Here is a 227,459-nt window from a genome sequence, read left to right as displayed (position 1 = left end):
TGAGCGGCGATGCGCAGAAGCCGTCTGAGGATGAGCGCGACGTGGGATCCGAACACGCCGCGATACCGATGGGCCTCGTCGACGATGATGAAGCGCAGGGACTTGAAGAGCCGGGCGAAGCGCTCGTGCTGGGGGAGGATCCCGCGATGGAGCATGTCCGGGTTGGTGAAGATGATGTTCGCGTGCCGACGCGCCCAGTCCTTGGCTGCCTGCGACGTGTCACCGTCATACGCCGCCGGTCGGACACCGCGGATGATGAGCTGTTCGAGCTTCGTCAGCTGATCGGCGGCGAGTGCCTTCGTCGGGGCGATGTAGATCGCCGAGGAGGTCCGCAGGCTCTCCCGCGTCGTCTGGATCGACTCGAGCACCGGCAGCCAGAATCCGAGCGACTTGCCTGAGGCGGTGGGAGTGGCGATGACGACGTCCTCGCCGTCACGGGCGGCCTGCGCCGCCTCGACCTGATGCCGCCATGGGCGGTCGACGCCGATCGCGTGGGTCGCGTGCCGCAGCTCCTCGTCGACCCACTCCGGCCAGTCCGACTCGTGTTCGAACCGCTGTGGAATCTCGCGGGTGTGGACGATCCGATCGTCCCTGACACCGAACCCGGAGACGATGTCGTGGAGGGGGGAATCGGCCATGAAACCAGTATGGCGCAGTCGCCTGTGACTAGGATTCACCTGTGACCGAAGAGACAGCAGATGTGAGCCGCGCCCCTGACGTTCGCGATACCCCGGACAGCCGCGGCGACGGGAGCGGGACTCCGGCCCTGAGCGACGAGCAGCGAGCCGGCGCGGAACGGCTCGGTGCTGCGCTCTATGCGGCGGGGTACACCGAACCTCGGCTGCGGCAGTTCTGGGGAGGACCCGTCTCCGACGCGCTCGCCCGCAACAATGCGGCCCCCGCCCTCCGCCATTGCCGTCAGGTGCTCGGTGCGCGGCATGCAGAGACAGGGCCCGATGTCGGCACAGATTCGGGGAACGGCGCGGACTCGCCGAGCGGCGCGGGTGAGGCTCCCGGCACAGGCGCGATTTCCGGGGCGCAGACGACCGCGGACAGCATTGTGACTCCGAGCCCTGCGGCGCCGTCGGCGGACCTCTCGTTCGACGAACGACTCGCCGCGCTCGCGCTCACCTTCCTCCTCCACGACACTCTGCCGACCGCCCTTCTCGAGGCGGCGCTCGGCGCAGCCGACTGCGCGGCGGCATTCGACCTCGGCCTCCTCGCAGACGCCACGGATCCGGGCACCCGCGGTGACCGAGACCGGGACGTCCCCGCACCGGACGGCTCCGCCTCGTTCGTCACCGCACCGTTCGCCGTCGCCCCGTTCGATCTTCCCGTCGGCGTCCCGCGCGGCCTGCGACCGGGTGATGAGAACCTCTACCTCGTCAGCGACCACGGGACGCTGACGAGCCCGGACGTCCTCGACGGTGACTTCGTCCTCGGCGTCGGGGGCGCGGGACGAACGCTCGTCTCCCTCACCCCGCGCGATCCCGTCGCGCTCGCCGCGGACATCGGCACCGGCTGCGGCATCCAGGCACTCCTCCTCGCCCGGCATGCCGACCGCGTCATCGCCACCGACATCTCCGCCCGCGCCCTGCACCTGACCGCACTCGGCGCCGCGCTCAACGGGGTCACCGGCCTCGACCTGCGTCAGGGCTCGCTCCTCGACCCCATCGACGGCACCGTCGACCTCCTCGTGTCGAATCCGCCGTTCGTCATCACCCCGCGCGGTCAGGAGGCCGATGCGGCGCTGCCCGCCTTCGACTACCGGGACGGCGGGATGCGCGCCGACCGGCTCGTCCGGGAGCTCTTCGCCCAGATCCCCTCGGTCCTCGCCCCCGGCGGCCGGGCCGTGTGCCTGGGCAACTGGGAGGTCACGCCGGATTCGACGGGCGGCCCGGAGACCTGGGTCAGCAGTGCTGCCGACGGGATTCGCGAGCCCGCCGCCTCCCACGACACCGCCACCGAGCCCGCCGCCTCCCACGACACTGCCACTGCGGCCACCGCCTCCCACGACACCTCCGCCGCTGCGGAGACCTCCGTGTTCGTCGTCGAACGCGAGATCCTCGACCCTGTCACCTACGCCGAGACCTGGATCCGCGACGGCGGCATCCCCCGCGCGAGTGCCGCGTGGAACGCAGCCACCTCGGCGTGGTTGGACGACTTCGCCTCCCGGGAGGTCACGGAGATCGTCTTCGGCTACGTCCTCATGCACCGGGCAGATAACGATTCCTCATCACTTTCCCCGCAGGCCATCGGTGCCGACCAGGGTCGGACCGGCCTCGCCGAGGCGGGGGCTGAGCCTGCGTTCCGGGCTCGGGTGCGCATCACCTCGGCGCCGGCGACGAACCCCCACGGAATCGGCGCCTTCGTCCAGACGATCCACGAACTCGGGGCCTGGGCGGAGTCCGCCGGCGACGAGGAGATCGCGGCCACCGCATTCACCCGCTCACCCGACCTCGTCGAGCATCGGCACTTCGTGCCAGGGGAGACGGACCCGACGTCGATCACCGTCGAACAGGGCATCGGCTTCGGACGCGTCATCGACGTCGACACGGCCCTTGCCGGGTTCCTCTCCGTCGCCGATGGCAGTCTCACTCTGCGCCAGACCGCCGCGGCGCTCGCCCAGCTCCTCGGCGTCGACGAGGCGGCGCTGGAGGACCAGCTCATCGCGCAGGTCAGAGGGCTGGTCGCGGCCGGCATGCTGCTTCCCGGCGGCAATTGACACGACGGGACGCGGATGCCACAGTATGGGCCACCGCCAACGCACCCCGGGAAGAACCCGGACAACAACAGTGTTACATTGGCTCGGATCGACCATCTCGTCGATCACCCCGTGCCCCGAAAGGAATGAGTGAGCGTGGCCACAACCGAGAAGAAGCCCCGTCGTCTCGTCATCGTCGAGTCCCCGACGAAGGCGCGCACGATCGTCGGGTACCTCGGCGACGGCTACGACGTTGAGGCCTCAGTCGGACACATCCGCGACCTCCCGACGCCGTCCGAGCTGCCCGCCGACATGAAGAAGGGGCCGTACGGGAAGTTCGCCGTCGACGTCGACAACGGCTTCGACCCCTACTACCGTGTCGATCCGGGCAAGAAGAAGAAGGTCACGGAACTCAAGCGCCTGCTCAAGGACGCCGACGAACTCTTCCTCGCCACCGATGAGGACCGCGAGGGCGAAGCCATCGCGTGGCACCTCAAAGAAGTGCTCAAGCCGAAGATCCCCGTCAAGCGCATGGTCTTCCACGAGATCACCCCCGAGGCGATCACCCGGGCGCTGGAGAACACCCGCGAGATCGACATCGACCTCGTCGACGCGCAGGAGACCCGCCGCGTCCTCGACCGCCTCTACGGCTACGAGGTCTCCCCAGTGCTGTGGCGCAAGGTCCGCGCCGGACTCTCCGCCGGCCGCGTCCAGTCGGTGGCGACCCGACTCGTCGTCGAACGCGAACGCGAGCGCATGGCATTCGTCTCCGCCGACTACTGGGACCTCGACATCGACCTCGGACTGCCCGACGGCTCGAACCCATTCGCCGCGAACCTCACGACGCTCGACGGCTCACGCGTGGCCAGCGGTCGCGACTTCAACGACAAGGGCGAACTGAAGACCAAGGCCGCCGTCGTCGTCGACCAGGCGAAGGCCGAAGAGCTCGCGACCCTGCTCTCAGGACCGGCGAAGAACGCCCTGACCGTCTCCGGTGTCGAATCGAAGCCGTACTCGCGGCGACCCGCCGCCCCGTTCACGACCTCGACGATGCAGCAGGAGGCCGGCCGCAAGCTGCGGATGAGCGCCCGCCAGGCGATGCGCACCGCGCAGTCGCTCTACGAGCACGGCTACATCACCTATATGCGCACCGACTCCTCGGCGCTGTCCGGGCAGGCGATCGCCGCGGCCCGGCGCCAGGTCACCGAACTCTACGGTCCGGAGTACGTCCCGCAGTCCCCGCGCCAGTACGCGAGCAAGCAGAAGTCGGCGCAGGAGGCCCACGAGGCGATCCGTCCCGCCGGGGATTCGTTCCGCACGCCTGCGCAGGTGGCGAAGTCGCTCAGCGGTGACGAGTTCCGTCTCTACGACTTCATCTGGAAGCGCACCGTGGCCAGCCAGATGGCCGACGCGAAGGGTTCGACGGCGACGATCAAGGTCGCAGCCGACCTCGGCGACGGCCACGAAGCGGGCTTCAGCGCCTCGGGCACCGTCATCACCTTCCGCGGCTTCCTCGCCGCTTACGAGGAGGGGCAGGACGCGAGCCGCTACGACACGAAGTCCGGCGAATCCCGGCTGCCGCAGGTCGAGCAGGGCCAGAAGCTCTCCGTCGTCAAGGTCGCCGCGGACGGTCACACGACCGCACCGCCGCCGCGCTTCACCGAGGCGAGCCTCGTCAAGCAGCTCGAAGAGCTCGGCATCGGCCGTCCCTCGACGTACGCCTCGATCATCTCGGTCATCCAGGACCGCGGCTACGTCACCTCCCGCGGCAATGCACTCGTGCCGAGCTGGCTGGCGTTCTCCGTGGTCCGTCTGCTCGAGGATCACTTCACCGAACTCGTCGACTACGAATTCACCGCCGATCTCGAATCCGAACTCGACCGCATCGCGATGGGCGAAGAGGATCGCAAGGCCTGGCTGGCCCGGTTCTACTTCGGTGGAGAGGGTCTCGACAGGGAGGGTCTCAAGGAGATCGTCGACGACCTCGGCGAGATCGACGCCCGCGAAGTCAACACGGTGCGCATCAGCGACGGCGTCGCCCTGCGCGTGGGACGCTACGGCCCGTACCTCGAGGTCACCTCGGGGGTCGAGGGCGACGACCCGAAGCGCGTGTCGATTCCCGACGATCTCGCCCCCGATGAGCTCACCGCCGCGAAGGCCGCCGAACTCATCGAGAACCAGGGCGACGGCGACCGCGAACTCGGTGTCGACCCGGAGACCGGGCACACGATCGTGGCGAAGAACGGCCGGTTCGGCCCTTACGTCACCGAGGTGCTGCCCGAGTCCGAGGAGAAGCCCAAGCGCGGCGCGAAGAAGCCCAAGCCGCGCACCGGTTCGCTCTTCAAGTCGATGGACGTCGGCACGATCGACCTCGAGACCGCGCTCAAGCTCCTCAGCCTGCCCCGCATCGTCGGCCAGGACGAGGAGGGCACGGACATCACGGTACAGAACGGCCGTTACGGTCCGTACCTGAAGAAGGGCACGGATTCGCGGTCGCTGACCGATGAGGAGCAGATCTTCACGATCACCCTCGACGAGGCGCTGCAGATCTACTCGCAGCCGAAGCAGCGCGGCGGACGCACCGCCAAGCCGCCGCTCAAGGAACTCGGCGAGGACCCGGAGACGAAGAAGCCGATGGTCGTCAAGGACGGCCGCTTCGGCCCCTACGTCACCGACGGGGAGACGAACGCGACCCTGCGCAAGGATGACGACGTCGAGTCGATCACCCCGGCGCGCGGCGCCGAACTCCTCGCCGAGAAGCGCGCGAAGGGTCCAGCCAAGAAGAAGGCGCCGGCGAAGAAGGCTCCCGCCAAGAAGACGGCGGCGAAGAAGACGACCGCCGCGAAGACGACCGCGGCGAAGTCGACTGCGAAGAGCACGGCGGCGAAGACGACTGCGGCGAAGAAGTCGACGACGTCACGGACCACCGCGGCGAAGAAGACGACGGCTGCGAAGACCACTGCAGCCAAGCCGAAGACCCCCTGAGTCGGGCGGTCTGAGGCCGGCGGCGAGGCAGGACTCCTCGAGTCAGGCGACTGCTCTGCGTTCTGCGCGTGCGAGAGCCCCTGGGTGCGTACCCCGGGGGCTCTTCACATGCTCAGCGGTCGGCGGACCGCCGAAAAGCGGCCTCACACCGAGTGTGAGCCGCATCGACGGTGATTGTGTGCCAGCTCCAGGGTGAAATCGGAGCAGATTCCACCCTGAACCTGGCGCACAATCCGGCTGACTGCCAGTGGGCAGTAGGAAACGCTGCGGCGTAAAGGGCTATTGCACTGTATAACGAATGTCATACACTGTCTGTGTGACGGCGATCGAGTGGGATTCGCGCGCTGCCGCACACATGTGGCGGCGCCATGGTGTCACGCAGACAGAGGCAGAGGAGGCAATCGATGATCCGGAAGCCCTCCTGCTGACGCCTGATCCGGCCAGCAGATCCGGCAAATCTGATCGATACATCAGGTGGAGCTCCACGCGGGCAGAGGTGCTGGTCGTCATCGTTGTCAGGCACGAAGGCCTGCTCTACGGCGGCAATGCTTGGCCCGCCAATGAATCGCATCGCAAGCTCTACGAAGGAAGCCGTCATGACGAAAGGTAGTGTTCCTCCCGAGGCGCGCGCAGCACTGCGCGCCGAATTGGATGCCGATACCGCTGATTACCGGGACAAGTTGGCAGAAGGTGAGTGGCGCAAATCGAATCGAAGTTCCTCACCGCTGCTGACCGTGCGAGTCCCTGCTGATGTTCTTGAGAAGCTCCAGGCGCTCGCAGAGGAGTCAGGAGTGTCCGTCTCAGCGCTCACGCGACAGTTCATCGCCGAGGGTCTGTCGAATCGCGGCGACGAAGATCTCGTTGCGGCACTGGACCGGTTGGAACGCGATGTGGCGGCAGTGAAGGCGCGAGCTCAAGCAGGCTGAGCAATCTCCGGCCAGCAGTGAAGACGCAGACTCCTCGAGTCAGGCCGCTGCTTCACGCAAGTGAGAGCCCCCGGGTGCGTTCCCGGGTGCTCTTCACATGCTCAGCGGTCGTCGGGCGGCGGCGGGTGGCCTCGAATGGAAGGTGCGCCACGTCCGCGGTGGTTGTGCGCCAGGTCCAGGGTGAAATCGGCGCCGAATTCACCCTGGATGCGGCGCACATTGCTGCGGGGTGGTCTCCGGCACGCTCGGAGGCGCCTTCTGGCATCTTGCGCGATGCTCTCCCGCATCGCGGTGGGGAGAGAGCGCGGGCCCTCGTGGGGTGAACCCCGCGTGGGGTAGACCCCTCGCGGGGCGAACCGGGAGGACGGCCTCGTTACAGCACGTGCCCGGCGGCCTGCGCGGGCAGGGCGGCGAGTTCGTCTGCCGTCGGCGAACTGGGCGTGAGCGCGAAGTCGCGGGCGAAATAGGAGGCGAACGCCTCGGTGACGGCATCGACGGTGATCTCCGGATGCACCTCACTGATCGACCCGCCGGTCAGCGGATCCCACGTCACGCCCAGTGCGGCCTCGACGTCGGTGAGGACGGCGCGGATCGGATCAGGGTCGGTGACGATGACCGAGGAGGAGAACAGCCACGCCCCGGAGACGACGCGCTGCGCGGTGCCGATGGCCTTGATCCGACCGGCGACGTTGACGCTGTACTCACCCGGGCAGTATTCGCCGGGGATCTCGCCGAGGCGGGCGTCGACGCCGATGCCGCGCAGCACTGCGACGTAGTCCTCGCCGAAGCGGCTGAACCGCGCGGAGGTATTGGTGATGAAGGAGTCGCTCGGTTCGATGTGATCGATGACGAGAGAGCCCTCATGGTAGGCGGCGGCGCGTCCGCCGAGGCTGCGCAGAGCGGGAGTGAACCCGTGGTCGCGGGCGGCCTCGACGGCCGCCGGGAAACCGGGGAGGAAGCGGTCGCGGGCACCGAAGGCCACGGTCGGGGCGGGGCGGTAGAGCCGCAGCGTCGCGCCTCGGCGCCCGGCCTTGACCGAGTCGAGGAGGACACGGGCGAACGCGAGCTCGTCGGTCGGGGACAGACCCTCGGTCTCGACACGGTCCATCGGGGTGCGGGAGCCGTCTCCGGTCGTGGGGCCGGCATCGTCCGGTGCGGGTTCGCGGTCTGTCGTCACGGATCAAGAGTAGATGATGGCGCTCGTGCACCGGACGCCGGCGGGGAGGTGCGGGTCCGGACACCGTGGGACCCACCGGACACCGGCGGGACTCACCGGAGGACCAGCCGAGACTCACGGGGCTTCCAAGAGATATGTCAGAACCTGAAGATAGGGTAGTGGCGTGAGCATGTTGACGACTACAGGACATCGACTTCCCGGCGCTCCTGGCCGGTTGGTCACCGAAACCGCGGTGTGGGGCGCCCTCATCGTCCTCGCTGCGATCAGCTACGTCGTAGCCGGCACCAGCGGGTTCTTCACGACCGTCAGCGGTCGCGCGTTCACCACCCTCGCCGATACCCTCGGCGCCGGTGAGTTCGACAATCAGGCCGGCAGTCTGTCCCTGCTCATCGTCTTCGTCCTCGCGTGTGCGGGACTCTTCATCCCGTCGAAGGTCTTCGCCGGTCGGGGGCCGGCCGTGCGCAAACGGGCACTGAGCATCTCCGCCGTCGTCGAGGCGGCTCTCCTCATCGTCTTGAGCCTCGCCCCGAGCGCATGGCTGACCTGGGTGACCGGTCTCGTCCTCGGTGCCGTCATCGGCCTCCTCATGAGCCTCACCCCCTTCACGAACGAGAAGCCGTGGCGCCGGGTCGGCGTGCCCGCGACTGTGCTGCTCTTCCTCGCCTGCTCCTTCCAGATCATGGGCGGCGCGGAAGCCGGAACGAGTTCGCTGGGCTGGATGAGCCTCCTCGTCGGCATCGCCATGGTCATCGGCGCCGTGATGATCTACCTCACCCCCGAACGCGCCCTCCATGCGGAGTCGTCGACGACCGGGTCGTTCCCGGTCGCGAAGGCGCGGGTCGCCAGGCCCCCGGCGAGCATTGCGAAGCCGTGGGTGCCGATCGCCCTCTTCGGCGTCCTCGGGGCGACGTTCATCCTCGCCGAACCCACCGCCGTCGAACACGAGTACGGTCAGGCCGGATATGCGCTCATGCTCGTCGTCGCCCTCCTCGGCTGGGCGATCGGCTTCGAGATGGGGCCGACGTTCGCGCCGGGCATGTCCCGCCCCCGCGTCTCGGCGTTCGCCCTCACCGTCTCCGGCATCCTCCTCATCGCCACCGGTGCCATCGACGAACTCTCGGGCAAGGTCGTGCTCGCCGGCGTCGTCGCGTTCCTCGTCGGCATCGGCGTGCGCTCCCAGGTCTACGACTTCTCCCGCCGCGTCGGCGCTGTCGGCGGTGCCCTCATCGCCCTCCTCATCAACGCGATCGACATCACCGTGGCCCCGATCAGCACCGACGCGATCTTCACCCTGCCGCCGGCCGACGTCGCGTTCGTCGTCATCGGGTTCGCCGCGCTCGTCGCCGGCATCATCGGCCTCTGCATCTTCGACCCGCACGGCATGCAGGGACTGTCGGTCGACATCGTCCACGGCTTCCGCCCGCCCAGCCAGTCCGAGGACGCGAACAAGGACGGCGTCGGCGCCCTCGCCGACCGTTTCGGTCCCGGGTTCTTCATCGCCATCGAAGGCGGCGACGGATCGGGCAAGAGCACGCAGATCACGCGACTCTCCCGTGAACTCGCCGACGAGGGCTACAGCGTCGAGGCGACTCGGGAACCCGGCGGCACCGAGCTCGGCCGTAAGATCCGCTCGGTGCTCTTCGACGCCGAACCGCCGAGCGCCCGCACCGAAGCCCTCCTCTTCGCCGCCGACCGCGCCCACCATGTGGCCTCGCTCGTCGATCCCGGGCTCGAGGCGGGAAGCATCGTCATCACCGACCGCTACATCGACTCGACCGTCGCCTACCAGGCGGCCGGCCGCGAGTTCGACCCGAAGACGATCCTAGCGCTCAGCCGCTGGGCCACCGAAGGACTCATCCCGCACCTGACGATCGTCCTCGACATCGACCCCGAGGTGGCTGCCGCCCGGATGAGCGCCCGCGGAGAATCGAACTACCTCGACCAGGAGAACCAGCAGTTCCATCAGCGGGTCCGCCAGACCTACCTCAACCGCGCCCAGAAGGACCCCGAACGCTACGTCGTCCTCGACGCGTCCGTGACCCAGGAGGAGCTCGCCGGGCAGATCCTCGCAGCCGTGCATGCGCGGCTGCCGCACACCCTGAGGAAGGGCTCCGTCGCAGAGGCGGTGCCCGGTTCCGTGACCGACGCCGAGTCGGCGACGCCGGCCGTCGGAGGCACGGCGGCCGCCGCCGCATCCGGGCCGCAGAGCGAGAGGCCGGACAGCGCCGAGTCCACGACGCCAGCGCCCGCCGGTGGCGCGGACGGCGATCTTGCCGGCCGCGATGAGGCGAGCAGTGCCTCGAGCCGCGGGACCGGCGAGCGCGTGCTGCCTGCGACGCAGGCTGCCCCGTTGGTGCCTGAGGACTCGCCGACCGTCGGACAGCCGGCCCGCACCGCCGCGGGCGATGCGACAGGCGATGCGTCTGCGTCGGCATCGGAGGAGCGACCGGCACGTGAGACCGGCGACGGTCCGCGGGCGCGATTCGTCCCCGTCAGCGAGGTCGGGTCACCGACCGACGATGACGATGGCGTTGCCACCGACAAGGTCGACCTCGGTGCCGACCTGCGCGAGGATGCCGACGAGACGTCTGCCGACCGGAGCGAACCGTTCCTCGGCCGCAGTGCTGAGGACCGGGGCGGCGCAGACGCCGAGCGCACCGCCGAAGACACGCGGACGGCGGATGCGGGAAGCGATGCTCCCGAGGCAGAGGACGCCGATGAGGGACCGCTCGTCACCGACGGTGAGGCAGAGACCCGGGTGCACCCGGTGACCGGAGCCGCCGACCATGTCGTCGGTGATGACGATGCCGTCGAGATCGAGCAGCGCACGAGCAGCGCAGCGACGCCGGACGAACGGGAGGAAGCGGAGACCACAGTGCTCTCGGCCGGCACCTTCCGGCCACAGGCACCGGTGATTGACGAGGACGATCCCGATGAGGCGCCGACGACGATCATCGAGACCTCGGCGGCTGAGGAGTCGAACGGCTCCGACGAAGCGGCCACGACCGTGCTTCCGGCCCGCAGCGCCCGGCAGACGAGCCGCGAACGCCTCCAGGCGCAGGCCGAGATCGAACGGCAGGCCCGTGAGCGTGTGCGCCAGCAGCGGGAGCGCAACCGCAACCGCTTCAACGGTCCCGGAGGGTCCCGGTGAGCGTCTTCGACGAACTCGTCGGACAGGACGACGTCGTTCGCCAACTCGAGTACGCGCTCAATTCGCCGGCGGCGATGACGCATGCGTGGCTCTTCACCGGGCCGCCCGGTTCCGGTCGGTCGAATGCGGCCAGAGCCTTCGCAGCCGCGCTCATCTCCGGCGGTGAGGCGCCCAATGATGTCACCGCCAGGGTGATGTCCGGCCACCACGAGTCGCTGACGATCATGTCGACGCAGAAGTCGGTCATCGCGATCGACGAGGTGCGCGAACTCGTCGGCAAGGCCCAGACCGCGCCAGTCAACTCCCCGTGGCGCGTCGTCATCATCGAGGACGCCGACAGGATGACCGAGCGCACCGCGAACGTCCTCCTCAAGGCGATCGAGGAACCCCCGCCGGCGACGGTGTGGCTGCTCTGCGCCCCGAGCCCCATCGACGTCCTCACGACCATCCGGTCGCGGTGCCGTCCCGTGCGCCTGCGCATTCCCTCACGTGAGGCCGTTGCCAGCTTGCTCATCGACCGCGACCATGTCGATCCCGAGCGGGCGCGCTGGGCCGCGGCCGTCGCCCAGAACCACATCGGGCGGGCGAAGTACATGGCGCTGAGCGACTCCGCGGCCGACGAGCGGAAGAAGATCCTTGCGATCCCGGGCAAACTCACCTCGGTGGGGGCGACGATCCGGCTGGCCGGGCGCATCGTCGACGAAGCCGCGGAGACGGCGAAGGCCCGCGTCGAGGAGCGCAACGCGAAGGAACGCAGCGACCTCATGGAGACCCTCGGCATCGCCGGGGAGAAGACCGTTCCGCCGTCGGCGCGAGCGCAGATCCGCAAGCTCGAGGAGGAGCAGAAGCGGCGGTCGGTGCGGGCCCGCAACGACGAACTCGACCGGATCTTCCTCGAGCTCATGAGTCTCTACCGCGACATCCTCATGTACCAGCTGGGCATGCGGGACGGGTGGATCAATGCCGGCGAGGACGAACTCATCACCGAACAGGGCAATCGGGACACCGCGGACACCACCCTGCTGCGCATCGATGCGATCGCCGAGGCGCGGCGGCGACTGGCCACGAACATGTCACCGGTGCTCATCGTCGAATCCGCGTTCGTGCTGCTGTCGAATCCCTGGCTGCTCACCGACCGGGACGGCGCCGCCTGAGTCCTGCCCGTCCTCTGCACGGGTGGAAGCGGCCTCGGCGCGGACGCTGTCGTGGACCGTCTGCTGAGGTCAGTCCTCGTCGAGGAGTTCGCCGACGAGGGCGGCGGTGAGTTCGACGCGGCGGGGGATCCAGACCTGCAGGGCGTGTTCGGTCCGCGCGTGGGAGCCGCCGCCGACGGTGCCGAGACCATCGAGGGTCGGTGTCCCGACACCGGCGGTGAAGTTGCCGTCCGAGCCGCCGCCGACGGCCACCGACCGCAGCGGCGGGTGGCCGAGGTGCGAAGCGAGGCGCTGCGCGCGGGCGTAGAGGCCGAGTGCCATCTCCTCTTCGAGCGGACCCCGATTGATCCCGCCCTTGAGATCGAGGCGGGCGCCGGCGACGGTGGGGGTCAGCGCCCGCAGCTCGGCGTCGATGCGCTCCTGTTCGGCGACGGTTGCGGCACGGGAGTCGATGCCGACGACCGCCTCGGCGGGGACGGTGTTCGTCGTCGAGCCGCTGCGCATGACGGTGGGCACGACGGAGGTCCCGACATTCGGGGCGTGGAGGGCGGCGATCGACACGACCTGGTTGGCGATCTCGACGGTGGCGTTGATGCCCTTCTCGGGTTCGACACCGGCGTGCGCGGCGAGACCGGCGACCTCGAGGGAATAGATCGCCACGCCCTTGCGCGCGATCTTCACCGAGCCGTCGGGGGCGCCGCTTTCGAACACGAGGGCGGCTTTCGCACCGCGCGCCTCATCTTCGATGATCTGCCGTGAGCCGGGGGAGCCGAGCTCCTCGTCGGAAGTGATGAGCACGCTCACGCCGTCGAGGCTGCCGCGTTCGGAGCGGAGTCGGGCCATGGCGTAGAGGGCGATGAGGATTCCGCCCTTCATGTCATCGGCGCCGGGTCCGCGGACGACCCCGTCGGTCACGGAGAAGGGGAAGGATTCAATCGTGCCGGTCGGCCAAACCGTGTCGTGGTGGCCGATGAGGACGACCTCACGCTCTCCGGAACCGAAGCGCCACAGCAGGTGCGGATGGCCGCCGGTCTCGATGACATGCGGCGCGGCTCCGAGGAGGCCGGTGCCGATGCGGGAGAGGAGCTGAGCGCTGCGGGCCAGTGCCGCGGGGTCATGGGAGAACGATTCGCACTCGATGAGCGCTTGGAAGTCGCTCATGAACTCTGTCGAATCGAACTCTCTCACGTAATCGGCCTCTCGGTTTCGCAGTGGGTATCCACCCAAGGTTAGCGGGTCGGTCGAGTGTGACACGTGTCGCACCCGTTCTCACCAGCGGATGGAGGTCGCAGGAGAGTCGCGGATCACCGTCGTCGGGCCGGGTGAAATCGCAGATCAGCGGCGTGGACGCGCATGGGTGGGGTGGGTGGTTCCAGGCGCCGAGGTGGTCCCTCGTCCGTTTTGACCCGCGGTGCTCGGATTGGCTAAAGTTGGTGCGGTTGCCGCCTTAGCTCAGTCGGCAGAGCGATTCACTCGTAATGAATAGGTCGCGGGTTCGATTCCCGCAGGCGGCTCGGCAACAGGCCGGTTGACCAGCAGACATGCTGAGTCAGCCGGCCTGATTCGTTCCCCCGTCCAGACGACAGGACCTGTCTCACCGCACGTCGACCTTCGTGCTGTGCGCACGGTCGTAGAAGTGGGTTCCGGCAACGCCAGCCACTGCGGCGACGACCGTCGCGACGGCGAATCCCAGCAGCGTTGGCGCGATGTTGGAGAGCAGAGTCGTCGGGCTTCCCAATGACACGAGCATCTCCAGCTGAATCCCCAGGTCGAGATCGTTGACGGGAAGCGTGAGGAGGCGGGGCAGTCCCGAGTTCGCCGCGACGATGATGAGCGCAGCCACGGCCGCGAGGACACCGAACAGCGTGCCGGCGAGGTCATTGATCGCCAGCACGATGCTCACGAGCATCGCGGACAACACCCCGCTGTAGACGAGGACCGCGACGAAGCGCACCTCCGCATGCCCACCGGCATGCTGGAAGACGAACGTGCCGATGCCGGTCGCCGCAATGGCCGCGGCCACACCCAGCACCACCGAACCGACCGCTCCGATGAGCAGCTTGATCCCCAGCAGAGCCTGCCTGGGGAACGGTCGCTGGGCGCGCATCGTGCGCCACGGACCGACGAGGACGATGCTCAGCCCTGCCGCCCGATTGACGACGAACGACGCCGTCAATGCCAAGGTCAGCGCCGCGAGCGCCGACGCGATGACCACGGATGGCATCCATGCGGACGACGCCCACGCGGGCTCATTGCTGGCAGCCTCCTCGGCGACGGGGTTGATCTGGGCGGTCGCCGCAGGCGGGTTCCCGGCCGACGGCACGGACGCCGCACCGTCAGCGTCCGGGCCGAAGTAGTCGACCGGGTCGGGCCCCGACACCTCGTCGACGGTCGTCGTGAACGGTCGCTCGAACGCCCGCGCGGTCTCATCGGTCGACCGGGCACAGTTGAGGCTGCTGCCGGCAGGATCGCACGTGAGCTCGCCGGCGACGGTGCGGATCTGGTCGGCGACGAACTCGTTGGCCTGCCGGACCACCTCGTCCTCGTACTTCGTGACGATGAAGCCGTCCTCGTTGAGAGCCTGCGGTCCGGCGACGATCGTGATCGGATACGTCGGTGCCTCAGCGAGCCGTCCCGCGGAGTAGTCGCGGATGTCGGCGAGCACCGTCGGCGTGAGCTGCGCGGGCAGGATCACCGCGAGAACCGACGTCCCATCCTCGACCTGGGCCCGGGCCCCGGCGGGGGAGAGCACGCGCTCCTCGGTCCCGAACTCCTCAACCAGGGCGCCCTCCTTGAGGCGCTTGGCATATTCGTCGGAGAACGCGAGGTAGTCGACCATCGCGCTCTGCAGGGCCGGCATCTCGGAGACCGTGTCATCGACCCCGACGGCAACGGAGAAGCTCGGCGGGGATTCGACGCTCACCGCCGCGGAAACGTCCGCCGGAGGCCGCGGCTGACTGCTCGCAGCGATGGAGCGCTCGAGCTGCGCGAGCGCGGGGGCGAGGACCGCCAGCGCAAGGATGAAGACTGCGACGGCGGCGAGCAGAGGCCACAGCAGCAGACGCAGAGGACGACCGGATCCGAGGGCATTCGCCGAGACGAGGACTGAGCGCACGCCTTCATTCTCCCACCCCGGAGTGTGTCAGTCATCACACACCGGCTGGGAGGCTCGTGAGGCTTGGCCGGCCTCAGAGCATCTTGCCCTGCACATTCCATCCGTGGGTCTTGACGAGACTGAGCGCCTTCATCCGGCGGAACCCGACCGCATGGCCGGCGAGGAAGTTCGACAGACGCAGCCAGAACCCGTTCTTGTGCCGATCGACCGAGCGGATGTAGGCGTCGACGTCGACGTGCTTGGCCATGTTCTTGCCCGCGAAGAGGGCGATGAGCTTCATCGCGTCCTGCGGAGCGTAGAACGACGCGGTGCGATCGGCCGTGTACTCCTGGGCTCGCGAGAGCAACGGCGAGAGCCGGAGCAGGACGAGGATCGGCTGGATGCCGTTGCGCCACAGGTTCACGTGACCGCACTTGATGTGCCCGAGCTCGTGGGCCATGATGAAGCGCAGCGCGCCGAAGTCACCGTACATGTACGCGAGATCGACGATGTCACTGTAGACGACGACATAGCCGCGCTGCAGCTGGCACTTCGATGCGTAGGCGTTCATCATTCCGTTGCCGTTGATGACGTAGATCTGCGGGATCGTCGACATCCGTCCCGTGCCGGCACCGAAGCCCATCTCCACGGCGAGATCGTGGTAGACCCGGTAGAGCTCGGGGAACTGCTCGTCCGTGACCTCGACACCGTTGGAGATCTGTGACCAGAAGAGGTAGCGGATGTAGATGAAGCTGATGATCGGCGCGAACAGGCCGATGAGGACGCCGAGGGCCCATTCGTCGAGGGAGAGCCCGAGGAGCAGGTAGGTGAGCGCGCCGAGGGAGACGATCACGGTGAGCACGATGCCGAGGACGAGCATCGGCATCTCGGCACGATGGCGGAGCTGGCTGACCGAGGGGCCGTAGGCTCTCACCGGGGTGGGAGTCTGGTTGGCTGTCATGGAACTGTGTCCTCTTCGTCGTCGACTCGAGGAGAGCCGGGGGATGGGGATGACAGCGCCGAGGCGGCAGGGACCACCCAGCAGGCGCCGGGCTCACGGACGGGGCAGTCCAGCCGAAAGCCTGCGAAACACTAACACAGAACTCCGCAGCCCCCATTGCCGACGAGAGGGTACCTCAGCGCAGTTCCCGACAACACCGCCTGCCGCAGGTCGTCGCCGGCAGGTGCCAGGGACTCAGTCGGCGTCCGCCTCGAGCAGGTCGACACCGAGCAGCTCATACGCCCGGCGGTACTTCTCGGCCAGGCGCACGCGCGTCGCATCGTCGAGCGCGGCCTGCCGGACGGGGTCGGTGTTGTCGGCGAGGTCAGCGGTCTTGACGATGACGGCCAGCCGGTCGGACCGGACCCTGGCGAAGTAGTCCTCGACGGCCTCACCGCTGCGCTTCGTCACCGCATCAACCGCGGCGACCACCTCGGTGGGGAACTCACGACGCAGATCATCCGCGCTCACCGAGGTGTCCTCGACGACATCGTGGAGCCACGCCGCCGCGATCGCGGACTCGGCATCGGCGGAGTCCAGACCCTGCTCTTCAGCGATGGCGGCGGCATTGGCTGCCACCCGCCGCGGATGGTCGATGTAGTCCTGGCCCGCCTTGTCGACCTGGCCGGTGTGCGCCGTCCGAGCGATCGCCTCGGCGCGGGTGATGAGATCCTCGGTGCCATTCATGGTGCCTCCTGACGGGTGCGGACTCGGATGCCTTGGCGGGGACAGCCCCGGGGACCATCGGCGGTGGACGGCCCCGGGGCAGCGTCGGCTGCGATCAGCGCCAGCGCTGCCAGGCGGCCTGACGGCTGACGTCGGCGAGTTCGGCGACGCGGGCCCACGAATTGTGTTCGGCGAGCAGGCGGGCGCTCGTGCCGAGGGCCTCGCCGACTTCGGAGGACAGGGAGATGAGGGCGGAGAACGCCGCCGGATCGGGGGAGTGGGCGAGACCGTTGATCGCCTGCCGCGCCGAGGCGATGAGCTCGGCGACGGCTTCCACCCCGGGGTCGGCCTCGACATTCGGATCGGGCGCTGAGAACCGGGCGCCGCCGGCAGTCCCCGCGTTGGAGGACGCGGTGCCGGAGTCGCTGAGATCCACCGGTTCGGTGCTGTCGTCGTCGAGTGTCACAACGATCATCTCCTCGGGAGAGTTGAGGCTGCGGGTCCAACTGCGGGAGTGCCAGCGGTATTCGACCTCGCCCCTCAGGGGCCGATAGACGGCAGTGTACAGGGTGCCGAATGCGTTGTCGTAGTCCCCGCTCCAGACCCCTGGCCCGAGCATCGCCTCGGCCATCGCCTCGACTCCGCGTCCGTCCTCGAGCGCCTCGGTGAGAAGCTCCTGACGCTCGACGCTGCGGAACCGTCGAGCGTGGTCGGGGTAGTCCGGGTGGCGTCCCCGATGGTTCGTCGCGACCGGATCCTCGATGATCTCCGGGGCCATTCCCGGCCCGACGTACGCGGTGACGCTCCTGCCCGTCGCATCGACCATCGTGAGGTTGTAGTACATCGACACCGGAACGGTCTCGAGTCGGCGCAGGGCCTCGGGCACATCGCCGGCGACCTCGAGGAGGAAGCGGACGACGAGCGGTGCGGCGAAGCCGTCCCCGTCGCCGGGGCGTCCGCCGAACGCGAGGGAGACGGCCAGCCCGTCCTCGTTCAACCCGTCGAGCAGACCCCACAGGCAGTCGGAGGTGCCGATGACCCGTCGGGTGCCGTACCGGGTGGAGGCGTGGACCTGTTCGAAGAGTTCGAGGCCGTAGTCGTAGTTGCGCAGCAGCGCCGGTTCGGGAGAGGACATGGCGACCTGGGAGCAGCCGGGCAGGAAGCGCGGCGGGTTCCACAGGGTGAGCATCCGCGCGGCCGTCTCATCGTTGCCGGTGAGTTCGACGAGTCGCTCCCATGTCGGCACGAGCTCGGGCATGTGCTCACGCAGCTTGGCCTCCGCGGTGGCCAGATCGGGTCGGGCCCAGTCGCCCTGACTGAGGTACCAGGCGCGGTAGGCCGGCCACACGGTGTCGAACAGTGCCTGCCAGCGGGTCGAGGGGCGGTCTTCGGTGATTCCGTAGAAAGTGAAAGAAGTCATGTGTCAAGGCTAGGTTGACACTTCATCGCGTGTCAAGAAAATATTGACGCTGAGTCGAGAGGCATGGGCGGATTGCGGTGTTCTCCGTGGTCACCGGGCCTGTGTCGGTCTTATGGACTCTGAGGCTGTGTACCCTTGAGGGCAAGCGGCCTGGGCATCATCGGCTCCGGTCGAGGCGAACGGAGAATGACATGTCGCTGCTGGTCCACCTCGTCGTCCTGTGCGGACTGTTCATCATCATGGGCATCCTCACGACCCCGCCGGGCAACCGCGACTGGAAGCGGATCGGCGGGTTCCTCGGTGCCATCGGCCTGGGCCTGGCGATGACCGTCGTCGGGATGGTCGTCCTCATCGTCATGCTCGGCCTCTACATCGTCGGCGTCGCACTCATCAATATCGGCCCCGGACTCTTCCTCGGCGTCATCTCCGTGGCTCTGGCGTCGGGGATCATCATGTTCCTCATCGTCCAGCCGATCTTCAAGCGCGCCGGCGTCGGCCTGGAGATCCTCACGATCACCGAGTACTACATCCAGTGGTTCCTCATCTACGTCACCGTCTACCAGGTGATCTTCGACCAGCTCAACGGGCTCGGCCGCGTCGTCAACGAACGCGATCTCACGCAGGAGCTCAACTCCTACCTCTCCTCGATCCTCGACCCCTCGGCCCTCATCGCGATCCTCCTCCCGGTGCTCCTGTCGATCTGGGTCGCCGTGGCGATCGCGAAGATCCGCCTCGACGCCCCGTTCTCCACCGACGGCGACAGTGCGACGGCGGCGGTGTCCGAGTCCTCCGAGAAGTCCGCGTCCTCCGGCGCCGAGGCGGACGATCCGACCGAAGAGCCCGGTGAGAGTCGAGTCGTGCAGGTCGAGCGACTGACCGTCACGGAGGACCCCTCCGGCACCGAGGTGGGGGAGAGCACCGCGGTCACCGAACGCACCGAGGAACCGGGCTCCGCGGAACAGGCCCCGCGAGCAGCGGAGCCGACCCCGGAAACGCAGAGTCCCGCCGATCCGGAGAGGACCGACGGGACCGGGCGGCACAGGCCGAAACACTGAGGAGCGGGGCTACTTCTTCTTCGGGGTGAACGACGTCGAGCACGACCACGACGTCTTGCCCTTCTTCGCGGTGACGGTGACCTTGACCTTCTTGCCCGGGGTGGCGCCCGAGATGTAGTAGTCGAGGTTCGCCGCGCCCTTCGTCGACGCGGTCGCGTTCTTCTTCGTCTTCGTCGTCTTGTAGTGCGCGGTCGTCGTCACCTTCGCCTTCGCCCCGACCTTCGAGACCTTGACCGTCGTCCACGAGTACTGCTTCGGCTTCGAATTCGACATGGAGACCTTGCACGACTTCGTCGCCGCCTCGGCGGGGGTCGCGTCGAGGGCGATCGGGCCGGCGAGGAGTCCGGCAGCGAGAACGAGAGCGAGGCCCGGGCGCAGGCGGGCAGGGGTGATCACGGACATGATTCTCCTGAAGGATCAATGAGGGGTGAGGCGACCGCCCGGAAATGGGCGTCGCCTCATCATAAGCACTGCGGCTGTTGTCCGACGAGTCCGGAGGCGGGCCTGCGATGAGACCTTCGTCACAGTGTCGCGGGTGCCCGACGACCGCCTCGGCGAGGGGGTGGTCCGGTGTGTTGACCATCACAGCGATGCGGTGTTCAATGGTGACCGTGAGTATTAGTGAACGATCGATCAGCTTCGATCGAGCGTGAGCGCCGTCGGACGGCGCATGCCGCCCGACACCCCGATTCACCATCATTTGCAGGGATCCGCGCGGGCGATCACACGGTCGGACTGCGCGCCCTCAAGACTGTGAGGACCACATGAGCGAAGCGTTCATCTACGACGCAGTGCGCACGCCGCGCGGGAAGAACCGCGGCGGAGCGCTGCACGGCACCAAACCCATCGACCTCGTCGTCGGACTCATCGACGCCCTGCGCGAGCGCAACCCCGACCTCGACGATGCGGCGATCGACGACATCGTCTTGGGCGTCGTCTCCCCGGTCGGCGAACAGGGCTCGGACATCGCCCGCACCGCGGCGCTCGTCGCCGGGCTCGACGAATCCGTCGCCGGCGTCCAGGTCAACCGGTTCTGCGCCTCGGGACTCGAAGCCGTCAATCTCGCCGCCCAGAAGGTCGGCAGCGGCTTCGAATCGCTCGTGCTCGCCGGCGGCGTCGAATCGATGTCGCGGATTCCGCTCGGCTCCGACGGCGGCGCCTGGTCGCAGGATCCGACGACGAACTACGACACCTACTTCGTGCCGCAGGGCATCGGCGCCGATCTCATCGCGACGACCGAGGGCTTCACCCGCGACGACCTCGACGCCTATGCCGCCGAATCCCAGCGCCGCGCCGCCGAGGCGTGGGAGGACGGCCGCTTCGACGGTTCCGTCGTGCCCGTCAAGGACCTCAACGGCGTGACGATCCTCGACCGCGACGAGCACATGCGTCCCGGCTCGACCGTCGACTCGCTGTCCCAGCTGCCCCCGGCGTTCGCGAAGCTCGCCGAGCAGACCGGCTTCGACGACGTCGCCCTGCAGAAGTACCACTGGGTCGAGGAGATCGACCACGTCCATACCGCCGCGAACTCCTCGGGCATCGTCGACGGTGCCGCGCTCGTCGTCATCGGCGACGAGGAGGTCGGAAAGACGATGGGGATGAAGCCGCGCGCCCGCATCGTCGCGACCGCCGTCGTCGGCTCCGAACCGACGATCATGCTCACCGGCCCCACCCCGGCCACGCAGAAGGTCCTCGACAAGGCCGGACTCACCGTCGATGACATCGACCTCTTCGAACTCAACGAGGCCTTCGCCGCCGTCGTCCTCAAGTGGATGAAGGACCTCGACATCCCGCACGAGAAGGTCAACGTCAACGGCGGGGCGATCGCCATGGGCCACCCGCTCGGTGCGACCGGGGCGATGATCCTCGGCACCGTCCTCGACGAGCTCGAACGCCGCGACCTCAATCGCGGCCTCATCACTTTGTGCATCGGTGCAGGCATGGGCATCGCGACGATCATCGAAAGGGTCTGACATGACGAACGCTCACTACTCCCGCACCACCGACGCCGACGGCATCGTCACCGTCGTCCTCGACGACCCCGATTCCTCGGTCAACACGATGAACGACCACTTCGGAGCCGCCCTCGAGGAGACCGTCGACTGGTTGGAAGCCAACGTCGACGACATCACCGGCGTCGTCATCACCTCGGCGAAGAAGACGTTCTTCGCCGGCGGTGACCTCGACCGACTGCGCCGGGCCGATCCGGAGAACGCCGAGGCGGAGACCGCGCAGGTCGAGCACATCAAGTCGCTCCTGCGTCGTCTCGAGAAGCTCGGCAAGCCCGTCGTCGCCGCGATGAATGGCGCGGCACTCGGCGGCGGCCTCGAGATCGCGCTCGCCGCCCACCATCGGATCGCCGCCGACGACGTGAAGTCCGCGCGCTTCGGACTGCCCGAGGTCACCCTCGGGCTGCTGCCCGGTGGCGGCGGAGTCTCGCGCGTCGTGCGGATGATCGGCCTGCAGAACGCCCTGCAGAAGGTCATCCTGCCGGGCACGAAGTTCACCGCCGCTGACGCCCAGCAGCTCGGTCTCATCGATGAGCTCGCGCCCGCCGCGGACCTCGAGGATCGCGCGAAGGCCTGGATCAAGGCCAACCCCGAGGCGGTGCAGCCGTGGGACGTCAAGGGCTTCAAGATCCCCGGCGGCGCCCCGACCTCACCGTCGGTCGCGATGCTGCTGCCGGCACTGCCGTCGACCCTGCGCCGCCAGCTCAAGGGGGCCCCGATGCCCGCCCCGCGCGCGGCCATGGCCGCGGCCGTCGAAGGTGCGCTCGTCGACATCGACACCGCGCTCACCGTTGAGACCCGCTACTTCGTCAGCCTCACCCACACTGCGGTGGCGAAGAACATGATCAAGGCGTTCTTCTTCGACCTCGGCCACATCAACTCCGGCGGCTCCCGACCTGACGGCATCGAACCCCGCCAGGTGAAGAAGCTCGGCGTCCTCGGCGCCGGGATGATGGGGGCCGCGATCGCCTACACCGCCGCGCGCGCCGGCATCGAGGTCGTCCTCAAGGACGTCGAACTCGCCGCCGCGGAGAAGGGCAAGGCCTATGCCGTCAAGCGCGAGGAGGCGGCGCTGGCCAAGGGCAAGACGACCCCGGAGAAGTCCGAGGCGGTGCTCGCCCGCATCCACCCCTCGGCCTCGGTCGAGGACTTCGCCGGCGTCGACTTCGTCATCGAAGCCGTCTTCGAGTCCGTGCCCGTCAAGCAGCAGGTCTTCGGGGAGATCGAGAACATCGTCGCTCCCGACGCGGTCCTCGGCTCGAACACCTCGACCCTGCCGATCACGGAACTCGCAACCGGGGTCGAGCGGGAGGCCGACTTCATCGGCGTCCACTTCTTCTCACCCGCGGACAAGATGCCGCTCGTGGAGATCATCACCGGGGAGAACACCTCGGATGAGACGCTGGCCCGGACCTTCGACTTCGTCCAGCAGATCCGGAAGACCCCGATCGTCGTCACCGACTCCCGCGGATTCTTCACCTCGCGGGTCATCGGGACGTTCATCGCCGAGGCGGTCGCCGCCGTGGGCGAGGGCGTCGAACCCTCCAGCGTCGAACAGGCGGCCCTCCAGGCCGGCTACCCGACCGGTGCGCTCCAGCTCCTCGACGAGCTCACCCTCACCCTGTCGCAGAAGATCCGCCAGGAGACCCGGGCCGCGGTCGAGGCCGGCGGCGGCACGTGGGAGGAACACCCCTCCGAGGCGGTCATCGACTGGATGGTCGAGAAGGGACGCACCGGACGCAAGGACGGTGCCGGATTCTACGAGTACGACGAGACCGGCAAGCGCACCCACCTGTGGCCCGGCGTGCGCGAGCACTTCGACTCCGGATCGAGGGAGGAGCCGTTTTCCGATCTGCAGGAGCGGATGCTCTTCGCCGAGGCGATCGAGACGATCAAGTGCCTCGACGAGGGCGTGCTCACCTCGGTGCCCGATGCCAACATCGGGTCGATCTACGGCATCGGCTTCCCCGCCTGGACCGGCGGCGTCCTCCAGTACGTCAACCAGTACGAGGGCGGACTGCCCGGCTTCGTCGAGCGGGCGAAGGAACTCGCCGCGACCTACGGTGAGCGGTTCACCCCGCCGGAGTCGCTCATCGCCCGCGCGGCGTCGGGGGAGACCTACGAGTGAGGTGACGTCAGCCGCTGGGTGAGCTGCAGACAGCGCTCACAGACCGGAGGCCCGGACGACGCGATTCGTCCGGGCCTCCGGCGTGTTCGACCCCAAAGTCAGACCGGACGGTCGAGAGCCGTGCGCGCGGCGAGCTGCGGGTAGGTGCGGACGAGTCCGTCCTTGTCGATCGTGAGGTCCGCCGTAAAATCCCGCGTCCCGCTCGTGTACCGGACGTGGTCGGCATCGATGCCCGCGTAGATCTGCGGGCCGGCGATGACATTGAGGGAGGGCATGTCGATCCACGCCATCGTCAGCGAATGCTCGGCCGTCGTGTCGGTCTGCAGAGCGAGGCGGCGGATCGGCATCGTGTTCGTCAGCGGACACAGCCCGAGATCGCAGTCGAGCGCACCGTCGAGGGCATCGGCGTCGACAATGCCCGGGCTCGGCAGCGGAACGGGCGGTGTCCCCGACTGCGTGGTCTCACTCGACCAGCGACCCGTGTCTTGATCCCTCGTAAGCGTGAGTGTGCGCGCCCAGCCGCGGCCCTGCACGGCGACCGCGACGGTCCTCGTGATCCACCCGTCACGGGCATCGACCGTCCACGCCGCCGTATAGTCGCCGGTGACCTGTCGCCCGACACCGTAGAGACCGTCAGCGAGGAGAACCTCGGCGCTGTCGCGACGATCAGGATCATCGAGACCTCTCCATGCGACCTGCCGTGAGTGCGCATCGGCAGAGGTCGCCTCGAAGAGATCGATCGTCGTGTCGTAGTACCTCGAGGTGGCACCGAGCGGAGCCATCCCGATGCGCCGGGCCACCGCTTGTGAGGCGGGGTTGTCCGGTCGGACGACGGCGATGATCCGGTCGAGTCCGTCGGCGAAACCGGCAGCGAGCAGCAGCGCCCCCGCCTCGGCGGCATAACCTCTGCCCGCATGCGCGGTATGGGACCGCCAGCCGATCTCCACGTCGTCACCGGACTCTCCGGCGCTGTAGCGGATCGGTTTGAGGACCGCAGCGCCGACCGGGGTGCCGTCGTGGAGGGTCACGCACCACCAGCCTCGTCCCGGTGACGCCGACTCGCTGACCGTGGTGATCCACGCGGCGGCGTCCTCGACCCGGGGCATCGCCGCCGTCGGGATGAAGCGGAGGAGATCCGGATTCGCGTGGAGCTCGTGGACGAACGGCGCATCACGGTCATCGAACCGCCTGAGAATGAGCCGGGCGCTGACATAGTCGGGCGGCGGAGGATCCGCGAGCGCAGTCATGTCACGAGCCTACGCCGCGGAACTGACACCGGCGGGGACTCCGGCGGAATAGCTCCGGCGCCTGCCGTGTTGTGCGTCGCACGGGCGCACAACACGGTGTCCGCAGATCCCACCCGACAGCCCCTTTGAGGAGGCGCGATGCGCGCAGCGGTCTATGACCAGTTCACCGATGACTTCGACGACATCACCATCCGAGCGGTCGAGGATCCGAAGGTGCCGCCGGCCTCCGTCCTCATCGAAGTCAAGGCCGCGGGGGTCAACCCCGTCGACTGGAAGCTCGTCGGCGGCGGGCTCGACAAGTTCCTGCCCACCCAGTTCCCCGTCATCCCCGGCTGGGACGTCGCCGGCACCGTCATCGGCCTCGGCTTCGACACCCCGGAGTTCGAGATCGGCGATGAGGTCGTCGCCTACGCCCGGAAGGACGTCCTCGGCGGCGGCACCTTCGCGGAGAAGGTCGCCGTCCCCGTCCACGCCGTGACGAAGAAGCCCGCGGGACTGACCTGGGAGCAGGCCGGAGGGCTGCCGCTGGCCGGCAACACCGCCCTGCGCACCCTCGACGCCCTCGGCGACCTCGAGGGGAAGGCCGTCCTCATCCACGGTGCCGCCGGAGGCGTCGGCAGCATGGCCGTCCAGATCGCGAAGGCCGCCGGCGCCCGCGTCATCGGCACCGCCTCCGAGCGCAACCACGACTACCTGACAGGCCTCGGCGCCGAACCAGTCACCTACGGCGAGGGCCTGGCCGACCGGGTCACGGAGCTTGCAGGCGGTCCCGTCGACGCCGTCGCCGATTTCGTCGGCGGCCAGCTCGAGACCACGCTCGCCGTCCTCGCCGACGACGGAGCGCACGCCTCGATCGCCGACCCGACCGTGACCGAGCACGGCGGTCGCTACATCTGGGTGCGCCCCGACGGAGCGACGACGGCCCGACTCACCGAGCTCGTCGACGCGGGCAAGCTCACCGTCGATGTCGCAGAGATCTTCCCCCTCGCCGAGGTGGCCGACGCGTTCCGCTCGAGCGCGACCGGGCACACTCGCGGCAAGCTCGTCATCGTCCCCTGACCGGCCCGCACCCCGGTCGGCGCAGTCACCCGCGGCCGGGGGTCAGCCGATCCCCAGCGCCGCGGTCGCTGCCGCTCGCAGCTCGCGGCGGACCACCTCGGCGCTGGAGCTGCGGGCAAGGTACGGCGTCGAATTCATCATCCCGAACGCCGCGTGGACGCGCACGGTCGCGGCCTCGAGCGACCAGTCCGGGTGGGCCTGGGCCGCGACGGCCGCCCATTCGCTGACGTACTGACGCTGCAGACGCCGCACCGTGCGCCGTGACCCGTCGGGCAGGGCGGCGAAGTCGCGGTCCTGGATGCGGATGAGGTCGGGCTCGGACATCGCGAAGTCGATGTGGAAGTCGACGAGCGCCCGCAGCGTCGACACCGCCTCGGCGGCCTGGGAGGCGATCGCATCCCCACCGGTCTGCAGGTACTGGGAGATCCCGACGAGGAGCTCCTCGAGCACGGCCTCCTTCGACTCGAAGTGCCGGTAGACCGCGGGTGCGGAGATGCCCACGCCCTTGGCCAGGTCCTCGAGGCGGACCCCGTGGAAACCGTGCCGGGCGAAGAGCGTCTTCGCCACCGCGAGCAGCTGCTCACGCCTGGCCGCCTTCGCCGCCGCCCGCGGCGACGTCGCTTCCGTCTGCTTCATTCCCACTCACATTCGTGCTCGATGATCGTGCGCGTTGTCACACTCGACCGTGAGCAGTATCATAGCAGTCAGTTAATCACCATTAACTGAAACTGCAGTGAGGGGACCAGGGAATGAGAGCAGTGGGAACTGCGGCCAACCCGGCGGCCGGACAGGCCAACGCCGAGGCGCACGCCGAGCTCATCGCCGAACTCCGGGACCGCATCAGCGCCACCGCGCTCGGCGGGCCCGAGAAGTCCAGGCAGAAGCACATCGACCGCGGCAAGCTCCTGCCCCGCGACCGTGTCGAGGCCCTCCTCGACCCCGGCACCCCCTTCCTCGAACTCTCCCCGCTCGCGGCGAACGGGATGTACGACGACGCGAGCCCGGGCGCCGGGATCATCACCGGCATCGGCCGAGTGGCCGGGCGCGAATGCGTCATCGTCGCCAATGACGCCACCGTCAAGGGCGGGACCTACTACCCGGTGACGGTGAAGAAGCACCTGCGGGCCCAGGAGATCGCGAAGGACAACCGTCTGCCCTGCATCTACCTCGTCGACTCCGGCGGTGCGAACCTGCCCAACCAGGACGACGTCTTCCCCGACCGCGAGCACTTCGGCCGGATCTTCTACAACCAGGCGACCCTGTCCGCCGCAGGCATCCCGCAGCTCGCCGCCGTCCTCGGCTCCTCGACCGCCGGCGGCGCCTACGTCCCGGCGATGGCCGACGAATCGATCATCGTCTCCGAGCAGGGCACGATCTTCCTCGGCGGCCCGCCGCTGGTCAAAGCCGCGACCGGTGAAGAGGTCAGCGCCGAAGACCTCGGCGGCGGCGCGCTGCACTCCCGGGTCTCCGGCGTCACCGACCACCTCGCGGCCAACGACGCGCACGCGCTCGAGATCATGCGCGACATCGTCTCCACCCTCGGGCCGAAGCCGGCGCCGAACTGGGACGTCATCGAACCGCAGGAACCACTCCACTCACCTGCGGAGCTCACCTCGATCGTCCCCGTCGACTCGAAGGTCCCCTACGACGTCCACGAGGTCATCGCGCGCCTCGTCGACGGCTCGCAGTTCCACGAATTCAAGGCTGAGTACGGCACGAGCCTCGTCACCGGCTTCGCCCACATCGACGGCCACCCCGTCGGCATCATCGCCAACAACGGCATCCTCTTCGGCGAGTCCGCCCAGAAGGGCGCCCACTTCATCGAACTCTGCGACCAGCGGACGATCCCGCTCGTCTTCCTCCAGAACATCTCCGGCTTCATGGTCGGCCGCGACTACGAAGCCGGCGGCATCGCCAAGCACGGAGCGAAGATGGTCAACGCCGTCGCCACCGCCCGCGTCCCGAAGTTCACCGTCGTCATCGGCGGATCCTTCGGTGCCGGCAACTACTCGATGTGCGGGCGCGCCTACTCCCCGCGCTTCCTGTGGATGTGGCCCAACGCCCGCATCTCCGTGATGGGCGGCGAACAGGCCGCCAGCGTCCTCTCCACCGTCAAACGCGACCAGATCGAAGCCCGCGGGGAGACCTGGTCGGCCGAGGCCGAAGACGAGTTCAAGCAGCCCATCCGCGACCAGTACGAAGCCCAGGGCAACCCGTACTACTCGACGGCGAGGCTGTGGGACGACGGCATCATCGAACCTCAGGACACCCGCGAGATCCTCGCGCTCGCCCTCGACCTCGCCCGCTTCTCGCCCCTGAGCCGACCGCTCGACGCCGCCGGCTACGGCGTCTTCAGAATGTGAGCTGACCAATGTTCGACACCATCCTCATCGCCAACCGCGGCGAGATCGCCCTGCGCGTCATCCGCACCGCGAAGCGCTTAGGGCTCCGCACCGTCGCCGTCTACTCCGACGCCGACGCCCACGCCGCCCACGTCAGGGCCGCCGACACCGCCGTGCGGCTCGGTCCGGCCGCCGCCTCGGAGTCCTACCTCGACATCGACAAGGTCATCGCCGCCGCCCAGGCGACCGGGGCCCAGGCCATTCACCCCGGCTACGGCTTCCTCTCCGAGAATGCCGACTTCTCGGCCGCGTGCGAGGCCGCCGACATCGTCTTCCTCGGTCCCGGACCCGAGGCGATCCGGACGATGGGCGACAAGATCACCGCGAAGCAGGCCGTCTCGGCCCGCGGCGTTCCCCTCGTGCCCGGCACGCAGGACGCCTCGATGAGCAACGAGGCGCTCATCGCCGCCGCCGAGGACATCGGCTACCCCGTCCTCATCAAGCCCTCGGCCGGTGGCGGCGGCAAGGGCATGCACGCGGTCTTCGAGCCTGCCGACCTGCCCGCCGCGCTCGAGACCGCACGGCGCGAGGCCGCGAACTCCTTCGGCGACGACACCCTCTTCCTCGAACGACTCGTCGCGACCCCGCGCCACATCGAAGTCCAGGTCATGGCCGATGCGCACGGCAACGTCATCCACCTGGGCGAACGCGAATGCTCCCTCCAGCGCCGCCACCAGAAGGTCATCGAGGAAGCCCCCTCGGCCCTCCTCGACGCAGCGACCCGGGAGCGGATCGGTCAGGCGGCGATCGAGACGGCGAAGTCCGTGGGCTACCGGGGTGCCGGCACCGTCGAGTTCATCGTCGGCGCCGACCATCCCGACGAGTTCTTCTTCATGGAGATGAACACCCGACTCCAGGTCGAGCACCCCGTCACCGAGGAGGTCACCGGGGTCGATCTCGTCGAACTCCAGCTGCGCGTCGGCGCCGGCGAGGAGCTGCCGCTGAGCCAGGACGACATCACCCTGACCGGGCACTCGATCGAGGCGCGGATCTACGCCGAGGACCCCGCCCGCGGGTTCCTCCCCACCGGCGGCCGCGCGCTCGACGTCGTGTTCCCTGCCGGGGAGGGCATCCGCGTCGACTCGGGACTCGACGCCGGTCAGCGGGTCGCCTCCGACTACGATCCGATGATCGCCAAGCTCATCGTCTCCGGCCCCGACCGGGCCACGGCCCTCGCCCGTCTCGATGCCGCGCTCGCAGCCTCGGCGGTGCCGGGCATCGTGACGAACATCGACTTCCTCCGCACCCTGGTCACCCTCCCCGAGGTCGTCGCCGGTGACCTCGACACCTCACTCATCGACCGCCTCGGCGAGGACCAGCTCGCCCACATCGCCGGTGAGATCGACCGGCAGATCGCGACCGCCGCGGTCCTGCAGACGCAGGGTCGGGCCGGCACCGAGGTGACCGGGGAGCTCACTGCGGGCGCGCTGTGTCGGGGGACCGCCTCGGCGTGGGCGCGGGCGAATCCCTTCCGCACCTCGCGTCCGGACTTCCGCCCCACGGTCGCCCTCACCGTCGACGGGGAGACGGTCGACGTCACGAGCGCCGTCGACGACGTCACCGTCGATGACGACGGCACCTGGCACGTCCTCATCGACGGCACCCAGCACACCGGCCGGGTCTTCTCCGACGCCGGTGACCGGTCGATCTGGGTGACCGGCGACCGCGGCATCCACGTCTTCACCCGCCCGCAGGCCGACACCTCGCTCACCCCCGGGGCAGGCGGGGCAGAGGTGCTCGCTCCGATGCCCGGTTCCGTCGTCGACGTCAAGGTCGAGTCCGGCGCCCACGTCGAGGCCGGCGACCCGATCGTCGTCGTCGAGGCGATGAAGATGGAGCACGTGCTCACCGCCCCGGCCACCGGCACCGTCACCGTCACCGCGGTGCCGGGCGCCCAGGTGGCCCTCGACGAGGTGCTCGCCACCGTTGTCGACGACAGCGCCGATGCCGCGGATTCCGCGACAGAGTCCGAGACGGCGGCCGCGGTCGCCGGGAAGGGCGGCGCCGCATGACCACCGCACCACAGACCGCACACACCAGTGAAACCACGCCCACCGGCGGAGAGGACACGATGAGCACTTTCGTCCCGGGCATGCTGCCCGAAGAATACGAGGACCTGCGTCAAGGCGTTGCGAAGTTCGCTGACGAGGAGGTCGCCCCCGTCAGCGCCGAACTCGACGCGAAGCACGAGTTCCCCTACGACCTCGTCGCGAAGATGGGGCAGATGGGCCTCTTCGGCCTGCCCTTCGACGAGGAGTACGGCGGCATGGGCGGAGACTACTTCGCGCTGTGCCTGGCGATCGAGGAGATCGCCCGCGTCAACCAGTCCCTGGCCATCACCCTCGAGGCCGGGGTGTCGCTCGGCGCGATGCCGATCTACCGGTTCGGCACCGAGGAGCAGAAGCGCGAATGGCTGCCGAAGCTCACCGACGCCTCCGGTCTCGCCGCCTTCGGACTCACCGAACCCGAAGCCGGGTCCGACGCCGGGGGCACCCGGACGAAGGCGACGCTCGAGAACGGCACGTGGACGATCAACGGATCGAAGTCGTTCATCACGAACTCCGGCACCGACATCACCCGTCTCGTCACCGCCACGGCTGTGACCGGGACGAAGACCTCGAAGTCGGGCCGTGAGGTGCCGGAGATCTCGACGATCATCATCCCTGCCGGCACCCCCGGCTTCACCGCCGAGCCCCCGTACGACAAGGTCGGCTGGAACTCCTCGGACACGCACCCGCTGACGTTCGACAATGTCCAGGTGCCCGAGGAGAACCTGCTCGGCGAACGCGGCCGCGGCTACGCGAACTTCCTCCGGATCCTCGACGAGGGTCGCATCGCCGTCGGTGCGCTCTCCGTCGGTGCCGCCCAGGGCTGCGTCGACGAGTCCGTCAAGTACGCGAAGGAGCGTCAGGCCTTCGGTCACCCGATCGCCGACTTCCAGGGCATCCAGTTCAAGATCGCCCGCATGGAGGCTCGCGTTGTCGCCGCTCGCGCCGCGTACTACCTCGCCGCCTCCCGCATGCTCGCGGGTCTGCCGTTCAAGAAGGAAGCGGCGATCGCGAAGATGATCGCCGGTGACGCGGCCATGGACAACGCCCGCGACGCCACGCAGATCCACGGCGGCTACGGCTTCATGAACGAATACCTCGTCGCCCGGCACTACCGCGACTCGAAGATCCTCGAGGTCGGCGAGGGCACGACGGAGGTCCAGCTCATGCTCATCGCCCGCGAACTCGGGCTCTGACCTCGCCGGTCGCGGAGTTTGCGGCGTTGCCGGGGGTCAGGGGTCGCGGTGCCCGGCGGGTGCCGGTGGCGCGGTGCTGGTCTCGCGGTGCCGGATGCGCTCATTCCGTGACCCGGTGGTGACGTCGGCGCGCGCCCGCCGCTCATCATCGCCCCGCCGAGGCGGTCCCCACCCCTGCCCCGCACGAACCGGTGCGGTCGTGCGGGCTCCGGGGGCCGCCTCGGCGGTTAGGGTTGTCCTCAACCCCACGAACGGAGGCTGCGGGTGAACACCATCGATTGGGCGAACATCAATTGGGCGACCGTGGCGTCGGTGACGTGGATCGTCATCGAGTACATCGTGAAGATCATCGCGATCGGCGTCGTGCCGGAGAATCGGCGCCCGTCATCGTCATCGGCGTGGCTGCTGCTCATCCTCTTCCTGCCCATCGTCGGCATCCCGCTCTTCCTCCTCATCGGCAGCCCCTACATCAACCGGCGGCGCGCCCGGATCCAGGCGATGGCGAACGAGCTCATGCACAAGGGCGCCGACGACCTGCCCGATGTGCCGCCGTCGCTGAAGGCCCCGCGGGATTTCGACCTCATCGCCGAACTCGGTCGCAACCTCACCGAGTTGCCGATGGTCACCGGCACCAACCACGGCATCACGATGGACTACGACCGTACGATCGAGCGGATGGCCGAGCTCGTCGACGGGGCGCAGAAGTACGTTCATGTGCAGATCTACATCATGGCGTGGGACCAGACGACCGACGTCTTCTTCGAAGCCCTGACACGCGCAGCGGCCCGCGGCGTCCACGTCCGGGTCCTCTACGACCACATCGGGTCGCGGAAGTACCCGGGATTCCATTCGCTCGGCAAACGGCTGACCGCGGCCGGGATCGAATGGCACCTCATGCTCCCGTTCATCCCATGGCGGGGCAAGCTGCGCCGCATCGACCTGCGCAATCACCGCAAACTCCTCGTCGTCGACGGGAAGCGCGCGGTGATGGGCTCGCAGAACATGATCGACTCGACCTACGACATGAAGGCCAACATCAAGGTCGGGCGGCATTGGAACGACATCATGGTCGAGGTCAGCGGCGAGATCGTCGCCTCGATCGAAGCGGTCTTCGCCACCGACTGGTATTCCGAATGCGGTGAGGAACTGGGCATCCGCGACTACGAGGGCACCGCGCCGGAGCCGGACGTCGGGGGAGACGTCTGCGGCATGCAGCTCATTCCCTCGGGGCCGGGGTTCACGACAGAGCCGAACCTCAAGGTCTTCAACTCGCTGTTCTACCTCGCCCAGCGGAAGCTCTCGATCGTCAGCCCCTACTTCATCCCCGACGAGTCCCTGCTCGCCGCGATCAACACCGCGTCCTACCGCGGCGTCGACGTCGAGCTCTACGTCAGCGAGGAGGCCGACCAGTACGTCGTCGGCCGCGCCCAGGCCTCGTACTACCAGGCCCTGCTCGAGGCGGGGGTGCGCATCTACCTCTACCCGAAGCCCGCGGTCCTCCACACGAAGTGCTTCGTCGTCGACGGCGAGTACGGGGTCATGGGGTCCTCGAACATGGACATGCGCTCCTTCGGACTCAACTACGAGATCAGTCTGCTCACGACCGGCGGCAACCTCGTCCCCGACATCAACGCGGTCATCGACGACTACCGGGAGAAGAGCCACGAGCTCACCCTCGACGAGTGGATGAAGCGGCCGTGGACACGCCGGTACATGGAATCGGCGATGCGGTTGATGTCGGCGCTCGCGTAGAGGTGTCGGCGCCGAGCGGTTCTTTCGGCGTGCCGGGCGGTTCAGTCGTGCTCGGCACCGCCGATGCCCTCGGGATCCCTGACCGTGGCGAGCCTGCGGTCGAGCGGGTCATGCCACCAGCGGTCCGTGCCGCGGTCGAGCACAGCCACGCGGGCCTCAAGCGGGGGCCGCTGGGATTCCGGGACGACGGAGGACAGGGTGGCGAAGAGCGCTCGCAGACGCCGCTGGATCTGGATCGACGAGGTCCCGAACTGGCGGATCTCGTCGGTCGCCGCCTCGATGTACTCGGTCCAGCTGCGCGTCCAATCCCGCAGCACCGAGGCGTCCGGGCTGGCCGCGAGCGTGCGCTCCTGCTGCGCGACGAGCGGTGAGAGGCCGATGAGGATGGCCTCGATCTGGTCGAGGGCCTGAACCGCTCGGGACGGATCGTTGACCGCCGGCGACAGGGCCTTGAGCGCGATGTCGACGATGGTGCGGATGGCTCCGAACGGTCCGTTCGCGGCCGATTCGATGTCGCCGAATGCGACGGCCTTCTCCAGCTCGGCGGCCTGTTTGCTGCTCAGTTCGACGCTCGTGCGGAACAGGAGCGTGCGGACCGGCACGGGGGAGCCGACGGTGGGGACGAGCTCGATCGTGCAGTGCCACGCGTCTTCGAAGTCGAGCAGACGCGGGGTGTTGACCGCCAGCAGCGCATCGCCGCCGCGGCCGGGGCGCTGTCGGTGCACCGGATGACCGTTGGGCACGGAGCGCTGGGACACCGCAGCCGCCTCGGTGGGGAATCTCTTCGGCAGGTAGCGGGTGGCTCTCCAGCCGTCACGGGCGAGTTTGCGCAGCAGGGCGCCGGAGGTGAGGAGCTGGCAGACACGGACGACGAAGGCGAGGAACATCACCGCGCAGGCGAGGGTGGCGGTGACGGCACCGATCGTGCCCACCCACGGTTTGTAGTTGTCCTCGCCGAGCGCGATGCTCAGGGCGATGAGCAGCGCATAGACGAATGTCGCGATGAACGAGCCGAGCGCCCACTGGACGACGCGATCGGCTTGGAGCAGGGGAGCCAGGCGCACTGACATCGCCGTGATGCCGAGGCTCATCGCCGTCGTCAGGGCGGCGAAGGCGAGACCGGCCAGGGTGACCATGGCGCCTGAGATGATGCCGAGCAGGGAGCCGACGCTGCCCGAATCGAGGTCCGGATAGGAACTGAAGACGGTCGTGAGCTGACGGTCGACGAACGGGGTGAGCACGCCGAGGACGGCGGCGGCGATGACGAGCCTGAGCGGGACGCCCCACATCGTCGCCGGCCGCAGGTGCCGACGGATCCTGCGCCACTCCCGCCGGTCGGAGGCGGTCTCCCGGATCTCGGTGTGCTGCCGCGGCATCGGGCCTCCTTGCGTCTCCGTCGTCGGCCACTGGGCCGGGTGGTGGAGAGTCTATCCCGGCAGCGGGCCGTCGGGGCCCGTGACGCGGGTGCCGCTCACTGCGTGACGGTCTCCGGGCTGAGCACTCCGGCATCGTGGCGGTAGAGGACGGGTGCGCGTCCGGCAGGTTCCTCCCAGCTCTCCTGCCGTCCGAGGGCGGTGAGATCGAGCATGCCGTAGGCCGGCATCATCACCTCGAGCCCGCGGGCGTAGACCGAATAGGTGTGGAAGATGTCGTCGCCGTCTCTGAGGAAGACACTGATCCCCGGTTGCTCTCCCCGATAGGTCGTCAGCCATTCCTGCCCGGCGGCGATGAGTTCGTCGGCGTCGCGGAAGTTGTAGTTCGGCGGTGCCGCCTCGGGGTCGAGGGTGGCGTGGAAGTCGAGGTTGAAGTCGCTGTTCGCCGAGGAGAACCACGGGAAGGACCAGCCTCTCGCCGTCCGGTAGGCTTCGATCTTCTCCAGCGGTGCGCGGGAGACTGCGGCGAACGCGGTGCCCCGTTTGGCCAGCTGCTCGAGGACGGCGGGCTGGGCGGCGCTGTCGGCCATCGCCGTGCAGCTCGAACAGCCCTGGTCCCAGCTGGGATCGAACATGAAGTGCTGGATGATGAGCTGCCGCGAATCGCCGAAGAGCTCACGGAGTGTGACCTCCCCGTCGGGACCGGCGAGGCGATAGTCCTTCTCGACTCTCACCATCGGCAGGCGGCGGCGCGCGGCATTGACGGCGTCGATCCGCTTCGTCAGCTCCTTCTCCTCTTCGAGCAGGCGCCGGCGTGCGGTGACCCAGGTGTCCTCGTCGACGACCTCGGGATAGCGCATGGTGACCTCCATCGCAGAACTTTTATGATGAAAGCGAGTCTAGGACTGCTTGGGCGGGTCGCACCGAGTGATGCCGGCCTCTGAGGTGGATCGAGCTCGAATCTGACGTCAGATTCGAGCTCGATCCACCTCGGTGGGGCTCTCGCCCGTGACACGAGGGCTGGGCGCGACCGGTCCGGCCCAGCTCACGTGATCGGTTCGGCTCAGCTCACGCGGAGCCGGTGACGTCGGCGCCGAGGTCGGTCTGCTGATCGAGCGGGACGTCGAGGAGATCGTAGACGCCGTCGAGGATCTCGTCGGGGCGGAACGGGTAACGGCGGACATCCTCGGCGGTCGAAATGCCCGAGAGGACGAGGACGGTGTGCATGCCCGCCTCCATGCCGGCGATGATGTCGGTGTCCATCCGGTCGCCGATCATCGCGGTGGACTTCGAGTGCGCGCCGATCTTGTTGAGCGCCGAGCGGAACATCATCGGATTGGGTTTGCCGACGACGTAGGGTTCGCGGTTCGTCGCCTTCGTGATGAGCGCGGCGATCGCGCCGGTGGCCGGCAGGACCCCTTCGGGGCTCGGCCCGGTCGCGTCGGGGTTGGTGACGATGAAGCGCGAGCCGGAGTCGATGAGTCGGATCGCCTTCGTGATCGCCTCGAACGAGTAGTTGTGCGTCTCGCCGACGACGACGAAATCGGGGTCGTTCTCCGTCATGATGAACCCGGCTTCGTGGATCGCGGTGGTCAGACCCGCCTCGCCGACGACATAGGCCGAGCCGTGCTCGACCTGGTGGGAGAGGAAGTCCGCGGTCGCCATCGCCGAGGTCCAGATGTTGTCCTCGGGAACCTCGAGACCGTTCGAGCGCAGTCTCGCCGAGAGGTCGCGGGCGGTGTAGATCGAGTTGTTCGTCAGGACGAGGAATGGGATGTCCTTGCGCCGCCACTGCGCGAGCAGCTCCGAGGCGCCGGGCAGGGCGTTGTTCTCCCTGACCAGGACGCCGTCCATGTCGGTCAGCCAGCAGTCGATCGAATCGCGGTCCATCGCTCTCCTCGGTCTCGGGTGCGGTTGCCACTCGTTGGCCCGTCGCCTTCAGCCTAGTCGGATTCCGCCCGGAAAGAGCGGGCCGCCCCGGGTGGACTTCGCCTCATTCGCCGAGGTGGTCGACCGCGGCGAGGCGATGCGGCGTCCGATTGCGGAAAGTGTCATCCTCCCTCAGCTCAGTCGGCGGGCAGGGGGCAGATGATTCAGACGAGGAGGTCGCCGATGAGGGACCGGGCGCTCTGCATACGGTGGTCATCGCCGTCGAGGCCGCGGTGGACGATCGCACCTTCGAGGATGAGGAACACATGCTCGGCGAGGGCCGCGGCCGCGGGATGTCCGCCGGTGTCGAGGATACCGGCAATGAGATCGACGACGCGCGCCTTGTGGGCCCGAATGACGGTGCGGCCGGGATGGTCGGCGGGAAGTTCGGCAGCGGCGTTGACGAACGCGCATCCGCGTTCGGCCGTCGTGTCAGCATCGAGTGAGTAGGAGTCGACGATCGCGAGCACGCGGTCGCGGGCCGCCGACCTCTCGTCGAGGCCGGCGACGTCGAGCGCTGCCAGCCGCTGCTTCAGACGAGACCACCAGGTGTGGTGCCTGACCTGCAGGTACGTGACGACGAGGGCGTCCTTCGAGCCGAACCGGTCATAGAGCGTCCGCTTCGTCCTCCCCGACTCGTGCGCGATCGTGTCGACGCCGACGGCATGGAGGCCGCGGGAGTAGAAGAGACCCGCGGCCGTCTCGAGGATGCGCTGCGCCCCGGGGGTGAGCTGCGGGGGAGTGAGGGGGTCCTCAGCCGTCGGGGTCGTCATCGGTGTCCTCCTGTCTCAGGGAAGTCGTGCGGGATCCGGCCCGGGCGGTCGCTGCGACGTGCGGCTGCACTCCCACTTTACAGATCAGTGTACTTGTGAACACACTAGTTCACAGACCTGTGAAGTCGATTGGCGGCGCTGCTCGTCAGCGACTCGACGACGAGCCCCGGAGATCTCCGCAATGACCTCGACCGACACCGGCGCAGCACTCCTCGGCCGCCGCGGCACTCTGGCCCTCGCGGCGGCCGGACTCAGCCTCATCGCCGCCTGCTACGGCCTGGCACGCTTCGCCTTCGGACTGTTCCTCCCGGCCTTCCGCGCGGACTTCGGCCTCGACGCGCAGACGGCCGGGGCGATCGCCTCGGGGGCGTACATCGCCTACTGTCTGGCGATCGTCGCCGCGACGATCCTCACCCCGCGCTGCGGCGCGCGTCCCATCGCCGTCTGCGCCGGGGTCATCGCCACAGTCGGCACCGGGCTCATCGCCGCAGCCCCCAGCACGGCGATGCTCGCGATCGGTGTCCTCATCGCCGGATCGAGCACCGGTGTCGCCTCACCGCCGCTCGCCCAGGCCGTGGCACAATCCGTGCGCTCGTCCGTCCGCGGTCGGACCCAGACGGTCATCAACGCGGGCACGGGACTCGGCGTCGCCGTCGCCGGACCGATCGCCCTGCTCACCCTCGGCCAGTGGCGCTGGGCGTGGATCGTCTTCGCCGTCCTCTCCGCCCTCGTCACCCTCTGGGTCCTGCGCGCCGTCCCCTCACCCGGCCGGACCGGGGCCGCGGCCTCCTCGCCGCGCGGGACCGGGGCCGCGGCACCCTCACCGCGCGGGGCCGAGCCCGCTCTCCTGCCCCGCCCCCTCGTCCCCCGCGGAAGCACGCCGCTGATGGCCGCCTCGGCGCTCATGGGATTCGCGAGTGCGGCGGTGTGGACGTTCGGCCGGGACCTCCTCGTCGGCGTCGGCGGCATGGGGGAGACCGCCTCGGCGATCGCCTGGATCCTCCTCGGTGCCTTCGGCATGCTCGGAGCCGTCTCCGGGGACCTCGCCGCGAAGGTGGGACTGCGCTGCGGCTGGCTCGTCGCGATGCTCATCCTCGCCGCATCGACCCTCCTCTTCGCCGCCGTGCCGGGCAGCATCGCCGGTGCCTGTGCGGCCGCGGCGGTCTTCGGGGCCGTCTACATCGCCCTGACCGGGCTCCTCCTCGTCTGGGGCACCGAGGTCTACGACCGAGCGCCCGCAGCCGGCGTCGGACTCGCCTTCCTCCTCATCGCCGTCGGTCAGGCCCTCGGCGCACCGCTGCTCGGCGCCCTCATCACCGGCCTCGGCGCCGGTCCCGCGTTCGCCGTCGCCGCCGGCATCGCCGTGGTCGGAGCGTTCCTCGGCCCGCCGCGGTCGTGATCGTGCGGTCTCCTGCGGTGCGACCGCACCCCGGCCGCCTGAGCGCGCCCGCCCGGGGCAGTCGCACCTGCCGCAGACTGTGACCCAGCTGACGGGTAAGCTCGAAACATCACGACGAAGGAGCGAGAATGAGCGAGAGCAAGGTCATCGAACAGCGCGGACTGTGGCTCGACGAGATGGAAGTCGGCACCGTCTACAAGCACGCGCCGGGCCGGACGATCACCGAGGCCGACAACACGTGGTTCACCGCGGTGACGATGAACACGCAGGCCCTCCACCTCGATGCCGCCTTCGCCGAGACCGAGCCCTTCGGGCAGCGCCTCGTCAACTCGATGTTCACCCTCGCCACGCTCATCGGCCTCTCCGTCTCCCAGCTCACTCAGGGCACGATCGTCGGCAACCTCGGCTTCTCCGAGGTCAGCTTCCCCGCCCCGCTCTTCCACGGCGACACCCTCTACGCGGAGACGACGATCCTCGACAAGCGCGCCTCGAAGTCCCGCCCCGGACAGGGCATCGTCACCCTCGAACACCGCGGCTACAACCAGAACGGCCAGCTCGTCGCGAAGGCCGTGCGTCAGACGATGATGTTCGACTCGTCCCATGCCAAGCCCGCCGAGGCGACCGCGGGGTCCTCGGCGGCACCGCAGTCCGAGTCCCCGCAGACGGAGAAGTGAGGAGACCGACCATGGCACTCGAATTCGCCCCCGCCTGGCTCTTCGTCCCTGGCGACCGGCCCGACCGGTTCCAGAAGGCCGCCGAACGCTCCGACATCGTCATCCTCGACCTCGAGGACGCCGTCAACGAGGCCGACAAGGATACGGCGCGCGAGGCGATCATCGATTACCCGCTCGATCCCACCCGCACCGTCGTGCGCGTCAACGCCCGCGACTCCGCGCACCTCGCTGACGACCTGCGGATGCTCGCGAAGACCGACTACACGGCCGTCATGCTGCCGAAGACGGAGTCGGCCGCCGACCTGACGATCCTTGCCGGGTACGAGGTCATCGCCCTCATCGAAACCGCGCTCGGCGCCCTGCGCGTCGCCGAGATCGCCGCCGCCGAGAACACCTACGGACTGATGTGGGGCTCCGAGGACCTCATCGCCGACCTCGGCGGCGGCTCCTCCCGCCGGGCCGACGGCACGTGGCGCGATGTCGTCGCCCACGTGCGCAGCTCGACCCTGCTCGCCGCCCGCGCCCACGGGAAGTACGCGCTCGATTCGATCTGGGCCGACATCCCCGACCACGACGGTCTCGCCGCCGAAGCCCACGACGCCGTCGAATCCGGCTTCAGCGGCAAGGTCTCGATCCACCCCAACCACGTGCCCGTCGTCCGCGAGGCCTTCCGCCCCAGCGACGACCAGCTCGCCTGGGCGAACGCCGTGCTCGAGCGTGCGACGACGGAGAAGGGCGCGTTCGCGTACGAGGGCAAGATGATCGACGCTCCGCTGCTCAAGCACGCCGAGCTCATCGTCGCCCGCGCCCGCTGACCCCCGCGCCCGCTGACCCCGCGCCTTCAGGAGAACCCCCGTGCAGCTCACCGACCGTCTCGTCGCCGACCAGATCCATGCCGTCCTCGCCGCGGCCGAGGCGGGCGGCGGGATCGCCCCCATCGTCGACGCCGGCGACCCGATCCTGCGGACCCCGGTGCTGCCGTTCTCCGGACAGGTCGACGATGCGACGCTGGCCCGCCTCGCCGAGGTGATGCGAGCGACCATGCACGCCGCCCCGGGCGTCGGCCTCGCCGGACCGCAGGTCGGGGTCGGACTGTCGATCTTCGTCGCCGAAGACCCTGCCGCCGTCAGCCCCGAGGCCGCCGCGGTGCGCGAGCGGGAGCCGCTGCCGTTCCGCACCGTCGTCAATGCCTCCTACGAGCCGTCGACGTCGGAGCGGGTCGCCTTCTACGAAGGCTGCCTCTCGATTCCCGGCTATCAGGCCGTCGTCGCCCGCCCGCGGACGATCGCCCTGCGCGGGAACGACCTCGACGGCACGCCGATCGCCGAGGAGGTCACCGGCTGGTCAGCGCGCATCGTCGCCCACGAGACCGACCACCTCGGCGGGATCCTCTTCCTCGACAAGGCCGAGATGCGGTCGCTGGCGACGAACGAGGCGGTCGCTCGCCTGTGGAACCAGCCTTCGACGCAGACGGCCGCCGCGGAACTCGGATTCACCCTGCCGAGCTCGCTCGTGCTCTGAGCCGTCGCCGCCTGGCCGGCGTCGCCGTCCGGCCAGCGAATTCACACCCGCGCTTCAGGTGCGCGTGATTCGATGTGGACATGCGTCTCCCCGATATCCCCCAACGCCATCGCCTCCTCGTCCGCGCCGTCTCCACGCTCGGCTCCGGAGCGCAGAGCATCGTCCGCCGCCGCGACTTCACCGCCGGTCAGGAGCCCGTGGTCCGCGCCGCCTACGCCGTGGCCACCGCCGCCCTGACCTGGCTCGGGGGAACGAAGGCCTTCGCCGATCAGGACTCCGCGTTCGCCGATGAGGACACGGCTTTCGGGCGGCTCGGCGTCGACGATGAGGACTCTGAGGCGTGGACGGTCGAGGCCACGACGTGGAAGTCGCAGGCCGTGCTCAACGCCGCCGCCGCGATCGCCGCAGGGGCCGCGAGCTGGGCCCTGTGGACGCCGATCCAGGACATCAAGGACCGCTGGGATGCGAAGCTGCCGGCCGGGGTCGGCCGGGGGCTCAACGCCGCGGTGAACTCGACGGTCATGGCCGTCTCCGCGTTCGCCCTCGACAAGGCCGAGGAGTTCGTCGCGGCCGAGGCCCTCGACGGGCACACCGACTTCGCCCCTGTCGAGATCGAACTGCCCCCTCACATCCAGGCCTCCGTCGAGGCGATCCTCGACCAGCCGCACCCGCAGTCCCAGGACGTCGCCGAGGTGGTCCGCGCCCAACTCGAGCACGCGCGGTTCTTCGTGTGGGTGCCGTACTCGACGAAGCAGTTCCCCGGCAGCGATCCGATCGAGCTCAGCGACGAGGATCTGGCGGCCCTGCTCGCCGAGGAGGACATCTCGAGCATCGACGTCTACCTCGACTCGGACGCGCCCGCCGCGGTGCCCGCCACCCAGACCTACCCCGTCGTCGGCGTCGTCGAGGCCGGGGAGGCGCTGACCGGTGCGGCAGACGACGAACCCACGGCGCTCGAGCTCAGCCTCGAGATCTCCGATGGACTGCTCGCACGCATCGAGCTGCTTGCCGCCGAGGACGGGGAGGACCTCGTCCTGGCGGCCGAGACCGCCGAGCGACTCGGCGCCTCAGCACCGGGAACCCTCCACCCCGACGGCGTGGAAGCCTACCCGGACACCCTCGATGACGAAGACGTCGACGTGGCATTCGACGACGCCCCGGAACCACCGCCGCTCACGCTCGCCGACTGGCCGCGACCGGCCGACCTCACGTTCCGCACCGACCGCAGCTGATCCGATCAGCGCCGAGCTCCCGAATACCGAGTTGCCGAGCACCGAGCGGTCAGTCATCACGCCGTCGAGCACCACCTCGTCGACTGCACTGCTGAACGATCCCGGGCGGGTCGCACACGGGCCCGGGAATACGCTGAACCGAAAGCCGTTGTACCAACTATGAGCGAACTTCGCACCCTCACGCTCGGCGCCGGATGCTTCTGGTGCCTCGATGCCGTCTACCAGCGCACCAAGGGCGTCACCTCGGTGGTCTCCGGATACACCGGCGGTGACACGCCCGACCCCCACTACCGTGAAGTCGCCGGCGGAACGACCGGCCACGCGGAGGCCCTCCAGGTCACCTTCGACCCGGAGATCGTGCCCGAGAGCATCATCCTCGGTCTCTTCTTCACCGGTCACGACCCGACGAGCCTCAACCGCCAGGGCTACGACGTCGGCACCCAGTACCGGTCGGCGATGTTCTACCGCGACGATGACGAGAAGGCTGAGTTCGAGCAGGCGATCGCCGAAGCCCAGGAGTACTTCGACGACCCGATCGTCACGACCCTCGAACCGCTCGGCACCTACTACCCGGCCGAGACCGTCCACCAGGACTTCTACACGAACAACCCCGACAACGGCTACTGCCGGGTGATCATCGACCCGAAGCTGTCGAAGGCGCGGAAGGCCTACGCGAACTGGGTGAGCTGAGTGGGGAGCAAGAAGAAGTCCGGCTGTGGGAAGAAGGCGGCGAAGAAGCCGAAGCGCTCGACCGCCGAGCGTGAGCTCGCGCGCACCCATTTCCTCGATGGGGAGACCGGTCCGTGGGCGAAGAGGCTCGCCGCCCAGGCCGTGAGGACCGCCGCCGGACCGTCGGTCGAGACCGCGCCCACCGAGTCCCGGGATCCGTCCCCGACCTCGGTGGGTTCCACCCTCGCCGAGGCGGGGGAGGAGCGGCGCCCGGGACCGGACTATTCGCAGCCGAGCTCGATCGACGCCCTCGCCGACCCGGTCCTCCACGCTCTGGCGACACGGCGCTCGATCTCGAAGGTCGACCCGGAGACCCCGAGCGATTCCGATCTGCGGGAGATCATCCGCATCATCTCCTCCGTCGCTGACCACAAGGCGCTCAAGCCGTGGCGGTTCGTCATCATCCGCGGAGACGACCGCCTCCGCCTCGGCGCCGCCCTCGACGAGGCCGCAGGCGTCACCCGCGCGCCCGGTGAGGTGAATACGAAACCCCTGCGCGCCGAGCTCCTCCTCGCGCTCGTCGCCTCGCCGACACCGCACCCCAAGGTCCCCGAATGGGAGCAGCACGCGACCGCTGCCGGTGCCGGACACCTCCTCGAACTCGCCCTCTGGCAGGCCGGCTGGGGTGTGATGTGGCGCAGCGGCACCCTGACGAACGCCCCCGCCGTCCGCCGTCTCCACCGGCTGAACGACAGCGAGCTGCTCATGGGCTGGTTCTACATCGGGGGCGTGCCCGATCGCTATCGGGCCCGTCTGACGACGAGCACCCGCCCCCTGCCCGATCCCGACCAGTTCCTCGACACCCTGTGAGAGGCGAGGAGGGGCAGCGCGACGAGGCGGCCGCCGACCTCGACGGCACCGCGCCCGCCGCTGACCGTCGCCTGCCGAAGGAGATTTACGTCCTCGTCGCGGCCGCGTTCATCGTCGCCCTCGGCTACGGCATCATCGCCCCCGTCCTCCCGCAGTTCGCGGCGAGCTTCGACTTCGGGGTGACGGCGGCGACGATCGTCGTCTCCTCGTTCGCGTTCTTCCGGTTCGTCTTCTCCCCGACCTCCGGCCGCCTCGTCGACGCCTTCGGGGAGCGGCGGATCTACATCACCGGTCTCCTCGTCGTCGCCGCCTCCACGGCAGCCGTCGCGTTCGCCCAGAACTACTGGCAGCTGCTGATCTTCCGCGGCCTCGGCGGCATCGGGTCGACGATGTTCACCGTGTCCGCGATGGCCCTCATCATCCGTCTCGCCCCCGTCGATGCCAGGGCGAAGGCGTCGAGCACGTATGCCACCGCGTTCCTCGTCGGCGGCATCGCCGGACCCGTGCTCGGCGGACTCATGGCCGGGTGGGGGATGCGCCTGCCCTTCCTCATCTACGCGATCGGCCTCGTCATCGCCGCCGCCGTCGTGCGGGTGTTCCTCGCTTCGACCGCCTCGGCGGGGTCGGCGACGAAGTCCGGACGGGCGAGGCGTGAGGCCGCGCAGGACGAGCGCGTCCAGGAGGTGATGACGTTCCGACAGGCGTGGCGGGACTCCGCTTACCGCGCAGCGCTCGTCTCCGCGTTCGTCCAGGGCTGGTCGGCGATGGGTATCCGCGTGGCGATCTACCCGCTCTTCGCGATCCAGATCCTGCGCGCCGACACCGCCGTGGCGGGACTGGCGCTGACGATGTTCGCGATCGGCAACGCCTCGGCCGTCGCCGTCGTCGGCCGCTTCGCCGACACGTACGGCCGCAAGCCCTTCATCCTCTGGGGCCTCACCGTCCTCGGAGTCTCGACTGCGGCACTGGCATTCACGGAGACGATCTGGCTCTTCTTCGTGCTCTCGATCATCGCCGGCATCGGCTCGGGGCTGGCCAATCCCGCTCAGCAGGCCGCGGTCGCCGACGTCATCGGCCGCGATCGCAAGGGCGGCCGGGTGCTCGCGAAGTACCAGATGGCCCTCGACGGCGGGGCGATCCTCGGCCCTGTCATCGCCGGCATCGTCATCGACCACGCGAGCTACTCCGCCGCGTTCCTCCTCACCGGTGCCCTCGGCCTCATCGCCGCAGCCGTCTGGATCACGGGCCGCGAGACCCGCCCGCGTGCGGCGGCCGCGGAGTAGGCGCGTTCGCCGTCGGCACCGTCGCCGGCGCGCGAGTGACGTGGGCGTCGACACCGACACGTCGACAGCAGCGTAGTCGGCGCCTTCACCGACGCTCTCAACCGACAGTGACGCCCTCAACCGGCACCGCCGCCGACATCGACGCCCTCAACCGACAAATACGCTCTGCGCTAACGGCGTATTTGTCGGTTGAGGGCGTCGAAGCGGATTCGGGGCGCCGGTGCGGCGGGGTCGGCCGACCGTGTCGGCAGGGACTCAGCGTCGGCGCGCCACCGACGCCCTCACCCGGCAGTGACGCCCTCACCCGGCAGTGACGCCCTCAACCGGCACCGCCGCCGACATCGACGCCCCCAGCCGACAAATACGCTCTGCGCTAACGGCGTATTTGTCGGTTCAGTGCGTCGTTGCGGATTCTGGGCGCCGGTCCGGCAGCGTCGGTCGACCGTGTCGGGCGCACTCACAGTCCCGGTCACTAGGATGACCCTGGTGTCGTATGTCGCGGCTCCGGTCGGCTTCCCGAGAAGAAAGTCCACGAGTGAGTTTTCTGACCCGTCTGAGTCTGAAGAACCGTGCGCTCATCGCACTCATCTCCGTCGTCGCCGTGATCTTCGGCGTCATCGGGGCCGGAGCGCTCAAGCAGGAGCTCTTCCCCTCCCTCGACAATCCGCAGGCCACGGTCACCGCGACGTACGAGGGCGCGACCCCGCAGGCGGTCGAAAGCGAAGTCACCGACCCGCTCGAGGGAGCGCTCGCCCCGCTCTCCGAGGTCGAGGACATGACCTCGGTGTCCTCGGCCGGGTCGTCGACGATCACCGTGAGCACGAAGTACGGCGTGAACTCCGATGACATCGTTCGCACCCTGCAGCGCGCGGTGTCCCAGGTGCAGTCGCAGCTGCCCGAGGGCGTCGAACCCAATGTGCTGACCCTGAGCACCGACGACATCCCCGTCCTCGCACTCTCCGTGACCTCCGACGCCGATGAGGACAAGCTCGCCGCAGAGCTCAACGACATCGTCGAACCCGAACTCTCCAAGGTCGACGGCGTCTCCCAAGTCCAGATCGCCGGGGCCCGGACGAAGCAGGTCGACATCCGCATCCGCCAGGACGACCTCGAGGACGAAGGCGCCAGCGTCGACGAGATCGCCTCACTTCTCCAGTCCAACGGCATCCCCACCTCGGCGGGGGACCTGAACAGCAGCGAGGGCACGGCACCGGTCGAGGTCGGCAGCCGCCTGCGCTCGGTCGACGCGATCAAGAACCTCGCGGTCACCGGCAGCGACGGACCGATCACGCTCGGCGACGTCGCCGATGTCGCGATCGCCGACGCTCCCGTCGAATCGATCTCCCGGACCAACGGCCAGCCCTCGCTGTCGGTGTCGGTGATGAAGGAATCCGACGCGAACACCGTCGACGTCTCCCACGCGGTGGCGGAGCGGCTGCCCGACCTCGAGCGGACGATGGGCGACAACACGGAGTTCGTCTCCGCGTTCGATCAGGCCCCCTTCATCGAGCAGTCGATCGAGGACCTGCTGGGCGAGGGCATGCTCGGCCTCATCTTCGCCGTCCTCGTCATCCTCGTCTTCCTCCTGTCGGTGCGCGCGACGATCATCACCGCGATCTCGATCCCGCTCTCCCTCCTCATCGCCCTCATCGGCCTGTGGGTGGGCGGGGAGACGCTCAACATGCTCACCCTCGGCGCGCTGACGATCTCCGTCGGTCGCGTCGTCGACGATTCGATCGTCGTCATCGAGGCGATCCGTCGTAGGCACGCCGCCGGCGGAGACAAGTTCGCCAACATCCTCGCCGCCGTCGCCGAGGTGGCCGGAGCCATCACCGCCTCGACCCTGACGACGGTCGCCGTCTTCCTCCCGCTCGCGTTCGTCACCGGTCAGACGGGGGAGATGTTCCGTCCCTTCGCGCTCACCGCGACGATCGCCCTGCTCTCGAGCCTCTTCGTCGCGCTGACGATCGTGCCGGTCCTCGCATACTGGTTCCTCAGGCAGCGGGAGTCGACGGTCAAACTCACCCGGGAGGAGAAGGCGGAGATCCGCCGCAGCCGCAGGCAGATGCTCGGGCAATGGCGCACTGAGCGGAAAGCGGCGCGCAAGGCCGCGAAGAAGCAGAGCATCCTCACCGCTGGGCGCCACGATGCCGGCGGCGCCGTCGAGACCGACGAGGGACTCGTGCCCGCGGGGTCGGCAGCCGCGGGCGGGGGATCGCGCCCGCGGTCAGGGTCCGGGGGCGCCTTCGCATCCGATGCCGCGGGGTCCGATGCCGCAAGGTCGGCCGCCTCGGTGGGGCGCGACGAGGCGGAGGTCGACGAACTCGCCGCGCTCCACTCCCCGGTCACGCGCCTGCAGAAGACGTACATGCCGGTGATCTCGTTCTCGACCAAGCATCCGGTCATCATGATCCTCGCCGCGGTCATCATCCTCGTCGGCACCGGACTCATGGTGCCGCAGCTGAAGACCGAGCTCTTCGGCGACACCGGCCAGGAGCAGCTGCAGGTGAGCCAGACCTTCGATCCGGGCACCGACCTCACCGAGGCCTCCGACCAGGCACGGCAGGTCGAGGACATCCTCGCCGCTGATGAGAACGTCGAGTCCTATCAGGTGTCGATCGGCGGGTCGAACTTCGGCTTCGTCGACGATTCGGGCCTGACGGGCACGTACATCGTCAACACGAAGGACGGTGTCTCGGCGCAGTCGGTCACGACCGAGCTGCAGAACGAGTTCGACGCCCTCGAGGGCGTGGGTCAGGTCGAGGTCGAGGATCAGAGTTCGACGCCGGGTGCGCAGACGATCGACGTCACCCTGACGTCCACCGACACGCAGGTCCTCGAGGAGACGACGCAGACCGTCGCCGACCGGCTCGAGCAGGTGCCCGGCACCCAGTCCGTGACGAGCGACGTCGAGGCCGTCCAACCGGTCATCGAAGTCACCGTCGACTCGGAGAAGGCGGCTGAGGAGAACCTCACCGAGGCGGCGATCGGCCAGTACGTCCAGCGGGCGATGCGCGGGCAGACGATCGGCGACGTCGTCATCGACGACGTCACCCATTCCGTCCTCCTCTTCGACCGCGAGGCGACGACGGTCGACGAGCTGCGCAGCCTCGAGATCCCCGCCGCACCCGAGACCCCGACCGCCCCCGGCGGTGCCGGAGCTGGTGCCGGAGCTGGCGCCGGAGCAGGTGCAGGTGCAGGTGCCGGCGCTGGTGCAGGTGCCGGCGCTGGTGCAGGTGCAGGGGCTGCGCCGCCGGCCGAGCCGCGGTTCATCGAACTCGACGAGGTCGCCGACGTCAACGAGGTGAAGACCGCACCGAACATCCGCCACACGAACAGTCAGCGGTCGACGACGGTGTCGGTCACCCCCGCCGGAGACGACCTCGGCACGCTGTCGGCCGATGTGCAGACGGCCCTCGGCGAGGTCGACATCCCCGACGGCGTCACCGTCGACACGGGCGGCGCCACCGAGGAGCAGCAGGACGCGTTCTCCCAGCTGGGGCTGGCGATGCTCGCCGCGATCCTCATCGTCTTCGTCATCATGGTCGCGACCTTCAAGTCACTGCTCCAGCCGCTCATCCTCCTCGTCTCGATCCCGTTCGCGGCGACCGGATCGATCGCGCTGCTCCTCCTCACCGACACCGCGATGGGGCTCACGGCGATGATCGGTCTGCTCATGCTCATCGGCATCGTCGTGACGAACGCGATCGTCCTCATCGACCTCATCAACCACTTCCGCGCCCGCGGGGTCGAGCTGCGGCCGGCGATCGTCGGCGGTGCGCGCCTGCGGTACCGACCGATCCTCATGACGGCGGCGGCGACGATCTTCGCGCTCATCCCGATGGCGCTCGGGCTCACCGGCGGAGGCGTGTTCATCTCGAAGCCGCTCGCGATCGTCGTCATCGGCGGACTCGTCAGTTCGACGATCCTCACGCTCATCCTCGTCCCCGTCCTCTACCTCCTCCTCGAGGGGGCGAAGGAGCGCCGGGCCGAGAAGCGGCACGTGAAGAACATGGCCCGCGGGCAGGTCCTCGACGTCGCCGAGGCGCGCGCCGCCGACCGGGAGACCGCGACCGTGGGTGCCCCGGCCGGGTCAGCGCCAGTCGGGTCAGCGCCGGCCGGATCCCTGTCGCCAGGATCCCCGACCGCGGCCGCCGGATCCGAGCCGGAGTCCGGATCCGAGTCCGAGGCGGGTCCCCGGACAGGTTCCGCCGCGGGCCGCGACGAACCGAAGCACTGACGACGAACCGAAGCACTGACGACGAGACGGAGGAGAACGACGGTGAGCACGGAGACCGCGGCCGCCCCGCGGGAGCGCAGACGCCTGTGGATCGAGCTCGGGCTCGTCGCCGCGCTCTCCCTCGGCCAGTCCGCGGTCTACGCGGTCGTGCGGCTGGCCGACATCGTCACCCGCGGCCCCATCAGCGACGCCGAGGCGAAGCTCAACACCTCACTCAACCCGCGGCCGCTCTTCGACCTCGTCTACCAGCTCCTCGACATCGGGTTCTCCCTCGTCCCCGTCGCGCTCGCCCTCTACCTCCTCACCCGTGACTCCGACCGAAGGCCCCTGAACGAACGCCTCGGCGTCCAGGGCCACAGAGTCCGCGACTTCGGCCAGGGCGTGGGCCTCCTCCTCGTCATCGGGATCGGCACCCTGGGGATCTACGCGGGCGGCAGGGCACTCGGGATCACCGCCGAGGTGCAGCCGGCCAACCTCGGCGACCATTGGTGGACGATCCCCGTCCTCATCCTCGCGGCGGCGAAGAACGGGATCCTCGAAGAGGTCCTCCTCTTCGGATTCGGCGCCGAGCGCCTCCGCGAACTCGGCTATCGGCCGTGGACGATCATCATCGCCCTCGCCCTCTTCCGCGCGAGCTACCACCTCTATCAGGGGATCGGGCCGTTCCTCGGGAACTTCGCGATGGGCATCATCTTCGGGTGGTTCTTCATGCGCACCGGTCGGCTCATGCCGCTCGTGTGGGCGCACACGCTCATCGACGTCGTCGGATTCGTCGCCCCCGGGGTGCTCGCCCTCGTCGACCCCCGGTGATCCGACAAGGGTCCTTCGGCATTCACCTCGCGTTCACCGTCTCGTCGGCTGGCCGCCAACCGGCGCTGGAAGCCTCGGGCGAGTGTGCACCGCGGGTGCGGCTGCCGCGACCCGGCAGCACAGCGGTGCCGAGCGAATCGTCGGATCCGAGGAGACCACCCGATGGCACCATTGCGCCAGCTGCTGCCCATGGCCGGACACGTGCGCGGCAAGCGCAGCCCTGTGACCTGCGCTCTCAAATGCGACAACGCGTGTGCGAAGGAGATCTGCAACACCTCGTCCAACGGCTACTTCCGCGACATCGTCGGGGCGCAGCTGAGCCGGCGGGCCATGCTCGGCGCCTCGGCGGCAGGCGCTCTCGCCGTCGCCGTGACGACGGCCCCGAGCCCCACCGCCCGCCGTGCGGCCGCAGCCCCCGGCGGCACCCTCGAGTTCTCCGCGATCGAGCCCGTCCAGTTCGAGGTCGACGAGCTCGTCGTGCCGGAGGGCTACTCGTGGCATCCGATCGTGCGCTGGGGCGACCCGCTGTTCCCTGACGCGCCGAAGTTCGACCCGGAGAACCAGACCGTCGAGGCGCAGCGGAAGCAGTTCGGCTACAACAACGACTTCCTCCAGATCCAGATCGACGACTCCGGGGACGGCAATCGGGCAGTGCTCTTCGCCAATCAGGAGTACACGAACGACGCCATCATGTACCCCGATGACATGGAGGAGTCCCGCAGACGCGCCATCAGCCGGGACGCGCACGGACTCACCGTCGCCGAACTGAAGCGGACGAACGAGACGACCCCGTGGACGCTCGACGTCAGCGGGCAGCGCAACCGCCGGTTCCTCATCGACACCGAATACGCGTTCACCGGTCCCGCCGCGGGCACCGACATGCTCCGGACGAAGGACTACCCCAACGGCGACCGGGTCCAGGGCACGCTCGGCAACTGCGCCGGCGGGCTCACCCCGTGGGGCACCCTGGTCTCCGGGGAGGAGAACTTCAACTCGTACTTCAGGGCGGTGGGCACCTCGGCGGCGGACAAGCGCTACGGGCTGACCGACGAGCCGTCCGCGTACGGATGGGAAGCCGATCTCGACCGCTTCGACACGAACTCCGCCGGGTACGCCAACGAAGCCAACCGCTTCGGCTGGATCGTCGAGGTCGATCCGTGGGACCCGAACTCGACCCCGCTCAAGCACACGAACATGGGCCGCTTCAAACACGAGGGTGCGAACATCACCATCGCCGACTCCGGCCACGCAGTCGCCTACATGGGTGATGACGAGAAGTTCGACTACCTCTACAAGTTCGTCTCGAAGGACACGTACGTCGAGGGTGACCGGCAGCGGAACATGCGACTGCTCTCCGAGGGCGACCTCTACGTCGCGAAGTTCACCGGCAACTCGCCGAAGGGCGAGATCGACGGCAGCGGAGCAGTGCCGTCCGACGGTGAGTTCGACGGGTCCGGGCAATGGCTGCCGCTGGTCAAGGACGGACAGTCGCAGGTGGCCGGCATGTCTGTCGCCGAGGTGCTCGTCAACACCCGTCTGGCCGCCGACAAGGTGGGCCCGACGAAGATGGACCGCTGCGAGGACGTCGAACCCAACCCGGTCAACGGGAAGATCTACGTCGCGTGCACGAACAACTCCGACCGCGGGACGGACGGAAAGGCCGCCGCCGACGAGGCGAACCCGCGCACGGAGAACCGCGACGGGCACATCGTCGAGATCACCGAACGCGGCGGCGACCACACGGGCACCGAATTCGACTGGACGCTGCTCCTCGTCTGCGGCGACCCGAAGCAGGGAGACGCCACGTACTTCTCCGGGTTCCCCGCCGACCAGGTCTCGCCGATCTCGTGCCCGGACAACGTCACCTTCGACACCGCCGGGAACCTGTGGATCTCGACCGACGGCGCCCCCGACGGCATCGGGTACTGCGACGGACTCTTCAGGGTGACCATCGAGGGCGATGAGCGCGGTCGCGTCGAACAGTTCCTCTCCGTGCCGCGGGAAGCCGAGGTCTGCGGTCCGCTCGTCCACGACTCCTACGACTCGGCATTCGTCGCCGTCCAGCATCCGGGTGAGGACGGCGAGTGGTCGAATCAGCACTCGCGCTTCCCCGACTACGTCGAGGAGACCGACGTCGACGCCGGAGTCGCCGCCCTGCCGCGACCGACCGTCGTCCAGGTCATCAAGGGCAGCGGCGAGGATCCGACCGCCCCGCCGACCGAGGACCCCAAGGACGCCGACCAGGACTCCGACGGCGGAAACGGCGACGAGGACTCGGACAACGGCGACGAGGACGGCGCGAACGCCGGATCGGCCGCTGACTCGTCCGGCTCGACGAACGGGTCGCAGGACGGGGCGAAGGATGCCGCAGCCGCCGGTGCGGCGGCCGCAGGCGATGCGGGCTCGGGAGGGTCCGGCGCGGGCTCGGGTGGTTCCGGTGCAGGCTCCGGGTCCGGCGGATCGGGCTCGGGAGGTGCCGGCTCGAACGGCGGCGACCTGCCGCGGACGGGCACCGACGCCACTCTGCCCCTCCTCGGCGGGGGAGCGGGACTGCTCGCGGCCGGTGGTGCACTGGCCACGGCCGCTCACCTCAAGCGGAAGAAGGCCGCCGAGGCGGTCCCGACGGACCCGACCGACGGCACCGAGGGCCCGACCCCGGCCTGAGGCTGCGTTTGCACAGCACCGAGGTGATTGCGCCGGTTCGGCGCAATCACCTCGGTGCTGTGAGGACAAACGGTCAGCCGGGCAGGCAGCGCGACCGTGCGGCGGGCAGACCTCATCGTCTGCGATGTCTGCGGCCGTGCCGAAGGTCTCCGGCCGCACCGAGGTGCCCGGCTCAGATCGTGACGAGGCCGTTCTTCTCGGTCTCGAACGTCACCGACATGATGCCGGGGGCGCCGTGCGGGGCCGACCAGTCGATGTGGATCTCCGGGATCGGCTTGGCATCGTCGGTGCCGAGCCAGTCGCGCAGGCGGTCGCGGTCGCCCGCGATCTGGAGGGTGTCGATCGAGACATCCTCGTTAGTCTTGTACGAGGAGGGATGCTGAGACGAATCGGCGGACCACTTGATGAAGAACGGCAGCTGGGGGTCGGCGATGAGCCCCTTGACACCGATCTGCAGCCACTTGAGCTCTTCTCCCGACTCGGGCGTGCGATTGCCGTCGACGGCCTTGCGCTCAAGGCGAGTCTCGACCTCGGAGAGGTCGTCGACGGACACGCACCAGCCCATCCAGCCGCCGCCGAGTTCGGAGCGCGTCCGCACAGCTTGACCGAAGGGTGTCGAGAGAGCGGCCGGGTGCTCCAAGGCTTCGACGACTTCGAGGTAATGGCCGCCCGCAAGCGGGAAGATGAGATTCCGGGTACCGAAACGCGGATGCACCCCGCCGTCGTAGGGAACCACTCCGAGCTGGTCCGAGATGCGCTCGGCGGTCGCTCGATAGCCGTCAGGTTCACTGGCGAAGGACACATGGTCGAGTTTCATGTCACGAGAATCGCACACCCTGGCCCACACTTCTCATTAGGGTAACCTAAGCAGAAATCGCGCGGTCGGCCATTGCCGTCGGCCGTCGCTTCCGTGGCACCATATGTGACCTGGGCAACAGGAGCGACGTGGCCTGGTCCGCACCTGAGGGCCCACGCCGGAGCAGTGTGAAAGGATTCTCCCCATGCCCCCCCTCTGACATCTCCCCGCCGACAGACACCCCGTTCTTCGTCCGCTGGCTGCCCCGCGTGCTCACGATCCTCGCCGTGCTCATGCTCGTCAACCTCGTCACCCCGGTGGACAGCTGGCTCGGCCAGGTCTTCGAGTTCCTCTGGACATGGGTCGTCCTCGTCACCCCGGTCGACTTCGTCTCCTCGGTCGTGCTCATCGTGCTCGCTGCCGCTCTGAGCTTCCGCAAGCGCGTCGCCTGGTGGGTCTTCGTCGTCCTGCTTGCCGTTCTCCTCGCCCTCTACGTCCTCCTCGTCGTCGGCTTCGCCGTCCTGGCTCCCGAAGAGCTGACCGTCGATCTCGCCACGGCGGCGATCCTCCCGGTCGCGGGTCTCGTCGGAGCGCTCATCTACCGCAGGTGGTACACCGCGAAGACGCAGCCGCGGGGCTTCCTCAAAGCCATCGCGGTCCTCGCCATCGGCATCGTCATCACCGTGCTCGTGGTGCTCACCTGCCAGTTCGTCATCGGAGGTCTGACGATGACCCAGGCGAGGGACATCGTCCTCGAACTCTTCGGCGCCAAGCAGAACACCGAATCGAGCTGGATGCTCACGGTCTTCGGCTTCGGATCCGGAGCGAGCATCATCCTCGCCTTCTGGACGCTCCTGCGGTCCGCCCGCGACGCCGAGCGCATCGACATCGCCCAGGAGCGCGAGATCCGGCAGGGACTGGCCGACCACGACTCGGACTCCCTCGGCTACTTCTCGACGAGGCGCGACCGGTCCGCCTTCTTCACCGACGACTGCGTCCTGACCTATCGGGTCCAGGCCGGTGTCTGCCTCGTCGCGAGCGATCCCATCGGGCCGCCGTCCCAGTGGGTGGGGGCCGCCCGCGCGTTCGTCGCCTATGCCGAGTCCTACGGCTGGGTTCCCGCCGTGCTCGCGGCGTCGAAGCAGGGTGCGCAGGCGTACCACGACGCGGGTCTCAAAGTCCTCCACGTCGGCGATGAAGCGGTGCTCTTCACGAAGGACTTCACCCTCTCCGCGCTGCCCGAGGTCCAGCGCGCGGTCGCGAAGCTCTCGGGCCTCGGCTACACGATCCGCACCCGCAGGCAGGCCGAGATCCCCGCCGACGACCTCGAGCGCCTCTCCCGATTCGCCGACGAATGGCGCGACGGCGACACCGAGCGGGGATTCTCCATGGCCCTCGGCCGTTTCGGTGACCCTGCCGACGCCGACGGCCTCGTCATCGAAGCGCTCTTCCCCGCCGATGCGGGGACCCTCGCCGGGACCACGGCGGGCCTCCTCTGCTTCGTGCCGTGGGGGAACTCCGGAGCGTCCCTCGACCTCATGCGCCGTCACCCGTTCGCGGAGAACGGCGTCACGGAGTTCATGGTCGCCGGCCTCATGCGCGAGGCACCGGACCTGGGCATCGCGTCGGTCTCACTCAACTTCGCCGTCTTCCGCTCCGCGTTCGAGCAGGGCAAGGAGCTCGGGGCCGGGCCGATCAAGCGACTGTGGCGCAACGTCCTCCTCTACCTCTCCCGGTTCTGGCAGCTCGAATCCCTCTACCGGTCCAATGAGAAGTACCATCCGACCTGGGTGCCCCGGATGCTCTGCTATCCGGAAGGGTCGGACCTCGCCCGGATCGGCCTGGCCGTGAGCATCGCCGAAGGCTTCCTCACCCCGCCGAAGATCTTCGGCAAGGGTCAGCACGACCAGCCGATCTACACCCCGGAGGAAGCCGCTCCGCTGCTCGGGATCACCGCCTCGGCGCCGGTGGCCGATTCCGCGTCCCGGGTTCCCGATCAGGTGCGCCACCGTCTCGATGTGCGCGAGCGGATGCTTGCCTCCGGGGTGGAGCCCTATCCCGCCGAGGCGGCCGCCGACGCCGTGCCCGGCACCGTCCTCGACGGGCGGGTGCTCGGCATCCGCGACCACGGCGGAGTCGTCTTCCTCGACCTGCGCACCCAGGGCCACGACGTCCAGCTCGTGTGCGAACGCGACAACCTCGGCGCCGAATCCCTCTCCCGGCTGCAGTCGTGGCTCTCCCGCGGTGACCGGATCTCCGTGACCGGCTACGACGGCGTCTCCCGCACCGGCACCCCGTCGTTCATCGTCACCGGATGGACGATGACGGCGAAGTCCCTGCGTCCGTGGCCGAGCCTCCACGAGGGGCTGACCGACCCGGAGGCGAAGGTGCGCCAGCGCTACCTCGACTTCACGATGAACACCGGCCAGCGCGACCTCATGGTCGTCCGCTCGCTCGCGTTCCAGACGATCAGGGAGACCCTGCAGTCGCGGGACTTCCTCGAGGTCGAGACCCCGATCCTCCAGACTGTCCACGGCGGGGCGAACGCGCGGCCGTTCCTCACCCACATCAATGCCTACAACCTCGACCTCTACCTCCGCATCGCCCCGGAGCTCTACCTCAAGCGGCTCCTCGTCGGCGGCTTCGACCGGGTGTTCGAGATCGGGCGGAACTTCCGCAACGAGGGCGTCGACGCGACCCACAACCCGGAGTTCTCGATGCTCGAGGCCTACCAGGCCGGCGGCGACTACACCACGATGCGCGAGCTCACCCGCACGATGGTCATCAACGCCGCCCAGGCGTCGCTGGGCACGACGATCGTGCGCGGCACCGTCGACGGCGTCGACCACGAGATCGACCTTGCCGATGAGTGGACGACGATCTCGCTCACCGACGTCGTCTCGCAGAAGATGGGCGAGGAGGTCACGACCGACACCTCGATCGAGGCGCTGCGCACCCTGGCGCGGAAGGCCGGGGTCACCGTCAACCCGAAGTGGGGATGGGGCATGCTGCTCCAGGAGATCTACGAGGAGGTCGCGGAGTCCCAGACGGTCGCCCCGACCTTCTACACGGACTTCCCGGCCGAGACCTCGCCGCTGACCAGGCAGCATCGCACGGACCCGAAGCTCGCCGAGAAGTGGGACCTCATCATCTTCGGCTCCGAGCTCGGCACTGCGTACTCCGAGCTCGTCGACCCCGTCGTCCAGCGACAGCGCCTGACTGCTCAGTCGCTGGCCGCCGCCGGCGGCGACCCCGAGGCGATGGAGCTCGACGAGGACTTCCTCCGCGCCCTCGAGTACGGCATGCCGCCGGCCGGTGGGCTCGGCATGGGACTCGACCGGCTCGTCATGCTCTTCACCCAGCAGACGATCCGGTCGACGATCACCTTCCCGCTGGCCAAACCGCGCGGATACTGAGCATGCGCCGCACCGCCGTCCTCCTCGCCGCAGCCGTGCTGCTGTCCTACGACTCGTGGGTCCTGCTGGCGCTGAGCCCGCAGCCGTACCCGCTGGCCGGCTACGTCTCGGAGCTCGCCGCAGCCGATCAGCCGTATTCGTGGGTCTTCCGCACCGGTGACGCGATCGCCGGAGCCCTCATGGTCCTCATCGCGGGCCTCGGGGTGCGGGGGTGGCGGACGCGCTTCGGGCGGCTCTCGGTCTGGGTGGCGGTCGCCGTGGCGATCACGGGACTCGGCACGATCGGCGATGCCATCGCCGCGCTGCCGTGCGCGCAGAGCTTCGACGATGCCTGCTACGCCGAGTACACCGCGAATCCGCTGCGGCCCGACTTCCTCCTCCACGCGATCGCCTCCTCGCTCGTCGCGCTCGGGGCCCTGGCGAGCATGCTCCTCGCCTTCCTCGCCCTGCGCCGGCAGGGCAGGGTGCGCACGGCGTATGCCCGCGGGGTCGTCATCATGCTCGCGGCCCTGCTGGTGACGAATGTGTCCTCGGTCGTCATCGAGATGCTGTGGCGGACCGGGCAGGGCTACGTCCAGGCCGTCGCCGTGCTCATCATCGCCGCGTGGGCAGCGCACCTCGGCTGGGCGGCCGTCATCGACCGCGGCACCGGAACCCGGAACCCTGCCGAGGCGGTCGACAGTGAGGACAGCCGTGTCAGCTGAGAGCCGGTTCGCAGATCTCGCGACGACCGTCATCGACGGGTACACGGTCTATCGGCGCCCGGGCACCGCCTCGGCGGGGGAGTCCGGTGACAGTGCCGAGGCGCGCCGGGCCCATGACGACGGTGCAGCGCTCGAGGACGGTGCCGACGCATTGCCGGTCCTGCTGCTCAACGGCTGTGCGATCGCGGCGGCGAGCTGGGCCCCGGTCATCGAGGCGATGCCCGACCGCGATGTCATCGCCAGCGACCGCCCAGGGTTCGCCGGCACCGCCTGGCCGGGCATCCTGCCCGACCTCGCCACGGAGATCGCGTCGATGGAGCGGGCGATCTCAGGACACGAGCGTGTCGTCATCGTCGCCCATTCGATGGCGTCGTTCCGCGCCGAGGCGTTCGCCCGGCTGCATCCGCAGCGCGTGGCCGGCATCGTCCTCGTCGATCCGTCGATCGAGGACTACCGGCACCGGGGCAGCGCCGGCGCCCTGTCGCGGGCGACCCTGCTGCCCATCCTCGGGGCGCTGACGACGCGCACGGAGATCGGGCAGCTCGCCTCGCTGCTGTCCCACCGCGGGTTCGCGCGGCAGTCGGGGTCGGGCCGTGCGCTCGATCAGGCGGCGTTCAAGGATCCCTACGCCGATCCGGAGACGCTCAAGGCCTCACTCGCGGAATGGCTGAGCTACCGCAGTCAGGGGGCGGATCTCCACGCCCTGCGTCAGTCGACGGAGCCGGTCGGCGCCCCCACCTCGGCGCTCGAGGCCCCACCCCTGTCGAACCTGCGCCGTGAGCGGATCCTCGGCCGGGCGTTCGCCGACCTGCGGAGGCGAGAGGTCCTCGACTCCCGGCATCTGATGATGATCGACCGCCCCGACGTGATCGTCGAGGCGGTCGATGAGGTGAGCCGGGCGGCTCGAGCCGCGGAGGCCTGAGCCGCGGTCAGCGCCTGCTCAGTGGTCGCTGGTCTTGAAGCGCTCGATCGAGGCGTTGACCTCGGCTTCGGCCTCGGCGCGGCCGACCCAGTTCGATCCCTTGACGAACTTGCCGGGCTCGAGGTCCTTGTAGCGGGTGAAGAAGTGCTCGATCTCGTCGAGGGTGAACTGGTTGACGTCCGCGATGTCCTGGTAGGAGTCCCAGCGCGGATCGCCCGCGGGCACGGCGAGAACCTTGTCGTCGCCACCGGCTTCGTCCTCCATCTGGAACATGCCGATCGGGCGGACGTCGGCCTGCACACCGGGGAACAGGGGCTCGGTGAGCAGCACGAGCACATCGAGGGGATCCCCGTCGTTGCCGAGGGTGTCCTCGATGAAGCCGTAGTCCGCGGGGTACTGCATCGAGGTGAAGAGGTAGCGGTCGAGCTTGACCCGGCCGGTCTCATGGTCGACTTCGTACTTGTTGCGCGAACCGCGGGGGATCTCGATCGTGGCCAAGAGTTCCATAGTGCTCCTTACGCGTTAGGGTGGCATCACTAGGATAGTGCCTATGCGTCCCCACCGCCGACACGCCTCGACCCTCCTCAGCCGGCCCCGCAACCGGCGACAGCCGCGAGGGAGGACGTGCCCGACGACACGAACAGGAGCCCGCGTTTGACCCCCACGACGCCGCAGGACTCTCAGCCCGAGGAGGAACCGCGAGCCGGGTCCGGATCGGCAGGTGCTGATTCGGCGGGGACAGGGTCGACGGGGGCAAGCGGCTCGGGTCCGCGCGGTGAGCGGAAGCGCTCGGGCAAGCGGCTCGCCGCCGGCATCACCGCAGGCGTCCTCCTCGCCGGTGCCCTCGGATACGGAGTCGCCGATGCCGCCGACGTCGTCCCCGGCTTCCTCACCACGGAACCGGCGATCGAGGTCGACCCGCTGCCGCAGCCGGTCGCCGCCGGACAGGACGTGCCCGCCCCCGCCTCGGCGCTCACCGATTCCGCCCCGATCCCACAGAGCGCCGGCAGCGAACTCGAGCGCATCCTCGGCGACTCGCAAGTCAAGGGATTCGGCGTCGAGGTCCGCGACGCCCTGACTGACCAGGTGCTCTTCGCCACCGACGAGAACCGGGCGCGGACGCCGGCCTCGGTGACGAAGGTGCTCACCGCTTCCGCCGCGCTGCTCGCGATCGGCGGTGAACAGCGGCTGTCGACGACGGCTGCCTTCGATCCGGCGACGTCGACGGTCACGCTCGTCGGCGGTGGGGACGTCCTCCTCGGTGCCGGCGAATCCCAGCCCGGTGCCGTCAACGGCCACGCGGGGCTGAAGACCCTGGCGGAGGAGACCGCGGCGGCGCTCAAGGAGCGGCAGGTCACCGAGGTGGCGCTCGCCGTGGACACGAGCCGCTACCCGGGCAACGACTTCAACCCGAGCTGGGAGCGGGCGGACATCGCCAAGGGCGTCATCACCCCGATCCAGCCCCTCATGGTCGACAGCGGGTACGTCGGGGACCCGTCCGCGGCCTGGCGCGGTCGCAGCGAGAACCCGTCGGCCGATGCGCTCGCGGCGTTCCGCACCGCCCTCGAAACCGCGGGGATCACCGTCACCGATCAGCAGGCAGCCCCCGGCGCCGCGGACACTGCGGGGACGACACCGGACCCGACGGACACCTCGGCGGGCTCGGAAGGGCCCGCGACGCTTGCGACGGTGGAATCGGCGACGATCTCCGAGATCGTCGAGTACGCCCTCGTCCACAGTGACAATGTCGTCGCCGAGGTGCTCGGCAACGAGGTCGCGATCGCCCAGGGCATGCCCGGCAGCCTCGAGAACGGACCGAAGGCCGTCATCGCCGCCCTCGAGGACACCGTCGACCTCGGGCAGACGCAGCTCTACGACACCTCGGGACTCGACTACGGCAACCGGATCAGCCCGCACGACCTCACGACGGTCCTCCAGGCCTCGGTCGTCGCCGAGGACTCGCTCTCAAGCCTCATCAGCTACTTTCCCGTCGGCGGGCTGACCGGCACGCTCACCGACCGGTTCGGCGACGACCCCAACGCCGCGGGCGCCGTGCACGCGAAGACGGGGACCCTGTCGACGGTGACTTCGCTGGCCGGGGGAGTCCTCGACGCCGACGGCCGCTACCTCGTGTTCTCGTTCCAGATCGACGGCGTCGACCGGGCGAAGATCCTCGAGGCCCGCAAGACCGTCGACGACGCCGTGTCCGCGCTGGCCGATTGCGGGTGCTCATGATCATCGACGAGAACTTCACCGTCCGCACGGCCCGCGAGGTCGTCTCCGCTCCGAAACCGCCGGCGGCGAGCACGCTTGAGGAGCTCGTCGCCGGGATGAAGGACAATGCGCTCACCGCGCAGGACCTCGTCGTCGATTCGTTCCTGCTGGCCCCTGACCACGCCGACGACGTCCGCACCCGGCTGGCGGCAGGGTCCGTGCTCGTCCTCGACCAGGTCGGCTGGATCAAGGCGAACGCCGAATCACTCAACGGGATGGTCGACGTCTCCGCCCTGCCGGGCGTCCCCGGTCCCGCCTCGCAGCGGGCAGCCGCCGTCGAGGTGGCCGGTGTCCTCTCCCTGCTCTCGACGCGCGTGCTCGGCCAGTTCGACCCCTTCGCCCGGGAATCCGGGCGACTGATGTTCATCGCCCCGTCGGTGCTCATCGCGGAGGAGGCGATGAAGGTCGACCCCCGGGACTTCCGGATGTGGGTCGCCCTCCACGAAGCCACCCACCAGGTCCAGTTCGCCACCGCGCCGTGGCTGCGCGAGCACATGCGCGGGCTGCTCTCGCAGTTCGTCTCGACCCCGCTCTCGACTCCGGGATGGTCGACCGTCGCCGAGGTGTTCGCCACCTTCGGACGCATCATCCGCGGTCAGGCGAGCATGGTCGACCTCATCACGAACGAGGGGATGAAGACGGCGCTCACCGATGCCTCGGCAATCCTCAGCCTGCTCGAAGGTCATGCGGACGTCGTCATGGACGAGGTCGGCATCGGCGTCATCCCCAGCGTGCGCAAGCTGCGCCGCCGGTTCGAGGCGCGCCGGGACGCCGGACAGGGCGGGTTCCTCTCGAATCTGCTGGGGATGAACCTCAAGCTCGCGCAGTACCGCGACGGGGCGAAGTTCGTCCGCGAGGTCCGGGCCGCGGTCGGCCAGTCCGGGTTCGGCGCGGTCTACGCGAGCGCGGAGAACCTGCCCACGGCCCCGGAGATCCAGACGCCGCGGCTGTGGCTCGACCGCGTCCACGGGTGAGCGACGGCATGCGACGGACGGGAGCGCGGCGCCGTGGCTGAGGCGGGGCGCCGACCGACGCTCGATCCGGCGAGTGCCGCGATCCGCGCCGCCGTCCGCGTGACGCTGGCAGACGCGGGGGATCGGGGGCGATCTCAAGCGGGCGGGGAGTCACGTGAGTCCACGCTCGCTTCCGGGGAACCGCAATCGTCAGCTGTGCCGCGTCTCATCGTCGCGGTCTCCGGCGGCGCCGATTCGATGGCGCTGCTCCACGCGTGCGCGTTCCTCCACCGCCGCGGCGAGGTCGAGGCGCTCGCCGTCACCGTCGACCACGGTCTGCAGGCGGAATCCGCCGAGGTGGCCGCGACCGTGGCGGCCACCGCTGAGTCCTGGGGTGTGCCCGCGACGATCGCGCCCGTCACCGTCACGCACGGCGCCGACGGCATCGAAGCCGCGGCACGAGACGCCCGCTATGCCGCGCTCGAGACCGCCCTGGCAGCGCATGAGGCGGACTGGATCCTCACCGCCCACACCCGCAGCGACCAGGCCGAGACGGTGCTGCTCGGGCTGCTCCGCGGTTCGGGCACCCGGTCGCTGGCCGGCATGGCGGTGCGGTCCGGGCCTGTGCTGCGCCCCCTGCTCGACATCGACCGGGCCGCGACCGAAGCCGCATGCCGGGCGCAGGGTATCGCCGTCTGGCACGATCCGATGAATGCCGATGCCGCATTCGCCAGGGTGCGGGTGCGCGGTCTGCTCGCCGTGCTCGAGGCCGAGCTCGGTCAGCCGGTCACCGACAATCTCGCCCGGACGGCTGAGCTCTGCCGCGCCGACGCGGACGTCCTCGACGCGGCCGCCGCGGACGTCCTCGCCGAGATCCGGGGCGCGTCCGAGGTTCCGCTCGACCGCCTCGGCGACCATCCCGAGGCGATCCTCTCCCGCGTGCTGCGCGGGTGGCTGCTCTCACTCGGAGTGCCCGCACAGTCCTTCGGTTCGACCCGCATCCGCGATCTCATGGCGCTCATCAGGGAGGATGAGGGAACGGGTCGGGTTCGCCGTCTGTCCTTCCCGGGCGACACCGAGGTCGTCGTCAGCCACGGCACCGTGCGCTTCGGCTTCGCCGCCAAGCACCCGGAGTCATAGAGCTCGGACGTCCACCCGCCACCATGCACTCCGCTGAGTCGCGAATCCGCCGCGTGCACGGGTTGTGCGTGACGCTCAAGGTGGCGGTAGGGGAGGGGTAGCGTCAGCGGACGCCACTGGAGAGGGGCGCCGTCAGCGGACGCCGCCGAGGAGCTCACCGCCGGAGGCGACGAGTGTCCCACCCTTGTAGACGTCGCGTTCGAGCGGGCAGTCCATGATCGCCGAGGTGACTGTGTCCGCGTCGAGGAGCAGGAAGTCGGCAGGCGCCCCGACACCGAGGCCGTGGACGGCATCGTCGGTGAGCGCAGTGCCGTCGGGGCGCGTCCCGGCCATCACCTGGGCACCTCCGCGGGAGGCGATGTCGAGGCAGTGCTCGATGTCCTCATCGCGGCGGAAGCCGTTGGTGAACGCCAGCTGCCACGTCCGTCGCAGCAGGTCACCGTCACCGTAGGGACTCCAGTAGTCGCGCTGCCCGTCCTCGCCGAGGCCGATCGCCACCCGCTGCTCACCGAGGATGTCCTGCGGCAGGCTGCCCTTCTGCGGGGCCACGGTCGTCACGGAGATGCCCGCCTCGGCGAGGATTTCGGCGAGGCGACGGACGACGGGTTCGGGGTTCGTGTTGAGGGCGAAGGCATGCGAGATCGTCACCTGCCCCTGCAAGCCGAGCGTCTGCGTCCGGTGCGCGATCTCCTCGAACGAGAAGACACCGGCCGTGCCGCCCTCGTGGAGGTGGATGTCGACGCCCTTGCCGTGCTTCTCGGCGAGAGCGAAGACGATGTCGAGATGCGTCTTCGGATCGCGATCGTACTGGACGGGGTCGAGGCCGCCGACGAGATCAGCGCCCTCGGACAGGGCCGCGTCGAGAAGGTCGCGGACGCCCTTCTCCCGCACGATGCCCGCCTGCGGGAACGCGACGATCTGCGAATCGAGGACGTCGGCGTGAGCGGCGAGGGCATCGCGGACCCCGGTGAAGCGCTCGAGCCCGGTGTCGGAGTCGATCTGCGTGTGCGAGCGGATCCGCGACCCGCCCGAAGCGATGATCGCGGCGATCGCGAAGCTCGCCTGGTCGCGCACCGACCGTTCGCCGCTGCGCCAGTTCGCGCGGTCGTTCATGATGAAGCCGTGCAGCGTGCCGTCGGCGGTGTGCGGACGGAAGGTCTGCCCGAGGCGGTTCGAATCGAGGTGCGCATGGACATCGCCGAGACCCGGCAGCAGCACCCGTCCGCGCCCCTCGACGACCTCGGCGGAGCCTGCCGCGCCCGTCTCGCCGGTTCCGGCACCCGCCTCGCCGGCCGGGGGGATCGCCGCGATCCGACCGTCGGCGACGACGACGTCGACGGCCGCCTCGTCCGGACAGCGCGGAAAGAGGCGGACATCGGTGAACGTGGTGGCCATGGGCTGCCTCGGCTTTCTCTCTGCTCTCCGATGGTCGAAGAGCGCTCTCTGCGGGTGGGAGACGATGAGCTGCGGGCCCGGTCGGAGCCCTCGACTCAAACGGTATACCATTGTCCGGGCGGCTGCCCACCCAGCCGCTCACCCCGCCGCCCCGAGCCTGAGGGGTGAGCGCCCGAGGGGTGAGAGCCCGACGAATGACGGAGCACCGTCTGAGAGGATGACCGCATGAGCACGACTCCCGGGACCGCGAATGCCACGGGCCCTCGGATGGGCCCCGGCCTCGACGTGCTCGCCGTCATCTGCCTCGTCCTCATCGCCTCCTCGCTGCGTCCCGCGGCCTCCTCACTCGGCCCCGTCCTCGCCGAGGTCCAGACCGCCTTCGGTCTCGCCGAATGGCAGACCGGGCTGCTCACCGCCCTGCCCGGTCTCATCTTCGCCGTCTGCGGCTTCCTCGCCGTCCCGCTGCTGCGGCGCGTCGGCCTCTTCGCCTCGCTGACGGTCGCCTGCGTGCTCATCGCCGGCGGCATCGGCGCCCGCGTCCTCGTCGACTCGTGGGTGGCGTTCGCCGCCCTGACGATCGCCGCCCTGGCCGGGATGTCGCTCGGCAACGTCATCCTCCCCGTCTTCGTCAAGACCCGCTTCCCGCATCGGGCCCACCTCGGTGCGACCGCGTTCACCGTCTCACTCGGCCTCGGGGCGATGTTCCCCGCCCTCCTCACCGCACCCCTGACCGAGCACTTCGATGACTGGCGGGTCGGCCTCGGCGCCTGGGTGCTCGTGCCGCTCACCGCACTGATCACATGGATCGTGCTGCGCGTCCTCGGCTCCGTGCCCGTCTTCCGCCGCCCCGGAACCGAGCACAGCGCGACACCGGCACCGCGGCGGCACATCCACATGACCGCGAAGGCGCGGTACATGGCGATGTTCTTCGGCCTCCAGTCCGTCAACGCCTACGTCCAGTTCGGGTGGCTGCCGCAGATCTACCGGGATGCCGGACTCGACCCCGTCGCCGCAGGCGTCATGCTCACGATCGTCACCCTCGGCGGCCTGCCCGGCGGCTTCCTCGCCCCGCAGATCATCATGCGCGGCATCGCCCCCCGCGCCTTCCTCGTCTCCTTCGCCCTCAGCGCCGTCGCCGGCTACACGGGCCTCCTCCTCGCCCCCGCCTCGGCGCCGGTGCTCTGGGCGGTCCTGCTGTCCTACGGCGGATTCGCATTCCCCGCCGCCCTGGCCCTCATCACCAGCCGCACCCGCGACGTCTCGGTCACCGCCCGCACCTCGGCATTCGTCCAGTCCTCGGGCTATGTGCTCGCCGCCCTCGGCCCGCTCGCCGTCGGCGGCCTGCTCGGCCTCAGCGGCGCCTGGACCCTGCCGCTCATCCTCATGATCGCCGTCTCCGTGCTCATGGGCGTCACCGGCTGTCTCTCCGCGGCACCGGGCACCGTCGACGACGAGCTGACCCAGTGACCGCGCGGGTGGCTCCGCGGCGGCCCCGTCGCCCATAATGGAGTCACAGCCACCCCACACGAGGAGAATCGACACCAGTGGACATCAACGATCTCGGCAATGACATCGAAGAAGTGCTCGTCTCGGAAGAACAGATAGCCGCCCGACTCGTTGAACTGGCCGCCGCCATCGATGAAGACTACAAGGACAAGGACATCCTCCTCGTCGGCGTCCTCAAAGGCGCGGTCATGGTCATGGCCGACCTCGCCCGGGCCCTGCACTCGCCGGTGACGATGGACTGGATGGCCGTCTCCTCCTACGGCTCGGGCACGAAGTCCTCCGGTGTCGTGCGGATCCTCAAGGACCTCGACACCGACCTCACCGGCCGCCACGTGCTCATCGTCGAGGACATCATCGACTCCGGGCTCACCCTGTCCTGGCTCGTGCAGAACCTGCGCTCCCGCGGGGCCGCCGACGTCGAGATCTGCACGATGCTGCGCAAACCCGAAGCCGTCAAGGTCGACATCGACGTCAAATACGTCGGCTTCGACGTCCCCAACGAGTTCGTCATCGGCTACGGACTCGACTACGCGGAGAAGTACCGCAACGTCCCGTTCGTCGCGACTCTGGCTCAGCACGTCTACAGCTGAGCGGCGTTGAGCTGAGCGCCCACCGCGCGTTGCCTGGAATTTGCTTCCGCCGAGGAACAAAACCTCTCTGATTCCCGCTATGCCACTGGTACGTACTAGGCTGTGGGGGATGCTCCCAGGCAGCCGCGGCAGCCTGCACGGGCTGCCCAGACTGAAATCCTGAGAGGATCTATGGCCGAGTCCAAAAAGCGACGTCCACTGCTCAACAAGGCGACGAGAGGTCCCTTGATCTGGATCGTCATGGCGCTCCTCGTGGTGTCCATCGGAGCGCTCCTCTTCAGCCGTGTGGGCTTCAGCCAGATCGACACCGAGCAGGGACTCCAACTGCTGGCCGACGACAAGGTCGAACAGGCCAAGATCGTCGACCGCGACCAGCGCGTCGACCTCACCCTCAAAGAGGACCTCACCGTCGACGGCCAGGAATACGGCAAGAAGGTCCAGTTCTACTACGTCGAACAGCGCGGCGACCAGATCGTCGAGGCCGTCACCGAGGCGAACCCCCCTCAGGGCTACACCGACGAGGTGCCGCAGCAGAGCTGGCTGATGTCGCTGCTGGGCACCCTCATTCCGTTCGTCATCATCTTCGTCGTCTTCTGGTTCCTCATCTCGCAGATGAGCGGCGGGAAGATGATGAACTTCGGCAAGTCGAAGGCCAAGCTCGTCAACAAGGAGAATCCGGACGTCACGTTCAAGGACGTCGCCGGGGTCGATGAGGCGCTCGAAGAGCTCGAGGAGATCAAGGAATTCCTCGCCGAACCCGAGAAGTTCAAGGCCGTCGGGGCGAAGATCCCCAAGGGCGTCCTCCTCTACGGTCAGCCGGGCACCGGCAAGACCCTGCTCGCGAAGGCCGTCGCCGGTGAGGCGGGCGTGCCGTTCTACTCGATCTCCGGCTCCGACTTCGTCGAGATGTACGTCGGCGTCGGCGCCTCCCGCGTGCGCGACCTCTTCGAACAGGCGAAGGCGAACGCCCCCTGCATCATCTTCATCGACGAGATCGACGCCGTCGGCCGCCAGCGCGGGGCCGGCATGGGCGGCGGTCACGACGAGCGCGAGCAGACGCTCAACCAGCTCCTCGTCGAGATGGACGGCTTCGACGTCAAGACCAACGTCATCCTCATCGCCGCGACCAACCGGCCCGACGTCCTCGACCCGGCGCTGCTGCGCCCCGGCCGCTTCGACCGGCAGATCCCGGTCGAGGCCCCGGACATGAAGGGCCGCAAGCGCATCCTCGAGGTCCACGCGAAGGACAAGCCGCTGGCCCCCGACGTCGACCTCGGCCAGATCGCCAAGCGCACTCCCGGGTTCTCCGGCGCCGACCTCGCCAACGTCCTCAACGAGGCGGCCCTGCTCACCGCGCGTGAGAACGCGAAGGTCATCGACAACCGCATCCTCGACGAGGCGATCGACCGCGTCATCGCCGGACCGCAGAAGCGCACGCGCCTGATGAACGACAAGGAGCGCCTCGTCACCGCCTACCACGAGGGCGGCCACGCTCTCGTCGCCGCGGCGATGAACAACACCGACCCGGTGACGAAGGTGACGATCCTGCCCCGCGGCCGCGCCCTGGGCTACACAATGGTGCTGCCGAGCGAGGACAAGTACTCGACGACCCGCAACGAACTCCTCGACCAGCTCGCCTACGCGATGGGCGGACGCGTCGCCGAGGAGGTCGTGTTCCACGATCCGACGACCGGGGCGAGCAACGACATCGAGAAGGCGACGAACATCGCCCGGAAGATGGTCACGCAGTACGGCATGAGCGAGAAGCTCGGCATGGTCAAGATCGGCGACGACCAGTCCGAGCCCTTCGCCGGGCGCGGCTACGGCGCCGGCGATGAGTACGGCGATTCGACGCTGTCGGCCATCGACAAGGAGGTGCGCGCGCTCATCGACACCGCGCACGCCGATGCGTACTGGGTGCTCACCCACAACCGCGACATCCTCGACGCCCTGGCCTACCAGCTGCTCGAGCGCGAAACGCTCGACCAGGCCGCCCTCGAGGAGATCTTCGCCCCCGTCCTCAAACGGCCCCGCCGCGAGGTGTGGCTGGCCAACGACGAGCGCCCGGTCTCCGACCGCGGACCGATCGTGCCTCCCGCCCCGCAGGGCGGTCGCGGCAACGACGACGAGCAGCACGGGGACGAGGACGGCACCGGCCACTCCGGCGGCCCGGGTCCCGACACGACGGACCTGCCCGGTGCCGGACCGACCGGCACCCACGGCCCCGACGTGCCGCACAATCCGCCGGGACCCCGTGACCCCAACGGTCCGGTCGGGCCCGCCGGACCCACCGGTCCGGCAGGACCGAGCTCCGGTCTGCCCGGGGACGAACCGGGAGGCCAGCGCTGATGACCGATTACGTGTTCGACGACCTCGGCGAGACGACCGCGGGCAAGCCCACGGTCGACCATGAGCGCATCGCCGCGGCAGTCCGGGAGATCCTCTTCGCCGTCGGGGAGGACCCCGACCGCGACGGTCTCATCGAGACCCCGGCGAGGGTGGCCCGCGCGTACGAGGAGTTCTTCGCCGGCCTCCACCACGACCCGGCCGAGATCCTCTCCGTGACGTTCGACATCAGCCACGAGGAGATGGTCCTCGTCCGCGACATCGACCTCTACTCGATGTGCGAACACCACCTCGTGCCGTTCCACGGCGTCGCCCACGTCGGCTACATCCCGGCGAAGAACGGCAAGGTCACCGGGCTGTCGAAGCTCGCCCGCCTCGTCGAGGTCTACGCCCGCCGCCCGCAGGTCCAGGAGCGGCTGACCGCGCAGATCGCCGATGCCCTGATGACCCACCTCGAACCGCAGGGCGCGATCGTCGTCGTCGAGGCCGAGCACCTGTGCATGACGATGCGCGGGGTCCGCAAGCCCGGCGCCTCGACGATCACCTCAGCGGTGCGCGGTCAGCTGCGCGAACCGGCATCCCGGGCGGAGGCGATGAGCCTCATCCTGCGAGGCTGAGCGATGACCGTCGACCCGACCCCTGCCGCGGGGCGGCCGCCTGCCCTCGGGGATCCGGCGCGCACGCAGATCATGGGCGTCCTCAACGTCACACCCGATTCGTTCTCCGACGGCGGCCGCTACTTCGACCACGCCAAGGCGATCGCCCACGGGCTCGCGCTGACGACCGCGGGCGCGGACATCATCGACGTCGGCGGGGAATCGACCCGCCCCGGAGCCGTCCGCGTCGACGAGGACGAGGAGCTGCGCCGGGTCGTGCCCGTCGTCCGTGAACTCGCCGACGCCGGCGTGCTCATCAGCGTCGATACGATGCGGGCCGCGGTGGCGTCGGCGGCCATCGAGGCCGGGGCGCACATCATCAACGACGTCTCGGCGGGCCTGTCGGATCCCGGCATGCTCACCGTCGCCGCGGACTCCGGCGTCCCGATCGTCCTCATGCACTGGCGCGGCCATCTCGACCGTGCGGATGCGACGTTCCACTACGACGACGTCCTCGCCGAGGTGGTCGCCGAGCTGCGCGAGCGCATCGACGCGGCCGTGGCCGTCGGCATCGACCCGGACGCGATCATCGTCGATCCGGGCCTGGGCTTCTCGAAGAACGCCGACCACAACTGGCAGATCCTCGCCGGGCTCGAGGCATTCTCCGCGTTCGACCAGCGCCTCCTCGTCGCCGCGAGCCGCAAGCGCTTCATCTCCTCCCTCGTCTCACCCGAGGATCCGGCGCGGGCCGAGGAAGCGGCGAAGGACCAGGCCACAGCCGTGATCTCGGCGTTCGCCGCGCAGGCGGGAGCCTGGGCGGTGCGCGTCCACGACCCGGCCGCCTCGGCGCTGGCCTGTAAGGTGGCGGCGGCCATCGCCGACCACGCGGCCCCGGGCACCTCCCTGTGGAAGCCCGGCCGGGCATGAGCGGACAGCCGGACCGGATCGAGCTGCGCGGCCTGACGGTGCGCGGCAACCACGGCGTCTTCGACTTCGAGAAGCGCGAGGGCCAGGACTTCGTCGTCGACGTCGTCCTCCACACGTCGACGGCCGCAGCCGCAGGCACCGATGACATCGCCGACACCATCCACTACGGCGACCTCGCCGAGGCGGTCGCCGGCATCGTCGAAGGCACCACCTTCGACCTCATCGAGACCCTCGCCGAGGCGATCGCCGACCACTGCCTGACCCTGACCGACCATGTCGAGGTCGTCGTCCACAAACCGAGCGCCCCGATCGAGCGGACCTTCGCCGATGTCACCGTCACCGTCGACCGGCACCGCGGGGACGCCGGCTCCGCCGAGGCACCGGCCGCGGTCGCCGTCCTCAGCCTCGGGGCCAACCTCGGCGATGCCGCGGCCACCCTCGACGACGCCGTCGCCGCTCTCGACCGCCACCCGGCGATCACGGTGACGAAGCGGTCCTCGCTCTACCGGACCGCACCGTGGGGCGGGGTCGAGCAGAACGACTTCCTCAACCTCGGCGTCCTCATCGAGACCACCCTGCCGGTCGACCAGCTCCTCGGGGTGGCCCAGGGCATCGAGGTCGCCGCCGGCCGGACCCGGGAGCTGCGGTGGGGACCGCGGACCCTCGACATCGACCTCATCAGCGTCACCACCGAGGCCGGGGCGCTTCGCACCGCGACCCCGACGCTTTCCCTGCCGCACCCGCGCGCCCACGAACGGGCCTTCGTCCTCGTCCCGTGGGCGGAGACGGACCCCGGCGCGATGGTCGACACCCCGACCGGATCGAGGCCGATCGCCGAGGTCATCGCTGCGCTCGACGATCAGGAAATCACCCGCGTCTCCTCCCCGCAGACGCCCGACATCTGAAAGACTGAGGAGCATGCAGCGAACTTCCTCAGGCATGCTCGTCATCTGGGCAACCGTCGGCGTCGTGCTCGGCGTGCTCGTCGACGTGCTGCTGGAGAACCAGGGATTCGCACTGCCCGGGCAGCCGTGGCTGCCGATCATCGGCATGCTCATCCTCGCCGTCGTCCTCCTCGTCCTCGGCTACCCGATCAAGAGGTGGAACGAGGGCGACCGGACCCGCGAGATCGACCCGCTCCGGGCCGCCCGCGTGGCGGTCATGGCCAAGGCGAGCGCCCTGACCGGGGCCGGACTGGCGGGCTGGTACCTCGGCAACGCCGCGTACTTCTTCTTCTCGGCGCCGGGCATCCGCAACGACCTGGCCGCGGGCATGCTCTTCGCCGCGCTCGCCGCCGCGGCCCTGATGATCGTCGGGATCATCGTCGAGATCTTCTGCACCCTTCCACCCCAAGACCCACCAGGAGCCGAAGCCGCATGACCGACCCGATCTACACCCGAGTCAGCCCCAAGTACTGGCGCAAGGAGACGATCTCGTCACTGACGTTCTTCGTCCCGCTGCTCGCCGCGGCGATCGTCCTCGCCGTGATCTTCCCGTCCCAGTGGTGGCTGCACCCGCTCTGGGCGGCGATCCTCATCTGGGCCGTCGTCTACCTCGTCGTCCTCTACCGGCAGGCGAAGGTCATCGGGTACGCCGAACGTGACGACGACCTCCTCATCCGCCGCGGCATCATGTTCCGCCGCACCACCGTCGTGCCCTACGGGCGCCTCCAGTTCGTCGACGTCGACTCCGGCCCCATCGACCGGATGTTCGGACTGGCCACCGTCAAACTCCACACCGCCTCGGCGGCCACCGATGCGACGATCCCCGGCCTGCCGCGCCCCGACGCGGACCGTCTCCGCGACAGCCTCGCCGGTCGCGGACAGGCGAACCTGGCAGGGCTGTGACGATGAGCTCCGACCACGGCATCACCGAGGAGACCGGGCAGTCCCAGCCGGGGTCGTCCCCGCCGGCAGGTCCGTCCCAGCCGGGGTCGCAGCCCGCCCTCGCCGAGGCAGCCGCCCCGGAGGTCTGGCATCGGGTCCATCCGCTCACCCCGGTCCTCGAGAGCCTCGGCGTCATCGTCGTCCTCTTCGTCGTCGCCGGATACGTCGGGCAGAACTTCATCCAGCAGGCGCTCAGCGACCTCGCCGCCGGTGACGGCGTCGACCTGTCGCTGGCCGGCTGGCTCGGCGCGCATCCGCTCGTCATCCTCGCCGGCCTCGGCGGGGTCCTCCTCGTCCTCGCCGTCGCCGGTGTCTACAGCTGGCTCGCCTGGCGGGTCATGGGCTACCGCGTTGACGCCGAGGCGATCTATGCCCGCTCCGGCCTGCTCGCGAAGAAGCTGCGCAAGGCCCGCCTCGACCGGGTCCAGTCGATCGACCTCCAGCAGAAGCTCGTTCCCCGCCTCCTCGGACTCGCCGAGCTCGTCTTCGACGTCGCCGGGGGCAAGGGCGCGAACGTGTCGCTGAAGTACCTGAGCCGGAAGAAGGCCGACGCCCTGCGCGATGAGCTCCTCGCCGCGGTCCGCGAGGTCAAGCAGGGCGGCCGAACGGCGGGTGCCGCCGGCGGTGCCGCTGCCGGCGCTGCCGGCGGTGCAGAGGCCCTGGACGGTCCAGCGGCCTGGACAGGTGAGGACGGCACGGTCGACAGCCTCGGCGCGGGCCAGGGTCCGGGCGAGCCGACGGTCGATCTCAGCGCCCCCGAACGCGCCGGTGACAGCATCGGTGTGCGGTTGAGCAAGCGCCTGAGCAGGTATGCGGGGGAGGCCCTGGAGGAGGCCGAGGACAGCCTCAACGACATGCTCGCCCCCTACGGCGTCTCGCCGCGGCTGTCCGAAGAGGGCGAGATCATCAGAGTCCCCGTCCACCGGGTCATCCTCTCCTCGCTGCTCAAAACGGACTTCCTCATCGGAGTTCTCGTCGTCGTCGCCGTGGTCATCGCCACCATCGTGCTCTTCGCTCTCGGGTTCCGGGAGGCGGCGGTGCCGATGATCTTCGGCGTCCTGCCGGCCGGCATCGCGGCGTTCGCCTCGGTGAAGAAGGACCTCGACAACGCGAACTTCGTCGTCCGCCTCACCGACTCGGGACTCGCCGTCAGCCACGGTCTCGTCTCGACCTCGCGGAAGGTCATCCCCCTCGACCGCGTGCAGGCCGTGTGCCTGCACCAGCCGCTGCTGTGGCGCATCGGCGGGTGGTGGAAGGCCGAATACAACATCGCCAGCGCCGGCGACAAGGGCGAATCGAACCTGCTGCTGCCCGTCGGCGACATCGACCAGGCGCTGACGATGATCGGCCTCGCCCTGCCCGCCCCGCAGGTCGACGACGGGGTCAGCGCCCGCAGCCTCACCCTCTCGGCGATGTACGACACCGACTCGCCCGACCCGCAGGCCGCGCGCGCCGAAGAGGCCTTCCGCCCTCAGCCGCGCTCCTCCCGGTTCATCGACCCGCTCGTATGGAAGCGACGGGCGTACGCCCTCACCGAGGCCCTCCTCATCATCCGCCTCGGCCGCCTCGAGCGGCGCGTCGACTTCGTCCCGCACGAACGCGTCCAGTCGATGGAGTACCGGCAGGGTCCGCTCCTGCGCGCACTCGGTCTCGCCTCGGTGGCGGTGCACTCGACCGCGGGGCCGATCACCCCGCAGGTCGCCCACCAGGACGCCGAGGCGGCCCGCCGCTTCTTCGACGAGCACGCTGAACGCACCCGGCTGGCGCGTGAGCGCTTCGACGAACAGCGCCGCACCGGACAGGGGATCGACGCATGACCGCACCGCCCCCTGACGCCCCGCGCTTGGGGATCGGCATCATCGGCGCCGGCCGAGTCGGCGCCGTCATCGGAGCCGCCTGGCGGGCGGCCGGACACGCGATCATCGGGGTCAGCGCCACCTCGGCGGCCAGCCTCGAACGCGCCGAGGACATGCTGCCCGGCGTGCCCGTCCTCCCTCCCGACCAGATCGCCGAACGCGCCGAACTGCTCCTGCTCGCCGTGCCCGATGACGAGATCGGCTCGCTCGTCTCCGGCCTGGCTGCCCTCGGCCGGATCCACGCCGGGCAGATCGTCGTCCACGTCTCCGGACGCTACGGCACGGACATCCTCGAACCGGCGACCGGCGTCGGGGCGCTGCCGATCGCCCTGCACCCGTCCCTGTCGTTCACCGGCACCGCCGTCGACCTCCCACGCCTGCGGCAGGCCACCGTCGCCGTCACCGCACCCGGACCGATCCGGCCGGTCGGTGAGGCCCTCGTCGTCGAGATGGGCGCCGAACCGATCGAGATCGCCGAGGCGGACCGGCCGCTCTACCACGCCGCCATCACGCACGCGTCGAACCACTCGATCACGATCATCGCCGAAGCCCTCGAGATGCTCACCGAAGCCGGTGTCGAGGACCCCTCGCGGGTGCTCACCGCACTCGTCGACGCGAGTGTCGCCAACACCCTGCAGAACGGGGCGAAGGCGCTGACCGGGCCGGTCGCCCGCGGCGACGTCGGGACGCTCGCCGCGCACCTGGCGGCCCTGAGCGAATACAGCCTCAGCGTGTCCCATCCGGGCACCCGCGACAGCTACATCGCACTCGCCCGGTCGACGACGGCGAAGGCGCTCGCCATGGGGCGGATCACCGAGGCGCAGGCACAGGAGATCCTCGCCCTCCTCGGCTGACCCGACAGGGGCGGGCCGAGCTGCCGGGACGGCCGTCGGGCAGCGGTGTGGCGGGGGCCTCAGGACGGTTGCGCGAATTCCCCCGCGGGGTGCTGGCGCGGTAGCCTTGAGAGCATGGCAGAAACTGAGTCGATCACCCCTGACACCGCTGAGTCCGCACCGGAACACCTCGATCCCGAACAGATCAGGATCCGCAAGGACAAGCGGCAGCGGATGCTGGACTCGGACACCGAGGCCTACCCCGTCTCCGTGCCCCGCACGCACACTCTCGCGCAGGTGCACGCTGCCCACCCCAACCTCGACGCCGGTGATGAGACCGACGACGTCGTCGGCGTCGTCGGCCGCGTCGTCTTCGTCCGCACCACCGGCAAGCTCGCCTTCGTCACTCTGCAGGCCGGTGACGGCACCCGCCTGCAGGGGATGCTCTCCCTGCGCGAGGTCGGCGAGGAGCGCCTGGCCGACTTCAAAGCCGACGTCGACCTCGGCGACTTCCTCTTCCTCCACGGCAAGGTCATCAAGTCCAAGCGCGGAGAGCTCTCCGTGCTCGCCGATGAATGGCAGATGGCGTCGAAGGCCCTCCGCCCGCTGCCGGGCCTGCACACGGAACTCGCCGAGGACACCCGCGTGCGCCAGCGCTACCTCGACCTCATCACGCGGGAGGCCGCACGGACGACGATGCGCACCCGCGCCGCGGTGATGGCCTCGCTGCGCCGGACGTTCGCCGACCAGGACTTCATCGAGATCGAGACGCCGATGCTCCAGGTCATGCACGGGGGAGCGGCGGCCCGCCCGTTCAAGACGCACATGAACGCCTACGACATCGACATGTACCTGCGCATCGCCCCCGAGCTCTTCCTCAAGCGCGCCATCGTCGGCGGCATCGACAACGTCTTCGAGATCAACCGGAACTTCCGCAACGAAGGCGCCGACTCGACGCACTCACCGGAGTTCGCGATGCTCGAGGCCTACCAGTCCTACGGGGACTACCATTCGATCGCGGAGCTGACGAAGACGCTCGTCCAGAACGCGGCCCAGGACGCCACGGGTTCGCTGCTCGTCACCCTCGACGACGGCACCGACTACGACTTCGGCGGTGACTGGGCGGTCGTGAGCATGTACGAGACGCTCTCGGCCGAATCCGGTGTCGAGGTCACGCCGCTGACCGGCATCGACGAGCTCGAGAAGATCGCTGAGGACCACGACGTCGACCTGGGCGGAGTCTTCCGCTCGCACGGCAAGTACGTCGAGGAGCTGTGGGAGCACTTCTACAAGGACAAGCTCTGGGCGCCGACCTTCGTCACCGACTTCCCCGTCGACACCTCACCGCTCGTGCGCGAACACCGCGACAAGCCCGGCGTCGTCGAGAAGTGGGACCTCTACGTCCGCGGCTTCGAACTGGCGACCGGGTACTCCGAGCTCGTCGACCCCGTCATCCAGCGGCAGCGCTTCGAAGCCCAGGCCGCCGACGCCGCCCGCGGTGACGATGAGGCCATGGGCCTCGACGAGGAGTTCCTCACCGCGATGGAACACGGCATGCCCCCGACCGGAGGAATGGGCATGGGCCTCGACCGCCTGCTCATGGCGCTCACCGGTCTGGGGATTCGCGAAACCATTCTCTTCCCCTTCACCAAACCGATCGCCGCGGCGAATTCGGACTCCACAGAGGAAGGCTGAGACCGTGCTGGATCTCATCAAGGCGCTGCTTCCGTCGATCTGCATCGCATTGCTCTTCTGGTACGTGATGCGCGGCATTGTTCGCGCAGATCGGACAGAACGCGAGCAGATCGAGAAATTCTATTCCGAGCATGAAGTTAGCGAATTGGACGATAATGGAGATTCGGGTGTTATGCTTACACCCGTAAAGTCGTCTGAAAATGAAAAGAGTGAACATGGCACGGGAGATGCGACTCGTTCTCACGGATGATTTCGACGGTTCGGAAGCAGCCGAAACCGTTCGGTTCAGCCTCGACCAGGGGACTTATGAACTGGAACTGTCCACGAAGAATGCCGAAGAGCTGCGTGAGACCTTTGCTCCCTATATCGCCAAAGCCCGCCGTGTGGCCAACCCGGGTTCACGCGGGCGCCGCGGAGGATCGACCGGTTCGGGCCCCAAGCGCGACACCGCGAAGATCCGCGAATGGGCGCAGGAGAACGGCTACCAGCTCGGTGATCGCGGACGGATCCCCCAGGAGATCGTCCAGGCCTACGAAGCCGCAGGGAACTGAGCACAGGCACAACTGAACAGAGGCGCCCGATCGGGGCACCGATTTCGCCGAGGGACCGATGACACGAGCATCGGTCCCTCGGTCGTTTCGTCACTGGCGGCATTTCGTCTCCTGCACCTTTCCGCTGCCCGTGACGAGCCGGACCGTGGGGTCTGCGCCCGCGGCCGGCCATCCGTGCAGGTGACTGCGAATCTGCGGCAGCCTCGTGCCCCGAGGGACGCGGTTAGGGATTAGCCGCGCAAAGCGACTTCCTTGAGAATTGTCTGAACGCGACGCGTGTCCGTTTGTTTCTTCGCCACCGGCATTCCACGCGGCAATGCCGGTGGCGGAATATCGGCAACGCCGTCTGCGTTGAGTGCGGTGTTTGAGGGTGCCGTCACCGGGATGACAATCGGCGAGGCGGTCAAAAGGACTTTGGAAGAGACCAGGTCCGCACCCATCCGGAAACCCGGGGACTCCGAATATACAGTGTAAGCACGGAAGGGTTCGGCGCGAGCGGGGTGCTGTGTGCGCCGGTCGCGGCAGCGTCCCAACGGTGCGCCCGACCGACGGCAGCTGACCGGGTTCCGACCGACCGCCTCGGCGGGAGATCAAGGGATTTCGCCCTGAGCCGAACGGTTTCGGCTGATGGCGAAACGTGCAATAGAACCCGAGGTTGGGTCGTTACGCTCTACAGATACCAGAACTCCAGGAGGGTGAATATGTTCGAGCGGTTCACTGACCGAGCCCGCCGAGTGGTGGTGCTCGCCCAGGAAGAGGCCAAACTCCTCAAGCATAACTACATCGGCACCGAGCACATCCTGCTCGGCCTCATCCACGAGGGTGAAGGCCTGGCGGCCAAGGCTCTCGAGGGGATGGACATCTCCCTCGAACAGGTTCGCGATCAGGTCCAGGAGATCATCGGGCAGGGACAACAGGCGCCGAGCGGGCACATCCCGTTCACTCCGCGCGCGAAGAAGGTCCTCGAGCTCAGTCTCCGTGAGGCCCTGCAGCTGGGCCACAGCTACATCGGCACCGAGCACATCCTGCTCGGTCTCATCCGCGAGGGTGAGGGCGTTGCCGCTCAGGTCCTCGTCAAGCTCGGCGCCGACCTCGGTCGGGTGCGCCAGGAAGTCATCAAGCTGCTCTCGGGCTACCAGGGCAAGGAACCGGTCGCTGCCGGCGGTCGCGAAGAGGGCACGCCCTCGGGCTCCCTCGTTCTCGACCAGTTCGGTCGCAACCTCACCGCTGCCGCCCGTGAGGGCAAGCTCGATCCGGTCATCGGCCGCCACGAGCAGATGCAGCGCGTCATGCAGATCCTCTCCCGCCGCACGAAGAACAACCCGGTTCTCATCGGCGAGCCCGGCGTCGGCAAGACCGCCGTGGTCGAGGGGCTGGCGCAGGCGATCGTCAACGGCGAAGTGCCGGAGATCCTCACCGACAAGCAGCTCTACACGCTCGACCTCGGCTCCCTCGTCGCCGGTTCCCGGTACCGCGGTGACTTCGAGGAACGTCTGAAGAAGGTGCTCAAGGAGATCCGCACGCGCGGTGACATCATCCTCTTCATCGACGAGATCCACACGCTCGTGGGTGCCGGTGCCGCCGAAGGCGCCATCGACGCCGCATCGATCCTCAAGCCGATGCTCGCCCGCGGTGAGCTCCAGACGATCGGTGCGACGACGCTCGACGAGTACCGCAAGCACATCGAGAAGGACGCTGCGCTCGAGCGCCGCTTCCAGCCGATCCAGGTGCCCGAGCCCTCGCTCGCGCACTCGATCGAGATCCTCAAGGGCCTGCGCGACAAGTACGAGGCGCACCACAAGGTGACGATCACCGAGGGTGCTCTCGCGGCTGCCGTCAACATGTCCGATCGCTACATCAACGACCGATACCTGCCGGACAAGGCGATCGACCTCATCGACGAAGCCGGGGCGAAGCTGCGCATCTCGCGGCTGTCGGTGCCGCAGGAGATCCGCGACCTCGAGGAGAAGATCCTCGAGGCCCGTCACCGCAAGGAAGCTGCGATCGACGCTCAGGACTTCGAGCTGGCGGCCTCCGAGCGGGACTCGGAGATGAAGCTCCAGCACGAGAAGGACGAGCAGACCGAGGCCTGGCGCAAGGGCGGCAAGGACACCTCCGCCACCGTTGACGCCGATCTCATCGCCGAGGTGCTCGCCTCTGCCACCGGCATTCCGATCTTCAAGCTCACCGAGGAGGAGTCCTCGCGTCTGCTGCGGATGGAAGACGAGCTGCACAAGCGCATCATCGGCCAGAACGACGCGGTCAAGTCGATCTCGCGGGCGATCCGCCGGACCCGTGCGGGTCTGAAGGATCCGAAGCGTCCGTCGGGTTCGTTCATCTTCGCCGGTCCCACCGGTGTGGGAAAGACCGAGCTTGCGAAGGCTCTCGCGGAGTTCCTCTTCGGCGACGAGGATTCCCTCATCAGCCTCGACATGTCGGAGTACTCGGAGAAGCACACCGTGTCGCGTCTCTTCGGTTCGCCTCCCGGCTACGTCGGCTACGAAGAGGGCGGCCAGCTCACCGAGAAGGTGCGTCGCAAGCCGTTCTCCGTCGTCCTCTTCGACGAGGTGGAGAAGGCCCACTCGGACATCTTCAACTCGCTGCTGCAGATCCTTGAGGACGGCCGACTCACCGACTCGCAGGGTCGTGAGGTCGACTTCAAGAACACGATCATCATCATGACGACCAACCTGGGCACGCGCGACGTCTCCAGCGGTCTGCAGATGGGATTCCAGGTCGAGGGTGACACCAAGACCAACTACGACCGGATGAAGCAGAGGGTCAACGAAGAGCTCAAGCAGCACTTCCGTCCCGAGTTCCTCAACCGCGTCGATGACACGATCGTGTTCCCGCAGCTGAACAAGGAGGAGATCATCGAGATCGTCGACCTCTTCCTCGAGCGCCTCGACACGCGTCTGGCGGATCAGGGCATGAAGGTCGAGCTCACCGATGCGGCCAAGAACCTGCTGGCCGATCGCGGCTACGATCCGGTGCTCGGTGCACGTCCGCTGCGCCGCACGATCCAGCTCGAGATCGAGGATCAGCTCTCGGAGAAGATCCTCTTCAAGGAGATCGGCCGCGGTCAGACGATCAAGGTCGACATCGAGGGCGAAGGCAAGGACGCGCAGTTCACCTTCGAAGGTGTCGAGACCGAGACCTTCCCGACATCCGGATCCGACGATTCGTCCTCCGGCGGCGAACTCGCCGGAGCCGGGTCGACCGGTTCGGCCTCCTGACCGGCAGCGGTCCGCTGACCGGCTGACTGACAGTGGTCTGCTGAGCGCATAGTCACCCCTCCTGAGGCGGCCCCGGGCCTGAGAACTTCGGTTCTCGCCCGGGGCCGCTTCGCATTGTCAGGGCGCCTCGCGTTGTGCGCCACGTCCATGGCGGCCCTCCGGGTTGTGCGCCACATCCACGGCGGCGCCGCGCGTTGTGCGCCACGTCCATGGCGGCCCTCCGGGTTCTGCGCCACATCCATGGCGATTTCGGGCTCGAGATCACCGTGGAGGCGGCGCACAATCGCCGTCACAGTGGCGCAGACCTGTGTGGACGCACCGTCGGCACCTGAGCGCGATGGTGTTGAATGAGGGAATGAGCTCAGCCACCTTCGACCACGGACTCGTCGCCTCCGACCACCACCAGACCCACGGACTTCCCAGTGGGCTGCGGCTGCGGCGGGCACGGACGTCCGACGTCAAGGGCATCGAGGCGCTCGTGGCCCCCCTGGCCGAAGAGCGCATCCTCCTCGCGAAGGACACGGTGACGTACTTCGAGTCGCTGCAGGAGTTCTGGCTCGTCGTCGATGAGCGACCCGACGGCAGCGAAGTCCTTGCCGGCTGCGCGGCCCTCCACATCATCTGGTCCGACCTCGCCGAGGCGCGCACCGTCGCGACGTCCCCTGACTACCGGGGCAGGGGAGTGGGCAAGGCCCTCATCCGCCAGCTCCTCGCCGATGCCGTGGAGATCGGGGTCGACAGGGTCTTCTGCTTGACGTTCGAAACCGGATTCTTCGGCTCCCTCGGATTCGAACCGATCAAGGGCATCCCCGTCTCACCGGAGGTCTACGTCGAACTCCTCCACTCAGCCGACGAAGGTGTGGCCGAGTTCCTTGACCTCGCCAGGGTCAAACCGAACACCCTCGGCAACACCCGAATGATCAAGTACCTGTAGAGCAGGGGGCGATCCCGAAGGGGTCAGACCGTGGTTCAGGCGGACTGCGACCAGAACTCGCGCAGTGCGGAGAGCAGTGTCTCTGGTGCCTCCTCGGGGATGAAATGACCGCAGTCGGGAATGGGTCGCCCGTCCAGGTTCTCCGTGTAGCTCTCCCAGACGGTCGTGATATCCGTGTTCGCGGCGAGGCCGCCAGCACCCCACAGTGCAAGCACCGGCACCGTCAGTTTCCGCTGGGCGCGGAAGTCCTCGTCGTCGAGGGCGACATCCTCGTGGGTGGCACGGTAGTCGTCGAAGCCAGCACGCATAGCGCCGGGCTTTTCGAAGGCGCGAACATAGTCGTCGATGTGCGGCTCGAGGCGATCGCGGCGGACGGTCCAGCGTTCGAAGAAGTAGCGAAGGTACTCAGCGGTCCTGCCTGCGGTGAGCGTCTCCGGCAGATCCTTCTGCATGTGGAGGAGCCAGTGGAAGAAGCCTTCGGCGGTGCGCATCCTCCCGTTTGTGAACATCGCATGGGTGGGGGCGATGTCGAGAACAGCGAGCGAGGAGACTCTCTCGGGAGAGTCGAGGGCAAGTCGGTGCGCGACCCGGCCGCCGCGGTCATGGCCGACGAAATGAGCCCGGTCGACGCCGAAGGAATCCATGATGCCGAGGATGTCCCGGGACATGCTCCGTTTGTCGTATCCTTCCGTCGGCTTGTCACTGAGCCCGTAGCCGCGGAGGTCCGGTGCGATGACGTGGTATTGGGTGTCGGCGTCCGGGCCGTACAGTCCGGGAATGACATCTCGCCAGCAGCTGGCCGTCTGGGGCCAACCATGAAGCAGCACAACGGTTTCGGCGTCAGCGGAGGTGGTGTCGCCGAGAAGGCAGTGGAAAGCAAGTCCATCGACATTGACGAAGCGTGAGTTCATGGTGTCAGCTAACCATATTAACCGGTTAGCAGGCAACAAGGTTTCGCGATATCGTGGGAACATGGATGACTGGCTGTGGTTCGGCGGGGAGATCAGTCTTGACTTCGTCAACACACTCCGCGACCGATTCGGTCCAGGGCGGGAGACACTTCACGGGCCAGAGGAACTGGCACGATGGATTGCCTCCACCGGGCAGTGGAGCGCAGTGACGCCGACAGAGGAAGAGTTTGCACAGGCGCTGAGGCTTCGCGCGGCAATCAGTCGGCTGTTGGAGAATCCGAGCACACTCGACCTCACTGACCTCGAGATCATCAACGGTGCTGTCAGCGGAGGTGGCGGAACCGCTGGGGCCCTGTCACCGAAATTGGAGTGGGCCGATGCCGGAGTCGCAGTCGTTCGCTCCGAACCGTCTGCAGCAACGGTGCTCGGACTCATCGCTGGCAACGCGATCGAGGTGTTCGAGCGCGGTGAACCCAGCCGAATCAAGACGTGTGCGCATGAGCGTTGCGGGATTGCCTTCGTTGATACATCTCGCGCGAACAGCCGACGATGGTGTTCGATGAAACGTTGCGGAAATCGGGCCAAAGTTGCCAAATACACTCATCGGCAATCGATGTCCCAAGGTTCTGCGCAATCGACGAATCACCTGACAGACGGTAGTTCCGAGTCCAGCATCACCGCGGCAGGCTGAGACGGTCCCCGCTGCGGTGAGCCAACCCGTCGGTGACGAGATCGGCGATGAGTCGTGAGATGCGGTCCGCATCCGCGCTGAGATCGCGCATCGTCGTCAGCTTCGCCGAGGTGGTCGGGCCCAGGGTGCCGAGGCGCTCGTCATCGAGTTCGGCAGTCGGTGCCGTGAAAAGATCGACCGCGATGGCATCGGTCGCGGCGGATGCGCGACCTGTGGTTGCGTTCGCCGCCTTCTCGACCGCCGAGGACCCCGGGACCACCGAAGACCTCTCGACCACCGAGGTCGACCGATTGCCCGCCTCGGCGGCTTCTGCATGTGCGGCCTTGAGGACGTCCATGATCGCCCCGCGCAGCTGGCGGTCCGTACCGGCCCACTTCTGGGTCTTCGGCTTCGCCGCCGAGGCGGGGCGTCCGGCGAGGTTCCAGGCGCAGATGTCCGCGAGCGGGCAGTCCTCGCACTTCGGACTGCGGGCGGTGCACACGAGGGCACCGAACTCCATGACCCCGGCGTTCCACGCCACATGATCGGTCGCGGGGACGAACCGTTCGGCCCAGACGGTCTCCCTGCGGCTCGGTGACACCGTGGGCCGGTCTCGGCCGGCGAAGACGCGGACGAGGACTCGGCGCACATTCGTATCGAGGACCGTGGTGCGCTCGCCGTGAGCGAACGAGGCGACGGCTGCCGCGGTGTACGACCCGATCCCCGGCAGCGTCTCGAGAGCGGCAGCAGTGTCGGGCACCTGGTTGTCGTGGTCGTCGGCGATGACTCTCGCGGCTTCCTGCAGCCGCAGCGCACGACGCGGGTAGCCGAGGCGATCCCATCGCTGGAGCACCTCGGCGGTGGGGGCTGCCGCCAGGTCGGCAGGAGTGGGCCAGCGCTCGAGCCATTCGCTCCAGCGTGGGGCGACGCGGGAGACCGGAGTCTGCTGGGACATGATCTCGCTGACGAGGACCGCCCACGCCGAGGTGCCTTCGGCCCGCCACGGCAGGGGTCGGGCGGCTGCCTCGAACCAGTCGATGATCGTCGTCTGGACGCGTGTGATGGCGGACTCGGGCACGTCCGGGAAGACCGGTGCTGTGGGGGTGATCCCAGTTTCGGCAGAGGTGCGGTGTGTCATTTGGATGCTCATTCGCAATTGCCTAGGCTCATTGCGATGACTCCTTCCGATCGTGGTTCGCAGCCGAAACAGCCCCGCCAGTCTAGCGGCAAGCTGCCTGCGCACGTCTACCGTCGGCGGCGGATCACCCTGGCGGTGCTCAGCCTCGTCGTCATCGGACTCATCGTGCTCGGTGTCGCCGGCATCACGAAGGCGATCGGCGGTCTGACCGACCAGGAGCCGACCGCGGCCGACGCTCCCACGAGCGCCTCACCGACCCCGCAGGCTCCGGTCCCCGACGCGCAGGCCGCCAGCGGCGCCTGCCCGCCGGACTCCGTCTCGGTGAGCGCGAAGGCCGACAAGAAGAGCTACGACGAGAACACGAAGCCGAAGTTCGAGATGGTCATCGGCAACAACCACACGGCCACCTGCCTCATCGAGGTCGGCACGAAGCAACAGGAGTTCGTCGTCGAGCAGGAAGGGGACGTCGTGTGGTCCTCGAAGTACTGCGCCGCCGACGACGATGAGAACGCCGAAGCGCCGACGGAGTTCGCTCCGCAGTCCCAGAAGACCGCCCAGTTCGAATGGAACCGGGTCCGCGTCGACAAGAACTGCAACAAGGCGAGCAAGGGCTTCGAGGCGGGCACGTACGATCTCATCGTCAAACTCGGCGACAAAGAGAGCAAACCTGTGCCCTTCGAGCTCGAGAAGGACGAGGCGACGAAGGCCAAAGAGAAGGAAGAAGCCGACAAGAAGAAGGCCGAGGAGGAGAAGATGGCGACCGAGTCGCCGACTCCGAAGCCCACGGAGACCGAGAACTCCGACGGCTAATCCGCTCAGACGCCGCGGTACGAGCCCACACCCCACGAATTGCCGTCGTGGTCGCGGAACGCGAACTCCCGTCCGCCGTGGGACTGCGTGGCCACCGGCCGGACGATCGCATGCCCGAGCTCGCGGATCTCACGATAGAGCCGGTCGACCTCCCGTTCGGTGGGGACGACGACGTAGATCGCCGCCCCGCCGACGCTGTCGAGGGCCGAACCGTCATGGCGCACGGACCCGATCATCACTCCGCCGGTCTCACCGAGCGCGTATTCGGCATGGAGGACGAGACTCGGGTCGTCCTCGTCCCGCACCGTGACGCGCTCGACGAAGCCGAGGGTGATGAGCATCGCGGTCGTCGCCGCGATGTCCGTCGTCCTCAGTGCCGGAAACACTGTCGTGGTCATCTTTCAAGCATGCCCTGTTTCGCCGCGGAAGTCTCGGATTTTCTCCCCTCCGAGGTCACTGACATCGCACACCAGCCGCGCAGGCCGCGATCGCCGCGACCGGCGACCGCAGGCACCGCCCGTCGGCTCACTTGTCCTTGTCGTTGAGGACGAGTTCGACCGCCTCGGCGACGTGCTCGCATTCCTTGACGACCATGCCGTCGGGGATCGAGACGTTGCGCAGCGCGCCACGGGCGACGATCGCCCGCGTCATGCCCAACCGTGCCGCCTCGCTCAGCCGCTGGCCGAGGTTGGGCACATTGCGGATCTCACCGGAGAGGCTGATCTCGCCGATCGCGACGAACTTCGCGTAGAGGGCCCGCCCCAGAGCGGCCGAGGCCAGAGACAGGCAGATCGCCAGATCATTGGCCGGTTCGACGAGCTTGGCCCCACCGACTGTGGCGACGAAGACATCGGACTTCGCGAACCCGGCCGCGGAGACCTTCTGGCTGAGCACGGCGATCATCATCGCCACCCGCGAGGAGTCGACTCCCGACACCGAACGCCGCGTCTGACCGGCCGCGGACTCGGTGACCAGGGACTGCACCTCGACGAGCAGCGGCCGCTTGCCCTCCTGGTTGACCGTCAGGCACGTGCCCGCCGGCGTGGACCCTGACGCGCGGGAGAGGAAGAGACCGGAGGGATCCTCGAGGCTCTTGATCCCGTTCTCCTCCATGTCGAAGCAGCCGACCTCGTCGGTGGGACCGAACCGGTTCTTGATCGCCCGCAGCATCCGCAGCCGGGAGTGCTTCTCGCCTTCGAAGGTGCACACGACATCGACGAGGTGCTCGAGGAGACGGGGTCCGGCGATCGTGCCGTCCTTCGTGATGTGTCCGACGAGCACGGTCGACAGGGACCGGGACTTCGCCTCCCGGATGAGGGCGGCCGCGACCTCCCTGACCTGGGTGACCCCGCCGGGCACGCCGTCGACCTCCGAGGAGGCGAGCGTCTGGATCGAGTCGACGATGAGCAGGTCGGGGTTCTCGGCTTCGATGAGCCCGAGCACGGCGCCGAGGTCGGTCTCCGCGGCCAGCAGCAGGTTCTCCTCGAGGGCGTTGATCCGGTCGGCGCGCAGCCGCACCTGTCCGGCCGACTCCTCGCCGGTGACGTAGAGGACCGCCGATTCGAACTTCGCGGCGCGCGCGGCGACGTCGAGGAGGAGAGTCGACTTCCCGACTCCGGGCTCCCCGGAGAGCAGGATGACCCCGCCGGGGACGATGCCGCCGCCGAGCACCCGGTCGAATTCGTCGACGAAGGTCCGCTTCGCCACCGCCAGGGTCGTGTCCACCTCGGTGATCGACTTCGCCCCGCTCGACTTCTTCACCTTCGTCTTCACCGACGTCGCACCGGCGCCCTTCTCCTCGAGAGTGCCCCAGGCCTGGCATTCGGGGCACCGCCCGAGCCACTTCACGGTCGAGTATCCGCATTCGGTGCAGGTGAAAGACATACGGCAAGTCTGGCATGCGCCACGGACATGACGCGTGCGCCACGGACACGACGTCCGGGGCCAGACCTCAGTCGGCGACGGTCAGTACCCGGGGACCGTCCTCGGTGATGGCGATCGTGTTCTCCGAATGGGCACCGTTCGAGCCGTCGGCCACCCGCAGGGTCCACCCGTCCTGGTCGACTGTGAGCTTCTTCGACGTGAACGACCACCACGGTTCGATCGCCAGGGTCAGGCCCGGCTTGAGCACCATGCCGCGCCCGCCCTTGCCGCGGTTGGCGACGTGGGGGTCCTCGTGCATCGTGTGCCCGAGCCCGTGACCGCCGAAATCGAGGTTGACCGGGATGCGCTGGGCATCGGCGATGTCGCCGATCGCCTGGGAGATGTCGCCGAGGCGGTTGCCGGCCTGCGCGGCCCCGATCCCCGCCTCGAGGCCGGCCCACGTCGAGTCGATGAGGCGCTGGTCCTCCTCGGTGCCGGTGCCGACGATGACGGAGCGGGCGGCGTCGGCGACCCAGCCGTCGATGGACACCGCGAAGTCGAGGGTGAGGAGGTCGCCGTCGGCCAGGACGTAGTCGTGGGGTTTGCCGTGGAGGACGCCGTCGTTGACGGAGAGGCAGATGACGTTGCGGAAGGGACCCGAACCGAACGAGGGAGCGTAGTCCCAGTAGCAGGACTTCGCTCCGGCCTGCTCGATGAGCGTGCGTGCCCGCTTCTCCAGGTGCATGAGGTTCATGCCGGGTTCGGCGGTCTGAGACAGTTCGGCCAGCGTGTTCGCCACGAAGCGACCGGTCACCGCCATCTTGTCGATCTCGGCGGGTGTCTTCAGCTCAATCACGGGTGCTCTCCTCTGGGGTCTGGGTTCACCGGCCAGTCTAGTTCCCCGCGTCAGCCGGCTGCCCTCCTGGGTGTCAGGTCACCGGCGCCCTCCTGCTCGATCGCGAAGGCCGTGTCGTGGCGAGGATGAGCGGCAGGGTGAGCACCGCGAGTCCCAGGCAGAGCGGCGGAGGAAGAGAGCCTTCGCCGAGGCTGACTCCGCCGGCCCAGGTTCCCGCGACGATGCCGGCCTGGAAGGCGATGACGTAGACGGCGTAGAGCACCGTGGCCTCGACTCCGCCGAGGCGCACGACGCTCGATCCGGCACTACGAGGACAGAGGTCTGCTGGTCTCATCGCGCACGCCGACAGGGTATCGCGAATACGGCGCCGAGGCGGTCGGAACGGTTGCGCGAATCCGCCGGCTGCTCGGCGCCGGGTTCAACCTCGACACGATCACGGTGATGCTGCCGTGCCTCGGTGATGATCCGGATCTGCCGATCGGCATGTGCCCGCAGGTGGCGGCCCGGATCCGGGAGAACGTCGCCCGGATCGAGACCGAATCGGCCGATCTCGCCCGGCGCAGGAGGGCCATCGAGGAGCTCATCGCACAGCGGTGAGAGGCCGGTGACCGTCGGCTGTCGCCTCAGAGGAACTCCACGCCCTGGGCCAGAGGCAGTTCGCCGGAGTAGTTGATCGTGTTCGTCGCCTGCCGCATGTAGGCCTTCCACGACTCCGACCCCGATTCGCGACCGCCGCCGGTCTCCTTCTCACCGCCGAACGCCCCGCCGATCTCCGCCCCCGAGGTGCCGATATTGACGTTGGCGATGCCGCAGTCGGAGCGGGAGAGGAAGGTCTCCGCCTCGGCGAGGTCGGAGGTGAAGATCGCCGAGGACAGCCCTTGCGGCACCCCGTTGTGGAGGGCGATCGCCTCGTCGAGGTCGGAGTAGGTGACGACGTAGAGGATCGGGGCGAAGGTCTCCGATTCCATCACCGAGGTCTGGCCGGGCATCCGCACGAGCGCAGGCTCGACGTAGTGGGCGTCGGGTCGCTCCTCGGCGAACACGCGTCCGCCGCCGGTGAGCACGGTTCCCCCTTCGGCCTGTGCCCGGGCCAGCGCCGACTGCATCGCCTCGAACGCGCCTGAGTTGATGAGCGGCCCGACGAGCACCCCGTCGTCCGTGGGTGAACCGATGCTCAGGGTCGCGTACGCGGCGACGATCCGCTCGACGAACTCCTCGGCGATCGACTCATGGACGATGAGGCGGCGCAGGGTCGTGCACCGCTGCCCGGCGGTGCCCGCGGCGGCGAAGACGACCCCGCGCAGCGCCAGGTCGATGTCCGCGCTCGGGGTGACGATCGCGGCATTGTTGCCGCCGAGTTCGAGCAGGACCCGTCCGAAGCGCTCGGCGACGACCGGACCGACCTCACGGCCCATCCGCACCGACCCCGTGGCAGAGACCAACGCCACTCGGTCGTCGCGGACCATGGCGTCGCCGATGCCGCGACCGCCGACGAGGACGGGCACGAGACCCTCCGGTGCCCCCACCTCGGCGGCGGCCCGGGCCAGCAGCGACTGGGCGCCGAGGGCAGCGAGCACGGCGTTCTCCGAGGGCTTCCACACCACGGCGTCTCCGGCGACGAGCGCGAGGGCGGTGTTCCACGAGTACACGGCGACGGGGAAGTTGAATGCGGAGATCACTCCGACGACTCCGAGCGGATGCCACGTCTCCATGAGTCGGTGACCGGGACGTTCGCTCGGCATCGTCTTGCCCCACAGCTGCCGGGACTGGCCGAGCGCGAACTCGCAGATGTCGATCATCTCCTGGACCTCGCCGGCGGCCTCGGACGGGGTCTTGCCGGCCTCGACGGTGACGATCTTCGCAAGCTCCTCCTTGTGCTCGGCAAGCAGCTGACCCCAGCGGCTGACGAGCCGGCCGCGGACGGGAGCGGGAACGTCCCGCCAGCTCTCGAAGGCGGTTGCCGCCTGCCCGATCTTCGCCGCGGCGGTCTGCGGGGAGTCGGCGGGGATCGTCGCGAGCACCTGCCCGGTGATCGGGGAGCGGGCAGTCAGCGTCTGCCCGGTCGCGGTGTCGGCGGTGAGCACGGCGGCGCCGACGCCGCAGGCGCGCAGCCCCTCGTCGAGGAGGGCGGCGACGGTGTGATCGGTGGGAAGAGCGGTGGGGGTGGAGGTCGTGGTCATCATGGTCCTCACTGTGTCTCAGGCGGGTTTGTGTCAGTGGCGGTGGCTAGGGTGCAGGCATCGAAGTGGGAGGGAGGGGAGTCATGGTCACACGATGTTGAGCTCCTTGCGCAGTCCCGAAAGGGAGAAGCGGTCCTTGTCGAGCGGGGAGACGTCGACGAACGGGGTGCGGCCGGTGAGGAGGTCGGCGACGACCTCGCCGACGGCCGGACCCATGAGGAACCCGTGGCCGGAGAACCCGCACGCGTAGGTGAAGCCCTCGAGTTCGCGGGCCTGCCCGATGAGCGCATTGTGGTCGGGGGTCATCTCGTAGAGGCCCGCCCAGCCGCGTCGGATGTCGACGTCGGCGAGGCTCGGGGTGCGCCGGTCGATGAGCTCGGAGAGCCGGAACAGCCACTCCGGGTCGCGGCGGTCGTCGAACCCCCACCGGTCCTCGGCATCGGGGCAGCCGAAGAGGAGGCCGGGGCCTTCGGGGTGGACGTAGTAGCTGGTGGCGAAGTCGATGGTGAACGGCATTGCGGAGGTGTCGAACGCCACCGGTTCGCTCACCATGATCTCGCGTCGCAGCGGGGTGACGGGGAGGTCGACGCCGGCCATCTCGCCGATCAGTCCCGACCAGGCACCGGCCGCGCAGACGACCTGTGAGCACGTGATCGGGCCCGCCGTCGTCTCCACCGAGGTGATCGTCCGCTTCCCGGCCGCGCCCTTCGTGAGGATGCCGGTGACCTCGCAGGATGTGAGCACGGTGACGCCGCGGTCACGGGCGGCGCTGATGTAGCCGGCAACGACGGATTCGGGAGTGCAGTGCCCGTCACCGGGATTGAACGCCCCGGCGACGAGACCCGCCGTGTCGACGTAGGGGGCGAGGGCTGCGACCTCGGCGACGGTGAGCATCTGCGAGTCGAGACCGAGTGACCGCTGGAGGTCGACGTTGCCGGCGAACGTCCTCGCCGCCTCGGGGGAGTCGAGGAGGAAGAGGTAGCCGTTGGAGACGAGGTCGATGTCGATGCCGAAGCGCGATTCGAAGTCGCGGAGGATCTCGAGGCTGCGCACGGACAGGGCGATATTCACCTCGTCGGAGAACTGACAGCGCACCCCGCCAGCGGCCTTCGACGTCGACCCGGAGCCCGGGACATCGCGTTCGACGAGGACGATGCTCCCTGCCCCCGCGGCGGCGAGGTTGAAGGCGATCGACGCGCCCATGACGCCGCCGCCGATGATGACCACATCTGCGTTCACACTGCACCTCAGCTGGTTCGGGGCCGACACCGTTGTCGGCTTGTCCACCATTGTGCGACCGAACACATTTAAGGACAAGGCCGAGTCTGTGAAGACTGTTTTCACGATTCCTTAAAACCGCTAGTCTGTGCCCATGACCTGGACGCTCGGGCAGCTGCAGACGTTCGTCGTCGTCGCCGAACGCGGCTCGATGACCCGTGCCGCCGAAGCGCTGGGCTACAGCATCGGAGCGGTCTCCCAGCACATGAGCGCACTGCGGCGCACCGTCGGCTCCGACCTCGTCATCCGCCGCGGACGCTCCCTCGTGCTCACCGAGGCCGGTCGCACCCTGCTCCCGCGCGCCCGCAGCATTCTCGCCGCCCAGGCGCAGGCGGAGCTTGCGATGCTCGGCCGCGACTTCGAGCGCGAGGCGATCGTCACCCTCGGAGTGTTCGGGTCGACGTCGACCAGCGGACTGCCGCTCATCGTCCGTCTGCTCGCCGAGCGCCACCCCGACATCGTCGTCCGCGCCCGGGAGGTCGACGTCGAGACGATGTCGGCGGCCGTCATCGACGGCGCCATCGACCTCGGCATCGGCATCGACTACCCGGCCGTGCCGCTGCCGCCGATGCGCGGCCTGACGTGGACGACGGTGGCCGCCGAGGACTTCGGCGTCGTCACTCCGGCCGGCCAGCCGCTGCCGTCACCGGGCGAGCTCGCCGAGGCGGACTGGATCCTGCCGCCGGCGACCGATCTCTTCGGTCGGGCGATGCGGCTGGCCACCTCGGCGATGGGGATTCAGGCGAAGGAGAGCCACATCGTCACCGACACCGCCGTCGCCCTCGCGCTCGCCGGCACCGGACTCGGCCTCACGCTCGCGACCCCGATCATGATGTCCCTCGGCGGACCGGGCGTCGATCTCCACCCCGTCACCGGGGCCGGCGGTCGGGACATCATCGTCCTCACCGTCCCCGCCCCGAGTGCGCCGGTGGCCGCCGTCGCCGAGGTGGTCGCCGAGGTCTTCGCATGAGCGGGCGGGAGTGATCGCGCCGCGCAACGGGCGGGCCGCTGCCGGGTGACCGCTACAGTGAGGAGCCATGGACAGTTCTCCCCGCGACCCGCACGGCAGAATCGATGTGCACGGCGCCGGCGGCTCGTCTCACGGCACCGACGGTGACGCGCTCGACCCCTTGCTCGAAGCGATCGGCCCGCGGCTGCGGGAGACCCGGACCGCGCGGGGACTGACCCTCGCCGAGGTGGCCGAGCAGATGGGTGCGTCCGTGAGCACGCTCTCCCGCCTCGAATCGGGACGGCGGCGGCCCACCCTCGACCTGCTCATCGCGCTCGCCCGCATCTATCGGGTCGCCCTCGACGACCTCGTCGGAGCGCCGTCGACGGGCGACCCGCGGATCCGCCCGACGCCGATCCGCGCCCACGGGATGGTGTTCCTGCCATTGACCAATCGGAACGCGCCGGTCGAGGCTGTCAAGATCGTCCTGCCCGGGCACCGGCCGGGGGAGCCGATCACGCAGCGAGCGCACGGCGGGTACGAATGGCTCTACGTGCTCAGCGGAACCGTCGACCTCAGACTCGGGGCCACGGTGACCACTCTGGCCACGGGGGAGGCCGCCGAATTCGACACCCGGGAACCGCATGGGATCGCCAGCGCGACCACCTCGGCGGCGGAGGTGCTCGCCCTCTTCTCTGCCGAAGGAGAGCGCATCCACGTGGGCCTACACTGAGCCCATGAGCTTCGACCACCAGTGGAACCGCATCCGCGCGAACAACCCCGACCATTCGGCGAACTACGCCCAGCGCTGGCGCAATCTCGTCGACGCCGGCCATGACATCGGGGGAGAGGCGCGCTTCGTCGATGCGATGGCACCCCGCGGCGGGCGCATCCTCGATGCCGGGTGCGGCACCGGTCGTGTCGGCGGTCTGCTCCTCGGCGCCGGGCACACGGTCTACGGCGTCGACCTCGACGAGTTCCTCATCGCTGTCGCCGAGGAGGACTTCCCGAGCGGCGAGTGGCACACCGGCGACCTCGCCGACTTCGACTTCGCGGCCGCCGGGATCACGGACATCGACGTCACTGTGTGCGCCGGCAACGTGCTCGCCTTCCTCGACCCGGCATCGCGGCGCCAGACTCTCGCCAACATCAAGTCGACGCTCAAGCACGGCGGGCGCTTCGTCGCCGGGTTCGGGGCCGGACGCGGCTACGACTTCGCCGACTTCGTCGCCGACATCGAGTCGACGGGCATGATCGTCAGCCTCAAGCTCTCGACGTGGGAGATCCACCCCTTCGAGCCCGACAGCGGCTTCCTCGTGCTCATCGCCGAGCGCCCATAGGTTTCGGTGCTGGATTCTGCACCATTGCCGGACCGCGTGTCGGCCTGCTGCTCCGCGATCGCTCGACGCGCTCTGCGCGCCTGAGCGCCCCAGCGAGGTGGATTCCGCTCGATTCTTCGGCGCTTCTCGAATCGGATCCACCTCGCGGGGAAGCACACCGCTGTGCGCTAGCGCCAGTCTCGGCCACTGCGCTTCGCTGATGCTGTGTCGTCAACCGTCGAGCCGCCTCCGTACCCCGGCGTGTTGACCACAGGCGACGTTGCTCGATAGCGTCGACGAGGAGAGGAGAATCCATGACCCGAGTGCTGATGGTGATCTTGCCGGTGCTGGCCGGTCTGTGCTTCGTCCCCGCGATAGTGCCGGCCGGTTCCGGGTTTGCGCTCTGGCTGTGGGCTCTGGGCTTCCTTCTGCTCATCGCCGCCCTCGTCATCGCCGTTCGGCGCGCCCGGCGCGACTGAGCGCGGCTGGCCCAAATCCGGGTCTGACAGGGCCTCATTCTCTGTGCTGCCGCCTCAGAGCCGCGCGACCGGGAACGGCGAACGCGACGATGAGACCGAGGACGATGATCGCTGCGATCCCTGTCATCGCGACCGTGAGCGTCGGCCCTGCTGCTGCGGTCGTGAGGTTGATGAGCACGGCGAGTCCGATGGCCCCGCCGATCTGCTGACCGGCCGTCGCGACGCCTCCGGCGTATCCCTGCCCTGACTCGTCGATGCCCGTCGTCGCGGTCGCGAACATCGTCGTGAACACGACACCCTGGCCGAGGCTGAACAGCAGGGCGAGGCCGAACACCAGCGGCCACGGCGAACCGTCGTCGACGAGCGCGGCGAAGCCGGCGACCCCGAACAGCCCGATCACCTGCCCCGTGACCATCGTGGTCCGCAGGCCGGTCCGGGTCGCGAGGCGACCGCCGAGAGTCGTTCCGACGAGCACGCCCACGCAGGGCACGACGAAGGCGAGTCCCGTGGCGAGGGGGGGTGAGGCCGCGCGTGTCCTGGAAGTAGAGCGTGAGGAAGTATGCGGTCGCTCCGAAGCCGGCCATGAAGAGGAACGTCGACGCAGTGCCGGCGGCCAGGGGCCGGTGGCGGAATTTCGCCGGATCGAGCAGGGGCTGCGCGGTTCGGCGCTCAACGATGAGCAGGGTGATGAGTCCGAGGAAGCCGGCACCGAGGCAGCTGAGCGTCGGTGCCGTCGCCCATCCGTCCTCGGCGGCGAAGGTGAGTCCCATGACGATGAGGATCGCCGAGGCGGTCGTGAGGATCGCCCCGGGAACGTCGAGTCGCCGCAGGCTCGGGTGGCCGGTATCGGACGGCACCGCGCGCACAGCGAGGACGACGATGACGAGGATGAGCGGAATGTTGATCGCGAACACCGACCGCCACCCCCAGGCGTCGGTGAGCACCCCGCCGAGGATGGATCCGAGGACCATTCCGGTCGACCCGGCGGCTCCCCAGATGCCCAGGGCGCGGTTGCGGTCCGACCCCTCACGGAAGCCGACGGTGAGCAGTGCGAGGGTCGAGGGAGCCAGTGCCGCACCCCCGAGTCCCTGGATGCCGCGTCCTGCGATGAGCATCCATTCGGCGACGGCGAATGTCCCCAGCAGGGAGCCGAGCGCGAAGAGTGTCAGCCCCGTGAAGAACATCCGCCTGCGGCCGAGGGCATCGGTGAGCCTGCCGCAGAGCAGGAGGAACCCGCCGAAGGCGATGGCATAGGCGCTGACGACCCATTGGAGCGTCGGCGCGGAGAATCCCAGAGACGCGATCTCGGGCAGGGCGACGAAGACGATGTTGTAATCGAGGCCGATGAGCAGCTGGGCGAGACCGAGAGCGGCGAGCAGGCTCGTCCTCGAGCGTGCGGGGGCGTGCGTCGTGGGCATTGGCAACCTCCATATAATCCGAGTTCGGATAATACGAAGTCTAAACACATAGTCCGAGTTTTGACTATATGAATTCGGATGAATTCTGCTATGATCGCCCCATGAGCGGAACCGAGAGCGATGTCGAACTCTGCGGCCTCGTGGCGCGCCTCAACCAGCGCCTCGATTCGCACATCCGCCGCGTCGCCGACACCCTGGGGATCACGGCCTCCCAGGCGATCGCGCTGCGCGAGCTGGGGGAGCCGATGCGCCTGACCGAGCTCGCCGAGCACATGAGCTGCGAGACCTCGAACGCGGGATACGTCGTCGATCGCATGGAGGACCAGGGGCTCGTCGAACGCCGGCCGCACCCCAGCGACCGACGGGCGAAGCTCCTCTCGCTCACCCCAGCAGGTCAGCGGTGCCGGGCCAATGTCCTCGACGCCCTGTCGGACCAGGCACCCGTCGACGCGCTCACCACCGAAGAGCGCGACAGCCTCGTCGCATTGCTGCGCCGCGCGACGGCCTGACCGCCGGCGCGGTGCCCCGCGCGACTGAGCCCACCCCGATGAGCGCTCGGACTCGTCAAACCTCTGTGATCGTGATTGGGTGGAGACATGGCCGACCGGCCCAGGCGACCGTGCCTGAGACCCGGTGCGGTCGGACCACCGTCACCACGCGCAGAGGAGAATCATGATCTTCATCGTCGTCAAGTTCGACGTCAAGCCCGAGAACGCGGAGTCCTTCCCCGAGGTGGTGCGCGACTTCACCGAGGCGACCCGCGCCGAACCCGGCAACCTCTGGTTCGAATGGTCGCGCAGCCTCGAGAAGCCCAACGAGTACGTTCTGCTCGAAGCGTTCACCGACGACGGTGCCGAGCCGCATGTCAACAGCGATCACTTCGCCGCCGGGCTCGAATCGATGCGCCCGCTGCTCGCCTCGACGCCGAAGATCGTCTCCCGCAAACTCGACGGCGACGGCTGGGACGAGATGGGCGAACTCGTCATCGACTGACGAGGTCAGCTCAGCGATCGAGTTCGCTCAGCGCCTCCTCGGCGCGGGCGAGCCGGTCGGCACGCGGCATCTCCCACCACTTCTCGCCCCGCTCGCCGAGGCCCCGCTTGGCGACGCCGACGCGCTCTCGAGCCGCCCGCAGGGCTGTGTCGTCGGCTGCCGTCTTCGCCGACCGCACCGCGTTGCGGGCCCGCCCGAGGTGGCTCTTCAGCTGCTCGACGAGAGCGTCGGGAAGTGCGGGATCGGTGCGCCGCCACCGTCGTCCGCGCACGACGAGCCACTTCTCGTCCTCGGTGTACCCATCCGCATCCGTCACGATCGCAGTCTAAGCCGCGCAGTCTGTGCCGCTCGGCCGAATCAGCGCGCCCTGGCTGGCTACACTGACACCATGGTGACGCGAGCACAGAACATCGAGTCCATCGAGAAGGCCCTCGGCGAGCCCTGGGCGCAGACCCGTCAGCGGCTTGAAAAGGCCGGGGGCAAGGACGCGAGCCACAAGGAACTCGCCGATGCGCTCTACCCGCAGTTCGACGGCGTCGTCGACAACCACGGCTGGTGGGTCCAGGGTGCCGTCGTCGCCTACGAGCAGGAGATCGGCCGACGGATTCCCGGTCAGCGCGCCGACGGCACCTTCGACGTCGCCGTCTCCCGCACCGTGACCGGACAGCGCGGAGACGTCATCGACCGCTTCGCCGCCCTCGTCGACGGCTCACTGGGCGGGGTCGCCCTTGACGGTGAACCCCGCCCGTCGACGACGGCGAAGCGCTCGTTCTGGCGCGCCGACCTCGCTGACGGGACGAAGATCGAAGCAGCCGCCGAACCGAAGGACGACGCGCGCACGCGCCTCACCCTCACCGCCTCGAAGCTGCCGAGCGCCGAGTCGCTCGAGGAGTGGCGGGCACACCTCAAGGACCTCATCGCCGAGGTCTGAGACCTCAGCCTGGAATGATCGGGTTCCACGTCCCGAGCACCAGCGCCGAGGCGACCGCGACGACTGCGACGACGACGGCGAGGACGAGGACGACCGCATCAGCGGTGCCGAACGTCGAGCGCCTGCGCCACGTCCTGCCCGGCCGCCCGAACGCCCGTCCCTCCATCGCCATCGCCAGGGTCGTGCCACGGCGGATCGATTGGACGAGGAGGACGAAGATGCCTGCGAAGAGACTGCGGGTGCGCCGCAGGATCGACCCGCCGGCGAGTCCTCTGGCCCGTCTGGCCATCGACAGGGTCTGCCATTCGAGGACGAGGAGGCCGAGGAGGCGACTGGCCGCGAGGATCGAGATGACGACGGTCTCGGGCAGGCGCAGGTGCTGGACGAGGGCATCCGAGAGGTCCCTGGGATCGATCGCCGAGGCGAGGACGACGAGCGGGATCGCCAGTGCCAGGGCGCGCACGAAGATCGCCGCAGCCGACTCCAACGACCCGGTCGTCATGAGGATCGGACCGACGTCGACGACGGTGGCTCCCGTCTTCTCGGCGAGGATCGCCGTGCCCCATGCGGCGAGGAGCGCCCCGACTGGCAGGAACCACAGCCGTGTGAGCGCCGCCTTGAGGTCGAGCCCGGTCAGCGGCAGGGCGAGGAGTGAGAACCCGAGGATGATCCCCGCGGAGACGACGTCGATGCTCAGCAGCGCTCCGACCATGAGGATGAGTGCGACGGCGATCTTCGTCAGCGGGTTGCAGCGCACGAGCGCCGTGCGGCGCACCACGGGGATGAGCTGACCCGGATCCTCGACGGTGACGCGCTCACGGGTCATTGCTGCACTCTCACTCAACGCGCTCACCCCGCAGAGTCTGGGCCGCCGTGCCGAGCGTGAAGCGGCGGGCCCCGATCGCGTCGAGGAAGTCGAGGTCGTGGCTGACGGCGACGACAGCGCTGCCGTGGTCGAGGACGTCGAGGAACAGGGCGACGAGTCCCGCCCACGTCAGCGCGTCCTGCCCGAACGTCGGCTCATCGACGATGAGGACCTGGGGGCGCGGAGCGATCATCGCCGCCACCGACAGGCGACGCTTCTCCCCGCCGGAGAGACCCTGCGGGTGGGCGTCGGCGATGTCGGCCAGTCCCAGGGTCTCGAGCAGCTCGGTTACCCGAGCGTCGACCTCGGCCGTCGACCAGCCGGCCAGTCGCGGACCGAGGGCGAGCTCATCGGCGACGCTGGACTTGAGGAACTGATGCTCGGGTTCCTGGAAGACCATGCCGATGCGCGGGGCGAGGAACTTCGAGGGCCACGTGAACGGCCGTGCCTCCTTCGCCCCGGCGGCAAGCGGCCCCGCCGCACGCACCACGCCGGAGAACTCGGGGATGAGGCCGGCCAGGGTCAGTGCCGTCGTCGACTTCCCGGCCCCGTTGGCGCCGACGATGCCGAGCGCCTCGCCCGCCCGCACCTCGAGGTCGAGATCGGTCGCCGCGGGCACGGTCGCCCGTGGTCGGGCGACGCTCAGGCGCTCACCGACGAGCACCGGGGACCCGAGCCGGTCCTGTGCTCCGGTTCGCGCGGGCACCGTCCAGCGGTCGGTCGCGGTGGGGGACCCGGATTCGGGCAGCCAGATCCCGGTGGCCTTGAGCACCTCGGTGAGTGCCGGATCACCGAAGACCTCATCAGGGGTGCCGTGGGCGACGATGCCGGCGCGGCCGAGGACGATGACGGTGTCGACGTCGTCGCTCCACAGGCCCACCCGGTGCTCGACGACGATCATCGTCGCCGCAGTGGACTCCTGGACCGTGAGCACGGCATCGCGGACGGCCCTCGCCGAGACGGGGTCGATGTTGGCCGTCGGCTCGTCGAGGACGATGACCTCGGGTGCCATCGCATGGATCCCGGCGAGCGCGAGCCGCTGCTTCTGGCCCCCGGACAGTGCCGCCGTGGGGTGGGACTGGGGAAGGTCGAGGCCCATGGCGGCCAGGGAGGCGTCGATCCGCGCGTCGACCACCTCGGCGGGCAGACCGAGGTTCTCCATTCCGAACGCGACATCGTCACCGATGCGGGAGAAGATCACCTGCGAATTCGGGTCCTGGAGGACGAGCCCGGTGACACCTCGGCGGGGGTCGGGCGCGGCCTCGCCGACGAGGAACTCACCGCCTGACTCCCCGGCCTCGGTGGGCAGGACCCCGGCGATCGCATGGAGGAGCGTCGACTTCCCCGCCCCCGACGGGCCCAGGAGGAGAACCTTCTCACCTGGGGCGATGTCGAGGTCGACGGGGCCGACGGCGAGGCTGTCCCGATCGGCGTGCCGCCACGAGTATCCGTGGGCGCGGATCGGCAGGCCCATCAGCGCACGCGGCCGGAGGCGAAGGAGCTCAGCGCCCCGGTCTTGGCGATCGCGCGGTAGGCGTACCAGGCGCCGATGCCGGAGATGACGACGCCGGAGATCATCGCGCACACCGCGTAGGCGAGCTGGAAGTCGAACTGCCACTCGGCGTTGTAGAGGATGTTCTCGCTCACGGCCATGAACGCCGCGGCGACGAGTCCGGACAGCGCGGTCACCCACAGGGTGAACTTCCGGTAGCCGAAGGCGGCGAAGACGAGTTCGGCACCGAGGCCCTGGAGGAAGCCCGAGAGCAGCACCGTCGCCCCGAAGTGGGAGCCGAGGACGCCTTCGACGGCGGCGGCGAGGAGTTCGCACAGCAGCGCGGCCCCGGGTTTGCGGATGATCGCCCCGGCGAGCGGTCCGGCGAGCACCCAGAGGCCGGCGATGAGGCCGATCGAGGGCGGGAACGCCTGGAAGGCGAGTTCGATGCCCTTCCAGCTGGCGGCGAGCACCCAGAAGATCAGGCCCACGGCGATGCCGAGGACCGCGGTGACGACGTAGTCGACGACCCGCCACTTCTTCGTCGGCGGGGCCTGGGTGAATGCCGGTGCCGTCGTCGAGCGGGAACCGGGCGTGGTGGTGTTCGGCATAGCGCCTCCTCGTGTCTCAAGGAGGGGTAGAAGAGTCTCGACTTCCTTCGGCGGTGCTAGCCGCATCAGGTTCGAGGGTCTGCAGCGTCATCTGCACTCTCAGCGCCCTTGGCGGCGCTCCCCTGTCGTGTGCGCTCCACTGTACAACACCTGACGATCCCCGGCACCGCGCGTCTGCGGGGCCGGGGATCGTCAGGTGCGGTGGGGGAGGGACTCAGGCCGGGACGACCATGACCGGGCCTTCGGCATGGTGGAGGACCCCGCGGGAGACCGATCCGAGCAGAGCGGACTTCACGGCTCCGCGACCCCGAGTGCCGAGGACGGTCAGCTGCGCGGTCTTCGTCGCCGCCGACAGCAGCACTGCGGCATCGCCGATGAGCGCCGAGGTGGACACCTGGAGTCCGGGGAACTGGCTGCGCAGCTCTTCGGCGTCCTTGTCGAGTTCGGCTTCGATCTGCCGCTGCCGGCGATCGGCGACGTCACCGCCGAGTTCGAGCTCCGGGTACCAGTAGAGCCATTCCTCCCCGGACGGCAGCACTGTGACGATCTCCAGATCGGCGTTGCGCGAAGCGGCCGCCTCGGCGGCGGTGAACATCGCGATCCGCGCGCCCTCGGACCCGTCGACGGCGACGACGACCGGGCCGCTCGTGTCCCCGCGGTGCGCCGAATGGCGGGGGACGACGATCGTCGGGCAGTGGGCGTGCGGTGGCAGGGCCGTCGAGACCGACCCGAGCATGCGGCCCATGAAGCCGCCGCGTCCGCGGGCGCCGACGATGATGACATCGGCGTTGGCGCTGAGGTTGACGAGGACACCGGCGGCGTCACCGGATTCGACGGCGTACGTCACCGGACCGGGATGGTCGGCAAGGAGTTCGGCCGCCTCGGCGAGCGTCTTCTCCGCTGCCCGCATCGCGGCTTCGTCCTCGGGCTCGGACGGGATCGAGGCCATGTTCGGGTAGATCATCAGGGGCATCGTGAAGGCCGTGACGACGGTGAGGGGAACACCGCGGTGCAGCGCCTCGGCGGCGCCGTAGCGCAGGGCAAGGGCTGCGAGCTCGGATCCGTCGAAGCCGACGAGGACGCCGAGGTTGTCGGTGAGTCCGGACTCGGAGGCGCGGGTGTCGGTCGGTCGGGCCTCGGCCGGGTTCGCGGCGGACGAGCGGGAGTCAGCAGTCATGGCAGTCCTTCCATCGGGGCCTGACCAACCCTGACGGGGACGACGGCCCCGAAAACCGTGTGCCGTCCTCGTCGCCCTCAGTGTACCCAAGTGTTTTCTACGCCGTGTAGAAGACCGCGAGGCGGACGGATTCCTCTCGCGTGCGGCGCGTGCCCGCGTCCGGGGTGACGCCGGGGGAGGGGTGCCTCAGACGGCGAAGCCGAGGTAGCTCAGGGCCGAGCGGATGATGTGCTCCTGGCCGTGGGAGAGCTCGGCGACGATGTCGGAGCGCAGCGCCTCGGCGGGGGTGAGCCAGTCGAGGCTGAGCGCATCGGCGCGCGGGGTGCACTCGCCGCGGACCTCCATGACGAAGCACATCGAGATCGCGTGCTGACGCGGGTCGTGGAGGAGCGAGGTGCCCTCGGTGGGGAAGTACTCGGCGATATGGAACGGGGCGATGGCCGGCGGGACGACGGGCAGCGCCATCGGGCCGAGGTCGTTCTCGGCATGACGGAGCAGGGCCTGGCGGATGCTCTCGTGGTAGCGGATGCGTCCGCCGACGACCTCGCGGCCCAGGGTGCCGTCGTCGAGGCGGCGCAGCAGGAGGCCGATCTGCTCGACGTCTCCGGCCTCGCCGACGCGGACCGGAATGGCATTGACATAGGGGATGGGGAGACGGCGGCGAAGCTGGGCGAACTCGTTGTCGTCGAACCAGTTCTCGTCGAAGTCGAGGGCAGTGCGGGTCATATCCCGATTGTGTCACAGTTCACCTCGCCCGGCGGCGGTCGCGGGCCTGCTCCGGCGGTGGTCGAAGGCCTGCTCGGGCAGCGTCGTCACCACTGGGTCGGACCTCCCGGCACAGCCCGCCCACCTCGGCGTTCGCCTGCCGGGTCACCCGGGGTGGTGTCGGGCGTCACCGCTCGGGTAAAGTATCTTGATGTCAAGATAAAACTCTGGCCGGGCCCGCGGACGCAGCAGTGACGTGGCCTACAGTTGAGACAACCACTCCCCAGGCCTGCAGCGGTCGCGACATGGCCAGCGGCGGTCAAGGACGATTGAAGGGATTGCCCATGATTGATCATGAAGTCCGTACCCACAAGAGCTCAGAGAACCTGGCTCGTGAAGACCAGCTCGCCTGGAAGATCGCAGAAGTCGCCTCCGACACCACCCCGGTCGATGCCGACGTCACCGAGATGGTCATCAACCGCGTCATCGACAACGCCGCCGTCGCCGCCGCCTCGGTGAACCGCTCGGCTCCCACCCACGCCCGCGAACAGGCGCAGGCGCACCCGCTGCGCCCCGGCGCCACGATCTTCGGTCTGCCGCTGGGCGACCGCTTCTCCCCGGAATGGGCGGCCTGGGCCAACGGCGTGGCCGTGCGCGAACTCGACTTCCACGACACCTTCCTCGCCGCCGAGTACTCCCACCCCGGCGACAACATCCCGCCGGTCCTCGCCGTCGCCCAGCACATGGGCATCGCCGGTCCCGACCTCATAGGCGGCATCGCCACCGGCTATGAGATCCAGGTCGACCTCGTCAAGGGCATGAGCCTGCACGAGCACAAGATCGACCACGTCGCCCACCTCGGGCCCTCGGCGGCCGCCGGCATCGGCGCGATGCTCCACCTGCCCACCGAGGTGACCTTCCAGGCGATCCAGCAGGCCCTGCACGTGACGACGGCGACCCGCCAGTCGCGCAAGGGCGAGATCTCCTCGTGGAAGGCCCACGCTCCGGCGTTCGCCGGCAAGATGGCCGTCGAAGCCATCGACCGCGCGATGCGCGGCGAGGGTGCGCCCAACCCCATCTACGAAGGCGAGGACGGCTTCATCGCCTGGATCCTCTCCGGCCCCGAGGCCCGCTACACGATCCCGCTGCCGGCCAAGGGCGAGGCCAAGCGCGCGATCCTCGACACGTACACGAAGGAGCACTCCGCCGAATACCAGGCGCAGGCGCTCATTGACCTCGCGCGCAAGCTCGGCGGGGAGATCGAGGATCTCACGAAGATCAAGCGGATCGTCATCCACACCTCCCACCACACCCACAACGTCATCGGCACCGGCGCCAACGATCCGCAGAAGATGGATCCGCAGGCCAGCCGTGAGACCCTCGACCACTCGATCATGTACATCTTCGCCGTCGCGCTCGAGGACCGCGGCTGGCACCACGAGGACTCCTACACGCCTGAGCGCGCCGCGCGCCCGGAGACGGTGAAGCTCTGGCACAAGATCGAGACGACCGAGGATCCCGAGTGGACCCGCCGCTACCACTCGACGGATCCGAACGAGAAGGCCTTCGGCGGTCGCGTGGAGATCGAGTTCGAGGACGGCTCGACGCTGACCGACGAGATCGCCGTCGCCGACGCGCACCCGCTCGGCGCCCGCCCGTTCGTCCGTGAGAACTACGTCGAGAAGTTCCGCACCCTCTCCGAGGGCATCCTCACCGACACCGAGCAGACCCGCTTCCTCGACCTCGCCGAGAACCTCGAGAACCTCGACGCCGCCGGCGTCGGACAGCTGAGCTTCACCGTCGAGGGCCTCACCCACAGCGGATCGAAGGGAATCTTCTGATGCTCGGCGCCACCGCCACTCCGGCCGAGCGCCGGAAGCAGTTCCGCGACCTCCTCGCCGGCAGCGAGATCGTCCAGTTCCCCGGCGCGATCAACCCGCTCAACGCCCAGATCATCGAGCAGACCGGGTTCGAGGGCGTCTACATCTCCGGGGGTGCGTTCTCCGCGGCGATGGGACTGCCCGACATCGGACTGACCACACTCACCGAGGTGGCCGACCACGGTCGGGCGATCGCGCGGGTGACGAACCTGCCGACGTTCATCGACGCCGACACCGGGTGGGGCGAGGCAATGAACGTCGCCCGCACCGTCCAGGAGTTCGAGGACGCCGGCCTCTCCGGCATGCATCTCGAGGATCAGGTCAACCCGAAGCGGTGCGGCCACCTCGACGGCAAGGAGGTCGTCACCACGGCCGAGATGAACCAGCGCATCGCCGCCGCGGTCCGGGGCCGCCGGGACGAGAACTTCGTCATCTGCGCCCGCACCGACTCCCGCGCCGGCGAGGGACTCGACCGGGCGATCGACCGGGCGAAGGCCTACGCCGATGCCGGCGCCGACATGATCTTCCCCGAGGCCATGCGGGACCTCAGCGAATTCGAGCGCTTCGCCGCGAGCGTCGACGTGCCGATCCTGGCGAACATGACGGAGTTCGGCAAGAGCGAGCTCTTCACGACCCAGCAGCTCGCCGACGTCGGGGTGAAGATGGTGATCTACCCGGTCACGACCCTGCGTCTGGCCATGGGTGCGATCAAGTCGGGGCTGCAGACGATTCGGGACGAGGGGACTCAGGTCAGCCTCGTCGAGCGGATGCAGACCCGCGCGGACCTCTACGACACCATCGACTACGCCGCGTACAACGAATTCGACTCGGCCGTATTCAACTTCTCACAGGAGGGTCACCAGTGACCGAAGAAATCAAGAAGGGACTCGCCGGCGTCGTCGTCGACACCACCGCGGTCTCGAAGGTAGTCCAGGAAACGAACTCGCTCACCTACCGGGGCTACCCGGTGCAGGAGCTGGCGGCCAAGCGCAACTTCGAGGATGTCGCCTACCTGATCTGGAACGGCGAACTGCCCACCGAGGAGCAGCTGGCGGAGTTCAAGGCCCGCGAGCACGCCCAGCGTGAGATCTCGCCCGAGCTCGTCGACATCATCCTCGGCCTGCCCAAGGACGCCCACCCCATGCACGTCGTCCAGACCGCGGTCGCCTACCTCGGCGCCGTCGACCCGGACGCGGACTCGGAGGGGGAAGAAGCCAATCTCGCGAAGGCCGAGCGCCTCTACGCGCAGCTGCCGACGATCGTCGCGATCGACCACCGGCGCCGGCACGGCCTCGACCCGGTCGCCCCGACCACTGACCTCGACTATGCCGCGAACTTCTTCAAGATGGTCTTCGACGAGATGCCCGCCGAGGAGGTCGTGCGCAGCTTCGACATCTCGATGATCCTCTACGCCGAGCACTCGTTCAACGCCTCGACGTTCACCGCCCGCGTCATCACCTCGACGACCTCCGACCTCTACTCCGCGGTCGCCGGAGCCGTCGGGGCGCTCAAGGGACCGCTGCACGGCGGGGCGAACGAAGCGGTCATGGCGATGCTCGAAGAGGTCGGCTCCGCCGACCGGGCGTCGGCGTGGATCGACGATGCGCTGGCGCGCAAGGCGAAGATCATGGGCTTCGGCCACCGCGTCTACAAGAACGGCGACTCGCGCGTGCCGACGATGCGCAAGGCGTTCGAGGAGATGGCGGCGGTCAAGGGCGCGAACGATCTGCTCGACCTCTACAACACGTTCGAAGAGGACTTCGTCTCCCGCAAGGGCATCTACCCCAACCTCGACTACCCCTCGGGGCCGGCGTACCACCTCATGGGCTTCGACACCGATCAGTTCACGCCGATCTTCGTCATGTCCCGCATCACCGGGTGGACGGCGCACATCCTCGAGCAGCAGGCGAACAACGCCCTCATCCGTCCGCTGAGCGCGTACGACGGCGAGCCGCAGCGCGAAGTCCCCGACGCCAGGGGCTGAGCATGAGCGCGGACGAGCCCTATCGTCCGACCGCACTCGAGGGTTTCGACTTCACCGTCACCGGTGGGGTCGGAACCCTCGTTCTGACTCGGACGGACAAGCGCAATGCGCTCTCGCGCGCGATGTGGCGGGCCCTGCCGGAGATCATCGCCGGGGTCGACGCCGATGACTCGATCGGCGCGCTCATCATCACCGGCGCCGGTGGTCACTTCTCCGCGGGCTCCGACATCGCCGACCTCGACGTGCCCATCGCCGATTTCTGGCAGCTCAACTCCGCCGCCGAAGCGGCGGTGGCGGGCTCCCGGACCGTGACGATCGCGGCGATCGAAGGCAACTGCGTGGGCGGGGGCACGGAGATCGCCGCGGCCTGCGACATCCGCATCGCCGCCCCCGGGTCGAAGTACGGGGTGACCGCGGCCAAGCTCGGCCTCGTCTACCCGCCCGGCCCCACCGAGAGTCTCGCCCGGGTCCTCGGGGACGCGTGGGCCAGGTATCTGCTGCTCACCGCCTCGATCGTCGACTTCGACCAGATGCACCGGCTCGGGTTCTTCCATGAGGTCGCCGAGGCGCCGCTGCGTGCCGCACAGGCGCTGGGGGAGCGGGTCGCCGGTCTCTCCCGGCTCAGTCAGCTCGGGGCGAAGTCCGTCCTCGGCGGCACGCTCTCCGACGACGTCGCGCCGCCTCGGTGGCTCGATGAGGCGTACCGGGCGGAGATCGCGCGCGGACAGGAGGCGTTCTTCGCCAAGCGGACACCCGAGTTCGGGTTCGGCGTCGGCGACTGGCAGGACTGAGGGCGCAGCCGCCGCGGGAGGTCAGTGCAGGCTGATCTGCGGGATACACTGAGCCAATGCGCCTCGCAGTCCTCGATATCGGTTCCAACAGCGTCCACCTCCTCGTCGTCGACGCTCATGTCGGGGCACCCCCGCTGCCGGCGACCTCGCACAAGGAGGTCCTGCGGCTCGCCGAATACCTCCGGCCCGACGGGTCGATCGACGAGGCCGGTCAGCAGCGGCTGCGGGACTTCGTCGCCGAGGCGGTCGAGATCGCCGAGGATCAGGGGGCCGAGCAGATCCTCGCGTTCGCCACCTCGGCGGTCCGCGACGCCCCCAACGGGGAGGCGCTCATCGCCTCGATCAGCGACCAGCTCGGGGTCACCCTCAACGTCATGTCCGGCAGGGACGAGGCACGCGTGACGTTCCTCGCCGCCCGCCGCTGGTTCGGGTGGTCGGCCGGCAAGATCCTCCTCCTCGACATCGGCGGCGGTTCGCTCGAGATCGCGGCCGGTCAGGACGAGTACCCGCAGGCGGCCGTGTCCGTGCCGCTCGGCGCCGGACGCACGTACGCCGACTTCATCCCCGACCCGATCCCGACGCCCGAGGACATCCACCGGCTGCGGAAGTACGCGCGCTCCCAGATCGGCCGGATCGCCGGAGACATCAACCGCGTCGGCACCCCCGACCACGTCGTCGGGTCCTCGAAGACGTTCCGCTCGCTCGCCCGGATCGCCGGCGCGGCCCCGAGCGGCGACGGCATCTACGTGCCCCGCAAGCTCTTCCGCCGCGACCTGCCCGGCATCATCGACACCCTCTCCAGCCGCACCCCCGAGCAGCGGGCGACGCTGCCCGGCGTCTCCGAGGCCCGTGCCGGCCAGGTGCTCGCCGGGGCCATCGTCGCCGAGGCGGCCTTCACGATCTTCGACGTCTCCGTCATGAGCATCTCCCCGTGGGCGCTGCGCGAGGGCATCATCATGCGCAAACTCGACTTGCTGGATTCGGCGGAGGCCACCTCGGCGATGCGCGCAGCCGCGGATTAGGTCACGGTTCGACTCCGGCTTTCGACAATGGCCGGAATCACCCTCTCTGCGGTTCCCATTTGTCTCCGCCGCCTGCTAGCTTGAGATTACCGGCCGGTCACCTCGGCCGTATCTCGAACGGGGCCTCGCGCCCCGAATCCTGGAGGCAAGACGGCAATGCGAAACGGCGAGCTATCCCCCTCGTTCCGTGAAGAGTCCCTGTCCGCGATGGCAGCCACGACGCCCGAGGATCCGCTCGACGTCTTCGTCGTCGGCGGCGGGGTCACCGGGGCCGGCGCCGCCTTCGACGCGGCCACCCGCGGACTCAAGGTCGGCGTCGTCGACGCCCACGACTGGGCCTCGGGCACGTCCTCCCGCTCGTCGAAGCTCATGCACGGCGGTCTGCGCTACCTCGAGATGCTCGACTTCAAACTCGTCGCCGAGGCGCTCAAGGAACGCGACCTGCTGCTCACGCACACCGCGCCCCACCTCGTCGAACCCGTCGCCTTCGTCTTCCCGTTCGAGCACCGCCTCATCGACCGGGCCTTCATCGGCTCCGGTGTCCTCCTCTACGACACGATGGCGACCCGGCCCGGCCGCAAACGCGCCGTGCCCATGCACCGCCACCTGGGCAAGAAGACGCTGAGCGCGCACTTCCCGGGCCTCGCCGACGACGCCGCGGTGGGAGCGCTCGAGTACTACGACGCGAAGGTCGACGACGCCCGCTTCGTCATGACCCTCGTGCGCTCGGCGGCGAGCTTCGGGGCCGCGGCGGCCAACCACGTCTCCGTCATCGACTACCTCCACGACGGCGACCGCGTCATCGGCGTGCGCGCCCGCGACGGCATCTCCGGCCGCGAATTCGACGTCTACGCCCGCCGCACCATCCTCGCCGGGGGAGTGTGGACCGAACAGCAGCAGGACCTCGCGAAGGCCGACGCCGGGCTCAAGGTGCTCGCCTCGAAGGGCGTCCACATCACCGTCGACCAGGACAAGATCAAGGCCGACCCGGACACCGGCATCATCTCGAAGACGGAGAAGTCCGTCCTCTTCGTCATCCCCTGGGACGGCTACTGGGTCATCGGCACCACCGACACCCCGTGGAAGGAGGACGTCGCAGCCCCCGTGGCGACGTCCGACGACATCGACTACCTCCTCGAACACGCCAACGCGATCCTCGAGAACAAGCTCACCCGTGACGACGTCATCGGCGTGTACTCGGGTCTGCGTCCGCTCCTGCAACCGGTGCAGAAGGACGGCGAGGCCTCGACGAAGGTCTCCCGCGAGCATACCGTCATGGAGGTCGAGCCCGGGCTCTCGGCGATCGCCGGCGGCAAATTCACGACTTACCGGGTGATGGCCGAGGACGTCGTCGACTTCGCCCTCGGCGAGGACGCGAAGGACCGGACGTCCCTGACCGAATCCGTGCCGCTCATCGGCGCCCAGGGCGTCGGTGCGGTGCGCCGCGGCCAGGCGAGCATCGCCGAGCGCTACGGCTGGGACGAGACCCGGGTCAAGCGGCTCATCCGCCGCTACGGCACCCTGGTCGAAGACCTCCTCGACCTCATCGACGACAACCCCGAACTCGGGCAGCCGCTGCCGGGAGCCGACCGCTACCTCGGCGCCGAAGCCCACTACGCCGCCACCTGCGAAGGCGTCGTCCACCTCGACGACGTCCTCGAACGTCGGATGCGGCTCAACTACGAGGTCCGCGACCGGGGGCGGGCCGCCGCCGCACCGGTGGCCGAGATCGTCGCCGCGGTCCTCGGCTGGGACGCCGACCGGGTCGCGGCCGAGATCGCCGCCTTCAACGCCCACGTCGACGCCCAGGTCGCCGCCGAATCGACGCACGACGACGCCGCGGCCGCAGCGCTGGTCGAAGCCAGCTGGGGGACCCGCTAGCCCGTTCCATCCCCATCTCAACAAAGGAGTTCACACACCATGGGACAGATAGGCACAATCCTCCTCCATGAGACGGCGGGCACGGCCATGCTGCTGCTGCTCGGCGTCGGTGTCGTCGCCAACGCCATCCTCGCGAAGACGAAGGGCAACGGCGGCGGCTGGCTGATGATCTCGTTCGGCTGGGGCCTCGCGGTCTTCGCCGGCGTCTACGTCGCCTACAAGTCCGGCGCGCACCTCAACCCGGCAGTGACGCTGGGCATCCTCGCCAGCGGCGCCGATCAGTACGCCCCGGGCATCGACATCACGGTCGGCACGACGTTCGCGTACCTCATCGCACAGCTCGTCGGCGCCACCATCGGTGCGATCCTCGCCTGGCTCGTCTACAAGAAGCACTACGACGCAGAAGGCGAACCGGGCAATATCCTCGGCACCTTCTCCACCGGCCCCGAGGTCCGCAGCTACGGCTGGAACGTCCTCGCCGAGGTGATCGGCACCTTCGTCCTCGTCTTCATCATCCTCCTCTTCGGCGGCACACCGAGCGGCCTGGGACCCCTCGCCGTGGCCCTCGTCGTCGTCGTCATCGGCGCCTCCCTCGGCGGTCCCACCGGCTACGCGATCAACCCCGCCCGCGACCTCGGACCGCGCATCGCGCACACGATCCTGCCGATCCCGAACAAGGGCAGCTCCGACTGGAGCTACGCGTGGGTGCCGATCGTCGGCCCCATCCTCGGCGGTGTCATCGCGGGCCTCGTCTCCCAGGCTTTCATCTGAAGCCGTGCCCAACCGCGCCAGGCCGTGACATGCTAGAGGGCAACTGGTGCACCCACCCACTCAAGAACGGTGCCCACCGGCACTGATCGGACACAGGAGTCTCCATGAGCCAGGACAAGTACATCCTCGCGATCGACCAGGGAACCACCTCGTCCCGGGCGATCGTCTTCAACCACGACGGGCAGATCGTCTCGAGCGGCCAGCTCGAGCACGAGCAGATCTTCCCCCGCGCGGGCTGGGTCGAGCACGACCCGAAAGAGATCATCCGCAACACCACCGAGGCGATCGGCCAGGCGCTCTCGCGGGCCAACATCAACCGCCACCAGCTCGAAGGCGTCGGCATCACCAACCAGCGTGAGACGACCCTGGTGTGGAACAAGAACACCGGCGAGCCCGTCTACAACGCGATCGTCTGGCAGGACACGCGCACCCAGAAGATCGCCGATGAACTCGGCGGTGAGGAGGGTGCCGACAAGTACAAGGACCGCGTGGGCCTGCCGCTCGCGACGTACTTCGCGGGACCGAAGGCGAAGTGGATCCTCGACAACGTCGACGGCGCCCGGGAGGCCGCCGAGGCCGGTGACCTCCTCTTCGGCACGATGGACACGTGGGTGCTGTGGAACCTCACCGGCGGAGTCAACGGCGGCGTCCACGTCACCGACGTCACGAACGCCTCGCGGACGATGCTGATGAACATCGACACCCTCGACTGGAATGCCGACATCGCCGCGGACATGGGCATCCCGCTGTCGATGCTGCCGGAGATCAAGTCGTGCTCGGAGATCTACGGCTACGGCGCGAAGAACACCCTGCTCATCGACACCCCGATCTGCGGCATCCTCGGAGACCAGCAGGCGGCGACGTTCGGGCAGGCCTGCTTCGAGAAGGGGCAGGCGAAGAACACGTACGGCACCGGCAACTTCATGCTCATCAACACCGGCACCGAGCCGGTGGCGAGCAAGAACGGCCTGCTCACGACCGTGGCCTACAAGATCGGCGAGGACGACGCCGTCTACGCCCTCGAGGGATCGGTGGCCGTGACTGGTTCGCTCGTCCAGTGGATCCGCGACAACCTCGGACTCATCAAGGACGCCCCCGAGGTCGAGGTGCTCGCGAAGCAGGTCGAGGACAACGGCGGCTGCTACATCGTGCCCGCGTTCTCCGGTCTCTTCGCCCCGCACTGGGAATCCGACGCCCGCGGCGTCATCGTCGGCCTCACCCGGTACGTCAACAAGAACCACATCGCCCGGGCCGCGCTCGAGTCGGTGGCGTTCCAGTCCCGTGAGGTCCTCGATGCGATGAACCTCGATTCCGGGGTCGAGCTCACCGAGCTCAAGGTCGACGGCGGCATGGTCGCGAACGAGACGCTCATGCAGTTCCAGGCCGACCTCCTCGGCGTGCCCGTCATCCGTCCCGAGGTCATCGAGACCACGGCGCTGGGAGCCGCCTACGCGGCGGGCATCGCCGTGAAGTTCTGGAACGGCGAGGAGGACGTGAAGAAGAACTGGCACGAGGACAAGCGCTGGGTGCCGGAGATGGACGACGAGACCGTCGCCCGCGTCTACCGCCTGTGGAACAAGGCCGTCGACAAGTCGAAGGGCTGGGTCGACGAGGACGTCGAAGAGCTCTACGGCTGACTCAGTCGCCTGTCGGGCGCTCAGCCACCCTGCGCCGGGTGGCTGAGCGCCCTTCGCGTTGCTGAGCCACGATGGTCGGGCTCAGAGGTCGGCGATGAAGACCCGTTCGGGGATCGGGGGAGCGTCGTAGGTGTGCGTGATGTCCGTGCGCTGCCAGCCCTGCTTGGCGTAGAAGCGCATGGCCCGGTCATTGCCCTCGGCGACCATGAGGTAGGCCCGGACGCAGCCGTCAGCCCGCAGCTCGTCCTCGAGTCGGCGGAAGAGCACCGCGGCGACCCCGGTGCCGAAGGCCGCCGGGTCGAGATTGATGTGGGCGAGCTGGCCGAGGCCTTCGGTGCTCGGGAGCCGATCGAGCACCTCGGCGGGGTCACGCGGCGCACTGACACCGCCGAACCCGAGGACCCGCCCCGCGACGTCGACGACGAAGTTCCGGACGCGGTTGTCGGGCGTGCTCAGCGCCCGCACCCAGTTCGCCGCGAAATCGTCCGGATCGAGCCCGGCGAGGAAGTCCGCTGACATGATCCCCGGATAGGCGGCGCGCCATGCGGCGACGTGGATCTCGCCGAGGCGGGGCGCATCGTCGAGATGCGCCGGGCGCACGATCGGTTCGCTCATGCGCTCACCCTAGTCGAACGGCGGGACGCGGACGAAGAAGGGCGCAACCGACTGTGAGGGAAACCGGAGCCGCAGCCGCGACAATGAGGACTAGACTGACGAGAGTGAGCAGGGCGAAGAAGACGAAATCGGGGCGCAAGGTCCTCACCGCGAAGAACTCTGCGCGGTCGAACTCTCGGCGGCACCGGGAGTACTTCGCGACGAACGCCGTCTACGACCACGACACCCACCACGTCTCCGACCACCCCATCCGGGTCGGCCTCTCGTCGTCCTCGGTCTCCCCGATGACGGTCGAGGAGACGTTCGCGCAGGCCGCTGCGATCGGCTACGACGGGGTCGAGATCATGGTCACCCACAACGCCGAGACCCGCGACGTCGATCTCATCAACGGCCTCGCCGCCGACACCGGGCTCGAGGTGATGTCGCTCCACGCCCCCACCCTGCTCTTCCTCCCGCGCGTGCTCCACAAGGACCACTGGGAGAAGCTGCGGATCACGGCGAACCTCGCCCGTGAGGTCGGCGCGACCACCGTCGTCCTCCACCCGCCGTTCCGCTGGCAGGGTGCCTATGCCCGCGGCTTCGTCGACGGCGTCCGCAAGGTCAGTGAGGAGACCGGAGTCGTCCTCGCCGTGGAGAACATGTACCCGTGGCGGGCCGGGGTTCGCGAGATCCTCGTCTACTACCCCGACTGGAACCCCCTCGACGAGGACTACGACGCTCTGACCTTCGACTTCTCCCATGCCTCGACGGCGGGCATGAACGCGCTCGACACCGTCGCCGAGATCTTCCCCCGCCTGCGCCACGTCCACCTCACCGACGGATCGGGATCGCTCAAGGACGAGCACCTCGTGCCCGGCGCCGGGACGATGCCCGTGGCCGAGACGCTCCAGTACCTCGCAAAGCACAACTGGTCCGGCGACGTCGTCCTCGAGGTCAACACCCGATTCGTCGCGAAGAAGTCGACGCGTGAGCAGATGCTCGCCGATTCGCTCGCTTTCGCCCGGCAGCACCTCGGCCTCAACGGGGCGAACGGGAAGAACCCGGCGGGCCCGACCGGCTCGGGGTCGGACTCAGCCCCCACCTCGGTGCCGGACTCTGCCGACGGCCACGTCCGCGAAGACGCCCGCTGACTCCTGCGGTTCTCCCTGCCGGGACCGTGCCCGGTACGATACTCAGCGGCACGAATGCCCGCACCAGCACCGCACGAAAGGCAGGTCCTCATGACCACGATCGCATCCATCGGCACGGGAAACATGGGCACGGCGCTCATCACCGGGATCCTCACCGCGGACCCGAGCATCGAGGTGCGGGCGACGACGCAGACGGCCGCCTCGGCGCAGACGCTCGCTGCGGCCCTGCCGGACGCTGTGGTCACCTCGGTCGAGGAGAACCCCGAGGCCAACCGGGATGCGGTCGCCGGCGCGGACTTCGTCTTCCTCGGCGTCAAGCCGTGGATGATGGCCGAGACCCTGCGTGAGCTCGCCCCCGCCCTCTCCTCGGACTCGGTGCTCGTGTCGATGGCCGCGGGCGTGGCCGCCGCCGACCTTGAGAAGCTCGCCCCGGGCAGCCCGATCGTGCGGATCATGCCGAACACTCCGAGCTCGATCGGGCACGGGGTCATCGCGCTCGCCCCTGCCCCCGGCGTCGACCCGACGGCCACGGCCACCCTGCGCACGCTGCTGTCGGGCGCGGGTCTCGTCGTGCCGCTGGCAGAAGCGGAAATCCCCGCGATGACCGGGATCTCCGGGTCCGGCGTCGCGTACTTCTTCCTTCTCGCCGAGGCGATGATCGAGGCCGGGGTCACGCTCGGACTCACCGCGGAGACGGCAGCGAAGATGGTCGTCGCCACCGCCGACGGCGCCGGACGGCTGCTTGCCGACAACCCGGACCCTGCCGCCCTGCGTCAGGCCGTGAGCAGCAAGGGCGGGACGACGCTCGCGGCGCTGACCACGTTCATCGACGCCGGGGTCTTCGACATCACCGAGGCGGCCGTGACCGCCGCCGCGGACCGGTCGCTCGAGATGGAGCGGGAGAACGCCGAGGCGATCGACGGCTGAAGCGCAGCGCACCGTTACGGCAGCGCACACTTACGGCAGCGCGCCTGCCGAGCGGGCGATCGACACCGCCTCGTGCCGGCTACGGGCTGAGAGCTTGACCATCGCCGTGTTGAGATAGGACTTCACGGTCGATTCGCGCAGGCCGAGCGCCTCGGCGATCCGCGCATTCGACCACCCGAGGGCGACGTGGGAGAGGATGTCGGTCTCCCGCGGGGCCAGCGTCACCGCGGGGGCCGGCGGCGGGGCGGACTCCGGACTGTGGCCGGAGAGGATGTCGGCCAGCCGGGCCTCGATCGTCGTCAGCCGCTCCCGCGTCACCTCGTCGGAGACATCCGAGCGGATCGCCCGCAACTCGGCGAACGTATGGCGCAGAGCCTCCCGGCTCGAGGCGTCGAGGTCGGCATACGGCGCCGGCGCGGGAGTCGCCGGGACGGCCGGTTCGGCGCGGAGCGTCCCATGGCCGATGCGCCCGAGGTCGACGGACAGCTGGCGCACCCGACGGACGAGGTCCCCGGTCTGCGGAGCCGCCTTGGCGAAGGCCTTGCGGTGTCCGCAGTAGACCATGCCCGTCACCTCACCGCCGAGCAGGGTCGGCACGGCGATGAGGACCTGGATGCCCTCGCCGAGGATGACCTCGTCGTAATGGTGGGTGATGAACGGATCGATCTCGTAGTCGCGGGTCAGCTGCGGTGTGCCCTCGGTCAGGGCACGTCCGCCGAGCCCCCGACCGGTGCTGACGATGAGCGAGGCGAGGCCGTTCTCGCCCGCCCCGGCGACCGCTTCGACGGTGACGGCGCCCTCCTCGACGAGCCCGCCGAACACGACGTCGCCGGTGCCGTTCGCGTGGAGGGAGTCGACCGCCTCGGCGAAGAGACGGCGGGATTCGGATCTGCGCGCCCGAGCTTCCTTGGCCATGACGTTCATGGGAATAAGCTACCAACTTTCGGTGGTATTACCCAGGACCGAGCGGACGATAGGTTGGCGATGTGTGATTCAGACCACTGACGCTCGAACCACATCTGAAATGGAGAAACGATGTCCGATCCGACGCCGACTCGGGTGGATTTCCTCGCTGAAGAGGAGAACCCCGAATTCAAGGCCCTCAAGCGCAAACGATTCTCAGTGGTGATCCCGCTGTCGATCGCCTTCCTCGCGTGGTATTTCCTCTACGTCATCCTCAGCACGTACGCGCACGACTTCATGTCGACGAAGGTGATCGGGGAGATCAACATCGGACTCGTGCTCGGTCTGCTGCAGTTCGTCACGACCTTCGCGATCACGATGTTCTACGTCTCGTTCGCCAACAACAAGCTCGACCCACCGGCCGCTGCGATCCGTGAGCGCCTCGAGCAGGAATCGGAAGGAGCGACCCGATGATCGACTTCCTCGCCCAAGCGACCACCGAGGTGGAGAACAACCCCGTCCTCAACATCACGATCTTCGCCGCGTTCGTCGCGGTCACGCTCTTCATCGTGCTGCGGGCCAGCCGCAACAACAAGACCGCCTCGGACTACTACGCCGGCGGCCGATCCTTCAGCGGCCCGCAGAACGGCTTCGCGATCTCCGGGGACTACCTCTCGGCGGCGTCGTTCCTCGGCATCTGCGGGGCGATCGCCGTCAACGGCTACGACGGGTTCCTCTACTCGATCGGCTTCCTCGTCGCGTGGCTCGTCGCCCTCCTCCTCGTCGCCGAGCTCATGCGCAACACCGGCAAGTTCACGATGGCCGACGTGCTCTCGTTCCGCCTCAAGCAGCGCCCGGTGCGGATGGCCGCGGCGATCTCGACCCTCGCCGTGTGCTTCTTCTACCTGCTCGCGCAGATGGCCGGCGCCGGCGGACTCGTCTCCCTGCTCATGGGCATCGACGGGAAGCTCGGACAGTCCCTCGTCATCGCCGTCGTCGGCGCGCTGATGATCCTCTACGTCCTCGTCGGCGGCATGAAGGGCACGACGTGGGTGCAGATCGTCAAGGCGGTCCTCCTCATCGCCGGTGCCGGAGCGATGACGATCTGGGTGCTCGCGCTCAACGGGTTCAACCTCTCGACGCTGCTGTCGAACGCCGTCGACAATGCCGCGGCCGGCGTGGGGGAGGGGATCCTCAACCCCGGGCTGCAGTACGGGGCGAACCCGCTCGACTTCATCTCGCTCGCGCTCGCCCTCGTCCTCGGCACCGCGGGTCTGCCGCACGTGCTCATGCGCTTCTACACCGTGCCCACCGCGAAGGAGGCCCGCCGGTCCGTGGTCTGGGCGATCTGGCTCATCGGTGCGTTCTACCTCTTCACGCTCGTCCTCGGCTACGGGGCAGCGGCCCTCGTCGGCGCCGATGCGATCCAGAACGCACCCGGCGGCGTGAACTCCGCCGCACCGCTGCTCGCCCTCCAGCTCGGCGGACCCCTGCTCATGGGCTTCATCTCCGCGGTGGCCTTCGCGACGATCCTCGCCGTCGTCGCCGGTCTCGCGATCACCGCTGCGGCCTCGTTCGCCCATGACATCTACGCGAGCGTCATCAAGAAGGGCAAGGTCGAGGACCCCGACGCCGAGGTGAAGATCGCCCGCCGCACCGTCGTCGTCATCGGCGCGGTCGCCATCCTCGGCGGCATCGGGGTGCAGGGGCAGAACATCGCGTTCCTCGTCGCCCTCGCCTTCGCCGTGGCCGCAAGTGCGAACCTGCCGACGATCATCTACTCGCTGTTCTGGCGTCGGTTCACCACCCGCGGTGCCGTGTGGTCGATCTACGGCGGGCTCGGTTCGGCGATCATCCTCATCGCATTCTCGCCCGTCGTCTCCGGGTCCGAGACCGCGATGATCCCGGGCGCCGACTTCGCGATCTTCCCCCTGTCGAATCCCGGCATCATCTCGATCCCGCTCGGGTTCATCCTCGGATGGCTCGGCTCGATCACCGACAAGACAGTGGAGAGTCCGGAGCTGGCAGCGGAGATGGACGTCCGCGCCCACACCGGGTTCGGCGCCGAGGCGGCCGTCGAGCACTGACGGTCCCTCCGCTGGGCGCGTGGTCAGTCCGGAACGCAGTGCGCCGCCCCACAACTGGGGCGGCGCACGTGCATGAGCGGGGGTTGGACTCGACGCTGCGTGGGGTCAGTGATTGCCGAGCCCGTTGAGAATGAGCTCGCCGAGCTGGGAGAACGCGTGCCCGGTCTCCGCATCAGACCCTGACTGCAATCGTCCAGATTGGATGCCCTCGATCGCCCAGGCGATGAGGTGTCCGGCGAAGTGCGGATCGATCTCCCTGAAGCGGCCGCTGCGAACACCTTCCTCGATGATCTCTCGCACTCGCCCTGCCGCTGCTGCCGAGTTGAGTTCGTAGATCTCGGAAGTCGGCTGGAAACTCACCATGTCGCGGTAGAACGCGGCTGATTGCGTCGACATCGCCGCTCCGACGCACTTGAGATAGACCGCGATGCGCTCGGCCGGGTCACTGACGCCGCGAATCCTGTCCTCGATCTCAGTCGTCGCGTTCTTGAAGAATCGTCGAGTCACTGTGAGAACGAGCTGTTCTTTGGTCGGGGCGAGGGCGTACAGCGTGGATTTAGAGCACTGCAGACGTCGAGTCAGCTCGTCAACGCTCATCGAGGTGAACCCCTCGGCGAGGAAGAGCTTGCTCACGCTCTCCAGCAGGTCATCGCGACGGGACGAGTCGACCGTGCGGCGACGGGCCGTGCGCACGCCTGACGAAGCTCGCGGATGGCTCATCACACCAGTATCACATGCCGTGGGAGCGCCCCTGCACGCAGTGGACCCGAAGTGGAAGTCTCCATTGAGGAAACGTGTAAGGGTACGTTAGTATCATGAAACGTACCCACAACGAACTGCCGAGGAGCTCCAGTGATCACCGACAATGACGTCCTGACCGCACGTGTGCAGGAGATCAATGCAGAATTCGACGATCCGGTCCTGACGGCCGCGTGGCAGATGTGCGATCGCCACGCCCCGCAGTCCGTGGCCTTCACCGTCGTCGACGACGACCTCGTCGGCACAGACCTGACCTATGGGGAGCTGGCCGAGCGGTCACGGCGAATAGCCTCGGTGCTCGCGGATCACGGGGTGGTGCCTGGTTCGCGAGTGGCGAGTCTGATGGGGAAGAGTGCGGATCTTCCCGCGGTGATGCTCGCGATCTGGCGCCTCGGAGCGGTCTACGTCCCGCTCTTCACCGCTTTCGCCTCCGGCGCCGTCTCCGACAGACTGACACGCGCCGAAGCGGTCGTCGTGATCACCGACACGGCCCAGCGGAACAAAGTGCCCGACGGAGGGTGGGTGACGATCGTCGCCGGCGAATGCGACGCATCCGATGGCGCGCTTGTACTCGACGAACTTCTGGACACGGCTGAGGCGCATGCGGATGACGGTCCCGGCGGTCCGCACACGCCGATCGTGCACATGTTCACATCGGGTACGACAGGAAAGCCGAAATCAGTCGTCCATCCCAAATCCTATGCCGCCGGGTGGCAGGGATATCTCGAGTTCGCCCTCGACGCGCATGGCCGTGACCGAGTCCTCTGGTGCGGGGCGGATCCGGGGTGGGCATACGGGCTCTACTGTTCGATCATCGCGCCGCTGATCGCCGGTGTTCGGAGTCTGATGACGGTCGGCCCATTCGACCCTGCGAAGACGTGGGAGGTCTTGGCGGAATTCGGTGTCACGGACTTCGCCACCGCGCCGACCGCCTTGCGGGCGATGCGGATGTCCGATGCCGCGCGACCTCTGCCGCTGCTGCGTCGAGTGTCGAGTGCCGGCGAGCCGCTCACACCTGAGGTATTCGAGTGGACCAGGTCTCTGGGCGCTCCGGTCCACGATCATTTCGGGCAGACGGAACTCGGAATGTGCGCCGGCTTCGCACACCATCCCGCTCTCGCCGTCGATCCTGTGCCTGCCTCGATGGGGCGCAGCCTCCCTGGGTGGTCGCTGACTGTGCTCGGGCTCGATGACGAGGCGCCCGCTGAGGTCGGGGAGACGGGACGTCTGGCGGTCGTCGTCGACTCGAGCGCGTTCTTCTCGTTCACCGGATACGGGGTCGACCGCGATGTCCATTCCGATCGGTTCTCGACCGACGGGAGCCACTATCTCACTGGTGACCTCGCACGGATCGATGACAGGGGTTTGCTCCATTTCTCCTCTCGGGATGACGACGTCATCCTCATGGCCGGATATCGCATCGGACCGTTCGAAGTGGAGCCCGCGCTGCTCTCCCACGAAGCAGTCCTCGAAGCCGCCGTTGTCGCGTCCCCCGATGAAGTTCGCGGGGAGGTTGCGCACGCGTTCATCGTTCTCCAGCCGGGTTACTCTGCCGAGGCACAGCTGGTCAGAGATCTTCAGCTCTGGGTCAAGGCCGAATATGCCGCGCACGCATACCCTCGGCGGATCGATTTCATCGACGCTCTTCCGAAGACGGAGAGCGGCAAGGTCAAGCGGGCGGCACTCCGGGAGCGCCTGCGAGACGACGATAGGTCAGATCTTACTGCGAAGAACCAGGAGGAGCAGTGACCGACCTCATCATTGAGCGGCTCGGGCGAACAGAGGTCTGGGAACTCAACCGACCCCGATCGCGCAACGCGCTCACTCCCGCACTTGTCAGCGATCTCGCAGCCGCTCTCGGCACGGCCGAAACGTCGGGCACCCGCGTCGTCGTCATCTCAGGCAGGGGACCGAGTTTCTGCGCGGGTGCGGATCTGGGGCACCTGCTCAGGTGCGCCGAGACCGGCGCATCGCCACGACCCTTCCTCCGTTCGATCTGCGACCTCACGCTGGCGATGGAGACGAGCCCGGTGGTCTTCGTCGCAGCCGTCCACGGTCATGCCGTTGCCGGGGGATTCGAGGCAGCGCTGGCCTGCGACATGGTGTTCGCCGCAACCGGCACCCTCATCGGCGACGGTCATGTGAAGCGCGACCTCGTGCCCGGAGGTGGGTCCAGTGTGCGCATGGAGAACCGTCTCGGTTGGGGAAGAGCGCGAATGCTTGCCCTGTCCGGGAAACTCGTTCCTGCTGAGGCGCTCGAATCGATTGGATGGATCACCGCTGTTGTACCCGCGGAGGATCTGCGGAGACAGGCGCTGGCTGCCGCAGAAGAACTCGGCGAGGTTCCTGCTGACGCCCAACGCCGTTTCAAAAGGCTTCTGACGCCCGATCGGTCAATCACAGAGACGGCGCTGACCCGGGAACTCGACATGTTCGATGAGCACTGGCGAAGCCGGGACGTCGCCGCCGCTCTGCGCCGGTTCCTCCATTGAGTGCCATCACAGCTGGCGTGCCTGCTATCGCAACTGTCGCTGGACCGCCCATGCTGCGTCATCAACAATCGGACCTCACTTCCACCAGGGGTGATGTCAGTGTGAAAGAGAGGACACCACTGTCATGAACCATCGCTATTACGGCCAGACCGTACTCGTCACCGGTGGAGCTCAGGGTTTGGGGCTGGCAATGGCTCGCCGCTTCGCCGCTGAAGGAGCGACGGTCCACGTTGCAGATCGCAACACGGAGGCGCTCGAGGAGATCGAGACCGAAATCACCCGCGGGGGCGGCCGTGTACAGTCGCATCGCCTTGACGTCGGCCGGTCTCGGGAGATCGACGCATGGGTCGGCGCAGTCGTCGACCGCGAGGGCCGCATCGACGTGCTGATCAACAATGCCGGCATCATCCGCGACGAGCGCATCGAGAGGATCGGTGACGAAGCTTGGGATGACGTTATCGCCGTCAATCTCACCGGCGCCTTCTACGGGATTCGGGCTGTCCTGCCGCACATGAAGGAGAGGGGGTACGGGCGCATCGTCTCCTTCTCCTCGATGAGCTGGCGTGGCAACTTCGGCCAGGCGAACTACGCTGCGGCGAAGGCGGGGATCGTCGGGTTGACGCGAACTGCAGCGCTCGAGGGTGCTCGCAGTGGGATCACGGCGAACGCGATAGCACCGGGTCTCATCGAAACTCCGATGCTCGCTTCGATGAATGCAGCTGCTCGCACGAAGCTGGTCGGCAGAGTTCCGCTGGGCCACATCGGTGACCCCGCCGACATCGCGAACGCGGCGGTGTTTCTCGCGTCGAGAGAAGCGGGCTACATCACCGGAGTGATACTCGACGTCGACGGCGGCATCGGAATCGGATCATCCGTCAGGTAGCGATCCTGCCTGAGTGCAGTCGGCATCCCACGGCACGGCCGTGGGGCGATGGCAGCACCCGCCCCTTACGGCCGCCCGGCGAAGCGGCTGAGGAGTTCGACGTTGCCGGCGACGATGAGGAGGTCCTGCTTGCCGACGCGGGTCGTCGGTTCGGCGTAGGTGAAGTCGCGGCCGGGGCTCTTGATGCCGACGATCGTCACGCCGTACTTCTCGCGGACCTTCGCCTCGGCGAGGGTGAAGCCCTGGATCTCCCGCGGGGGACGCATCTTCACGACCGCGAAGTGACCCTCGTCGAATTCGATGTACTCCATCATCCGGGAGCTCACGAGGTGCGCGACGCGGATGCCGGCATCGGACTCCGGGTAGAGCACATGGTGGGCGCCGATGCGGTGGAGGATCTTGCCGTGGGCGGGTGAGATCGCCTTCGCCCACACCTGTGAGACCCCGAGGTCGACGAGGTTCGCCGTCGTCAGCACGCTCGCCTCGATCGAGGTGCCGATGCCGACGACCGCGGTCTGGAAGTCAGCGGCACCGACCTGGCGGAGGGCGTCGATGTTCGTCGAATCGGCCTCGACGACGTGGGTGAGCTTCCCGCTCCAGTCCTTGACGAGCTCCGGGTTGTGCTCGATCGCCATGACCTCGCGCCCCAGACGGGTGAGCGTGACCGCTGTCGCCGATCCGAAGCGTCCGAGTCCGATGACGAGGATTGCGGAGTTCTCGTTAGCCAACGACAGGCCTTTCTTCGGGGTAGCGGTAGAGGCGCACGGAGTCCTGCATCGACAGGGCTGCGGCCAGTGTAATCGTACCGAGGCGTCCGATGAGCATGAGCACGGACAGACAGTACAGGGCCGGTTCCGACGCCGAGGCGGACACTCCGGCGCTCAGGCCCACGGTGCCGAACGCGGAGATCACCTCGAAGAGCACCTTGTCGAGCGGCTCATCGGTGATCTGGAGCATGACGAGCGTGCCGACGAAGACGATCGCGGCACCGGTGAGGAGGACGGAGATCGAGAGCTTGATCGTCGAGGCGGTCAGCCGGCGGTTGAAGACGTTGACCTCGGCGAGACCGCGCGCCTCGGCGAAGGCGGCGAGGAAGAGGACGGCGACGGTCGTGACCTTGATGCCGCCGGCCGTCGACGACGAGCCGCCGCCGATGAACATCATGACGTCCATGAGCAGGTGCGAGGCCTGGCTCATATCGGCGATCTCCATCGTCGCGAACCCGCCCGAACGCGGCATCACCGCCATGAAGAGGACCTCGACGAAGGTGTGGCCGGCGTTCTTGTCCCCGAGCGTCGCGGGATTCGCCGACTCGAAGAGGAGGAGGAAGAGGAACCCGACGGCGAGGACGATCGTCGTCGTCGTCAGCGTGAGCTTCGTGTGCAGATCCCATTTGCTCGGCTTGTTCCAGTTCATCGCGATCATCAGCACGACGGGGAACCCGAGCGCCCCGACGAACACGCCGATCATGATGAGCGAGAGGATCCACGGGTCCTCCGCGAAGTACGCCGCCCCACCCGGGTGGATCGTGAAGCCGGCGTTGTTGAACGCCGAGATCGCGTAGAACACGGAGTACCACAGCGAGTCCCCGACACTGTCGCCGCGCATGAGGAAGCGGGGGAAGAGGAGGACCGCGAGCACCGCCTCGGCGGTGAGGATGGTGATGAAGACGGTCTTGAGCAGGGTGCCGACCTGCCCCAGATTGAGCGCCGAGGTGGCCTGCTGGGCGATGAGGCGCTGCCGGACTCCCAGCCGCCGTGAGACCGCCATGCCCAGCAGCGAAGCGAGTGTGAGGATGCCGAGACCGCCGACCTGGATGCCGGCGGTGATGACGGAGATGCCGAAGTCCGACCAGTAGTCCTCGGTGACGACCGGGGTCAGCCCGGTGACGCAGACGGCGGAGACGGCGACGAAGATCGCATTGGCGATGTGCTCCGAGGTCGAGACCGATCCGGGGTCACGCATGCTCGCCGGGAGCATGAGGAGGAGGGCGAAGACTGCCACGACGGCGATGAACGAGACGATCGCCAGACGGGCCGGCGAGGCGACGGCGATGTCATCGACGAAGTCGCGGACCCGGCGCCCCGGACGCAGAAATCGGTCGAGGCGCTGCGGAGAATTCATGGACACAACCTCCATGGTAGGACGGACCGGGGCGAATCTCCGGAAGTGAGCCGCGCCATATAGCATTGGCCCATGGCCGATAGCGATGTCTATGTCGTCTGGGACGAGGCGGTGACCGGGTACAACTTCGGTCCCAGCCATCCCATGCACCCCCTGAGGCTCGACCTCACCGCGAAGCTCGCGATCGACTTCGAGCTCTTCGACGCCCCCCGCGTCCACGTCAACCCGATCGGCGACCTCGACGAGGCGGCCCTGTCCCGCGTCCACGACGACGACTACATCGCCGCGGTCAAGGCCGCCGGCAGCCCCGCCGGCGCCGACCCCGAGGTCGCCGAGCGCCACGGCCTGGGGACCGACGACGTCCCCGTGTTCGAGAACATGCACGCCGCCTCGGCGATGCTCTTCCAGGGCTCCGTCGACGCCGCCCGCGCGATCGTCTCCGGCGACTACCGGCGCGCGGTGAACTTCTCCGGCGGCATGCACCACGCGATGGCCGACAAGGCCAGCGGGTTCTGCGTCTACAACGACGTCGCCGGGGCGATCAACGAATTCCTCGACGCGGGATACGAGCGCATCGCCTACATCGACCTCGACGCCCACCACGGCGACGGCGTCGAGCAGCTCTTCTGGGACGACCCGCGCGTGCTGACGATCTCCATCCACGAGTCCGGGAAGTACCTCTTCCCCGGCACCGGCTACCCGGCCGACATCGGGGGACTGCGGGCGGCCGCCTCGGCGGCGAACATCGCCCTGCCCCCGCGGACGACCGACGAGGACTGGCTGCGGGCGTTCGACGGCACCGTGCCCGCGCTCATCGCCGCGTTCTCCCCGCAGATCATCGTCTCCCAGCACGGATGCGACGGTCACCGGATGGACCCGCTCACCCACATGCGCCTGTCCGTCGACGGGATGCGGGTGGCGACCGAACGCGTCCGTGCCCTGGCCGAGGAGCACGCCGGGGGCCGCTGGCTCTCGACCGGGGGAGGGGGCTACGCGATCATCGACGTCGTCCCGCGCGCATGGACGAACCTCATCGCGATCGCGGCGAACGCCGACCTCGACCCGGCCGCCCGGATCCCCGGCCGCTGGGCCCACTACGCGCAGACGAAGACCGGACGCGAGGCCCCGCTGTCGATGACCGACGGCTTCGACGGGACGTTCACCCCGTGGTCGCACGGCTTCGACCCGGAATCCGAGCTCGACCGCGCGGTCATGGGCACCCGGAAGAACCTCTTCCCGTTCTTCGGACTCGACCCGTACTTCGACTGATCCGCGCCCTTCCGGGCGCAGTTGAGGCCCCGCTGTGGATCTCGACACAGTTTTGGGAAAGAACGGGCCGGGGCGATAGAATTGCACGGTTAGTTCAAAGGGTGGGCAGCTGACGTTCACCTCCACCGACGATCACAAGGGGTACCCGCGTGGGCTCAGTCATCAAGAAGCGCCGGAAGCGTATGTCGAAGAAGAAGCACCGCAAGCTGCTTCGCAAGACTCGTCACCAGCGTCGCAACAAGAAGTAAGACCGCACGGTCCTACGCCCCCGCTCGAATCCCATTTCGGCGGGGTTTGTTGTCACCTTCGACTCAGGAGTGTGCCGTGGTCGGACTGACCTTCCTCACGCGCGCCGGATGCCATCTGTGCGCGACCGCGCAGGCAACCATCGCCGAGGTGGTGGCCGGCCGGGACGTCACCGTCACCGAGATCGACATCGACACCGATGAGGATCTGGCCGCGCAGTATGGCTGGGATGTTCCCGTGGTGCTCCTCGAAGGACGACAGCACAGCTTCCACCGGGTCGACCGGGACAGGCTGTCGCAGGCCCTGACCGCGCTGGGCGCCTGAGGCGCCCAACCGGTTCGCAGGCCTGAGGCAGCACGAGCAGATTGAAGGAGTGACACGTTCACGTGAGCGAGATTCTCTCCGCCGGCAGCATCGAGGGTGTCGTTCGCAAGGACGTCCCCGAGCGCGTCATCTCTCGACTCCCGATCTACCTGCAGGCGGTCGAGACGATCGCCGCGACCGGCCAGACCACCGTCTCCTCGGAGACCCTGGCGGCCCAGAGCGGCGTGTCTCCCGCGATCCTGCGCAAGGATCTCTCCCAGCTCGGCCGCTCCGGACGCCGCGGGGTCGGCTACTCGGCGCAGGACCTCGCCGCGACCCTGCGATCGTTCCTCGGTCTCGACCGGGCGCAGAACGTCGCGATCATCGGCGCCGGCCGCCTCGGCTCGGCCCTGGCCGACTATGCCGGCTTCCAGCGGCGCGGTCTGCGCCTGACGGCGATCTTCGACAGCGACGAGGGCAAGGTCGGCACGACGATCGGCGACCTCACCGTCTCCGCGATCGCCGACCTCGCCACGTGGGCCGACCCCATCGACCTCGTCGTCATGGCCGTGCCCGCCTCCGCGGCGCCCGCGGCCGCCCGCATCGCCGCCGAGGCGGGAGTCCGCGGCATACTCAACTTCGCGCCCACCGTGCTCGACACCCCGGAGACCGTGCGGGTCCAGCAGGTCGACCTGGCCAGTGAGCTCCAGGTCCTCGCGTACTACTCGGCGCTCGAAACGGCTACAGCCACTCCAGTGGAGGAGCACAGCAATTGACTCTCTTGGTTCTCGGCATCTCCCACCAGTCGGCGCCGATCGACATGCTCGACGCGCTCGCGTTCGGGGCCGACGACGTCGACCGTCTGCGCACCGACGCCCTCGACGGGGCGAGCGTCGACGGACTCGCCGTCCTCTCGACGTGCAACCGGCTTGAGCTCATCGCCGACGTCTCCGCCTTCCACGGGGGACTCGCCGACCTCGGCAACGCGCTCGTGTCCTCGATCGGACGCGACTGGCAGGACATCGCCGGGCACTTCTACGCCCACTACGACAACCAGGCGCTCGGCCATCTCCTCAAGGTCGCGTGCGGGCTCGACTCGATGGCGATCGGCGAAGCCCAGATACTCGGCCAGCTGCGCTCGACGTTCACCGACTCGATGAGCGCCGGAGCGCTGACCTCCGACCTCTCCCACGCCCTGCAGCAGAGCCTGCGGGTGGGCAAGCGCGCCCATTCGGAGACCGGACTCGACGAGGTCGCCCGCTCCCTCTTCGGCGCCGCCCTCGAAGCCTCCCAGGCCCACATCGGGCCGCTGCACGCCGCGAACGCGCTCGTCATCGGCGCCGGCGCGATGTCAGGCCTCGTCGTCGCGACCCTCCACCGGGAGGGCGTCAACCACATCACGGTGCTCAACCGGACCCTGGAGAAGGCGGAGCGCCTCATCGCCGAGGTGGGCGGTCGGGCCCGCGAGCTCACCCCCCGGTCGCTCGCCGAGGAGATCGCCGACGCCGACCTCATCGTCTCCTCCACCGGCGCCCGCGGCGTCGTCGTCACCCGCGACGACATCGTCGCCGGTCTCTCGCAGAACTCCAAGAGCGCGGCGAACAAGGCGTTCGTCGACCTCGCCCTGCCGCACGACATCGATCCGAGCGTGCGCGAGTTCGAACACGTCGCCCTCTTCGGACTCGGCGACATCCGGAAGCTGCTGTCGACCTCGTCGAACCAGCGCGACGCGGCGGTCGTCGAGACCGTCGAAGCGGTGCGCGCGATCATCGCCGAGGAGACGGAGAAGCTCGAGTCCGGCGCCAAGGAGCGGGCGGTGGCCCCCACGGTCACCGCGCTGCGCACCCACGCCAAGGACGTGCTCGCCGCGGAGACCGAGCGCCTGCAGCGCAAGATCGGCGACCACGTCGACGACAAGGTCTTCGCCGAGGTCCGCAAGTCCCTCCACCGGGTCGCGGAGAAGCTCATCCACACCCCGACGGTCAAGGTCAAGGAGCTCGCGGTCTCCGACTCCGACGTCGACTACGCGCAGGCGCTCATCCAGCTCTTCGACCTGCCGACGATCAAGACCCCGCACGCCGTGCCGACCCCGGAGGCGAAGGTCGCGAAGGCCGCGAGCCCCGACCACATCGAGGCCGACGGTCTCCGGCCGGTCGCCGACCACACCCTCGACGTCGTCGAACCCGAGCATCCGACAGGCCGCACGGTGCGTCTGGGCACCCGGCGCTCCCAGCTCGCCCGCTCGCAGTCGACGGCGATCGCCCACCAGATCGCGGCCCTGACCGGCTGGCGCGTCGAGATCGTCGAGGTCGTCACCGAAGGCGACGTCAACATGTCCCCGCTCGCGGGCTTCGGCGGCACCGGCGTCTTCGTCTCCGCCGTCCGGCAGGCCCTGCACCAGGGCCAGATCGACATCGCCGTCCACTCGCTCAAGGACCTCCCGACGACCCCGGAGCCGGGCATCCAGCTCGCGGCCATTCCGCCGCGCGTCGATCCCGCCGACGTCCTCATCGGCCGTGACGGCCTCAGCCTCGCCCAGCTGCCCGCCGGCAGCGTCGTCGGCACCGGGTCGCCGCGCCGCGCCGTCCAGCTGCGGGCCGCCCGCCCCGACATCGAGGTGCGCGGGGTCCGCGGCAACGTCGACACCCGCATCGCCCACGTCCGCGACGGCCGCCTCGACGCCGTCGTCCTCGCCGCCGCCGGTGTCCGTCGGATCGGGCGGCTCGCCGAGGCGACCGACCTCCTCGACTTCGACACCATGCTTCCCGCTCCCGGTCAGGGGGCGCTCGCGGTGGAGACGCGCGGAGCCGACAGCCCGTACACGCAGGACGAGGCCCTCATGGCCGGCGACGTCGAGATCCGCGCAGCTCTGCGCCGGCTCCACGACGAGGCGACCGACCTCGCCGTGACGTGCGAACGGGCGATCCTCTCCCGCGCCGAGGCCGGCTGCTCGGCTCCGATCGGAGCCCTGGCGACGATCACCGGGACGCAGCTCGTCGTCGCGGCGATGATGGCCGACGACGACGGGACCATCGCCCGCACCCACATGAGCGCGCCGCTGCCGCTCATCGACGACGCCGATCTCAGCTCCCGCGACGATCACGCCCTGCCGATCGCCGGCAAGGAGATCGCCCGGGTCGCCGACGAGCTCGGCACCGCCGCGGCCGAGGACCTGCTGCGCCGCCTCGACATCGATCCCGCGCGCTCCGCCGACCACCTCACCCCGGTCAAGGCCGCCGCCCGGTCCCGGTCCGAAGGACAGTCATGAGCGAGCAGCCCGAGACTCAGGGCACCGGCCAGGTCCAGCCCCGGCGGCTCCTGCCGGTGGGCCCGCGCGTCGTCTTCATCGGCTCCGGTCCCGGTGAGGCGGGACTGATGACCGCCCGCGGCGCCGACATCCTCGCCGACGCCGCGCTCGTCGTCTACGACGCCCACGTCCACTCCGAGATCGTCACCGCCTACGTCCCGCAGGCCGCCGAGGTCATCGACGCCGCCGAACTCGGCCAGTCGCCCTCGACCCGCGGCCGCCGGCTCGCCGAGCTCGCCCGCCCCGACAAGACCGTGGTGCGGCTGAGCTCCGACGACGGTCTGCTCTTCACGACGACGACCACCGAGGCGGCGGTGTGCCGCAAGGCGGGCATCGACGTCGAGATCGTGCCCGGGGTCGGACTCTCCGCGGCGACCGCCGCCTACACCGGCACCGCGCTGACGACGAACCGGGTCCGCTCGGTGCGCTTCATCGAAGCCGGCCCGCAGACCCACGTCGACGTCTCCAAGCACCGCAACACCACGCACGTGCTCACCGGCACCGCCGCGCAGGTCGAGGAGGCCTTCCGGGCCCTGCTCGACGACGGCTGGGACGCGGAGACGAAGGTGCTGCTGGGCTGGGGCATCTCGACGACCGAGCAGACGAGCGTCGAGACCACCCTCGGGCAGGCCCCGGGGCTGTGCCGCAATGCCGGGGACCGCCTCGTCGTCATCATGGGCCAGGGCGTCGACTCCCGCGGCGAGCTCGCGTGGTTCGAGACGAAGCCGCTCTTCGGCTGGCAGGTGCTCATCCCCCGGACGAAGGAGCAGGGCACGTCGACGGCCGAGGCGCTCGCCGAACTCGGCGCCGTCGGCACCGTCGTCCCGACGATCGCCGTGCAGCCTCCGCGCACGCCGACGCAGATGGAGAAGGCGATCCGCGGACTCGTCGACGGCTCCTACGAATGGGTGGGCTTCACCTCCGTCAACGCGGTGCGCGCCGTGCGCATGTGGTTCGAGGACTTCGGCCTCGACGCGCGGTCCCTGTCCGGGGTCAAGGTCGCCGCGGTCGGCGGTCGCACCGCCGCGGCGCTGACCGACTGGGGCATCACCCCCGACCTCATCCCCGACGGCGAGCACTCGGCCCGGGGTCTGGCCGCGGCGTGGCCGGACTACGTCGACGACATCGACCCGATGAACACCGTCCTCCTGCCGCGTGCCGACATCGCCACCGAGGTGCTCGTGGCCGGGCTGCTCGAGAAGGGCTGGGACGTCGACGACGTCACCGCCTACCGCACCGTGCGCGCCTCCCCGCCGCCGGCGCCGATCCGCGAGGCGATCAAGGCCGGTGACTTCGACGCGTTCCTCTTCACCTCGTCCTCGACGGTGCGCAACCTCGTCGGGATCGCCGGGAAGCCGGCGGCCACCTCGGTGATCTGCTGCATCGGCCCGGCCACCGCGAACACCGCGGAGGAGCACGGCCTGCGGGTCGACGTCCTCGCGGAGGAAGCGAACCTCACCTCACTCATCGACGGTCTCGTCGCGTACGCCACGCGCATGCGCGAGGCAGACCTGACCGCCGGGGTCACCCCGGTGCGCCCCAGCCAGAAGCGTCGCAGAAAGAAGGCCTGACATGGCTCCCATCGTCCGTCCCCGTCGCCTGCGGTCGACCGCGGCCCTCCGCCGCCTCGTCTCCGAGGTCCACCTCACCCCCGCCGACCTCATCCTGCCGATGTTCGTCAAGGAGTCGCTGGAGGAGCCCGCGCCGCTGACCGGGATGCCCGGCGTCGTCCAGCACACGCTGACGTCGCTGCGGGAGGCCGCCCGCGAGGCCGTCGACGCCGGCGTCGGGGGACTCATGCTCTTCGGCATCCCCACCGTCCGCGACGAACGCGGCTCGGCCGCCGATGACCCCGAGGGCATCCTCAACCGGGCGCTGCGGATGCTGCGCGACGAGTTCGGCGACGACACCGTCATCATGGCCGACCTCTGCCTCGACGAGTTCACCTCGCACGGCCACTGCGGCGTGCTCGACGAGGCCGGCCGCGTCGACAACGATGCGACGCTCGAACGCTACGCTTCGATGGCCGTCGCGCAGGCCCGCGCCGGTGCCCACGTCCTCGGGCTCTCAGGCATGATGGACGGACAGGTCGGCGTGTGCCGGGAGGCGCTCGACGACCACGGCTTCACCGACGTCGTCGTCATGGGCTACACCGCGAAGTACGCCTCGGCGTTCTACGGACCTTTCCGCGAAGCCGTCGACTCCGAGCTCGTCGGGGACCGCAAGACCTACCAGCAGGATCCGGCGAACGGACGCGAGGCGATGCACGAGCTCGACCTCGACCTCGCCGAGGGCGCCGACATCGTCATGGTCAAACCCGGCCTGCCCTACCTCGACGTCCTCGCCGAGGTGGCCGCGGAGTCCCCGGTGCCCGTGTGGACGTACCAGGTGTCGGGGGAGTACGCGATGATCGAGTTCGCGGCCGCCGCCGGGGCCATCGACCGCGACCGCGCGATCGAGGAGTCCCTCATCGCGTTCAAGCGGGCCGGCGCCGATGCGATCCTCACGTACTGGGCGACCGAGGTCAGCCGGTGGCTGAGCGGAGGTCGGCGATGAGCGAGACCCGTTGGCTGTCCCCGCCGGACCAGCGCGCCTGGCGCTCCTACCTCACCGGCAGCTCCCTGCTCGGGGCGAAGCTCGAGGCCGATCTGCGGGAGAACTTCGGCATCGGCCTGCCCGAATACGAGATCCTCGTGAGGCTGAGCGAACACGAGGGACGATCGATGCGCATGGCCCTGCTTGCCTCGGACACGACGATGTCGCGTTCGCGCCTGACCCACAGCGTCGCCCGGATGGAGAAGAAGGGCCTGCTGTCGCGCTGCCCGATCCCCGAGGACGGCCGCGGCGTCAACTGTGCGATGACCGACGCCGGCTGGGACCTCCTCGTCGCCGCCGCCCCCACCCATGTCGAGAGCGTGCGCAGCAACCTCGTCGACCTCCTCACCCCTGAGGAGATGGCGACGCTCGGCGTCGCATTCGGCAAGGTCGCCCGCCACCTCACCGCGAAGGAGAACTCATGACCGACGCCTCACCCACCCAGAACTCGGCCGCCCTCTTCGCACGGGCGGAGCGCGTCATCCCCGGCGGAGTCAACTCCCCGGTCAGGGCGTTCCGGGCGGTCGGCGGAACCCCGCGCTTCATCACCTCGGCGACCGGAGCGTGGCTGCGCGACGCCGACGGCAACGACTACATCGACCTCATCGGGTCGTGGGGTCCGATGATCATGGGCCACTCCCGCCCCGAGGTCGTCGCCGCCGTCCAGGAGGCCGCGGTCAAGGGCTTCTCGTTCGGCACCCCGTCGGTCGGCGAGGTCGAACTCGCCGAGGAGATCGTCTCCCGCATCGACCCCGTCGACGAGGTGCGCCTCGTCTCGTCGGGCACCGAGGCGACGATGAGCGCGATCCGCCTCGCCCGCGGCTACACCGGCCGGAACAAGGTCGTGAAGTTCGCCGGGAACTACCACGGTCACGTCGACTCCCTGCTCGCCCAGGCCGGTTCGGGGCTCGCGACGTTCTCCCTGCCCGACACCCCGGGGGTCACCGGGGCGCAGGCCGAGGACACGATCGTCGTCGCCTACAACGACGCTGAGGCGCTGCGGGCGGTCTTCGCCGAGCACGGCGAGTCGATCGCCTGCGTCATCACCGAGGCGAGCCCCGGCAACATGGGGGTCGTGCCCCCGCGCAACGGCTTCACGAACACGATCCGCGAACTCACGAAGGCCCACGGGGCGCTGATGATCAGCGACGAGGTGATGACCGGCTTCCGCGTCTCCGCCGCCGGCTGGTACGGCTACGAGTCGGAGACCCTGGGCTACCCGCACGGGCCCGCCGATCTCTTCACCTTCGGCAAGGTCATGGGCGGCGGATTCCCGGCCGCGGCGTTCGGCGGTCGCGCCGATGTCATGGCCCACCTCGCCCCCGCCGGACCCGTCTACCAGGCGGGCACGCTCTCGGGCAATCCCGTCGCCACCGCCGCGGGACTCGCCACGCTCAAGCTCACGACCGAGCTCGACGTCTACTCGCACCTCGGTCGGGCAGCGGACATCCTCCGGCCCGCCGTCGCCTCGGCGCTCGAGGCCGAAGGGGTCGCGCACACGATCCAGTCGGCGAACTCGATGTTCTCCGTCTTCTTCACCGACGGCGAGGTCGTCGACTACGACGATGCCCGCGCGCAGAACGTCGACCGGTACTCCGCGTTCTTCAATTCGATGCTCGACTCAGGCATCCACATGCCGCCGAGCGCATTCGAGGCGTGGTTCCTCTCCTACGCCCACACCGATGAGATCCTCGAGCGGATCATCGCAGCGCTGCCGGCGGCTGCGAAGGCCGCTGCCGCCGTCCCCGATGCGAACGGAGAGCCGAGCCGATGACCACGATCCACCTCGTCCGCCACGGCGAAGTCGACAACCCCGAGGGCATCCTCTACGGTCGGATCCCCGGCTTCGGGCTGACCGAGCGCGGGCATGAGATGGCCCGCCGGGTCGGCGAGCACTTCGCGCAGGAGGACAATGCGCCCGACGCGCTCGTGGCCTCACCGCTGCTGCGCGCGCAGCAGACGATCGCGCCCCTGGCGGAGAACCTCGACATGCCCGTCTTCACCGACGACCGCGTCATCGAGGCGGCGAACTCCTTCGAAGGGCAGACGATGAACGCCCGCACGCTCGCGCAGCCGCGGAACCTCGTGCGCCTCTACAACCCGCTGGTGCCCTCGTGGGGTGAGCCGTACCGCCAGATCGCCCTGCGCACGCAGGCGGCGATGGCGAGCCTGCGCGCCCGCCTCGAGGGTCATGGGCCCGAGGCGAGCGGCGTCATCGTCTCCCACCAGCTGCCGATCTGGATGGCGCGCCTGGCCGGCGAAGGGCGACCGCTGGCCCATGACCCGCGCAAACGGGAGTGCGCGCTCGCGTCTGTCACGAGTTTCACATTTGAGAAGTCCACACTGGTGTCCGTGAGCTATGAGAATCTCTGCGCGGATCTGCAGCCGGGCCACGCGGTGGCGGGAGCATGATCGGCGGCAACGGACAGTACGGTCGCCGGGCGGTCCTCACGGGCATCATCGCCGGCACGGCAGTCGTCCTCAGCGCATGCACCCAGAACGATGAGCTCGCCGCACAGGCGGGCTCCGACCAGGGCTACGTCTCGGGTTCCGGCGTCGTCTCCCAGGTCGCGGTCAAGGATCGCGGCGAACCCCTCGACCTGACCTTCGAGACCCTCGACGGCTCGCAGCTCTCGCTCGCCGACATGCGACCGACCCCGGTCGTCATCAACCTCTGGTATGCGGCGTGCCCGCCGTGCCGCGTCGAGGCCCCCGACCTCAAGGAGGTCTCCGAGGAGTTCGGCGACTCCGCCCAGTTCATCGGCGTCAACGTCCGTGACCAGGCGGCGGAGGCCAACGCCTTCATCTCGAACTACCAGATCCCCTACCCGAACATGCTCGACACGAACGGCGACATGGTCGCCCTGCTCTCGGGCGTCCTGCCCCCGCAGGCGACGCCCTCGACCGTCATCCTCGACGCGCAGGGCCGGGCCGCGGCCCGTGTCGTCGGCGCCGTCGACAAGTCGACCCTGCAGGGACTCATCGAGGACGTGCAGGCGGAGTGAGCGGCATCGGGGCGGAGTTCGCCCAGGCGGTGCTCAGTGGTCCCCTCCTGCTCGCAGCCGGGGCCGCGGCACTCGCCGGGCTCGTCTCCTTCGTCTCCCCGTGCGTGCTGCCGCTCGTGCCCGGCTACGTCGGCTACGTCACGGGGCTGAGCGGCTCGTCGCTGCGTGACAAGGCGACGTGGCGGGTGATCACGGGCATCACGCTCTTCGTGCTCGGCTTCACCGTCGTCTTCGTCATCCTCGGCACGGGCTTCTCCGCCCTCGGGGCGATGTTCTCCCAGTTCCAGGACATCCTCATCCGCATCCTCGGTGTCGGGGTGATGATCGCCGGACTCGTGTTCATGGGCGCGTTCGGCTTCCTCCAGAAGGAACGGCGCATCCACGCCCGGCCCAAGGCGGGACTGTGGGGTGCTCCCGTGCTCGGGGCGACGTTCGCCATCGGCTGGGCCCCCTGCGTGGGCCCCACCCTGTCCGCGGTGCTGACGATGTCGCTGAGCTTCGGCTCCGACGGCACCCTGTGGCGGGGCGCGTTCCTCGCCTTCGTCTACTGCCTCGGACTCGGCATTCCCTTCATCCTCCTGGCGATCGCCATCCACAAGGGTGCCGGTCGGCTGAACTGGGTGCGCGAGCACCAGACGACGATCGTCCGCATCGGCGGAGTCATGCTCATCGCACTCGGCTTCGTCATGGCCATCGGACTGTGGAACCAGTGGATGAACTCGCTGCAGGGTCTCATCTCCGGATTTGAAGTGGTGATCTAGTGGCAGACAAGACTGCTGGCAACACGACGGACGCGGCCCCCGAGCAGGCTGCCGACACCTCGGGCACCGCCGAGGCGCAGCCTCGCCGGGAGCAGCCGGCCGCGGACCGCGCGAAGGCCGCGCCTGCCGGGAAGGCCGGCGCCGCCTCCAAGGCAGGGACCGCCTCGGCGAAGGGAGCGGGCAAGCCCGATCGGTCGGAGGTGACGCAGCCGCAGCTCGGCTTCATCGGCATGTGCAGGTGGGCATGGCGGCAGCTGACGACGATGCGGGTGGCCCTCATCCTCCTCCTCGTCCTCGCGCTCGCCTCGATCCCCGGCTCCCTGCTCCCGCAGCGGATCCAGGACCCGGCCCGCGTCAACACCTTCCTCGAGGAGAACGGGGCGTGGGGAGCGTTCCTCGATACGATCGGCATGTTCGACGTGTACTCGTCGATCTGGTTCTCCGCGGTCTATCTCCTCCTCATGATCTCGCTCGTCGGGTGCATCGTCCCGCGCACGTCCCAGCACTGGAAGGCGATGCGCTCGGCACCGCCCAAGGCGCCGAGGCGGCTGGGACGGATGCCCGGATACGTGGCGTTCACCTCGGCGGAGGTCAAGGACGGGGAGCTTGACGATGAGGAGTTCCTCGACGCCGCGCAGGCCCGGCTGAAGAAGCTCGGGTACCGCACCTCGCGCCACGGGGACCATGTCGCGGCCGAACGCGGCTACCTGCGCGAGACCGGCAACCTCGTCTTCCACATCGCGATCCTCATGACGACGCTGACGATCTCGATCGGGTCGCTCTTCGGCTACGAGGGGCAGCGCATCCTCGTCGAAGGCGACACGTTCACGAATTCGCTCGTCGCCTACGACTCTTTCGACCCGGGCACGTACTACAACGCGGACAACCTGCCGCAGTTCCGCCTCACCCTCGACCGGTTCACCTCGAGCTTCGACGATGCCGCGCCGGGCAACCAGTTCGGTCAGCCCCGCACCTTCGAGGCCACGGTGACGACCTCGGCGGACGGGGTAGAGAAGACCGAGCAGCTCAAGGTCAACGAGCCCATCCGCGTCGCCGACACCGGCGTCTACCTCACCGGCAACGGGTACGCCCCCGAGGTGACGGTGCGGGATGCGACCGGCCAGGTCGTCCGATCCGGGCCGCAGGTCTTCATTCCCGCCAACGGCGACCCCGGGTACACCTCCGAGGGCGCGATCAAGGTGCCCGACGCCGCGGGCACGCAGATGGGCTTCGTCGGGGTGCTGCTGCCGACGGCCACGCAGAACGAGCAGGGCGACCTCGTGTCGAACTTCGCCGAGCTGCGCAACCCCTACCTCGTGATGAGCGGGTACACCGGTGACCTCGGACTCGACTCGGGAGAGCCGCAGTCGGTCTACACCCTCGATGCCTCGAACATGACGGAGATGACGGATGCCGCCGGCAACCCGCTCGTCATCCAGCTCGTGCCGGGGGAGACCCAGGAGCTGCCCAACGGCGGTTCGGTGACCTTCGACGGGGTCAAGCGGTTCATCGCCGTCGACATCTCGCAGGATCCGACGCAGCTGCTCATGTTCGTCAGCTCCGTGCTCGTCCTCCTCGGACTCGGACTGTCCCTGTTCATTCCGCGCCGGCGCGTGTGGGTGCGGGTCAAGGACGGCGAGGTCGAGGTGGCGGCTCTGGCCCGTGGCGAGGATCCGATGGTCGAGCGCGCGGCGACGGAACTCGCGAAGGACCTCGGCAGTGAGAGTGCCGAGGACACGGACAAGAAGGACTGAGCGACCGCAGTGCGGGCCTGCATGGTCCTCGCGGCTTCAAACTGAGGTACTACACGGAGTAGAATCGGGGACGTGCGCCTGAGACGGGCACGCAGATTCACTGACGCAAGGAATTGAGCACCCTCACGGTGCGGAGGATACATGGACGTCAACACCGACCTGGCGATGTGGTCGAATCAGCTCATCGTCTCCGCGATGATCGTCTACGCGGTCGCGATGATCTTCTCGGCCTTCGATCTCTTCGGGGGTCGGGAGCTGAAGAAGTCGAAGTCCGACACGGTGGCGGCCGGCGCGAAGTCGAGCACGGTGCGCCGCACCAACCGGAAGACCGCGACGGCGCTCCTCGACCGTCCCGGCGCTGATGACCACGCCGGAGACAACGGCACCGGCGAGGAGCTGTCGGCCTCCGATGCCAAGCGGCGCCGCGCGGCGCGCATCGGCACGTCGCTCATCGTGCTCGCCGTCGTCCTCCACATCGGCTCGGTCATCACCCGCACCCTGTCGGTGATGCGCGTGCCGTGGGGCAACATGATGGAGTACGTCCTCACCGCCACGGCGATCACCGTCCTCGTCTACCTCATCGTGCTCACCCGCAAGGACATCCGCTACCTCGGAACGTTCGTCTCCGGCGGCGTCCTGCTGTGCCTGGGTCTCGCGATCACGGTCTTCTACACTCCGGCCGCCCAGCTCATCCCCGCCCTCGATTCGTACTGGATCGCCATCCATGTGCCGATCGCGATCCTCTCGACGGCGCTGCTGTCGATCTCGGCGATCCTCGCGGTCTTCCAGATACTCAAGACCGTCAGCGAGACGAAGGACCCGAAGTGGCTGCGGTTCATGCGCCGTCTGCCCTCGAGCACCGAGCTCGAGCGGTTCTCCTACACGATCGCGGCCGTCGGCTTCATCACGTGGACGTTCACCCTCATCGCCGGCGCCATCTGGGCCGAGGTCGCCTGGAGCCGCTACTGGGGCTGGGACACGAAGGAGATCTGGACGTTCGTCGTCTGGGTCGTCTACGCCGCGTACCTCCACGCGCGGGCGACCCGCGGATGGGGCCCGACGAAGGTGGCCGTGCTCAACCTCATCGGCATCGCCACGGTGTTCTTCAACTTCACCGTCGTCAACGTCTACTTCAACGGCCTGCACTCGTACTCCGGCCTCGGCTGACGGTCGTGGGCGGACGGTGATCGGGCCGACGGCCTGAGGTCCGCTGTGGGGCGCCGCCCGCCGGCCTGACGGCCTGACCTCCGTTGCGCGGTGCCGTTCGGCCTCTGCTGCGCAGTGCCGCCCGTCGGTCCTTGAGCAGTGACGTGCCCGGGTCTTCAGCGCGTCGGATGTCGCGCCGTTCCGCCCGGCCTCTGCTGTGCAGTGCCGAATGTGGTCACAGAACCGAGGAGATCGTGCCGATTCGGCGCTTCTCCCTCGGTTCTGTGACCACTTTTCGCTGTCTGCCGCGCGACGGGGGTGCTGTGCCGGTCGGCGCGCGAAGCGGCGTCTATCTCCGGTCAGTCGGGCGGCCGCTGGCGCTCGAAACCGGGCCCGCGCCTGTGACCGATACTGCTGCGACTGAAACTCTGACCGCAGCGTGGTGGACGCGAAGCTGCATCCGGAAGAGCCGGTCTGCCCCAATCAACGCGGCGCTGAAGCGTGCCTACACAGGGCAACGGATGTCGTGCCAGCGCAGGGCAACGGAGGATTTGCGTGGTGACGTGCTCACGCGGTCAGACTCGGTTCACCCGCCGTCAGCGGTTCTGCACTGAGGAAAGTCCAACGATCAACGACTCTGCGTCGGGGTCACGGACCTGCGACCGATTCGGTCTGAGCAGGCCGCCATCTCACGCAGGCCGGGCGATGCTCAGTTCGAGTGGCCGCGGCCCTCGCCCTTGCTGCCTTCCGAGCCGTGCTCGTCGCCGGACTCCTGGTCATCGGGGCGGTCCTCGGGATCGAGGGTGTCACCCGGGGGAGGGGTCTCGGAGTCCGTGGGTTCGTCGTCCCGCGGACGATGCTTGCCGAGCTTGACCTCGCGGTCGACCTGGCGGAGGTAGTCCTCATCGTCGTCGGGAGCGGTCGGGCCGCTGCGCCTCGGTGACGGGTCGGGCTTGGCCTCGGAACCGCGTCCGAAGATGTACCAGAGGACGAAGCCGATGATCGGAATGAGGAGGATGATGAGCGCCCAGACAGGCTTGGGCAGGACTCGGACGAGACTCCGATCGCGCAGCAGACAGTCGAAGAGTCCGTACAGTGTGATCGCTGCCGCTAGGACTATCCCGGCAATGAGTACTCGAGCCATGCATCAAGGATAGTCGACTAACCTGAAGACCAGCTCAGTCGCAGGGCGACCGGTTTCGACAGGCAGTGTTGCCCTTTCGTCGCGTCTCGCCCTCGTCGCCGATCCCGGCCCGAGTTCTGAGAATCCACGCAGACAGTCCCGACTAGAATAGGTGCAATGCGCAGCTTCTGGATCTACACCCTCGCCCGGCTGGGAATCATCGTCGCCGTCGGGCTCGTTCTCCAACCCTTCCTCGGGTTCACACTCGTCATGGCCGTCGCGGCGATCTTCATCGGCGCGCTCATCAGCTACCTTGTGCTCGGCGGAATGCGGGCGAAGGTCGCAGGCGACATCGAGAACCGGCTGGCCAAGCGCGCGAAGACGAAGAAGCGCAAGGGCCAGGACGAGTCGTTCGAGGACACCCTCGTCGACGAGAACGTCTCCGCCCAGGACACTGTCTCCGCCCAGGACACTGTCTCCGCCCAGGACACTGTCTCCGCCCAGGACGCCGAGGCGGCTGGACCGGCGACGAAGCCGACGGAATCGTCGAAGAAGTCCGCAGTTGGCTCCTCGGCTGAGACCGCCAAGGCGAAGGCTGAGACCCAGAACCCCGCCGAGACCCAGCGTCCCGCAGAGTCAGGGACTACCACCGAGCCCCAGACCGCCGCAGGCTCGACCGAAGCGCCGACCCCCGACCGCACGACCGATGCCGAGGCTCCCGACGCCAAACGGCGCTGATCCTCATCCAACGCAGTCGGCCGGTGTCCCCGCGGGGACACCGGCCGACTGCGTTGGGGGCAGACCTCGAGCTACAGCGCCAACCCGAGCGCCATGAGCGCGGCGAAGCACAGCGCCGTCAGTCCCGTCGACTTGATCGTCGGAATGAGACCGGCACCCGTCGTGCCTCCCAGCACCGTCTTCAGCGGTGAGAGCGCGGGCACGAGCGCGAGGATCGCCAGCGCCGCAGCCGGATGCCCGTCGAGGATCGCGAGCGCCAGCAGCGCGAACGGTGCGAGGACGAGCACGGCGTAGGCGACCCGCGCCCGCTGGTCGCCGAGGCGCACGGCCAGGGTGATCTTGCCCGCCTCGGTGTCGGTGGGGATGTCACGGAGGTTGTTGACCATGAGCACCGCCGAGGCGAGCAGCCCCATCGACACGGCGCCGGCCCATCCGCTCAGGCTCAGCGTCCCCACCTGCATCCACATCGTCCCGAGCGTGGCGACGAGCCCGAAGAAGATGAAGACGAACACCTCGCCGAGGCCCATGTACCCGTACGGGCGCTTCCCGCCGGTGTAGAACCACGCCGCGGCTACCGCGGCGGCGCCGACGATGAGGAACCACCAGGCCTGGGAGATGAGGACGAGGGCGATGCCGACGAGCCCGGCGATGCCGAAGCAGAGGAACGCGGCCCGCTTGACCGTCGCCGGCTCCGCCAGCCCGGTCGCGGTCAGCCGCACAGGACCGACGCGCACATCGTCGGTGCCGCGGATCCCGTCGGAGTAGTCGTTGGCGAAGTTCGAGCCGATCTGCAGGCAGAGCGAGACGATGAGGGCGAGGAGGCCCTTGAAGAGGATCGAGGACAGCGACACGTCGGGACCGCTCGTCGAATAGTCGCCGATGATGAACGAGGTAAAGCCCCCGACCGAGCCGATCGCCGCTCCGGTGCCGATGAGCACGGGGGCGACGGCGAGCGGCAGCGTCCGCAGTCGCGCTCCGGAGATCCATTGCGCGGCAGTTGCCATAGGGGTCGAGTGCCTTCCTAGCGATTCGGTGAACCGTCTCATATTACCGAGAGATCATTTGATGCGAAATTCAACTATGGGGTCGGGCAAGCAGGCTTTCGGCCACCTCGGCGGCCCTCCGGCGGTCGGGTTTGCCGATCGAGCGAGCCGGGATCTCGTCGACGACGATGACCTCGCGGGGAAGCATCGTCCCCGCCTCGGCGGGCGCCAGGGCGCGCAGCCGCCGGCCGCGTTCGGTCGGGGACAGGCCGCGCAGCTGCCCGGCACCGGCAGTGTCGTCGGCGAGGCGGACGAGGGCGACGATGCGCCGCCCCCACTCCGCGTCCGCGACCGCGGTGACGAGCACCTCGGCGACTCCGTGGGGCTGCCACACCGGCAGCAGTGCCGTCTCGAGCGCGTGCGGGGAGACGTTCTCCCCACCGGAGACGATGACGTCGTCGACCCGGCCGAGGACGCTGAGCACACCGTCGTCGAGGTGCCCGAGATCACTCGTGTGGATCGTCCGCCCGCCCACCGGGCCGGTCAGGGCGAGGGAGTCGCGGGGGACGATGGTCCCGTCCGCTGTGACGTCGACGTAGGCGTCGGCGACGACGGGTCCGGTGAGGTCGATCGTGCCCGCCTCGGTGATCGTCACGGTGACCCCGTCGAAGGCGACGCCGTCGTAGACGCAGCCGCCCGCGGTCTCCGACATCCCGTACGTCCGCACGATCCGCAGGTCCGCGGCCGCTGCCGCGTCGAGGAGGGCAGGAGAGATCGCGGAGCCGCCGAGGAGGATGGCCGTGAACGTCGCCGCCGCCGAGGTGGCGGCCGGGTCGGCGAGGACCCGGTGCAGCTGCGTGGGCACGAGGGAGGTGTAGCGGGGGCGGTCGTCACCCCGGGCGACGAGCTCGGCGACCTCCGCGGCGAAGGCTTGTGCGGTGAACGGGCCCGCAGCTGCGCGCACCGGATCCTCTCCGGCCAGTCGGGCGCGGAGTTCGACCTGGAAGCCGGCGATGTGGTTGACCGGCAGCGTGAGGTGCCAGCGGCCGGGTCCGGAGAGGAATCGTTCGGTGGCCCGCGCCGAGGCGGTCAGGGCGTGAGCGGAGAGCGCGACGGCCTTCGCCGCCCCCGTCGACCCCGAGGTGAAGAGGATGAGCGCGGGGGCGTCACCGGGGCTCAACCAGCGGTCAGGGGCCACCTCGGTGACGGCACCGGTCCGGGCCTGCGGGAGGATGAGGATCGACTCCCCGGCCAGGGCCCGGTTGATCGCGTCCGGAAGGTCGAGCGGGGTCATCGGCAGCGGCTCAGTAGTACCAGGGGTAGGACGACCAGTCGGGGTCGCGCTTCTCGAGGAAGGCGTCCCGGCCTTCGACGGCTTCGTCGGTCATGTAGCCCAGGCGCGTAGCCTCACCGGCGAAGACCTGCTGGCCCATGAGGCCGTCATCGACGAGGTTGAAGGCGAACTTGAGCATCCGCTGCGCGTTCGGGGACTTGCCGAGGATCTCGTTGGCCATGTCCAGTGCCGCGGTCTCGAGCTCGGCATGGTCGACGACCTCGTTGACCGCGCCCATATCGGCCATCTCCTGGGCCGAGTAGGTGCGGCCGAGGAAGAAGATCTCGCGCGCCTTCTTCTGCCCGACCATCTTCGCGAGGTAGGCCGAGCCGTAGCCGGCATCGTAGGATCCGACGTCGGCGTCGGTCTGCTTGAACTTCGCATGCTCGCGTGAGGCGATCGTCATGTCGCACACGACGTGGAGGCTGTGCCCGCCGCCGGCGGCCCACCCGGGGACGACGGCGATGACGACCTTGGGCATCGTGCGGATGAGGCGCTGGACCTCGAGGATGTGGAGGCGTCCGGCACGGGCCGGGTCGACGGTCTCGCGGGTCTCGCCCTCGGCGTACTGGTAGCCGGAGCGGCCGCGGATGCGCTGGTCGCCGCCGGAGCAGAACGCCCAGCCGCCGTCCTTCTGACTCGGGCCGTTGCCGGTGAGGAGGACGGCGCCGACGTCCGGGGTCTGGCGGGCGTGGTCGAGGGCCCGGTAGAGCTCGTCGACGGTGTGGGGGCGGAAGGCGTTGCGGACCTCGGGCCGGTCGAAGGCGATGCGGACGGCGCCGATGTCCTGGCCGTCCGCGTCGATCGCCCGGTGGTAGGTGATGTCGGTGAAGTCGAAGCCGGAGACCTCGCGCCACCGGGTGGGATCGAAGATGTCAGAGACGGTCATGACCTCAAGCCTAACGCGGCGGCAGGCATCGCTCGGAGCTGCCGTCCGGGTAGGGTGTGCCCATGGTCGTCTCCGCCCGTGATCTCCCCGTCTCCTTCGCCGACCTCGTGCCCCGGGTCCATGTCCTGCGGCTGCCGATGGTCACGCGCTTCCGGGGCATCACCGAGCGCGAGATCCTTCTCTTCGAAGGCCCTGCGGGTTGGGCGGAGTTCTCCCCGTTCGTCGAATACGACGCTCGCGAATCCTCCCGCTGGTTGCAGGCGGCCCTCGAGTTCGCCGGACTCCCGGTGCCGGGGCGGGAACCGATTCACGGTGCTCGCGGCGATGTTCCCGATAGCCCTGCCGATGAGCCTGCGTTCGTCGAGGTCAATGCCACCCTGCCGGCGGCCGGTGTCGATGAGGTCGAGGCGATCCTCGCCCGCTATGGGACCGTGAGCACGGTCAAGGCGAAGGTCGCCGAGCACGGTCTCGCCTCACTGCCGGAGGATCTCGCACGGCTGCGCGAGCTGCGACGTCTCTTCCCCGAGGTGGTGCTTCGGCTCGATGCGAATGCGAAGTACTCCCTCGCCGAGGCGGTCGAGGCGAGCGAGGCGTTCGCGGAGTTCGATCTTCAGTACTTCGAACAGCCCGTCCCCGGGGTCGAGGACCTCGCCCGGTTGCGGGAGCGGCTCGCCGACCGGGGACTGCCGGTGCGGTTGGCGGCCGACGAGTCGATCCGCAAAGCCGAGGACCCGCTGCGGGTCGCGGCACTCGGGGCGGCCGAGATCGTCATCGTCAAGGTCCAACCGCTCGGCGGGGTCGCCGCGGCTGCGGAGATCGTCGAACGGTCGGGGCTGCCGGCCGTCGTGTCGTCGGCGCTCGAATCCTCGGTCGGATTGGCCGCCGGGGCCGAACTCGCCGCCCGGCTGCCGCGCACGCAGACGAGCAGGAGCATCCTCGGTGAGCATCCCGCCTGCGGGCTGGGGACAGCGCGCCTCTTCGCCACCGATGTCGTCGCAGGCGGGCTGGTACCCGTCGACGGGCGGATCCCGGTGACGCGAATCGCCCCGGATCCGCAGCGCCTTGAGGCGTTGGCTGCGGATCCGGGGCGATCGGCGTGGTGGGCGGCCCGAGCTCAGGAGTGCTGGGACGTCCTGCGTGCGGTCATTGACTAGCACTCAGGCACTGGCAGAGTCACTGACCCTGGGCACTGGCGAATGGCCTCCGCGTTGAAACGGCACGTCGATCAGCTGGTGAATATGACAGCCGTGGAATGACTGTGCCGACGTGGAAGCACTTTCATTGCGGTGGGATGAATGTTTGATTTGAAGGGCGACGGAGTAGCTAATTGTAACAATTTCATTACATCAGTTTTCAGTGGTGTGACTCTGAATCGGCGGTCCGGAAGACTAAAGAAGTAATGAATGCGATCGTCGTCGCAGGTCATCCCGACTGTACTTAGGATTCTTGAATGCATAGAGCACTTCTCTGCGCTGTTGCCGCTCTCTCGTTGACCCTCTCAGCTTGCGCTGAACCAAGTGCCCCTCCAGAACAGATGCAGTCACCTTCGCAAAAGGATGAGCTGGTGCCGCAGTCTGTCGTGAAGTCCGTTGAATCCTGGCCACTTCTCAACGAGGCGACGATTGAGCCGTTTGCTGAGAATATCGGGCCATTCAGCGGAGATCTGGTGTCGTTGGTGAGTAGTGACGTCAAGGATCTGATGAACGTGCAACTCGCCGCTCAGCAGGCGGGTTCCAAAGAAGAATTTGAAGGCCAGGCAGAAGAGCTCGTGTCTGAGGCCCCCGGGAAACTGAGCGGTTACATGACTGATCAGATGGAACTGGACAAAAAGGACGAAAGCAAAACATTCGCTTGGCCATTGGCATTCGTGCAGCCGATCGACAAAGCGTTCGTTATCGGGGACGACTCCCGGTTTGCATACGGGTGGAACGCAGATATCGAACCAGTTGCCGATGGTATGGGAGTGACTGTCACATTGTTCACCCGGACCGCCTACTGGGTAAAGGACGACAGGGATCGGGAGACACTGATCGTCATCGGACGATGGATCTCGCTGAGCACTGTTGATCCTGCCTATGCGGCGACTTCCGGCGACTATGCATGGAGTATGAGAACTAAGGTCTACAACGCAACTGTATGTCCGTCGGTCAAGGGTGATCCGATAGCGCCTGACTTCAGCGAGGGTGACCATTCCGAAGGCTTCAAGATGCTTGTCGGGCTTGATGAGCGAGATTATGCGCCGGTTGAGGATTTCAGACGTGATGATGATGATAAAGAACTTGAGGAATACATTGCTCGATGTGACGCTTAAAGATGTATATCTAGGCGCGACGGGTCTCTGTCAAGATAGTCCTCGTGGGGATAGCTGACCGACGAGTTGATTGTCGGCAGTTGCATGAGAATTCAATTGACCGCGAGCTCTTCTCCTCGAATGTGGAGTGATGAAACATTTCGACTTTGAAAGGAAGAATTGCGCAAATGTCCAACGAGTACTTCAAGGCTATGAAGAACGTCGAGCGGTTGTCGGAGGAGAGCGCCGAACAGCTGGCAGAGATCAACCGCGTCAACAAGATCAATACTGTGGCAAACGTCGCCGCGGCGGTGAACTCGTCCCGACAGGTGGCGATGCAGGCTGAGCAGCTCGAACTCGAGCGTCAGCGGGCGGAGGCTGAGAGACACTATCAGCTGTCTATGTGGCGCCAGACGGCCGATGGTCGCGCTTACTTTCAATGGAAGGCCGACGCCGAACGGTTGCTGCACGTCTTTCAGGTCAGGCAAGAGATGTGGGTTTCCGCGTGGTCCATGGAAGTCGAAAGGGCGCGCCAGGCTGTCCCTCCGGAAGAAGTGAAACGATTCAAGTCGAGAGCTGGGCAGTTGAGGCAGATCCCTCTTCTCGTCGCCGCGCTCCTGGCACTGCTCATTGCATTCATATCGGTGTGGATATCTGTATACGCGTTCACCGAGGTGAGCTCGAACAATGGATGGGGTGAAGGCACGATTGCGGATGTCATTCTCTTCGTCATCCTGTTCACCCTGCCGACGATGTTTTTCGTCGCATTGGTGGTTTTCCTGGTTGCATATCGCCGCAGTCGTGTCCGAAGGTTCAAGGCCGACACGCGCTTCGACGACGAAAGAGCCAGGCGATATGCCCACTGGGGCTTTGACCCGCTTGCGGTGTCAGAGGACTATGTTGGCTTCACCTGGTTTGAGGACGAGCGAGTCCACGAGTATCTCGGCAGCATCCATAATCTGATTCTGGCGGAGGATACGTTGCCCGAACCGTCTCGCTTGATTGCATTGCGCCTGCCGAAGTCGAAGGAAGGCAACTCTGTCGTGGCACCCGGCCAGATCATCGATCTGATGCAGAGATTCCAGGAGGATCCGCGGGCCGCAAAGCGATCAGAGCTGCCGGCGCAGGACAGCACCAACCTTGTTTCGGATGAATGACCCCTCAGCGACGCTTCTGAAGGATTGAGCGCCGAGCCCCACAGCGACTGGAGTATCTGTGGGGCCCGAGCAGGAGAGGTCAGCCGGCGGCCTGGACGGCCTTGACGGCTTCCTCGGCCACCTTGACGGCGTCCTGCTCGTCACCGTTGGGGGACAGATTTGCGGCCGAAGCAACAGTGTTGCCAACCCTCGCGTAAACGGCGTCGTTCGACGACATCTCTTGGTCACCGAAGCTGTACGCGATTCGGACGCCCGTGGATTCATCGGCACCGGGGACAGAAGCGTCAAATGCCTCTGTCGTCATCTGCATCTCCATGCCCTGCGTATTCATGGTCACGTCGTTGCACTTCTCGGTGATTGCACTTGAGGTCGAGAGCTGTTCGGTAGCTGCTGCTTCGTCAGGGAAGCTCGAGAGGCCGATTGACATCGAGTTGTCGGACGCAATACCTGCAACGGTCGTGCCGTTCGTCGCCTGCGCGGCGTTGAGTCCGGCCATCGCGAGGTCCTTGCACTCGGCGGGCTCGAACTGGGCCTGTTCGAGGGCCTTCGCGGCTTCTCCGCTCGAGATCGCGCTGGTGTCGACCGTCTTGAACGTCTTGCCGTCGAACTGGGTGGTGTCGATGATGTTCTTCAGAGCAGCCTCGTCGAGCTGGGTGGACTGCTGGGTCTCCTCAGCGGCCGGCTGCGAGCCGGAGCCGGAGTCGGCGGAGTCGGACGAACCGCCGCTGGTGCAGCCGGTGAGGGCGAGTCCGGCGGCGAGTGCGATGACGGGCAGTGCGCGTTTCATTGGTCGACCTTTCGAGTCAAAGTTCGGCCAGCACGGTCGGCTGGAGGGGTGGTGCCTGTGAAACCGCTGGGTGGTGCGGCTGAGTTCAATCGTAGTCGAGGCCTCAGCGCGCAGACCCGCGCGGTTGTGCCGGATCAGGCACAACCGTCGGCGGGTCGGACACATCTGCGATCCGGTCCTGGGGGCCGGCCGAGTCAGGGTGGGCGGTGTCTGCGCTGGTCACCTCCGGCTCCGGTTCCTGCGCCGAGGCGATCCGGACCGTCGTGATCTCCTCCTGTCCGTGGGTGGCGAAGTGCTGAGTGCGCTTGCCGGGGATGATCGGGTCGTGCATCGCCGCGGCGAGGCGACCGGTGAACGTCAGCCGTCCCTTCTTGTCCGCCCGCTGCGGATACTCGTTGATCCCGGTCGGGCCGGTGACCGTGATGTCGTATTTGCGTCCCGGTTGGAAGAGGTCGGGGGTGCGCACACGGAAGCTGCCGGTCCCGGTGAGGGAGAAGCCGGCGGCCGACACCGAGCCGAAGCGCACGATCTGTGCGCGGCGTCGAGAGATCTCGACCCGCCAGCCGTGGATGTCGAAGAGGGCATGGCCGGTGAGGTAGGAGAACTCGCCGCCGTCGGCGACGCGCGAGCTCTCGGTCCCACGGCGGCGGGAGGTCTGCGAGCTCTCGTAGTTCCGGTGCCGGTCGAGTGTTGTCAGCCATGCTCCGAGTTCGCGCTGCCAGCTCGTCCAGTTGTGCAGGCCGGTGCTGCGGGGGAACCACGAATGCCGGATGCCCAGAGCGTTGAGGCGGGCGGAGAAGCGCTCGCCCTGCTGGTTGACGAGCGTCTCGAGGAGGTCCCGGTCCTTCGTCTCCTCGAGACTGCCCGATCCGGCGCTGAACCACAGGTCGATGTCGCGGAGGTTCTCGGCCAGTCCGTAGGGCGAGTTCGCGATCCATTCGCTGCGGTCGGCGTCGCGATCGCCGAAGACCGACATCGACCGGGCGCCCTCGCGCATCGCGATGATGTCGAAGGCCGGCACCGCGGTGAGCGGGTCGAGCGGGGAGGAGAACGCCGCGGCCGCACCGTAGCGATCGGGGTGCCAGGCGGCGTACTTCATCGCCCCGTAGCCGCCCATCGACAGGCCGGCGAGCAGCTGGGACTCCCGGTCGGTGTCGATCGAATAGGTCTTGGCGAGGAACTCGGGGATCTCGGTGGTGTGGAACGTCGGCCAGTCGTGGACTTCGCTGCCGACGGCGACCCGCGAATAGGTGCCGGCGCCGCCGTCGGGCATGACGACGAGGTACGGGGTGTCGGCGGTGAGCTCCTCTGCGGCACCGAAGTCCGTCCATGAGCGGAAGTCGTCGCCGCCGCCGTGGAAGAGGTGGATGACGGGGCTGACCTCGGCGGGGATGCCGGGCAGGAGGACGCGGACTCCGACAGTGCGGCCGAGGGCGGGGGAGTAGAGGAAGAATTCGCGCAGCCTCGGTGAGAGTTTGCGCTTGTCGCGGATGTGCCATCGGCGGGCGTCCTTGCCCCGGGGTTCGGGGCCGAGGAAGGCACTGTTCTGGTCGCGGATGGGGAAGCGGCCGCGGTACGAGCGGGCGGCCGTGAGCGATCGGACGGCGCGTGCTCCAACCGCTAAGAGGATCGATCGGCGCATGGAGCGAGCCTAGAGGGTCAACGTGAACCGCAGGTGGGTAAGTGGTTGAATATCGGGTGATGTCGAATTCGAGCGCAATGGCGCAGCAGATCGCCCGCAGTCTGGTCGCAGCCGGAGTCAGGGAGGTCGTCCTCGCTCCCGGGTCCCGGTCGGCACCGCTCGTCTATGCGCTCGCCCCTCTCGCCGAGGCGGGGGTGATCCGCACGCACGTCCGCCTCGATGAGCGCGACGCGGGGTTCCTCGCGCTCGGTCTTGCGCGGGGTCTGCGGGTGAGGGGTGCGCAGACCGGCGGAGTCGGTTCTGCCGTCGCGGTCGTGACGACGTCGGGGTCGGCGGTGGCCAACCTTCATCCCGCTGTCCTCGAGGCCGCGTACGGGCACCTGCCGCTCATCGCCCTGACTGCCGACCGTCCCGCCCGGCTCCGGGCGACCGGCGCCAACCAGACCATCGATGACCAGTCGCAGGTGCTCAGCGACGTCCGCGACCGTATTGACGTCCCCGCCGGCGAGGACGCGGACATCGTCGACCGGGTGGTGACCGGGGCGGTGCGCACTGCGATGGGTCCGGTCGGCGGGATCGGCACCGAGGCGGCCGGACCCGTCCAGGTCAACGTCCAGTTCGACACCCCGCTGGTCCCGACGCCCGACGAACTGCGGGCGTGGACCGATGAGATCGCGGGGTGGGAAGGGGCAGGATGGGCTGAGACGGGCTGGGATGAGTCCAGGCCGAATGCGGGTGGTGCCGCTTCCACCGAGGCTGTAGCGGCCGGGACTGATGTGACCGGGACAGACGCTGCCGGGGCTGATGCGACCGGTGCTGATGTGGCTGGGACGACGGCAGCCGCGCGAACTGAGTCACCCTCAGTCGAGGTGACTGTCACCGAGGGAACTGTCATCGTCGCCGGAGACGCAGGCGGGCACCCCGCCGACTCGCTGCGAGCACTCGCCGCCGATCATCATCTGCCGGTGCTCGCCGAACCCTCGAGCCCGCTGGCGCAGCCCACGGCGGGTGTTGCGACCTTCGTTCCCGCTCATGCCCGGGTGCTCAGCGAACGGACGGACCTGAGAGAGGCGATCCGGACGGTCGTCGTCCACGGCAAACCGACCCTGACGAGGCCCGTGGCCGCATTGCTCGCCGACGCCTCCGTGTCGGTGCAGCGCCTCCCCGATGACATCGATGCGATGGTGCTGACCGTGTCTGACGACAACAGAGTCGACAACACGGGGGCCGACAACAGAGGAGCCGACGACAAGCGAGCGGACGAGGCGGCCTGGCTGCGCTCCTGGGTCGAGGCGGGAGAGTCCTTCGTCACCTCCGCTGCGGATGCCCCGCCGACCCCGCAGGCGAACCCCCAGCCGACCGCCCGCGCGATCACCGAGCATCTCGCCGTACAGGACATCACCCTTTTCGTCGCGAGTTCGAACTCGGTGCGCTACCTCAGCGGTGCCACCGATTTCCGCGCCCGCATCCACGCATCGCGGGGCTTGGCGGGCATCGACGGGCTCGTGTCCACGGCCACCGGGCTCTCCCTCGGACTCGATGAGCAGGTCGTCCTCCTCATCGGCGATATCGCGCTGCTCCACGACGTCGGCGGTCTGCTCACCCCGGCGCATGAGCAGACCGGCGACGTCGTCATCGTCGTGCTCAACGACGACGGCGGTGCGATCTTCTCAGGACTCGAGCACTCGCAGGACCACGTCATCGACCACCTCGAACGCTATTTCACCGTGCCCCATGGCAGACGCTTCGCCGACCTCGCCGCAGCGTACGGGTGGGAGCATGCGCAGGTGTCCACGCTCGAGGACTTCTCCGCCGTCTTCGCCGACACCCAGGCCGGCTCGCCGTCTGCGGGCGGACATGGTGCCGGCCGGAGGATCATCGAAGTCGATCTCACCTCACCGCCGACCGATCACGACGCCTGACGCGCACTCCTCACCCCGTGTCCCGCAAGATCAACTCGCGATAGACCGACTCGACGGTGCTCGGCGACTCGACGGTGCTGACCGACTCGACGGTGCTCGGCGACTCGACAGTGCGCGGCGGCTGGGCGTCGTCGCCGTCCGGCCTGATGGGAACAACTTCGACGGTCGGGACCTCACCTCCCGGCCGCCTCGGTGGGCCGTTTCGATTGCTCGGCGTGCTCCGGCCTCGGGCGCGCAACTTCGTCACGAGAGGCGGAGTGTCCGCCCGATAGCGCTCCCCGGTCGGGGTGGTGACGGTGAGCGTGCCCGGAGTGGCCTCGTGCTTCCAGCCGGCCTTCTCCTTCGCGTAATTGCAGGCCGCACACAGTCCGGATGCGTTCTCCCACTCCGTGGGGCCGCCGTCGGCCACCGACTGCGCATGGTCGACGTGCTTGATCGGAGCGTCGCATCCCGGGGACCGGCACACGTCGTCGCGGAAGATCACCATCTTCCGCAGCTGACCGGTGAACTTCCGCGACTTCGAGTCCATGCCGACCAGCTGCCCGGTCGTCGGGGATGTGAAGACTCGCCGGAGGAAAGTCTGCGCGTCGGACGCCGCGAGGAACTCCCGCGCCGTCTTCGCCGGCAGGGGACCATAGCCCGGCAGCCAGGCGGGCACCCGCCCGTCGGAGAAGAGGCTTTCGGCCTCCATGACCACGGCGACCTCGACCGGCACGTCGCCGGCTGCGCCCTGCCCGGTCAGCCGTTCGACGAACAGGTCGGCCATGAGCTGCTTCTCATCGCGCCCCTCGGCCTCGCCATCTGCGATTCGACTCAGGGCGGACTGGCGGAGGTGGTCGACGACGGCGATGCCTTCGATCATGGGCAGCACGGCACTGACGCGGGCCATGCCGTCCTCGAGGTCGGCGAAGGACACGTGCCGGTCCGCCACGGCGACGTTGGAGCTCTCCCATTCGTAGGCGGGATCGTCGTCGACGCGGGCCTCATACGCGAGTGCCCGCACCTCACGGCTCAGGCGTCTGTTTCCGGTGTGGGTGAGGCGGTCCTTGAGCTCGTCATCGATGCGGACCCGCTGCTCGTGGGTGAGTCCGGCGGTGCGCTCGGCGACGGTACGGGCACGACTCTGCGGAATGTCCCCGCGGGCCAGGGCGGCGAAGGTGTGCGGGAGATCGTCGACGAGAGCATGGGCGGTCGAGAGGAATCTCCGTCCGGAGGCCGGTGCCGTGTTATTCGCATAGGCGACTTCGTGCCCGGCATACGTGCCGCGTTTGCTGGCCGGCACCTCATTCACGGTGTCCTCGGCTCCCCGATGGGCGTGCAGCGCGACGGCCTCGCTGGCTTGGACGGCGGCGATCGTCGCGGTGAGACGCTCGAGAAGACGGATGCGGTCCTGAGCCTCGCAGGCATTGGCCGAGGAGGCCAGATCGAGGAGCATCGAAGTGAAATCACGGACGACACCGGCGAACTTCGGCGCGGCGAAGGAGAGGTCGGATTCACCGTCCCCCGGAACAGCTGTGTCATCCTTCGCGTCCATACGACAACGCTACTGACCGGTCCTGACACGACATCAGAACCGACACGAGATCAGAACCGACCCCCTACTCCAACCCGAGCGCCCTCCGCATCGGGGCGAACTTCGCCTCCGTCTCGGCCACCTCGGTGGCGGGATCGGAATCGGGCATGATCCCGGCCCCGGCGAAGAGACGGATCCGGTTGCGGTCCTCGAGCTGTCCGCAGCGCAGCGCGATGCCGAACTGCCCGTTGCCGCGATCGTCCATCCAGCCCACCGGACCGGAGTAGCGGCCGCGGTCGAGCGGTTCGAGTTCGTCGACGCGCGCGACGGCGCTGGCCTGCGGGTATCCGCCGACGGCGGCGGTCGGGTGGACGGCGGCGGCGACGTCGAGGGCGTTGAGCCCGGAGTCCGCCGGCAGCTGCCCGGTGGCATCGGAGGCGGAGTGGATGACGTTGGCCAGGGGCAGCAGGTGGGGACGCTCGTCGACGGAGACCTCGTCGGCGACGGATCCCAGGCTGCGCTGCAGGGAGGCGATCGCGAAGGCGTGCTCGGTGCTGTCCTTGTGCGCGCTGAGCACCTGGCGGGCCGCGGCCATCTCCGTCGTCGGGTCGTTCTCGACCCGGTACGTGCCGGCGAGCACCCGGGAGGTCACGCGGCCGTGGTCGACGCCGATGAGCAGCTCCGGGGTCGCGCCGATGAGTCCGGCGACGTCGAACGTCCAGCAGCTCGGGTAGCTGCGGTTGAGCGCACCGAGCACGGAGCGCACATCGATCTCCTCGTCGGTGGTGACGACCTCGTCGCGGGCGAGGACGACCTTGCGCAGGGTCGGGTCATCGGAGTCGGCATCGACTTCGGCGGCCCCGTCGACGGGGGTGAGCATGGCCGAGACGGTGGCGACGAGACGTGCCCACGTGTCCTCGTCGAGGTGGCCGGGGGAGGCCTGCGCCGAGGTGACCGGTCGCAGCGGCTGTTCGCGCAGGACCGGGGGTGTCGGGGTCGCGTCCTCGGTCGCGATCGTCGTCATCCACACGCGACCGCCTCGGCGCCCGATGACGAATTCGGGGATGTGGATGAGGGAGTCGACGGCGGAGTCCTGCGAGTACGTCACCGTCGCGAAGCACATCAGCCCCGACCCGAGGAGGTCGACCTCGTCCTCGATCACCGCGGCCGCGGTGATCGTCTTCCACGCGTCCGAGAGCTGCCGGAACCGGTCGCGCCCGCGCGCCCGGATGCGCAGGGTTCGACCGAAGCCGATGAGTCCGGAGGTGTCCCTGACCCAGCAGGAGAACGCCGAGGTGGGCAGCAGTGCCAGCGTCTGCTCGACGGTCGTGGGCAGGTCGGATCCGAAGGGGAAGCCGGGGCCGGGGTCGACGTCGTCGACGAAGCGGGAGCGGACCTGCAGACGCGGGGTCGCGGTGGCGATGTCGGAGGCGGAGAGCGTCGTAGTCATGGCATGGCCACTGTATCCGAGCCCGCTCGCCGATCGCGGCACAGGGTCGGGCCCGGGTGCGCGGCTCGGCGCCGGGTGTGTGCAGGTGCACAGCGACTGATTCGCCCGCGGGCACCTCGTGTTGAGAGAATGAGGCCATGAACCGTGCCCAGCTGGACAAGCAGCCCGCTGACGTCGCCTCGATGTTCGACGACGTCGCCTCCCGTTACGACATCACCAACGACGTCCTCTCGCTCGGGCAGGCACGTGCGTGGCGGCGCAGCGTCTCCTACGCCGTGGCCGCAGGGCCGGGGGAGCGGGTCCTCGATCTCGCCGCCGGCACCGGCACCTCGTCGATGTCATTCACCCATCACGGCGCCGAGGTGGTCGCCGGTGACATCTCCGAGGGCATGCTCGCCGAGGGCCGCCGCCGGCACCCGAAGATCGACTTCGTCTATGCCGATGCCCTCGATCTGCCGTTCGAGGACGAGAGCTTCGACGTCGTGACGATCTCCTTCGGCATCCGCAACGTCCATGACGTCGATCGGGCGCTGGCCGAGATGCTGCGCGTGCTCCGGCCAGGCGGCCGGCTCATCGTCTGCGAATTCTCCACTCCGACGTTCTCGCCGTTCGCCCGCGTCTACAAGGAGTACCTCATGCGGGCGCTGCCGCCCGTGGCCACCGCGGTGTCGTCGAACCCTGAGGCGTACGTCTACCTCGCCGAGTCGATCCGCGCGTGGCCCGACCAGGACGAGTTCGCCATTCAGATCTTACGAGCCGGATTCGACCAGGTGAAGTACCGCAACCTCTCCGGCGGCATCGTCGCCGTCCACCACGCGCTCAAGCCGTGAACGAGTTCGACGCCGACGTCATCGTCGTCGGGGCGGGACCTGCGGGGTCGGCCCTCGGCACGTATCTCGCCCAGGCCGGGCACGATGTCGTCATCCTCGAGAAGTCGGGGTTCCCGCGGGACAAGATCTGCGGTGACGCGCTCACCCCGCGGGCGGTCAAGGAGGTCGGCTTCCTCGGCCTCGAGACTCCGGAGGACGAGGGCTGGCACCGCAACCGGGGGCTGCGCCTCATCGGCGGAGGTCACCGGCTCGAGATCGCCTGGCCCGATATCGACGGGACTCCTAACTACGGGCTGACCCGCCCGCGGATGAGCATGGACGAGGCCTTCGCCCGGCATGCCCAGCGCTCGGGGGCCCGCCTGTTCGAGCAGGTCAAGGCCCTGAGCCCGGACATCGGCGAGGACGGATGGATCCGCGGGGTCCATGCCGCCGGAACCGATCATCGCGGTCGGCGGGTCGGACCCGACGCCCATTTCCGGGCGCCGATCGTCGTCGCCGCCGACGGCGTCTCCTCCCGCCTGGCCGTGGCGATGGGCCTGGAGAAGCGCGACGACCGGCCGATGGGAGTGGCGGTGCGCGCCTATCATTCCTCGCCCCGGCACGCCGATGACTTCATCGAGAGCTGGGTCGAGATGCGGTCGACGAACGCCGAGGGCCAGTCCGAGGTGCTGCCCGGCTATGGGTGGCTCTTCCCGATGGGCGACGGCACGATCAACATCGGCGCCGGTCTCCTCGACACCTCACCGCGGTTCGGCTCCGTCGACCTGCGGGCGGTGATCGGGCGGTGGATCGCCGACATGGGCGGCGAATGGGGGATCGACGAGACGACGGCGCTCGGGCCGATCAAGTCCGCGGCCCTGCCGATGGCGTTCAACCGCACCCCGCACTTCCATAAGGGTCTCCTCCTCATCGGCGACGCCGGGGGGATGGTCAATCCGTTCAACGGGGAGGGCATCGACTACGCCCTCGAATCCGCCCGCACCGCCGCCGAGGTGATCTCGACCTATGCCCGCTACCCGGAGCGGATCATGCGCAGCAAGCTCACCGAGTACCCGGCGCTCATCGGGGATTCCCTGGGCGGTTACTTCACGTTGGGCAGGGTATTCGCTGCGATCATCGGCCATCCGGCACTGATGCACTTCGGAATCAAGTACGGTATGGGTGTTGACGTTGTGATGGAGTTCGTCGTCAGACTGCTGGCGAACCTCTACCGCGACCCCACGATGACCGAGGCCGATCTCATCGACCGGGTGATTGCCACTCTCACCCGGATCGTCCCGGCCACGAGCAACGCGTGAGCCCTGCAAGGTACCCTGCGATAACTATGACGAATGACGAGGACATGAGCCACCTAGCCTCTCCGGTGACTTTCATCGGTGCCGATGCCCAGCTCGCGGCCGACATCGCCGCACAGCTCGACATCGTCGAGCGGCGTCTCTACGCGGTCACCGACCAGACGCGGAAGCTTCCCGACACCGCGTCGAAGCATCTGCTCGCCGCCGGCGGCAAACGTGCCCGCCCGAACCTCGTCCTCCTCACCGCCCGCCTCGGGCAGCCGCAGTGCGACGAGGTCATCGAGGCCGCCGTGGCCGTCGAGCTCATCCACCTCGCCTCCCTCTACCACGACGATGTCATGGACGACGCTCCCGTGCGCCGGGGTGCGCCGGCCGCCCACGAGGTGTGGGGCAATTCCGTGGCGATCCTCACCGGCGACCTCCTCTTCTCGAAGGCCTCGCTCGTCACGGCGGGTCTCGGACCGGAGGCCGTGAAGATCGAGTCGGAGACCTTCGAGCGCCTTGTCCTCGGGCAGCTCGCCGAGTTCGCCGGTCCCACCGAGGACGAGGATCCGATCGCGCACTACATCGACGTCCTCGCGGACAAGACGGGGTCGCTCATCGCCGCCTCGGCGCAGTTCGGCGTGATGTTCTCCGGTGCCGATCCGGCGCTGGTCGAACCGGTGCGGATCTTCGGGGAGAAGGTCGGCATCGCCTTCCAGCTCGCCGATGACATCATCGACCTCACGACGACCGGTTCCCAGTCGGGGAAGACGCCGGGCACCGACCTGCGCGAACGTGTCCCCACCCTGCCCGTGCTCTACGTGCGTGCCGCAGCGGAGAAGGGCGACGCCGAGGCGGTGCGCATCGTCGGTCTCCTCGACGCCGATCTCAGCTCGGATGAGGCGCTCGAGACCGCCCGTGCCGCGCTCGCCGCCCATCCGGTGACGGATGAGGCCCGCGCCGAGGCGGTGCGCTGGTCGCAGGCGGCCAAGGAGGCGCTGGCCCCGCTGCCGGAGGGCATCGTCAAGGACTCCCTCTTCGAGTTCGCCGACTCCGTGGTCTCCCGCTCGCGCTGATCACCCCGTCGTCGGGGGCCGGCGGCTCTGCCGGATCATGTCCGTGCACAGGAGGATGACGGCGATCCAGATGATGAGGAAGCCGATCCACCGGGTCACCGACATCGACTCGCCGAGGATGGTGATGCCGATGATGAACTGCAGCGTCGGTGCGATGTACTGGAGCATGCCGATCCACGACAGGGGGATCCGTCTGGCGGCGGCACCGAAGAGGATGAGCGGAATCGCCGTCGCCGGTCCCGTCGCGAGGACGATGACGACGTGGAGGGCGCCGAAGCCGGTGAACGTCTGCGTGCCGGCCGCGGCGAGGAAGCCGAGGTAGGCGAGGCTGGGAATGGCGAGGATCGCCGTCTCGACCGTCATCCCCTCGAGCGCGCCGATCCTGCCTCCCACCTTGTTCTTCACGAGCCCGTAGAACCCGAACGACAGGGCCACGGAGAACGCCAGGTAGGGCACGCGGCCGAGCCCGAGGCCGACGATGATGACGGCGACGAGCCCGAAACCGACGGCCGCCCACTGCAGGTGCCGCAGCCGTTCCCCGAGGAAGACGACGCCGAGGCCGATCGAGATGAGCGGATTGAGGTAGTAGCCCAGGGAGATCTCGACGAGGTGACCGGTGTCGATGCCGTAGATGAACGTCGTCCAGTTGATCGCGATGAGCACCGCGGCCAGCGCGAGCAGCCAGAACGTCCTGCCCGAGCGCATGATCGCCCACGTCCGGGCGAAGCCGCGGGCGAAGACGAGGAGGATCGCGCAGATGATGAGCGCCCAGATCACCCGGTTGGCGACGAGTTCGAGCGCGCTCGTCGGAGCCGCGGCGGCGAAGAGCAGCGGGAGCAGACCCCAGAGCAGGTACGCCGACGAGCCGTAGATGAGTCCGAGGCGCCGGAAGGCGCTGTCGTCAGGAGCGGCAGGAGTGTTCACAACGAAAGTCTAGGGCGGAACACGTGCGAGGTTCGTCACGTGAGTGTTAGGAGAACCTATATAGGCGATAGAATCGTATCCGAATGTCTAGAGAGGTGTGAGAATGACTCGTCCGTTCCGTGTGGCCATTGTGGGTGCCGGTCCTGCCGGAATCTATGCGGCTGATCTGCTGACGAAGGCTGAGCGTGATTTCGACGTCAGCATTGATCTCTTCGAGCGTCTGCCGACGCCGTTCGGGCTGGTCCGGTACGGGGTGGCGCCGGATCACCCGCGGATCAAGGGCATCATCAACGCCCTGATCAAGGTCCTCGACAGGGGAGACATCCGGATGTTCTCCAACGTCGAGTACGGAGTCGACATCGCGCTTGACGAGCTCACCGATCGCTACGACGCCGTGATCTTCTCCACCGGTTGCTTCGTCGATGCCCCGCTCGACCTCCCCGGCGTCGACCTCCCCGGTTCCTACGGTGCGGCGGACTTCGTCAACTGGTACGACGCCCACCCCGATGTGAGCCAGGACTGGCCGCTCGAGGCCGAGCAGGTCGCGGTGATCGGCAATGGCAACGTCGCACTCGACGTCGCTCGCGTGCTGGCGAAGCAGGCCGACGACATGCATGTCACGGAGATCCCGGACCACGTGTACGAGGGTCTGAAGTCCTCGAAGGTCACGGACGTCCATGTCTTCGGGCGCAGGGGCCCGGCGCAGGCGAAGTTCACCCCGCTCGAGCTGCGTGAGCTGGGCCATGTCGCCGACGTCGATGTCATCGTCTACCCGGAGGACTTCGAGTTCGATGAGGGGTCGATGGCGGCGATCGAGTCATCGAATCAGGTCAAGCAGGTGGCGAAGACGCTGACCGATTTCACGATGCGCGAACCCACCGGGGCGAAGCGTCGGCTGCATCTGCACTTCCTTCACGCACCCGCGGAGATCCTCGGCGATGGGAAGGTCGAGGCTCTGCGCACGGAGCGTCAGGAGCTCGATGGGACGGGGAACGTCCGGGGCACGGGCGAGTTCGTCGACTGGCCGGTCCAGGCGGTCTACCGCGCCGTCGGCTATGCCGGCTCCGCACTGCCGCAGCTGCCGTTCGATCCGCGCCGCGGGGTGATCCCGAACCATGAGGGGCGCGTCGTCGACGCCGTGGATCAGAGCGAGGCGGCCGAGTCCGATGTCGTCGCCGGCGTCTACAGCACCGGGTGGATCAAGCGGGGCCCGGTCGGCCTGATCGGGCACACGAAGGGCGATGCCCTCGAGACGATCTCCCACATCCTCGCCGACCGCGCCGCCGGCGTGCTCGCCGAGCCGGTCGCTCCCGCCGAGGACTCGATCGTCGAACTGCTGCAGGCCAAGGGCGTCGAGTTCGTCGACTGGCAGGGCTACCACCGGCTCGATGCCGCCGAACGGGCCGCCGGAGCCGTCGAGGGCCGTGAACGGGTGAAGATCGCCACCCGCGAGGGCATGCTGGCCGCCGCCCGCGACCACGCTGCAACCGCCTCGGCGCCCGTCTCCGGTCACTGAGCCGACCCCGCGTGAACGCCGATTCCGACCTCCGACGACACGTCGATGCCGCCTACGCTGAGCGGCTCGACGTGTGGGAGGCGACGGCGACGCGGATCAAGGTCTGGCTCAAGGAGCAGCAGCGGGGCCTGCTCAAGGACAAGGACATCTCGCGACTCGACGTCGACGGTCACCGGATCAAGGATCCGGCGCGCACCCTCGCCAAGCTCGCAGAGAAGGTCGCTGCCGAACCGGACGTCACGGTCACCTCGGCGATCGATGTCGAAGACCAGATCAGGGACATCGTCGGGGTCAAGGTCCTCTGCAAGTCCCCGCGGGACCAGAAGATGATGTTCACCTCCCTCTGCGACCCCGCGCAGCTGGGAGCGTTCGAACTCATCGAAGAGAAGAACTACGTCGATCACCCGAAGGCCAGCGGCTACCGCGCGTGCCACGTCACCCTGCGCATCCCCTCCGACCACGGGGAACCGGTGTACGCGGAGGTCCAGGTGAAGACGCGGCTGCAGGATGCGTGGGGCGAGCTCACGCACGAGGACATGTACAAGCCGGGCGCGGCGATGAAGCCGAGCGAACTCCACGGCGAGTTCGCCCGCGCGATGGCGAACATGCTCGCAACCGTCGACGAGATGGCCGGCACCCTGGCCGTCGAGCTCTCGGCGCTGACGAATCCGGAGCCCGAGGCCGGTGTGCTCGCCGGCGCCGAGGAACGCCGTGCCGTCGACGTTCGGGTCCGGGCGACCGGCCCGAAGTACGCGCTCGCCGTGGACTCCGACGGCCGTCAGGGCCTCATCCCCGCGTTCGCGGTGCGCGAGCTCAGCGGGGAGAAGGGCACGATCAAGGTCAGCGACTTCGTCCGCGTCGACGATCGCCTTCATGTCAGCGTCGAAGAGGACTCGAAGGGCCTCTACTACATCCCCACCGAGCTGCCGCGCGGAGCGTAGCTCACCGCAGGGTGTCGACGAGGGCCGCGAGACCGCTGGGATCCTCGAGATGCGCCATGTGCCCCTGGCCGGGCACGGTGTGGGTGCGTGCCCGCGGGGTGAGGCTGAGGACGTCGGCGACGCTCGTCCCATAGGGGGCGGCGCCGAGGTCGTCCTCCCCGATGAGGACATCGATGCGGTGCGCTCGGGCCCCGAACTCGGCCGGCACCGAGGCGGTGGCGATCGCGCGCAGCTCCGGGTAGAGAGGGCGTGCGAGCTCCTCGAGCATCCGCCACGCGTGTTCGTTCGCGCGCAGGCCCGCGACATGGTCGGCGTCGAATCCCGAGACGTCGACGTTGATGATCTCGACGGCCGCGTCCCAGTCCGCGGCCTCATGGGCTGCCTCGAGCGCTGGCAGTGCGTGTTCTCCGAAGGGCGCCATGACGGGTTCGTAGGCGATGACGTGGTCGAGGCGGCGGTCGTTGGCCGCGTGCAGGCCGACGAGTCCGCCGAAGCTCCACGCGAAGAGCTGCCGGGCAGCGAAGGCATCGAGGACAGCGCCCAGGTCGGCCACCTCGGTGAGAAGTGAATGACCCTCCGGCAGCTCCGATGACGGGGCCCGACCGCGCCGATTGACGACGATGACGCGCGCCCAGGTGGTGAGCGCCGCGGCGAACCGGCGCCACGCCCGCGCATCGCTCATCACCCCCGGGAGAACGACGAGCGAGTCGGCCGGATCGCCCTCGGGATCGCCGTAGACGTCGACGGTGAGATGGCCGTCGGCAAGAGGAATCGCTTTCTGAATCATCTGCTCCATAAATCAATTATGGACCGACTGCTCTAGAATTCAAGGATGATGCGTGGACGGCCTCCGGCCTTCGAACGGGACCAGGCGCTGCTCGAGGCGGCGCGGCTGTTCTGGCGTCACGGGTATTCCGGCACGTCGACGAGGGCGCTCACCTCGGCGATCGGCATCTCGAGTTCGAGTCTCTACGCCGCCTTCGGGAGCAAGGCCGGTCTCTTCGCCGAGGCGGTCGAGGTCTACGCGAACCGCTATGCCGAGATCTACCGGCGAGCCGTTGCTTCGGATGCGATCGGCGAGGTCGTCGAGACGCTGCTGCGGGAGTCGATCATCGAGTTCACGCAGGATCCCGCGGACCATCCCGGGTGCATGGTGACGAGCGCGATCATCACGGACTCGGCGGACGCGAGCGACGCGGGAGAGATCATCAGCGCCATGCAGACGGAGAACGCGCGGCTGCTCCACGCCCGATTCACCCGGGCCGTCGAGGACGGCGATCTGCCGGCCGACGCGTCCCCGACAGCGCTCACCGACGCCGTGCAGGCCGTGTGGCTGGGACTCTCCGCCCAATCGAACCAGGGCATGAGCCGCGAGCGGCTGCTGCGCGCGGCCGATCTCGCCGCCCATGCCCTGTGGGGGACCCGCACCGCCGAAGCGTGAGCGCGACTCAGCCCGGGATCACCCGGGGGCCTGGCCTGCCCGGACGCCGGTCAGCACCGCATCCCGTGCCGCCACGAGGTTCGCCAAAGCCGGCTCCACCTCGGCGTACCCGCGGGTCTTCAGCCCGCAGTCGGGGTTGATCCACAGCCGCCTGGCGTCGACGGACTCGAGCGCGGTCTCGATGAGCTCGGTGAGCTCGACGACGCTCGGCACCCTGGGGGAGTGGATGTCGTAGATGCCCGGCCCGATGCCGCGGGCGAAGTCCGCCGCGGCGATGTCGGCGAGCACTTCCATGCGCGAGCGGGCGGCTTCGATGCTCGTGACGTCGGCGTCGAGGGCGTCGATCGCCTCGATGATCTCCCCGAACTCCGAATAGCACAGATGGGTGTGGATCTGCGTGGCCGGCGCCGCCTGAGCTGCGACGAGGCGGAACGAGCGGACCGACCAGTCGAGGTAGGACGCGCGATCGGCCCGGCGCAGGGGCAGGAGTTCACGCAGCGCCGGCTCGTCGACCTGGATGATGCCGATGCCCGCGGCTTCGAGGTCGGCGACCTCATCGGCCAGCGCCAGCCCGATCTGGTCCGCGGACTCCTGGAGGGTGACGTCCTCGCGGGCGAACGACCACGCGAGGATCGTCACCGGGCCGGTGAGCATGCCCTTGACCGGCTTCGTCGTCCGGGACGCCGCGTACGTCGACCAGGCGACGGTGATCGGCTCCGGGCGGGAGACGTCGCCGAAGAGGATCGGCGGCCGCGTGCAGCGGGACCCATAGGACTGGACCCAGCCGTTCTCCGTCGTCGCGAACCCGTCGAGGTGCTCGGCGAAGTACTGGACCATGTCGTTGCGCTCGGGTTCGCCGTGGACGATGACATCGAGTCCGAGGCGCTCCTGGAGGTCGACGGCACGGTCGATCTCCGCCCGCATTGCCGCTTCGTAGGCCTCGGCGTCGATCCGCCCCGCACGATGGTCGGCTCGGGCCCGTCGCACCTCGGCGGTCTGGGGGAACGAACCGATCGTCGTCGTCGGCAGCACCGGCACGGCGATGGCCTCCTGGGCGAGGGCCCGGTCGGCTGCCGCGCCGCGGCGACCGTCGTGGCCGGCCACCGCGGACACGCGCGCGGCCACGGCCGGGTTGTGGACCCGGGCGGATTCGCGGCGCGTGCGCAGCGCCCGGTCGGCCCGGGCGAACGCCGTCGGGCGGGCCTGCGGGCCGTCACGGAGGGCGGCGGCCAGTGCTTCGACCTCGGTGACCTTCTCCTCGGCGAAGGAGAGCCACCCGGCGACGTCGACGGGGAGATTCGGCTCGTCGGCGACCGTGTGGGGGACGTGGAGCAGGGACGTCGACGTCGAGACGCTCACCTCATCCCGACCCAGCCCGGTGAGGACGTCGAGGGTCGCGGTGAGGTCGTCGGCCCAGACGTTGCGACCGTCGATGACTCCGGCGACGAGGCGGACCGACGCGGGCACCTCGGCGGCGATCCGGTCGAGCCAGGTGGGATCGAGGCGGCGGGTGGCCGCGGAGATGTCGACCCCGAGGGCGGCGATCCCGGAGTGCGCGAGTGCCGGCAGACCCGCCTGGAGCGAACCGTACGGGGTGGTGACGAGAAGTTTCGTGTGCGTGAGTGCCGAGGTCAGCGTGCCGTAGACCCGGGCGGCCGCCTCGGCGAGTTCGTCATCGCTTGACTCGTGCGCATCGGCGACGAGGGCGGGTTCGTCGATCTGCACCCATTCGACGCCGGCCGCGGCGAGGACGCTGATGACATCGAGGTAGACGGCCGTGAGCTCGTCGAGGCGGTCCAGCGGCGCCGTCGTCGTGCCCGGTGCGGTCTTCGCGAGGGTGAGGAGCGTGACCGGGCCGACGAGGACGGGACGGACCCGGTGCCCGGCGGCGCGCGCCTCGGAGACGAGCGTAAGGAGGTGCTGCGGGTGGGCCTTGAACTGCGTCGAATCCTCGAGCTCGGGGACGAGGTAGTGGTAGTTCGTGTCGAACCACTTCGTCATCTCCAGGGGCGAGCGGTCGGCGGTGCCGCGGGCGAGGGCGAAGTATTCGCCGAGGTCGAAGTCTGTGCCCAGCGTCGCCGACGGGATGAGGCCGACGGTGAGCGCGGTGTCGAGGACGTGATCGTAGTGGCTGTAGGTTGCGGGGATCGCGTAGTCCTCGGTGAGGCCGAGTTCGGCCAGCCGGTGGTAGGTCTGGACGCGGTGGGCGCGCACGGACTGGGCGAATTCGTCGGCGTCGATACGGCCGGCCCAGAACCGTTCGAGCGCGGTCTTGAGTTCGCGCCGGCGGCCGATGCGGGGGTAGCCGGTGATCGTCGCGGTGGGAAAGGGGGTCGTCATGATGTCTCCTTCGCAGGGTGGGGTGGATGTGGTGCGCCTCAGAGGGCGGGCACGGGGGTGGGGTGGAGTGAGACGCCGAGGCGGTCGAGCGCTCCGAGCAGGTCGATCGTCGTCGTCCGGTCGTTGAAGGTGTAGAAGTGCAGGCCGGCGGCGCCCTGGTCGAGGATCGTCGCGACGTGCTCGGCGGTCATCTCGAGTCCGATGCGGCGCTGGGCCTGAGGGCTCGCGGCTCCGTCGAAGCGGGCGAGGAGGTGGTCGGGCACCGGCAGCTCGGCGAGCCTGCTCATCGTGTGCAGGCGGCGGATGTCGGTGATCGGGAGGATGCCGGGAATGATCGGCATGGTGATCCCGGCGAGGTCCGCACGGCGGCGGAGCCGGGCGAAGTGGCCCGGGTCGAAGAAGAGCTGGGTGATGGCGAAGTCCGCGCCGAGGCGCTGCTTGGCGGCGAGGACATCGAGGTCTTCGTCGGGGCCGGAGGACTGTGCGTGCCCGGACGGGTAGGCTGCGACCCCGATCCCGAGGCGTCCGGCGGCGAGTTTGGCTGTGTGCTCGGCTTCGATGGTCCGCAGCAGGTGGACGAGGGCGTCGGCGTGGGGGAGGTGCCCGGCGGGGACGCGGTCGGTGCCGGTGGGGAAGTCGCCGCGGATGGCGAGGAATCCGCGCACTCCGGCGCTGAGGAGGTGGCGGATCCAGCCGCGCAGCTCGTCAGCGGTGCCGGCGGTGCAGGCGAGGTGGGCGAGCGGACGCAGCTGAGTGGTCTCGCTGATGATGCGGATGAAGTCGGCGGTGCCGTGCAGCCAGTTGCTCTTCGCCGAGCTCGTCACCGCGAGGTAGTCGGGGTGAAGCTCATCGAGGAGGGCGAGGAGTTCGGGGGTGCCGGCCGCCTGTGCCGCGCTGCGGGGCGGCATGACCTCGAAGGAGAGCGCGAGGGGGTGGTGGCGCTCGGAGTCGGGTTCGGGGTGGGGGAGGCTGACCGGCGCCGAGGCGGAGGCGCGGGGCTCGCGGACCGTTGCGTCGGCGTCGGGGTGGGGTCGTGGTGGGCGGTGGTCGATCGGCGGTCGCCGGTCGACGTCGCGGAATGAGGAGTCGAGGACAGGATCCGGGTGTGTCAGTGATGTGGACATGCCGACATCGTGCCAAGGTCGGCATGTCCACCGCGCCGCTCATGGCGCACGGCGTCACGGTTCGACTTATGTCGGACGCACGCGGTCGCGCGAGGTCATGAACGGTCGGAATCCGTCATGGTCACCGGTAGTTGGTGAACTGGTGAACTGACTTTGAGCGGTTCTCGAATTGACTGAGTGTCGCAAGTTCTAGGGTCTCAAAGGCTGGTGGATTGGTGGTGATGCCTGCCGGAAGTGGTGCTTTCGTGAGATTTCTGCGGGCTGTTTGCGGACTGAAGGGTCTCGGTGTTGACGTTCGCAGTGTCATGCCCCGGGGATAATAGAGGCAGGGAGATTGGAAGAAGGAGATTCTCTCTTGCCAGTGAAATACACCGACGAACTCAAGGCTCGTGCTGTCGAGCTCGTCATCCATGCCCAAGCCGATCCGGACACTGCGAACGGAGCCATCACCCGCGTCGCGAAGGAACTCGGCCTGAGCAAAGAGACCCTGCGAGTTTGGGTACGCAAGCACAAGGACTCCGGTAAAGCCACACCGACTGAGTCAGTCGACCTGGAAGCGGAGAACCGCCGGCTACGGGCAGAGCTGGCTGAGGCGAAACGAGCCAACGAGATCCTGAAGAGGGCGTCGGCTTTCTTCGCGGCGGAGCTCGACCGCCCATCGAAGTAGTCGTCGGTTTTATCGACGAGAACAAACACGAGTTCGGAGTCGAGCCAATCGTGCGCGCCTTGTCCGGGACTGCTGCACGGATTGCTGTGAGCTCGTATTACGCGTACAAGAAACGTCAACCATCAGCCAGGGCCCGACGGGACCAGGCTCTGATGGTGGTGATCCAGGATGTCTATGAGGCGAACTATTCCTGCTACGGAGTACGGAAGATGTGGAAGGCGATCAACCGCGGCTACGCCGACCAGTTCGGGCCGGTGGCCCGGTGCACGGTGGAGCGGTTGATGGCCCAGTTGGGCATCGACGGGATCCGGCGGAGACGGAAGCGTCCGAAAACGGCTTCAGCCAGGGCTGAGGACTGCCCGGACGATCTCGTCGACCGTGAGTTCACGGCTGCTGGTCCGAACTGTCTGTGGGTCGCCGATATCACGTACGTGCCGACGCAGGCTGGGTGGGTGTACGCGATGTTCATCCTTGATGTGTTCACCAGGGAGATCGTGGGCTGGCAGGTGACGAACCATCTGCGGGAGTCGCTGGCCAGGGACGCTTTGACGATGGCGCTAGCGGCGAAATTCCGGGCTGGTGAAGATGTGTCGGGGCTGGTCCACCACAGCGACCGTGGGGTTCAATTTCGGTCGATTCGCTATGGCGAGGCTCTCGCGGAATCCGAGCTTGTCGCGTCGGTGGGATCGCGCGGAGATTCGTATGACAATGCGATGGCTGAGGCTCTGAACTCGGTGTACAAGGCTGAGCTGATCGACAGACGGGTGTGGTCAGGATTGATCGAGGTGCTCGCGGAGACGTCTGCGTGGGTGGCCTGGTACAACCAGGAGCGGTTGCATTCAGCGGTCGGGTACCGTCCGCCGATCGAGGTCCATTCTGAATGGGTCAACCAGTCCGCGGCAGAACCCGTGGCTGCTTAGGAAACCAAGAAAAAGAGCCTCTACGAAACCCGGGGCTTGACACAGGGGTCGGTCCAGGTGGCTCAACTGAGCCACCAATCACGTCGCGATTCATGGTGGCAACGCTTGCCTCAAAGAGCGACACGAATGACCTAGTAGACATGTCTGTGCGGGAAGCATCTGCACCATGTCCTGTGGTTCAGCTCGGCGATCGCGAACTCATGTCAGGCCCGACTTGTAGCTTGTGAACATCCTCACAGAACGGAGATCACCATGGGTCTCAGTTGCGACAGCATCCTCCGGTTGATGCTCCAGAACGGCCTGGATTACGAACTCCTCGAAGAAGAAACACGGGACTACGTGTTCTACCCTGCGATTCACTTATTGGCGGATTCGCTACCCGACAACGATGACCTCATGTGGGCGTTCCTCTCACTCGGCGAATCTACGACTACAAGACAGGCCATCCAGTATGTTGCGATCAGTAGTAGCTTCGTGGCGTCGGGCAGCGGTTACCATGAGAAAGATGATGCCGCTGGGAAACGAGACAGTGAACTAAACCTAATGCGGGTGAGTGACATCGCGGAAGTCGAGGTCAAATCGATTGATGGCCTAGAGCTCAGGGGCGAGTACACATCGGCCGGTCGCCCGCATGTGAAAGTTCGCGACAAGAGCTCTATTGATGTCACACTCGGATCTAGGCGGCTCGGCCGGAAGTCGGTCTCGAAACTGATCGGCGATTTGGTGAGATTGGTGGGTGCCTCAAGTTAAGGCGCGATGCGGGTGGCTTATCGGCGCGACTGTCAGTGCTGTTTGAGCCTTTCCCACCGCACAGGGGGAGGGGCACCCTCAGATGCCCACTCGACCTGGTAACCCAACTTTCGAAGAACATCTATAGCCGAGTGCGGATCATCTCTCACCACGGCGCGTGTTTGCGTCCGGCGCCACTCAGCTCGCCCTTCCTTCAACGCCTCCATCGTGCCCTCCTGCTTGTCCACCCCGAACTCTTCTATCAAAGTCTCGAGCACGTCTTCGAGGCAAGGGCGGAAGCGGTGACCGCCGAGAGGGAAATGGATGCTCTGCAACGATGGGACCGTATTGCCATCAGCACGCGAGCGAGCCCGGCGCGTGCCCTGCCCTGCTTTGGCCATCAAGAAAGTGAACGCATCCCGATGAGCATGAACATGCATATGCGCAGAAGGAACCTTACCTGAGTTCCGGTCGTATTCGTATCGGAAAATCGGACCGGTGCCGGCCATCGGGACGACCGCGATCTTGGATTTTTCGACTGCCAGGAAATCACCATCCCCGTCGAGGCAACACCGATAGTCCACCTTGAGGTTGAGGAACGGCTGCCCGTCCACGGCCAGAGGAATGCCGACCGACGGATTCTGACGAACAGAAACACGCGGAGTGCCTTCAACGTTGAGAGCCTTGAACGGATCACATTGCGGCGCCACCGCGTGCACTGTCTTAGTCAGCCGTTGCGCGAAGTCAGTAGCCTGGGTTTCCAGCGAGGAACGATCAATCTCCAATGAGGTATTCCAGCTCCATCAGATCGTCATACAGAGCCTGATCGTCATCACTCAAGACATAGGGCCTTGACCCTCGATCGTGGACACGGTGTCGGTTCGGTTATGCCGCTTCCGCGAGGGTAGCGGATGCGGCGGCTTCGTAGGTGTTCGGGCTGATGTTGCCGATCGCGGAGTGGCGTCGGCGGGTGTTGTAGCGGTTCACCCAGCGGAACACGGCCCGGTAGGCGGTGGCCTGGTCCGGGAACGCCGCGCGTCCGGCGAGGAGCTCACGTTTGAGGGCGGCGTTGAAGCTCTCCGCGAGTGAGTTGTCGGCACTCGTCCCGATCGCTCCCATGGACTGGATGACCTTCAGGTCCTTGCAGAGCTTGACGTAGGCCTTCGAGGTGTAGACCGAGCCGTGGTCGCTGTGGAAGATCGCGCCGGCCAGTGAGCCACGCTCGCGGGCCGCGGCGCGGAGGGCGTCCTCGACGAGCTCGGTGCGCATGTGGTCGGCGACCTGCCAGCCGGCAAGCTTGCGGGAGCCGAGGTCGATCACCGAGACGAGGTAGAGGTTCGAGCCGTCCGCGATGGGCAGGTAGGTGATGTCTCCCACGTACCTGCGGTTCGGCTCGCCGACCGTGAAGTCGCGTTCGATCAGGTCCGGGAAGCGCCTGCCCGACTGGTCCGGGATCGTCGTCTTCACTCGGCGTCGCAGCCGGATTCCGGCGAGCTGGTGCTCGCGCATCACCCGGGCGACCCGCTTGCGATTGACCCGTTCGATCGGCGCGACGCCGTCGTTGAGGTCAGCGGTGATCCGCGGTGCACCATACGCGCGGTCGCCGCCCTGGTCGGGATCCTGCAGCACCCGGATCCGCGCCGCCAACGCCGCGTCCGCAGCGTGACGCTTGGCTCGTCCTGGCGCGGCTGCGAGCCACGCGTAGAACGAGGATCGGGCGATCTGAATGACCTCACACAACCGCTTCACGCCGTAGGCGTCCTTGTGGTCCTCGACGAACTGGAAGCGGTTCACCAGTTCGTCTCCCCGGCGAAATACTTCGCCGCCTGACGGAGTATGTCCCGCTCCGTCTCGAGCTTGCGGGCCTCGGCCTTCAGCGCTGTGTTCTCCGCTTCGAGCCGGGCCACCCGCGCCGCCTGCGACTCCGGCCGCGGCCCATCAGGCACCGCCATGCCACCGCCGACAGTCGTCCCGGAGCCGAGCTTGTCGATCCACTCCTTCAACGCGCCCCGCGAGACCCCAAGATCGCCCGCGATGCCCTTGAGCGTCGCGCCAGGCGTCGACTCGTACAGGTCCACCGCCCGCCGCCGGAACTCGTCGGTGTAGTTCTTCCTTGCCATCCTTGGATTCTCGCTTCCCCAGCATCGTGCTGGAATCAGCGTGTCCAAGATCAGGGGTCAAGCACCATAAGCTTCGCCGCGTGCTTTGAACTCATCTAGATCGCTGATGCTTTCAATCAGAGCGACATGACGGCCACGTGCATCTTCGAGAGAGATGATTTCAGTTGTTGCAAATGGCATAGTGTTCCACCTCCCGGTTTCACTCATAATAGCCTCGATTCAATGAGCGTACGCGTAGGTACTGACACGAGTTTCGGAGCTAAGTCTCGGAGCGATTCTCGCACTGACAGAGTTCACGACCGTTCGTTGAATAACGCCACCGAACCAGACTGCACGAGACTATCTAGCCTTCACGTCGAGGCTGCACTCGCCGTCAAGTGTGCTTCATTCCTGATCTTGGTCGCCGCATACAAATTGGCGATCGTCTCCTACGGATCATCCTTACATCGGCCGTTCGAGCTTCAAGCTTTCGCAATGAATCCTTGCTCGAGAGCCTCATGTGCGGCCACGGCAACGTACAAAAGAGACGCAAGAGACGGGGCGGGTTCAAGGGGTGGACGCAACACTTCCTTTCAGAGAGGAAGTGTTGCGTCCACCCCTTGAACCCGCATTGCCGATATCGCCTACCTACCCGGGTTGGCGATGCGCAAGGCCGCCGACTTGTATCCAGGGCAGGCGAAGACTGATGCCAGGGATGCGTTCATCATCGCCGACACTGTGCGCACGATGCCGCACACGTTGCGCTCCGTGGACCGCGAATTGGATGTCCTGGCTAATATCAAAGTGTTGGCCGGCACCGATGAGGACCTGGTCCATGACATCACTCGAGCGATCAACCGGCTGAGGTCGTTGCTGCTCCAGATCCACCCCGCGCTGGAACGCGTTTTCAAAGGCACCGTGTTGACCAGGAGCATTGTGTTGGATCTGTTGATTCGGTATCGGTGTCCGGCCGGGTTGCGTGCGGCGGGGAAGTCGGGAGTGAAGCGGTGGGCGCGTAACCATGCCCGTAAGGACCCCTCAGCCCTGATCGATGCGATCTTTGAGGCTCTGGCTGAGCAGACGGTGACCGTGCCGGGCAGTGAGGCGTCGGAGTCGGTGGTGCTGCGTCATGCCGCCAGAATCAAGGCGTTGAAGGTTGAACGGGCCGAGATCGAGGCAGAAGCTGCTGAGTTGGCTGATTCGCTCCCTCTTCTTCAGGTCTTAACGTCGATGCCGGGAGTCGGCGATAAGACCGCGTGCCAGATCCTCCTGGCGGCTGGTGATTTCAGTGCGTTTAGGACTGCTGGGCATTTGGCTGCGTATGCCGGTATTGCCCGTCCCGCTGCGACGAGTTGACGCTCACTCCAGCCGACCATGGCGACGGTCTTGGTGAAGACGCCGATGATCGCGGTGCTCACGGCGTCGTCGGCCGCTTCGGGTTCGCTTGCGCTCAATCCGGCGTCGAAGGCGATGACGTCGGCCACGGTACGACCGTGCCGGTTCGCCAGCCCCGAAATGGTCACCAGTACCGGTTCGCCTGAGATGGCGTCGATCTTCTCGGTGTCATCGCCGACAGCGAGGATCCGTGAGTCGCTGGTGCGCTGCCACCCATCGACGGCGACGCCGCCCGTCGGGCCGACGTGCAACCCCGCCCGGGCCGCGATGGACGATGCCGGGCACACTCCGCGTGCATCGATCAACCAGCTCGCACGCTATCGCAGTGCCATCGTCGAGCAGTACACCCTCGGGCGTGAGCTCAGTGATCGACGAGTTCACATGAACCGTCACGCCATTCGTGGCGAGTTCGTCGAGCACCGTCGCGGCCATCTCTGGATTGAGCGGGCTTAGCGGGTAAGGCGAATGCTGGACTAGTGTGACCTCCGCTCCACGGTGGGCCAGGTTCTCGACGGCTTCCAGTCCGATGAACCCGCCTCCGGCTACGACCGCACGAACACCGTCACCGACGCTTTCCAGCCGCGCGGTGATGCGGCCGACGTCATCGATCGAGCGCAAGGTAGCGACTGCGGGACCGTCCGCGGCCCCTGCGAACACGTCTCGCGGAACAGAGCCTGCTGCGAGCACGAGGTAGTCGTATGATTCCGTCGTCTCGGTGAGGGCGCGTACGTCACGCACCGTGACGGTTCGCGACGCGGGGTCGATCGCGATGACGTCCTGGCCGGTGCGGATATCCAGTTCAAACCGTGAACGCAATGCCTCCGGTGTCTGTACTAGAACCGCATTTCGATCCTTGATGACTCCGCCGACGTAATACGGCAGACCACAGTTCGCAAAGCTCACGTAATTGACGCGTTCGAACACGACAATCTTGGCCGACTCATCGAGGCGACGCAGACGGGTGGCCGACGACATGCCCCCGGCAACACCTCCAAGAACGAGTACACGCGTGACGGTCACTTCCGACCGAATAGCTTCGGCAGGAAACCCGGCTCGCGGGGCTCACCTTCGTGGCCCTGGCACTGCTGCGGCCTCGGGATCCCCCTCATCACTTGGGTGACATGCTGGCCGCAGCCAGCCCAGGTCGTCTTCGAACATCGGCGGCACGTGACAGCTCGGCACATATTTCGTTTCCTCCTGGGCTCTTCGGGGCTCGATACCCCCTGGGGTATTCTTCTTCTCGGAATATCAAGGTGCGTAATGTCGGACCGCCATTCGTCGTCAACGCATCCCGACGGCCGCACCGCAGGGGTGCTGTGCCGTCGGTCCGACCGGGACTGCCGTGCACTGATTTGCCGTTGAGGGTACTGGGCCGATTGCGTCCAGACGGCCCGCCGTAGCAAGCTGAAGCGATGGTGGTGCGGTCGGAGTTTGGCGTTCTGTTGCCGGAATGCGTCAGTATCGTTGCGACCGGCGAGGACCGACCAGTTGCGAGGCACTGGCCGCTGGAGGAAGCCGTCATCAAGCACGTAAGCCCCGAGCGTCGTGTTGAGTTCCGAACGACGCGCGAATGTGCGCGGGCAGCTCTGGAGGGACTTGGCTACACAGGGGTTGAGATTCCGTGTGGAGCGCATCGAGAGCCCATCTGGCCGGTAGGGGTCGTGGGGAGCCTGACGCACTGTTCCGGCATGAGGGCCGCCGCTGTCGCGCGATCCACCAAGCTTCGCGCGCTGGGCATCGATGTCGAACCGGATTCGACGCTCCCGTCCGGAGTACTGGACGTGATCGCAACCGAGCGCGAAGTTGACATGCTGCCACGGCTCCGCAGCGTGGATCGAACGATCTCATGGGACCGGGTGTTGTTCAGCGCAAAAGAGGCCGTATTCAAAGCCTGGTTCCCGGTTACGGGCCAGTGGATCAACTATCCAGACTGTTGCCTGGATATTGACCCGGTATCGGGGTCATTCTCTGCGCACTTCGTTGACGACTTCCGTCGATCCGGCGTTAGCGCGAAGGACCTGGTCGGTCGGTGGAGCGTGCGCAATGGGATGGTGTTCACCGCTGCGCATATTCTGGCGACGTCGCTCGACGAAGAGCCTCACTGACTGCTTGCGGATCAAGCTGAACTCGATCGGATATCTGCTCGTGGGCCCAGCGGTCGAGGTCGAGGATCCACACTTCTTCCATGCGTAGTTCATATAGCCGAAGCATCGCGTCACCGCTGAGCTGTTCTGGCCGAAGTGCGAGTTCGGAGGCTTTGGCAGGATCGGGGTGCATCTGTCGGTAAAAGTAGGCGACTCGCTCGGCCAGGGCAGGGCCAGCGAGTGCGGTGCAGCGTCCAGCAACCTGGAGTCCATCAGGTCCCTCAGGCATTCCCGGCAGGAGCGACACAGCTGCGGCGGCTTGGTGTGTCACAGCGATATCTGTTGAATGGCGGGTAGCGACGTGGGATCCCACGACTAGGCTAAGCGGAGAAGCGAACCAGGCATACTGTAGTTGGGCGGCCCAGGGAGCACCAGCCGGATTGACGGTTGCCAAGGTGAGGTAGCCGGCCTGCCGAATGATGGCGACGGCGCGTTCAAGGAGGTCGGGACTGCTATGCACGGATACCTCATGAAGGCCTGTCACTGGTTGCTCCCTTCGCAGTGCAGAGGACGACCATGCGCTCCCAGAAGACTTGCTCCAGCGTTGCCAGCTGTTGCGCCAATGCGTACGCGCGGCCGAGTGCGTCTGCTGGAGCGTCGGTGACTAGCTGCTGGACTGTAGCGATTTCTTCGTCCTCTATGTGGCCGAAGAAGGCGAAGTGTTCGAGTTCCAGTTCGCTGAAGGCGCCGGTGGCGCTCAGCGCCTCGTGCAGTTGCAAGTAGTTGAGGGTAGAGGGTCGGCACAGGTGGAGAAACGCCACGGGGTAGTCCCATGGGGTTCCTGATACGGCGATTCGTGCGATCAAGCCGGGATAAGCGAGGGCCAGAGCATCGAAAGAAGCAGATCCGTCACGAGTCAGTTTGAAGGCCTGGAGCAATGGGGTGAGGAGCTGGTGTGCTTCCTGTTCCACGGCGACGTTGCCTTTATAGAAACTGGCCAAGGGCGAGCCTCGATGACGTTGCAACATGAGCGTGGCTGAGGCGAAGTTGGCTGACACGAGTTCGTCGAGATGTTGCGGCAAGGGGCACAGTGCCTCCGGAGTGAGGTCGCCAGCGCGGATCATAGTTGCCAGCGGATTGGCGATTAGGGTGGCGCTAGGGATCGCGGGGGTCATCGGTTGGCGCCAATCTCGTAGAGCGGATGAGTAAAGGCACTGCGACCGTGCAGGTCGGGCCTAGCAGTGAGTTCAGCGGCCAGGCTCATTCGCCTTCTGTGTCGTTGATCGTCGTTCAGGTCACGGAGAAGGCCGTCAAGTCGCGACTGCAGTTCGTTAAGGACCGCGGTCCAAGCTGTTGTGGTGGGAGTTTGATGTTCGCCGAGATAGGTTCGGTACTCTTCGACGCAGTACGCGACGAAGATTTCCAAGGCGCAGTTGACCGCGATGGCACGCCGGTGCGCATTCTCCGGGTGCGCCGAGCGTGCTTGCCGGAGCAACTCGCTTTGGTCAGCGATCCACGATGTCGCGTCGGTGCTTTCGGAGTCGGGTAGAGGTGGCGTGCTCTGGGGTTGAGCGAGGGGCTGGCCAAGGGCGTCTTTGATCATTTGGGTTGAGCTGTCGAAGATGCGGGTTACGCGCGTGTCTCGCCAGAGACGTTCGATGTCGAACGGAGGATCGTCGCGGGCGATGGCTGAGGACGCCGTTTCATATCCTCGGCCTCCGACTATTTGGAGGAGCGTGTCGGTCGCGTGTGACGCAAGTTCACTGAGTATGAGTTTGGCGGCTTCGGCGTCGGTCGGCGCACAATGTCGGTCAAGTATGAACCAGGCGACGGCGTTGGCAGCGGTCGACGTTGCCATGAGGTCAGCGAGGAGTTCCTGGATCTGCGGGTTGGTAGGCAGGCCGCGGTCGGCCTGGCGCTCCTCCTGCGCCCACTTAGACGCCGAGCGCAAGCATGTCGTGATTGTCATAAGGCACACGACGGGGAGAGCGGCACGGCACTGTTTCAGACAGCCGAGGACCACGTCGAAACCGTGCCCTTCTGCACCGACGACTCGATCTGCGGGGATGCGGGCGTCATCAAGACGGATACGTCCGTTGGGCAGTCCCCGCATTCCGGCGAAGCTACTGAGCGGGCCCTGCGTGACTCCGACGTCGTCGGATTTGATTAGCAGCGCGGTTACTCCTCCGGGTGAAAGTGGTGTCGGGGCGACATCGACTACAACGATTGCATGGGTCGCGATGGTCGCATTGGTGATCCAAGTCTTGGTGCCGGAAATGCGATAGCAGTTGATCTCGGTGTCGAACCACGCTGTGGTGCCTAGCGGGCCAAGCCCGTAGCCGACAGCTGCTTCGTTGAGAGCGAAAGCAGACGAAGTCTGTGTGAGTTCTGGCAGATAACGATTGCGCTGCTCGGCGGTGCCGAACTCTATGAGCGGACGGACTGCCCCGACCACCTGATGAGCGGCGACAACCTCACACAAGGTCGCGTGTGTAGCTGAGAGGATCGCTAATGCCCCGAGCAAGCAGGAGTCAGAAAAACCAAGGCCGCCATACTGTTGGGGAATCGTGATGCGAAATGCGCCCAGTTTGCTGAGTTCGGCAATGATGTCGTCAGGAATCTGCAACGAGGATTCGATACGGGTAGTGAGGTCACCCCGCGCACACCACTTACTGACGGAGTCAAGGAAGGCGTCTTCTTCTGCAGTGAGGGTAGGGCGAGTTGGTTGCTCTGCTGTTCGCCTTGGTCGATGCCCGGAGAGGATCTGGTCCAGAACCGAAGCAGGATCGAACGGGCGGGTGGTCTGCGTCATGGCGCGCTCGTGAGTTCGACAGCGGTAAGCGGTCCTACGCGGCGGTGGGACAGGGACGCGGTCGGCAGTCCCGCGCGGTCTAGGAGGCGACGTAGATCGTCGAGCGTGCGTTCCCGACCGCCACTGATGACGAGCATGCACATGTCGGTGAGATATCCGACCGCGGCATTGCGATCGAAGTCGTCAGGGATGAAGTTGCCGATGATTATCAGTCTCGCGCCGGCGGGAACCTGTTCTGCGCAGGTTCGCAGGATTTGGTAGGCGCGTTCGTCATCCCAGTCTTGTAGGACGCTCTTGAGAATGTAGGTGGTGCCGTTTCTGGGGATGGCAGTGAAGAAGTCCCCGGCCTGGAAGTCGCACCGGTTGGCGACACTGGAACGATCGATGACACTGGGGGCGTTCGCGATGCCGGCAGGGCTGTCAAAGACGGTTCCGGTTGCAGTGGGGTTCGCTTGGAGCAGCTTGGTGAGGAAGGTGCCATCGCCTCCGCCGAGGTCGATGACCCTCTCGTTCTCGGCGAGCGTGATGATGGTGGTGGCAGCGGTGGCGGTCGCGGCTGCTTCCTCTTGCATCGCGCCGTTGAACAGGGCGTTCGCAGCATCATCCTCAGCGAAGTAGTCGTAGATGCTTTGCTGGTTGACGAGAAAAAAGCCAGGTGTCCCGGTGCGCAAGGTCTCCTCCAGGGAGTCCCAGGAGCGCTGGAAGAGTGGACTGGTGAAGTTCCGAGCGAAGTTGGCCAGCGTCCCTTCGCGTTCAGGCACCAGCAGTCGACCCGGTGAAGTGAGGTGAAATCGGTTCCCGGCCTCTTCGACAAGGTGGGCCTGTTGCAAGGTGCGGAGCAACCTGATGAGGTGCGCTTCGTCGATGCGCGCGCCAAGGGCTACCTCGGTCAAAGTGAGTCCGTCATCGACATCGAGCAGAGAGAAGATGCCGAAATCCCCCGCGGCGCGGATGGCATTGGAGACAATGTATCCGCCGATCAGTTGAATGACGGAGTCGCGGTCCTCGAGTGCAGTCATCAGAGTGTCCTTTCGGATTGTGCGGGTGACGTCAGCGGATGTTCCATCCAGACGTTGGGTTCGACGTAGGCGGCGTAGTCGAGCTCGTGGTTGACCGTTACTGGGGCGATTCCGCCGGGAACGGTGATCACACCGGACCGGTTGAAAGGCAAATCTGTCCACTGTCGCCACCGATAGATGGGTGCGACGACCGTCATCGCGGTTGGACAGAGACCGACCATTCGTGCTCCGAGGCGTTCATGGACACGGAGCCAGTTGTCCACCGGGAAACCGTCGTCGCGACGTCGAGCAACGTAGCTATCGATTGGTTCGTCTGGGCGTTCGGCCTTGCCCGTGGGGCGCACAGGCACGATCAGGTGCTCGAAGCCCAGACGGCGTGCTTCGTCGCGCAAAGCCGTCAGGGCCGTACGTGAGAGGCCACGCCCAGCGTGGTTGCTGCTGACACCCACTTCGAGGGCGCACAGCGTATTGAGGGCCGCACCGCGATGGGTATCAGTGACGGATTGCTCGACGATGCCGTCCCATCCCCGGTCGGGCAGCGAGTCAGGGTGGCCGTCCCATTGGATAGGCAGGGCTGCTACTCGGGCGACAGTGGTTTCCTGATCGAGTACGACGAGCTGGTACTGGGAGTGAACGTCGAGACCCCAATTGACGAGAAGCCGCGAGGGTTCGATGAAGGCAGGCCAGGCAACGTCCAACGAGAGGAAACTGGCTGCGAGGTCGGGGCGATACGCGAGTGAGAAGGTTTGGGTCGAGTTGCTCATGCGGTGTTCAACTCCGCGATGTGCTTGGCAGAGCGAGCTTCGCTAGAGATTATGGTCCGTTGGGTGTTCAGTCGTTGGAGGGCGGTGAGATATGACGATCGAGGCATAGCGGTTGCTCCCAGAGTTCGGGCATGGGGCGTGTCGTGCTGAAGGTCGAGCAAAGTGCCTCCACTTTGTGCGAATCTAGTCATGAGATCGACTACGGCAAGCTTTCCCGCTCCTTCGACGGCCGTGAACTGTGAGTCGGCGGTGAACACGGCACCGAGTCGCAGACCGAAGACGCCGCCAATGAGCTGATCGTCATCCCAGACTTCGCAGCTGTGGGCGACTCCAGCGTCATGTAGATTCCGCAGTGATTTGCGGAGCGCGCTGGTGATCCAGCTGCTGCCCCGGTGCTGGGCGCATCTGGTCACGACGTCATCGAACGCGACATCGATTGTGGTGCGCCATTGTCCGTGGCGTCGTGCGAGACGACGCATGCTACGGCCGGCACCGCGCGAGGTCAGATCGATGACGGGCCGCGGGTCTGGGTTCAGCCACGCGACCGAGTAGGGATCAGGGTCATTGACGGCAATCGTGCGAACGCCGGTGTCTACGTCGGCACCGTAGCGCATCTCGTTGAGGAGTGTCTGTTCGTAGGTCGCCGTGGGAAAACAGTAGAACCCGGCGAGTGCGGCAGCGTGGAGACGGCTCGCGGAAACGTCGCTGCCAAAGGCGAGGGGTCCGTTGTCGAGCTCGGTTGCGTGAGCGATGCGTTGCCAGTTGAGGCTCACAGGAAGTCCTTTCGTTCGAGGAAATCGAGGTACCGATCGATGAGCGGACCGTCGACCTCTGGGAAGGTGATGTCGGTTCCCGCTAGCGCATCTTCGACGTTCGTACGTGTGAAATCCGGGTAGGTGTCTTCCAGATACATCTCGGCAACGCTCATCTGCCCACCGGGACAGCGATCGATGAACAGGGGTGCGAACGGCGTCATAGGGTGTTGCGGGTCGGTCACGGCGAGGTCGATCATGTGGGTGACCCACTCGTCCCAGGGGACCTCTTTGACGGGATGACCGCGCGCCTGCAAACGGTCTTGGAGGACGGAGATGTGTGACTTGTTCGGGTTCGTGAGGTGGAAAACACGTCCATTGGCCGGCTGGGTCGTCGCAATGTGGACCATTGCGTCGGCGAACACGTCGACAGGTGTGTAGTCCATCGGCAGTTCGGCGACCGGAACGGCGTTGACATCGCGGATAAACCGCTTCATGCAACACATCTCCGTGGATGTGTTCCAGGTCCCTCGCGAGGAGTGGCCTGAAATGTCTGCGGCTCGGTAGATTCCCACAGGCAGCCCTGCTTCGGCGGCTCGACGCACATGGTGCTCGGCGATCCATTTGCTCTCGACGTACCCGACGCCCAGTTGATTCAGATGCCCCAGCGTGTCGTCCTCGTGGATCTGTTTCCTGTTGTTGACGATGCCGTGTCCGGCGATGACGGCCATAGTGGAGACATGGTGGAATGGTGCGCCGCGACGGGCGGCGAGTCGTAGGAGTTCGTAGGTTCCGTCGACGTTCGCTGCTTTCATCTCTGCGTAGGGGTAGATGAAGTTAACCGTTCCGCCGGAATGGAACACCATGTCCGTCCGGTTGGCCAACGCGTCGAACGCAGATTCGGTGAGTCCCAGGGAGGGCTGGGCGAGGTCGCCGAGGATGACATCGATACGGTCGAGAGCGTGCTCGGGGATGTCTGAGGCAGAGTCGTACTTCTGCCACGCTGCCATTAGGCGCTCGCGGGCGGCGTCTTCGGTTTCCGCGCGAACCAAACACGCCACCCGCGCGGAAGTTCGGCTAAGAAGACGCGGCAGAAGGTGAGCGCCGAGGAACCCGGTAGCCCCGGTGAGGACAGCGGCCGATGCTGAGGTGAGCGGTGATGCTGCATACGGCTGCTTGACGATCGGGGCGGGACGGCGAAGGTCAGCATCCATTAGCTCTTGAGGGCTTGCACCGGCCTGCAGGATGCCTGCGCGGGCCTCGGCGACAGCGATGCAGTAGGCGGAAAACGTCGGATTGGTCAGGAGACGTTCGATGAGTGCCCGTGCGAAGCGAACATGGATACCGAGACTCGAACGGGTGCGTGCGACGAGTTCGGCAGCGGCGATTGAGGTGCCTCCGGCATCGAAGAATGAAGCGCCCAGCTGGGCAACGTCGATCTCGAGAACATCTGTCCACACGGTCGCAACCGCTCGCTCGATTGCCGACTCACGCGCTTGTGGTCGCACGGGAGACGTAGAGTCCGCGCTCGAGGGCGCGATGAGTTCGAGTGTTCGGTAGTCGGTCTTTCCGTGTGGCGTCTGGGGAAGCGCGTCGAGCGCTGTCGCATGATTCGGGATGCAGTAACTCGGTAGCGTGGCGCGTGCCGTCTCGATCAGGCTGGCGCCACCAGGGTCAGGGTTGCCGAGCGCCACAGTGTAGAACGCGTGAAGCCGCAGTGCCGAGGCATCAGCGATGACGGCGACATCGCAAATAGCCGGGTGGCGTCGGATCGCGTTCTCGATCTCGTCCGGGCTGACGCGGAAACCACGGATCTTGATCTGACGATCCGAACGACCATCGATCACGAGGTGGCCAGCTGTGTCCAGATACCCCGTATCACCGGTGAGATACACAGGTTCTTCGCCGACTGCGATCGTGGCCAACGGAGTCAGCGTGCCACTGTCGCTCAGCGAGCCGAGCGCGAGCCGTCCTCCAATGGCAACGTGGCCGATCGTGCCGTGTGGGACAGGTGTGTGATTGTCGTCGATGACCACGACATGAGCACCCTCGATTGGTGCGCCGACGGCAGCAGGCCCGGTTTCAGGGAGGGACGAAATGTCCGGCTCAGCCAGACACGAAGTGATGCCAGTCTCGGTGAGCCCATAGGCATTGATGATCCGGGCGCGCGGATAGTGGGTGCTCACATCGATGAGGTCGTGATTCGACACCGCCGCGCCGCCGAGGATCGCGAGCCGCACGGAAAGGTCTTGATGCGACACGCTCGATGCCGCGTGGACAGCGACAGCGCGCCAGTAGCTCGGAGTCAGATCCATGACGGTCACTCGATAGAGTGCCAGCTGGTCTGCAAACTCCGAGGGAGCCCATGGCGTATCGGGTTGGACCAGCGTAGCTCCCGCGGCAAGGGTGACCCCGATCTGCTCCAGCGCCGTGTCGAACGTGGGAGCCGCGAACTGCAACACGCGATCATCGCGGGTGATGGCATAACGACTGACGAGGTGTTTGATCAGATCAGCGAAAGCTTCGTGTGATGCCAGAACTCCTTTAGGCGTGCCGGTCGAACCGGACGTGAAGATCGCATATGCGCCCGGTGCTGTTGCGCGGGCCTCGTCCGGGACGGTGCAATGGTCCTTGATCCGGGTGGCGCGCACCTCGTCAGTAGGCTCGTATCCGGCGAGGGTGATCGTGGCTACAGCCCCTGTGGCGCTGCGAATGGCCGTTTGTCGCTCGGTGGGATCATCCGGATCAACGGGGACGACAGTCAGACCGACGGCCCATGCGGCGAGCAGCGTGATGATCTGTTCGGGGCCGCGTGGCAACGCCACCATGACTGTCGACCCGGCCTCCCAGCGGTGCGCACGTAATGCCTCGGCAGCTTGGCTTACCCGGCTGACCAAGTCGCCATAGCTGATCTGAGTTGCCCCGTGGATGAGTGCGATGGCACTGGGACCGGCCTGCCCATGGTGGACAACCTGATCGAGAACATACGAGGAGTTGGTCAGCGAGTTCATTGGGGCACTTCCTGAGGTGAGGACGTGGGCCTGTGCAGTAGGGCGAGCACCGTTTCGGTCATGACGGCAGGCATCTGCGAGGGATCGGTGCGTCGGACTCCGAAATCACCGGGCGTCGCGTGGAAGATCCGGTGAATGGCCGCGATGAGCCACCACATAGGGAGGTCGGTGCGGAACGTACCCGCGTCTTGGCCTCGCTGTATCAGGGCTGTGATTCTCGCGGCTGGAACCTCGTGCAATTCCCACAGTCGTTCTGGTGACAGTTCTTCGCATGCAGCGATGACCAGGGAACGCGACTGGTCCATGAGTTGCCAGCTTCGATTGAGTACATTTTCCAATGCCCGCGCGGAGTCCGGGTCACCGGTCATGGTGTCGAGCGCGCGCTGGGCCTCCGAGAACTCTCTGGCAAGTGCTGCGTCGACGAGGTCGCGACGGGACTCGAAGTGCCCGTAAAGCGTGGCGCGTCCGACCCCTGCTACACGAGCGATGCTGGTCATCGTCGCGTCCGGTCTCTGCCGAAGCTGGAGTGCTGCAGCTTCGACGATGCGCTCGGTGTTCCTGACTGCATCGGTGCGCCGAGCGGCGCGAGGTTCATGCATGAGCCGGACCTCCAATAGTCAAACATCAGTGTCTGACTTACCGTATCACAACTCATACACTATTGCGCGAGATCGGTACCGGCGCGGGTACTGCGCTAGCGAGCGGCCGGGAGGGGGGGAGAAGTCCTTCGATGCGTACATGTGGCAGGCCGTGGGACGTAAAGCGCGGTTCATCTCCCAGATCATGCATGGCTCCTCGACGCCCGTGAGATCGAAGAGATCGACTCCGCCGAGCTCTCCGCAGCCGAGGCCAAGGCGGTCAGTTCCTGCAACCCACTGCTATTGGAGCACTCCACCATCCAAGCCGAGGTCGCCAAACTCCACCGCCTCGAAATCGCCCACTCCCGCAACGAGTCCATGCTCGAACACACTCGTGCCCGCGCTCGCGAGGACATCACTGCCCACCAGGACGAGATCGCCGGGCTGGAGAACGCCACCGGGCGGGTCAAGGACACCTCTGGTGAGGACTTCCGCATGAAGGTAGCCGGACAGAGTTTGGATTCTCGCACCGATGCAGGGCAGGCGGTGGCCCAATGGGCCCACCGTGAGGGCCTGACGTGGGCGCCGAAGCACGTCAGCCGCGACTTCAGCACGCTGGGGCAGATCAGTGGCTTGGGACTGCTGAAGGTTCGGTTGACTTCACGACTGGATAGAATCCAGGAAGGTGAGAGGTCATGCCAAAGATCTACACCGATGAGTTCAAGCAGTCAGCACTCGACCTCATCAACGACGGAATGACCCAGAAGCAGGTCTGCGCCGACCTTGGCATATCGAAATCAGCCCTGCAAGCCTGGGTTCGCGACTCACGCCTGCGTGAGCACGGACTCGAACCCGCCCAGCGATCCCGAGGAGTCACGGGCCCAGGCAGCAGCATTGAAGCGGATCCGGGGGCTTGAGCGGGAGAACACGATCCTCCGCGAGGCCGCAGCGTATCTCTCGCAAGCGAACGTGAAGCTCGGTGGTCACCACCCACAATGATGTACCCGCAGGTACCGTGACCATGCTGCCACCGGGGTGCCGGTGGCAGTGACCTGCAGGGTGCTCGGCTTCTCGAAGCAGGGGTTCCACCAATGGTGTGCGCGCCCCGACTCGGATCGGGACTGGGACGAGGCACACCTAATCAATGCCGCCTACGACATCCACACCGACGACCCTTCAGTATCGGGCACCGGTTCATCGCTGATGAACTCCACGCCGCCAGCTACGGGGCCTCTGAGCGTCGTGTGTGGCGACTGTACTCGCAGGACCAGTTGTTCTCCCACACCATCAAACGAGCCCGGAAACACGGCAAGACGCCCGGCCCGCGGGTGTGTGATGACCTCGTCAAACGCGACTTCACCGCGAGTTCGATCAACGAAGCGTGGGTGACCGATATTACGGAGCACCCCAACGGTGAGGGGAAGCTGTACATGTGCGCAGTCAAGGATGTCTACAGCAACAAGATCGTTGGCTATGCCATCGATTCCAGGATGAAATCGCGCCTGGCGGTCGCGGCGATCGAGGACGCCGTGGCCCGTCGTGGCGGGCCACGAGCCGCAGCCGGCTGCGTGGTCCACAGCGATAGGGGCTCGCAGGGCGGATTCAATTGGTCGTCGCAACACCTCGAGTATGGAGGTCGGCAAGAGTGGCGACGAAGGACTGGATTGCCAAGACCAGCGATGTGCCCGAGGGCGTGCGACGGCAGTGGCGCGCGGATCGAGCATTGCGGCCCCCGACGCGGTCCCCGGGACGTCCCGAGCCCTCACGGGCGGTGCAGCGTGAGTTCTGGAGGCTGATCACAACGGGTATCACCTCGGCCGAGGCCGCGTTGACAGTGGGCGTGTCCGTGCCGGTGGGTACACGCTGGTTTCGCCATGCTTGTGGCATGCCACCGATCTCGCTTGCAGCGCCCACCGGCCGCTACTTGTCGTTCGAGGAGCGTGAGGAGATCGCGATCATGCGCTCCACAGGCCTGGGAGTGCGCCAGATCGCTCGTGAGCTGGGTCGTGACCCGGGGACGGTGTCACGGGAACTGCGGCGCAACGCCGCGACTCGAGGCGGTAGATCCGAGTATCGGGCGGTGGTGGCGCAGTGGAAGGCGCAGCAGGCGGCCAAACGTCCGAAAGTCGCCAAGCTCGTGACCAACGACCGACTTCGCCAGTACGTTCAGGAACGCCTCGACGGGTCAATCAAGCGAGCTGACGGGACCGGGGTTGCTGGGCCAGTGACAGGCGACTGGAAGGGGCGTAACAAGCCGCACCGGCAGGACCGGCGGTGGGCGACGGCGTGGAGTCCGGAACAGATCTCTCATCGTTTGAGGATCGATTTCGCTGATGATGAGTCCATGCGTATCAGCCACGAGGCGATCTACCAGGCCCTGTTCATCGAGGGACGCGGCGCGCTCAAACGAGAGCTGGTCGCGTGCCTACGCACTGGGCGGGCACTTCGCCGGCCGCGGGCGCGGACTCAGAACAAGCCGCGGGGGCATGTCACCGAGGACGTGGTCCTCAGCGAGCGTCCCGCCGACGCCGCCGACCGCGCGGTTCCCGGGCATTGGGAGGGAGATCTGATCATCGGCACAGGCCGGTCCGCGATCGGCACCATCATCGAGCGCTCCAGCCGCTCCACACTGCTGGTACACCTGCCCAGGCTCGACGGCTGGGGCGAGAGTCCGCCGGTGAAGAACGGTCCCGCCCTCGCCGGATACGGCGCGGTCGCGATGAACGCTGCGCTGACGACCGCGTTGACCCGCCTGCCCGAGCAGTTGCGCAAGACCCTGACCTGGGACCGCGGCAAAGAGCTCTCCGCTCATGCACAGTTCACCCTCGATACTGGCACGCGAGTGTTCTTCGCCGATCCACACTCGCCTTGGCAGCGACCCACGAACGAGAACACCAATGGTCTGCTGCGACAGTACTTCCCGAAGGGCACTGATCTGTCGCGCTGGTCGGCCAAGGACCTCGAGGCAGTCGCTCACGCGCTGAACAATCGACCCCGGAAGGTCCTCGGCTGGAAGACGCCGGCGGAGGTCTTCGAAGAGCAACTACGATCGCTTCAACAACCCGGTGTTGCAACGACTAGTTGAACTCGCCCAATTTCGGTCGATTCGCTATGGCGAGGCTCTCGCGGAATCCGAGCTTGTCGCGTCGGTGGGATCGCGCGGAGATTCGTATGACAATGCGATGGCTGAGGCGTTGAACTCGGTGTACAAGGCTGAGCTGATTGACAGACGGGTGTGGTCAGGATTGATCGAGGTGCTCGCGGAGACCTCGGCGTGGGTGGCCTGGTACAACCAGGAGCGGTTGCATTCAGCGGTCGGGTACCGTCCGCCGATCGAGGTCCATTCTGAATGGGTCAACCAGTCCGCGGCAGAACCCGTGGCTGCTTAGGAAACCAGGAAAAGGAGCCTCTACGAAACCCGGGGCATGAAACGTTGTTCCACTCGGCGTGGGTGGCGTCGTGTCATGACTCGTTGTCGAAGGCGTATTACGACCGGAAACGGGTTGAGGGTAAGCGTCATATTGCGGCAGTCATGTGTCTGGCTCGGCGCCGGCTCAATGTTCAGTTCGCGATGGTCAAGGCCGGGGCCTTCTACGAGGCGAAGACCCCGACTGCTGCTTGACAATGAATGTAACGGGGAATCGTCGAGTTACAGGGCTCTGCTGATCGAGTCGCCTGACCACGCCGTTGGCCGCTCCCGCGGGGGCCTATCGACAAAGACTCATCAGCTCGGCCACTCGATATGACAAGCTCGCCGTCGTCTACCGGGCCGCTGTCGTGTTCAACGGTGTGATCGCCTGGTTACAGTATTTATCAGACACGCCCTAACTGTCCTGCCTCCATGCGATCCGGAGATGGCTCTCACCGTGCCACATGCCATGTGAGTCCAGGTGGACGAGCTCCCCGACCGCCGAGGGCATCACGATGGTCCTGTGCGCGGCGGCAGTGAGCACAGGAGATGACTCAATAGCTGAGGGCATCGCCTGCAATCCCACCCCGAGGGCTTTGCCAGCGGCCTCCTTCGCCGTCCAGATCTCGGTGGAGACACGCTCGACGGCAACCTCGCCTTGGAGTTCAGCACGCTCGCCAGGCGACCAGGCACAGGCAAGGTCCGCGCACCCGGGCGAAGAGAGTCGCTGTTCGATGTCGACTCCGACCGGCACGTCGGCGACCACTACCGCGGCGGTCAGTGCGGAGTGTGAGACCGAGAAGTACTTGTCCTCGTAACAAAGAGGAAAACACCGGTCTGAACTGCGGAAATAGCGCCTGGCCTCGGTCCCGAGTGCTCGTTCGACAAGGAGCGCGGCAACGTCATCGCCGCTGTGCCAGGAGGCCGTCCAGAGACGGAGGGGCGACGGTGATCTATGACACATTTTGGCGTTTTCGCCGTTAAACCTTGATGTATGCACAAGCACTAGTCTAGGTTAATGCATGTACATCGAAGAACATTCGAGGTGATCAGACCGGATCCGATCCGGGCCGATCGGCTCGACGCGCAACGAACACGGAAGGGGACAGCATGAGCATGACAGTCACGAGCGTCCATACTGCGGTGACTGGCCTGAGCCTGGAACCAGGCACCATCGTCGAAGGCGAAGACGAGCGCAAGGACGACATCACTGGTCGTGAGTACGGCATCTACCGCGCGGCGAAGAACCGTCACCTCATCGATGAGTGCGTCAGCCTTCTCAACAGGGGAGGAGTTGCAGCGCTGGTGCCCACCTCGGCCTCCGCCGCCTACGTGGAGACGATCGCCGAGCAGGTCGAACAGTTCGCCAGAACACGCTCGACCTCCACGAACGCTTCGGAGGGCGGCGTGCTCGCTCTGCCCACCTCCGGCTCGACGGGAGCACCCAAGCTCGTCGCCCTCCCCGTGACAGGTCTGGCTCACTTCCTGAACTGGGGCAGCGAGTACTTCGGCTTCGAGGACGCGACGGTCTCGTTGAGTCTGAGCCCCTGGAACTTCGACGTCTCCCTCCTCGACACCTGGGCCGTTCTGGTCGCCGGCGGCACGGTGGTGGCAGCGGAGGCAGCGCGACTGCACGACGCGGCATACCTGACCCGGATGCTCGATGAGTACCGACCGACGTTCGTCCAGGTCGTTCCCTCCACACTAGACGCACTGCTCAACGCCGCAAGGGATGCGGAGTACCCCTCGGTTCACGACGTCGTCCTCACCGGCGGCGTCGTGGCACAACCCCTGCGTGCCGCCGCGACGCGCCTGTTCCCCACAGCAACGTTCCACAACGTCTATGGCGCCACTGAGGTCAACGACTGCCTCATCGAGACACTCTCGGCCGAGCAGTTCGCCGCCGCTGAGACGTTACCGATCGGCAAACCCATCTCCGGTTGCGAGGTCTACCTCGACGCCGACGGAGACCTGGCCCGCCTTCACGCGGCTGAGGAAGCCATGGACGGGGAACTGCTCGTACGCACGCCGTGGATGGCGCTCGGCTACATCGCTGAGGGAACCATCGCTCCCTTGCCGCTGACCGGGGAGGGCCTGTACCCGATGAAGGATGAGGCCAGCTGGTCAAGCGGGCACCTGATGTACCAGGGCCGCCGCGACCGCATGGTCAAAGTCCGCGGGCAGCGCGTGAATCTCGAAGAGATCGAGCATTGCGCGCGCCGGACGGCCCTGGTCGGCATGGCCTGCGCGTGGTTAGAGAACTCCGGTTCCGACGAGAAGCTGCATCTGGCCTACACTGTGCCCGACCATGGCCGCCTCGTCAACGGGTTCCAGCTTCGCATGGCGATGAGCGCTCACTTACCTGCCTTCGCGATGCCGAACCAGCTGCATGCCTTCGACGGCCCCTTTCCCTTGAACGGCAACGGCAAACCTGATCTGCCCACCATCAAGTCACACGTAGAAAGCGAGTAACGAATGTCCACCATCCACGAGGTCAAGCAGTACATTGTCGAGACTTTTGCCACCGATATCACCGCTGACCAGTTGCCCGACGATGTCGACCTGCTCACGACCGGCATTCTCACCAGCGTCACCACCGTCCAGCTGTTGGGCTGGTGTGCCCGGACCTACAAGATTCCGATCAACACGATCCCTATCAACCCGGACGAGCTGAAGACTCCCGAAGGCATCACCGGCTTCATCGCGGCCAACCGGACCGACGCTTTGGCCTCCTGACCTCCATCACGACCAACCATCACCGAAATCCCTTCTAGAAGAAAAGGAGTACCTCCATGTTCACCAGGTCCAAGAATGACGTTTCCGCTGTCGAGTGGGGCAATGGCACCAGCCACCGCCTCTTGGTCGAGAACGACAACATGGGCTTCGCCCTGGCCCACACCGTCGTCCGCGCCGGCACCGAGTCCAAGCTCGAGTACCGGAAGAACCTCGAAGCCTGCTACTGCATCCGCGGCTCGGGCAACGTCGAAGACACCCAGGGCAACTTCTTCGAGGTTACTCCCGGCGTGGTTTACGTCCTGGACGGCAACGAGCCCCACTACTTGCGGGCATCGGACCACGAGGATCTCGAACTCGTCAGCGTCTTCAACCCGCCGATCCGCGGCGACGAGAAGCACGTGCTCAGCGCTAGCGGTTTCAGCACCTACTGAGGAGGACGAGCATGAGCACGATTCTGACCGACGACCCATGGTCGAGCTTCCTCGACCATTTGCGCGAGTACACGCCCACGACCCCATCCTCACGGCAGGATGGCTTTCCAACGGGACTGTGGAATGCTGCTGCCGCGAGCGGGCTGTTCAGCCTCCTCGCTGCCGAGGGCATTGGCAGCACAGGGATGAGTACCGCCATCAACCGGGTCCGTGAACTCGGGCGCACCAGCCCGGACCGGGGACTGACCTTCTCAGCAGTGACTCAGCTGGCCAGTACCATCTACTGCCTGCGCGCATTCGCAGATCGACAACTGCGGGACCGCTACCTTCCGGCGGCCGAATCCGGCACCGCCATCGGTGGGCACGCCATCACCGAGGCCGACGCCGGCTCAGACGTGATGAAGATGACGAGCACTGCCGTCCTCAGCAACGGCCACTACGTCCTGAACGGAGCGAAGCGGTTCATCACCAACGCACCGATCGCCTCGACCTTGGTGATCTACGCCAAGACCGTCGAAGACGGCGCCGACAAGGGGCTCTCAGCCTTCCTCGTCGAGACCGGATGGCCCGGTGTCGACACCTCCCAGCAGTTGCCCACGGCCGGGCTGACCACCTCGCCGATCGGAGAGGTCGCGCTGGAGGACGTGAGGGTACCCATCACCAACCGGATCGGGCACAGCGGCGCAGGCCTGTTGATCCTCGACCAGGTCATGAAACGCGAGATCCTGCTGGCTTTCGCCGGCAATATCGGCGAAATGGAGCAGCTGGTCACCCGCTCAGTGCAGTATGTCAACGACCGCAAACAGTTCGGGCGCAGCATCGGCAGCAATCAGCTGGTGGCGGACCGGATCGTGCAGACCCAGATCGCCATCGAACTGGGCGGAGCCCTGCTGGAATCTATCGCGGAACGACTGGACGGCTTCGAGGACGTGACCGTCCCGATCGCCGCGGCCAAGGTCTTCATCAGCGAGGCCAACGTCGACTCGGCGATCAATGCCATCCGTGTCCACGGCGGCAACGGGTACCTGACCACGGCACCGCTGGCGAGCAACCTCCTCGACGCGATCCCCGGAGCGATCTACTCCGGATCGAATGACCTCCTGCGCACTAAGATCGCCACCATGTTAGGAGTGAGCTCATGATCGCCCGCGACCTCCAGCTGACCCAGGCAACCGCCGTGCTCGACTACGACGCCCCGAGCGTTGCGCAGTTCGTCGAGGACGCTGGCTGTTACAGCGAAGCGAATATCGCCAAGGCCGTCGAACGCCTCCACGACGCTGTCCGCGACACTATCGACTACAACGTCTTCAACGTCGCGCTGCACACAGACCTCGGCGCCTCCGACGTTGTCGATGAACCCTCCGGCTTCTGCCTGCACAAGAGCATTCTGTTCGTCGCCGGGTGCCGCAAGCTCGGAGTTCCAGCCGTGCTGTGCTCCGACGTGGTCACCAACCACGTCGCCGACGCCGCGATGCACGAGCTCGTCGGAGGTGAGGAGTTCCTGCACTGGTTCGCACGGATCTACCTCAACGGTCGATGGATCAAAGCTGCGCCCATCTTCAACACGCTGCTGTGCATGCTCTACGGCATCGACGTCCTCCGCTTCAATCCCAGCGGCGACGCCATCGAACAGCGCAACAGTGACAGCACGAGGATGATCTATAGCGGCGAGCAACGCTCCTACGTCGATCCGGACATGGACACACTGCTCTCGCTCATCGCGGCCAAGCACCCCAAGATGGTCACCGACTACGGACGCACTCCGACCTCGCTGAGCCTGGCCGGAACGACGTTGCCGAACTAGAAAGGAAAGGACATATGTGGAAATACGACGGTTGGGAATCCGACTTCAAACTCGGAATCGTCACCCCTCACGCCGACATCGGCCCGGAGGCTGAAGCCCAGGCGATGCTCGCCGGCACACGCAGCACCATTCACGGAGCACGCGTGGACTTCAGCCCGATGCACCCAGGCGGGACAATCGACGAGAAGATCGCCCATGACCCGGTCTTGCAGTTCATCGCTCCAGATATCATCGACCGCACGGTCGACAGCCTCTCCAGCTCGCCCTTGGACGCCATCGGACTGGCCTTCACCAGCTCCTCGTTCAAGATCGGAGCACACCGTGAGCAAGAACTGCTCACACGCCTGGCAACGGTCAGCCACGGCATCAAGCTCGACACCACCGGTACCGCGGCCACCGCCGCGATCCGAAAGCTGGGTCTGAAAAAAATCGCTATCATGGCGCCGTCCTGGTTCGACGACGACCTCTGCCGAGCCGGCGAGGCCTACTTCCTCGACCAGGGCATCGACATCATCTCCGCAACCCCCAGTGGCCCTACAGGAGGCCCGCTGACCATCACTCCGGCGGCCACTGCCGCAGCAGTGGAGGAACTGGTCGCGGCGACCGGCGCTCAGGCAGTGTTCGTCGCCGGCAACGGACAGCGAGCCATCGGAGCGATCGACCATCTGGAGTCCATGCTCGGCATCACGATGCTCACCGCCAATCAAGTTCTCTTGTGGTCAAGCCTCGACGGCACCGACCTGAGGTCCCGGGTGAGAGGATACGGATGCCTATTTGACGCGGGTTGACTCAGAAGGGCGCCCACGATAGTGTTACGTGCATGTACATGGAATCATCTGAGGCAGCAGACACCCCCCCGGCCCGCAATCTGAGCACGGCATGGGCGCAGGTCACGGCGATCGTCGCCGCGGTGGACGCGACACTGGGCAAATGGCTCGTCGATAATTACGGCATCGGTCTGACCGAGTATCGTGCAGTCCTGCATTTGAGCAGAACCTCGGACCGGGAGTTGCGTATCACCGAGCTCGCCCACAGGGTCGGCCTCAACCAGAGTTCTGTGACCCGGCTCGTCGGCCGCATGGAGGACAAGGAGCTCGCGTTCCGGGACGCCTGCCCCGACGACGGGCGCGGGGTCTACGCCGTCATTACCGAGAAAGGCCTCAACTCCGTGGCAGAGATCCGCGAACCCTACGAAGCGAAGATCTGCGAACTCCTCAGCGGGGCAGCCAGGCAGTACCCGCAGTTGGACCTCGGTGACCTCGACCGTTCCTTCGAGACCATCAGCAAGCTCGTCTCGTAAGGTTGCCAACCCTGGAGAAGGAGGGGCGATCTCTACCGTTATATATGCATGCACATACAAACAGAATACATATTGAACCGAAAGGATGACCACCATGACTACGAAAATCGATGTCTTCGTCGACTACGTCTGCCCCTTCTGCTTCCTCGTCGAGGGAGCGATCGAGGAACTCAAGCGTGACCGCGACGTCGACGTGACGATCCGGCCCTTCGAACTGCGACCGGATCCCGTTCCCACTCTGCGCCCCGAGGACGACTACCTGCCGCGGATCTGGAGAGACGCCGTCTACCCGATGGCCGACCGGCTTGATGTTCCCATCACCCTGCCGACGATCTCTCCCCAGCCGCGCACGGAGAAGGCGTTCATGGTGCTGCAACTGGCCCAGGAGCAGGGCAAGGCCGAGGCGTACTCCGAGGCGATGTTCAAAGCCTTCTTTCAAGACGACCGGAACATCGGTGAAGATGAGGTGATTCTCGACGTGGCGGTTTCGGTCGGACTCGATCGGGCGGAGGCCGAACAGGCCCTTCGCAGTGAGGAACGACGTGCCCGGCAGCAGGCAGATCAGGACTACGCGGTCAACGCCGTGGGCGTCACCTCCGTGCCAGGCATCATGGTCGAAGGTCAGCTCCTACGCGGGGTGCCCAGCGCCGCTCGGCTGAAGAAGACTGTCGACACGCTCGTCGAGGGCGCGACGGCCGCCGAGGGCCGATCATGACTTCCGTCCCATCGGATGTCCTCGTCCAGGTCATGGATGAGGCGGTCGAGAGGTGCCTCGAGCATGTCGAGGCCGGAGGGTTGCCCTTCGTCGGCGTGCTCGTCGACGGCAGCGGCGTCATCTCCGGATTCGGCGTCAACCGGGTGCGGGAAACCGGTGACCCGACCGCTCACGCTGAGATCGTCGCCATGCGCGAAGTGCTCAACGCAAATGACCGCGACGACCTCTCCGGCACCACGCTGGTGGCCACCGGAGAGCCCTGCGGACTGTGCTATCGCTTCGCGATCCATCACGGCGTGGACGCCATCTACGTCGCCGTCGATCGCGACACCGCTGCCGAATGGGGCTTCGACTACCGCACCAGCTACCCCTCGCTGGGCATCACCGAAGAGCTCCGGTCCCACCTCTTCAACCACCTTCCGACAGAACGGGGAAATGAACCGTTCTCCCGCTACTTGCACACACAGACCAATTACGGACGCTGACCAGCGTCCGAATGCACCCTTGAAAGGACAACCATCATGAGCTGGCTCTACCTCGGCATCGCCATCATTTTCGAAGTCGCCGTCGGCATCTCTGCCGGAAAGGCGCAGGGCTTCACCAAACTTTGGTGGAGTATCGCCACCCTCGTCAACGGCGGCATCGCCACCTTCTTCCTCAGCCTGGCCCTGCTGACCTTCGACGTCGGCGTCGGCTACGCGCTCTGGACCTCCCTGGCCGGTGTCGGCATCGTCATCCTCGGCGCACTCTTCCTCTCTCAGAAGCTGACTTGGAAGAAGCTCCTGGGCATCGGCGTCGTCATCGCCGGCGTCGTCGGCCTCAACCTCGCCGGCACTGCCTAATCCCGCGTTCACTTCACCCATCTCGAGAAAGGAATCTCACCCATGACTTCCACCGCAGCTCACGAGACCACCACTGTCGAAACGACTGAGAAAAAGGCCGGCGCCTGGTTCGCCCTCCTCCTGGCCGGAGTATTCGAAATCGGATATGCCCTCAGCGTCAACGGCAGCGCGGGCTTCACAGACCTCACCTGGTCCCTCGTCGCGATCGTCTTCTTCCTCTTCACGCTGTTCTTCCTCAGCGTGGCCCTGAAAAGGATTGATGTCGGCATCGGCTACGCCGTCTGGGCCGGCATCGGTGCGGTCGGGGCCGCCCTGCTCGGGCCGGTGTTCTTTGACGAAACCCTCACCCTGGTTAAGGCCTTCTGGCTGGCCGTCATCATCGGCGGAGTGATCTGGCTCAAGCTCGCCGACAGCCCGAAGCTTGAGAATAAGGACGACACCGCCACTACCTCCCCGGACCTGCATCAGTGACCTTGGCTCGGCCCGCCCCCGCCCGCACCGTGGCTCGAATCGCCACGGCCGCCGGCGGGGGCCTCGCCGCGTTCTACACCTTCTACACCACAGCGCCGAGCACTCTCGACGCACTCGGCATGTCAGCCGGAGCCCAGATCAGCATCGTGATGCTGATGGTGGTGGCCATCCAGCCACTCCTGCTCCTGGGGCGGAACTGGGTCAAGAACCGTCGCTTCGTCGTGACGATCGCACTGGCGTGCATGGGCCTGGGAAGCGCGATCCTTCCGGTGGCAGTCCACTGGCCAGGCTTGATCCTTCTCGGGCTCGGTGTCTGGCTCGGCGCCGGCTCAATGTTCTGTTCGCGATGGTCAGGGCCGAGGCCTTCTACGAGGCGAAGACCCCGGCTGCTGCTTGACAATGAATGTAACGGGCGTCTCACAGCGGCGTGCAGGTCGAGGATCCGAAGTGCGGGTCGAAGCGGACTTTCCGTGTCTCGGAGGAGCTGGTGGAACTCATATAAGCGCTTATTGCTACTTACCGGATTCGTGAAGATGACCGCTGCCAATGGCTGTTAACTGACGGCGGGACTCTGTTCCAGCGGGGGAGAGGCGGCCACTATTGGCGGGAAGCTCGATCGAAGTGCGGTATGGAAGAGTACACGTTTCATGACCTCTGGAACTTATATGCTTAGGGCCTCATCGCCTCAGGCTGCGACATGGTGACCGTGCATCACGCGATTAGACACTTGGCGCCGTCACCCGCGTTATACCGGTGCTCAAATCTATGGCCGAACGCGGACGACAAACCCCGCACCGCCGGCACCGCCCTGATGGACTCAGTTATCCTTCTGCGGACTCTGTGCAGACTGGAACGGGTTCTGCCTTGCAATCTCGCGGAGACTAACGGTAGTTCGTGAACTGCAGGTCGACGTCGAGGTCCTTGCCCTTGAGGAGGGCGATGACCTCCTGGAGGTCGTCGCGCTTCTTCGAGCTCACGCGCAGCTCGTCGCCCTGGATCTGCGCCTTGACCCCCTTGGGTCCTTCGTCGCGGATGATCTTCGAGATCTTCTTCGCCTCGTCCTTGTCGATGCCCTCCTTGAGAGAGGCGTCGATGCGGTACTCCTTGCCCGAGGGGTAGGGCTCACCCGAGTCGAGGGACTTCAGGGAGATGCCGCGCTTGACGAGCTTCGATTGGAAGACGTCGAGGACGGCCTTGACGCGTTCGTCGCTGTTGGCCTTCATGAGGACGGCTTCGCCGCTCCACGCGATCGAGGCGTCGGTGCCACGGAAGTCGTAGCGGGAGTTGACCTCCTTCGCCGCCTGGTTGAGGGCGTTGTCGGCCTCCTGGCGGTCGACCTTGCTGACGATGTCAAACGATGATTCGCTGGCCATGGAAGCTCCTTCTTCAGGTGAGAGTGATGCCGGTCGGAACCCGTGCCTGGTCTGCAGACGAGTCTAGTCGAGAGGGGCCGGTGTGACCTGCGTCAACCGAGTTGGCAATCGCGACACGGGCCTAGTATTCTTCTTGAGTGCTCTTCGAGCGCCAACTGCGGCAGATTGCCCGAGCGGCCAAAGGGAGCTGACTGTAAATCAGCCGGCATTGCCTTCGCAGGTTCGAATCCTGCATCTGCCACGCAGACTCACAGGGCCCGATGTTCAGCGGAAACGCGTGAACATCGGGCCCTGTGGCGTTCTCTGCGGGCGTGGAATCACTTGCCGGTGGGCTGCACGTGTCGCAACCGTGTGGCGGCAATGATCGCAGTCAGCGCAGCGATGATCGCCGAGATGACAGCGGCAGCGTTGAGGCCGCTGCTGAACGCCTGCTGCGCTGCTTCGACCAGCGCATCACCGAGCTGGGCCGGCAACTCGGACGCGACAGCGAGAGCGCCGTCGACTCCGGATTCGGCTGTTGCCGCGGCCTCGTCCGGGAGGCCGTCGGGCAGGAGTTCGGAGATTCTCGACCGGTACGCGAACACCCCGATGCTGCCGATGATGGCCACACCCAGAGAGATTCCGAGGTCATTGGCCGTCGTCGCCAGGCCCGATGCACCGCCGGCCTTCTCCGGCGGCACTGATCCGACGACGAGGTCGGTCGTCAGCGCCATCGCGGGCGCCACTCCCGGATATGTCAGCGCGAAGCTGGCAATCACCAGGGCCAGTCCAGTGCCCTCATCCAGCTGCGTGAAGATGCCGTACCCGACCACCTGCGTCGCCAACCCGATCGCGATGACATTCCCCGGTCGGAATCGTCGGGCGAACACCGGCGCCAATGTCGAGACGACGATGAGCACAACCGCGGCCGGGAGGATCGCGAATCCGGCCTGTAGAGGCGACAGTCCCTGCACCGACTGAAGGTAGGTGGTGAACAGGGAGTAGACCCCTCCGAGCGCTGCCGCAGAGAGCATGAACACGATGAGGGCGGCGCTGACTGTTCTGTTGGCGAACAGCCGCACATCCAACAACGGTCGCTCGGCACGCAGCTGCCGGATGACGAACCACAGGCCCACCAGCGCTCCCGCGATCAGCAGGCCGATCGACGGGCCCGCGGGCTCCTGCGCTGCGAAACGCTTGATTCCGTAGATGATGGCCAACAGCGAGGCGACGAGGAGCACGGCACTGAAGAGGTCGATGCGGGCGTTGGGATCCCTGTGCTCAGGAAGGAGCAGGGGGGCACCGATCGCCACCAACACCATGACAGGGACGGCGACGAGGAAGGTCGCCTGCCAGCCGAAGCTCTCCAACAGGATTCCGCTGAGCAGGGGTCCCAGCGCGACACCGGCTGAAATTCCGCCCGCCCAGACGCCGATGGCAATTCCCCGTGCTTTGGCATCGGCGAACATGACGAAGATGAGGCCGAGAGTTGAGGGCACCATCATCGCTCCGAACAGCCCCAGCACGGCTCGCCAGGCGATCATCATGCCCGGATCGGTCGTCATCGCGGCCGCGATCGAGATCGCGCCGAACCCGATCGCACCAATGACCATGAGCAGCCGTTTGCCGACACGATCACCGACGACGCCCATGGCAACGAGGAATCCGGCCATGACGAAGCCGTAGATGTCGAGGATCCACAGCAGCTGAGTGCTCGTCGGCTCAAGGTCTATGGCCATGCTCGGCGCTGCCAGGAAGAGAATGGTGAGCATCATGAACAGCAGTGTCGACGGCAGGACGAGTGTCGCCAGCCCCCACCACTGCTTGGCTCCGGTGCGTGCCGGTGCCTGCGGGTCGCCGGTCATCGGGCACCCCCATAGCTGTGTCGTGAAGTTTTCATGATCAGTCCTCCTTCGATTCGGACGACGGGCCATTGGCCCCTGATAACTCATGCATCTGAGTACGAGTTATAACCGTGATACTATCTCATTCATTCCCGTACGAGTTAGTTTTCTGATCCGATTTCCGAGGTGAGCCGATGGCTGCGAAGAACAATGAATCCAAGCAGGCCAACCAGCGTGCCGACGCCCAACGCAATCGTGCGGCGATTCTTGCCGCAGCGCCTCGAGCGCTGCGGAAGAACCCGGATGCGTCGATCGCTGAAATCGCCGCGGAGGCGGGAGTGGGGAGAATGACGCTCTACGGGCATTTCAAGAACCGCGCCGAGCTCCTCGATGCCGCGCTGTCCGATGCTTTGGAGCGAGCCGAGGCCGTCCTGTCCGCAGTTGACATCGACGGCGAAGCGGCCGGGGCGTTCGCCCGCCTGATCGAACCGAGCTGGACGCTGCTCGATCAGGTGAGCACTCTGCTGGTGGCGGCTCAGAACGAGATCCCGGCCAGCCGAATTCGCGAGATGCACGAGAAGGCTGAGGCGCGATTGCGGGGGCTCCTTGAACGCGGTCGTTCTCAAGGAGCGTTTCGCAGTGATCTTTCCGTCGAATGGCTGCTCGCCGTCACCCACGCGGTGATGAACGCCGCTGCTGAGGAATCAGCAGCGGGCAGGCTCGATCCGAAGGAGGCGACTGGTTACATCGTCGCCGTTCTGCTCAGCGCATTCGCCGCGGACTGAGAGCTTGGAGTCCTCGCGGATCCGGGAGGGTGGCCGATGAAGCTCGTCAGATCGGTTTGACACAGCCGCACTGAGCCTCGCGCAGGGTGGCCTCGCCTCTGTTGTCGACTGCCGCACGCTCGTCGACCGAGCACACCCCGTCCGCGCCCCGATGGTTGGGCGCGTCGACTTCCGACCCTGTGCTGTCGATCCCGCTGGGTTCGGGGTCGGCCTCTTCGAGGGGGTGCGAGGGCCAGAGCAGAGGTGCCGTGATGGCTCCCGCGATGGTGAGCATTGCCAGCACGCTCCAGGCCCAGCCCAAGCCGAAGGTGGTGCCGAGCCAGCCGGCGATCGGGTAGGTGATCAGCCACGCAAGATGCGAGAGCGAGAACTGCGCAGCGAACGCAGCGGGCAGTCCCGAATCACTGACCGTGCTGCGGATGACTCGTCCGGTCGGGGTGACGATGAGAGCCATCCCGGCGCCGATGAGCACCCAGAGCGGCGCGGTGATCGCCCATTCCGCAACCGCGGAGAACGCCATGACGACTGCGCCGATCATGCTCACGGACAGGACCGCGGCACCGACGAACATGACCGTCCGATCGGCGACGCGGTCGAGGATCGGCGGAATCACAAGAGCCGCGATGAGAGTTCCCATCCCAGAAGCGGCGAGCATCCAGGCGACATCGGCCTGTGTGCCGCCGAGGATATCGCGGACATAATTGACTGTGTTGACCACTACGATCGACCCTGCACCGGCCACAGCGAAATTGAGTGCAAGGATGCCACGCAGCTGAGCGGTGGCGAAGAACGTCGCCGCCCCGGCAGACAGTCTGTCCCAGACCCGAGACTGCCCGGTGTCGGCGGCATTCGGGATGCGTGTGGACAGCACGAGGCCGGCGGAGACGATGAAGCCGATCGCTGTGCCGATGAAGAGCCAGTTGAACGTCATGAACGTCAGCGCTACCGCTGCGAGGACCGGGCTGAGGAGGCTCTCCATGGTGTACGCCACCTGAGAAGCCGACAGCGCACGGGTGTACTGCGACCTATCGGTCACGATGTCAGGGATCACAGCCTGAAACGTCGGAGTGAATGCCGCTGAGGCGGACTGCAGCACTCCCACGAGGACATAGATCTGCCACACCTCGGTGACGAAGGGCAGAGCGAGGACGACACCCGCCCGGACGACATCGAGGACAGTGAGGAAGGCTCTCCGCGGGAGCCGGTCGGCGTAGGCACCGGCGATGGGAGCGATGACGACGTACATGACCATCTTGATCGTCAGGGCCGTCGCGAGAACTGCCCCTGCGCTGGGACCGGAGAGGTCATAGGCCAAGAGGCCGAGCGCGACGGTGGCCAGCCCGGTGCCGAACAGGGCGATGATCTGAGCGCTGAACAGGTGCCGATAGTCGCGAATCGCGAAGAGCTTCATTGTGGGGCCTCCTGGAATCGGGCAATGGTGTGCGAGAGGTGGTGACAGGCGCGGTCCTGACGTGACGAGCCCCGGCCCGAGCCGGTGATCACCGTGGTCGGGCCGGGGCTCACTCAGCAGAGTTCACTGCCGGGTGTCAGCGAATCTGTAGCCGGCGCCTTCGACGGCGGCTTGGACGGCTTCATCGCTGACCGGCTGGTCGGCCGTGAGAGTGATCCCGCCGGTCGACAGGTCGACATCGACATCGGTGATGCCGGGAATCTGCTCGACGGCCTCGGTGATCTTGCCGGCGCATCCGCCGCAGGTCATTCCCTCAACCACGTAGGTGTTCGTGCTCATTGCTGTGGACTCCTTCTCTCGACTGGTTCCCAGTCGTTCTCGGTACTCATAGCCCACGGAAACCCTTGGGCGCGGGAGCGGGCGACGTCGGCGGCAAGGGGAAGGGCGCCACCGAACCCGTACTCCGTTGCAGGACTTCCGCTTGCGAAGAACACTATACCCCAGTAGGGTATAAATCAACTCGTACTCGGATGAACGATTTCGAGTGAGTTCAGGAAAGGACAGTGATGAGGGTGAGAATCAACGTCGATCGAGGGATCTGTGCGTCCAATGGACTGTGCGCACTCAGCGCCCCCGAGGTCTTCATGCTGGACGACGATCTCGTCCTGCACTACGACCAGCGTCCTGATGAGGTGTGGCTCGACGATGTCAGGGCCGCCATCGAGAGCTGTCCGGTTCGCGCGATCACCTTCGTGGAGTTCGGCGCCGGTGGGGGACAGCCATGAGTCGCTGCGGCTGGGAGAATCAGCGCGTCGTCATCGTCGGCAGCGGCCTCGCGGGGTCTCGCGCATCGACAGCACTGCGCAAGGCGGGCTTCAGTGGTCATATCACGATCATCGATGGCGATGGCGATGCTGATCATGATCGTCCTCCGCTGACCAAGGGCCTGCTCAAGGGCACGCAGCGGGAAGCCGACATCCGGTTCGCGCGGGCCGACAAGCCGACTGCTGACGCCTTCATCGCGAAGACTGTCGTCGCCTCCTCGATGCGCGAGAGGCGCCTGTTCCTCGACGACGATTCGACCATTCGCTTCGACGGGCTCATCATCGCCTCGGGTCTGCGTCCGAAGCGTCTCTCCCATGGGATGGGTTCCGCTGATGTGCCGAGCGTCCGCACTCTGCGTGACGCGCAACGGCTGCGTGCGACCCTGATGAAGGGGCGGGGGCGGTCGGTCGTCATCGGCGCCGGGTACATCGGCACCGAAGTCGCAGCCGCCGCCCGGTCGAGAGGTTGGCAGGTCGACCTCCTCGCTCGCACGGCCCAGCCGCTCGAGCATGCACTCGGGCGCCCGGTCGGTCAGTACATCGGCGACATCCACTATCGCCATGGAGTCAATCTCATGCCGGAGTGCACCGTGACGGAGGTCGCCAGGACCTCGGACGGCTTTCGCGTCGACGTCGACGGTCGGCGATCACTCGATGCCGAGCTCGTCGTCGCCGCAGTCGGCTCCCTGCCCAACGTCGACTGGCTCGCGGGGGACGATGTCCTCATCGACGACGGTGTGCGAACCGACAGCCGACTGCGTGTCCTCGACCGCTCTGGAAAGCAGTGGACTGCCGTGGTCGCCGCCGGTGATGTCGTCCGCTGGCCGCACCCGCTCTTCCCCGTCGAAACCGTGCGTGTCGAGCATTGGTCGAACGCCGCGGAGCAGGCCGCAAGCGCCGCGCGGGTCCTGCTCAGTGAGCTCGATGGGCGCGAGCACCCTGCCCAGCATGACCCCGTCCCCACGTTCTGGTCCGACCAGTACGACCAGAAGATCCTCGCCGTCGGAATGCCCCACCTCGCCGACCGCGTGGCCATCGCCGAAGGCAGCCCGGCTAGCGGGCGGTTCGTCGCCGTCTACACACTCAACGACTACCTCGTCGGGGCGGTCGGGGTCGGCAGTGCCTCGAGCCTGGCCCGTCATAGGCGGGTCATCGCCGAGGAGGGCGCGGCAATTCGCGCCGGAACCTTATCCCCTGGGCCGGGCCCAGGGCACTGATATCAGGGAGGAAAGAACATGAGCATGACGCCGGGATCCGAGGGCTCCACCCCTCCGACCGCAATCAAGGTCGTCGACGACGGACCTCTCCAGGTCAAGGGAACATTCCAGGTCACTGACGGCGGCGGTGGAATCTACGAGGTCCAGCACCGGGCGGTCTTCCTCTGTCGGTGCGGACATTCCGCTGCCAAGCCGTTCTGCGACGGCAGTCACAAGCGGCACGGTTTCACCGATGCCGGTCGTGCGGAGGATCACGGAGAGAAGGACTAGATTTATACCCTAGGGGGGTATAGTATCCATGAACCGAGCGAAGGGAGAGACGGGTGCCCACAATGGAGATCACTGCACCGAAGAAGGGCCGCTGGCCACGTGGCGGGAATGACCAGACTGGCGTTGACGCAACAGCGTGCAGAGTTCGGCTGCGCGACAGCGAAACGAGGAGGGTCTGATGCGCGCACCGGTGAAACTGACGCTCTTCGGCGTCGGCCTCGTCGTCCTCTTCGGCGCCGCCTCGGTCACGGCCAACGCCGTTGTACCGCAGGAAGTCGTCGACGACTGGACGAAGGGATCCGGCGACCATGCCGAGATGAACAGCGACGATGAAGCAGGGAGTGCTGACATGAATGGAGACAGGGGAATGGAAGGGATGGACCATGCCGGTGCGGGCATGGCGATGGGCTTGAGTCAGGCTGAGAACGGCTTTGCCATCGCCGGGGTGACAGCCCCGACCGAGACCGGCAGTGAGGGTCAACTGGCTCTGACGGTGACTGACACCACCGGTCAGGTCGTCACAGACTTCGAGAGGGAGCACGAGAAGGAGCTCCACCTCATCGTCGTGCGCGCCGATGGCCAGCAGTTCCGTCACGTCCATCCGACGATGGACCCGAACGGGCAGTGGACGATCCCATGGTCATGGGACGAAGCCGGAGAATACCGAGTCTTCGCTGATTTCGTGCCCGCGGGAGGGGACGGTCTGACCCTGTCGACCACAGTCTCCGTCAACGGGGACTTCACTGCTGCTCCGGCCGAGACAGAGGTCACGACCAGCGACGTCGACAGTTATGAGGTCTCAGTCGCCGGTGACCTCATCCCCGGGCAGAATTCCGCTCTGACACTGAGCGTGACAGACGGGGGCGCACCAGTCACAGCCCTCGAACCGTATCTCGGTGCATTCGGCCACCTGGTGGCGTTGCGCGAGGGCGACCTGGCGTACATGCACGTGCACCCAGAAGGCGAAGAGCCGGACCCGGACGATCTGTCCGGCCCCGACGTCACTTTCATGGCCAACGTCCCGACGGCTGGACGGTACCTGCTGTACTTCGATTTCCAGATCGACGGAACGGTGCGTTCTGCACCCCTCGTCCTCGATGCCGGCGACGAGGGTTCCACGGTGTCCCTTCCACGAGCAGACAATGCTCTCAACTCGCAGAGTGACGGTGATGACGATGAGCACAACTGAGGCCTCCGCGGCCGCTGGCCAGGATGTCGAACTCCAGATCGGAGGGATGACCTGCGCATCCTGCGCGAACCGCATCGAGAAGAAGCTCAACAAGCTCGAGGGCATCACCGCCAGCGTCAACTACGCGACGGAGAAGGCCAGTGTCACCACGCCCGACGGGTACGACCCGCAGCTGCTCATCGCCGAAGTCGAGAAGACCGGATACACCGCGAAGATGCCGGCTCCCAGAGCCGAGGGTTCCAGCGATGCTCCTGGTGAGGATCCCGAGTCAGTCGAGGACGCAGAACTGCGGTCACTGCGGAACCGCTTGCTCACCTCAGCGGTTCTGGCTGTGCCCGTCATTGCTCTGGCCATGATTCCGGCACTCCAGTTCGACTACTGGGGATTCGCGTCTCTCGTGCTCGCCGCTCCCGTGGTGATCTGGGCAGGCTGGCCGTTCCACCGTGCGGCCTGGATGAATCTCAAGCACGGTACGGCAACGATGGACACCCTCATCTCGGTCGGCACCACCGCGGCACTTCTGTGGTCGATCGTCGCCCTGTTCTTCGGCACGGCTGGCGACCGAGGGATGACCCACGCCTTCGAATTCACGATCTCCCGATCCGACGGGCTCAGCTCGATCTATCTCGAAGTCGCCGCGGGAGTGATCACCTTCATCCTCCTCGGCCGCTACTTCGAGAAACGATCGAAGCGACGCGCAGGAGCCGCTTTGAGAGCCCTCCTCGAACTTGGGGCTAAAGACGTCGCGATTCTCCGCGACGGCAAGGAGCAGCGCGTCCCGATCGAGGAGCTGGAAGTCGGCGACGAGTTCGTCGTCCGCCCCGGCGAGAAGATCGGTGCCGACGGAGTCATCGTGTCCGGGCGGTCGGCGATCGACGCTTCGATGCTCACCGGAGAATCGGTGCCCGTCGAGGTCACTGAGGGCGACACGGTCACCGGTGCCACAGTCAACGCGGGAGGCCGACTCGTCGTGCGCGCCACCCGCGTCGGCTCCGATACGCAGCTGGCACAGATGGCCAAGCTCGTCGAAGACGCCCAGTCGGGCAAGGCCGAAGTCCAGCGCCTGGCCGACCGCGTCTCAGGGGTGTTCGTTCCCGTCGCGATCGGCATCTCCGTGGTCACTCTCGGTGCCTGGATCGGAGCCGGATTCCCACTCGCGGCCGGGTTCACCGCCGCAGTGGCCGTGCTCATCATCGCGTGCCCGTGCGCTCTGGGGCTTGCGACGCCCACAGCACTGCTCGTCGGAACCGGACGGGGAGCTCAGATGGGAGTGCTCATCAAAGGTCCCGAAGTTCTCGAGTCCACACGCAAGGTCGACACCATCGTCCTCGATAAGACCGGGACGGTGACGACCGGCAAGATGACGCTGACCGGAGCGTACGTCGCCGACGGGGTCGAGCGATCTGAGCTGCTCCGTCTCGCCGGTGCCCTCGAAAGCGCCTCTGAGCACCCGATTGCCCAGGCGATCGCGGCGGGTGCATCATCGGAGATCGGTGAGCTCCCCGTGCCGGAGTCGTTCGGCAACGTCGAGGGGCGCGGAGTCCAAGGGATCGTCGATGGTCATGCCATCGTCGCCGGACGGGAGAGTCTGCTCGCTGACTGGTCGGTGCGCCTTGACGGTCGCCTTGCTGAAGCGAAGCGGAAGGCCGAAGCAGAAGGCAAGACAGCGATCGCCGTCGCCTGGGATGGAGCGGCGCGCGGGGTGATCGTCGTATCCGACCGGATCAAACCGACGAGCGTCGAAGCCGTCTCCCAGTTCAGGAAACTCGGTCTCACCCCGGTCCTGCTCACCGGCGACAATCGGGCGGTTGCCGAGCAGGTGGCTGCCGAGGTCGGCATCGACGAGATCTTCGCTGAGGTTCTGCCCAAGGACAAGGTCGATGTCGTGACCGATCTGCAGAAGAGGGGAAAGGTAGTCGCGATGGTCGGCGATGGCGTCAACGACGCTCCAGCCTTGGCTCAGGCCGACCTCGGGCTCGCGATGGGCACCGGCACCGATGTGGCGATCGAAGCCGCCGACATCACCCTTGTGCGCGGGGACCTGCGCGCAGCGGCAGACGCGATCAGGTTGGCGAGGAAGACGCTTGGGACGATCAAGACCAATCTGTTCTGGGCCTTCGCCTACAACACCGCGGCGATCCCGCTCGCTGCGTTCGGTCTGCTCAACCCGATGCTCGCCGGCGCGGCCATGGCGCTGTCCAGCGTGTTCGTCGTCAGCAACAGCCTTCGTCTGCGCGGCTTCAAGGGTCAGGCCGATGTTCGCGCGATGGAGGTGTCCGAAGCAGTCACCGACAGGGCTCCGCGCGATCCCGTCAGCGCCTGATCCACGCAGACTCACAGGGCCCGATGTTCAGCGGAAACGCGTGACCATCGGGCCCTGTGGCGTTCCCGCCCGGTTCTGTCATGACACCGACATCGGGGGACCCGCATTGTCACGCCCGGATCCCCCCACTACCGTGGAGAGCACCACAGTGGAGGGGGCAGCGATGGGAGCGAAGGAACCACCTCGGCGGATGAATTCGCTCGCCGACCGGGACGCGGTCGCGGAATCGGCGATCGACAAGGCCGTCAGACGCGGCGACTTCGACAACCTGCCGGGCATGGGCAAGCCGCTCAAAGGTCTCCACAGCTCCGAGGACCCCGACTGGTGGATCAAGCAGAAGCTCGACGCCGAGGACATCAGCGGCGTCGCCCCCGCCGCCTTCCAGCTGCGCAAGGAGAGCGCCGTCCTCGAGGACACGCTCGATGCATTCGCCAAGGAGTCGGATGTCCGCGACTATCTCACCGGGTTCAACGCCCGGGTGCGCGAAGCCGTCCTCGACCTCCGCACCGGCCCCCCGGTCTTCACCCCGCCCCGCGACATCGACGCCGAGGTGGTCTCCTGGCGACAGCGCCGCACCGCACTGCGCGCGGCAGCCGAAGCTGCGGCAGCAGACTCTGCCGCTGCTGAGGACCCAGCCCCCGCCGAGGAGCACATCGACCCTGATCAGCCCGGACGCCGACGACCTCGCTGGTGGCGTCTCCGCCGGAAGCGCTGAGTCGGGCGCCGGAGACCAGACCCTAGGCCAACCGCGTGATCGCGAGGTGGCTGAGGATCGCGGCCTGCTCGGTGAGCACCGTGTCGTCGAAGATGACGAACGGGGAGTGGTTGTCGCCCTGCTGCTCCGCCGGCACATCGGTGCGCCCGGCACCGAGCATCATGTACGTCCCGGGCACCTCGGCGAGGACGAAGGAGAAGTCCTCACTCGCCATGATCGGCTGCGCGACCACCTGCACCCGATCGTCGCCGAGGAGGTCGCGCAGCCGGTCGACAGCCCACGCGGTCTCGGCGGCGTCGTTGACGGTGACGGGATACTGGACCTCGAAGTCCACCTCGGCGGTGCACCCGTGGGCGGCCGCAATGCCCGTGGCCAGCTGCGTCGCCTGATCCCGCACGGTCTCCAGCGAGGCCTGCGAGAGCGTGCGCACAGTCGCCCCCAGCGACGCCTGCTCCGGGATGATGTTGACCGCCTCGCTGCCGCTCAGCTGCGTGACCGTGAGCACGACGGGATCGAAGAGGTCGACGCGCCGGGTGACCATGGTCTGCAGGCCGGTGACGATCTCCGCGAGCGCCGGCACCGGATCGACGGCCTGGGTCGGCTGCGAACCGTGCCCGCCGCGACCGTGCACCGTGACCTGCAGGACGCTCGACCCGGCCTGCAGGGTCCCCGGCTTCGTCGAGACGATCCCGCGCTCACTGGTGTTGACGTGCACGCCGAAGGCGGCGATCGCCCGTGACCCGGCCGCGTCGAGCACGCCCTCGTCGATCATCACCGACGCCCCGTTGAACCCCTCCTCGCCGGGCTGGAACATCGCGACGACATCGCCTCTGAGTTCGTCGCGGTGTGCCGCGAGCAGGCGCAGCGCTCCGACGAGACCGGCGGTGTGAAGATCGTGACCGCATGCGTGCATCGCCCCGTTCGTCGCCGCGAACGGCTCGGCGGTCGCCTCGGTGAGCGGCAGGGCGTCCATGTCCCCGCGCAGCAGGACCGCGGGTGCATCGGCACCGCGGTCCGGGTGGGTGCCCCGGAGGACGGCGACCACCGAGGTGGTTCCCGTTCCCGTCGTCACCTCGACGTCGAGGTCGGCGATCGCCTCGAGCACCGCGGCCTGCGTCCGCGGCAGGTCGAGACCGACCTCGGGGTGGGCGTGGAAGTCGCGCCGCAGCGCGGTGAGGTCGGGAAGGAGGACGGCCGCCTCGGCGAGGAGATCTCTCACAGCAGACCCACGAGGACGCTGGCGATGACGACGGACCCGGCGCTCACCGAGGTGAATCCGCCGACGAGCATCGGCGGGAGCATGACGTTGAGGAGGGCTTCCTTCTCATCGTCGTCGCGGGCGATCGACCGGGCGACCTCATTGGTGAGCAGGTAGTCGGCGGGGAAGCCGTACATCGCCGTCAGGGCCACGGACATGCCCAGCGGCGCCCGCCAGCGCAGCAGCTTCGTCGCGATGAATCCGCCGATGACGATGCCGGCGCCGCCGACGACGAGGATCGTCACGGTCGGCAGGAAGGCGCGGAGGACGTCCTCGACGGACGCGGTCACGAGCGGGGCCATGACGATCGCGATGACACCGGCCATCGCGATGCCGAAAGAGTTCGAGCGCTCCATCGCCCTGTCCGGGGACAGCCCGATCGCGGTGGCGAGGATGCCGAGGATGAGTGCGAGGATCGACGACGGGATCTGCGTGGGAATCGCGAGCAGGGTGGCCAGGGAACCGCCGACGAGGATGAGGAAGAGCATGAACAGCTGATTGTCGACGAGGTAGGACGGCAGGGTGATGAGCTTCTTCTTCGTCGCCGCCTCCTGTTCCTCCTCGTGGTGGGCCAGCGCCATCTCGTGGAGTTCGCCGCTGTCGCGCAGCTTCGTCGCATACCGGCGCAGGAGGAAGTTCGTCAGCGGCATCGACGGCAGCGACTGGAGCATGAGGACGAGCGCCGGGAGGACGATGATCGACGAGGCGGCGCCCGCGGCGGTCAGGCCCTCGGTCGTCAGGCTCGTGGCGACGATGCCGCCGGCCAGCGGGCCGGACCCGGCGACGAATGTCTCGAAGCCGAAGAGCGGCGCGACGATCGCGAGGATGAGGAGGACGGCGACGAGCATGCCGGAGACCGCGATGATGACCGAACGCCACTGCTTGAGCATGATGCGCAGGGGGATGAGCGTGCCCATGTGGAAGAGCAGCGGGGCGACGAGGATCGTGTAGATCTGGACGAGCATCGAGTCGTCGACGACGGATTCGGGCACGATGCCGATCTTCGCGAAGATGAAGACGCCGAGCATCGCGACGAGCAGGCTGGGAATGCGGGCCTTCGACCAGATCGAGACCAACTCGCCGAGGGCGATGAAGGCGAGGAGGATCGTGGCGGCGAAGATGGCCTCCATGGCGAACCTTTCGTCAAGCGACAGGGTGGTGGAGCGGTTGCGGACTGCGGTGGTGCGGTGTCGGATCGGAGAATCGCCATCCCGGATTCCGAGATGTTCACCGATTCTCAGAAGCGTACGTTACTCCTGGGCGGCGGGGATAGAGCACTGAGTATCCAGAATGCAAGACCGGCGATGTTCTCCGATTCGCGTGCGTGGCATGACTGCTTTGGAATTAGGGTGGAGGCATGAGCTTTCTCCAGTTCCTGCGCGAGCGGGGCATCACCGAGCGACCCGGCTCCGGCACGCGCCCGCTCGTCATCGCCCACCGCGGATATTCGGCCGTCGTTCCCGAGAACAGTCTGGCCGCCGTCGATGCGGCGAGGGCGCTCGACGTCGACTTCATCGAGGTCGACGCCTCGACGAGTGCCGACGGGGTCCCGGTCATCCTCCATGACCCCGACCTCGACCGGACGACGAACCGCAAGGGCCCGGTCGTCAAGCTCACGGCTGAGGAGCTCTCGTTCGTCGACGCGGGTTCGTGGATGGGGCCGGGGTTCATGGGCATCCGGATCCCGACGCTCGCGGCGGTGATGCGCGACATCCAGCACCGAGGCGGCGAACTCCTCCTCGAGCTCAAGGGGGAGTGGTCGCCGGGGGCGGTGGCGAGGATCTCCGAACTCGTCGTCGAGACCGGCACCGCCGATCGCATGGTCGTCCAGGCGTTCAACACCGACACGCTGGCCACATGCCGGGACCTGCTGCCGATGGTCACCCGGTTCCTCCTGCGCATGGTGCCCCGGCCCGAGGACATCGCCACGGCCCGCAGCCTCGGTGCGGTGGCGATCAATCCGTCGTTCAGGGGATTCTCGCTGCGGAAGTCGATCGTCAAGGAGATCCGGGACAACGACCTCGGGGTGTTCGTGTGGACGGCCGATGAGATGAACGAGTGGCGGGAACTCCTCGACGCCGAGGTCGACGGGATCATCACGAACCATCCGGGCCGGCTCCAGGGGTTCCTCGCGGGTCGGTTCGACCCTGTGAAGTAGGCGTCCGAGCGGGTTCGAGCGGCGGCCCCGATGGTACTGCGGTTCCGGCGCGAGCCGGGGACGGGCGTGGGCGAAGCTGCCTGTGAGTGAGGTCACCGGGGACGGATTTGCTCCGGTCGCGCAAACCCGTGTAAATTCTTACCTGTTGCCCCGATAGCTCAGTCGGCAGAGCATCTCCATGGTAAGGAGAAGGTCAAGGGTTCGATTCCCTTTCGGGGCTCTCGTGCCGCGTGAAAACCGCGGCGCTTGATTCGAGGCGCGGTAGCTCAGCTGGTTAGAGCGCACGACTCATAATCGTGAGGTCGGGAGATCGAGCCTCCCCCGCGCTACTCGATAAGCCCCTCACCTGGGAGATTGTTCCGGGTGGGGGGCGTTTTCAATTCTCGGCCACCGCCGAGCGGGGGAGCGGGCCGGCGTCCCGGGCGGCCCTCGATCGACAGGGCGGCCCCTCGATCAACAGTTCGCGTGAAAATGTCGTCCCCAAAGGCGCGATTTTCACGCCAACTGTTGAATGAGCGGCCGCGGCGTCGCCGGAGCGGTGATGAACACGCCAAGTGTTGAACGAGCGGCGGGATACCGGTGCGGAGTGCGGCCCGGCCGTCCGTTCACACGCGACTTCGTCCGTTCGCGTGGCTGTTCGCTCACCCGATCGCTAACCCGGACGCCCGCCTACCTCTGCAGTTTCGCGTTCGTCAGCGTGAGCAGGCTCTGCAGGCCCGCCTCGGTGCCGGGCCAGTGCTTCTCGATACTCTCCATGCCCGCATGGCGGATCGCGAAGCGCAGGACGAGAACGACGGAGATCGCATCATCGGCGTACCCGAGCACCGGGATGAAGTCGGGGACCAGGTCGATCGGCAGCAGCAGGTAGGCGAGCAGCCCGCCGAGCATCCACCGTGTGCCGGTCGGTGTCTGCGGATCCGCGGCCAGACGCCTGATGAGGCGGACGACGTCGGGGACGAGCCGCACGATCTCCCGCCAATTCACGGTCCTGCCGAGGCGCCGCTGCTGGACCCACAGGGTGACGATGAGGGCGATCCAGAGCACGAGCAGTCCCGCGATGACCGAGAGGACGATGACGAGCCAATCTGGCACAGTGCGCTCCAGGAGTGAGGACGGGCGGTTCAGGCAGGCGGCCTCGGCCACGTGCGCGAGTCTGCCGAGCCCGTCAGCGAGTCTAAGGTGTCACCGGTGGCTCCGCATATGCGCGCGTCATGCGCGCGAGCAGGAAGAGCCACGCGAAGAGCACCCCGCGCTTGAGTGGCTTGTGGGAAGATGGGCAACCCACAATCTGCTACCAATGATGTAAGCGAAGAGATCACCGTCACCTTCGCACCAGTCGAATGAAACGGAATGAGATGAGAGCAGACGAAACTGTTCATTCTGAAGGGGCGTGCATTGATGACTCGCCGACCTACCGCGTCAACTTCTGGGAGCGGTCCGGGACAGAAGCGTGGAACCTCGAAGCGTTTGTGCTCGCAGATGCCAGAGATCTCCACGAAGTCCTCGACTGGATCAGCAACAACGAGAGAGGGCGCCGCGTAGAACTGTTCGTCGAACTCGAAGGCGAACCGTTCACATCGTTGGACACGCCGAGGAAGACGGATCTCATCCGCTTGTCTGGATCCGACGCGAACGATGGCGATACTGCGTTCACTTTCGGTGCTGTCCCCGAATAGAGTCGTCCATTCCAGCAACATCGATGGAGTCCATTGGTTCCTCACCTGTGATGATGATCCGGGTGAGGGGCTCTTTCATGCCCCTGCTTCGAGCTTCCCCGATACGCAACAGGCTCGATCAACAGTTGGCGCTAAAAACTGGACCCCGAAGGCGACATATTCATGCCAAGTGTTGAATGAGCGGCCGGTGAGTCGCCGAAGCAGTGACGATCACGGCAAGAGTTGAACGAGCGGCGAGAGGTTGAATGCGCGGCGTGAGTCTAAGCCGTCACCGGCGGCTCCGCATATGCGCGCGTCATCCGCGCGAGCAGGAAGAGCCACGCGAAGAGCACTCCGGCAGCCATCGTCTCCATGCCTGTGAGGTTGTAGTAGCCCAGCGGCACCCACAGCGCGATGGCCACCGCGATCGCGGCGATGACCGTGAACGACGTCGCCGTGAAGTCGCGGGGGAGACCGGGGACCATCCGGAGCAGGGTGAGGAAGAACGCGACGAAGGCCGCGACCATCCCCGCCCCCGCGCTGACGTGCACGGGGAAGTTCACGGCGTCGGGCACCATCCCGACGACGATCATGCAGATCCCGATCGCCGCGAACTCCCACGTCAGCACGGTCACGCGCCCGGGCTCCCGGATGCCGCGGTGCCGCAGCCCGAGGTCGATGTCGCGGCCGATGAAGTTCGCCAGCGTCGTCAGCAGCAGACCGGTGATGAGCAGCGAGACGTTGAACTGATACCCGTTGACGCCGGTGTCGTTGCCCAGCCGCGAGAAGTGGAACTGCCACCACGTCGCCTCCGGGGACTGGATCATCGACGCCAGCGTGCCCATGAACAGCCCGGTGACGACGAGACCGACGACGACCACGCTCGTCACGTCATCGCCGATGACCACGGCGAAGTACGTCATCACCGAGGCGGCCGCCCCGGCCAGGGCGGCCCCGCCGAGCCAGTCGACTTCGAGGCCGAGGAAGCCGAGCTGGAAGACCTGGAAGATCGCGTGCATCGCGATGTTGGCGACGAGCGCCACCGCCGAGGTGAGGGCGAGGAGATCGAGGGCGCGTTTGACCAGCGGCAGCCGTCGTCGCCACGCCAGCTCCTTCCGCCGGCCGGCGAGGAGATACGACAGGCCGAATCCCAGTCCCGCCGTCAGCGCCGTCCACCATCCCGTCAGCGCGCCGAGGGAGTCCTCCCCGCCGAGCGGAATGGTCTCACCGCGGATCGAGACGCCCACTCCGACCGCGACGACGACGAACGCGATGATCGACAGCCGCGTCGCCAGGGATTCGAGCCGAGTGCGCGAGGAGCGCCCGGGCCGTGTCGTCAGTGTCCTGACCGACCGCGAACCGTCGGCTGAGGTCAGGAGCCGGGGACCGCCTCGGCGAGGATCGGAGTCACCCATCGTCGTCACCGGCCAGCCGGCGAACGAACCGGCCCTGCTCGGGCGTGTAGCCGAGGGCGGTGACGAGCTCCGAATCGACCTCCGTCGTCATCTGCGCGACATCGGCTCCGCGGTTGCGGCCCTGCTCATGCGCCCACGCGAGCATCGCCTCCCCGAGCCCGTACGAACGGGCGCGGAACCCGGCGATCTCCAGTCGCAGCGCCCCGCCGTGGGAGAACCCCGGCACGAACGTCAGCTGCATCGTCCCGGCGACCTCGGCGCGCTCATCGCGGACGACGGCGAGATAGTGGGCGCGATCCCGAGTGATCGCGGCATGGAGCCGGTCGAGCACCTCGGCGCCGGGAGCATCGCCGTCCAGGAGAGTGAGGATCGCGGGCACGTCACCGCGGCGGGCCCGTGAGACGCGGAACTCCTCGCCGGCCACGCGCAGGGCGTCGCCTGAGGAGGTCGCGGCGATGTCCTGCATCCGGGCGACGAGCGCATCGAGCCACCCGCCGACGTTGGCACGGGCCTGCTCGGAATCGGGGTACCGGCAGCGCAGGTGGAGGCCGTTCTCGTCGAGGATGAACCACAGCATCACCCCGTCGGTGCGGATCGTCGCGCCCACGTACTGGGCGTCGAGTCCCGTCGAGTCGATGCGCACCGGCAGCCTGCGCAGGTCGAGCCAGGAGATCGCGAACATCCCCGGGGCCTCGGGCATGCCGCCCCACGGTGCGAGGACCTCGGCGAGGGGATGGGAGCCGAGGTCGATGGCCTCCCGCACCGCTGCCGCGCTCGCCCGCGGGGCCGGGTCGGTGATCTCGAGGACCGAGTTCGTGATGAACCAGCCGACGGCGTCGTTCCAGCGCTCCTCATACCGGCTGTGGACGGGGAAGACCGCGCGCAGCGGGCCTCCGCCGACCTCGCGGGTGATCTCCGCCATCGCCGAGAGCGCCAAGGTCAGCGTCGAGACACCCTCGGCCCGGGCCTCGGCGGAGAACGCCGCCGAGGAGTGGACGTCGAAGACATCGCGGACGACGACCCGCTCGAGGTGCGCGGTCGAGTCGCCCAGGGGGAGCGGGAAGCGGGGCATGAAGCCACCACCGGCCTCGAGGATCTCCCGCCACCGGGAGCTCACCCGCTCCGGCGGGGGTCCCGGTTCGGACAGGGCCAGGGTGTGCTCGTAGAACGCCGGGGCAGGACCGAGATCGGGGTCCTCGCCGACGGCGATCGCCGAGAGCGCGGAGAGGAGATCGCGGGCGATGACGAGCATCGACCACATGTCGACGTGCGCATGATCGGCCCCGATGATGACGGTCGACCCGGCCGCGGTCTCGAGCACGCAGAGGCGGTGGGAGGGCCGGGCGAACGGGGTGCACGCCTCATCGAGGACGCTGCGCAGGGCGCTGTTGACGGCCTCGCCCTGGGCGATCGCATGCTCACGCCAGCGCCCTGAGAGGAGCTCGACCTCGGCCAGACCCACCTCGTTGTCGTCATCGGTGAAGAACGCCGTGCGCAGGGTGCCGTGCCGCTGCATGACCGCCCACCAGGCGACGGCGAGAGCATCGCGGTCGACATCGCCGGGCAGGCGCAGCGAGAGCGCCATCCACGATCCGGGGCGCGCTCCGGCGGCCACATGCCGCTGCTGGTCGAACGAGATCGGGCGCCTGCGTCCGAGCGGCCCGGTCACGACGTCGTAGCCGTAGAGGCGGCCGAACGGGAGGTTGAGGTGAGACACGTTGGTCAAACGCATGTCGCTACTCTAACGTGAGAGCCACGGCAGGGAGCCGCAGGTGGGGAGGTCTGGTCCGTGATGTCGAGACATGCCGTCGACGGTGCCGACATCGCCGCCGAGCTCAGCGACGAGGGCGGACGAGCTGTCGTCCAACTCCACGGTCTGACGTCGTCGCGAGCTCGCGACCGCGTGCTCCACCTCGACCTCGGCGTCGGTCTCAGCGGCACCCGTCTGCTGCGCTATGACGCGCGCGGCCACGGGGAATCGACCGGCCGGAGCGCGGCCATCGACTATCGCTGGTCCCGTCTGGCCGTCGACCTCCTCACGCTTCTCGGCCTCCACTTCCCCGGGGAGACGGTTCACGGCGTCGGCCCGTCGATGGGCGCCGCCACCCTCCTCCACGCCGCGGTGGCCGACCCGCGGCGCTTCTCCGGTCTCACCCTCGTCGTCCCGCCCACGGCCTGGCAGACGCGTCCGGCGCAGGCCGAGGTCTACCTCGAAGCGGCCGACCTCGTCGCCGGCGGCGGCTTCGCCGAGTACCTGGCCGTCGGGGCGAGCGCCGTCCGACCCCCTGCGCTCGCCGACGCACCGGAGACCACTCCGCAGGTTCCCGAACGTCTCCTGCCCGCAGTGCTCCGCGGGGCCGCGGCCAGCGACCTGCCCGCCACCGAGGCGCTCGCCGGGGTGGAGACGCGCACGACGATCCTCGCGTGGGCCGATGACCCCGCCCATCCGCTCTCCACGGCCGAGGCGCTCCACGCCGTGCTTCCGCACTCCGAGCTCATCATCGCCCGGACACCGGCCGACCTCGCTGAGTGGCCGGGGGTGCTCGCCGCCGATGTGGCTCGACACCAGGACTGATGGCTGGGATCACTGTCTGCTCAGCGGTGTCAATCGGACGGCGGGGCTTCCTGCGGCCGGTGGGCTAGCGTCGAACCCCGAATCACGAGGTCGGGAGTGATGAGTGATTCAGACGGCGGAGTTCCTTGTGCTCCGAGAAGTTCGAGCACGGCAAGGGCCGACAAGCGACCGATCTCTCGGTTCTGCGGGTCCACCGAAGTCAATGAGATGCGATTGAGGTCGGCAAGTGGGATGTTGTCGAACCCGACGACGGCGAGTTCGTCCGGTACGACCACGCCTGCATCATCGGCAGCAGCGAGAACTCCGATCGCTGAAATGTCGTTGACGCAGACGACGGCGCTGGGCCGCCGGTCCCGGCTGAGAAGGTCATTTGCCGCGCGATAGCCCTCAGCTTCCGAAAAGCCCGCCGGCTCGACCACTGCTTCCAATCCGCGGGATTCCATCTCTGTGATGAAAGCCCGGGCTCGTCCGGCGGAGACCGCTCCGCCTCGACCGCCGATGAATCCGATTCTCGTATGGCCCAGTGAGACGAGATGGTCGACGGCGAGCTCCATGCCTTTAGCGTCGTCCATGCGCACAGAGGAGTGTTCGGTGTTCGGCCTGGGTGCTGCACTTGCGTACACCGTTGGTATTCCGCGGAACATCGCCTCCTCTTCCGGCACCGTTCCGACGACGATGAGTGCCTTCGGGCGCAGATCCTGCAGCATGCGAACAACCCGCGGATCGATGCGACCGTAGCTGTTCGGAAGGTCATCCGAGTCGGTGATCGCGGCGCTGGTGATCAGCCCGTATTCGCCGTTGAGATCTAGCTCTTGACGGACTGCCTCGGCGATCTCGGCAAAGATCGGGTTGCGCAGATTGACGACGAGGATTCCGACGAAGGGCGCGGAGTCCCTGGCCAACGAACGAGCCAGGAAGTTCGGCTCGTAGCCGAGAGCCTGAGCGGCTTCGAGGATGAGTTCCCGGCGCTGAGGACCGACCTTCTGTGGATCGGTGAAAGCGAGTGAGACCAGTGATTTGGAGACTCCGGCGCGCGCGGCGACATCGCGGATTGTGGGCCGTGACCGCTGACCCGACGCAGAATCTGCCCCCGTGTTCGCCATGACAACATCATCACACACGCAGGATCTCCGCCTGATGGACGGGCGATCCGCGACAGCGCGAAATCGGATCCGCGCTAGGGGGTTGACAGCATGAGGCGGGTCACACTAAGTTCGCATTGTCTCCGTATTGGACCGGTCCAAAAGTGCCTTGCGGAACTTCTTGCAAACGAATTGGACCGGTTCAAAGTGGAGGGAATGCAATCGAGCTGGAAGTTTGGAGTACGCGATGGTGCGTCATGAGTTGCTCATCGGTGGACGGTGGCAGCGCGGCAGTGGGCCGGGGGCGATGCGCGACGTCGTCTCGCCTTACGATCACCGTGTCGTGGGGCAGTGTTCGATCGCCGGCGCCGACGATGTCAATGCGGCTGTCGAAGCTGCGGTCGTCGGGGCTGAGACGTGGCGGGCCACTCCTGCGCACGAACGCTTCTCGATTCTCATGCGCGCTGCGGACCTGGCCGACGAACGAGCCGAGGAGATCGCACAGACGCTGTCGGCAGAGAACGGCAAGACGCTCAAGGAGGCGCAGGGGGAAGCCAGCCGTTCGGGATCGATCATCCGACTGGCCGCGTTCGAGGGCACCCAGCTCTACGGCGAGAGCCTTCCGCTCGATGCCAATCCCGGAACCGGGCTCGACAAGGTCGGCTTCACTCTGCGACAGCCCGTCGGCATCGTCGCTGCGATCACGCCTTTCAACTACCCCGCCTTGCTCGTCAATCACAAGATCGCCCCGGCGCTGGCTGCAGGCAACGCCGTCATCCTCAAACCGGCCAGTACGACACCGCTCACGGCACTGGCCCTGGCCGAGTGTTTCGTCGATGCGGGACTTCCGGAAGGAGTGCTCTCAGTGCTCACCGGACCCGGGGGAGAAATCGGCGACAGGCTTTCTTCGGACCAGCGGATCAGGAAGGTATCCTTCACGGGATCCACTGCAATCGGCCGCCATATTGCGGAAGTGGCCGGGGTGAAGAAGCTCTCGCTCGAGCTGGGTTCGTCGGCCCCTGTCGTAGTTCTGCCGGATGCGGATATCCCGCTCGCTGCCGCGGCCGTCGCCGCCGGCGGCTACACGAATGCAGGCCAAGTCTGCATCTCGGTCCAACGTGTCATCGTCCACGAAGCGGTGCACGGCGATTTCCTCGACGCCCTCCGCGCCGAGGTCGCTCAACATCGCACCGGTGATCCGAGCGCGGCTGAGACAACAGTCGGAACACTGATCTCCGAACGCGAAGCGACGCGCGTCCATGAGTCCATTCTGCGCGCCGTTGAAGACGGCGCGTCCTTGGAACTCGGCGGCGATCGATCGGGAGCCATTGTCGAGCCGGCGATCGTCAGCGGAGTCGATCCCCACTCGCGTTTCGCGCAGGAGGAGATCTTCGGACCCGCTGTGGCCGTGACCGATGCACCTGATACGGCGACTGCGATCGCTCTGGCGAACACGACCGAGTACGGCCTATCCGCCGGCATCTTCACCAATGACATCGACGCCGCCATCCGATACATGCGCGACGTCGACGCCGGAAGCATCCACATCAACTGGACGCCTCTCTGGCGAGCGGATCTCATGCCATACGGGGGACTCAAAGCCAGCGGAATCGGCAAAGAGGGACCGCGGGCCGCAGTCGAAGAGATGACGGAGGCGAAGACTGTCGTCCTCCACGGTCGGCCGTGGCGGTCGTAGCCCGACCCATCGAACAGCGAATCCATGCCGATCACCCAGCACCATTCGAGTCAACAGGGAGCACCAATGAAGAACGAACCGACAGTGCGACTGACCGTTGCTCAGGCCGTCGTCCGCTACCTCATCAATCAGCATTCTGTGCTCGATGAGCATCGACAGCGCTTCATTCCCGCGGCCGCCGGAATCTTCGGACACGGCAATGTCGCCGGATTCAGTCAGGCATTCGCCCAGTACGCCGACGACATGCCGTTCATCCAGGGACGCAACGAGCAGGCGCTCGGCCACGCCGGCACTGCCCTCGCGAAAGCCAGCAGTCGCCTTCAGACATTGGCGGTCACTGCCTCAATCGGCCCGGGCGCTATGAATCTTGTGACAGCCGCCGCGACCGCGACAGTCAATCGACTGCCGCTGCTTCTGCTCCCCGGAGACACCTACGCCACCAGACGACAGGGGCCCGTGCTTCAGGAGCTCGAGAACCCGCAGGATCCCAGCTTGAGCGTCAACGACGCGTTTCGGCCGGTGTCGACATTCTTCGACCGCATCACACGTCCCGAACAGCTCGTCACCGCATTGCCCAAGGCATTCCGTGTGCTCGCCAACCCTGTCGAGACCGGCGCCGTCGTTCTCTCATTGCCTCAAGACGTCCAATCCCACGCCTTCGACTACCCGTTGGAGATGTTCTCTCCCCGGGATTGGGAGATCCGACGCACCATCCCTCAGCCAACTGACATCGCAGCAGTCGCAGGACTCGTCGCCTCCTCGACCAAGCCGCTCATCATCGCTGGGGGAGGGGTTCTCTACTCGCAGGCGCAGACAGCTCTGGCCCGATTCTCCGACGCGACGGGAATCCCTGTTGCGGAGACGTTCGGCGGCAAGGGAGCCGTGCAGAGGGCGGCACCGTGGGCGCTCGGCGGGATCGGACTGGAGGGGAACCCTGCAACGAATCGGCTCGTCGCGGAGTCCGATCTCATTATCAGCGTGGGCACCCGACTGACTGACTTCGCAACGGGATCGCAGACGATGTTCGCGAACCCCGAAGTGCGCTTCGCGTCGATCAACATCGCAGAACTCGACGCGATCAAGCAGGGTGCTGCCGCCGTCGTGGCAGATGCCCGCCTCGGCATCGATGCGCTCGCAGAATCCCTAGGCGGCTATCGGGTCAGCGGGTCGTGGGCAGACGAGATCGCTGCACACAAGGAGCGGTGGGCTCCGATCCGCCAGGCCGCCCTCGACCCCGACACGCAGTTCGACAAGGACGCAGCTGAGCACGCCCACCTCAACATTCCCGACACGGACGCCGTAATCACCCAGGGCCAGCTAATCGGTCTTCTTCAGGACCACGCCCGTCCCGGAGACACCATCATCGCCGCAGCCGGAGGTCCGCCCGGTGACCTCCTCAAAGTCTGGGACGCCACGGATGATCGCCATTGTCACCTGGAATTCGGATTCTCCTGCATGGGATACGAGATCCCAGCCGGCATCGGTGTCCGCCTCGCTGATCCGCAGAGTACCGGGCGGGTCACGGTCTTCATCGGCGACGGCACGTTCCTCATGAACCCCACGGAGATCCTCACGGCTGCCCAGGAACGCCTCGACATCACCTACGTGATCTCCGAAAACCACGGATTCCAGGTGATCAGGCGCCTGCAGATGATGAAGTTCGGCGAGCAGTTCGGCAACGACTTCCGATACCGCAACGATGAGGACCGCAGACTGTCCGGAGATTACCTCCGCATCGACCTGCGGGAGATCGCCGAAGGCCTCGGCGCTCAGACCTACAGAGTCGAGACCTCAGATGAGGTGCGCGATGTCCTCGAACGGACCCGTTCGGCACGCGGTCCTGTCGCCATCGTCGTTCCGACGATTCCCCTGGTTGATCTGCCCGGGTCGGAAGTGTTCTGGGACGTCGCTCCCGCCGAAGTCGCCGAACAGGCAGGAGTGCATGAACTCCGAGCCGACTACGAACAGGGATTGGAGAAGCAGCGATGGCACGTGTGAGCACGTTCCGGACACCACTCGATCAGGGAGCACTCGCCGGCCGCATCCGCAAGGGGGAGACGACTTTGGGATCCTTTGCAGGCTTGGGATCGGCTATGGCCGTGGAAGTGCTGGCGGCGTCAGGGCTCGACTGGGTGCTCATCGATCTCGAGCACGGGGGCGGAGACGAACGATCTGTCGGCGATGCCGTGAGCACGGCAGGAGCCTACGGCACTCCAGTGCTGGTTCGTGTCGAGACGCCTGACCGAATCAGGATCGGTCGGGTCCTCGATGCCGGAGCCGCAGGTGTCATGCTTCCCCGAGTCGACTCTGCCGAGGAGGTCGAAGCGATCATCCCGCACCTGCACTATCCGCCCACAGGAGATAGGGGAGTGGCCACGTACAACCGGTCGGTCCGTTGGGGAATGGACCGAGAAGCGTTGTCGGCGGCGAACGGCGATGTCCTCACCATCGTCCAAATCGAAACCGTCGGGGCACTCGCCGATGTCGACGCGATCGCCGCGCATCCGGACGTCGACGTGGTCTTCGTCGGTCCGCTCGATCTCTCCTACGCCCTGGGAGTTCCCTTGGACTTCGACGCACCCGAGTTCCAGGAGGCGCTGTCGGCCGTCGTGACCGCCGCGCGACGACATGGCACTGCCGCAGGAATCCTCTGCGCCGATGCCGACGCGGCTGCCATGCGAGCAGATCAGGGATTCAGCTTCCTGCCGGTGGGCTCGGATTCCACTCTCCTGGCCGCCGCAGCTCAGAACCTCGTCTCAGTGTTGAGACCCTGAGCCGCACCTACGTCAACCTCACTCTGCTACCTAAGGAACTGCCTTGAGCACCATGAACACTCCACAGCACGAAATCGGCGTCGGACTCATCAGCGTCGGCTGGATGGGTCAGCTCCACAGCCGCGCCTACTCCAGTCTTTCGGTCGTCTACCCCGAACTCGGCATCAGGCCGCGCCTCGTCATCGCCGCCGACACAAACCGGGACCGCGCCGACTACGCCGTCGATGTGCTCGGCTATGAGTCCGCCACAACGGATTATCACGAGGTCCTGGAACATCCCGACGTCGACGTTGTCTCCGTCTGTGCACCGAACTTCCTACACGAGGAGATCGGCACAGCTGTCGCCAGAGCAGGCAAGTCCCTGTGGATCGAGAAGCCGGTGGGGCGGTCCGCCGAAGAGACGGAAACGGTGGCGCAGGCCGCAGACGATGCGGGCATCGTCACCGCCGTCGGCTTCAATTATCGCAATGCTCCTGCCATCGAATATGCCCGTCGGATCATCGCCGAAGGTCAGCTCGGTCGGATCATCAATGTACGGGGAGCATTCTTCGCCGACTACTCTTCTGAACCCAACGGTGCACTGTCATGGCGTTTCGTGCGCAGACTCGCCGGTTCGGGCGTGCTCGGCGACCTGCTCGGTCACTTGACCGATCTCGCTCACTACGTCGTCGGTCCCATCGACCGAGTCACAGGGGTGTCGAACACCGCCTACGCCGAACGGCCCAAACTCGAAATGGGCAGCGGCACGCATTTCTCCGTCGTCGAAGGTGGGGAGATGGCCCCCGTGGAGAACGAGGATTACGCGGGACTGCTCGTGCAGTTCGGCCCCGATGCCCAGGGCGCAGGAGCCGTCGGCACCCTCGAAGCGTCACGCGTGAGCGTCGGACCTCGTGCTGAGTACTCTTTCGAGGTCTACGGGACTGAGGGTTCTCTGCGGTGGAACTTCGAGAGGATGAACGAGCTCGAACTGGCTCTGGGATATCGCGGACCCCATGTCGGCTTCACGCGGATCATGGCCGGCCCGGAATTCGGAGACTTCTCGAAATTTCAGCCCGGGGCCGGCACCTCGATGGGCTACGACGATCTCAAGGTCATCGAGGCGAAGAAGTTTCTGCTTGCCCATATCGGAGCAGATTCCGCACATGCCGACGTCCATGACGCGTTGGCGGCCAATAGGGTCGTCTACGCAGCTGAGCAAGCTATCGCCGACGAGAACTGGCAGTCTGTCGAGCAGGTCGAAGGTACCTCGGCGGCCGTGAAGCAGGGATGGGCAGCTTCGGAGACGGCGGTGACCCATGACTGAGACGATGACCGTCGTCGGCCTGGGGCCGGTCCCGAGCGATGTTGTCGCACCCGTGCTCGGACCGGGAGTGCGATTCGTTCCGACCCCCGACGATGCCGAACTCCGGCGAGCTGCAGGAGCCATCGTCCGGGCCGCAGTCAGGGTGGGGCCAGCCGAACTCGATGACATGCCCGAACTCAGAGTCATCGCCCGCACCGGGGTCGGGGTCGACGACATCGATATCGCTGCCGCCAGTCACAGGGGCATCCCGGTAGCCGTGACGCCGGGTGTGAACTCCACCGCCGTCGCTGAGGGAGCGCTCGCCCACATCCTCCATCTGGTGAAGTCGCTCGGGCAGCTGACCGACCTTGTGCGCTCCGACCAATGGTCGGCCCGCACGGAGGTGCCCGTCGGTGATCTCGATGGGGCGAGCCTGGGTCTTGTCGGCTTCGGGAATATCGGGAAGCGCGTGAAGGCACTCGCCGAGGCTTTCGGAATGACCGTGCGCATCTACGATCCGATCGCCGAGGTTCCTTCCGCCAATCGTGTGGACACGTTCGAGGAGATCGTTCGGGGCTCCGATGTCATCTCCCTGCATGTGCCATTGACCGAGAGCACTCGGCACATGGTCAATGCCCGAATGATCGAACAGATGAAGCCGGGCACGATTCTCGTCAACACCAGCCGCGGCGGACTCGTGGACGAAGACGCGGCGCTGGAGGGTCTCGAATCGGGGAGACTCGCCGGAGTCGGCTTGGACTCGTTCGACCCGGAGCCGCCCCGACCGCATCCCCTCTACCAGCATCCCCGAACGGTGCTCACCCCACATGTCATGGGGTTGACGACAAAATCGAGTCGCGCGACCTTCGTCGCTGCGGCACAGGCAGTGAGGAACGTGCTCGAGGGTGGACGTCCAACTGCAGTGGTCAACGCCGCCGACCTCAGCTTCGGCGGTCCCCTCACACAGAACGGAGTCCGATGATGGCCGATGTCAGGATTGCAGCTGCCCCGATCTCCTGGGGAGTCTGCGAGGTCCCCGGGTGGGGCTATCAACTCGCGCCCGACAGGGTGCTCACGGAGATGCAGGAGCTCGGATTCGACGCCACTGAGTTCGGGCCGGAGGGCTTCCTGCCAGTCGATCCCGAGACCAGAGCAGAGCTCCTGAATCGTCATTCCATGCGTTCGGTCGGAGGCTTCGTCCCGGCAGTCATCCACGACCCGGAGGTTGATCCTCTCCCGCAGATCGAAGCGGAACTGCGTTCGTTCGTCGCTGCCGGAGCGGATACCCTCGTCCTCGCGGCGGCCACCGGAATCGACGGCTACGATCACGTCAGGCCGCCCCTTGATGACGACGGGTGGCAGACCCTGTGCGCAAACATCGACAGAATCGTCTCGCGAGCGGCCGCAGATGGCGTCAGGGTTGCACTTCATCCTCACGTAGGGACGATGGTGGAGACTGCGGACGATGTCGATCACGTCCTCAACGGCAGCGCCGTCGACATCTGCTTCGACACCGGACACATGTTCATTGGGGGCATCGACCCGCTGGCCTTCGTCAAGGACCATGCCGAACGGATCTCCCACGTTCACCTCAAGGACGTCTCGCTCTCCCACGCCCGACAGGTGCGCGCCGGGGACTCGACATACTACGACGCGGTCGTCGGTGGAATGTACAGGCCGCTGGGCCAAGGAGATATCGACATTCGTGCGATCGTGACCACTCTGGTCAAAGCCGGCTTCGACGGGTGGTTCACTCTCGAACAGGACACCGTCGTCGTTGCCGACCCAGAAGCGGGCGACGGGCCGATGACGCAGGCGCGGGAGAGCCTTGACTATCTTCGATCGATCGTGAGGGAAGTCCGATGAGCATGCGCATCGGGGTTGTCGGACTCGGTCGGATCGGACAGCTCCACGCGCGCAACGTCGTCCTGGAAGCCCCCGACGCTGAGCTGGTGCTCATCGGCCGCAGCGTGGACCGGCTCGACGCAACGCGGAAGTCGCTCACCGTCTCGCTCTCGGCTGAAAGCGAGGTCGAAGCGGAACCGAAGATCTCCATGCGGACGCTGTCAGACGCGTGGGCCGATGGTCTTGACGGAGTGATCATCTCGACCTCGACCGGTACGCATCCGGACCTGACTCGGTATGCCGTCGAGCATGGCGTACCCTGCCTCGTCGAGAAGCCTCTGAGTCTCGACCTGGCTGAGATCCCCCAGCTGTCTGAACAGCTCGAGTCGCACGGAGTGCCGATCATGGTCGCGTTCCACCGGCGATACGACGAGGGTCATCAGAGGCTGCGGCAGCGCATCCGCAGCGGCTCCATGGGCCCGATCCGCCTGATTCACGCCGTAAACCATGACCACCGACACGTTGATCCCGACTACATCCCGCATTCAGGGGGCATATGGCGTGACCTCCTCATCCATGACTTCGACACCATTCCCTGGCTTCTCGACGACCGGCCTGTGTCCGTCTACGCCACCGGGGGCGTCCTCGATGCCGAGGTCTACTCAGATTGCGACGATTTCGACACCGCATCGGCGGTGATCACGTTCGCCTCAGGAAGCCAGGCGCTTGTCAGCGGCGGGCGCAATGTGGCGTCAGGACAGGACGTCGCCACATCGGTCTACGGCAGCGACGCGGCGTTCTCCGCTGGTGTCGATGACCATACACCGGTTGAACCTCTCGAATCCGGCACAGCACCCTCGGTGACCACGTACGAAGACTTCATGGATCGCTTCGCGGCGACATTCCGTGGTGAGATCAGGCACTTCCTCGCCATGGTGCGAGGGGAAACGGACTCGCTCACTCCGCCATCGGCGGGAATCGTCGCCGCTCGACTGGCCATGGCGGCAGAGGAGTCCGCGCGCACGGGACGACCGACCCGAATCGAGTGGTGACGAATCCACTGTGCCTCCCTCTCCGTCCATGCAACCCTTTTCCACCACAAGGAGAACCCACCAATGTCCAGCGAACAGCTTCGCTTCGGCCTGATCGGAACCGGACGCATCGGCAAGGTCCACGCCGCCAGCATCGCAGCACTGCCGGAAACCGTCCTGACCTGGGTCGTCGACCCCCACCTCGCAGGTGCCGAGCGGATCGCCGCCGAGCACGGAGCCTCCGCCTCGGCGGAGCCCCGCCGGGCGTTCGATTCAGGCGAAATCGACGCCGTGATCGTCGCCTCCCCCACTTCGACTCATGCCGGCCTCATCGCCGAGGCCATCGAGGCGAAGATCCCCATCCTGTGTGAGAAGCCCATCGATCTCGACATCGAGCGAGTCGACGAGTTGGCTCCGATGGTCGAGGAATCCGACGTCCCCTTCGCCGTGGGCTTCAACCGGCGATTCGATCGCAGCTTCGCCGCCGCAAGGGAGCGCCTTCTGGCCGGTGACGTCGGCGACCTCGAACAGCTCATGATCATCAGTCGTGACCCGGCCCCACCGACGATCGAGAACCTTCGGACGACCGGAGGAATGTTTCGCGATCAGACCATCCACGACTTCGACATGGCGCGGTTCTTCGCGCCCGACATCGTCGAGGTGTTCGCCACCGGGTCTCAGATGTTCGACGAAGGAGCAGCCGAGCTCAGCGACTTCGACACCGCTACGGTGCTCATGCGCACGGCTGGGGGTGCCCAGATCACGATTGTGAACTCGCGGCACAGCGCGATCGGCTACGACCAGCGCATCGAGGTCTTCGGCGGCCGGGGAATGCTCGAAGTCGGCAACGCCGGAACGAGCCTCCTCAGGTACTCGAACTCCTCGGCGGTACAGGCGGGAGCCCCGTTCCAACACTTCTTCCTCGAACGCTATGCCGAGGCCTACGTCGACGAGCTTCGCGAGTTCTGCAAGCTGGTTCGTGGAGAAGCCTCGAGATGTTCGACGTTCGCCGACGGCCGGGAGGCGCTCGTCCTCGCCAATGCCGCAGGACTTTCAGCGAGGGAAGGACGTGCAGTCAAGATCGACCGCGGCGCCTGAGCGCCGACCCGGGTCAGCGCTCAGGCGCAACCCGCAGTGCAAAGAAGCACCCAGCATAGGAGACCACCATGGTTGCCAACTCAGTAATGTCGAACGACTCGGCGCTGCCGACAATGCCCAAGACCGGTCCTCACCGGAAGCGGATCGGTCTAATTTCAATCATCGCGTGTTTCGGAGGATTGCTCTTCGGTTATGACACCGGTGTCATCAACGGTGCTCTCCGCCCGATGTCCCAGGAACTGGGTCTGACAGCGGTCAGCGAGGGAGTGGTGACGAGCTCCCTCGTCTTCGCTGCCGCTGTCGGCGCGGTGTCGTGCGGAAAGATCTGTGACATGATCGGGCGCCGGCGGACTATCCTCATGCTGTCGGGTCTGTTCTTCTTCGGAACACTTGTCGTTGTCTTCGCGCCGAACCTGGAGGTGCTCGTCGCCGGGCGAATCATGCTCGGTCTGGCAGTCGGCGGTGCGTCGATCGTGGTTCCCGTCTACCTCTCCGAACTTGCACCCTACGAGATCCGTGGCTCGATCAGCGGACGCAACGAAGTCGCGATTGTCTCCGGCCAGCTGGCAGCCTTCGTCGTCAACGCCATCATCGGCAATGTTTGGGGACACATCGACGGCATCTGGCGCGTGATGTTCGCCGTCTGCGCGCTGCCGGCGATCTGCCTGTTCATCGGAATGCTGCGGATGCCGGAGTCGCCGCGATGGCTTGTCGAACACGACCGACACGAAGAGGCGTTGGCTGTGCTGCGAACCGTGCGTACCGAAGAGCGTGCCGTCGCGGAACTCGGTGCTGTGGAGCAGGTTGCCGAAGCCACCACCGGTGACCAACGAGTCGGTTACCGGAAATTCGTCTTCAACAAGTGGCTGATCAGGATCGTTCTCGTCGGCATCGGTGTCGCCGTGTGCCAGCAGCTGACCGGCATCAACTCGATCATGTACTACGGACAGATCGTCCTCATCGAGTCCGGTTTCGCGGCGAATGCGGCCCTCATCGCGAACATCGCCCCCGGAGTCGTGGCAGTGATCGGAGGATTCGTCGCGCTGTACATGATGGACCGAGTCGACCGCCGCACGACCTTCCTCATCGGACTCACGCTCACGACGACCTTCCATCTGCTCATCGGACTGTGCTCGATGTACATGTCTGAAGACAACCCCCTCCGTGCTTGGGTGATCCTCGCCCTCATCGTCGGCTTCGTCGCTTCGATGCAGACTTTCCTGAACGTTGCGGTCTGGGTATGGCTGGCCGAGGTGTTCCCTCTGCCCATGAGAGGCGTCGGCATCGGCATCTCGCAGCTCTTCGGGTGGGGGATGAACGGGGTTATCGCTCTGGTCTTTCCCTCTATGGTCGCTGCGATCGGCATTTCCGGAGTGTTCTTCGTGTTCGCCGGGGTCGGGGTCATTGCCCTGATCTTCGTCGCCACCCAGGTTCCCGAAACACGGGGCATCTCATTGGAGAAGATGGAAGAGGGGATAGAGTCGGGAATGGCCTATGACTTCCGGGGTTGGAAGAAGCTGAGAGACGAGTCATGACCGAACCTGCGTTGATCGCCTCGTGTTGGACCAGCGCCGGAGACACTGCGCCGCTGCGCGCTTCCGAACTGAGCCCATACGATGCCCAGACGCGTGTCCGGGAGGTGTCGGCATCTGGATGGGAGGGCCTGGGCTTCGTTCTCGACGATCTGCGCCGTGTGCGGGCTTCCATCGGCTACGACCGTTTGGCTGACGACATCAGATCGTC

208 protein-coding genes, 4 tRNA genes, 4 pseudogenes, 1 riboswitch and 1 other annotated feature (2 of these 218 cut by a window edge) are annotated in these 227,459 nt (G+C 67.2%); of the genes and pseudogenes, 142 read left to right on the top strand and 74 right to left on the bottom strand.

Annotated features, from left to right (window positions below; translation table 11 throughout):
• On the bottom strand, positions 1 to 638 hold the beginning of the coding sequence (locus FJ887_RS14015; RefSeq protein WP_137824842.1) for a DEAD/DEAH box helicase. It extends 1,639 nt beyond the left edge of the window; only the first 638 of its 2,277 coding nucleotides appear in the window; the start codon lies at positions 636 to 638; its stop codon lies beyond the left edge, outside the window.
• Between the two features lie 41 nt (positions 639 to 679).
• Between FJ887_RS14015 and FJ887_RS14010 the strand changes: the two genes are divergently transcribed.
• From FJ887_RS14010 to FJ887_RS13995, 4 genes are all read left to right on the top strand, one after another.
• Complete coding sequence (locus tag FJ887_RS14010) at positions 680 to 2,725, top strand: methyltransferase (protein WP_249356677.1); 2,046 nt, start codon at positions 680 to 682, stop codon at positions 2,723 to 2,725.
• 135 nt (positions 2,726 to 2,860) lie between these two features.
• Positions 2,861 to 5,689 carry a type I DNA topoisomerase gene (topA, locus tag FJ887_RS14005; protein WP_137824843.1) on the top strand — a complete coding sequence of 943 codons (2,829 nt, stop codon included), beginning with the start codon at positions 2,861 to 2,863 and terminating at the stop codon, positions 5,687 to 5,689.
• Positions 5,690 to 6,005: 316 nt separating this feature from the next.
• Positions 6,006 to 6,299: a BrnT family toxin gene (locus tag FJ887_RS14000; protein ID WP_212743290.1), complete on the top strand. Its 294-nt coding sequence runs from the start codon at positions 6,006 to 6,008 to the stop codon at positions 6,297 to 6,299.
• Positions 6,286 to 6,615 (top strand): ribbon-helix-helix protein, CopG family, encoded by a 330-nt coding sequence (locus tag FJ887_RS13995; protein WP_171006996.1) that lies wholly within the window; start codon positions 6,286 to 6,288, stop codon positions 6,613 to 6,615. The genes FJ887_RS14000 and FJ887_RS13995 overlap by 14 nt, the downstream gene beginning before the upstream one ends.
• A 373-nt stretch (positions 6,616 to 6,988) precedes the next feature.
• Here the strand turns inward: FJ887_RS13995 and FJ887_RS13990 are convergent, their stop codons facing one another.
• A complete protein-coding gene (locus tag FJ887_RS13990) occupies positions 6,989 to 7,723 on the bottom strand; it encodes a lipoate--protein ligase family protein (RefSeq protein ID WP_171007002.1) in 735 nt (244 codons plus the stop codon).
• 238 nt (positions 7,724 to 7,961) lie between these two features.
• On the opposite strand from FJ887_RS13990, the gene tmk reads away from it, so the two are divergent.
• Positions 7,962 to 10,943 (top strand): dTMP kinase, encoded by a 2,982-nt coding sequence (gene tmk / locus FJ887_RS13985; protein ID WP_212743292.1) that lies wholly within the window; start codon positions 7,962 to 7,964, stop codon positions 10,941 to 10,943.
• Positions 10,940 to 12,097, top strand: coding sequence for a DNA polymerase III subunit delta' (locus FJ887_RS13980; protein WP_137824846.1), 1,158 nt, complete (start codon positions 10,940 to 10,942; stop codon positions 12,095 to 12,097). Before tmk ends, FJ887_RS13980 begins: the two co-directional genes overlap by 4 nt.
• A 69-nt stretch (positions 12,098 to 12,166) precedes the next feature.
• On the opposite strand, the gene FJ887_RS13975 is transcribed toward FJ887_RS13980, so the two are convergent.
• Complete coding sequence (locus FJ887_RS13975) at positions 12,167 to 13,258, bottom strand: M20/M25/M40 family metallo-hydrolase (RefSeq protein ID WP_249356678.1); 1,092 nt, start codon at positions 13,256 to 13,258, stop codon at positions 12,167 to 12,169.
• A 280-nt stretch (positions 13,259 to 13,538) separates the two neighbouring features.
• On the opposite strand from FJ887_RS13975, the gene FJ887_RS13970 reads away from it, so the two are divergent.
• Positions 13,539 to 13,611, top strand: a tRNA-Thr gene (locus tag FJ887_RS13970).
• An 80-nt stretch (positions 13,612 to 13,691) separates the two neighbouring features.
• Here the strand turns inward: FJ887_RS13970 and FJ887_RS13965 are convergent.
• From FJ887_RS13965 to FJ887_RS13950, 4 genes are all read right to left on the bottom strand, one after another.
• Positions 13,692 to 15,212 (bottom strand): hypothetical protein, encoded by a 1,521-nt coding sequence (locus FJ887_RS13965; protein WP_140955499.1) that lies wholly within the window; start codon positions 15,210 to 15,212, stop codon positions 13,692 to 13,694.
• Positions 15,213 to 15,285: 73 nt separating this feature from the next.
• Positions 15,286 to 16,152: a M48 family metallopeptidase gene (locus FJ887_RS13960; protein ID WP_219993837.1), complete on the bottom strand. Its 867-nt coding sequence runs from the start codon at positions 16,150 to 16,152 to the stop codon at positions 15,286 to 15,288.
• A gap of 234 nt (positions 16,153 to 16,386) precedes the next feature.
• Positions 16,387 to 16,878, bottom strand: coding sequence for an HD domain-containing protein (locus tag FJ887_RS13955; protein ID WP_137824850.1), 492 nt, complete (start codon positions 16,876 to 16,878; stop codon positions 16,387 to 16,389).
• Positions 16,879 to 16,972: 94 nt separating this feature from the next.
• The gene (locus FJ887_RS13950; RefSeq protein ID WP_137824851.1) at positions 16,973 to 18,277 is read right to left on the bottom strand and encodes a C45 family autoproteolytic acyltransferase/hydrolase; all 1,305 of its coding nucleotides are present in this window, start codon (positions 18,275 to 18,277) and stop codon (positions 16,973 to 16,975) included.
• A gap of 191 nt (positions 18,278 to 18,468) precedes the next feature.
• Between FJ887_RS13950 and FJ887_RS13945 the strand changes: the two genes are divergently transcribed.
• Complete coding sequence (locus FJ887_RS13945; protein WP_181365655.1) at positions 18,469 to 19,332, top strand: SA1002 family membrane protein; 864 nt, start codon at positions 18,469 to 18,471, stop codon at positions 19,330 to 19,332.
• Positions 19,333 to 19,341: 9 nt separating this feature from the next.
• On the opposite strand, the gene FJ887_RS13940 is transcribed toward FJ887_RS13945, so the two are convergent.
• Complete coding sequence (locus FJ887_RS13940; RefSeq protein WP_137824852.1) at positions 19,342 to 19,734, bottom strand: hypothetical protein; 393 nt, start codon at positions 19,732 to 19,734, stop codon at positions 19,342 to 19,344.
• Positions 19,735 to 20,096: 362 nt separating this feature from the next.
• Here FJ887_RS13940 and FJ887_RS13935 point away from each other — a divergent pair, with 362 nt between their 5' ends.
• Both FJ887_RS13935 and FJ887_RS13930 read left to right on the top strand, forming a co-directional pair.
• On the top strand, positions 20,097 to 21,305 hold the full coding sequence (locus FJ887_RS13935; RefSeq protein WP_137824853.1) for an acetyl-CoA C-acetyltransferase: 1,209 nt from the start codon (positions 20,097 to 20,099) through the stop codon (positions 21,303 to 21,305).
• 1 nt (position 21,306) lies between these two features.
• Positions 21,307 to 23,469 (top strand): 3-hydroxyacyl-CoA dehydrogenase NAD-binding domain-containing protein, encoded by a 2,163-nt coding sequence (locus tag FJ887_RS13930; protein ID WP_137824854.1) that lies wholly within the window; start codon positions 21,307 to 21,309, stop codon positions 23,467 to 23,469.
• 98 nt (positions 23,470 to 23,567) lie between these two features.
• Here FJ887_RS13930 and FJ887_RS13925 read toward each other — a convergent pair whose 3' ends face one another.
• Complete coding sequence (locus FJ887_RS13925; protein ID WP_171006997.1) at positions 23,568 to 24,716, bottom strand: putative glycolipid-binding domain-containing protein; 1,149 nt, start codon at positions 24,714 to 24,716, stop codon at positions 23,568 to 23,570.
• A 138-nt stretch (positions 24,717 to 24,854) separates the two neighbouring features.
• Between FJ887_RS13925 and FJ887_RS13920 the strand changes: the two genes are divergently transcribed.
• A complete protein-coding gene (locus FJ887_RS13920; RefSeq protein ID WP_137824855.1) occupies positions 24,855 to 25,775 on the top strand; it encodes an NADP-dependent oxidoreductase in 921 nt (306 codons plus the stop codon).
• 42 nt (positions 25,776 to 25,817) lie between these two features.
• Here the strand turns inward: FJ887_RS13920 and FJ887_RS13915 are convergent, their stop codons facing one another.
• A complete protein-coding gene (locus FJ887_RS13915) occupies positions 25,818 to 26,411 on the bottom strand; it encodes a TetR/AcrR family transcriptional regulator (RefSeq protein ID WP_137824856.1) in 594 nt (197 codons plus the stop codon).
• A 113-nt stretch (positions 26,412 to 26,524) separates the two neighbouring features.
• Here FJ887_RS13915 and FJ887_RS13910 point away from each other — a divergent pair, with 113 nt between their 5' ends.
• The 4 genes from FJ887_RS13910 (at position 26,525) to cls (ending at position 33,173) form a co-directional block, all read left to right on the top strand.
• On the top strand, positions 26,525 to 28,138 hold the full coding sequence (locus tag FJ887_RS13910; RefSeq protein WP_137824857.1) for a carboxyl transferase domain-containing protein: 1,614 nt from the start codon (positions 26,525 to 26,527) through the stop codon (positions 28,136 to 28,138).
• An 8-nt stretch (positions 28,139 to 28,146) separates the two neighbouring features.
• Positions 28,147 to 30,189, top strand: coding sequence for an acetyl/propionyl/methylcrotonyl-CoA carboxylase subunit alpha (locus FJ887_RS13905; RefSeq protein ID WP_140955500.1), 2,043 nt, complete (start codon positions 28,147 to 28,149; stop codon positions 30,187 to 30,189).
• A 59-nt stretch (positions 30,190 to 30,248) separates the two neighbouring features.
• Complete coding sequence (locus FJ887_RS13900) at positions 30,249 to 31,421, top strand: acyl-CoA dehydrogenase family protein (protein ID WP_137824859.1); 1,173 nt, start codon at positions 30,249 to 30,251, stop codon at positions 31,419 to 31,421.
• 264 nt (positions 31,422 to 31,685) lie between these two features.
• A complete protein-coding gene (cls, locus tag FJ887_RS13895; RefSeq protein ID WP_137824860.1) occupies positions 31,686 to 33,173 on the top strand; it encodes a cardiolipin synthase in 1,488 nt (495 codons plus the stop codon).
• A gap of 41 nt (positions 33,174 to 33,214) precedes the next feature.
• On the opposite strand, the gene FJ887_RS13890 is transcribed toward cls, so the two are convergent.
• The 4 genes from FJ887_RS13890 to FJ887_RS13875 all read right to left on the bottom strand — a co-directional run bounded on the left by FJ887_RS13890 (position 33,215) and on the right by FJ887_RS13875 (position 37,248).
• Positions 33,215 to 34,549 (bottom strand): DUF2254 family protein, encoded by a 1,335-nt coding sequence (locus FJ887_RS13890; protein WP_137824861.1) that lies wholly within the window; start codon positions 34,547 to 34,549, stop codon positions 33,215 to 33,217.
• A 95-nt stretch (positions 34,550 to 34,644) separates the two neighbouring features.
• Positions 34,645 to 35,418: a DUF899 domain-containing protein gene (locus FJ887_RS13885; protein WP_212743291.1), complete on the bottom strand. Its 774-nt coding sequence runs from the start codon at positions 35,416 to 35,418 to the stop codon at positions 34,645 to 34,647.
• Positions 35,419 to 35,614: 196 nt separating this feature from the next.
• Complete coding sequence (locus FJ887_RS13880; protein WP_137824862.1) at positions 35,615 to 36,436, bottom strand: HAD-IIA family hydrolase; 822 nt, start codon at positions 36,434 to 36,436, stop codon at positions 35,615 to 35,617.
• A 203-nt stretch (positions 36,437 to 36,639) separates the two neighbouring features.
• On the bottom strand, positions 36,640 to 37,248 hold the full coding sequence (locus FJ887_RS13875) for a TetR/AcrR family transcriptional regulator (protein ID WP_137824863.1): 609 nt from the start codon (positions 37,246 to 37,248) through the stop codon (positions 36,640 to 36,642).
• Between the two features lie 181 nt (positions 37,249 to 37,429).
• Here FJ887_RS13875 and FJ887_RS13870 point away from each other — a divergent pair, with 181 nt between their 5' ends.
• From FJ887_RS13870 to FJ887_RS13820, 11 genes are all read left to right on the top strand, one after another.
• Positions 37,430 to 38,647, top strand: a complete 1,218-nt coding sequence (locus FJ887_RS13870) for an MFS transporter (protein WP_137824864.1) — start codon at positions 37,430 to 37,432, stop codon at positions 38,645 to 38,647.
• 128 nt (positions 38,648 to 38,775) lie between these two features.
• A complete protein-coding gene (locus tag FJ887_RS13865; protein WP_137824865.1) occupies positions 38,776 to 39,321 on the top strand; it encodes a MaoC family dehydratase in 546 nt (181 codons plus the stop codon).
• Between the two features lie 11 nt (positions 39,322 to 39,332).
• Positions 39,333 to 40,136, top strand: coding sequence for an HpcH/HpaI aldolase/citrate lyase family protein (locus FJ887_RS13860; protein WP_137824866.1), 804 nt, complete (start codon positions 39,333 to 39,335; stop codon positions 40,134 to 40,136).
• Between the two features lie 40 nt (positions 40,137 to 40,176).
• The gene (locus tag FJ887_RS13855; RefSeq protein WP_137824867.1) at positions 40,177 to 40,842 is read left to right on the top strand and encodes a peptide deformylase; all 666 of its coding nucleotides are present in this window, start codon (positions 40,177 to 40,179) and stop codon (positions 40,840 to 40,842) included.
• Between the two features lie 80 nt (positions 40,843 to 40,922).
• Positions 40,923 to 42,074, top strand: a complete 1,152-nt coding sequence (locus FJ887_RS13850; protein WP_137824868.1) for a hypothetical protein — start codon at positions 40,923 to 40,925, stop codon at positions 42,072 to 42,074.
• Between the two features lie 159 nt (positions 42,075 to 42,233).
• Positions 42,234 to 42,764 (top strand): peptide-methionine (S)-S-oxide reductase MsrA, encoded by a 531-nt coding sequence (gene msrA / locus FJ887_RS13845; protein ID WP_137824869.1) that lies wholly within the window; start codon positions 42,234 to 42,236, stop codon positions 42,762 to 42,764.
• Positions 42,765 to 43,613, top strand: a complete 849-nt coding sequence (locus tag FJ887_RS18585; protein WP_171006998.1) for a nitroreductase family protein — start codon at positions 42,765 to 42,767, stop codon at positions 43,611 to 43,613. It begins immediately after the preceding gene.
• On the top strand, positions 43,610 to 44,896 hold the full coding sequence (locus FJ887_RS13835; RefSeq protein WP_140955501.1) for an MFS transporter: 1,287 nt from the start codon (positions 43,610 to 43,612) through the stop codon (positions 44,894 to 44,896). The genes FJ887_RS18585 and FJ887_RS13835 overlap by 4 nt, the downstream gene beginning before the upstream one ends.
• A 535-nt stretch (positions 44,897 to 45,431) precedes the next feature.
• Positions 45,432 to 49,136: an efflux RND transporter permease subunit gene (locus FJ887_RS13830; protein ID WP_140955502.1), complete on the top strand. Its 3,705-nt coding sequence runs from the start codon at positions 45,432 to 45,434 to the stop codon at positions 49,134 to 49,136.
• Between the two features lie 42 nt (positions 49,137 to 49,178).
• Positions 49,179 to 49,946 (top strand): CPBP family intramembrane glutamic endopeptidase, encoded by a 768-nt coding sequence (locus FJ887_RS13825; protein WP_137824872.1) that lies wholly within the window; start codon positions 49,179 to 49,181, stop codon positions 49,944 to 49,946.
• Positions 49,947 to 50,108: 162 nt separating this feature from the next.
• Positions 50,109 to 52,610 carry a PhoX family protein gene (locus FJ887_RS13820; RefSeq protein WP_140955503.1) on the top strand — a complete coding sequence of 834 codons (2,502 nt, stop codon included), beginning with the start codon at positions 50,109 to 50,111 and terminating at the stop codon, positions 52,608 to 52,610.
• Between the two features lie 172 nt (positions 52,611 to 52,782).
• Here FJ887_RS13820 and FJ887_RS13815 read toward each other — a convergent pair whose 3' ends face one another.
• On the bottom strand, positions 52,783 to 53,427 hold the full coding sequence (locus tag FJ887_RS13815; protein WP_137824873.1) for a VOC family protein: 645 nt from the start codon (positions 53,425 to 53,427) through the stop codon (positions 52,783 to 52,785).
• A 167-nt stretch (positions 53,428 to 53,594) separates the two neighbouring features.
• On the opposite strand from FJ887_RS13815, the gene lysX reads away from it, so the two are divergent.
• The 3 genes from lysX to FJ887_RS13800 are packed head-to-tail and all read left to right on the top strand — an operon-like array spanning position 53,595 to position 58,448.
• The gene (lysX, locus tag FJ887_RS13810; RefSeq protein ID WP_219993838.1) at positions 53,595 to 56,822 is read left to right on the top strand and encodes a bifunctional lysylphosphatidylglycerol synthetase/lysine--tRNA ligase LysX; all 3,228 of its coding nucleotides are present in this window, start codon (positions 53,595 to 53,597) and stop codon (positions 56,820 to 56,822) included.
• A gap of 2 nt (positions 56,823 to 56,824) precedes the next feature.
• Positions 56,825 to 57,526, top strand: coding sequence for a DUF998 domain-containing protein (locus FJ887_RS13805; RefSeq protein ID WP_140955504.1), 702 nt, complete (start codon positions 56,825 to 56,827; stop codon positions 57,524 to 57,526).
• Positions 57,516 to 58,448, top strand: a complete 933-nt coding sequence (locus tag FJ887_RS13800) for an alpha/beta fold hydrolase (RefSeq protein WP_171006999.1) — start codon at positions 57,516 to 57,518, stop codon at positions 58,446 to 58,448. The genes FJ887_RS13805 and FJ887_RS13800 overlap by 11 nt, the downstream gene beginning before the upstream one ends.
• An 18-nt stretch (positions 58,449 to 58,466) precedes the next feature.
• Here FJ887_RS13800 and FJ887_RS13795 read toward each other — a convergent pair whose 3' ends face one another.
• Positions 58,467 to 58,955: an inorganic diphosphatase gene (locus tag FJ887_RS13795; RefSeq protein ID WP_137824877.1), complete on the bottom strand. Its 489-nt coding sequence runs from the start codon at positions 58,953 to 58,955 to the stop codon at positions 58,467 to 58,469.
• Positions 58,956 to 59,102: 147 nt separating this feature from the next.
• Here FJ887_RS13795 and dacB point away from each other — a divergent pair, with 147 nt between their 5' ends.
• The 3 genes from dacB to tilS all read left to right on the top strand — a co-directional run bounded on the left by dacB (position 59,103) and on the right by tilS (position 62,815).
• Positions 59,103 to 60,683 (top strand): D-alanyl-D-alanine carboxypeptidase/D-alanyl-D-alanine endopeptidase, encoded by a 1,581-nt coding sequence (gene dacB, locus FJ887_RS13790; protein WP_249356679.1) that lies wholly within the window; start codon positions 59,103 to 59,105, stop codon positions 60,681 to 60,683.
• Positions 60,680 to 61,696, top strand: a complete 1,017-nt coding sequence (locus FJ887_RS13785; protein ID WP_137824878.1) for an Rv3626c family coenzyme F420 biosynthesis-associated protein — start codon at positions 60,680 to 60,682, stop codon at positions 61,694 to 61,696. Before dacB ends, FJ887_RS13785 begins: the two co-directional genes overlap by 4 nt.
• Positions 61,697 to 61,891: 195 nt before the next feature.
• Positions 61,892 to 62,815, top strand: coding sequence for a tRNA lysidine(34) synthetase TilS (gene tilS, locus FJ887_RS13780; RefSeq protein WP_249356680.1), 924 nt, complete (start codon positions 61,892 to 61,894; stop codon positions 62,813 to 62,815).
• 132 nt (positions 62,816 to 62,947) lie between these two features.
• Here the strand turns inward: tilS and FJ887_RS13775 are convergent, their stop codons facing one another.
• Positions 62,948 to 64,210 (bottom strand): amidohydrolase family protein, encoded by a 1,263-nt coding sequence (locus tag FJ887_RS13775; RefSeq protein ID WP_137824880.1) that lies wholly within the window; start codon positions 64,208 to 64,210, stop codon positions 62,948 to 62,950.
• A gap of 225 nt (positions 64,211 to 64,435) precedes the next feature.
• Between FJ887_RS13775 and FJ887_RS13770 the strand changes: the two genes are divergently transcribed.
• The 15 genes from FJ887_RS13770 (at position 64,436) to FJ887_RS13700 (ending at position 81,166) form a co-directional block, all read left to right on the top strand.
• The gene (locus FJ887_RS13770) at positions 64,436 to 65,677 is read left to right on the top strand and encodes an MFS transporter (RefSeq protein WP_137824881.1); all 1,242 of its coding nucleotides are present in this window, start codon (positions 64,436 to 64,438) and stop codon (positions 65,675 to 65,677) included.
• 77 nt (positions 65,678 to 65,754) lie between these two features.
• Positions 65,755 to 66,306: a hypoxanthine phosphoribosyltransferase gene (gene hpt, locus FJ887_RS13765; protein WP_009380922.1), complete on the top strand. Its 552-nt coding sequence runs from the start codon at positions 65,755 to 65,757 to the stop codon at positions 66,304 to 66,306.
• 171 nt (positions 66,307 to 66,477) lie between these two features.
• Complete coding sequence (gene ftsH, locus FJ887_RS13760; protein WP_137824882.1) at positions 66,478 to 68,655, top strand: ATP-dependent zinc metalloprotease FtsH; 2,178 nt, start codon at positions 66,478 to 66,480, stop codon at positions 68,653 to 68,655.
• Complete coding sequence (gene folE, locus FJ887_RS13755) at positions 68,655 to 69,269, top strand: GTP cyclohydrolase I FolE (RefSeq protein WP_137824883.1); 615 nt, start codon at positions 68,655 to 68,657, stop codon at positions 69,267 to 69,269. The genes ftsH and folE overlap by 1 nt, the downstream gene beginning before the upstream one ends.
• A 3-nt stretch (positions 69,270 to 69,272) precedes the next feature.
• Positions 69,273 to 70,175 carry a dihydropteroate synthase gene (gene folP, locus FJ887_RS13750; RefSeq protein WP_137824884.1) on the top strand — a complete coding sequence of 301 codons (903 nt, stop codon included), beginning with the start codon at positions 69,273 to 69,275 and terminating at the stop codon, positions 70,173 to 70,175.
• The gene (folK, locus tag FJ887_RS13745; protein WP_137824885.1) at positions 70,172 to 71,080 is read left to right on the top strand and encodes a 2-amino-4-hydroxy-6-hydroxymethyldihydropteridine diphosphokinase; all 909 of its coding nucleotides are present in this window, start codon (positions 70,172 to 70,174) and stop codon (positions 71,078 to 71,080) included. The genes folP and folK overlap by 4 nt, the downstream gene beginning before the upstream one ends.
• A 13-nt stretch (positions 71,081 to 71,093) precedes the next feature.
• Entirely contained in the window at positions 71,094 to 71,555 is a 462-nt protein-coding gene (locus FJ887_RS13740) for a DUF3180 domain-containing protein (RefSeq protein ID WP_137824886.1), read from the top strand.
• The gene (locus FJ887_RS13735; RefSeq protein ID WP_137824887.1) at positions 71,552 to 72,022 is read left to right on the top strand and encodes a PH domain-containing protein; all 471 of its coding nucleotides are present in this window, start codon (positions 71,552 to 71,554) and stop codon (positions 72,020 to 72,022) included. Before FJ887_RS13740 ends, FJ887_RS13735 begins: the two co-directional genes overlap by 4 nt.
• 2 nt (positions 72,023 to 72,024) lie before the next feature.
• Positions 72,025 to 73,878 (top strand): PH domain-containing protein, encoded by a 1,854-nt coding sequence (locus FJ887_RS13730; RefSeq protein WP_137824888.1) that lies wholly within the window; start codon positions 72,025 to 72,027, stop codon positions 73,876 to 73,878.
• Positions 73,875 to 74,771 carry a Rossmann-like and DUF2520 domain-containing protein gene (locus tag FJ887_RS13725; protein ID WP_137824889.1) on the top strand — a complete coding sequence of 299 codons (897 nt, stop codon included), beginning with the start codon at positions 73,875 to 73,877 and terminating at the stop codon, positions 74,769 to 74,771. The genes FJ887_RS13730 and FJ887_RS13725 overlap by 4 nt, the downstream gene beginning before the upstream one ends.
• Positions 74,772 to 74,885: 114 nt before the next feature.
• Positions 74,886 to 76,445, top strand: coding sequence for a lysine--tRNA ligase (lysS, locus tag FJ887_RS13720; protein WP_137824890.1), 1,560 nt, complete (start codon positions 74,886 to 74,888; stop codon positions 76,443 to 76,445).
• A gap of 4 nt (positions 76,446 to 76,449) precedes the next feature.
• A complete protein-coding gene (locus FJ887_RS13715) occupies positions 76,450 to 76,695 on the top strand; it encodes a hypothetical protein (protein WP_171006995.1) in 246 nt (81 codons plus the stop codon).
• Positions 76,661 to 76,996 (top strand): histone-like nucleoid-structuring protein Lsr2, encoded by a 336-nt coding sequence (locus FJ887_RS13710; RefSeq protein ID WP_137824891.1) that lies wholly within the window; start codon positions 76,661 to 76,663, stop codon positions 76,994 to 76,996. The genes FJ887_RS13715 and FJ887_RS13710 overlap by 35 nt, the downstream gene beginning before the upstream one ends.
• A 701-nt stretch (positions 76,997 to 77,697) precedes the next feature.
• Positions 77,698 to 80,232: an ATP-dependent Clp protease ATP-binding subunit gene (locus FJ887_RS13705; protein ID WP_137824892.1), complete on the top strand. Its 2,535-nt coding sequence runs from the start codon at positions 77,698 to 77,700 to the stop codon at positions 80,230 to 80,232.
• Between the two features lie 355 nt (positions 80,233 to 80,587).
• The gene (locus FJ887_RS13700; protein WP_171007000.1) at positions 80,588 to 81,166 is read left to right on the top strand and encodes an amino-acid N-acetyltransferase; all 579 of its coding nucleotides are present in this window, start codon (positions 80,588 to 80,590) and stop codon (positions 81,164 to 81,166) included.
• A gap of 35 nt (positions 81,167 to 81,201) precedes the next feature.
• Here the strand turns inward: FJ887_RS13700 and FJ887_RS13695 are convergent, their stop codons facing one another.
• A complete protein-coding gene (locus FJ887_RS13695; RefSeq protein ID WP_249356684.1) occupies positions 81,202 to 81,993 on the bottom strand; it encodes an alpha/beta fold hydrolase in 792 nt (263 codons plus the stop codon).
• 145 nt (positions 81,994 to 82,138) lie between these two features.
• Here FJ887_RS13695 and FJ887_RS13690 point away from each other — a divergent pair, with 145 nt between their 5' ends.
• Complete coding sequence (locus tag FJ887_RS13690; RefSeq protein WP_171007001.1) at positions 82,139 to 82,768, top strand: CGNR zinc finger domain-containing protein; 630 nt, start codon at positions 82,139 to 82,141, stop codon at positions 82,766 to 82,768.
• On the opposite strand, the gene FJ887_RS13685 is transcribed toward FJ887_RS13690, so the two are convergent.
• Complete coding sequence (locus tag FJ887_RS13685; RefSeq protein WP_137824895.1) at positions 82,752 to 83,885, bottom strand: iron-sulfur binding domain-containing protein; 1,134 nt, start codon at positions 83,883 to 83,885, stop codon at positions 82,752 to 82,754. The two genes, FJ887_RS13690 and FJ887_RS13685, sit on opposite strands and share 17 nt — an antisense overlap.
• A 36-nt stretch (positions 83,886 to 83,921) precedes the next feature.
• On the opposite strand from FJ887_RS13685, the gene FJ887_RS13680 reads away from it, so the two are divergent.
• Complete coding sequence (locus tag FJ887_RS13680) at positions 83,922 to 84,695, top strand: hypothetical protein (RefSeq protein ID WP_249356681.1); 774 nt, start codon at positions 83,922 to 83,924, stop codon at positions 84,693 to 84,695.
• 5 nt (positions 84,696 to 84,700) lie between these two features.
• Here FJ887_RS13680 and FJ887_RS13675 read toward each other — a convergent pair whose 3' ends face one another.
• The 4 genes from FJ887_RS13675 to FJ887_RS13660 form a co-directional block, all read right to left on the bottom strand.
• On the bottom strand, positions 84,701 to 85,093 hold the full coding sequence (locus tag FJ887_RS13675; protein WP_249356682.1) for a VOC family protein: 393 nt from the start codon (positions 85,091 to 85,093) through the stop codon (positions 84,701 to 84,703).
• A gap of 127 nt (positions 85,094 to 85,220) precedes the next feature.
• The gene (gene radA, locus FJ887_RS13670; RefSeq protein ID WP_137824896.1) at positions 85,221 to 86,579 is read right to left on the bottom strand and encodes a DNA repair protein RadA; all 1,359 of its coding nucleotides are present in this window, start codon (positions 86,577 to 86,579) and stop codon (positions 85,221 to 85,223) included.
• A gap of 67 nt (positions 86,580 to 86,646) precedes the next feature.
• Positions 86,647 to 87,414 carry a type I methionyl aminopeptidase gene (gene map, locus FJ887_RS13665; RefSeq protein ID WP_137824897.1) on the bottom strand — a complete coding sequence of 256 codons (768 nt, stop codon included), beginning with the start codon at positions 87,412 to 87,414 and terminating at the stop codon, positions 86,647 to 86,649.
• A gap of 73 nt (positions 87,415 to 87,487) precedes the next feature.
• The gene (locus tag FJ887_RS13660; protein ID WP_137824898.1) at positions 87,488 to 87,748 is read right to left on the bottom strand and encodes a hypothetical protein; all 261 of its coding nucleotides are present in this window, start codon (positions 87,746 to 87,748) and stop codon (positions 87,488 to 87,490) included.
• Between FJ887_RS13660 and FJ887_RS18405 the strand changes: the two genes are divergently transcribed.
• Complete coding sequence (locus FJ887_RS18405; RefSeq protein ID WP_137824899.1) at positions 87,712 to 88,011, top strand: MerR family transcriptional regulator; 300 nt, start codon at positions 87,712 to 87,714, stop codon at positions 88,009 to 88,011. The two genes, FJ887_RS13660 and FJ887_RS18405, sit on opposite strands and share 37 nt — an antisense overlap.
• 26 nt (positions 88,012 to 88,037) lie before the next feature.
• Here FJ887_RS18405 and amaB read toward each other — a convergent pair whose 3' ends face one another.
• Positions 88,038 to 89,594: an L-piperidine-6-carboxylate dehydrogenase gene (gene amaB, locus FJ887_RS13650; RefSeq protein WP_502799924.1), complete on the bottom strand. Its 1,557-nt coding sequence runs from the start codon at positions 89,592 to 89,594 to the stop codon at positions 88,038 to 88,040.
• An 87-nt stretch (positions 89,595 to 89,681) separates the two neighbouring features.
• Positions 89,682 to 90,833: an NAD(P)/FAD-dependent oxidoreductase gene (locus FJ887_RS13645; RefSeq protein ID WP_283202123.1), complete on the bottom strand. Its 1,152-nt coding sequence runs from the start codon at positions 90,831 to 90,833 to the stop codon at positions 89,682 to 89,684.
• Positions 90,834 to 90,966: 133 nt separating this feature from the next.
• On the opposite strand from FJ887_RS13645, the gene FJ887_RS13640 reads away from it, so the two are divergent.
• The 4 genes from FJ887_RS13640 (at position 90,967) to FJ887_RS13625 (ending at position 93,619) form a co-directional block, all read left to right on the top strand.
• Positions 90,967 to 91,842 carry a LysR family transcriptional regulator gene (locus FJ887_RS13640; protein ID WP_140955505.1) on the top strand — a complete coding sequence of 292 codons (876 nt, stop codon included), beginning with the start codon at positions 90,967 to 90,969 and terminating at the stop codon, positions 91,840 to 91,842.
• A gap of 67 nt (positions 91,843 to 91,909) precedes the next feature.
• A complete protein-coding gene (locus FJ887_RS13635) occupies positions 91,910 to 92,554 on the top strand; it encodes a helix-turn-helix domain-containing protein (RefSeq protein WP_137825327.1) in 645 nt (214 codons plus the stop codon).
• A gap of 4 nt (positions 92,555 to 92,558) precedes the next feature.
• Positions 92,559 to 93,161 (top strand): class I SAM-dependent methyltransferase, encoded by a 603-nt coding sequence (locus FJ887_RS13630; protein WP_137825328.1) that lies wholly within the window; start codon positions 92,559 to 92,561, stop codon positions 93,159 to 93,161.
• Positions 93,162 to 93,454: 293 nt separating this feature from the next.
• A complete protein-coding gene (locus tag FJ887_RS13625; RefSeq protein ID WP_137825329.1) occupies positions 93,455 to 93,619 on the top strand; it encodes a cytochrome c-type biogenesis protein CcmH in 165 nt (54 codons plus the stop codon).
• A 34-nt stretch (positions 93,620 to 93,653) separates the two neighbouring features.
• Here the strand turns inward: FJ887_RS13625 and FJ887_RS13620 are convergent, their stop codons facing one another.
• Positions 93,654 to 94,100, bottom strand: a complete 447-nt coding sequence (locus tag FJ887_RS13620) for an MFS transporter (protein WP_250786250.1) — start codon at positions 94,098 to 94,100, stop codon at positions 93,654 to 93,656.
• A 206-nt stretch (positions 94,101 to 94,306) separates the two neighbouring features.
• Here FJ887_RS13620 and FJ887_RS13615 point away from each other — a divergent pair, with 206 nt between their 5' ends.
• Positions 94,307 to 94,873, top strand: coding sequence for a hypothetical protein (locus FJ887_RS13615; protein WP_250786249.1), 567 nt, complete (start codon positions 94,307 to 94,309; stop codon positions 94,871 to 94,873).
• Here FJ887_RS13615 and FJ887_RS18580 read toward each other — a convergent pair.
• Positions 94,813 to 95,037 (bottom strand): annotated as a pseudogene (locus FJ887_RS18580) (MFS transporter); the annotation flags it as partial. The gene FJ887_RS13615 and the pseudogene FJ887_RS18580 overlap by 61 nt on opposite strands.
• 101 nt (positions 95,038 to 95,138) lie before the next feature.
• Here FJ887_RS18580 and FJ887_RS13610 point away from each other — a divergent pair.
• Together FJ887_RS13610 and FJ887_RS13605 are read left to right on the top strand one after the other, a co-directional pair.
• Positions 95,139 to 95,546 carry a MarR family winged helix-turn-helix transcriptional regulator gene (locus FJ887_RS13610; protein WP_137825330.1) on the top strand — a complete coding sequence of 136 codons (408 nt, stop codon included), beginning with the start codon at positions 95,139 to 95,141 and terminating at the stop codon, positions 95,544 to 95,546.
• A gap of 163 nt (positions 95,547 to 95,709) precedes the next feature.
• Complete coding sequence (locus FJ887_RS13605) at positions 95,710 to 96,030, top strand: putative quinol monooxygenase (RefSeq protein WP_137825331.1); 321 nt, start codon at positions 95,710 to 95,712, stop codon at positions 96,028 to 96,030.
• A 10-nt stretch (positions 96,031 to 96,040) separates the two neighbouring features.
• Here FJ887_RS13605 and FJ887_RS13600 read toward each other — a convergent pair whose 3' ends face one another.
• Positions 96,041 to 96,346 carry a biopolymer transporter Tol gene (locus tag FJ887_RS13600; RefSeq protein WP_502799923.1) on the bottom strand — a complete coding sequence of 102 codons (306 nt, stop codon included), beginning with the start codon at positions 96,344 to 96,346 and terminating at the stop codon, positions 96,041 to 96,043.
• Positions 96,347 to 96,418: 72 nt separating this feature from the next.
• Between FJ887_RS13600 and FJ887_RS13595 the strand changes: the two genes are divergently transcribed.
• On the top strand, positions 96,419 to 96,961 hold the full coding sequence (locus FJ887_RS13595; protein ID WP_137825333.1) for a hypothetical protein: 543 nt from the start codon (positions 96,419 to 96,421) through the stop codon (positions 96,959 to 96,961).
• Between the two features lie 4 nt (positions 96,962 to 96,965).
• On the opposite strand, the gene FJ887_RS13590 is transcribed toward FJ887_RS13595, so the two are convergent.
• The 5 genes from FJ887_RS13590 to FJ887_RS13570 form a co-directional block, all read right to left on the bottom strand.
• The gene (locus FJ887_RS13590) at positions 96,966 to 97,787 is read right to left on the bottom strand and encodes an energy-coupling factor transporter transmembrane component T family protein (RefSeq protein WP_249356733.1); all 822 of its coding nucleotides are present in this window, start codon (positions 97,785 to 97,787) and stop codon (positions 96,966 to 96,968) included.
• Between the two features lie 10 nt (positions 97,788 to 97,797).
• On the bottom strand, positions 97,798 to 99,300 hold the full coding sequence (locus FJ887_RS13585; RefSeq protein ID WP_137825334.1) for an ABC transporter ATP-binding protein: 1,503 nt from the start codon (positions 99,298 to 99,300) through the stop codon (positions 97,798 to 97,800).
• Positions 99,300 to 99,929 carry an ECF transporter S component gene (locus FJ887_RS13580; RefSeq protein WP_137825335.1) on the bottom strand — a complete coding sequence of 210 codons (630 nt, stop codon included), beginning with the start codon at positions 99,927 to 99,929 and terminating at the stop codon, positions 99,300 to 99,302. The genes FJ887_RS13585 and FJ887_RS13580 overlap by 1 nt, the downstream gene beginning before the upstream one ends.
• Before the next feature lie 25 nt (positions 99,930 to 99,954).
• A riboswitch (TPP riboswitch) is annotated at positions 99,955 to 100,063 on the bottom strand.
• A gap of 80 nt (positions 100,064 to 100,143) precedes the next feature.
• Positions 100,144 to 101,106 (bottom strand): universal stress protein, encoded by a 963-nt coding sequence (locus FJ887_RS13575; RefSeq protein WP_137825336.1) that lies wholly within the window; start codon positions 101,104 to 101,106, stop codon positions 100,144 to 100,146.
• Positions 101,107 to 101,292: 186 nt separating this feature from the next.
• On the bottom strand, positions 101,293 to 101,832 hold the full coding sequence (locus FJ887_RS13570) for a DUF4916 domain-containing protein (protein ID WP_137825337.1): 540 nt from the start codon (positions 101,830 to 101,832) through the stop codon (positions 101,293 to 101,295).
• A 323-nt stretch (positions 101,833 to 102,155) separates the two neighbouring features.
• On the opposite strand from FJ887_RS13570, the gene FJ887_RS13565 reads away from it, so the two are divergent.
• The 8 genes from FJ887_RS13565 (at position 102,156) to glpK (ending at position 111,777) form a co-directional block, all read left to right on the top strand.
• Positions 102,156 to 103,652 carry an MmgE/PrpD family protein gene (locus tag FJ887_RS13565; protein WP_137825338.1) on the top strand — a complete coding sequence of 499 codons (1,497 nt, stop codon included), beginning with the start codon at positions 102,156 to 102,158 and terminating at the stop codon, positions 103,650 to 103,652.
• The gene (gene prpB / locus FJ887_RS13560; protein ID WP_137825339.1) at positions 103,652 to 104,557 is read left to right on the top strand and encodes a methylisocitrate lyase; all 906 of its coding nucleotides are present in this window, start codon (positions 103,652 to 103,654) and stop codon (positions 104,555 to 104,557) included. The genes FJ887_RS13565 and prpB overlap by 1 nt, the downstream gene beginning before the upstream one ends.
• The gene (locus tag FJ887_RS13555; protein WP_137825340.1) at positions 104,554 to 105,675 is read left to right on the top strand and encodes a bifunctional 2-methylcitrate synthase/citrate synthase; all 1,122 of its coding nucleotides are present in this window, start codon (positions 104,554 to 104,556) and stop codon (positions 105,673 to 105,675) included. The genes prpB and FJ887_RS13555 overlap by 4 nt, the downstream gene beginning before the upstream one ends.
• A gap of 2 nt (positions 105,676 to 105,677) precedes the next feature.
• On the top strand, positions 105,678 to 106,466 hold the full coding sequence (locus FJ887_RS13550; protein ID WP_137825341.1) for an enoyl-CoA hydratase/isomerase family protein: 789 nt from the start codon (positions 105,678 to 105,680) through the stop codon (positions 106,464 to 106,466).
• A 56-nt stretch (positions 106,467 to 106,522) separates the two neighbouring features.
• The gene (locus FJ887_RS13545; protein WP_137825342.1) at positions 106,523 to 107,488 is read left to right on the top strand and encodes a Ppx/GppA phosphatase family protein; all 966 of its coding nucleotides are present in this window, start codon (positions 106,523 to 106,525) and stop codon (positions 107,486 to 107,488) included.
• Between the two features lie 207 nt (positions 107,489 to 107,695).
• On the top strand, positions 107,696 to 109,369 hold the full coding sequence (locus tag FJ887_RS13540) for a glycerol-3-phosphate dehydrogenase/oxidase (RefSeq protein WP_249356734.1): 1,674 nt from the start codon (positions 107,696 to 107,698) through the stop codon (positions 109,367 to 109,369).
• A gap of 48 nt (positions 109,370 to 109,417) precedes the next feature.
• Positions 109,418 to 110,140, top strand: coding sequence for an MIP/aquaporin family protein (locus tag FJ887_RS13535; RefSeq protein WP_171007028.1), 723 nt, complete (start codon positions 109,418 to 109,420; stop codon positions 110,138 to 110,140).
• 104 nt (positions 110,141 to 110,244) lie between these two features.
• On the top strand, positions 110,245 to 111,777 hold the full coding sequence (gene glpK, locus FJ887_RS13530) for a glycerol kinase GlpK (protein WP_137825345.1): 1,533 nt from the start codon (positions 110,245 to 110,247) through the stop codon (positions 111,775 to 111,777).
• A gap of 81 nt (positions 111,778 to 111,858) precedes the next feature.
• On the opposite strand, the gene FJ887_RS13525 is transcribed toward glpK, so the two are convergent.
• Positions 111,859 to 112,392, bottom strand: coding sequence for a GNAT family N-acetyltransferase (locus tag FJ887_RS13525; RefSeq protein WP_137825346.1), 534 nt, complete (start codon positions 112,390 to 112,392; stop codon positions 111,859 to 111,861).
• 104 nt (positions 112,393 to 112,496) lie between these two features.
• On the opposite strand from FJ887_RS13525, the gene FJ887_RS13520 reads away from it, so the two are divergent.
• Both FJ887_RS13520 and proC read left to right on the top strand, forming a co-directional pair.
• Entirely contained in the window at positions 112,497 to 113,522 is a 1,026-nt protein-coding gene (locus FJ887_RS13520; RefSeq protein WP_249356735.1) for a sugar phosphate isomerase/epimerase family protein, read from the top strand.
• Between the two features lie 90 nt (positions 113,523 to 113,612).
• Positions 113,613 to 114,449: a pyrroline-5-carboxylate reductase gene (gene proC, locus FJ887_RS13515; protein WP_137825347.1), complete on the top strand. Its 837-nt coding sequence runs from the start codon at positions 113,613 to 113,615 to the stop codon at positions 114,447 to 114,449.
• A gap of 30 nt (positions 114,450 to 114,479) precedes the next feature.
• On the opposite strand, the gene FJ887_RS13510 is transcribed toward proC, so the two are convergent.
• Positions 114,480 to 115,373 carry a helix-turn-helix transcriptional regulator gene (locus tag FJ887_RS13510; protein ID WP_137825348.1) on the bottom strand — a complete coding sequence of 298 codons (894 nt, stop codon included), beginning with the start codon at positions 115,371 to 115,373 and terminating at the stop codon, positions 114,480 to 114,482.
• A gap of 111 nt (positions 115,374 to 115,484) precedes the next feature.
• Here FJ887_RS13510 and FJ887_RS13505 point away from each other — a divergent pair, with 111 nt between their 5' ends.
• Both FJ887_RS13505 and FJ887_RS13500 read left to right on the top strand, forming a co-directional pair.
• Positions 115,485 to 115,826 carry a DUF485 domain-containing protein gene (locus tag FJ887_RS13505; protein WP_137825349.1) on the top strand — a complete coding sequence of 114 codons (342 nt, stop codon included), beginning with the start codon at positions 115,485 to 115,487 and terminating at the stop codon, positions 115,824 to 115,826.
• Entirely contained in the window at positions 115,823 to 117,439 is a 1,617-nt protein-coding gene (locus FJ887_RS13500) for a monocarboxylic acid transporter (RefSeq protein ID WP_137825350.1), read from the top strand. Before FJ887_RS13505 ends, FJ887_RS13500 begins: the two co-directional genes overlap by 4 nt.
• 105 nt (positions 117,440 to 117,544) lie before the next feature.
• Here the strand turns inward: FJ887_RS13500 and FJ887_RS13495 are convergent, their stop codons facing one another.
• Positions 117,545 to 118,159: a TetR/AcrR family transcriptional regulator gene (locus FJ887_RS13495; protein WP_137825351.1), complete on the bottom strand. Its 615-nt coding sequence runs from the start codon at positions 118,157 to 118,159 to the stop codon at positions 117,545 to 117,547.
• 132 nt (positions 118,160 to 118,291) lie between these two features.
• Here FJ887_RS13495 and FJ887_RS13490 point away from each other — a divergent pair, with 132 nt between their 5' ends.
• The 3 genes from FJ887_RS13490 (at position 118,292) to FJ887_RS13480 (ending at position 121,573) form a co-directional block, all read left to right on the top strand.
• On the top strand, positions 118,292 to 119,947 hold the full coding sequence (locus FJ887_RS13490; RefSeq protein WP_212743304.1) for an AMP-binding protein: 1,656 nt from the start codon (positions 118,292 to 118,294) through the stop codon (positions 119,945 to 119,947).
• Positions 119,944 to 120,690 carry an enoyl-CoA hydratase/isomerase family protein gene (locus tag FJ887_RS13485; RefSeq protein ID WP_137825352.1) on the top strand — a complete coding sequence of 249 codons (747 nt, stop codon included), beginning with the start codon at positions 119,944 to 119,946 and terminating at the stop codon, positions 120,688 to 120,690. The genes FJ887_RS13490 and FJ887_RS13485 overlap by 4 nt, the downstream gene beginning before the upstream one ends.
• Positions 120,691 to 120,814: 124 nt before the next feature.
• The gene (locus tag FJ887_RS13480) at positions 120,815 to 121,573 is read left to right on the top strand and encodes an SDR family NAD(P)-dependent oxidoreductase (RefSeq protein ID WP_137825353.1); all 759 of its coding nucleotides are present in this window, start codon (positions 120,815 to 120,817) and stop codon (positions 121,571 to 121,573) included.
• Positions 121,574 to 121,638: 65 nt separating this feature from the next.
• Here FJ887_RS13480 and FJ887_RS13475 read toward each other — a convergent pair whose 3' ends face one another.
• Both FJ887_RS13475 and FJ887_RS13470 read right to left on the bottom strand, forming a co-directional pair.
• Entirely contained in the window at positions 121,639 to 122,301 is a 663-nt protein-coding gene (locus FJ887_RS13475) for a potassium channel family protein (protein ID WP_137825354.1), read from the bottom strand.
• Entirely contained in the window at positions 122,294 to 123,697 is a 1,404-nt protein-coding gene (locus FJ887_RS13470) for a TrkH family potassium uptake protein (protein WP_250786248.1), read from the bottom strand. Before FJ887_RS13470 ends, FJ887_RS13475 begins: the two co-directional genes overlap by 8 nt.
• 72 nt (positions 123,698 to 123,769) lie before the next feature.
• Here FJ887_RS13470 and FJ887_RS13465 point away from each other — a divergent pair, with 72 nt between their 5' ends.
• From FJ887_RS13465 to ccsB, 14 genes are all read left to right on the top strand, one after another.
• Positions 123,770 to 124,966: an acetoin utilization protein AcuC gene (locus FJ887_RS13465; protein WP_137825356.1), complete on the top strand. Its 1,197-nt coding sequence runs from the start codon at positions 123,770 to 123,772 to the stop codon at positions 124,964 to 124,966.
• Between the two features lie 149 nt (positions 124,967 to 125,115).
• Positions 125,116 to 125,214 carry a 30S ribosomal protein bS22 gene (locus FJ887_RS13460; RefSeq protein WP_005504750.1) on the top strand — a complete coding sequence of 33 codons (99 nt, stop codon included), beginning with the start codon at positions 125,116 to 125,118 and terminating at the stop codon, positions 125,212 to 125,214.
• Between the two features lie 76 nt (positions 125,215 to 125,290).
• Complete coding sequence (locus FJ887_RS13455; RefSeq protein ID WP_137825357.1) at positions 125,291 to 125,536, top strand: glutaredoxin family protein; 246 nt, start codon at positions 125,291 to 125,293, stop codon at positions 125,534 to 125,536.
• 62 nt (positions 125,537 to 125,598) lie between these two features.
• The gene (locus FJ887_RS13450; protein ID WP_137825358.1) at positions 125,599 to 126,291 is read left to right on the top strand and encodes a redox-sensing transcriptional repressor Rex; all 693 of its coding nucleotides are present in this window, start codon (positions 125,599 to 125,601) and stop codon (positions 126,289 to 126,291) included.
• Positions 126,288 to 128,783, top strand: coding sequence for a glutamyl-tRNA reductase (gene hemA / locus FJ887_RS13445; RefSeq protein WP_249356736.1), 2,496 nt, complete (start codon positions 126,288 to 126,290; stop codon positions 128,781 to 128,783). The genes FJ887_RS13450 and hemA overlap by 4 nt, the downstream gene beginning before the upstream one ends.
• Positions 128,780 to 130,393, top strand: coding sequence for a bifunctional uroporphyrinogen-III C-methyltransferase/uroporphyrinogen-III synthase (locus FJ887_RS13440; RefSeq protein WP_137825359.1), 1,614 nt, complete (start codon positions 128,780 to 128,782; stop codon positions 130,391 to 130,393). Before hemA ends, FJ887_RS13440 begins: the two co-directional genes overlap by 4 nt.
• A gap of 1 nt (position 130,394) precedes the next feature.
• On the top strand, positions 130,395 to 131,378 hold the full coding sequence (gene hemB, locus FJ887_RS13435) for a porphobilinogen synthase (protein WP_137825360.1): 984 nt from the start codon (positions 130,395 to 130,397) through the stop codon (positions 131,376 to 131,378).
• Positions 131,375 to 131,842, top strand: a complete 468-nt coding sequence (locus tag FJ887_RS13430; protein WP_137825361.1) for a MarR family winged helix-turn-helix transcriptional regulator — start codon at positions 131,375 to 131,377, stop codon at positions 131,840 to 131,842. Before hemB ends, FJ887_RS13430 begins: the two co-directional genes overlap by 4 nt.
• The gene (hemL, locus tag FJ887_RS13425; protein ID WP_137825362.1) at positions 131,839 to 133,191 is read left to right on the top strand and encodes a glutamate-1-semialdehyde 2,1-aminomutase; all 1,353 of its coding nucleotides are present in this window, start codon (positions 131,839 to 131,841) and stop codon (positions 133,189 to 133,191) included. Before FJ887_RS13430 ends, hemL begins: the two co-directional genes overlap by 4 nt.
• Positions 133,188 to 133,829 (top strand): histidine phosphatase family protein, encoded by a 642-nt coding sequence (locus FJ887_RS13420; RefSeq protein WP_137825363.1) that lies wholly within the window; start codon positions 133,188 to 133,190, stop codon positions 133,827 to 133,829. Before hemL ends, FJ887_RS13420 begins: the two co-directional genes overlap by 4 nt.
• Positions 133,826 to 134,422, top strand: coding sequence for a TlpA family protein disulfide reductase (locus FJ887_RS13415; RefSeq protein WP_140955507.1), 597 nt, complete (start codon positions 133,826 to 133,828; stop codon positions 134,420 to 134,422). The genes FJ887_RS13420 and FJ887_RS13415 overlap by 4 nt, the downstream gene beginning before the upstream one ends.
• Positions 134,423 to 134,427: 5 nt before the next feature.
• Positions 134,428 to 135,183 (top strand): cytochrome c biogenesis CcdA family protein, encoded by a 756-nt coding sequence (locus FJ887_RS13410; protein ID WP_137825380.1) that lies wholly within the window; start codon positions 134,428 to 134,430, stop codon positions 135,181 to 135,183.
• Positions 135,183 to 136,937, top strand: coding sequence for a cytochrome c biogenesis protein ResB (gene resB / locus FJ887_RS13405; RefSeq protein ID WP_250786247.1), 1,755 nt, complete (start codon positions 135,183 to 135,185; stop codon positions 136,935 to 136,937). The genes FJ887_RS13410 and resB overlap by 1 nt, the downstream gene beginning before the upstream one ends.
• Positions 136,938 to 137,078: 141 nt before the next feature.
• The gene (gene ccsB, locus FJ887_RS13400; protein WP_140955508.1) at positions 137,079 to 138,104 is read left to right on the top strand and encodes a c-type cytochrome biogenesis protein CcsB; all 1,026 of its coding nucleotides are present in this window, start codon (positions 137,079 to 137,081) and stop codon (positions 138,102 to 138,104) included.
• Positions 138,105 to 138,792: 688 nt separating this feature from the next.
• Here the strand turns inward: ccsB and FJ887_RS13395 are convergent.
• A complete protein-coding gene (locus FJ887_RS13395; RefSeq protein WP_140955509.1) occupies positions 138,793 to 139,227 on the bottom strand; it encodes a PLDc N-terminal domain-containing protein in 435 nt (144 codons plus the stop codon).
• A gap of 156 nt (positions 139,228 to 139,383) precedes the next feature.
• On the opposite strand from FJ887_RS13395, the gene FJ887_RS13390 reads away from it, so the two are divergent.
• Positions 139,384 to 139,944, top strand: a complete 561-nt coding sequence (locus tag FJ887_RS13390; RefSeq protein ID WP_250786246.1) for a DUF4229 domain-containing protein — start codon at positions 139,384 to 139,386, stop codon at positions 139,942 to 139,944.
• A 71-nt stretch (positions 139,945 to 140,015) separates the two neighbouring features.
• Here FJ887_RS13390 and FJ887_RS13385 read toward each other — a convergent pair whose 3' ends face one another.
• The 3 genes from FJ887_RS13385 to FJ887_RS13375 form a co-directional block, all read right to left on the bottom strand.
• Entirely contained in the window at positions 140,016 to 140,948 is a 933-nt protein-coding gene (locus FJ887_RS13385) for a 1,4-dihydroxy-2-naphthoate polyprenyltransferase (RefSeq protein ID WP_140955510.1), read from the bottom strand.
• A 70-nt stretch (positions 140,949 to 141,018) separates the two neighbouring features.
• Positions 141,019 to 142,221, bottom strand: coding sequence for an AMP-binding protein (locus FJ887_RS13380; RefSeq protein WP_140955511.1), 1,203 nt, complete (start codon positions 142,219 to 142,221; stop codon positions 141,019 to 141,021).
• A gap of 10 nt (positions 142,222 to 142,231) precedes the next feature.
• Positions 142,232 to 143,149, bottom strand: coding sequence for a 1,4-dihydroxy-2-naphthoyl-CoA synthase (locus FJ887_RS13375; protein ID WP_140955512.1), 918 nt, complete (start codon positions 143,147 to 143,149; stop codon positions 142,232 to 142,234).
• Between the two features lie 62 nt (positions 143,150 to 143,211).
• Here FJ887_RS13375 and FJ887_RS13370 point away from each other — a divergent pair, with 62 nt between their 5' ends.
• The 3 genes from FJ887_RS13370 (at position 143,212) to FJ887_RS13360 (ending at position 146,596) form a co-directional block, all read left to right on the top strand.
• Positions 143,212 to 144,303 carry an o-succinylbenzoate synthase gene (locus tag FJ887_RS13370; RefSeq protein ID WP_137825372.1) on the top strand — a complete coding sequence of 364 codons (1,092 nt, stop codon included), beginning with the start codon at positions 143,212 to 143,214 and terminating at the stop codon, positions 144,301 to 144,303.
• Between the two features lie 410 nt (positions 144,304 to 144,713).
• Positions 144,714 to 145,460: a hypothetical protein gene (locus tag FJ887_RS13365; protein WP_137825373.1), complete on the top strand. Its 747-nt coding sequence runs from the start codon at positions 144,714 to 144,716 to the stop codon at positions 145,458 to 145,460.
• 167 nt (positions 145,461 to 145,627) lie between these two features.
• Positions 145,628 to 146,596, top strand: coding sequence for a hypothetical protein (locus FJ887_RS13360; protein ID WP_137825374.1), 969 nt, complete (start codon positions 145,628 to 145,630; stop codon positions 146,594 to 146,596).
• Between the two features lie 79 nt (positions 146,597 to 146,675).
• Here FJ887_RS13360 and FJ887_RS13355 read toward each other — a convergent pair whose 3' ends face one another.
• Positions 146,676 to 147,383 carry a hypothetical protein gene (locus FJ887_RS13355; protein ID WP_137825375.1) on the bottom strand — a complete coding sequence of 236 codons (708 nt, stop codon included), beginning with the start codon at positions 147,381 to 147,383 and terminating at the stop codon, positions 146,676 to 146,678.
• A gap of 103 nt (positions 147,384 to 147,486) precedes the next feature.
• Entirely contained in the window at positions 147,487 to 149,025 is a 1,539-nt protein-coding gene (locus FJ887_RS13350) for an alpha/beta hydrolase (RefSeq protein WP_137825376.1), read from the bottom strand.
• 59 nt (positions 149,026 to 149,084) lie between these two features.
• Here FJ887_RS13350 and menD point away from each other — a divergent pair, with 59 nt between their 5' ends.
• On the top strand, positions 149,085 to 150,947 hold the full coding sequence (gene menD, locus FJ887_RS13345; protein WP_250786245.1) for a 2-succinyl-5-enolpyruvyl-6-hydroxy-3-cyclohexene-1-carboxylic-acid synthase: 1,863 nt from the start codon (positions 149,085 to 149,087) through the stop codon (positions 150,945 to 150,947).
• 10 nt (positions 150,948 to 150,957) lie between these two features.
• Here the strand turns inward: menD and FJ887_RS13340 are convergent, their stop codons facing one another.
• Complete coding sequence (locus FJ887_RS13340) at positions 150,958 to 152,481, bottom strand: HNH endonuclease (RefSeq protein ID WP_140955513.1); 1,524 nt, start codon at positions 152,479 to 152,481, stop codon at positions 150,958 to 150,960.
• 64 nt (positions 152,482 to 152,545) lie between these two features.
• A complete protein-coding gene (locus FJ887_RS13335; protein ID WP_137826846.1) occupies positions 152,546 to 153,910 on the bottom strand; it encodes an isochorismate synthase in 1,365 nt (454 codons plus the stop codon).
• A gap of 137 nt (positions 153,911 to 154,047) precedes the next feature.
• Between FJ887_RS13335 and FJ887_RS13330 the strand changes: the two genes are divergently transcribed.
• Genes FJ887_RS13330 through FJ887_RS13320 form a run of 3 tightly spaced genes read left to right on the top strand, consistent with a single transcriptional unit; the run spans position 154,048 to position 157,093 of the window.
• Positions 154,048 to 154,740: a demethylmenaquinone methyltransferase gene (locus tag FJ887_RS13330; RefSeq protein ID WP_137826845.1), complete on the top strand. Its 693-nt coding sequence runs from the start codon at positions 154,048 to 154,050 to the stop codon at positions 154,738 to 154,740.
• The gene (locus FJ887_RS13325; protein WP_137826844.1) at positions 154,737 to 156,038 is read left to right on the top strand and encodes a geranylgeranyl reductase family protein; all 1,302 of its coding nucleotides are present in this window, start codon (positions 154,737 to 154,739) and stop codon (positions 156,036 to 156,038) included. The genes FJ887_RS13330 and FJ887_RS13325 overlap by 4 nt, the downstream gene beginning before the upstream one ends.
• Positions 156,039 to 156,082: 44 nt before the next feature.
• Complete coding sequence (locus tag FJ887_RS13320) at positions 156,083 to 157,093, top strand: polyprenyl synthetase family protein (protein ID WP_137826843.1); 1,011 nt, start codon at positions 156,083 to 156,085, stop codon at positions 157,091 to 157,093.
• Here FJ887_RS13320 and rarD read toward each other — a convergent pair whose 3' ends face one another.
• Positions 157,094 to 158,017 (bottom strand): EamA family transporter RarD, encoded by a 924-nt coding sequence (gene rarD / locus FJ887_RS13315; protein WP_137826842.1) that lies wholly within the window; start codon positions 158,015 to 158,017, stop codon positions 157,094 to 157,096.
• A gap of 103 nt (positions 158,018 to 158,120) precedes the next feature.
• Here rarD and FJ887_RS13310 point away from each other — a divergent pair, with 103 nt between their 5' ends.
• Both FJ887_RS13310 and FJ887_RS13305 read left to right on the top strand, forming a co-directional pair.
• The gene (locus FJ887_RS13310) at positions 158,121 to 159,533 is read left to right on the top strand and encodes an FAD-dependent oxidoreductase (protein WP_137826839.1); all 1,413 of its coding nucleotides are present in this window, start codon (positions 158,121 to 158,123) and stop codon (positions 159,531 to 159,533) included.
• Between the two features lie 11 nt (positions 159,534 to 159,544).
• Entirely contained in the window at positions 159,545 to 160,474 is a 930-nt protein-coding gene (locus tag FJ887_RS13305; protein ID WP_137826838.1) for a GTP pyrophosphokinase, read from the top strand.
• A 1-nt stretch (position 160,475) separates the two neighbouring features.
• Here the strand turns inward: FJ887_RS13305 and FJ887_RS13300 are convergent, their stop codons facing one another.
• The gene (locus FJ887_RS13300) at positions 160,476 to 161,261 is read right to left on the bottom strand and encodes an alpha/beta fold hydrolase (RefSeq protein WP_250786244.1); all 786 of its coding nucleotides are present in this window, start codon (positions 161,259 to 161,261) and stop codon (positions 160,476 to 160,478) included.
• 45 nt (positions 161,262 to 161,306) lie between these two features.
• Here FJ887_RS13300 and FJ887_RS13295 point away from each other — a divergent pair, with 45 nt between their 5' ends.
• Positions 161,307 to 161,915, top strand: a complete 609-nt coding sequence (locus FJ887_RS13295; protein ID WP_137826836.1) for a TetR/AcrR family transcriptional regulator — start codon at positions 161,307 to 161,309, stop codon at positions 161,913 to 161,915.
• Positions 161,916 to 161,933: 18 nt separating this feature from the next.
• Here the strand turns inward: FJ887_RS13295 and metE are convergent, their stop codons facing one another.
• Positions 161,934 to 164,255 (bottom strand): 5-methyltetrahydropteroyltriglutamate--homocysteine S-methyltransferase, encoded by a 2,322-nt coding sequence (gene metE / locus FJ887_RS13290; protein ID WP_137826835.1) that lies wholly within the window; start codon positions 164,253 to 164,255, stop codon positions 161,934 to 161,936.
• Between the two features lie 38 nt (positions 164,256 to 164,293).
• Positions 164,294 to 165,379, bottom strand: a complete 1,086-nt coding sequence (locus FJ887_RS13285; RefSeq protein ID WP_140955514.1) for a methylenetetrahydrofolate reductase — start codon at positions 165,377 to 165,379, stop codon at positions 164,294 to 164,296.
• Between the two features lie 361 nt (positions 165,380 to 165,740).
• On the opposite strand from FJ887_RS13285, the gene FJ887_RS13280 reads away from it, so the two are divergent.
• The 3 genes from FJ887_RS13280 (at position 165,741) to FJ887_RS13270 (ending at position 167,716) form a co-directional block, all read left to right on the top strand.
• Entirely contained in the window at positions 165,741 to 166,046 is a 306-nt protein-coding gene (locus FJ887_RS13280; RefSeq protein WP_181365656.1) for a transposase, read from the top strand.
• Positions 166,007 to 166,135: a sequence feature (AL1L pseudoknot), on the top strand. (Overlaps the previous gene by 40 nt.)
• A complete protein-coding gene (locus FJ887_RS13275; RefSeq protein WP_137826981.1) occupies positions 166,037 to 166,966 on the top strand; it encodes an IS3 family transposase in 930 nt (309 codons plus the stop codon). It overlaps the preceding feature by 99 nt. Before FJ887_RS13280 ends, FJ887_RS13275 begins: the two co-directional genes overlap by 10 nt.
• A 285-nt stretch (positions 166,967 to 167,251) precedes the next feature.
• Positions 167,252 to 167,716 carry a hypothetical protein gene (locus FJ887_RS13270; protein WP_137826980.1) on the top strand — a complete coding sequence of 155 codons (465 nt, stop codon included), beginning with the start codon at positions 167,252 to 167,254 and terminating at the stop codon, positions 167,714 to 167,716.
• Between the two features lie 32 nt (positions 167,717 to 167,748).
• On the opposite strand, the gene FJ887_RS13265 is transcribed toward FJ887_RS13270, so the two are convergent.
• The 3 genes from FJ887_RS13265 to FJ887_RS18400 form a co-directional block, all read right to left on the bottom strand.
• Complete coding sequence (locus FJ887_RS13265; RefSeq protein WP_137826979.1) at positions 167,749 to 168,480, bottom strand: hypothetical protein; 732 nt, start codon at positions 168,478 to 168,480, stop codon at positions 167,749 to 167,751.
• Between the two features lie 100 nt (positions 168,481 to 168,580).
• Positions 168,581 to 169,815 (bottom strand): IS3 family transposase gene (locus tag FJ887_RS13260; RefSeq protein ID WP_137826983.1). Its coding sequence is split into 2 segments (ribosomal slippage): positions 168,581 to 169,506 and positions 169,506 to 169,815, totalling 1,236 coding nucleotides; the frame shifts between segments, so codons are not numbered across the junction.
• 57 nt (positions 169,816 to 169,872) lie between these two features.
• On the bottom strand, positions 169,873 to 169,995 hold the full coding sequence (locus FJ887_RS18400) for a hypothetical protein (protein WP_283202142.1): 123 nt from the start codon (positions 169,993 to 169,995) through the stop codon (positions 169,873 to 169,875).
• Between the two features lie 438 nt (positions 169,996 to 170,433).
• Between FJ887_RS18400 and FJ887_RS13255 the strand changes: the two are divergent.
• Positions 170,434 to 171,129: pseudogene (locus FJ887_RS13255) on the top strand (IS110 family transposase); the annotation flags it as partial.
• 228 nt (positions 171,130 to 171,357) lie between these two features.
• On the opposite strand, the gene FJ887_RS13250 reads toward FJ887_RS13255, so the two are convergent.
• Both FJ887_RS13250 and FJ887_RS18660 read right to left on the bottom strand, forming a co-directional pair.
• Positions 171,358 to 172,209, bottom strand: coding sequence for an NAD(P)/FAD-dependent oxidoreductase (locus FJ887_RS13250; protein ID WP_283202141.1), 852 nt, complete (start codon positions 172,207 to 172,209; stop codon positions 171,358 to 171,360).
• Entirely contained in the window at positions 172,206 to 172,373 is a 168-nt protein-coding gene (locus tag FJ887_RS18660) for a DUF8730 family Cys-rich protein (RefSeq protein WP_488192642.1), read from the bottom strand. The genes FJ887_RS13250 and FJ887_RS18660 overlap by 4 nt, the downstream gene beginning before the upstream one ends.
• A 228-nt stretch (positions 172,374 to 172,601) precedes the next feature.
• Here FJ887_RS18660 and FJ887_RS18390 point away from each other — a divergent pair, with 228 nt between their 5' ends.
• Positions 172,602 to 173,294 (top strand): 4'-phosphopantetheinyl transferase family protein, encoded by a 693-nt coding sequence (locus FJ887_RS18390; protein ID WP_137826976.1) that lies wholly within the window; start codon positions 172,602 to 172,604, stop codon positions 173,292 to 173,294.
• Here the strand turns inward: FJ887_RS18390 and FJ887_RS18575 are convergent.
• The 8 genes from FJ887_RS18575 to FJ887_RS13210 are packed head-to-tail and all read right to left on the bottom strand — an operon-like array spanning position 173,245 to position 182,230.
• Positions 173,245 to 173,793, bottom strand: a complete 549-nt coding sequence (locus FJ887_RS18575) for a pyridoxamine 5'-phosphate oxidase family protein (RefSeq protein ID WP_171007128.1) — start codon at positions 173,791 to 173,793, stop codon at positions 173,245 to 173,247. The genes FJ887_RS18390 and FJ887_RS18575 overlap by 50 nt on opposite strands.
• A gap of 7 nt (positions 173,794 to 173,800) precedes the next feature.
• Positions 173,801 to 174,448, bottom strand: a complete 648-nt coding sequence (locus tag FJ887_RS13240; RefSeq protein ID WP_137826975.1) for a hypothetical protein — start codon at positions 174,446 to 174,448, stop codon at positions 173,801 to 173,803.
• A complete protein-coding gene (locus FJ887_RS13235) occupies positions 174,445 to 176,085 on the bottom strand; it encodes an acyl-CoA dehydrogenase family protein (protein WP_137826974.1) in 1,641 nt (546 codons plus the stop codon). The genes FJ887_RS13240 and FJ887_RS13235 overlap by 4 nt, the downstream gene beginning before the upstream one ends.
• Positions 176,082 to 177,104, bottom strand: coding sequence for a methyltransferase (locus tag FJ887_RS13230; protein ID WP_140955516.1), 1,023 nt, complete (start codon positions 177,102 to 177,104; stop codon positions 176,082 to 176,084). The genes FJ887_RS13235 and FJ887_RS13230 overlap by 4 nt, the downstream gene beginning before the upstream one ends.
• A complete protein-coding gene (locus FJ887_RS13225; protein WP_137825425.1) occupies positions 177,104 to 177,868 on the bottom strand; it encodes a GNAT family N-acetyltransferase in 765 nt (254 codons plus the stop codon). The genes FJ887_RS13230 and FJ887_RS13225 overlap by 1 nt, the downstream gene beginning before the upstream one ends.
• Positions 177,865 to 178,641 carry a leucyl/phenylalanyl-tRNA--protein transferase gene (locus tag FJ887_RS13220; RefSeq protein WP_137825426.1) on the bottom strand — a complete coding sequence of 259 codons (777 nt, stop codon included), beginning with the start codon at positions 178,639 to 178,641 and terminating at the stop codon, positions 177,865 to 177,867. The genes FJ887_RS13225 and FJ887_RS13220 overlap by 4 nt, the downstream gene beginning before the upstream one ends.
• Positions 178,638 to 181,631 carry a thioester reductase domain-containing protein gene (locus FJ887_RS13215; protein ID WP_137825427.1) on the bottom strand — a complete coding sequence of 998 codons (2,994 nt, stop codon included), beginning with the start codon at positions 181,629 to 181,631 and terminating at the stop codon, positions 178,638 to 178,640. Before FJ887_RS13215 ends, FJ887_RS13220 begins: the two co-directional genes overlap by 4 nt.
• Positions 181,628 to 182,230: a TetR/AcrR family transcriptional regulator gene (locus FJ887_RS13210; protein WP_137825428.1), complete on the bottom strand. Its 603-nt coding sequence runs from the start codon at positions 182,228 to 182,230 to the stop codon at positions 181,628 to 181,630. Before FJ887_RS13210 ends, FJ887_RS13215 begins: the two co-directional genes overlap by 4 nt.
• A 674-nt stretch (positions 182,231 to 182,904) precedes the next feature.
• Here FJ887_RS13210 and FJ887_RS13205 point away from each other — a divergent pair.
• The 5 genes and pseudogenes from FJ887_RS13205 to FJ887_RS13185 all read left to right on the top strand — a co-directional run.
• On the top strand, positions 182,905 to 183,126 hold the full coding sequence (locus FJ887_RS13205) for a transposase (protein WP_137825429.1): 222 nt from the start codon (positions 182,905 to 182,907) through the stop codon (positions 183,124 to 183,126).
• Positions 183,127 to 183,444: 318 nt separating this feature from the next.
• A pseudogene (locus tag FJ887_RS18655) lies at positions 183,445 to 183,804 on the top strand (DDE-type integrase/transposase/recombinase); the annotation flags it as partial.
• A 98-nt stretch (positions 183,805 to 183,902) separates the two neighbouring features.
• On the top strand, positions 183,903 to 185,294 hold the full coding sequence (locus FJ887_RS13200; protein ID WP_212743312.1) for an IS30 family transposase: 1,392 nt from the start codon (positions 183,903 to 183,905) through the stop codon (positions 185,292 to 185,294).
• On the top strand, positions 185,275 to 185,598 hold the full coding sequence (locus FJ887_RS18385) for an integrase core domain-containing protein (protein WP_350457228.1): 324 nt from the start codon (positions 185,275 to 185,277) through the stop codon (positions 185,596 to 185,598). Before FJ887_RS13200 ends, FJ887_RS18385 begins: the two co-directional genes overlap by 20 nt.
• 295 nt (positions 185,599 to 185,893) lie before the next feature.
• Positions 185,894 to 186,037 (top strand): annotated as a pseudogene (locus tag FJ887_RS13185) (IS5/IS1182 family transposase); the annotation flags it as partial.
• On the opposite strand, the gene FJ887_RS13180 reads toward FJ887_RS13185, so the two are convergent.
• Entirely contained in the window at positions 186,034 to 186,624 is a 591-nt protein-coding gene (locus FJ887_RS13180; RefSeq protein ID WP_137825433.1) for a 4'-phosphopantetheinyl transferase superfamily protein, read from the bottom strand. The pseudogene FJ887_RS13185 and the gene FJ887_RS13180 overlap by 4 nt on opposite strands.
• Positions 186,625 to 186,728: 104 nt before the next feature.
• On the opposite strand from FJ887_RS13180, the gene FJ887_RS13175 reads away from it, so the two are divergent.
• The 11 genes from FJ887_RS13175 (at position 186,729) to FJ887_RS13125 (ending at position 193,917) form a co-directional block, all read left to right on the top strand.
• Positions 186,729 to 188,090 (top strand): AMP-binding protein, encoded by a 1,362-nt coding sequence (locus tag FJ887_RS13175; RefSeq protein WP_137825434.1) that lies wholly within the window; start codon positions 186,729 to 186,731, stop codon positions 188,088 to 188,090.
• A gap of 3 nt (positions 188,091 to 188,093) precedes the next feature.
• Positions 188,094 to 188,354 carry an acyl carrier protein gene (locus tag FJ887_RS13170; RefSeq protein WP_137825435.1) on the top strand — a complete coding sequence of 87 codons (261 nt, stop codon included), beginning with the start codon at positions 188,094 to 188,096 and terminating at the stop codon, positions 188,352 to 188,354.
• A 56-nt stretch (positions 188,355 to 188,410) separates the two neighbouring features.
• Complete coding sequence (locus FJ887_RS13165; RefSeq protein WP_137825436.1) at positions 188,411 to 188,785, top strand: ectoine synthase; 375 nt, start codon at positions 188,411 to 188,413, stop codon at positions 188,783 to 188,785.
• 11 nt (positions 188,786 to 188,796) lie between these two features.
• Positions 188,797 to 189,927, top strand: coding sequence for an acyl-CoA dehydrogenase family protein (locus FJ887_RS13160; RefSeq protein WP_137825437.1), 1,131 nt, complete (start codon positions 188,797 to 188,799; stop codon positions 189,925 to 189,927).
• Positions 189,924 to 190,589 carry a transglutaminase-like domain-containing protein gene (locus FJ887_RS13155; RefSeq protein ID WP_111353167.1) on the top strand — a complete coding sequence of 222 codons (666 nt, stop codon included), beginning with the start codon at positions 189,924 to 189,926 and terminating at the stop codon, positions 190,587 to 190,589. Before FJ887_RS13160 ends, FJ887_RS13155 begins: the two co-directional genes overlap by 4 nt.
• A gap of 14 nt (positions 190,590 to 190,603) precedes the next feature.
• Positions 190,604 to 191,377 (top strand): aspartate racemase/maleate isomerase family protein, encoded by a 774-nt coding sequence (locus tag FJ887_RS13150; protein ID WP_137825438.1) that lies wholly within the window; start codon positions 190,604 to 190,606, stop codon positions 191,375 to 191,377.
• A gap of 32 nt (positions 191,378 to 191,409) precedes the next feature.
• A complete protein-coding gene (locus FJ887_RS13145) occupies positions 191,410 to 191,889 on the top strand; it encodes a MarR family winged helix-turn-helix transcriptional regulator (RefSeq protein ID WP_250786243.1) in 480 nt (159 codons plus the stop codon).
• Between the two features lie 94 nt (positions 191,890 to 191,983).
• Complete coding sequence (locus tag FJ887_RS13140) at positions 191,984 to 192,604, top strand: DsbA family oxidoreductase (RefSeq protein ID WP_137825439.1); 621 nt, start codon at positions 191,984 to 191,986, stop codon at positions 192,602 to 192,604.
• Positions 192,601 to 193,089, top strand: coding sequence for a nucleoside deaminase (locus tag FJ887_RS13135; RefSeq protein ID WP_140955517.1), 489 nt, complete (start codon positions 192,601 to 192,603; stop codon positions 193,087 to 193,089). The genes FJ887_RS13140 and FJ887_RS13135 overlap by 4 nt, the downstream gene beginning before the upstream one ends.
• 36 nt (positions 193,090 to 193,125) lie before the next feature.
• The gene (locus FJ887_RS13130) at positions 193,126 to 193,446 is read left to right on the top strand and encodes a DMT family transporter (protein ID WP_137825441.1); all 321 of its coding nucleotides are present in this window, start codon (positions 193,126 to 193,128) and stop codon (positions 193,444 to 193,446) included.
• A 42-nt stretch (positions 193,447 to 193,488) separates the two neighbouring features.
• Positions 193,489 to 193,917 carry a DMT family transporter gene (locus FJ887_RS13125; protein WP_137825442.1) on the top strand — a complete coding sequence of 143 codons (429 nt, stop codon included), beginning with the start codon at positions 193,489 to 193,491 and terminating at the stop codon, positions 193,915 to 193,917.
• 881 nt (positions 193,918 to 194,798) lie between these two features.
• On the opposite strand, the gene FJ887_RS13120 is transcribed toward FJ887_RS13125, so the two are convergent.
• Positions 194,799 to 195,290 (bottom strand): YajQ family cyclic di-GMP-binding protein, encoded by a 492-nt coding sequence (locus FJ887_RS13120; protein ID WP_137825443.1) that lies wholly within the window; start codon positions 195,288 to 195,290, stop codon positions 194,799 to 194,801.
• Between the two features lie 159 nt (positions 195,291 to 195,449).
• Here FJ887_RS13120 and FJ887_RS13115 point away from each other — a divergent pair.
• Positions 195,450 to 195,531 (top strand) — tRNA-Tyr (locus FJ887_RS13115).
• Positions 195,532 to 195,607: 76 nt separating this feature from the next.
• On the opposite strand, the gene FJ887_RS13110 is transcribed toward FJ887_RS13115, so the two are convergent.
• Entirely contained in the window at positions 195,608 to 197,134 is a 1,527-nt protein-coding gene (locus tag FJ887_RS13110) for an MFS transporter (protein WP_137825444.1), read from the bottom strand.
• A gap of 173 nt (positions 197,135 to 197,307) precedes the next feature.
• On the opposite strand from FJ887_RS13110, the gene FJ887_RS13105 reads away from it, so the two are divergent.
• The gene (locus tag FJ887_RS13105; protein WP_137825445.1) at positions 197,308 to 197,898 is read left to right on the top strand and encodes a TetR/AcrR family transcriptional regulator; all 591 of its coding nucleotides are present in this window, start codon (positions 197,308 to 197,310) and stop codon (positions 197,896 to 197,898) included.
• Between the two features lie 46 nt (positions 197,899 to 197,944).
• Here FJ887_RS13105 and FJ887_RS13100 read toward each other — a convergent pair whose 3' ends face one another.
• Positions 197,945 to 199,309: an MFS transporter gene (locus tag FJ887_RS13100; RefSeq protein WP_137825446.1), complete on the bottom strand. Its 1,365-nt coding sequence runs from the start codon at positions 199,307 to 199,309 to the stop codon at positions 197,945 to 197,947.
• Between the two features lie 123 nt (positions 199,310 to 199,432).
• Entirely contained in the window at positions 199,433 to 199,648 is a 216-nt protein-coding gene (locus tag FJ887_RS13095) for a heavy-metal-associated domain-containing protein (protein ID WP_111473052.1), read from the bottom strand.
• Between the two features lie 227 nt (positions 199,649 to 199,875).
• Between FJ887_RS13095 and FJ887_RS13090 the strand changes: the two genes are divergently transcribed.
• The 6 genes from FJ887_RS13090 (at position 199,876) to FJ887_RS13065 (ending at position 205,847) form a co-directional block, all read left to right on the top strand.
• Positions 199,876 to 200,094 (top strand): ferredoxin, encoded by a 219-nt coding sequence (locus tag FJ887_RS13090; RefSeq protein ID WP_212743309.1) that lies wholly within the window; start codon positions 199,876 to 199,878, stop codon positions 200,092 to 200,094.
• The gene (locus tag FJ887_RS13085) at positions 200,091 to 201,350 is read left to right on the top strand and encodes an NAD(P)/FAD-dependent oxidoreductase (RefSeq protein ID WP_137825447.1); all 1,260 of its coding nucleotides are present in this window, start codon (positions 200,091 to 200,093) and stop codon (positions 201,348 to 201,350) included. The genes FJ887_RS13090 and FJ887_RS13085 overlap by 4 nt, the downstream gene beginning before the upstream one ends.
• Before the next feature lie 18 nt (positions 201,351 to 201,368).
• Positions 201,369 to 201,620, top strand: coding sequence for a CDGSH iron-sulfur domain-containing protein (locus tag FJ887_RS13080; protein WP_232623868.1), 252 nt, complete (start codon positions 201,369 to 201,371; stop codon positions 201,618 to 201,620).
• A 316-nt stretch (positions 201,621 to 201,936) separates the two neighbouring features.
• Positions 201,937 to 202,809, top strand: a complete 873-nt coding sequence (locus FJ887_RS13075) for a DUF8832 domain-containing protein (RefSeq protein ID WP_181365657.1) — start codon at positions 201,937 to 201,939, stop codon at positions 202,807 to 202,809.
• Positions 202,796 to 205,132, top strand: coding sequence for a heavy metal translocating P-type ATPase (locus FJ887_RS13070; protein WP_137825448.1), 2,337 nt, complete (start codon positions 202,796 to 202,798; stop codon positions 205,130 to 205,132). Before FJ887_RS13075 ends, FJ887_RS13070 begins: the two co-directional genes overlap by 14 nt.
• Before the next feature lie 163 nt (positions 205,133 to 205,295).
• The gene (locus FJ887_RS13065) at positions 205,296 to 205,847 is read left to right on the top strand and encodes a DnaJ family domain-containing protein (RefSeq protein ID WP_137825449.1); all 552 of its coding nucleotides are present in this window, start codon (positions 205,296 to 205,298) and stop codon (positions 205,845 to 205,847) included.
• Between the two features lie 22 nt (positions 205,848 to 205,869).
• On the opposite strand, the gene FJ887_RS13060 is transcribed toward FJ887_RS13065, so the two are convergent.
• Together FJ887_RS13060 and FJ887_RS13055 are read right to left on the bottom strand one after the other, a co-directional pair.
• Complete coding sequence (locus tag FJ887_RS13060) at positions 205,870 to 207,066, bottom strand: M20 metallopeptidase family protein (RefSeq protein WP_137825450.1); 1,197 nt, start codon at positions 207,064 to 207,066, stop codon at positions 205,870 to 205,872.
• Positions 207,063 to 208,235, bottom strand: coding sequence for a hypothetical protein (locus FJ887_RS13055; RefSeq protein ID WP_137825451.1), 1,173 nt, complete (start codon positions 208,233 to 208,235; stop codon positions 207,063 to 207,065). Before FJ887_RS13055 ends, FJ887_RS13060 begins: the two co-directional genes overlap by 4 nt.
• Before the next feature lie 227 nt (positions 208,236 to 208,462).
• On the opposite strand from FJ887_RS13055, the gene FJ887_RS13050 reads away from it, so the two are divergent.
• The 3 genes from FJ887_RS13050 (at position 208,463) to FJ887_RS13040 (ending at position 209,592) form a co-directional block, all read left to right on the top strand.
• Positions 208,463 to 209,263, top strand: coding sequence for a glycerophosphodiester phosphodiesterase (locus FJ887_RS13050; RefSeq protein ID WP_137825452.1), 801 nt, complete (start codon positions 208,463 to 208,465; stop codon positions 209,261 to 209,263).
• Between the two features lie 147 nt (positions 209,264 to 209,410).
• Positions 209,411 to 209,483, top strand: a tRNA-Thr gene (locus FJ887_RS13045).
• Positions 209,484 to 209,518: 35 nt separating this feature from the next.
• A tRNA-Met gene (locus FJ887_RS13040) sits at positions 209,519 to 209,592 on the top strand.
• A 340-nt stretch (positions 209,593 to 209,932) separates the two neighbouring features.
• Here the strand turns inward: FJ887_RS13040 and FJ887_RS13035 are convergent.
• Complete coding sequence (locus FJ887_RS13035) at positions 209,933 to 210,355, bottom strand: YkvA family protein (protein ID WP_137825453.1); 423 nt, start codon at positions 210,353 to 210,355, stop codon at positions 209,933 to 209,935.
• Between the two features lie 263 nt (positions 210,356 to 210,618).
• Between FJ887_RS13035 and FJ887_RS13030 the strand changes: the two genes are divergently transcribed.
• Positions 210,619 to 210,939 carry a hypothetical protein gene (locus FJ887_RS13030; protein ID WP_232623869.1) on the top strand — a complete coding sequence of 107 codons (321 nt, stop codon included), beginning with the start codon at positions 210,619 to 210,621 and terminating at the stop codon, positions 210,937 to 210,939.
• Between the two features lie 260 nt (positions 210,940 to 211,199).
• Here FJ887_RS13030 and FJ887_RS13025 read toward each other — a convergent pair whose 3' ends face one another.
• Together FJ887_RS13025 and FJ887_RS13020 are read right to left on the bottom strand one after the other, a co-directional pair.
• A complete protein-coding gene (locus FJ887_RS13025) occupies positions 211,200 to 212,333 on the bottom strand; it encodes a DUF998 domain-containing protein (protein WP_137825454.1) in 1,134 nt (377 codons plus the stop codon).
• Positions 212,326 to 214,065, bottom strand: a complete 1,740-nt coding sequence (locus FJ887_RS13020; RefSeq protein ID WP_137825455.1) for a condensation domain-containing protein — start codon at positions 214,063 to 214,065, stop codon at positions 212,326 to 212,328. Before FJ887_RS13020 ends, FJ887_RS13025 begins: the two co-directional genes overlap by 8 nt.
• Positions 214,066 to 214,125: 60 nt before the next feature.
• Here FJ887_RS13020 and FJ887_RS13015 point away from each other — a divergent pair, with 60 nt between their 5' ends.
• On the top strand, positions 214,126 to 214,908 hold the full coding sequence (locus FJ887_RS13015; RefSeq protein WP_140955518.1) for an alpha/beta fold hydrolase: 783 nt from the start codon (positions 214,126 to 214,128) through the stop codon (positions 214,906 to 214,908).
• Between the two features lie 29 nt (positions 214,909 to 214,937).
• On the opposite strand, the gene FJ887_RS13010 is transcribed toward FJ887_RS13015, so the two are convergent.
• Positions 214,938 to 216,011, bottom strand: a complete 1,074-nt coding sequence (locus tag FJ887_RS13010; RefSeq protein ID WP_140955519.1) for a LacI family DNA-binding transcriptional regulator — start codon at positions 216,009 to 216,011, stop codon at positions 214,938 to 214,940.
• 127 nt (positions 216,012 to 216,138) lie between these two features.
• Between FJ887_RS13010 and FJ887_RS13005 the strand changes: the two genes are divergently transcribed.
• From FJ887_RS13005 to FJ887_RS12960, 10 genes are all read left to right on the top strand, one after another.
• The gene (locus FJ887_RS13005; RefSeq protein WP_250786242.1) at positions 216,139 to 217,686 is read left to right on the top strand and encodes an aldehyde dehydrogenase family protein; all 1,548 of its coding nucleotides are present in this window, start codon (positions 216,139 to 216,141) and stop codon (positions 217,684 to 217,686) included.
• A gap of 66 nt (positions 217,687 to 217,752) precedes the next feature.
• Positions 217,753 to 219,684: a 3D-(3,5/4)-trihydroxycyclohexane-1,2-dione acylhydrolase (decyclizing) gene (iolD, locus tag FJ887_RS13000; RefSeq protein ID WP_140955520.1), complete on the top strand. Its 1,932-nt coding sequence runs from the start codon at positions 217,753 to 217,755 to the stop codon at positions 219,682 to 219,684.
• Positions 219,672 to 220,460 (top strand): HpcH/HpaI aldolase family protein, encoded by a 789-nt coding sequence (locus FJ887_RS12995; protein WP_140955521.1) that lies wholly within the window; start codon positions 219,672 to 219,674, stop codon positions 220,458 to 220,460. The genes iolD and FJ887_RS12995 overlap by 13 nt, the downstream gene beginning before the upstream one ends.
• A 52-nt stretch (positions 220,461 to 220,512) precedes the next feature.
• Positions 220,513 to 221,763 (top strand): Gfo/Idh/MocA family protein, encoded by a 1,251-nt coding sequence (locus tag FJ887_RS12990; RefSeq protein WP_140955562.1) that lies wholly within the window; start codon positions 220,513 to 220,515, stop codon positions 221,761 to 221,763.
• Positions 221,756 to 222,724 (top strand): NAD(P)-dependent oxidoreductase, encoded by a 969-nt coding sequence (locus tag FJ887_RS12985; RefSeq protein WP_140955522.1) that lies wholly within the window; start codon positions 221,756 to 221,758, stop codon positions 222,722 to 222,724. The genes FJ887_RS12990 and FJ887_RS12985 overlap by 8 nt, the downstream gene beginning before the upstream one ends.
• A complete protein-coding gene (locus FJ887_RS12980; protein ID WP_311200335.1) occupies positions 222,721 to 223,608 on the top strand; it encodes a TIM barrel protein in 888 nt (295 codons plus the stop codon). Before FJ887_RS12985 ends, FJ887_RS12980 begins: the two co-directional genes overlap by 4 nt.
• Positions 223,605 to 224,639, top strand: coding sequence for a Gfo/Idh/MocA family protein (locus FJ887_RS12975; protein ID WP_140955524.1), 1,035 nt, complete (start codon positions 223,605 to 223,607; stop codon positions 224,637 to 224,639). The genes FJ887_RS12980 and FJ887_RS12975 overlap by 4 nt, the downstream gene beginning before the upstream one ends.
• Before the next feature lie 63 nt (positions 224,640 to 224,702).
• Positions 224,703 to 225,716, top strand: a complete 1,014-nt coding sequence (gene iolG / locus FJ887_RS12970; RefSeq protein ID WP_140955525.1) for an inositol 2-dehydrogenase — start codon at positions 224,703 to 224,705, stop codon at positions 225,714 to 225,716.
• Between the two features lie 68 nt (positions 225,717 to 225,784).
• Positions 225,785 to 227,251, top strand: a complete 1,467-nt coding sequence (locus FJ887_RS12965; protein WP_140955526.1) for a sugar porter family MFS transporter — start codon at positions 225,785 to 225,787, stop codon at positions 227,249 to 227,251.
• A protein-coding gene (locus tag FJ887_RS12960) for a sugar phosphate isomerase/epimerase family protein (protein WP_140955527.1) crosses the window boundary here: on the top strand, positions 227,248 to 227,459 show its 5' end (the start). It continues 631 nt past the right edge of the window; 212 of the gene's 843 nt are visible here — the first part of the coding sequence; its start codon is at positions 227,248 to 227,250; its stop codon lies beyond the right edge, outside the window. The genes FJ887_RS12965 and FJ887_RS12960 overlap by 4 nt, the downstream gene beginning before the upstream one ends.

Source organism: Brevibacterium sp. XM4083 (assembly GCF_006489205.2).
Lineage (GTDB): Bacteria > Actinomycetota > Actinomycetes > Actinomycetales > Brevibacteriaceae > Brevibacterium.
Note: the sequence above shows the minus strand (reverse complement) of the source record. Positions and strands in the feature narration are given on the sequence as shown.

Bases quoted from the DNA above. Each gene is read 5' to 3' on its own strand.
- FJ887_RS13995 (WP_171006996.1), top strand. From the start codon at position 6,286: ATGACGAAAGGTAGTGTTCCTCCCGAGGCGCGCGCAGCACTGCGCGCC.
- FJ887_RS13990 (WP_171007002.1), bottom strand. From the start codon at position 7,723: ATGGACCGTGTCGAGACCGAGGGTCTGTCCCCGACCGACGAGCTCGCG.
- tmk (WP_212743292.1), top strand. From the start codon at position 7,962: ATGTTGACGACTACAGGACATCGACTTCCCGGCGCTCCTGGCCGGTTG.
- FJ887_RS13975 (WP_249356678.1), bottom strand. From the start codon at position 13,258: ATGAGCGACTTCCAAGCGCTCATCGAGTGCGAATCGTTCTCCCATGAC.
- FJ887_RS13960 (WP_219993837.1), bottom strand. From the start codon at position 16,152: ATGACAGCCAACCAGACTCCCACCCCGGTGAGAGCCTACGGCCCCTCG.
- FJ887_RS13955 (WP_137824850.1), bottom strand. From the start codon at position 16,878: ATGAATGGCACCGAGGATCTCATCACCCGCGCCGAGGCGATCGCTCGG.
- FJ887_RS13950 (WP_137824851.1), bottom strand. From the start codon at position 18,277: ATGACTTCTTTCACTTTCTACGGAATCACCGAAGACCGCCCCTCGACC.
- FJ887_RS13945 (WP_181365655.1), top strand. From the start codon at position 18,469: ATGTCGCTGCTGGTCCACCTCGTCGTCCTGTGCGGACTGTTCATCATC.
- FJ887_RS13940 (WP_137824852.1), bottom strand. From the start codon at position 19,734: ATGTCCGTGATCACCCCTGCCCGCCTGCGCCCGGGCCTCGCTCTCGTT.
- FJ887_RS13935 (WP_137824853.1), top strand. From the start codon at position 20,097: ATGAGCGAAGCGTTCATCTACGACGCAGTGCGCACGCCGCGCGGGAAG.
- FJ887_RS13930 (WP_137824854.1), top strand. From the start codon at position 21,307: ATGACGAACGCTCACTACTCCCGCACCACCGACGCCGACGGCATCGTC.
- FJ887_RS13925 (WP_171006997.1), bottom strand. From the start codon at position 24,716: ATGACTGCGCTCGCGGATCCTCCGCCGCCCGACTATGTCAGCGCCCGG.
- FJ887_RS13920 (WP_137824855.1), top strand. From the start codon at position 24,855: ATGCGCGCAGCGGTCTATGACCAGTTCACCGATGACTTCGACGACATC.
- FJ887_RS13915 (WP_137824856.1), bottom strand. From the start codon at position 26,411: ATGAAGCAGACGGAAGCGACGTCGCCGCGGGCGGCGGCGAAGGCGGCC.
- FJ887_RS13910 (WP_137824857.1), top strand. From the start codon at position 26,525: ATGAGAGCAGTGGGAACTGCGGCCAACCCGGCGGCCGGACAGGCCAAC.
- FJ887_RS13905 (WP_140955500.1), top strand. From the start codon at position 28,147: ATGTTCGACACCATCCTCATCGCCAACCGCGGCGAGATCGCCCTGCGC.
- FJ887_RS13900 (WP_137824859.1), top strand. From the start codon at position 30,249: ATGAGCACTTTCGTCCCGGGCATGCTGCCCGAAGAATACGAGGACCTG.
- FJ887_RS13890 (WP_137824861.1), bottom strand. From the start codon at position 34,549: ATGCCGCGGCAGCACACCGAGATCCGGGAGACCGCCTCCGACCGGCGG.
- FJ887_RS13885 (WP_212743291.1), bottom strand. From the start codon at position 35,418: ATGGAGGTCACCATGCGCTATCCCGAGGTCGTCGACGAGGACACCTGG.
- FJ887_RS13880 (WP_137824862.1), bottom strand. From the start codon at position 36,436: ATGGACCGCGATTCGATCGACTGCTGGCTGACCGACATGGACGGCGTC.
- FJ887_RS13875 (WP_137824863.1), bottom strand. From the start codon at position 37,248: ATGACGACCCCGACGGCTGAGGACCCCCTCACTCCCCCGCAGCTCACC.
- FJ887_RS13870 (WP_137824864.1), top strand. From the start codon at position 37,430: ATGACCTCGACCGACACCGGCGCAGCACTCCTCGGCCGCCGCGGCACT.
- FJ887_RS13865 (WP_137824865.1), top strand. From the start codon at position 38,776: ATGAGCGAGAGCAAGGTCATCGAACAGCGCGGACTGTGGCTCGACGAG.
- FJ887_RS13860 (WP_137824866.1), top strand. From the start codon at position 39,333: ATGGCACTCGAATTCGCCCCCGCCTGGCTCTTCGTCCCTGGCGACCGG.
- FJ887_RS13850 (WP_137824868.1), top strand. From the start codon at position 40,923: ATGCGTCTCCCCGATATCCCCCAACGCCATCGCCTCCTCGTCCGCGCC.
- msrA (WP_137824869.1), top strand. From the start codon at position 42,234: ATGAGCGAACTTCGCACCCTCACGCTCGGCGCCGGATGCTTCTGGTGC.
- FJ887_RS13820 (WP_140955503.1), top strand. From the start codon at position 50,109: ATGGCACCATTGCGCCAGCTGCTGCCCATGGCCGGACACGTGCGCGGC.
- FJ887_RS13815 (WP_137824873.1), bottom strand. From the start codon at position 53,427: ATGAAACTCGACCATGTGTCCTTCGCCAGTGAACCTGACGGCTATCGA.
- FJ887_RS13805 (WP_140955504.1), top strand. From the start codon at position 56,825: ATGCGCCGCACCGCCGTCCTCCTCGCCGCAGCCGTGCTGCTGTCCTAC.
- FJ887_RS13795 (WP_137824877.1), bottom strand. From the start codon at position 58,955: ATGGAACTCTTGGCCACGATCGAGATCCCCCGCGGTTCGCGCAACAAG.
- FJ887_RS13785 (WP_137824878.1), top strand. From the start codon at position 60,680: ATGATCATCGACGAGAACTTCACCGTCCGCACGGCCCGCGAGGTCGTC.
- FJ887_RS13775 (WP_137824880.1), bottom strand. From the start codon at position 64,210: ATGGCCACCACGTTCACCGATGTCCGCCTCTTTCCGCGCTGTCCGGAC.
- FJ887_RS13770 (WP_137824881.1), top strand. From the start codon at position 64,436: ATGAGCACGACTCCCGGGACCGCGAATGCCACGGGCCCTCGGATGGGC.
- ftsH (WP_137824882.1), top strand. From the start codon at position 66,478: ATGGCCGAGTCCAAAAAGCGACGTCCACTGCTCAACAAGGCGACGAGA.
- folE (WP_137824883.1), top strand. From the start codon at position 68,655: ATGACCGATTACGTGTTCGACGACCTCGGCGAGACGACCGCGGGCAAG.
- folP (WP_137824884.1), top strand. From the start codon at position 69,273: ATGACCGTCGACCCGACCCCTGCCGCGGGGCGGCCGCCTGCCCTCGGG.
- folK (WP_137824885.1), top strand. From the start codon at position 70,172: ATGAGCGGACAGCCGGACCGGATCGAGCTGCGCGGCCTGACGGTGCGC.
- FJ887_RS13740 (WP_137824886.1), top strand. From the start codon at position 71,094: ATGCAGCGAACTTCCTCAGGCATGCTCGTCATCTGGGCAACCGTCGGC.
- FJ887_RS13735 (WP_137824887.1), top strand. From the start codon at position 71,552: ATGACCGACCCGATCTACACCCGAGTCAGCCCCAAGTACTGGCGCAAG.
- FJ887_RS13730 (WP_137824888.1), top strand. From the start codon at position 72,025: ATGAGCTCCGACCACGGCATCACCGAGGAGACCGGGCAGTCCCAGCCG.
- FJ887_RS13725 (WP_137824889.1), top strand. From the start codon at position 73,875: ATGACCGCACCGCCCCCTGACGCCCCGCGCTTGGGGATCGGCATCATC.
- lysS (WP_137824890.1), top strand. From the start codon at position 74,886: ATGGCAGAAACTGAGTCGATCACCCCTGACACCGCTGAGTCCGCACCG.
- FJ887_RS13710 (WP_137824891.1), top strand. From the start codon at position 76,661: ATGGCACGGGAGATGCGACTCGTTCTCACGGATGATTTCGACGGTTCG.
- FJ887_RS13705 (WP_137824892.1), top strand. From the start codon at position 77,698: ATGTTCGAGCGGTTCACTGACCGAGCCCGCCGAGTGGTGGTGCTCGCC.
- FJ887_RS13700 (WP_171007000.1), top strand. From the start codon at position 80,588: ATGAGCTCAGCCACCTTCGACCACGGACTCGTCGCCTCCGACCACCAC.
- FJ887_RS13690 (WP_171007001.1), top strand. From the start codon at position 82,139: ATGGATGACTGGCTGTGGTTCGGCGGGGAGATCAGTCTTGACTTCGTC.
- FJ887_RS13685 (WP_137824895.1), bottom strand. From the start codon at position 83,885: ATGACACACCGCACCTCTGCCGAAACTGGGATCACCCCCACAGCACCG.
- FJ887_RS13680 (WP_249356681.1), top strand. From the start codon at position 83,922: ATGACTCCTTCCGATCGTGGTTCGCAGCCGAAACAGCCCCGCCAGTCT.
- FJ887_RS13675 (WP_249356682.1), bottom strand. From the start codon at position 85,093: ATGACCACGACAGTGTTTCCGGCACTGAGGACGACGGACATCGCGGCG.
- radA (WP_137824896.1), bottom strand. From the start codon at position 86,579: ATGTCTTTCACCTGCACCGAATGCGGATACTCGACCGTGAAGTGGCTC.
- FJ887_RS13660 (WP_137824898.1), bottom strand. From the start codon at position 87,748: ATGAGACCAGCAGACCTCTGTCCTCGTAGTGCCGGATCGAGCGTCGTG.
- amaB (WP_502799924.1), bottom strand. From the start codon at position 89,594: ATGACCACGACCTCCACCCCCACCGCTCTTCCCACCGATCACACCGTC.
- FJ887_RS13640 (WP_140955505.1), top strand. From the start codon at position 90,967: ATGACCTGGACGCTCGGGCAGCTGCAGACGTTCGTCGTCGTCGCCGAA.
- FJ887_RS13635 (WP_137825327.1), top strand. From the start codon at position 91,910: ATGGACAGTTCTCCCCGCGACCCGCACGGCAGAATCGATGTGCACGGC.
- FJ887_RS13630 (WP_137825328.1), top strand. From the start codon at position 92,559: ATGAGCTTCGACCACCAGTGGAACCGCATCCGCGCGAACAACCCCGAC.
- FJ887_RS13625 (WP_137825329.1), top strand. From the start codon at position 93,455: ATGACCCGAGTGCTGATGGTGATCTTGCCGGTGCTGGCCGGTCTGTGC.
- FJ887_RS13615 (WP_250786249.1), top strand. From the start codon at position 94,307: ATGAGTCCGAGGAAGCCGGCACCGAGGCAGCTGAGCGTCGGTGCCGTC.
- FJ887_RS13610 (WP_137825330.1), top strand. From the start codon at position 95,139: ATGAGCGGAACCGAGAGCGATGTCGAACTCTGCGGCCTCGTGGCGCGC.
- FJ887_RS13605 (WP_137825331.1), top strand. From the start codon at position 95,710: ATGATCTTCATCGTCGTCAAGTTCGACGTCAAGCCCGAGAACGCGGAG.
- FJ887_RS13595 (WP_137825333.1), top strand. From the start codon at position 96,419: ATGGTGACGCGAGCACAGAACATCGAGTCCATCGAGAAGGCCCTCGGC.
- FJ887_RS13590 (WP_249356733.1), bottom strand. From the start codon at position 97,787: ATGACCCGTGAGCGCGTCACCGTCGAGGATCCGGGTCAGCTCATCCCC.
- FJ887_RS13585 (WP_137825334.1), bottom strand. From the start codon at position 99,300: ATGGGCCTGCCGATCCGCGCCCACGGATACTCGTGGCGGCACGCCGAT.
- FJ887_RS13580 (WP_137825335.1), bottom strand. From the start codon at position 99,929: ATGCCGAACACCACCACGCCCGGTTCCCGCTCGACGACGGCACCGGCA.
- FJ887_RS13575 (WP_137825336.1), bottom strand. From the start codon at position 101,106: ATGACTGCTGACTCCCGCTCGTCCGCCGCGAACCCGGCCGAGGCCCGA.
- FJ887_RS13570 (WP_137825337.1), bottom strand. From the start codon at position 101,832: ATGACCCGCACTGCCCTCGACTTCGACGAGAACTGGTTCGACGACAAC.
- FJ887_RS13565 (WP_137825338.1), top strand. From the start codon at position 102,156: ATGATTGATCATGAAGTCCGTACCCACAAGAGCTCAGAGAACCTGGCT.
- prpB (WP_137825339.1), top strand. From the start codon at position 103,652: ATGCTCGGCGCCACCGCCACTCCGGCCGAGCGCCGGAAGCAGTTCCGC.
- FJ887_RS13550 (WP_137825341.1), top strand. From the start codon at position 105,678: ATGAGCGCGGACGAGCCCTATCGTCCGACCGCACTCGAGGGTTTCGAC.
- FJ887_RS13545 (WP_137825342.1), top strand. From the start codon at position 106,523: ATGCGCCTCGCAGTCCTCGATATCGGTTCCAACAGCGTCCACCTCCTC.
- FJ887_RS13540 (WP_249356734.1), top strand. From the start codon at position 107,696: ATGGCAGCCACGACGCCCGAGGATCCGCTCGACGTCTTCGTCGTCGGC.
- glpK (WP_137825345.1), top strand. From the start codon at position 110,245: ATGAGCCAGGACAAGTACATCCTCGCGATCGACCAGGGAACCACCTCG.
- FJ887_RS13525 (WP_137825346.1), bottom strand. From the start codon at position 112,392: ATGAGCGAACCGATCGTGCGCCCGGCGCATCTCGACGATGCGCCCCGC.
- proC (WP_137825347.1), top strand. From the start codon at position 113,613: ATGACCACGATCGCATCCATCGGCACGGGAAACATGGGCACGGCGCTC.
- FJ887_RS13510 (WP_137825348.1), bottom strand. From the start codon at position 115,373: ATGAACGTCATGGCCAAGGAAGCTCGGGCGCGCAGATCCGAATCCCGC.
- FJ887_RS13505 (WP_137825349.1), top strand. From the start codon at position 115,485: ATGTCCGATCCGACGCCGACTCGGGTGGATTTCCTCGCTGAAGAGGAG.
- FJ887_RS13500 (WP_137825350.1), top strand. From the start codon at position 115,823: ATGATCGACTTCCTCGCCCAAGCGACCACCGAGGTGGAGAACAACCCC.
- FJ887_RS13495 (WP_137825351.1), bottom strand. From the start codon at position 118,159: ATGAGCCATCCGCGAGCTTCGTCAGGCGTGCGCACGGCCCGTCGCCGC.
- FJ887_RS13480 (WP_137825353.1), top strand. From the start codon at position 120,815: ATGAACCATCGCTATTACGGCCAGACCGTACTCGTCACCGGTGGAGCT.
- FJ887_RS13470 (WP_250786248.1), bottom strand. From the start codon at position 123,697: ATGAATTCTCCGCAGCGCCTCGACCGATTTCTGCGTCCGGGGCGCCGG.
- FJ887_RS13465 (WP_137825356.1), top strand. From the start codon at position 123,770: ATGGCCGATAGCGATGTCTATGTCGTCTGGGACGAGGCGGTGACCGGG.
- FJ887_RS13440 (WP_137825359.1), top strand. From the start codon at position 128,780: ATGAGCGAGCAGCCCGAGACTCAGGGCACCGGCCAGGTCCAGCCCCGG.
- hemB (WP_137825360.1), top strand. From the start codon at position 130,395: ATGGCTCCCATCGTCCGTCCCCGTCGCCTGCGGTCGACCGCGGCCCTC.
- FJ887_RS13430 (WP_137825361.1), top strand. From the start codon at position 131,375: ATGAGCGAGACCCGTTGGCTGTCCCCGCCGGACCAGCGCGCCTGGCGC.
- hemL (WP_137825362.1), top strand. From the start codon at position 131,839: ATGACCGACGCCTCACCCACCCAGAACTCGGCCGCCCTCTTCGCACGG.
- FJ887_RS13420 (WP_137825363.1), top strand. From the start codon at position 133,188: ATGACCACGATCCACCTCGTCCGCCACGGCGAAGTCGACAACCCCGAG.
- FJ887_RS13415 (WP_140955507.1), top strand. From the start codon at position 133,826: ATGATCGGCGGCAACGGACAGTACGGTCGCCGGGCGGTCCTCACGGGC.
- ccsB (WP_140955508.1), top strand. From the start codon at position 137,079: ATGGACGTCAACACCGACCTGGCGATGTGGTCGAATCAGCTCATCGTC.
- FJ887_RS13395 (WP_140955509.1), bottom strand. From the start codon at position 139,227: ATGGCTCGAGTACTCATTGCCGGGATAGTCCTAGCGGCAGCGATCACA.
- FJ887_RS13390 (WP_250786246.1), top strand. From the start codon at position 139,384: ATGCGCAGCTTCTGGATCTACACCCTCGCCCGGCTGGGAATCATCGTC.
- FJ887_RS13385 (WP_140955510.1), bottom strand. From the start codon at position 140,948: ATGGCAACTGCCGCGCAATGGATCTCCGGAGCGCGACTGCGGACGCTG.
- FJ887_RS13380 (WP_140955511.1), bottom strand. From the start codon at position 142,221: ATGACCCCGCTCGACCTTCCGGACGCGATCAACCGGGCCCTGGCCGGG.
- FJ887_RS13375 (WP_140955512.1), bottom strand. From the start codon at position 143,149: ATGACCGTCTCTGACATCTTCGATCCCACCCGGTGGCGCGAGGTCTCC.
- FJ887_RS13370 (WP_137825372.1), top strand. From the start codon at position 143,212: ATGGTCGTCTCCGCCCGTGATCTCCCCGTCTCCTTCGCCGACCTCGTG.
- FJ887_RS13360 (WP_137825374.1), top strand. From the start codon at position 145,628: ATGTCCAACGAGTACTTCAAGGCTATGAAGAACGTCGAGCGGTTGTCG.
- FJ887_RS13355 (WP_137825375.1), bottom strand. From the start codon at position 147,383: ATGAAACGCGCACTGCCCGTCATCGCACTCGCCGCCGGACTCGCCCTC.
- FJ887_RS13350 (WP_137825376.1), bottom strand. From the start codon at position 149,025: ATGCGCCGATCGATCCTCTTAGCGGTTGGAGCACGCGCCGTCCGATCG.
- menD (WP_250786245.1), top strand. From the start codon at position 149,085: ATGTCGAATTCGAGCGCAATGGCGCAGCAGATCGCCCGCAGTCTGGTC.
- FJ887_RS13340 (WP_140955513.1), bottom strand. From the start codon at position 152,481: ATGGACGCGAAGGATGACACAGCTGTTCCGGGGGACGGTGAATCCGAC.
- FJ887_RS13335 (WP_137826846.1), bottom strand. From the start codon at position 153,910: ATGACTACGACGCTCTCCGCCTCCGACATCGCCACCGCGACCCCGCGT.
- FJ887_RS13330 (WP_137826845.1), top strand. From the start codon at position 154,048: ATGAACCGTGCCCAGCTGGACAAGCAGCCCGCTGACGTCGCCTCGATG.
- FJ887_RS13320 (WP_137826843.1), top strand. From the start codon at position 156,083: ATGAGCCACCTAGCCTCTCCGGTGACTTTCATCGGTGCCGATGCCCAG.
- FJ887_RS13310 (WP_137826839.1), top strand. From the start codon at position 158,121: ATGACTCGTCCGTTCCGTGTGGCCATTGTGGGTGCCGGTCCTGCCGGA.
- FJ887_RS13300 (WP_250786244.1), bottom strand. From the start codon at position 161,261: ATGATTCAGAAAGCGATTCCTCTTGCCGACGGCCATCTCACCGTCGAC.
- FJ887_RS13295 (WP_137826836.1), top strand. From the start codon at position 161,307: ATGATGCGTGGACGGCCTCCGGCCTTCGAACGGGACCAGGCGCTGCTC.
- metE (WP_137826835.1), bottom strand. From the start codon at position 164,255: ATGACGACCCCCTTTCCCACCGCGACGATCACCGGCTACCCCCGCATC.
- FJ887_RS13285 (WP_140955514.1), bottom strand. From the start codon at position 165,379: ATGTCCACATCACTGACACACCCGGATCCTGTCCTCGACTCCTCATTC.
- FJ887_RS13270 (WP_137826980.1), top strand. From the start codon at position 167,252: ATGCTCCAGAACGGCCTGGATTACGAACTCCTCGAAGAAGAAACACGG.
- FJ887_RS18400 (WP_283202142.1), bottom strand. From the start codon at position 169,995: ATGCCATTTGCAACAACTGAAATCATCTCTCTCGAAGATGCACGTGGC.
- FJ887_RS18660 (WP_488192642.1), bottom strand. From the start codon at position 172,373: ATGTGCCGAGCTGTCACGTGCCGCCGATGTTCGAAGACGACCTGGGCT.
- FJ887_RS18390 (WP_137826976.1), top strand. From the start codon at position 172,602: ATGGTGGTGCGGTCGGAGTTTGGCGTTCTGTTGCCGGAATGCGTCAGT.
- FJ887_RS13240 (WP_137826975.1), bottom strand. From the start codon at position 174,448: ATGACCCCCGCGATCCCTAGCGCCACCCTAATCGCCAATCCGCTGGCA.
- FJ887_RS13235 (WP_137826974.1), bottom strand. From the start codon at position 176,085: ATGACGCAGACCACCCGCCCGTTCGATCCTGCTTCGGTTCTGGACCAG.
- FJ887_RS13230 (WP_140955516.1), bottom strand. From the start codon at position 177,104: ATGACTGCACTCGAGGACCGCGACTCCGTCATTCAACTGATCGGCGGA.
- FJ887_RS13225 (WP_137825425.1), bottom strand. From the start codon at position 177,868: ATGAGCAACTCGACCCAAACCTTCTCACTCGCGTATCGCCCCGACCTC.
- FJ887_RS13215 (WP_137825427.1), bottom strand. From the start codon at position 181,631: ATGAACTCGCTGACCAACTCCTCGTATGTTCTCGATCAGGTTGTCCAC.
- FJ887_RS13210 (WP_137825428.1), bottom strand. From the start codon at position 182,230: ATGCATGAACCTCGCGCCGCTCGGCGCACCGATGCAGTCAGGAACACC.
- FJ887_RS13205 (WP_137825429.1), top strand. From the start codon at position 182,905: ATGCCAAAGATCTACACCGATGAGTTCAAGCAGTCAGCACTCGACCTC.
- FJ887_RS13175 (WP_137825434.1), top strand. From the start codon at position 186,729: ATGAGCATGACAGTCACGAGCGTCCATACTGCGGTGACTGGCCTGAGC.
- FJ887_RS13170 (WP_137825435.1), top strand. From the start codon at position 188,094: ATGTCCACCATCCACGAGGTCAAGCAGTACATTGTCGAGACTTTTGCC.
- FJ887_RS13165 (WP_137825436.1), top strand. From the start codon at position 188,411: ATGTTCACCAGGTCCAAGAATGACGTTTCCGCTGTCGAGTGGGGCAAT.
- FJ887_RS13160 (WP_137825437.1), top strand. From the start codon at position 188,797: ATGAGCACGATTCTGACCGACGACCCATGGTCGAGCTTCCTCGACCAT.
- FJ887_RS13155 (WP_111353167.1), top strand. From the start codon at position 189,924: ATGATCGCCCGCGACCTCCAGCTGACCCAGGCAACCGCCGTGCTCGAC.
- FJ887_RS13150 (WP_137825438.1), top strand. From the start codon at position 190,604: ATGTGGAAATACGACGGTTGGGAATCCGACTTCAAACTCGGAATCGTC.
- FJ887_RS13145 (WP_250786243.1), top strand. From the start codon at position 191,410: ATGTACATGGAATCATCTGAGGCAGCAGACACCCCCCCGGCCCGCAAT.
- FJ887_RS13140 (WP_137825439.1), top strand. From the start codon at position 191,984: ATGACTACGAAAATCGATGTCTTCGTCGACTACGTCTGCCCCTTCTGC.
- FJ887_RS13135 (WP_140955517.1), top strand. From the start codon at position 192,601: ATGACTTCCGTCCCATCGGATGTCCTCGTCCAGGTCATGGATGAGGCG.
- FJ887_RS13130 (WP_137825441.1), top strand. From the start codon at position 193,126: ATGAGCTGGCTCTACCTCGGCATCGCCATCATTTTCGAAGTCGCCGTC.
- FJ887_RS13125 (WP_137825442.1), top strand. From the start codon at position 193,489: ATGACTTCCACCGCAGCTCACGAGACCACCACTGTCGAAACGACTGAG.
- FJ887_RS13120 (WP_137825443.1), bottom strand. From the start codon at position 195,290: ATGGCCAGCGAATCATCGTTTGACATCGTCAGCAAGGTCGACCGCCAG.
- FJ887_RS13110 (WP_137825444.1), bottom strand. From the start codon at position 197,134: ATGACCGGCGACCCGCAGGCACCGGCACGCACCGGAGCCAAGCAGTGG.
- FJ887_RS13105 (WP_137825445.1), top strand. From the start codon at position 197,308: ATGGCTGCGAAGAACAATGAATCCAAGCAGGCCAACCAGCGTGCCGAC.
- FJ887_RS13100 (WP_137825446.1), bottom strand. From the start codon at position 199,309: ATGAAGCTCTTCGCGATTCGCGACTATCGGCACCTGTTCAGCGCTCAG.
- FJ887_RS13095 (WP_111473052.1), bottom strand. From the start codon at position 199,648: ATGAGCACGAACACCTACGTGGTTGAGGGAATGACCTGCGGCGGATGC.
- FJ887_RS13090 (WP_212743309.1), top strand. From the start codon at position 199,876: ATGAGGGTGAGAATCAACGTCGATCGAGGGATCTGTGCGTCCAATGGA.
- FJ887_RS13085 (WP_137825447.1), top strand. From the start codon at position 200,091: ATGAGTCGCTGCGGCTGGGAGAATCAGCGCGTCGTCATCGTCGGCAGC.
- FJ887_RS13080 (WP_232623868.1), top strand. From the start codon at position 201,369: ATGAGCATGACGCCGGGATCCGAGGGCTCCACCCCTCCGACCGCAATC.
- FJ887_RS13075 (WP_181365657.1), top strand. From the start codon at position 201,937: ATGAACAGCGACGATGAAGCAGGGAGTGCTGACATGAATGGAGACAGG.
- FJ887_RS13070 (WP_137825448.1), top strand. From the start codon at position 202,796: ATGAGCACAACTGAGGCCTCCGCGGCCGCTGGCCAGGATGTCGAACTC.
- FJ887_RS13065 (WP_137825449.1), top strand. From the start codon at position 205,296: ATGGGAGCGAAGGAACCACCTCGGCGGATGAATTCGCTCGCCGACCGG.
- FJ887_RS13055 (WP_137825451.1), bottom strand. From the start codon at position 208,235: ATGGAGGCCATCTTCGCCGCCACGATCCTCCTCGCCTTCATCGCCCTC.
- FJ887_RS13050 (WP_137825452.1), top strand. From the start codon at position 208,463: ATGAGCTTTCTCCAGTTCCTGCGCGAGCGGGGCATCACCGAGCGACCC.
- FJ887_RS13030 (WP_232623869.1), top strand. From the start codon at position 210,619: ATGAGAGCAGACGAAACTGTTCATTCTGAAGGGGCGTGCATTGATGAC.
- FJ887_RS13025 (WP_137825454.1), bottom strand. From the start codon at position 212,333: ATGGGTGACTCCGATCCTCGCCGAGGCGGTCCCCGGCTCCTGACCTCA.
- FJ887_RS13020 (WP_137825455.1), bottom strand. From the start codon at position 214,065: ATGCGTTTGACCAACGTGTCTCACCTCAACCTCCCGTTCGGCCGCCTC.
- FJ887_RS13015 (WP_140955518.1), top strand. From the start codon at position 214,126: ATGTCGAGACATGCCGTCGACGGTGCCGACATCGCCGCCGAGCTCAGC.
- FJ887_RS13010 (WP_140955519.1), bottom strand. From the start codon at position 216,011: ATGGCGAACACGGGGGCAGATTCTGCGTCGGGTCAGCGGTCACGGCCC.
- iolD (WP_140955520.1), top strand. From the start codon at position 217,753: ATGAAGAACGAACCGACAGTGCGACTGACCGTTGCTCAGGCCGTCGTC.
- FJ887_RS12995 (WP_140955521.1), top strand. From the start codon at position 219,672: ATGGCACGTGTGAGCACGTTCCGGACACCACTCGATCAGGGAGCACTC.
- FJ887_RS12990 (WP_140955562.1), top strand. From the start codon at position 220,513: ATGAACACTCCACAGCACGAAATCGGCGTCGGACTCATCAGCGTCGGC.
- FJ887_RS12985 (WP_140955522.1), top strand. From the start codon at position 221,756: ATGACTGAGACGATGACCGTCGTCGGCCTGGGGCCGGTCCCGAGCGAT.
- FJ887_RS12980 (WP_311200335.1), top strand. From the start codon at position 222,721: ATGATGGCCGATGTCAGGATTGCAGCTGCCCCGATCTCCTGGGGAGTC.
- FJ887_RS12975 (WP_140955524.1), top strand. From the start codon at position 223,605: ATGAGCATGCGCATCGGGGTTGTCGGACTCGGTCGGATCGGACAGCTC.
- iolG (WP_140955525.1), top strand. From the start codon at position 224,703: ATGTCCAGCGAACAGCTTCGCTTCGGCCTGATCGGAACCGGACGCATC.
- FJ887_RS12965 (WP_140955526.1), top strand. From the start codon at position 225,785: ATGGTTGCCAACTCAGTAATGTCGAACGACTCGGCGCTGCCGACAATG.